We start from the raw sequence: 230686 nt of genomic DNA, 5'->3' as shown, positions 1-230686 counted from the left end.
TACCGGAAGGCCATCGAGGACGGCGCCGACGCCCTCGAATGCGACATCCGGCTGACCGCCGACGGCCATCTGGTCCTGGTCCACGACCGCCGGGTGAACCGTACGTCGAACGGTCGCGGCGCCGTCTCGGCCCTGGAGCTGGCCGACCTCACCGCCCTCGACTTCGGATCCTGGAAGGACCGCGAGGAGTCCCCCGACTGGGACTCCGATCCCGAGCGCACCTCCGTCCTGACCTTGGAGAGGCTGCTGGAGCTGGTGTCCGACGCCGGCCGGCCGGTCCAGCTGGCGATCGAGACGAAGCACCCCACCCGCTGGGCCGGACAGGTGGAGGAGCGCCTCCTCTTCCTGCTCAAGCGCTTCGGCCTGGACGCCCCGCCCGCCGACGGCCCCCACCCGGTCCGGGTCATGAGCTTCTCCGCCCGCTCCCTGCACCGGGTCCGGTCCGCCGCCCCGACGATCCCGACCGTGTACCTGATGCAGTTCATCTCGCCCCGGATGCGCGACGGCCGACTGCCCGCCGGGGTCCGGATCGCCGGACCCGGCATGCGGATCGTGCGCAGCCACCCCGGGTTCATCCGCAAGCTCCAGACCGCGGGGCACTCCGTACACGTATGGACCGTGAACGAACCCGAAGACGTTCAGCTGTGCGCTGACCTGGGCGTGGAAGCAATCATCACGAACAGACCCCGTCAGGTTCTGTCACAACTGGGACGCTGACGTCCCTATTTGCCCACCATCACAGGCGACCCGTCCGTGACGGGGTGTGCTCCGGCGCATCCGCTCCGCGATCGGTGGTCATGAATGCGTCGGAGGACCCGGTTGTGGCGGTTTCCGGTCCAGGCCATTGGGGCATCCAGATCATGGCGTGGGGCTAAGGAGGTACCGGGGGTGGCGTTGGTGATGGCACAAGAAGTGCCCACGTCTTCGTGCATGGACGTGTCCCATGGTCCGGCGGGCGTGGGCAAGGCGAGACACCGCATGCGCGAACAACTTCGCATCAGCGGCCTGTCCGAATCAGTCGTGGACGATGCCGTACTGATCCTTTCCGAACTGCTCAGCAATGCCTGCCGACACGGCCGGCCCCTGGGTTCGCGGGAGATCGGCGACGGGGAAATACGCGCCGCGTGGCGCGTCGACAAGGCGGGACGACTGACGGTCGAGGTCACGGACGGCGGCGGTCCCACCCGCCCGGTTCCGTCCACGCCCTCGGTCACCGCCCGCGGCGGTAGAGGGCTGAACATCATCAGCGCCCTGGCCCAGGACTGGGGCGTCCGGGACGGGGCCGCGGGCGAGGTCACCGTGTGGGTCATCGTTGCCCGTGGGGCGCGGCACGACGATTTCGCTACGCGCGTCACTGCCCCGGCGATCGGCTTCGCATCGGCCTTCGACGATCTGGATCCGTGACGGGGATCCCGCGAACGGGACCGTCCGCACCGACCATCCGCACCGTCCCGCGTCCCGCGTCCCGCGCACCATCCGCATCGATCCCCGCAGTACTCGGTCATCCGCGCGGGCGGCCGTCCGGGAGCGCACGCCGACCGTGCTCCCGGCCGCACCCCACCGGTTCCGGCGGTACGAACGGCTAGGCTCGCGACCAGAGAGACCGCCGTACCGCCGCAACCGGGAGACACCCACGATGGCCAAGAAGCGCCCCGCCGCGAAGACCGCGAAGCCGCAGCTCAACAACGGGGAGATCCCGGTTGTGGGCGCGCGCGAGCCCTGTCCCTGCGGATCCGGTCGCCGCTACAAGGCCTGCCACGGCGCGGCCGCCGCGCACGCCGTCACCGAGCACGTGCAGCGTCCCTTCGAGGGGCTGCCCGGCGAATGCGACTGGGTGGCGCTGCGCGAGCTCGTGCCCGCGGCCACGATCCCGCTGACCCTCAAGGACGGACTGCCCGAGGGCGTCCCGTCCGTCACGCTGGTGACCGTACTGCCCATGGCGTGGCCGGCCCTGCGCCGCGAGGACGGCTCCGTCCTGCTCGGCCTGCAGAACGACTCGACCACCGGTGACCTGGCCCGCGACATGGCCGACACCCTGGAGCGCGCGCTCGTGGCGGACCCGGGAACGCCGGTTCCGGCCCGTCGAGTTCCGGCCGAGGGCACCCGCCTGCAGGATCTGCTGGACCCGGACGGCGTTTTCGAGCCGGTTGTGCACAGCGGCTTCGAATTCTGGATTCCGGAGTCGGAAAGCGCCCAGACCTCCTCCCCGGAGATCGCCGCCTCGCTGGAACGCGCCAACGCGGCCGCCATCCCGACGGTCAAGCTGGAGGGCGTCGACGCGGCCTACTGGTGCGAGACCCCGGACAAGAACCACCTGCGCTGGGTCATGCCCCACCCCGAGGAGAAGCTGCTCGACGCGCTGGCGCGACTGCACGCCGCGGGCACCTCCTCGCTCGGCGAGGGCACCAAACTCGTGGGCTCCTTCCGGGCGCACGGCCTCGTCGTCCCCGTCTGGGACCTGCCCACCGGGGTCTCCGCCGACGACGTGGAGAAGCCGGCGGCCGAGTTCGCCGAGCGCCTCGCCACGGCCCTGTCCGCGGACGCCCCGCTCACCGCCGAGGAGCGCCGCGCACGCGGTGGCCTCACGAACCGCCAGGTGACGCTCAGCTGACGTCCCGGGCCGCGCGGGAGCCGTGATGGCGACCGCAACTCCCTCTAATCGCCTGCAAATCGGTGTCTGAATATCAGAGATCGAATTTGCGAACAGGCGATCTCTTGTTACCGTTCTTGTAGCCCGGTCGCTGGTGCATCCCCCGTCGCCAGCGACCGGGCCCTTCCATTTCAGGCTGCGGTCAACCGTCGCCCGGCTCCGGTGAGTTGCTCCCGGACCGCAGGAGCAGCTGCCCTTCCTCATCCGGAACTGCAAATTCCGCTACGGCCGAGTAGTCGATCGGCTTTCCGGCGGACTCCTCCTGCGGCGTCTCGCACAAACCCGGTTCGTCCCCCGCACCGACGACACAGCGGATCTGCACCGTGCGCCCCTCCGGCCCCATGACGGTCAGCACGGCGTCCAGGGTCCGCCCGCTGGTGTTGCGGTAGTAGCTGCGCCCCCAGGTCTGCCCCCCGCTCTCCAGGACACAGGTCTGCGCCTCCACCCCGTGCGGGGAGGAGAGTTCCGGACCGCACCGGGTGTCCGTACGGGGCCGCACGTCCGGCCCGGGACGCGACGGGAGGACCTCGCGCTCGACCGACCGCGCGGCATCCGCGGTACGGGCCGCCACCGGCGTGCGGGAAGGGGTGGAAAGCCCGAGCGAGGAGAGCAACCCCCCGCCTTTTCCGTCATCCTGACCGGCGAAATCCGGCCCGGCGATCGCACCGGCGAGGGGAAGCGACAAGATGACCAGCACACCGGCGCCGATACCGATCAGGCGGAGATTCATTCGCCGAAGATAGCGACGCCGGAAAGGGCCCCGGAGATCCCCGCGCCCAATTCCCTTGGAAACCGGCCCTGCTGGCACCCGTACGAGTGATGCGGAGGCCACCGGGATCTCCCGGCGCCCGCCCGCACGTTCCCTTCCCGGGTCACCGCGCTCAGTAGGCGAGCCGGCTGCCACCGCCCGGGGCGCCGCTGCTCGCCTCCACGAGCGCGTCCACGACCGCCTCGACGTCCGGCAGCCACGGTCCGCCCCGCCCCGTCGCGGGTTCGCGTTCCCAGCAGACCTGCCCACCGCCCGACGCGGTGGAGGGCGGCAGCAACAAGTAGCCGCCCTCGCCGTGGAAACGCAGCGAGGCGGGCACGTGGTCCTTGGCGTAGAGGAGTTCGCCGAGCCGCTCCAGCGAGTACGGCGCCACCAGCAGCGCCCACCGGGTCGGCGTGGCGACGATCGGACCCAGACGCATGCCCTGCGCGTCCAGCCGTACGACGGCGCGCGCGGCGGCGACGGCCGGCAGGCTCACCGCGCACGGCGCGGTGCCGCCGGTGGCCATCAACAGGGGCGCACTGGGCCGCTTGGCCCACCACCAGGCCACCATTCGGGGGTCGGTGGTGGCGGCGAGCAGTCCGGGGTCGAAGGGGTGCGCGCCCGGCACCACGCAGTCGGGGTCGGGGCAGGCGCAGCGCGCACTGTCCGCGCCGGCCCGGCCCACGCCCGGGAGCACGGGCCACCGCAGGAGCGTGGCGCAGGTGAGCGCCGCGTCGAGCGGGGTGGGACCCGCGGCCGCGGAGGCGGCGCGCGGGGTCCTCAACCGGTCGCGGAGCCGCTGGAGACGCCTTCCGAGGATCTCGCGCATGAGCGCTCGTTCCTTTCCGTTGAACGCCGAGGGGCCACATCACACCATGTGAGCGGTGTTTCACCACACGTACACGTTTCGCGTCACTGTCCGCCGGAAGCAGGTTCACACGGTTCGTGCAGTTTCTTACGGGTCCATCAAACGTCCGGCGGGGGCGGAGAGCGACCCGCACCGGTGTCGAGACCGGCTGCCGCCGCTAAGGACGACGGCACGTGCCGGGCGGTTCCCGGCGGTGCCGGGAGGCGTCAACTGACCCTGGGCACTACCGATTACGTACCCGAAGCCCCTGCGACGCCCGCCCAGTCGATCGCAAAAACCGTCCGCTTCCCGCTTTTTCCGGCCAAGTTTTAGCCCTGGCCGGACAGTGAGTTGTCGTCCCTCGGACACCAGGATTCCCGCTGGCGCCATGCTGGACATCGCTCCTCGTGTGCGTGTAGATGTAAATCCATCGATGGCGGCGCAGCACGATCTGGGGGTTTGCGATGCTATATGGCGAATCGCACCAGGTGGAAAGGCGGACGCCATGAGCGCCCCGCATCTGCCGAAAGTGGCTGGAATCGATCCAGCAGTTACAGCGTCAGCGCAGACTCCGGCGCCCACGCCCGCTTCCACGCCCGTACGCACCACCCCCGCCCAGGCCGCCCAGCCTGCCGCGAGCAGCGTCATCCAGGACCGGCTGGCGGGCATGGTCTCCGACCTCACCACCCTCCACGAACTCACCGAGCGCCTCGCCCGGGCCAGTGACCTCGACTCCTCCCTGCAGGAGTTCCTGCGGGCCGGAGCCGCCCTGGTCGGCGCGCGTCGCGGCCTGGTGGTCCTGGAACCCTCCGACGGGCTCGGCCCGACCACCACCATCGGCCTCGGCCTGGGACGCGCCGACCTCGGCCACATCGAGACGGTGCCGCGCAGCGCCACCTCCTACGGCCGCATCCTCGACGGACTCCCCGACGCCCACGGCGGGTCCGAGGTGCTCCCCGAGCCCGGCACCGCGCCGGCCGGCACCGGCACCGGTGGGCACGAGCCCTCCATCGACCCCCGCCACCGCGAGGTCGCGGCCCGGCTCGGCTACGCGGCCAGCTACGCGCTGCCGCTGACCGCCGACGCCACCGGCCGGCTCGGCGCGGCCGTCTGGCTCTACGACGAACAGGCCGAACCCAGCGAGCGTCAACGCGACCTCGCCGGGCTCTACGTCCGGCACGCCGCCGAGCACCTGGCGCGGATGGTCGAGGTGGACCGCTCCCGCACCCGGTTGGCCACGGTCGCCGAGGAACTGCTGCCCAGCAGGCTGCCCCGGATCGCCGGGGTGCAGCTCGCCGCCCGGCACCACACCGGACCGCGCGGCGGCGGCGACTGGTACGACGCCCTCCCGCTGCCCGAGGGCGCGATGGGACTGGCCGTCGGCTCCGTCACCGGTTCCGGGCCGAGCGCCGTCGCCGCGATGGGACGGCTGCGGGCCTCGCTGCGCGCGTACGCCGTCATGGAGGGCGAGGACCCCGTCGCCGTCCTGTCCGACCTCGAACTGCTGCTGCGCCTGACCGAGCCCGCCCGCTCGGCGACCGCGCTCTTCGCGTACTGCGAGCCCGCCTCCCGGAAGGTCATCCTGGCCGGCGCCGGGCACACCCCGCCCCTGCTGATCGGCGAGCGGCGCACCGAGTACGTGGAGACCTCGCTCTCCGCACCGCTGGGGATGCTCGCCTGCTGGGAGGCCCCGAGCGTGGAGATCGAGCCCGCTTCGGGAGAAACGGTGCTGCTCTACACCGACGGGCTGCTGCGCCGCACCGGTGACGCCATGGACCGTGCGTACGCCCGGCTGCACGCGGCGGCCGCGGGTGTTCCCCGTACCGTCCGGGACGACCCGGGGGCCATCTGCGACCACATCCTGAGGACCGTGCTGCCCGGGGAGGACCCGGCCGCGCCCTCGGCGGACCCGGACGAGGACGTGGTGCTGCTCGCCGTCCGGTTCGACTGAGCGGCTCCGGTCGACCTGGACGGGGGAGCACACGGCCACGGAAGACGATCGTCCGGTTTGACTGATATGTCACAGGTCCCGCCGGACGCCTTCTCTTCGCACATACGATGGATGAGGTCCATACCCGGTACCTGCATGTCGTAGCAGCTGAGGAGAAGACGTGGCTGACGAGCTCACCCCGGAGACCCCGGAAGAAGAGCAGCCCCAGAAGAAGCACAAGCAGCGCAAGAACGGGCTGTACCCGGGCGTCAGCGAAGAACTCGCGGAAAGCATGCGCACCGGCTGGGCCGACACCGAACTCCGCGGCCTGGAGCCCATCGCCCAGGCGACCCACACCGCCGAGCGCCGCGCCGCGCTGTCGGCGCGCTTCCCCGGAGACCGCCTCGTCATCGCGGCCGGCCGGCTGAAGACCCGCTCGAACGACACCGAGTACCCGTTCCGCGCCTCGACCGAGTACGCGTACCTCACCGGTGACCAGACCGAGAACGGCGTCCTGGTCCTGGAGCCCACGGGCGAGACCGGGCACACCGCCACGATCTACCTGCTGCCCCGCTCCAACCGCGAGAACGGCGAGTTCTGGCTCTCCGGCCAGGGCGAACTGTGGGTCGGCCGCCGCCACTCCCTCACCGAGGCCGAGCAGCTCCTGGGCATCCCGGCCAAGGACGTCCGCGAGCTCGCCGAGGCCCTCGCCGAGGCGGAGGGCCCGGTCCGCAACGTCCGGGGCCACGACTCCGTCGTCGAGACCGCCCTCACCGACAAGGTGACCAAGGAACTCGACGAGGAACTGCGCGTCTACCTCTCCGAGGCCCGCGCAGTGAAGGACGCCTTCGAGATCGGCGAGCTCCAGAAGGCCGTCGACTCCACCGTCCGCGGCTTCGAGGACGTCGTGAAGGTCCTCGACAAGGCCGAGGCCACGTCCGAGCGCTACATCGAGGGCACCTTCTTCCTGCGCGCCCGCGTCGAGGGCAACGACGTCGGCTACGGCTCCATCTGCGCCGCCGGCCCGCACGCCTGCACCCTGCACTGGGTCCGCAACGACGGCGACGTCCGCTCCGGCGACCTGCTGCTCCTCGACGCCGGTGTGGAGACCCACTCCCTCTACACCGCCGACGTCACGCGCACCCTGCCCATCAGCGGCAGCTACACCGACATCCAGCGCAAGATCTACGACGCGGTGTACGAGTCCCAGGAAGCCGGCATCGCCGCCGTCAAGCCGGGTGCCAAGTTCCGCGACTTCCACGACGCCTCGCAGCACGTCCTCGCGGAGAAGCTCGTCGAGTGGGGCCTGCTGGAGGGACCCGTCGAGCGCGTCCTGGAGCTCGGCCTGCAGCGCCGCTGGACCCTGCACGGCACCGGCCACATGCTCGGCATGGACGTCCACGACTGCGCCGCCGCGCGCACCGAGGCGTACGTCGACGGCACGCTGGAGCCGGGCATGTGCCTGACCGTCGAGCCGGGCCTGTACTTCCAGGCCGACGACCTGACCGTGCCCGAGGAGTACCGGGGCATCGGAGTCCGGATCGAGGACGACATCCTCGTCACCGAGGACGGCAACCGGAACCTGTCGGCCGGCCTGCCGCGCACCTCGGACGACGTCGAGGCGTGGATGGCCCGCCTCAAGGGCTGAGTCCCGAGCCGAGCCCCCGGGCCGGTACCGGTTCTGCGGCCCGTGGTCGCACGGCCCGTGTTCTGCGGTGGGCGGGATCCCCTACGGGGGGTCCCGCCCACCGGCGCGTTTCAGGCGGTCGCGGCGGTCGCGATGGTCGCCGTGGTCGCGGTGCCGGTGCCGGTGCCGGTGCCGCGGTCAGGACACCTTCAGCAGCGCGTCGTCGCGCCACTTCAGCATCTTGTCGAAGCTCACCACGGCGCCCCGGCCCGGCCGGTTGCGGAAGCGCACGTGGTCGGCGAGTTCCTCGATCAGGTGCAGGCCCCGGCCGTGCTCGGCCAGGGAGGGTCTGCGACGGGCCACCGTCGCGGCCGGGAACCCCGGGCCGGAATCGGATACTTCGATGCGGCAGCGGTCCCCGTCCAGGTAGGCCGTGACGTGATACGCCCCGGTCCCGTCCGAATCGTCGGAACCATCCCCGTCGCCGCCGACGGAACCGTCCGGGGCGTCGATGTCGGAGGAGCCGCAGCGGGGGCCCGCCCCGCGGCCGCCGTGCTCCACCGCGTTCGCGCACGCCTCGGTCAGTGCCACCGACAGGTCGAAAGAGATGTCCGGGTCCACCCCCGCGGTCTCCATCGTCCCCAGCAGCAGTCGCCTGGCGAGCGGCACGCTCGCAGCTTCGCGCCTCAAGTGGAGAGACCACCAGATGCTCATACGGTTACCTATTGCCGCCCCGGGTGGACCGTAAGCCCCTCACAGCCGGCGGAGCCCTCATTCGGCCGATGCGGCACTCCCGGGAAGCCGTGTACGCAGGAGCCTTCGCGTCGCGCGGGCGCACCCGTCGCCGCCGCCTCCGCCGCCCTCGTCGCCACCTCCGCCACGGCTTCCGTCGTGGCTTCCGTCGCCGCCTTCGCTGACCCCGACCTGACCGGAGGCCCCAACTCAAAGGTCCCTTGCGCACCTGCCGTATGCAGGGCCTAAGCGCAGTGCGATGATGGCCCGGCCATGACTGCCCCCCACACGACGCGCACCGGAGCCGGGCTCCGGACCACCCGGGCCGCGGTGTTCGCCGCGGTCTGCGTCGTGCTGTCCGTGGTGGGCCACGTCATGGCCTCGTGCGCATCCGTACCGTGGTGGGCGCTGGTCTCCGCCTTCGTCGCCGTGTTCGCGGTCGCGGCCCCGCTCTCCGGACGTCGGCGTTCGCCGGGCGGCATCGCCGCCGCGCTCGCCCTCGGCCAGGTCGGGTTGCACACCCTCTTCGGCCTCGGCCAGCACGGCGAAGCCGCCGCGCGGGCAACGGCCGCGGACTCCGACACCTCCCTCGCGGCGCTCGCCGCCCGGCTGGTCTGCGGGGGCAACTCCGTGCCGCTCAGCCCGGCCGACGCCCGGAGGATCCTGGAGGCCGCCAGCCTCGACCCGACCGCACTGGCCGGACGGGCCGCCGCCGCACAGGGTCACGCGGCCCACGAGCACCTGGCGGACGCCGCCGGGCAGCAGGCGACCGGGCTGTTCAGCCCGGCCATGCTCGCCGGGCACCTGCTGGCCGCGCTGGCGGCCGGCTGGCTGTTGGGCCGGGGGGACGCCGCACTGGTCCGTCTCCTCGAACTGTCCCGGCTGTCCGCCGAAGCCGACCCCGTGCGTCCGCTGCGCGCCGCGCTGGCGTTCGTACGCGCCCTCGCCACCGGGATCCCGGGCGCGCCCGTCCGTACCCGGCGCGCCGGGCGCGGTTCCGCCGCGCCCGCGGTGGCGACCGGCCGCGAAGCGCTCCAGCACACGGTGATCAGGCGCGGACCACCTCCGGCCCTCGCCCTCGCAGCCTGACGCGGCACCCACACCCCGGAGCACACAGCCACGGGAGCACCGGTGCCGCGACCTCCGCGCGCGCCCGTGTGCGGAGCCCGTCACCCCTGCCTCCGTGGAGTGTTCCCGCCATGAAGACCTCTCGCGTCTCCTTCGCCGCCGCCATCGCCGCCGGCACCGTCCTCGTCCTGTCCGCCCCCGCCTTCGCGCACGTCGGCGTGCAGCCCGGCGAAGCCACCAAGGGCGGCTACGCGACGATCAACTTCAAGGTCCCCAACGAGCGCGACAACGCGTCGACCACGCAGTTGGAGGTCAGCTTCCCGATCGACCAGCCGCTGACGTCCGTCATGCCGCAGGACATCCCCGGCTGGACCGTGAGCGTCGAGAAGAGCAAGCTCGACAAGCCGCTCACCGTGCACGGCAAGCAGATCAACGAGGCCGTCACGAAGGTGACCTGGTCCGGCGGCAAGATCGAGCCCGGCAAGTTCCAGCAGTTCCCGGTCTCCGTCGGCAAGCTTCCGGAGAACGCCGACCAGATGGTCTTCAAGGCGATCCAGACGTACGACAACAACGAGGTCGTCCGTTGGATCGAGGAGGCCAAGGAAGGCGCCCCGGAGCCGCAGACCCCCGCGCCCGTGCTGAAGCTGACCGCCGCCAAGGGCGACGACCACCACGACTCCGGCGACAAGAAGGCCGACGAGGCGAAGGCCTCCGGCAAGGACGACAAGGCGGCCGGCGACCACCACGACGAGGCCGCCAAGAGCTCCGACACGACCGCCCGGGCCCTCGGCATCGCGGGCATCGTCATCGGCCTCGGTGGCGTCGCCTTCGGGATCGCCTCGCGTCGGCGCGCTTCCTGACCCGTCGCGGACGCAGGCCGTGTCATTTCGAGAACATCCGCACCTTCCCCGATCACAGGGACATTCCTCCATGCGCACCACACGTGTGACGGTCGCCGCCCTCGCGGTGGCGACCGCCCTCGCCCTCACCGCCTGCGGCGGTGGAAAGACCGAGAACACCGGCTCGGTCACCCAGATCACCGGTGAGAAGAAGGCCGGGGCCGCGACGGTCCTCGACCGCCCCTTCGACAAGCCCGAGCTCGTCCTGACGGACACCACCGGCAAGCCGTGGAACCTGCGCGAGCAGACCAAGGGCAAGCCGACGCTCATCTACTTCGGCTACACCAAGTGCCCGGACGTCTGTCCTCTGACGATGAGCAACATCGCCGTCGCCAAGAAGGCACTGCCCAAGGCCGACCAGGACGACCTCCGGGTCGTGTTCGTCACCACCGACCCCGAGCGGGACACTCCCGAGTCGCTCGGCGCGTGGCTCAAGGCCCAGGATCCGTCCTTCGTCGGACTGACGGGGGACTTCGCCACCATCCAGGCCGCGGCGCGCTCGCTCGGCATCGGCATCGAGGCCGCCAAGAAGGAGGCCAACGGGGACGTCGTCTCCATGCACGGTGCCCAGGTCATCGCGTTCTCGCCCAAGACCGACGAGGGCTACGCCCTCTACGGCGAGGGCACCACCGTCGATGACTACACCAAGGACATGCCGAAGCTCGTCAAGGGACTGAACCCGTGAACCACCGCACCACCCGTACCCTCGCCGCCGCCCTCTCCCTGACGGCCGCGCTCGCCATATCCGGCTGCTCGTCCGACTCCTCAGACGGCGGCAAGCCCGGGTTGACGGTCAGCGGGGCCTTCATCCCCGAACCGGTCAACGCCGAGATGGCCGGCGCGTTCATGGTCATCAAGAACGACTCGAAGACCGCCGACAAGCTGACCGGCGTCACCAGCCCCCTCTCGGACGATGTTCAGATCCACGAGACCAAGGACCAGAAGATGCGGCAGGTCCAGTCGATGGACGTGCCCGCCAACGGTGAGCTGAAGCTGACGCGGGGTGGCAACCACGTCATGTTCATGGGTCTCAAGAGCAAGCCGGCCGTCGGGGACAAGGTCACCGTCGAGCTCCGGTTCGAGAAGGCCGACCCGGTCAAGGTCGAGGTCGACGTGAAAGAGCGGACCTACAACGCACAGAACTCCAACGCCCACTGACGGACCGAGGAACTGACACGCCATGACGGCCACCGCCCCCGCCCCTTCGCCCGCCCGGGTCCGCATCACGGCACTCCTGCCGCGGCTCGCGCTGGTCCTCGCAGCCCTGCTGGCAACCCTGTTCACCGCGGCCGCACCGGCCTCGGCACACGCCGCACTCACCGCGAGCGACCCGCAGGACGGGGCGGTGGTCGCCACGGCACCCGCCCAGGTCACCCTCTCCTTCTCGGAGCAGGTCGCCATGGGCGACGACTCCATCCGCGTCATGGACCCGCAGGGCAGGCGCGTGGACACCGGCGAGCTCCGTGACATGTGCAGCGGCTCGGTCATCCGGTACGGAACCGCCCTGCACGCCGGCCTGCCCAACGGCACCTACACCGTCGCCTGGCAGGCCGTCTCCGCCGACAGCCACCCGATCTCCGGTGCCTTCACCTTCTCCATCGGCGCCCCCTCGGCCACCGACGTCTCCCTGCCGACCCAGCAGGCGGGCGGCGGACCGGTCGGCATCGCGTACGGGATCGCCCGGTACGCCGCCTACGCCGGGTTCACCATCCTCGTCGGCGGCGCGGCCTTCATCCTGCTGTGCTGGCGCCGCGGCTCCGCCGAACGGTCGCTGCAGAAGCTCGTCCTGCGCGGCTGGGTCACCCTCACCGCGGCAACCCTGGCGATGCTGGCGCTCCGCAACCCGTACACGGGCTCGGGCAAGTTCGCCGACGTCTTCGACCTCGACGGGCTGCAAGCCGTTCTGGAGACCAAGACCGGCGCCGCGTTCGTCTCCCGGCTGCTGCTCCTCGGCGCCGCCGCGCTGTTCGTCGCCGTGCTCTTCGGGGCCTACGCGCGCCATCAGCAGGCGGCGGCCGTCGGGGAGGACGAGCGGGTCGGGGAGGACGCCAAGCAGACGAGCGACCTGGCCTTCGGGCTCGGCATCGGTGGAGCCGTCGTGGCTGCCGGCATCGCCGCCACCTGGGCCCTGTCCGAGCACGCCTCCACCGGCATCCAGCCCGGCATCGCGATGCCGGCCGACATCCTCCACCTGCTGGCCGTCGCCGCCTGGCTCGGCGGTCTCACCGCGCTGCTGGTCGCCCTGTACAAGGTGCCGGACATCGAGCGGGACGCCGTCAGGCGCTTCTCGAAGGTCGCCTTCGTCAGTGTCGTGGTCCTCGTCGTCACCGGCGTCTACCAGTCCTGGCGCCAGCTCGGCAGTTGGTCGGCCCTCACCGGCACCAGCTACGGACGCCTCCTGATCATCAAGGTGGGACTGGTCGCCGTGCTCCTCGGCATCGCCTACCTCTCACGGAAGTGGACCGCCCGACTGGCGGACGGACAGGCCACGGCCGAGCCGGCCGGGGTGCTCGCCGGGACGGACGTTTCACGTGAAACGGCGAGCGATGTTTCACGTGAAACGCCCGACGCCGTCGACCCGCGGCGTGCCGCCCAGCTCGCCCGTCAGCACGCCGCCCGCGAGAAGGCGCGCGAGCACCAGGTGCGCGACGCCGACCCCGTGCGGGGCGGCCTGCGCCGGTCCGTCCTCGCCGAGGCGGCGGTGGCCGTGGCCCTGCTCGCCGTCACCACCGTCCTGACGAGTACGGAGCCGGGACGCGCCGTGGAACAGGAGGCCGGCCGGGGCTCCGCCTCGACCGCCGTGCCCAACCGACCCATCAAGATCACCCTGCCCTTCGAGACCGGCGGCCAGAACGGCAAGGGCACCGTGCGGCTGGAGCTCGACCCGGGCCGGGTCGGCGCCAACACCCTCCACCTGTGGGCGGAGGACCCGGACGGCAAGCCCCTCGACCTGCCCGAGATCAAGGTCGCCTTCACCCTCCCGGCCAAGGAGATCGGCCCGCTGCCGGTCGTCCCGGACCGTTCCGGTCCCGGACACTGGACCGCGTCCGGGGTGCAGCTGCCGCTGACGGGTGAATGGCGCATCGACGTGACCGTCCGCACCTCCGACATCGACCAGACGACCGTCCAGAAGAACGTGAAGATCGGCTGAGCAGCGTGACCGACAGCATCCGGAGCAACCCGGACATCGAGATCTCCCGGCGCAGGCTGCTGGGTACCGTGGGCGCCGCCGGCGCCGTCGGACTCGCCCTCGGCGCCACGGGCGGGGCCCTCGCCCACGCCGCCGTCGCCGATTCCCCGGCCGGTGCCCCCGGCGCGGCCGGGACGCTCGGTTCCCTGGGCGCCACCGAGGTGGCGTTCGACGGGGACCACCAGGCCGGGATCACCACCCCGCTCCAGGCCAAGGGCCACGTCCTGGCCTTCGACCTGGCGCCCGGCGCAGGCCGTACCGAGGCCGCCGCGCTGCTGCGCCGGTGGTCGGACACGGCGCGGCGACTGATGGCGGGCGCGGCCGCGCCCGCCGCCGATACCGGTATCGCGCTCGACGCGGGCCCGTCCTCCCTCACCGTCACCTTCGGGTTCGGGCACTCCTTCTTCGAGCGCACCGGCCTGACCGCACGCCGTCCCGCGGCGCTCGATCCGCTGCCGGACTTCTCCTCGGACCGGCTCGACGCCCAGCGCAGCAACGGCGACCTGTGGGTCCAGATCGGCGCGGACGACGGACTCGTCGCTTTCCACGCCCTGCGGGCCGTACAGAAGGACGCCGGGGACGCGGCGCGCGTGCGCTGGCAGATGAACGGCTTCAACCGGTCCCCGGGCGCCACGGCGAAGCCGATGACCGCACGCAACCTGATGGGCCAGGTCGACGGCACCGGGAACCCGAAGCCCGCGGAGCCCGACTTCGACAAGCGGATCTTCGTGCCGGGCACCGGACCGGGGCCCGCCGAGCACGCCTGGATGGCCGGGGGATCGTACGCCGTCGTGCGCCGGATCCGGATGCTGCTCGACGACTGGGAGAAGCGGTCCTTGGCCGACCAGGAGCGGGTCATCGGCCGGAGGAAGGCCGATGGGGCCCCGCTGACCGGTGGCACCGAGACCACGGAGATGGCACTGGACAAGCTGGGCGCCGACGGCAAGCCCGTCATCGCCTCCAATGCCCACGCCCGGATCTCGGCGCCCGAACAGAACGGCGGGGCGGCCATGCTGCGGCGACCGTTCTCCTTCCACGACGGCATCGCCCCCGACGGCACTCCGGACGCCGGGCTGCTGTTCATCTGCTGGCAGGCCGATCCGCTGCGCGGCTTCGTCCCCGTGCAGCGCAAGCTCGACCGCGGCGACGCCCTGTCCGAGTTCATCCGGCACGAGTCGAGCGGGCTGTACGCCGTCCCGCCGGGCCCGCGTGCCGGGGAGTACGTCGGGCAACGGCTGCTCGAAGGGTGAACGGCCCCGCGGCGGCTGCCTCCCCGGCATTAGGCTGACAGCATGTCGGCCACCCGCTTCACCTATCTCGGTCCCGAGGGCACGTTCACCGAAGCCGCCCTCCGTACGCTGCCGGAAGCCGCCACCCGGGAGCTCGTCCCGATGGTGTCGGTCCCCGCGGCCCTCGACGCCGTGCGGAACGGCGAGGCGGCGGCGGCCCTGGTGCCGATCGAGAACTCGGTGGAGGGCGGGGTGACCGCGACCCTCGACGAGCTGGCCTCGGGCGAGCCGCTGATGATCTACCGCGAGGTGCTGCTGCCGATCGCGTTCGCGCTGCTCGTACGGCCGGGGACCAAGCTGTCGGACGTCAAGACCGTCACCGGGCACCCCGTAGCGCAGCCTCAGGTGCGGAACTGGCTGCGGACCCACCTGCCCGACGCGGTGTGGGAGTCGGCCGCGTCCAACGCCGACGGCGCCCGCCTGGTGCAGGAGGGCCGTTTCGATGCGGCCTTCGCGGGTGAGTTCGCCGCCGTCACGTACGGCTTGGAGGCGTTGGTCAAGGAGATCCACGACGCGGAGAACGCCGAGACCCGGTTCGTCCTCGTCGGGCGTCCCGCCCGGCCGGCCGCGCCGACCGGTGCCGACAAGACGTCCGTGGTGTTGTGGCTCGGCGACGACCACCCCGGTGCGCTGCTGGAGCTCCTCCAGGAGTTCGCGGTCCGGGGTGTGAACCTGATGCTGATCCAGTCCAGGCCGACCGGCCAGGGAATCGGCAACTACTGCTTCGCGGTCGACGCCGAGGGACACATCTCCGACCGCCGGGTGAGCGAGGCCCTGATGGGTCTGAAGCGGACCTGCCCCCAGGTCCGCTTCCTCGGTTCCTACCCTCGGGCCGGTGTCGCTCTCAGTGAGGTGCGCGCGGCTCGGCCGGGGACCTCGGACGGCGACTTCACCGCGGCGTCGGACTGGCTGGCGCGCTGCCTCGACGGTCGCGCGTAGGGCACCGTCCACTGTCCACAGAGTTATCCACAGGGTGGGATGGGGACCTGGGGACAAGTCGACACGGCGAGGCGACAAGGTCGACAAATCACTCGGGGACTCAGGTTTCGCGCTGGGGAGCGACAGGTGAACGCTGTCACCCCTGTATCGGCGATCAACTCTTTGGAGCGAGCCATTCCCACCCGAATGAGTGTGTGAGGGCGGTTTGAACCCTGATGGACCCCGCCCCGGCACCGATCCCTATTGATCTAATTCCGTGTCCACAGATGCGGCGCACAGCCTGTGGATAAGACGCCCTCGCGGAGAATTCCTGTGGACAAGGAACCCTCTCCGACGCTGCTCAGGGCCCGCCCCACGACCGGCACCGTGCCCCATTTCAGCGAATGGGACCGGTTTTATCTGCTCCCCGCCCGGGTCCGCTTCGGGTCGCCGGACAAGAGATTTCCATTCGTACCAATTGGGACATAGTGACACGCAGCGTGATATCGGTGTGATCCCAGGAAGCCCAGCCCGGTAGCCTGGAGGGGTGATTGACCTTCGGCTGCTCCGTGATGACCCTGACCGTGTCCGCGCCTCGCAGCGCGCCCGTGGAGAGGACGTCGGCCTCGTCGACGCGCTGCTCTCCGCCGACGAGCGCCGCAGGTCCTCCGGCATGCGCTTCGACGAACTGCGCAATGAGCAGAAGTCGCTCGGCAAGCTCATCCCCAAGGCCTCCCCGGAGGAGCGGGCCGAGCTGCTGACCAAGGCCGACCAGCTCAAGCAGGACGTCAAGGCCGCCGAGGCCGAGCAGAACGAGGCCGACGAAGCGGCCAAGCAGCTCCTGCTCAAGCTGGGCAACATCGTCCACGGTGACGTTCCGGTCGGCGGCGAGGAGGACTTCACCGTCCTGGAGACGCACGGCACGATCCGCGACTTCGGCGCCGAGGGCTTCGAGCCGAAGGACCACCTCGAACTCGGCGAATCGCTCGGCGCCATCGACGTCGAGCGCGGCGCCAAGGTGTCGGGTTCGCGCTTCTACTACCTGACCGGCGTCGGCGCGCTGCTGGAACTCGCCCTGGTCAACGCCGCCATCGCGCAGGCCACCGAGGCCGGCTTCATCCCGATGCTGACGCCGGCGCTGGTCCGCCCGCGCGCCATGGAGGGCACCGGCTTCCTCGGCCAGGCCGCGGAGAACGTCTACCACCTGGAGAAGGACGACTACTACCTGGTCGGCACCTCCGAGGTCCCGCTCGCCGCGTACCACATGGACGAGATCATCGACGCGGACAAGCTGCCGCTGCGGTACGCCGGCTTCTCGCCCTGCTTCCGACGCGAGGCCGGTACGTACGGCAAGGACACGCGGGGCATCTTCCGCGTCCACCAGTTCGACAAGGTCGAGATGTTCTCGTACGTCGCGCCGGAGGAGGCCGAGGCCGAGCACAAGCGGCTCCTCGACTGGGAGAAGCAGTGGCTGACCAGCCTGGAACTGCCTTTCCAGGTCATCGACGTCGCCACCGGCGACCTCGGCTCGTCCGCCTCCCGCAAGTTCGACTGCGAGGCCTGGATCCCCACCCAGGGCAAGTACCGCGAGCTGACCTCCGCGTCGAACTGCGACGGCTTCCAGGCCCGCCGCCTCTCGATCCGCTACCGCGAGGGCAAGAAGACCGCGCCCCTGTCGACGCTCAACGGAACGCTGTGCGCCGTACCGCGCACGATCGTCGCGATCCTGGAGAACCACCAGCAGGCCGACGGTTCGGTACGGGTGCCCCCGGTGCTCCGTCCCTACCTCGGCGGCCGCGAGTTTCTGGAGCCGATCGCCAAGTGAGCCCGGCCCCGTTCCCGTACAAGCTCGTCGCGACGGACCTCGACGGCACGCTGCTGCGTGACGACGACACCGTCTCGGAGCGCACCCGTGAGGCGCTCGCCGCGGCCACCGCGGCGGGCGCGGCTCACATCATCGTCACCGGCCGGGCCGTGCCCTGGACCCGCCACGTGCTCGACGACCTCGGCTACAAGGGGATCGCCGTGTGCGGGCAGGGCGCACAGGTCTACGACGCGGGCGCGCACCGGCTGTTGACCTCGGTGACGCTCGACCGGCAGCTGGCCGGCCTGGCGCTGTCGAAGATAGAGGCGGAGGTGGGTCCGCTGGCCCTGGCGGCCAGCCGGGACGGGGTGGACGGCGAGGTGCTGTTCGGTCCCGGGTACCAGGTGCAGGAGGGCCTGCCGGCGCTCTACCTGGAGGACACGGCTGCGGTCTGGACCGCCCCGCTGAACAAGCTGTACATCCAGCATCCGGGGATGGGCGAGGACGAACTCGTCAAGGTGGCCAGGGAGACGGTCGGCAGTCTCGTGGACATCGTGATGGCGGGTCCCGGCATCGTGGAGATCCTGCCGCTCGGCCTGAGCAAGGCGACCGGCCTGTCGCTGGCCGCACGGCGGCTGGGCGTGAAGGCCGCCGAGACGATCGCCTTCGGTGACATGCCCAACGACATCCCGATGTTCGGATGGTCTGCTCACGGCGTGGCCATGGCCAACGCCCACCCGGAACTCAAGGCCGTGGCCGACGAGGTGACGACCTCCAACCAGGAGGACGGCATCGCGGTCGTCCTGGAACGCCTGCTGGGCGCCGCGTAACACGGGGACGTACGAGAGGTCCGGAGCAGCCCGCGCCGCAAGGCGCGCTCGAAGCGGCTGCCCCGGACCTTTTGTTGCTCCCCGCACCACTCACTCTGCCCCGGGGAGAAGTCGCGTACCAGCGATTTTCCCCGCGTCCGTCATGAGCGCGGTGGCAGCGCGCGTCCGGGGGAGGGGACCGGCCCGCGGCATGTTTCACGTGAAACAGGGGCCGTGCCCGACCCGGAACGCGGGTCATGTTTCACGTGAAACGGGGTGTCGGGTGAGGGGCCAGGCGAGCAGGCCGACGGCGAGCGAGATGGCGTGGCCGAGGTCGGTGAAACTGCCGTCGCTCAGGAGCGGGACACCGAAGAAGGCGACCGCGCCGGCCAGGTAGAACCATCTCCAGGGGTGGGGCAACCGGTAGGTGAGCACGCCCACGGACGCCGCCAGGCCGTAGCTGACGCCGATGTCGACGACGTGGGTCATGCTGTGCGGCGCGCGGTGGTCCTGAATGGCCATCAGGAGGACCTTCTGACTGGCCAGGGTCGCCGTGATGTGGGCGGTCGCGACGATCAGGAGCCAGCGCAGGGTGCCGAGCCAACGCTCGACGGGGGCGTGGAAGCACTCGAAGAGCAGGGCGTAGAGCGCGAGCGAAGCCGGGTTCTCGATCCAGAACGCGCTGCTGAGCAACGCGCGGATGGGGTGCTGGACAAGTTCGTGGATGTTGCTGCTGTTGCGGTGGAGCAGCACGTGCTCGACCCGGTCCGGGGCGATCACGACGATGACACTGGTGATGGCGATGATCAGCAGCCAGACGTGCGTCCCGGGCGAGGAACGTATCCAGGACCGCAAGGGTCTGGACGGCTCCGGCTCGGTGTGCTCGATCATGCCCCGATGATCCCGCGCGAAGCTGTGCCCCGCCCGGCCGGTGGGCCGGGCGGGGCACGGGGCGGGCGGCCTGTGGAGGTGGGCCTACTCCTCGCCGGCCAGGGTGAGGCGGCGCAGCTTCTGGCCCGCGTAGGCGGTGGCGCCGACGGTGACCACGACGAGCAGGATCACAGCGGTGGGCAGGCCCACACTGGCGTCGACGTACCCCGGTCCGGCGACCTTCTCGGCCAGGGACAGGGACCACTGCTGGACGCTGAGGGTCTTCGCCCCGGAGACGAGGCTGCCGAAGAGGGACTCCCAGATCAGGGCGTAGACGAGGCCGAAGACGACCGCGTGCCGACTGACGGTGCCCAGCAGCAGGAACAGCGCGCTGTAGGCGATCGAGGCGACGAGGGCGGCGACGGTGTAGGCGACGGCGATCTGCTGGCCATTGCCGTTGAGGATGAAGCCGGCGATCAGGGTGGGGATCGCGGAGAAGGCCATCGTGACGGCGATCGCGACGATCAGCTTGGTCAGGATGATCGTGGGTCGCTTCACCGGCTTGGAGAGCAGGTAGACGATCGAGCCGTCGTCGATCTCGGGACCGATGGCTCCGGTGCCGGCGATGACGCCGATCAGCGGGACCATCGTCGCCAGGGCGAATCCGCCGAGCAGATCGGCGGCGACCTTGTCGTCCACCCCGGTGAAGGCGCGGACGGCGATGGAGATGACGATCAGCAGGGCGGGCAGCGCGAAGAGGATCAGCGCGCGGCGGCGGCCGAGCAGGGCCCGGTAGGTGAGCCGGGCAACGGTGGGGTTGTACATGCCAGCTCCTTCAGGCCGTGACGAGGTAGGAGAAGACCGACTCGAGGGACTCGTCGGAGGGCGAGACCGTGAGCAGCCGGATGCCGTGCGCCTTGGCCACCTGCGGCAGCAGCTCGGTGAAGCGCCCGAAGTCGACGGCCTGGATGCGCAGGGCGCCCTCCTTGAGGTCGACCTCGATGCCGGCCGTGGAGGGGTCGGCGATCAGGGCCGCGGCGAGGGCCCGGTCGTCGGAGGAACGGACCAGGTAGCGGTGCGGGCGGTCCGTCATCAGGCGGCGGATCCGACGGAAGTCACCGGAGGCGGCGTGCCGGCCGGCGACGACCACCTCGATGTGCGAGGCGAGCTGCTCGACCTCCTCCAGGATGTGGGAGGAGAACAGGACGGTGCGGCCCTCGTCGCCCATGCGTCGCAGCAGGTCCATGAGCTGCATGCGCTGTCGCGGGTCCATGCCGTTGAACGGCTCGTCGAGGAGTAGCGCCGACGGGTCGTGGACGAGGGCCGAGGCCATCTTCACGCGCTGGCGCATGCCCTTGGAGTACGTGGCGATCTTGCGGTCCTGGGCATACTCCATCTCGACGGTGGCGAGCGCGCGCTGGGCGGCCGCGTCGTCGAGCCCGTGGAGTTCGGCGTTGGCCACCACGAACTCGCGGCCGGTGAGGAAGTCGTACATGGCCTCGCGCTCGGGCACGACGCCGATCTGCTTGTAGACCTGCTCGTTGCGCCAGATCGGCGCGCCGTCGAGGGTGACGGTGCCCGTGGAGGGCGCCAGGAAGCCGCCCATCATGTTGATGAGGGTGGACTTGCCGGCGCCGTTGGGGCCGAGCAGGCCGGTCACACCGGGGCCGATGCGCATGGTGACGTCGTTGACGGCGACGACGTTGCCGAACCAGCGGGAGGTGTGGTCGATGTCGATGACGGTCACAGCCCGGCCTTCCGGTAGCGGGCCATCAGGGCGGCGTAGGAGCCGGCGATGAGGCCGAGGACGACGAGCAGGTAGACGACGCCGACGGCGGCCGAGGGGCCGTCACCGCCGGGGAAGGCGGAGGTGGCGTCGAGGAACGCGGTCTGCACGCCGTCGATCAGGGTGATCGGGGAGAACAGGCCCATCCACTCGATTGCGCCTGTGTTCCCCGTCGAGTAGGCCACGGCCTGGATGGTGGATACGGCGCCGTAGGGGATGAGCAGCAGGCCGATCACGGCGGCGACGCCGAACCCGCGGCGCGGGGTGAGCGCGGCCATGACCAGGCCGAGGCCCGCGAAGAGCAGCGACAACAGCAGTACCGACACCAGTCCCTGCCCGAATCCCTTGGTCTGGTCACCGAAGTCGAACTTCGCCAGCAGCGAGCCGATCCACATGATCAGCAGCGGGGTGGCGGTGAGGATGAAGAGGGCCGAGGCCATGGCCGCGTACTTGGCCACGACGTAGTCGACGCGCTCGATGGGCCGCGAGAAGTACAGCGGCACGGTCTTGAAGCGCAGGTCCCGGGAGACCGACTGGGGCGCCTGCGACGCGAGGTAGAGACCGATGATCACCTGGGTGGTCAGGGCGTACGTCGTGTACTTGATCGGCAGGTCGGTGGAGCCGGGGACGGCGATGGCCACCGCGACGATGATCAGCGCGGGTACGCACATCACCGCGAAGAGGATCATCGGCAGCACCTTGGACTTGGCGGAACGCCCGAGGCCGTAAGCGCCCCGCAGGGACTGCGAGAAGAGCGACTTGCGGGCGTAGGCGCGGCCGAGCCGGGGGCCGTCGTAGGACCGGTAGCCGATGTTGTGGATCTGGGTCGAGGTGTCAGGCGCCATCGGAACCGGCTCCCTTCTGCTGGACGAAGTTCTGGGCGGGCGGCTGGGCGGAGAACGGGTCCGACTCCTGAACGGGCGGCCGGGCCTGCTCCTGGGCGAGCCGGTCACTGTCGCGGAAGACCTCCGCGATGTGGTGGCGGCGCTGCTCCATGCGGACCAGGCCGATGCCGAGGTCGGCGACGGTGTCGCGGACCGTGTCGTACGTTTCCTCGCCCGTGGCCTCCACCAGGAGGATGTGGCCGGCGCCGGGCAGACCCTGCTCCTCGCCCACGTGCAGGGTGATGCCCGCCGCCACGAGGGCCTTGCGCAGGGCGGCGGTGCCGTCCGGGTGCGCGTCGGAGTCGGTGACCTCGACCGCGAGGGTCGTGGTGGTCTGCGTGAAGTCGCTGGTGGAGCTGGAGCGCAGCAGCTTGCCGCCGTCGACGACCACCACGTGGTCGCAGGTCCGCTCCAGTTCTCCGAGGAGGTGGGAGGTGACCAGCACCGAAATGCCGAAGTCGGTGTAGATGCGCCGGATCAGGCCGAGCATCTCGTCCCGACCCACCGGGTCGAGGCCGTTGGTCGGCTCGTCGAGGAGCACCAGCTGCGGGTCGTGGACGAGCGCCTGGGCCAGCTTGACCCGCTGCTTCATGCCGGTGGAGTAGCCGCCGATGGGGCGGTAGCGCTCCTCGTACAGCCCGACGTGGCGCAGGGTGTCGGCCGTCCGCTCGCGTGCCGCGGTCGGCGGGAGCCCGGACATGCGGGCCATGTGGACGACGAACTCGGTTGCCGAGACGTCGGGTGGCAGGCAGTCGTGTTCGGGCATGTAGCCGACGCGCTCACGGATGGCGCTGCCATGCGTGGCGACGTCGAGCCCGAGTACGGCGGCACGGCCCTCGGTGGCGGGGGACAGTCCGAGCAGGATCTTGATCAGCGTGGACTTGCCGGCTCCGTTGGCGCCCACGAGCCCGGTCACGCCGGGTCCGATGTCCAGGGAGAGCCGGTCGAGGGCGGTCACTCGGGGGTACCGCTTGCTCAGGCTTTCGGTCGCGATGACAGTCACGGCTTCGACGTTAGTGCCGATGTCCGCGCGGATCGTCAGACCTGGAGCGGGAACCCGTATCCGCCTTGAGGACTACGACGGAGCACGAACCCTGACCCGAGGCTGACGCGAACCGGACAAGTTTGTCCACAGGTCCGTGCACGACCCTTGACGTGACCTCCGGTCATTGTCACATTCATCAGTGTCAAGTTACGGGCGCGTACGGCTATGAGGACGGACGGCTGGTATGGCTGGGGACACGAAGCAACGCACCGCGCGGCCCGCCGGGCGGCTCTCCGCCGAGCTGCGCGGCTTCCAGGAGGTGCAGCGCCTCGCCTACGAGTGCGCCGAGACCGTCGCGGCCCAGTTGCGGCCGGGCGTGACCGAGCGCGAGGCGGCGCGGATGCAGCGCGACTGGCTGCGCGAACGCGGCGTACGGGACTGGTTCCACCTGCCGTTCGCCTGGTTCGGGGACCGCACCGCCTTCGCGGGCTTCCGGATCCCGCTCCAGTTCTTCCCGACGAACCGGCGGTTGGAGCCGGGCATGCCGTTCATCCTCGACATGGCGCCGGTCCACCGGGGCTACGCGGCCGATGTCGGCTACTCCGGGAGCCTCGGCCTCAATCCGGTGCAGGACCGGCTGATGGCCGATCTGCGTCCGCACCGCGACCTGATCCTGGAGCAGGTTCGCGAACGCCGCTCCCTGCGCGAGATCTACGAGAACGTCGAACGGCTGATGACGCGGCAGGGGTACGCCAACCGGCACCGCGCCTACCCCTTCGGGGTGATCGCGCACAAAATAGACCGGGTCGAGGAGCGGCGGTGGTCCCCGACCGCGTTCGGGTTCGGCACCCAGTCCCTCAAGGGACTGGCCGCCGACGTCCTGCACGGACACCGGGACGGCTGGTCCCCGCTGTGGAGCCCCTACCGGTTCTCCGACCACGCGCCGCAGCCCGGCCTGTGGGCGGTGGAGCCGCACCTGGGCTTCCGGGGCACGGGAGCGAAGTTCGAGGAGATCCTGGTGGTCACCGATTCCCGGGACCCCGAGGAGAGCGCGTACTGGCTCGACGACGACCTGCCGCACGTGCGGCGCTGGGCTGAGGAGAAGGCGGGATGAGCGGGATGAGCGGTACGGCACTGGCGGGCGGGCGGGAGCGCCGGGTCAGCACGGGCGGCATCGAGCTGTGCGTCGTCGAGCTCGGTGACACGGACCGGCCGACGGTGGTCCTGGTCCACGGCTACCCGGACAGCAAGGAGGTCTGGTCGGAGGTCGCCGAACGCCTCGCCGCCCGCTTCCACGTGGTGCTGTACGACGTGCGGGGACACGGGCGCTCCACGGCGCCGGTCCCGCTGCGCGGCGGCTTCACCCTGGAGAAGCTGACCGATGACTTCCTGGCCGTGGCGGACGCGGTCAGTCCCGACCGGCCCGTGCACCTGGTCGGCCACGACTGGGGTTCCGTACAGGGCTGGGAATTCGCCACGGTCGCCCGTACCGAGGGGCGGATCGCCTCCTTCACCTCCATGTCCGGGCCCTCGCTGGACCACCTCGGACACTGGATCAAGAAGCGGGTCGCGCGTCCCACCCCGCGCCGGGCCGCGCAGCTGCTGCACCAGGGCTCGAAGTCCTGGTACGTCTACATGCTGCACACGCCGGTCCTGCCCGAGCTCCTCTGGCGCGGTCCGCTCGGCAAGCAGTGGCCCAAGCTGCTCCAGCGCGCGGAGAACCTCCCCATCGGGGCCTACCCGACGGACTCCCTGCCCTCCGACGCCGCCCACGGTGCCTGGCTGTACCGCGACAACGTCCGTGGTCGCGTGCGCGCGCCCCGGGCCGACGCCTACGCGCACGTACCGGTGCAGCTGATCACCCCGACCCGGGACGACTTCCTCTCCGAGCGGCTCTACGACGACCTGGAGCTGTGGGCTCCGGACCTGTTGCGGCGCACCCTGCCGGCGAAGCACTGGATACCGCGGACCCGGCCCGACCAGGTCGCGGCGTGGATCTCGGAGTTCGTGACCGCCCGGGAGGAGCCGGCGACGCGGGCACCGGAGCAGAAGGCTCCCGGCAGGTACGCGGACCGGTTCGGCGGACAGCTGGTGCTCGTCACCGGCGCGGCCAGCGGCATCGGCCGGGCGACGGCCTTCGCGTTCGCCGAGGCCGGGGCCCGGGTGGTGGCCGTGGACCGCGACGGCGAGGGCGCGGCGCGCACGGCCGAGATGGCCCGCCTCGTCGGCGCCCCCGAGGCCTGGGGCGAATGCGTCGACGTGAGCGACGAACAGGCGATGGAGAAGCTCGCGGCGAAGGTCGCCGCCGAGTACGGAATCGTGGACGTGCTGGTCAACAACGCGGGGATCGGGCTGTCGGGGCCGTTCCTGGAGACCACGGCCGAGGACTGGAAGAAGGTCCTCGACGTCAACCTGTGGGGTGTCATCCACGGCTGCCGGATCTTCGGGAAGCAGATGGCCGAGCGCGGCCAGGGCGGTCACATCGTCAACACCGCGTCCGCCGCGGCGTACCTGCCCTCCCGCACCCTGCCCGCGTACAGCACCTCCAAGGCGGCGGTCCTGATGCTCAGCGAGTGCCTGCGCGCCGAACTGGCCTCGCGGTCGATCGGGGTCTCCGCGATCTGCCCGGGCATCGTGAACACCAACATCGCCGCCACCTCGCGGTTCGCCGGGGTGGACACGGCCGAGGAGAAGCGCCGCCAGGAACGCTCCTCGCGGATGTACGGGCTGCGCAACTTCCCGCCGGAGAAGGTCGCCGACGCGATCGTGCTGGCCGTGGTGAAGAACCAGGCGGTCGTGCCCGTCACGCCGGAGTCCAAGGGCGCCCTGTGGATGTCCCGCTTCGCGCCGCGCACGCTGCGGCGGATCGCGAGGCTGGAACCCCGGCTGTGAACCGGGCGGGCGGAGCCGGCCCCGGCACGGCCATATCCCCCTACTTCCGACGGTCGTACCATCCCTCGCAGGAGGGCTCGCTGCGCACGGCGGTCGAGTACCTGGCGGCGCCTCCTGCCGCCCGGACCGCGGCGGACGCGGTCGGCCGAGCCGTCATGTCGTAGGGAGCCGGGATTGTCCGATCAGGCGGTGGCCGAGTACCGGATCGAGGATCTGGCCCACCACAGCGGTGCGACGGTACGCACCATCCGGGCGTACCAGGACCGCGGTCTGCTCCCGAAACCGGAGCGCCGCGGCCGGTCCAACGTGTACCGGGACACGCACCTGGCACGGCTGCGCCAAATCGCGGACCTGCTGGACCGCGGCTACACCCTGGCCTCCATCAAGGAGCTGTTGGAGGCCTGGGACGCGGGGCGCGGCCTGGGCGGCGTACTGGGTCTGGTCGCCGAGGTGCACGGGCCGTGGACCGATGAGGAGGCGGACCGGATCAGCCGGGCCGACCTCGACGAACGGTTCGGTGGCCGGCCCGACGACGAGGCGGTGGACGAGGCCTGCGAGCTGGGAGTGCTGGAGCGGATGCCGGGCCGCCCGGACGAGTTCCTGGTGCCCTCGCCGCAGGAGCTGTCGGTGGCGGCCGAGTTGTACGCGGCCGGTGTGCCACTGGTGGCGATCACCGGGCACCTGCGCGAGTTGCGCGGGCAGGTCGAGCACATCGCGTCGCGCTTCCTGGAGTTCACCACCGAGCACGTCTTCGCCCGCTACCTCGGGGAGGTGCCGCCCACGGACGCCGACGCGGCCGAGGCGGCGACGATGGTGCGGAGGCTGCGGCCGCTGGCCCAACAGACGGTGGACGCCGAACTCGCCCGGGCCATGAGGGTGTTCGCCACCCGGCACCTGCAACGGCACCTCGGCGCCACCGGTACCGCCCAGCCGTCGGGACCGACGCCGGTGGCCCTGCCAGCGGACACGGTACGGGCGGTGCAGGAGCTGGTGGGCCCCGATCACGTGGCGGACTTCGTCCGGGCGGCGACGGAGCGCGAGCTCCAGGCCCGGACGATGAACGACCTGGCCAGCCGGGGCGGCCGATAATGCTCGATCAGTAGTCCACAGGGCGAATGGCGCAACTGGCCCCCAAAATCCCCCAAAAGCCTGTGGACAAGTCCGCTTTTCCTGTGGGCAATGTGGAAGGAGCCTCAGACGACGGCCTCGTACGCGGGTCCGGTGCGCGGTATATCGGCCACCGGTTCCTCCGTGTCGGCGGGCGGCCCGTCCTGAGCACCCTCCCGCGCGTTCTCCTGCGACCCGTCCTGCGGCCCTCCCTTCGACTCTCCCTGCGGCCCTCCCTGCACGGTCACCGGCGCGATCTCCTGCGAACCCGCGTGCAAGCTCACCGGTGCGATCTCCTGCACGCCCGCGCGGGCCTCCCGCCCGTAGAGCAAGGTCGCGAGGCCGAGTCCGAGCGCGCCGCCGAGCAGCTGGGCCGCGACGAAGCCCGGGAGCGACTGCGGGGCGATGCCCGTGAAGGAGTCGCTGAAGGCCCGCCCGACGGTGCCCGCCGGGTTGGCGAAGGAGCCCGAGGAGGTGAACCAGATCGCGGCACCGATGTACGCGGCCACCGCGGCCGGGATCAGTTTCGCGCGCCCGATCCGGCCGAGCCCCTGGATGACCAGCACCAGCCCGGCGGTGGCGACGACCTCGCCGACCAGGAGGTGGCCGCCGTCGCGCACCTGCGTGGCGAGGGTTCCCGGGGTCCGCCCGAACATCGCCTCGGCGATCACGGCGCCACCGATCGCCCCCGCGATCTGGGCCCCGGCGTAGGACAGGGCTTCCCTGCCGTCGAGCCCGTCGCGACCGGAACGGCGCGCCCACCAGGCGGTGAGAGTGACGACCGGGTTGAGGTGGGCACCGGAAAGCGGCCCGAAGAGCGTGATGATCAGCCCGAGCCCGACGGCCGAGACGAGCGAGTTGGCGACGAGGGCGACACCGGTGTCGCGGCTGAGGGCCTCCGCCTGGATCCCCGAGCCGATCACCACCATGAGCAGCGCCGCGGTGCCGATCAGTTCGGCTGCCGCACGCCGCAGCAGCGAAGCCTGGTGTGTCATGTTTTCTCCCTCTGGGCCACAGTCCAGCGGAAAATGTATTCCGTATCTTGGAAGAGCGGTAGAGGTGGTCCACCCGTCGGCACCGGCGAAAAATCCCTGCCGGAGCCCCGCCCGACCCGGCACGCTGGGCACATGGAAGAAAGACGCACCGTGAAGGTGTCCAAATACGTCTCGAAACACCTGCGGCACCAGCCGGAACGAATCGGACTGACGCTCGATCCGCAGGGCTGGGTGGAGATCGACGACCTGCTCGACGCGGCCGCGGCCCACGGGTTCCCCGTCAGCCGGGCGGAGCTCGACCACGTGGTCGCCTCCAACGACAAGCAGCGCTTCGCCGTCGACGGCACCCGCATCCGGGCCAGCCAGGGCCACACCGTCGCGATCGACCTGGACCTGCCCGAGGCCGAACCCCCCGCGTACCTGTACCACGGCACCGTGGCCGCCGCCCTGGACTCCATCCGCGCCGAAGGCCTGCGCCCGATGGCCCGCCACCACGTGCACCTGTCGCCCGACCGGGAGACGGCGACCCGGGTGGGCGCCCGCAGGGGGCGGCCGGTCGTCCTCGCCGTCGACGCCGGGGCGATGCACGCCGCCGGCCACGTGTTCCGGGTCAGTGCCAACGGCGTGTGGCTGGCGGACGCGGTACCGCCGCGGTTCCTGCGGTTCTCGTAGGAGCCACGGCGGACACATCGCAGGGCGGACACTTCACGGGCCGACAATTCACAGAGGAATTGTCGGATCATCCCCCTACTCTGTTCCTCACTCCGGGATCCGTGAGGGGGGGTACCTCGCGATCGCCGACCATCCCATGCGAGCAAGCGAGGTGACGCCTCATGACGTCCACACCCCGGCCCCCGTCCCCGTCTCCCTCCCCCTCCTCTTCCTCCTCGGCCTCCTCCTCGGCCGGGGCCTCCCCCGAAGAGGCCGCCGTCAACAGCTTCCAGGTCGACCTGCGCGGCCTGGTCGACCTGCTGTCGCACCACCTCTACTCCAGCCCGCGCGTCTACGTCCGCGAACTCCTCCAGAACGCCGTCGACGCCGTCACCGCCCGCCAGGCCCACGAGCCCGGCGCGCGGGTCCACATCCGGCTGTCGGCCACCGCCGGACGGGTCACCATCGAGGACTCCGGCATCGGCCTGACCGCCGCGGAGGCCCACTCCCTCCTCGCCACCATCGGCCGCAGCTCCAAGCGCGGCGGCGAACACGGCCTGGAAACCACCCGCCAGGAATTCCTCGGCCAGTTCGGCATCGGGCTGCTCGCCTGCTTCGTCGTCGCCCGGCAGATCCGCGTCGTCACCCGCTCCGCCCGCGACCCGGAGGCCGCGCCCGTCGAATGGTTGGCCACCGACGACGGCTCCTACACCGTCCGCGAACTCCCGCACGACGCCCGCCCGGAGCCCGGAACCACCGTCCACCTGGAGGGCCGTCCCGGCTCCGAGGAGTGGACCGAGCCCGCCAAGGTCGAACGGCTCGCCCGTGACTACGGCTCCCTGCTCCCCTACGACATCACCTTCGACGACGGCGAAGGCGGTGCGCCCCGCCCGGTCACCGACCGGCCCGCCGTATGGGACCGCCCGTTCCCGACCCCCGCCGCGCGCCGCGTCGCGCTCGCCGGCCATTGCACGCGGCTGTTCGGCTTCACCCCGCTCGACACCATCGACCTCGACCTGCCGGTGGCCGGAGTGCGCGGAGTCGCGTACGTCCTGCCCGAACCGACCAGCCCCGCCCACCGGGCCGGACACCGCGTCCACCTCAAGGGCATGCTGCTCACCGACCAGGCCTCCAACCTGCTGCCGGACTGGGCGTTCTTCGTCCGCGTCGTCCTGGACACGGACACGCTGCGCCCCACGGCCTCCCGCGAGAACCTCTACGACGACGAGACGCTGGCCGCCGTACGCGAGGCGCTCGGCGGCCGCATCCGGGCCTGGCTGACCGAGCTCGCCGCGAGCGAACCGGAGCGTCTGGCAGCCTTCATGGGCATCCACCACCTCGGGGTGAAGTCCCTCGCCCGACACGACGCCGAGCTGCTCGGACTGATGCTGCCGTGGCTGCCGTTCGAGACCAGCGACGGCTCCATGAGCCTGGAGGAGTTCGCGGCGGCCCACAGCGACATCCACTTCACGCACACCGTCGAGGAGTTCCGCCAGATCGCCCCGATCGCCGCGGCCCACGGCCTGGGCGTCATCAACGCCGGCTACACCTACGACGCCGACCTGCTCGCCCTGCTCCCCTCCGTACGGCCCGACCTCAAGGTCACCGAGCTCGACGCCGGCGCCGTCACCGAGCGCCTCGACCCCGTCCCCACCGATGTCGAGCTGTCCCTCGCCGCCTTCCTGTCGACCGCCCGCACCCGCCTGGAACCCCAGTCCTGCGACGTGGTGCTGCGCGCCTTCCAGCCCGTCTCCGTACCCGCCCTCTACCTCGACGACCGACAGGCTCGTCAGGAACGCGACCGCACGGCCGCGCTCGACAACGCCGACAGCCTGTGGAGCGGCATCCTCGGCTCGCTGCGCGGTTCGGGACCGCGCGCCCGCCTGGTCCTCAACCACAACAACCCGCTGATCCGACGGATCGCGGGACTGCCCGACGCGACCCTGACCGGCACCGCCGTCGAATCCCTCTACGGGCAGGCACTGCTGATGTCCCAGCGACCGCTGCGGCCCGCCGACTCCACCCTGCTCAACCGGGCCTTCCTCGGGCTCCTGGAATGGGCGACCCACTCCGTCGAGAACCCGAAGGACACCCAGTGAGCGGCATGACGGCCGAAGAGATACGGCAGGCACTGTACGAGAACCACCGACTGCCGCAGGGCGCCGCGCGCAACGCGCAGGCCGAGGCCCTGACCGCCGCCGCCGAGGCCTGCGGCGACCCGGACGTGTTCCGCCAGGCCCTGGTCACCCAGATCGACGCCTACGAGTACAGCTCCGAGCGCAGCCGCATGGTGGTCCCCTTCGCCCGCCTCCTCCAGGAGTACGACCGCGATCCGGGAGCCTTCGACGCCAACGACGCCCACTCCCTCTTCTGGCGGTTCAAGTGGGTGTCCGGACAGATCATCAGCACGCCCGACGTCCCCATCGCGGCCGTCACCGGCTACCTCGACGACATGGAGAAGCGCTACCGGATCGCCGGGTACGGAGAACGCGCCGTACGGCAGTCCGAGTACTTCCTCGCGGACGCCATCGGGGACGACGACCGTGCCGAACGGGCCATGGCCCGGTGGCGGGCGGCCGACCGCGACGCGATGAGCGACTGCCACGCCTGCGAGACGAACTCCCAGGGCTCCTACTGGGCGGGCAAGGGCGATGACGCCAAGGCGATCGAAGTCTGGGAACCCGTCCTGAACGGCGGGCAGACCTGCATGGAGGAGCCGCACCGGGTCCTCGCCCGGTCGCTGCTCCCGCTGCTGCGCCTCGGCCGCACCGACGACGCCCGCGCCCACCACCTGCGCGGCTACCGCATGGCACGCGGCAAGGAGGGGCTGCTGCGGGCGATCGGCCAGCACATCGAGTTCTGCGCGCTCACCGGCAACGAGGCGCGCGGTGTCGAGATCCTCGCCGAACACGGCACCCACCTGCGCCCCCTCGCGGACGTCAAGACGCAGATGGACTTCTACGGCGGCGTCCTCGTCCTGCTGCGGCGGCTGTCCGAACTCGGACACGGCGCCGACCCGACGGTGCCCTTCGGGGGCGCCGCCCGCACCGTCGACGAACTGCACGGGATCCTGCACGCCGAGGCCCTGCACATCGCGGAACGCTTCGACGTCCGCAACGGCAACACCCGCGTCTCCGAGCGGTTCCTGACCCGGATCGCGCGGCCGCCGCTGGCCGCCGTCCTGCCGCTCGGCGTACGCAGTGCCGCGCTGCCGGCCCCCGACCCGTCCGCCTCCCGGCCGGCGTCCCCGGCCACCACCACCGCAACCGGCTCCACCAGCGCGCCCGCCACCGAGGGCTTCGCCGAGCTGCTGGAACGGGCCCGGGACCTGCGGGAACTGGGGCACCCGGGCTCCGGCGCGCTGTGGGCCGCGGTGGCGACGCGGGCAGCCGCGCTCCCCGCGTCGCAGGTGGAACCCCTGCTGGCCGCGGACGTGGCCGACCACCACGCCCTCGTCGCGGCCCGGGCCGGCGCCGAGGACGCCGGCCGGCTCCTGACCGCGGCCCGGGACGCGTACCGGGCGTTGGGGCAGGACTCGCGCGCGGCCCTCGCGGAGCTGCGGCTGGCGAGCGTCGCCGCACAGGCCGGAGCGGAACCGGGGGAGGTACGGGCCCTGCTGACGGCGGCCGCCCGGTCCGCCGAAGCCCTCGACCCGGCCGACCCGCGGCGGACCCGCCGGATCGCCCTCGCGGAACTGGCCGCGATCCGCCTGGAGCCGTACCTGCGGTCCGTCGAAGCGGCACGGGAACACGCCGACGACGCGAACGGCGCAGGCCACGAAAACGATCACGGGCACGATCACGGCCATGGCCACGGGCACGGCCACGAGCACGACGCCGGCACCGCGCTGCTCGCGGCCGCGCTGGCCGACTTCGTCGCCGTGCACGCGACGGGGGACACCTCCGGGAAGGAGCTGTCGGACGTGATCTCGGAAGCCGAGGAGCTACTGGGCCGGGTGACCCTCTCGCAGGGCGACACCGAGCAGGCCCTGGCCCTGCTGGCCGGCTCCGCCGCCCGTTCCGTCCGGGCCGCCCGGCCTTGGCTGGCAGCGGATCCCCTGGTCCTGCGGGCCGGGGTGCTGAGGTCATTGGACCGGATCGAGGAGGCGGAGGAAGCGGCGCGGGAGGCACTGGAACACTCCGCCGAGGTGACGGACCCCGAAGAGCAGGGCATCGTACGGCTCACGCTGGCGGACATCCTGCTGCGCCGGCCGGGCGGGGCCGCGGAGGCCGCCGAGCACTCCCTGACGGCGGCGCACTGGTTCGACCAGGCCGGCCTGACCGCCGACGGCGGGGCACAGGCCCGGCTGCTGCTGGCCCGCGCCTACGCGCAGGACGACCGCAACGCCGACGCGGCGGAGGTGCTCCGGTCGACGCTGCCCGATCTGCTGGAGCACGGCGAGGGCCAGGCCGTGGCGGCCCGGGAGTTCCTGGGCGACCTGCTGCGGGAACTTCGCGAGTCGCGGCAGGCGGCGGAGCAGTACCTGCTGGCGGCCGAGCTGGTCCGGGGATGGGAGGACCCGCGGCCGCAGGCGGGCTTCGCCCAGTCCGCCGCCGACTGCCTCTCCGACGCCGGGCTGGTGGAGGAGGCCGTTGCCGCGTACCTGCGGTCCCTGGAACTGCACCGGCAGGCCGGCGGTGCCGTGATCGCCGAAGTCCGGATCCTGCGTTCGCTGGCCTGGCTGGGCCTTCGCGAGCGGGTCGACGAGGCCTCGGTCGCGGTGGCCCGGATCCGGATGGACGAGGCGGCCGGAGTGCTGGAGGAGGCTCTGGCCACCGATCCGCAGGCCCCCGAGCTGCGGTCCGAACTGGCGCAGACCTGGCACCAGATCGCGCAGGTCCTGGACCGGCAGGTCGGCGCGCAGGAGCAGGACGAGGAGGACGCGGCCGAGGCCGCCCCGGAAGAGCGGGACGAGGTGCCGGAGGGTGCGTCCGAGACCCCCGGCAGGCTGAGCGCGGACCGGATCGAGGCGCTGCGGCTGGAGGAGGTCGTCCTGTGGGAGCGGGCGGCCGCCCTCTACGCGGAGCTGGGCACCGACTACCTGCCGGGCCGTTTCCAATGCCTGAACAACGCCGCCTGGACCGAGCAGGAACTGGGACGCCCGGAAGCCGGAGCCGCCCGGATCTCGGCGCTGGTGGAGGAGATCAAGGCACTGCCCGCGGAGGTCGTCCCGGAGTGGCTGCTGCCGCAGGCGGAACGGACCGTGACGACCCTGACGTCCTGAGGACCGGTGCGGGACGCCCGACGTCCTGAGGGCCGCTGGGATTCCTGGCGTCCTGGCGCCGCACCGGCCCCGGTCCCGGACCGCTTCGCGCGGTACGGGACCGGGGCCGGTGTCGTGGCGCCGTGGCGTCCCGGTTCGGGGGTGTGGGGCCGTCGCGGCGTCGGTCAGGCGTCCAGCTGTGCGAGCGCCTCGGTGGCGATCTTCTCGAAGACGGCCTCGTCCGCGGCGAAGTCCGAGTCGGGAATCGGTGCGTGGATGACGAGTTCGGTGAACCCCAGCTCACGGTGGCGGCCCGCGAAGTCGACGAAGGCGTCCATGGACTCCAGCATCGTGCTGCGCTCCGGGGTGAAGCCGGTCAGCAGCACCTTCTCGATGGTGTCGGACTCCCGCCCGATCTCCGCCAGCGCCTTCTCCAGCTTGCCCACCTGGCCGCGCAGCGCCTCCAGCGACTGCTCGGGCGTGCCCTCGAAAACCTTCGGGTCACCGGCCGTCACCCAGGCCTGGCCCAGGCTCGCGGCGAGCTTCACCCCGCGCGGGCCGGTCGCGGCCACGGCGAAGGGCAGCCTGGGGCGCTGTACGCACCCGGGAATGTTGCGGGCCTCCTCGGCGGAGTAGAAGTTCCCGTGGTGGGTGACCGCGCCCTCGGTCAGCAGGCGGTCCAGCAGCGGTACGAACTCCGCGAAGCGGTCGGCCCGCTCCCGGGGAGACCACTGCTCCTGCCCCAGCGCGACCGCGTCGAAGCCGTTGCCACCGGCGCCGATGCCCAGGGTGATGCGCCCACCGGAGATGTCGTCCAGCGTCATGAGGTCCTTGGCGAGCGTCACCGGATGCCGGAAGTTCGGCGAGGTGACCAGCGTGCCCAGGCGGATCGACTCGGTGGCCACGGCCGCCGCGGTCAGGGTGGGCACCGCACCGAACCACGGGCCGTCACGGAAGGTCCGCCAGCTCAGGTGGTCATAGGTGTAGGCGGTGTGGAACCCGAGCCGCTCGGCCCGCTGCCACTGGTCGCGGCCCCCTTCGTGCCAGCCGCGGACCGGAAGGATCACAGTGCTCAGACGCAAACTCATGCGTTCGAGCCTACGGCGACGCGTGCACCAACCGCACATCACGCACCGCCCGCCCCACCTCGAACCCGGGCAGGGCCCGCGTTTCACGTGAAACATCGGCGGAAAGTTCGTCGGTTTCACGTGAAACATCTCCAGCCGAACGTGGTCGGGCGGTAGGTGCACATGGGCGAAGATGGGTCCGTGACCTCGGCTCCCCAGCGCCCGGACGGGCCAACCCCAGCGACCCGGCTCATCGCCACCGATCTCGACGGCACCCTGCTGCGCGACGACAAATCCGTCTCGCCCCGCACGATCGCCGCCCTCGCCGCCGCCGAGGAAGCCGGGATCGAGGTCTTCTTCGTCACGGGTCGCCCGGCCCGCTGGATGGGCGTGGTCAGCGATCACGTGCACGGCCACGGTCTGGCGATCTGCGCGAACGGCGCCGCCGTCGTCGACCTTCGCACCGGAGGAGAGTTCGTGGAGGTCCGGGCACTGCCCCGGGCCACCGCGCTGACGGTGGTGAACACACTGCGCGCCGCCGCGCCCGGTACGTCCTTCGCCGTCGAGCTGACCACCGGCATCAACTACGAGCCGGCGTACCCCCCGTTCTTCCAGGACCCGGGCGCCGCCGTGGCCACCGCCGAGAAGCTGCTGAGCGAGGAGCTCGACGGCAGCGCGGCGCCGGTGCTGAAGGTGCTCGCGCACCACGGCGAACTGGGCCCGGACGAGTTCCTGGCCCTGGCCCGCTCGACCGCCGGTGCCTACGCCTCGATCACGCGCTCCAGCCCGACCTCCCTACTGGAGATCAGCGGGCTCGGCATCTCCAAGGCCAGCACCTTGGCGCTGTGCTGCGCCGAGCGCGGCATCACTCCCGCCGAGGTCGTCGCCTTCGGGGACATGCCGAACGACGTGGAGATGCTCCGCTGGGCGGGCACCTCGTACGCGATGGGCAACGCCCACCCGGATGTGATCGCCGCCGCGTCCGGCCGGACCGTCGCCAACAACGAGGACGGGGTCGCCGTGGTCATCGAGCGCATCCTCGCCGAACGCACGACGCACCCGCGCTGACGGTCGCCTCAGAGCGGGGCCTCCCACACGAGGGTGGTCCCGCCCCCGTCCTCCCCGATGCCCGGACCGTACGAGCTCGCCCCGCCCAGCGACTCGGCCCGTCGGCGCAGGTTCCGCAGTCCGCTGCGGCGCCCGCCCTCCGGGATGCCCACTCCGTCGTCGGCGACCTCCAGGCGCACTCCGGGGCGCCCGTCGGCCAGGGTGACGGTCGAGTCGAGGACCACCTCGATCCGGGACGCCTCCGAGTGTCGGAACGCGTTGGAGAGCGCTTCGCGCAGGGCGGCGATCAGGTTCTTGCCGACCAGCTCGCCGACGACCGCGTCGATCGGGCCGAGGAAGCGGTGGGCCGGCTTGAAGCCCAGCGGCACGGCGGCCATGTTGATCTCCCGCAGCACCCGGGTGCGCAGCCCCGACGGGGCCTCCGCCGGTCCCTGCTGGAGCGCGAAGATCGCGGTGCGGATCTCCTGGATCGTCACGTCCAGCTCGTCCACGGCCTTGCCCACCCCGTCCCGGACCTCCGGGACGATGGACCTGCGTTGCGCGCCTTCCAGCATCATCCCCGTCGCGAAAAGCCGCTGGATCACGAGGTCGTGCAGGTCGCGGGCGATCCGGTCACGGTCCTCGAACACCGCGAGACGCTCCCGGTCGCGCTGTGCCTCGGCCATCATCAGCGCGAGGGCCGCCTGTGAGGCGAACTGCGTGGCCAGGGTCCGCTCCGCCTCGGTGAACGGTCGCTGTCCACGGGCCCGCGGGGTCACCAGCGCGCCCAGCACCCGCCCGCCGCTGTGCAACGGCAGCATCATGCACGGCCCGTACTGGCTGGTCAGCCTGCCGATCATGCGGGGGTCGCCGGCCGCGTCGTCGGCGAACACCGGCTCGCCCTCCAGCAGCCGCCCCACCACCGGGCTCTCGGCGGGGATCACCACTCCCAGCGAGGTGGCCGGGTTCTCGGCCGAAACGGCGACGATCTCCATCCCGCCCTCCTCGGCCGGCAGCATCACGATCCCGGCGGCGGAGTCGGCCAGCCTGCGGGCCTGTTCGGCCACGACCGAGAGGGCGTCGTCCGCGTCCCCGCCGGAGAGGAGGGCCGTGGTGACGGCCACCGAACCGTCGATCCACCGCTCTCGCTGGGTGGCGGCCTCGTACAGGCGGGCGTTGCCGATCGCGATGCCCGCCTCGGTGGCCAGCACCCGGACCATGTGGACGTCGTAGTCGTTGAAGGCGACGCCGCCGTTCTTCTCGGCGAGGTACAGATTGCCGAAGATCTCCCCCTGCACCCGGATCGGGACGCCGAGGAAGGTCTTCATGGGGGGATGGTGCGCCGGGAAACCCGCCGACCGCGGGTCCTTCGTCAGGTCTGCGAGCTGCACCGTGTCGGGGTGCGAGATGAGCGCGCCGAGCAGACCCCGCTTGCCGTCCGGGCGGTGCCCGATCCGGCGGGCCTGTTCCGGGTCGATGCCGAAGGTGACGAAGTCCGAGAGACCGCGCCCCTCCGTGTCGACGACGCCGATCGCGGCGTACCGGGCGTCCGCGAGCTCGGCGGCCGTCTCGCAGATCCGGTCGAGCGTGGAGTGCAGTTCGAGGCCGGTGCCGACCGATCGCATGGCCTCCAGCAGTTGCGGCACCCGAGCGGTCAGCTCGGTGGACAGCCCCTGCAGACTCCGGGTGGCCTGGGTGGCGGCCTCCAGCGGGTCCGGTGCTCCGCGGGTCGGTTCCGGTGATTCCTGAGACTCCTGGGCTGACATGACCTTGAGCCTAGTTAGTCCCCTTTGGTGGGGAAAGTCGCCGCATCCTGAACGCGCCAGAGGGGCGTGCTCCGGGCCGCCCCGGACCGCCCCCGGCGGCGGCCTCAGCCGTGGCGCGCCGGCAACCCGTCGGCTTCCCGCTCCCGGTCCAGGAGGCGGCGCAGCGGCCCTTCGACGGCGGCCAGCTCCGCGTAGGCGCCACGCTGCACGACGGCTCCCCGGTCCAGGACCAGCACCTCGTCGACGGCCTCCAGGCCGGCGAGCCGGTGCGTGATCAGCACGGTGGTCCGGCCCTCGGTCGCGGCCAGCAGGTCCGCTGTCAGGGCGTCCGCGGTGGCGAGGTCCAGGTGTTCTGCGGGCTCGTCCAGGACCAGCACGGGGAAGTCCGCGAGCAGCGCCCGGGCCAGGGCCAACCGCTGCCGCTGACCACCCGAGATCCGCTCACCGTGTTCGCCGACGAGGGTGTCCAGCCCGTCCGGGAGTCCCTCGACCCACTCCCACAGCCGGGCCGCCGCCAGTGCCTCGCGCAGCTCGGCCTCGCTCGCCCCCGTACGGGCGAGCCGGAGGTTCTCGCGGACGGAACTGTCGAACAGGTGGGCGTCCTGGGCGCACAGTCCCACCGCGCGGCGCACGTCGTCGCCGCCGAGGGCGCGTACGTCGATCCCGCCCAGGGTGTACGTGCCCTCGCTCGGGTCCAGGAACCGCAGCAGCACCTGCGCGAGCGTGGTCTTGCCGGAGCCGGAGGGCCCGACCACGGCGATGCGCCGGCCCGCTTCCAGCGTCAGGTCCGTCCCGTGCAGGGCGTCCCGTTCCTGCCCGGGGTGGCGCGCGGCGAGGCCGGTCAGCCGCAGCGGGAAGGGCGAGGCCGGCGCCTCCAGGGGTTCGGCGGGCTCGACCACGGGCACCGGGGCGTCGAGGACCTCGTAGACCCGCTCGGCGCTCCGGCGGACCCGTTGGCGGTACTGGACCGCGAGCGGAAGTCCGCTGACCGCTTCGAACGCGGCGAGGGGGGTCAGTACGACCACCGCCATGGCCACCCCGGAGAGCCGTCCTCCGGCGACGGCGGCCGCGCCGGCGAGCGCGGCGCACACCACGGTCAGCCCGCAGACCAGCGCGGACAGCCCGCCGCCGAGTCCGGTGGCGAAGGCCCCGCGCGAGGCGATCCGGGTCAGCACCCCGTCGCTCTCCCGCGCCAGGTCCTTGCGGCCGGCCAGGGCCCCGGCGACGGTCAGTTCGGCCGTACCCGTGAGCAGATCGGCGGCCCGGGTGGCGAGCTCGCCCCGGGCCGGCGCGAGGCGCCGCTCCGCGCGCCGCGCACAGGCGCCGCTGATCAACGGCACGCCGACGCCGGCCGCGAGCAGACCCACCGCCAGGACCGCACCGGCCTCGGGCAGCAGCCAGGCCGTGAACGCCACCGACCCGGTTCCGACGAGGACCGCGGTGCCGACCGGGAGCAGCCAGCGCAGCCAGTAGTCCTGGAGGGCGTCGGCGTCGGCCACGAGTCGGGACAACAGGTCCCCGCGCCGCTGCTCGCGCAGTCCGGCGGGGGCGATCCGCTCCAGCCGGCGGTACACCGAGACCCGCAGGTCGGCCAGCATCCGCAGGACGGCGTCGTGCGAGACGAGCCGCTCCGCGTAGCGGAACACGGCCCGGCCCATGCCGAAGGCCCGCGTCGCCGTGACGGCGACCATCAGGTAGAGCACCGGCGGCTGCTCGGAGGCGCGCGAGATGAGCCACCCCGACACCGCCAACAGCCCGACGCTGCACCCGACGGCGAGCGCCCCGAGCAGCAGACCGAGCCGGAACCTTCCCTGCCAGGCTGCGGCCGCGGCCCTCACCCGGCTCAGCGGATCGCCGCCGCCCGTCCCGATGGCGCCCCCCGCGGCGACCCGTTCGGAGGTGGGCCCGAGGATCCACTCCCCGGGGTCCGCCACCGGGACCTGGGCCCGCGGCGGCGCGGCCGCGGACCCCGCGTTCCCGGCGACCTCCACGGGCCCGGCCACCGGATCCGCGGAACCCGCAGGCACGGGAGCTCCCTCACCGACCGCCACCACCCGGTCGGCCACGGCCAGCAGCGCCGGGCGGTGCACCACCAGAAGGACGGTCCGGCCCACCGCGAGGCGTCGTACGGCGTCCACGACGGCAGCCTCCGTCTCCCCGTCGAGGGCCGCCGTCGGCTCGTCCAGCAGGAGCACCGGACGGTCGGCGAGGAACGCCCGGGCCAGTGCGAGGCGCTGCCGCTGTCCCGCCGACAGCCCGACCCCGCCCTCACCCAGCGCCGTGCGGACACCGCCCGGCAGCGCGGACACGAACTCCCAGGCACCGGCGTCACGGAGCGCCGATTCCACGTCCTCGTCACCGGCCCCGGGCCGAGCCAGCCGTACGTTCTCGGCGATGCTCCCTGCGAAGAGGTGCGGCCGTTGCGGCACCCACGCGATCCGCTCCCGCCACTGTTCGAGGGACAGTTCCGCCTGGTCGACGGCGCCGATCCGCACCCGTCCGGCCGTCGGCGTGACGAAGCCCAGCAGTACGTTCAGCAGCGTGGACTTGCCCGCGCCGCTCGGCCCGGTCAGGGCGACGCACTCGCCGGGCTCCACGACCAGGGACACGGGACCGGGCGAGCTCGCGCTCCGGCCCTCGTAACGCACCTCGACCCCGTCGAACTCGATCCGCAGCTCCGAGTCCGGCACCCGGGCGCCGCCGCCCGTCGTCGGCGGCTCCGTCTCCAGCACCTCGAAGATCTCTTCCGCCGCGGCCAGGCCCTCGGCGGCCGCGTGGTACTGGGCCCCCACCTGCCGCAGCGGCAGGTAGGCCTCCGGCGCCAGGATCAGGATGACCAGACCGGTGTAGAGGTCGAGTTCGCCGTGGACGAGCCGCATGCCGATGGTCACCGCGACCAGGGCGACCGACAGCGTGGCGAGCAGTTCCAGCGCGAACGAGGAGAGGAAGGCGATGCGCAGCGTGCGCATGGTGGCCTGGCGGTAGTCGTCGGTGATCTTGCGGATCGACTCGGCCTGGGCCTTGGCCCGTCCGAAGACCTTCAGCGTCGGAAGTCCGGCCACCACGTCCAGGAAGTGCCCCGACAGCCGCGACAGCAGCCGCCACTGGCGGTCCATCCGGGACTGGGTGGCCATGCCGATCAGGATCATGAAGAGCGGGATCAGCGGCAGGGTGACGACGATGATGGCCGCCGACACCCAGTCCTCCGTGACGATCCGGGCGAGGACCGCGACCGGTACGACGACGGCGAGCCCGAGCTGGGGCAGGTACCGGGAGAAGTAGTCGTCGAGGGCGTCCACCCCCCGGGTGGCCAGGGCCACCAGCGACCCGGTCCGCCGGCTGCCGGAGGGGCCGGGTCCCAGGTCGGCGGCGCGGTCCAGCAGCCGCACCCGCAGCTCGGACTTGACCGCCGCACCGGCGCGGTGCGCGGCCATTTCCGTGAGCCAGGCGACCAGACCGCGCCCGAGGGCCACCGCGGCGAGGAGCAGCAGCGGGGTGCGCAGTTCAGCGGCGCCGAGGTCCTGCTCGAAGGCGCCGACCACGATCTCGGCGATGAGCATCGCCTGACCGACGACCAGCCCCGCTCCGGCAAGCCCGAGGAGCACCACCGCCCCCAGGAAGAGGCGGGTGGAACGGGCGTACCGCAGCAGGCGCGGGTCGATCGGTTTCACGTGAAACATCTCCTCGGCAGGGTCGAGCAGGAGAGTCGGGCATCGGGGGGAGCAGGTGCCTCAGTGCGCGTCGACGATGTGCTGCGTCCCGATCCGCTTGCGGAACACCCAGTAGGTCCAGCCCTGGTAGAGCATGACGAGCGGAGTGGCCACCGCGGCGCACCAGGTCATGATCTTCAGGGTGTACGGGCTGGACGAGGCGTTGGTGACCGTGAGGTTCCAGGCGTCGTTCAGGGAGGACGGCATGACGTTCGGGAAGAGCGTCAGGAACAGCATCGCGACGGCGGCCGCGATGGTGATCCCCGAGAGCGCGAACGACCAGCCCTCACGACCCGCCAGGTTGAAGCCCAGGGCCCCGACCAGCGCGAGCACCGCGACGACCATCGCAATCATGCTCCAGCCGTCACCGCGCGACGCCTGCGTCCAGATCAGGAAGACGAGGGCCAGCACCGCCGTGACCACGCCGAGCCGGGTGGCCAGCGTGCGCGACCGCTCCCGGATGTCACCGACCGTCTTGAGCGAGGTGAACACCGCGCCGTGGAAGGTGAACAGGGTGAGGGTCACCAGACCGCCCAGGATCGAGTAAACGTTGAGCAGGTCGAGGAAGGTGCCGACGTACTCCATGTCCTGGTCGATCTTCACGCCGCGCACGATGTTGGCGAAGGCCACGCCCCACAGGAACGCGGGGATCAGCGAGGTCCAGAAGATCGCGTGTTCCCAGTTGGTCTGCCACTTGTCCTCCGGCCGCTTGTGCCGGTACTCGAAGGCGACGCCGCGGATGATGAGGCAGATCAGGATGATCAGCAGCGGCAGGTAGAAGCCCGAGAAGAGCGTGGCGTACCACTCGGGGAAGGCGGCGAAGGTCGCGCCGCCCGCGGTGAGCAGCCACACCTCGTTGCCGTCCCAGACGGGTCCGATCGTATTGATCAGGACCCGCTTCTCCGTGCGGTCACGGGCGAGGAGCTTGGTGAGTACGCCGACTCCGAAGTCGAAGCCCTCCAGGAAGAAGTAGCCGATCCACAGGACGGCGATGAGGACGAACCAGACGTCGTGGAGTTGCATGGGGTGGTCTCCGCAGTCTCAGTACGAGAAGGCCATCGGACGGTCGGGGTTCTTGTCGTCCCCGCCGATCCTCGTCGGCGGGTTCAGGTCGGCCTCGGTGAGTTCCGGGGGGCCGAGCTTGACGTACTTCACGAGGAGCTTGACTTCGATCACCGCGAGGACGGCGTACAGCAGGGTGAAGCCGATCATCGAGGTGAGGACCTCGGCCTGGGTGACGTTCGGCGAGACGGCGTCCCGGGTGCGCAGCACCCCGTAGACGACCCAGGGCTGACGGCCCATCTCGGTGAATATCCAGCCCCAGGAGTTGGCTATGAGCGGGAAGCACATGGTCCAGAGCGCGACGACCCAGTACAGGTTGGCGAGGCGCGGGCTGAGGGCCTTCTTGAAGAGGACCAGGTTCGGCACCTCGTCGGGTCCGGTGCGCAGCCCCACCGGCAGCAGGAACTTCTTGCGGGTCAGCCACAGCCCCACGACACCGATGGAGAGCGAGGCCATGCCGAAGCCGATCATCCAGCGGAAGCCCCAGTAGGCGACGGGGATGTTGGGCCGGTAGTCGCCCGGTCCGAACTTCTCCTGCTGGGCCTTGTTGACGTCGTTGATGCCCGGGACGAACGAGGTGAAGTCGTCGTTGGCCAGGAAGGACAGCAGGCCGGGGATCTCGATCGCGACCTTGTTGTGGCCCTTGTCGACGTCGCCGTAGGCGAAGACGGAGAAGGGCGCGGGCGCCTCGCCGTCCCACAGGGCCTCGGCGGCGGCCATCTTCATCGGCTGCTGCTTGTACATCACCTTGCCGAGGAGGTCGCCGCTGATCGCGGTGCCCATACCGGCAATGATCATGACTACGAGACCGAGGCGCAGCGAGCTCCTCATGACCGGGACGTGCTTCTTGCGCGCCAGGTGGTACGCGGCGATGCCGGCCATGAACGCGCCGCCGACCAGGAAGGCCGCCGTGATCGTGTGGAAGAACTGGGTCAGCGCGGTGTTCTGGGTGAGGACCAGCCAGAAGTCGGTGAGTTCGGCCCGACCCCGCTCCTCGTTGATCCGGTAGCCGACCGGGTGCTGCATCCAGGAGTTGGCCGCCAGGATGAAGTAGGCGGACAGGATGGTGCCGATCGACACCATCCATATGCAGGCGAGGTGGATCTTCTTGGGCAGCTTGTCCCAGCCGAAGATCCACAGGCCGATGAAGGTCGACTCGAAGAAGAAGGCGATCAGGGCCTCGAAGGCCAGCGGCGCCCCGAAGATGTCGCCGACGAAGCGCGAGTAGTCGGACCAGTTCATGCCGAACTGGAACTCCTGGACGATGCCGGTGACGACACCCATCGCGATGTTGATCAGGAAGAGCTTGCCCCAGAACTTGGTGGCCCTGAGGTACTTCTCGTTCTCGCTCCGGACCCATGCGGTCTGCAGGCCGGCGGTGAGCGCGGCGAGCGAGATCGTCAGGGGAACGAACAGGAAGTGGTAGACGGTGGTGATGCCGAACTGCCATCGCGCCAGCGTCTCCGGCGCCAAAGCTAGGTCCACGTCCTCGTCTCCTTCGGGTCACCGTGGTCACAGCGGCAGTCTGCCGTTTGTGTCCCACTCAATTCGGGAGGAAGCGGGACACGCTTGTGAACGCGTTCACATTCACAAGCATTATGGCGCACGAGTTCGGAAGCCTGTGCGGCGGGGTCCCCCTAGCCAAGACATTCAACAGATTGTTGAATGCGGCGCATGCAGATAAGAATCTCCTGGCCTGCCGGCCAGCTCACCGCGACCCTCGAAGAGACCCCGACCAGCAAGGCCCTGGTCGAGGCCCTCCCGATATCGGCCTCCGCCAACACGTGGGGCGAGGAGGTCTACTTCGACACCGGGCTGTCCGTCGCCCTGGAGCACGACGCCCAGCAGGTCGTCGCCCCGGGCACCGTCGCGTTCTGGACCGACGGCGACGCGCTCGCGCTGCCCTACGGTCCGACGCCCATCGCGCGCGGGGACGAATGCCGCCTGGCGAGCCCGTGCAACGTCCTCGGCTCGTTCGACGGCGACCCCCGCCTGCTGTCCACCGTCCGCGACGGCGACCCCATCCGCGTGGAGCGCGTGTAACCACGCCCCGGGGGCCGCCGTCCGGCACCACGTCCCCGGGCCACGCCCTCTCGGCCGCGCTCCCGGGCGTCGGCTACAGCTCCTTGAAGAACGCCTCCGCCGTGTGCAGGAAGAGGTCGTTCGCCTCGGTCTCACCGATCGTGACCCGCAGGCCCTCACCCGCGAAGGGCCGGACCACCACACCGGCCTTCTCGCAGGCCGCCGCGAAATCGGCGGTCCGCTCCCCCAGCCGCATCCACACGAAGTTGGCCTGGGTGTCCGGGACGACCGTCCAACCCTGGGCGAGCAGCGTGCTGTGCACGCGCGCACGCTCGCCCACCAGCGAACCGACCCGGCCCATCAGCTCGTCCTCCGCCCGCAGCGAGGCGACCGCGGCGTCCTGGGCGAGCTGGCTGACGCCGAAGGGAACGGCCGTCTTGCGCAGCGCGGCCGCCACCGGCTCGTGCGCGACCGCGAACCCGACCCGCAGACCGGCCAGCCCGTACGCCTTGGAGAACGTGCGCAGCACCGCGACGTTCGGGCGGTCGCGGTAGAGCTCGATGCCGTCGGGAACGTCGGCGTCGCGGACGAACTCGCGGTAGGCCTCGTCCAGCACCACCAGGATGTCCGAGGGCACCCGGTCCAGGAAGCGCTCCAGCTCGGCCCGGCGTACCGCGGTACCGGTGGGGTTGTTGGGGTTGCACACGAAGATCAGGCGCGTGCGGTCCGTGATGGCCGCGGCCATGGCGTCAAGGTCGTGCACGTCCCCGTCGGTGAGGGGCACCTGCACCGACGTCGCGCCCGAGATCTGCGTGATGATCGGGTATGCCTCGAAGGACCGCCAGGCGTAGATGACCTCGTCGCCGGGACCCGCCGTCGACTGGATCAGCGACTGGGCGACCCCGACGGAACCGGTGCCCGTGGCGATGTGCTCGACCGGCACCCCGAAACGGTCGGCCAGCTCGTTCACCAGGCCCGTGCAGGCCATGTCCGGGTAGCGGTTGAACCGGCCCGCGGCCGCGACCGCGCTCTCCAGGACGCCCGGCAGCGGCGGGTACGGGTTCTCGTTCGAGGACAGCTTGAACGCCACGGGCCCGCCGGTGGCAGCGGGCTTTCCGGGCTTGTAGGTGGGAATGCCGTCCAGCTCGGCGCGCAGCTTCGGGCTCTTCTCGCTCACCGCAGGTCCTCCTCGACCGTCCCGTCGACGGCACCGTCGACTCAATACTGCTCACCTTATGAGGATTCCGCCGATCCGAGAATGGCAGGCGCCCGGAACACGGGGGGAGCGCGCGCATATATGCGCGCGCCGGTGGCCTGCGCCGTGGCGCGCGTCCCTCGTGAAGGTGAGTTGCGGTCGGTCCGGCACGCCACCGTTTTGGCATGCTCGTACCCGTCGACAAGCGGCACCCTCACCCAGAGCGACCAAAGACCTTCGTTTCCAAGGTCATTGGGGGTGGCGAAACATGCAGAATCGTGCCTGTCAACGCGTGCATATGCATCCGGACCACCCACCCCACCGAGCCCTACTATCGGCTCGCCATGACAGCAGCAGGGAAGCATCAGGTGAGCCGGGCCGAGACCACCCGGCGAGTCGGCGGCCGACAGGGCCGGGCCGGCATCAGAGACGTGGCCGCCGCAGCGGGCGTCTCCATCACAACCGTCTCCGACGCGCTCAATGGCAAGGGGCGGCTGCCGGACGCCACCCGCCGCCACGTCCGCGAGGTCGCCGACCGGCTGGGCTATCGCCCTTCCGCGGCCGCCCGCACCCTCCGTACCGGCAAGTCGGGCCTCATCGGCCTGACCGTGACGACGTACGGGGATGAACCTTTCACCTTCACCGAATTCGCGTACTTCGCGGAGATGGCACGGGCCGCCACCTCCGCCGCGCTCGCCCGTGGGTACGCCCTCGTCATCCTGCCCGCCACCTCACGACACGACGTCTGGTCCAACGTGGCCCTGGACGGCACCGTCGTGATCGACCCGTCCGACCACGACCCCGTGGTCAGCGAGCTGGTCCGTCAGGGACTCCCCGTGGTCTCCGACGGCCGACCGGCCGGCACCCTCCCCGTCACCGCCTGGGTGGACAACGACCACGAAGCGGCCGTGCTCGGCCTCCTCGACCACCTCGCAGCCGCCGGCGCCCGCCGCATCGGGCTGCTGACCGGCACCACCACCGACACCTACACCCGGCTCTCCACCACCGCATACCTCAGCTGGTGCGAACGCGTCGGCCAGGACCCGGTCTACGAGTCCTACCCCGCCCACGACCCGTGCGCCGGGGCCGTGGCCGCCGACCGACTGCTCGCCCGGCCCGACCGGCCCGATGCCGTGTACGGGCTCTTCGACCCCAACGGCACCGACCTCCTCGCCGCGGCCCGGCGCTACGGCCTGCGCGTCCCTGAGGACCTGCTCCTCGTGTGTTGCAGCGAATCCACCGTCTACGCCACCACCGAACCGCCCATCACCACGCTGTCCCTCAAACCGCGCCGCATCGGCACCGCCGTAGTGCAGTTGCTCATCGACGCGATCGAGGGGGTCGACACCGGACGCCCCGTAGAGCAGGTCGTCCCGACCGAACTCATCATCCGTACCTCCTCGCAGCGCAGGACGCCCCGAACCACCGTCAGCCCACCCCGTTCACCGGCCCAGGATTGACCTCCGGACCACGGCACGGCGGGGTCCACGACCCCGCCCAGGATTTCCGCAACACCGATATCGGGATAAAACAGTAGGAACAACCGGCTCCGGCCAGGATTCACCACCCCTGGTGCGTCACAGAGCGCGAGCCGCATTCCTATGATGGGCGCACGACATCACGGACCCTCCGACCCGGAGGTCAGAGGGTCCGCAGGTGTACGGCAGCGCGACGGTGGTGGAGGGGTCGATGACTCAGGGGGCCGGTCAGGGACCCGCGATGCGGACGGACACGCTGCGGGACTTCCGGGTGCCGGTCGGCGAACCCGCGCCTCACAAGGCGTCCACCGGCCTGCCCGGGGACGCCCCCGGGTACGGCGGGCATCCCGCGTACTACGGAACGGCGGCGGCGCCCGTACCCCCGGTGCCCGGATACGTGCCGGGGCAGCCGGAGTACCTCGGCTCCACCCCCACGGCCCGTCCCGCACCGGACACCGTCCCGCACCAGCGCACGGCCGCGGCCCACGCCGACGACCACGCGCCGGAGCCGGGCGACGACGAGCCCGAGCCCGACGACGGATACACGCCGACGCAGCGGGACCTCCCCGTCATCGGGCGCGGCGCGCAGGGCGGGCCCGGCGACACCGTCCAGGTCCAGTACGTCCCCCAGGAGGCCCAGGCCACCGGTCCGGGCCCGCTGTACGTGGTCGGCGACGTCCACGGGTACCTCGACGAACTGGTCACCGAGCTCCAGGCGCAGGACCTCATCGACGCCGACCGGCGGTGGTCCGCGGGCAACGCGCGGCTCTGGTTCCTCGGCGACTTCACCGACCGCGGGCCCGACGGCATCGGCGTGATCGACCTCGTCATGCGGCTCTCCGCCGAGGCCGCCGCGGCCGGCGGCTACTGCAAGGCCCTCATGGGCAACCACGAACTCCTGCTGATCGGCGCCAAGCGGTTCGGCGACACCCCCGTCCACTCGGGGGCGGGCACCGCCACCTTCCAGGCCGCCTGGTTGCTCAACGGCGGCCAGCGCACCGACATGGAGCGCCTGGAGGACGTCCACCTGCAGTGGATGTCGCGGCTGGACGCGGCCGCGCTGGAGGACGGGCACCTGCTCCTGCACTCCGACACCACCGCGTACCTCGACTACGGCGACTCCATCGAGGACGTCAACGACAACATCCACGAACTCCTCAACCGCAACGACGCCGACATCACCTGGGACCTGTTCCGCAAGTTCACCAAGCGGTTCGCCTTCCGCGACGAGGAGACCGGACCCCACGCCGTACGGGAACTCCTCGGCACCTACGGCGGTGGACGCGTCGTCCACGGCCACAGCCCCATCCCCTACCTGCTCGGCGAGGTGGGCACCGAGGACGGCGACGGCACCCGCGGTCCGGAGGCCGTGGACGGCCCCCACGTGTACGCGGAGGGCCTGGCCATCGCCATGGACGGCGGCGTCACCATGGCCGGCAAGCTGCTCGTCGTTCAACTACCTCTGCGCGACTGAGCGTTCTCGGAGCGGGGTATTTCGGCAAAGCCCCTGTCACGGCGTGGCAGGGGCGCTCTACCATCGCTCTATCCGTAGCAGGCTCTCCTCCGTTTGTGCCGGTGCCCGGGGTCTACGCGGGCAAACCGGCTTGTACGGAGCATCGGGGGATGCACATGACCAGCGCTCCGCACCTGCTGACCGAAGACCGGCCCGAGTTCGACCGGCTCCTTGACGAAACGCTGCGCACGGCTGACGAACGGCCCGAGCTCGCCACCCTGGGCGAACGGCTCAACGCCGAACAACTGCGCACGATGGCACTGAACGCGATCGCGCTGCTGACCGCCGCGGCAGCCGCCGAGTACGACCACTACGTGAAGGTCCGCGCGGAACTCCGCGACGAAGCCCGGTCGGCCTCCACCGGCAGGGGGGAGTACGTGACGGGCGACCGGGACGACGGGGCCGGCCTGAGCGCCGTCGTGGCCGTCCTCGCGCCCGTCCTGGCCGGCACCTCCATGCTGATCTTCCTGCTGGTGGGCTACAGCCTGAAGATGATCGATCCCGAACCGGCCTTCGCGAAGACGATGCTGACGGCGGGCTGGCTTTTCGGGGCACTCACCGTGGCCGCCCTGCTGTTCGCGGTCATCGGCCTGCTGGTGACCGCGCTGCGCAACAGCTCGACGGAGGTCGCGGCGGCGGAGACCGTGGCGGTCCCCGACGAGCTCTCACGGGCCCGGGAGGCCTGGCGCAACGCGCTGCTGGAGCGGGGAATCATCCCGTTCCTGCGGGACGCCCTGGCCGACCCGAGCGCCGACGGCTATCCGACCCCGAGAACGCCGGGGGCCGGACGCATCCCGCAACTGGGATACAGCCGACCCGACTTCACCAGCCCCGGATCGACCTCACAGGGGCCCCGGCCCGGCTACGCGTCGCCGGACTTCACCAGCCCGGACTTCGGCGGCCCCGAACACGAACCGGACTGACAACCACGGCCGGTTCGCCGAGGCGCCCCGTCGTCAGCGGATCGGCCCATCCGGAGGGCCCACTTGGCCGTCCGCGAGGGCCACCCGGGTTCGCGCCCCGGCGTGCCTCGCCGCTCGGCACCGGCCCCGTCCCTAGGGTCAGCGGCCGTGAAGCCGACGATTTGCCTGTGCATGATCGTGAAGAACGAGTCCGCCGTCATCGAGCGCTGCCTCAAGTCGGTACGGGGGCTCATCGACACCTGGGCCATCTCCGACACGGGATCCACCGACGGAACCCCACAACTGATCCGAAGCGCCCTGGACGGGATCCCCGGGGAACTCCACGAGGAACCGTGGGTCGACTTCGGGCACAACCGCAGCCTCAACATCGGGCACGGTCTCGGCAAGGCCGACTACGTGCTGCTCCTCGACGCCGACCACGTCCTGCGCCCCGAAGGGCCCCTGCCCGCCCTCACGGCGGATTCCTACATGCTCCGCCACGAGGGCGCGACCGAGTACCGCATCAAACGCCTGGTCCGTGCCGATCTCCCCTGGCGGTACGAAGGCGTCACCCACGAGTACCTGACCTGCGACCGCCGCGACGAGAACGACCGGCGGCCCGGCCTCCAGGAGAACCTCGACGCGCTCGTCATCGAGGACTACGCCGACGGCGGCTCCCGACACGACAAGTACGAACGGGACGCGCGGCTGCTCGGCGCCGAACTGCAACGCGACCCGTCCAACACCCGGACCGTCTTCTACCTCGCGCAAACCCTGCGGGACATGGGCGACACCGCGGCCTCGATCAAGCTCTACGAACGCCGCGCCGGCATGGGCGGTTGGGGCGAGGAGGTCTACTACGCACTGCTCCAGGTCGGTGTCCTACAGGGCGAGGCCGGGGACTGGCCCGCCGCCATGGACGCCCTCTCACGGGCCTGGGACTCGCGTCCCGGCCGGCTGGAAGCCTGCTATGAACTCGCCGCACGACTCAGGATGCTCGGCCGGTACCACTCCGCCCACGCCGTGACCGCAGCCGTCCTGGATCGCCCGGTGCCGGACGATCTGCTCTTCGTCCAGCCCTGGGTGTACCGGTGGGGCCTGCTCTTCGAGCACTCGATCAACGCCTACTGGGTCGGCGACATGGACGCGTCGCTCAGCGCCTGCGACCGCTTGCTCGCCCTGCCGGACCTGCCGGAGGCGTACCGGCGCCAGACGGAGGACAACCGCGCCTTCGCGGTCGCTTCCCTCCGTGGCCCCTCCCTGTCTGTTTCACGTGAAACGGCCCCTCCTGTTTCACGTGAAACAACCGCCCACATGTGACCACCCGCGTGTTTCACGTGAAACGAACAGCATCCGTTTCACGTGAAACAACGCGACCCACGCCCCTCTACGACGCGGCTGCCCGCTCGCCGAGTGCCCGGCGGCGCAGACCGGCGTTCGACAGGGCCGGCGGGCGCCAGACTCCGTCCGGCCGGTAGAGGTTCACGCCGGGCGCCACGATCTCGTCGATCCGGTCGAGCACCGCGTCGTCCAGGATTAGCCCGGCCCCCTTCAGCAGCGACTCCATCTGCTCCATCGTCCGCGGCCCGATGATCACCGAGGTGACGGCGGGATGGGCGACGGGGAACGCCACGGCCAGCTCCGGCAGCGTGCATCCGATCGACTCGGCCAACTCGACCAGTTGTTCCACCGCTTCCAGCTTGGCGACGTTGCCGGGGATCGCCGGATCGAACCGTGCCGGAGTCAGCGCCGCCCGCCCCGAGGTCATGTCGACGGGCTCACCGAGCCGGTACTTCCCGCTCAGGAAGCCGGAAGCGAGCGGACTCCAGGTCAGCACTCCCATCCCGTACCGAAGGGCGACCGGAAGCACGTCCGCCTCGATGCCCCGCGCGAGGATCGAGTATGGCGGCTGCTCCGTACGGAACCGGGGCAGCGCCCGCCGCTCGGCCACGTGGTGCGCCTCCACGAGCTCCTCGGCCGGAAACGTCGAGCAGCCGAAGGCGCGGATCTTGCCGGCCCTGACCAGGTCACCGAGGACCGACAGGGTCTCTTCGACGTCGGTCGTGTGGTCCGGCCGGTGCACCTGGTAGAGGTCGATCCAATCGGTGTCCAACCTGCGCAGGCTGTCCTCCACCGCCCGCACGATCCACCGCCGCGAGTTGCCGCTCCGGTTACGGCCCTCGCCCATCCGGAAGTGGACCTTCGTGGCGAGCACGACGTCGTCGCGCCGCCCCTTGAGGGCCTTGCCGACGATCACCTCGGACTCACCGGCGGAGTACATGTCCGCCGTATCGACGAAGTTGATGCCCCGGTCGAGTGCGGCGTGGATGATCCGCACGCACTCCTCGTGATCCGGGTTCCCCACCGCGCCGAACATCATCGTGCCCAGGCAGTGGGCACTCACCTCGATGCCGGTACCACCAAGATTTCGGTATCCCATGCTCATGCGGCGGCACTCTAGGACCTGGAGCGCGCTCCAGGTCAAGGACCGGACCCCCGATCCCTCAGGTCCGAACTCCCTTGTCTCCAGGGCCCGGACACGGCGCTGCTCCCGGTCGGCGGCACTCCGCCGACCGGGAGCAGCACTCCCCCCGAACGTGCGTCAGTCCGCCAGAGGCAGGTAGACGCGGTTGCCCGCAGCGGCGAACTCGGCGGACTTCTCCGCCATGCCCGCCTCGATCTCGTCGGCCTTCAGGTCTCCACCGTGCTGGCGGCGGATGTCCTGCGAGATCTTCATGGAGCAGAACTTGGGACCGCACATGGAGCAGAAGTGCGCGGTCTTGGCCGGCTCGGCCGGCAGGGTCTCGTCGTGGAACTCGCGGGCCGTGTCCGGGTCGAGGGCCAGGTTGAACTGGTCCTCCCAGCGGAACTCGAACCGTGCGTCCGACAGGGCGTCGTCCCACTCCTGGGCGCCCGGGTGCCCCTTGGCCAGGTCCGCCGCGTGGGCGGCGATCTTGTAGGTGATGACGCCGGTCTTGACGTCATCACGGTTGGGCAGGCCCAGGTGCTCCTTGGGCGTGACGTAGCAGAGCATCGCGGTGCCCCACCAGGCGATCATCGCGGCGCCGATGCCCGAGGTGATGTGGTCGTACGCGGGCGCGACGTCCGTGGTGAGCGGGCCGAGCGTGTAGAACGGCGCCTCCTCACAGATCTCCTGCTGGAGGTCGATGTTCTCCTTGATCTTGTGCATCGGGACGTGGCCCGGGCCCTCGATCATCGTCTGGACGTTGTGGCGCTTGGCGATGGTGTTCAGCTCGCCCAACGTCTTCAGTTCGGCGAACTGCGCGGCGTCGTTGGCGTCGGCGATGGAGCCGGGGCGCAGGCCGTCGCCCAGGGAGTACGTGACGTCGTAGGTCGCGAGGATGTCGCAGAGCTCTTCGAAGTTCGTGTAGAGGAAGTTCTCCTTGTGGTGCGCCAGGCACCACGCGGCCATGATCGAACCACCGCGGGAGACGATGCCGGTCTTGCGCCGGGCGGTCAGCGGTACGTACGGGAGCAGCACGCCCGCGTGGACCGTCATGTAGTCGACGCCCTGCTCGGCCTGCTCGATGACCGTGTCCTTGTAGATCTCCCAGGTCAGGTCCTCGGCGCGGCCGTCGACCTTCTCCAGCGCCTGGTAGAGCGGCACGGTGCCGATCGGGACGGGGGAGTTGCGCAGCACCCACTCGCGGGTGGTGTGGATGTTGCGACCGGTCGAGAGGTCCATGACCGTGTCGGCGCCCCACTTGGTGGCCCAGGTCATCTTGTCGACCTCCTCCTCGATGGAGGAGGTGACCGCGGAGTTGCCGATGTTGGCGTTGACCTTCACCAGGAACCGCTTGCCGATGATCATCGGCTCGATCTCGGGGTGGTTCACGTTGGCCGGAAGGACCGCTCGACCTGCGGCGATCTCCTCACGGACGACCTCGGGGGAGACGTTCTCGCGGATCGCGACGTACTCCATCTCCGGGGTGATCTCGCCGCGGCGGGCGTACGCGAGCTGGGTTACGGCGGCGCCGCCACGGCCGCGGCGGGGCTGCCGGGGGCGTCCCGGGAAGACCGCGTCGAGGTTCTTGAGGCCGCCGCGGGGCGAGGTGTGCTTGATGCCGTCGTCCTCGGGGCGCGCGGGGCGGCCCGCGTACTCCTCGGTGTCGCCACGGCTGATGATCCAGTTCTCGCGCAGCGGCGCGAGGCCCCGACGGACATCGGTCTCGATCTGCGGGTCGGTGTACGGACCCGACGTGTCGTAGAGCGTCACGTCCTTGCCGTTGGTGAGGTGGACCTGGCGGACCGGCACCCGGATGTCGGGGCGGGAGCCCGCGACGTAGCCCTTGTGCCAGCCCGGCTGGCGCTCGTTCCCGCCGTCGGCGTCCTGGCTGACGGCAGGCGTGCGTGCGTCCTGAATGGTCATGAGACCTATCTCCCTACGCCGGCATTACCCGGTAACAGGTTCGGCGGTCGACGCAGCCTCTTCCCGTACGCATTCTCATGTGCGTACGGTGATCAGCGCCCTCTCAGCCCGGTGCTCCGAGCTCCCGCGTTGTGCAAAGGTGCCCCCACGCTAGCGTCATCTGTGGCGTGCTGAACAGTGGGCCCCCTCATCTCTTGCGATGATCTGCCGGTGATGTCCTCGCCGCAGCCCCCCACCGAGCCCACCGAACCCACGGGTCACCACGACCACGAGCACGCCTCCCATGGACATGCGGCCGGGCCCGCACAGGGCCATTCCCACAGCCACAGCCACGGGCCGGCGGCCCCCGTCTCCAAGCACCTGCGCAAGGTCATCGCCGCGGTACTGATCCCCTTCGCGGCGGCCGTCTTCATCGGCATGGCGGTCCTGTGGCCGGGCGGCGCCCCCGCCCACGAACGGACCGGCGTGGGATTCGACCGGCAGACCCAGCAGGGCCAAGTCGTCGCACTCGAAAGCGTCGACTGCAAATCGGTGAACGCCGCGCAGGTGCCGTCGACCGGCGATCTCTCGACCCCCCAGGGCCGCGAGGCGAAGGCCTCGCAGACCGGCGACTGCAAGAAGGCCACCGTCGTGGTCGGTAGCGGTCCCGACAAGGGGCGCGCCTTCTTCGAGATCGTCCAGCCGGGCGCCCCACGGCAGTTGAAGCAGGGTCAGGAGGTGGTCGTCGCCCACGCGCCGGACGCCCCCCGGGACCTCCAGTACTCGGTGATCGACGTGAACCGCAAGCTCCCGATGGCCCTGCTGGCCGGCATCTTCGCCGTGGCGGTCGTCGTGGTCGGCCGGTTGCGGGGCCTGTTCGCACTCATCGCCCTCGTGATCAGTTTCGCGATCCTGACCCTCTTCATCCTCCCGGCGATCCTGCAGGGCTCGAACCCCCTGGTCGTCGCGATCGTCGGGGCCAGCGCGATCATGCTGATCGCCCTCTACATGTGCCACGGGTTGACGGCCAGAACCTCGGTGGCCGTCCTCGGCACCCTGGTCTCACTGTTGCTGATCGGCCTGTTGGGCTCGGTGTTCATCGACTGGGCGTTCCTGAGCGGGAACACCGACGACAACACCGGCCTGATCCACGGCCTCTACCCCGACATCGACATGAGCGGTTTGCTGCTCGCAGGCGTGATCATCGGTTCGCTCGGTGTGCTCGACGACGTGACGGTCACCCAGACCTCAGCGGTGTGGGAACTCCACCAGGCCGACCCGAAGATGGGGCCGCGCGCCCTGTACCGGGCGGCGATCAGGATCGGCCGCGACCACATCGCGTCCGTGGTCAACACCCTCGTACTCGCCTATGCGGGTGCCGCTCTGCCCCTGCTGCTGCTGTTCTCGATCGCCAACAGCAGCATAGGGTCGGTGGCCAACAGCGAGCTGGTGGCGGAGGAGATCGTACGGACCCTCGTGGGCTCGATCGGGCTCGTCGCATCGGTTCCCGTGACCACGGCCCTGGCCGCTCTGGTCGTTTCCGCGGACCGGCCGGGTGCCCCCGCCGGCGCGGCGGCCACGGGACCGGTCCGCGGCGGCCGGGGCCGACGGCGCAAGCGCTGAGGAGGAGCCGGTCGGCTCAGCCCGCGTTCTGTTCGTTCTGCCGGGCTTCGGCGAGGATCTTGTCGAGCGCCTCGTCGAGGTCCCCCTCGAAGTCGCCGAGGTTGCGCTCCTGACCGAGCGGAACAAGCCGATCGGTCCGGTCGAGGAACGCGACGAGCGGTGCCGCGCCGGCACGGAACAGGGCCCGGTCCCCGCCGACCTGGAGGCGGATGTGGACGTCGGACAGCTCCTCGGGGTGGGTGGGGGCGATGTGCACGTCGCCGTCGCCGCAGGGCTTGTTGATGCCGTCGAGAAGCAGCTCCCGGCCGAACGCCCAGGTCACAGGCGCGTCTCCGGGAAGGTGGAAGGTGAGGCGTACTGCGTAGGGGTCCCGAGCCTCGTACCGGAGTTCCACCGGGATCCGGAACGAGAGCTCCTCGGAAACGAGGAAGCTCATCATGACCTCTGCCTGTACCGACTCGCGCATTGCCTACCCCGCTGTAGTGGAAGTGGCCAGGAATGGTCCCCCAAGCCCTCTTGACAAGAGTGGTGGAAGCGCTCGGAGATCACAAGGAGTGAGTTTTCAGATACTGATAGAGAACGAGAGGGTGCTCAACAGCGCGCCTACTTCACTCCGTAGCCGATCCACCGCATAGGGCAACCGACTTTCCTGGTGCGCAGGGAGCGAAATGGCCATGGTTGCGGCGGTATCGCCCGCCGTGATCGGGATGGCGGCGCACACGATGCCCAGCGCGTACTCCTGACGCTCCGTAACCGGCTGCATCCGTTCCAACGAAGCGATTCTTTGTTCCAGTGCGTGGAGGTCCCGCACGGTGTAGGGAGTGATCCCCTCGACCGGGTGACGGTCGTAGTGGTCCTTGCGCGCCTTCTCGTCGAGCTGGGCCAGCAGGCACTGTCCGATGGCGTGCGCGTGGCCGGTCGCGCGGAAGTCGGCCCATTCCTCGCAGGCAGGGTCGGCCGGGGTGTCCGAGACGCCGACGACCTCGATCTCACCCTCGCGGTAGACCGCGAAGTAGACGGGCGCCCCGACCGCGTCGCGGAAGTGCGCGAGGGAGTCGAGGATCATGCTGCGACGTTTCTGCTGAAGTCCGCCAACCGCCAACCGCCCGGCGGCCGCCCCGAGTACGAAGACCCCTCCCTCGCGGCGCAGATAGCCCTCGTGCGTCAGGGTGCGCAGCAGGTGGTACGCGGTGGGGAGCGGGAGCCCGGCTTCGCGCGCGAGTTGTTTCGCCGGGGCTCCGTCACCGTGGGAGCCCGCAGCTTCCAGCAGCCTCAGCGCTCTCTGCACCGAACCGATCAGAGTCGGCACACCGGCATTGTGAACCGAAGACAAAGCTCACCCCCAGGCGTGGCGGCGGGCCTGGGGGGCCCGCCCTGCGGGGGCCGCCCCCGCGTGTGCCGTGGCTCCTGGGGGTGTTGCTCGGGTGCTCCGGACCTGATCGCCCGTCCGGAGCGGAGTACCAGCTGACGGTGCCCAGGGGAGCGACACAGATTGCGACCCTATCCGCCGATTCCAGCGGTGTGGGCGTTTTGCCGTCTCACGTTCCCCCGCATGGGTCAATCCCGTACCGCCCGGGTCGCGGGTTTCCTACCACTCCCCGGAGGAGGAAGACGAGGACTTCGAACCGCTGCCGCTGAACTTCTTGACCACGAAGATCAGGCCGCCGACGAGGGCGACGAAGAGGAGCAGCTTGAAGACCAGGCCGATCAGCGTGCCGATGATGCTGGTGATCACCCCGCCGAACACGAAGATGGCCAGCACCGGAACGGCGATCCACTTGACCCACCAGGGCATGCCCGCGAATATCGCTCGGATCCCGTCCATGTCTTCTACCTCTTCCTCATCCGTGACTTCCTGGTCCCGATGCTAGGAGCCGCCGGCCACGGCCGGGGGCCCGGGAGCCCCCGGAACCCCCTGATCCGCCCCCTAGGGGGACCGGGCGCGGACCCCCGGGAGGACAGCCCCCGGAAGAGGGCCCCCGGGATGAAGGCCTCCGGTCCCGCGCCCTCAGCCCTCCGGCGGGGAGAACACCACCAGCACCTTCAAGGGTTCGGTGATGTGGTGGAACTTGTGCGGCACCCCCGCCGGTACGTAGACGACGCTGCCGTTGGCCACCACCGTCGTCTCCTCCCCGACCGTGATCGAGGCCCGACCGCTGACCACGAAGTACACCTCGTCCTGCCGGTGCGGCTGCTGCGGATCACTTTGGCCCGCCTCCAGGGCGTACAACCCCGCCGACATGTTCCGTTCCCGCAGGAATTGCAGGTAGGCGCCGTCGTTGGCCGCCCTCTCCGCCTCGAGCTCATCCAGCCGGAAGGCCTTCATCGTTGCTGTGCCCCTCGTTCGCCGCTGCCGTGGGATCCGCTGATCTGCTGATGTCCCACCAGGATCTTCTCTGCCACGATCAGACACATGACGAATTTCGTAGTCAAGACGCTCGCCAATGCGGCAGCCCTGGCCGTGGCCATCTGGCTGCTCGCCGGCATCACGCTCGACGACGGCAGCAGCACCGGCCGACGAGCCGCCACACTGATCCTGGTCGCCCTGGTCTTCGGCCTGGTCAACTTCATCGTGAAGCCCGTGGTGAAGCTGCTTTCCTTCCCCTTGTTCGTTCTCACCCTCGGCCTGTTCACCCTGGTCGTGAACGCCTTGATGCTGCTCCTGACCTCCTGGCTGGCGAAGCAGTTCGACCTCAGCTTCCACGTGGACGGCTTCTGGACCGCCGTCCTCGGCGGGCTGATCATCTCCGTCGTCTCCTGGGCCGTGAACCTGGCCCTGCCCGACAAGAACTGACCGGCCGACGATGTACCGCGTCTGTTTCGTCTGCACGGGCAACATCTGCCGCTCGCCCATGGCCGAGTCGGTCTTCCGCGCCCACGTCACCGGGGCCGGACTGGACGACCGGGTCGAGGTGGACAGCGCCGGCACCGGCGGTTGGCACGAGGGCGACGGCGCCGACCCGCGCACCGTGGCCGTGCTGGAGGCCGCCGGGTACGAGCAGGAACACCGGGCCCGACAGTTCCGGGCCTCCTGGTTCGACCGCCTCGACCTCGTCATCGCGCTCGACTCCGGCCACCTGAACGACCTGCGGGCCCTGGCACCGACCCCCGAGGCAGCGGCCAAGGTCCGGCTGCTGCGCTCGTACGACCCCGCGGCAGGGCCGGGCCGCATACCGGACGCGATGGACGTACCGGACCCGTACTACGGCTCCCTCGACGGGTTCGAGGAATGCCTGGAGCTGGTCGAGGCCGCGAGCCCCGGCCTGCTGGACGCGGTACGCACCGCGGTGAAGGAGCACACCCCGTGAACGAGCACCCATCCGGTGAAAGCACCACGACGGACCGGTACGGCGACGGAACCCGGGCCGTGCGCGCCGGATTCCCCGAAGCCGTGAAGAACGAACCGACCCTGCCCGGGCCCGTGTTCGCCGCCCACTTCCACCTCCCCGGTGACGTGTCGGGCCCGTACACCTACGGCCGCGACAGCAACCCGACGTGGACCCTGCTGGAACGCGCCATCGGCGAGCTGGAGGCACCCGGATCGGAGGACGCGGAGACCATCGTCTTCGCCTCCGGAATGGCGGCGATCTCCGCGGTCCTCCTCTCCCAGGCCCGCACCGGCGACACCGTCGTCCTACCCGACGACGGCTATCAGGCGCTGCCACTGCTCCGGGAGCAGTTGGAGGCGTACGGGATCGTGGTGCGCACGGCGCCGACCGGTGGCGACGCCCAGCTGACGGCCCTCGACGGGGCCCGGCTCCTGTGGATCGAAACCCCCTCCAACCCGGGTCTCGACGTGTGCGACGTACGCCGCCTCGTGGAGGCCGCGCACCGCGGCGGCACACTGGTCGCCGTCGACAACACCCTCGCCACCCCGCTCGGGCAGCGGCCGCTGGAACTCGGCGCGGACTTCTCCGTGGCCAGTGGCACCAAGGGCCTCACCGGCCACGGCGATCTCCTCCTCGGCTACGTCGTGTGCCGGGACCCGGCGCTCGCCGCGGGCGTCCGCCGCTGGCGCAAGATCGTCGGGGCCATCCCCGGGCCCATGGAGGCCTGGCTCGCCCACCGCTCGCTGGCCACCATCCAGCTGCGCGCCCAGCGCCAGTGGGCCAACGCCCTCGCGATCGCGGAAGCGCTCGCCGACCGCGCCGATGTGAGCGGACTGCGCTACCCGGGCCTGCCTTCGGACCCGTCCCACAAGACGGCCGCCCGACAGATGTCCGGATTCGGCTCGGTGGTCTCCTTCACGCTGCCGGACCGCGCGCACGCGGAACGCTTCATGGCCGCCCTGCACCTGGTCGAGGACGCCACGAGCTTCGGCGGAGTGCGCTCCACGGCGGAGCGGCGCGGCCGCTGGGGCGGCGACGCCGTGCCGGAGGGTTTCATCAGGTTCTCCGCCGGCGCCGAGGATCCCGAGGATCTGGTCGCCGATGTGCTGCGGGCCCTTGACCAAGCGGGTTCCGGGGCCTGAACGACACGGGGAACGGTCCGAGCCTCCCCCCTGGTGGCTCGGACCGTTCCTCGGGTTCCGCAAGTGAAGAACCACACCAGCAAGGCTAATTGACTCAGCGTCAGAGTCCAATCACGGTAACGACAGGGGCCTATCGGCATATTTATAGTTGAAGGCCCCCACCGGAAGGGGCCGCCATGGACCTGGCCCTGCTGCGCACCTTCGTCGCCGTCCACCGGGCGGGCTCGTTCACCCGGGCCGCCGGCCTCCTCGGACTGTCCCAACCCGCGGTCACCTCGCAGATCCGGACCCTGGAACGCCAGCTGGGCCGGCCCCTGTTCGACCGCCGCGCCCGTGGCGTCACACCCACCGCGATCGGCGACGAGCTGGCCCACAAGGCGGCCCCGCACCTGGACGCCCTGTTACGGATCACCGAGTCCGAGCGGGAGTCGGTGGGCGCGTCACGCACCCTGCACCTCGCCGGACCGGCCGAGTTCCTCTCCCTGCGGGTGCTCCCCGCCCTCGCCCCCCTGGTCGTCCAGGGTCAGACCCTGCGCACCGCGTTCACCTCCGGTACCGAGGCGACCCTCGACGGACTGGGCGCCGGACAACACGACCTCGTCGTCACCACGGCCCGACCGCGCGGCTCTCTGTTCACTTCCTCCGTCCTGTGCGACGAGGAGCTGGTGCTGATCGCGGCGCCCTACTGGGCGGCCCTCGTCGACCCCGCCCACCTGCGCGACAGGGGCCCCGGCGCCCTGGACGGGATCCCCGTCGTCGAGGTCCACGAGAGCCTGCCGCTCGTGACCCGCTACTGGGCCGCCCTCTTCGACTCCGCGCCCGAACCGGCCGCCACCGTCGTCGCACCCGATCTGCGCGCCGTGCTGGAGTGCGTCCGAGCCGGCGCCGGGCTCGCCGTGCTGCCCCGCTACCTGTGCCGGGACGCCCTGGACGACGGGCGGATCGTGGCCCTGCTCGACCCGCCCGTACCGCCACTGCGGACCTGGTTCCTGGCCGTACGGGCCGGTAGCCTCGCCCTCGCCCACCTGGACCGCGCCCACGACGTGCTGCTGCGCGCCGCCGCGCACTGGTGAGCCCCCTGTTTTCGGCCTGCGGTGCGTTTCAGACGGGTTGTACCGGGCCACTCTTCTCCCATGACCGAACGTCCCGTGGTCAAACGCACCGCCCGCGCGATCCTGCTCGACGGTGGCGACCTGATCCTCATCAAGCGCACCAAGCCCGGCGTCGACCCGTACTGGCTCACCCCGGGCGGCGGGGTGGAGCCCTCGGACGACACCGTGGTGGACGCCCTGCACCGCGAGGTCCACGAAGAACTGGGCGCCAAGATCACCGATGTGGTGCCCTGCTTCGTCGACACCGTCGAGCACATCGCCTCCGGGGGAGTGACCGGCGTGAAGGTGCAGCACTTCTTCGTCTGTCACCTCGAATCGATGGACCTCTCACAGCGCCACGGCCCCGAGATCGACGAGCCCGAGGGCGAGTACGAGATCGTCCGCGTGCCCTTCAGCCGGGTCGGGATCGCGGCGGTCCACCTCGTGCCGCTGTCCTTGCGGCACTACCTCGACGGGAACATCGAGGGGGTGCGCGCCATGCACGCCCCCGATCTGGGCTGAGCACGCCGGGAAGCCGGCGGGCCCGTACCGGGCTCAGCCGGCGACGCCCGCCAGCTCCTCGAACGCGTCGTAGCGGATCCGCTCCCCGGGGATGCCGATCCGCTTGAGGGCGTCCACCCCGTTGCGGATCATCGCCGGCGGCCCGGACACGAAGGCGTCGTACGACCTCCAGGGCCCGTGCTCACCGACGGCCTGCGGCAGTTGGCCGTCCAGGCCCCCGCCCACCACCGGGCGCACCGAGAGCCACGGGTGCGATCGCTGCAACCCCAGCAGGGTGTCCTTGTCGTAGAGGTCGTGGTCGCTGCGCGCCCCGAAGAAGACCTCCACGGGCCGCCTCTCGCCGTGCTCGGCGACGTCCTCGATCAACGCCTTGATGGGGGCGATGCCGGTACCGCCCCCCAGGCACAACATGCCGTTGTCCGTGGTGTGGTCCACCACCATCGACCCCGCCGGCGGCCCCAGCCGCAGGACGTCGCCCGGCTGTGCGTGCCGTACGAGGGCGTTGGAGACCCAACCCGCCGGAACGGCCTTGACGTGGAACGAGAGGAGGCCGTCGGCGCGCGGTGCCGAGGCGAAGGAGTAGTTACGCCAGACCCGTGGCCACCACGGGGTCTCCAGGCTCGTGTACTGGCCCGCCAGGAAGGGATAGGGCTGGTCGGGGCGGACCGTCAGCACCGCGATGTCCGATGTGCGCAGGTCGTGGGAGACGACCTCCGCCTGCCACCACGCGGGCGCCTGCGCCTCGTCCTCGGCCGCGGCGTCGATCATGATCTGGGAGATGGCCGTGTACGCGCGTACCCAGGCCGCCTGGGTCTCGGGCCCCCAGGTGAACTCCGCGTACCGGGCCAGGGCGCCGATCAGGGCCTCGCCCACGGCCGGATAGTGCCCGGCCATCGTTCCGTACTTGCGGTGCCCCGTGCCCAGTCGGCGGAGGTACGGGACGAGCACGTCGGGGGCGTCGATGTGCTCTGCGGCGGTCAGCAGCGCCTTCAACAGCCGGTCGCGCTGAACGTCCATGGAGGCGGGGAACATTCCCCGCACCTCGGGGTGCCCCGTGAAGACCAGGGCGTAGAAGTACGAGGTGACCTTGTCGGCGACGGGTGCGATCTCCGCGAGGGTCCGGTGAATGAGCACGGAATCCGGGGAGGGCTCCTTCGCACCGCCCCCGGAGGGTATCCGGCCCGTCGGTCTGGCCGATCTGATTGGCGGAGCGTCCATGCGGTGCCTCGCTTCGAGCATCTCGGTCGGTGTGCACGCGCCACGGCCTCGAATCCGTGGTTCCGGGTTTCACAGCGTGCCGGCCGACCAAGAGCACTGCGGGGGAATGGACAAATTCTGCGTTTCGAACCCTCTTTCCCCTTAAGATGCCTCGACTTCCGGGCGGGTCACACCCACGAGCTGGTATGCCTCTCGGAGGTCGCGGCCCTCGTAGACGTACGTCGCCCGTTCGGCCAGGTACGGGCGCGCGTTCACCGCCACCGACCTCGGGACGGCGTCGAAGAGGACCGCGTCGGTCAGGGAGTCCCCGTACGCCACGCAGTCCGCCCGGCTCACTCCGAACCGGGCGCACAGCTGGTCGGCGATGCCCACCTTGCCCTCGGGCGTCAGGATCCCCGCCAGGTCGACGGGACGGGTGAAGGGCACCGCGGGGAACACCGAGCCGTGGGCGGCATGGGCACCCCACTCCAACAACAGCTCGACGAAGAACGACGGGGACAGCGAGATGACCGCGCAGTAGTCGCCTCGCTCGCGGATCTCCTGCCAGACGTCCCGGATGCCGGCCAGCCACGGAGCACCGTCGAACGCCGCCCGAACGTGCGCCGGCGTCAGCTCCGACCACAGCTCCCGGACGGCCACCGAGAACTGGTGGGGGCTGATCTCGCGTGCGGCAAAGGACCGCTCCAGTTCGGCGATCTCGACGCCCACGCCGAGCTGCCGGGAAATCTCGACCGGCGCGGCCGAGCCGAACATCAAGGTCCCGTCGAGATCGAAGAGGTGCAGCATTGTCATAGCCGTCGAGGCTAGCCGCTCCGTTTCACGTGAAACAGCGTGTTTCACGTGAAACGGTTCCGAGACCGGCGTGGCCCGGTCGATGTTTCACGTGGAACCGACGGTGTTTCACGTGAAACGTGACCGATGCTCCGTGCCCGCCCGGGCCATGGGCCGTTTCACGTGAAACACCGGCGCGGCGCCATATCCCCTGGACTCCCACCCGGCCCATGATCCAGGCTGGGCGGGTGACATCACCACCGCTCACCGACCTGCCGATCAGCTTGCTCACCACGGATGATCTCCGTCGCTGCGCCGATCTGTCCGAGGACCGCGGCTGGCCCCGCGAGGACCACAAGTGGGGGCTCCTCCTCGCAGCGGGGGACGCCTACGGGATCGACGCCCCCGATGGCGAAGGACTTGCCGCCGTCTGCGTCGTCACCCGCTACGGGCCCAGCCGCGCCGAACCCGACCTCGCAGCCATCGGCATGGTCCTCGTCGCGGAGAGGTACGCCCGCCGGGGACTTGGCCGCCGACTGATGACACACGTGTGCGACGAGGTCCTGACGGGCATCCCCCTCACCCTGCACGCCACGCCGTACGGCCGCCCCCTGTACGAGGAGCTCGGCTTCGGAACGACGGGCCGTGCCGAGATGCTCGTGGGTGCCTTCCGGCCCGCCGGAGACGGTCCGACCCCGGACGACGGGGTTGTCCGCCCGGCCACCTCCAGGGACATCCCTGCCATCATCCGTCTGGACACCGAGGTGTTCGGCACCGACCGCACCCACCTGATCACCCGCCTGCCCGCCTTCGCCGACCGGCTGCTCGTCATCGAGGACGACCGGGGCGAGCTCGTCGGGTACGCCGCCATGTGGCCCAACATGCAGACCCATGTGGTGGGCCCGCTGATCGCCCGCGACACCGTCGGCGCCCAGGCCCTCGTGACGGCGCTGGCAGCCACCACCGACCGGCCCCTTCGCACCGACGTCGACGTACGCCACGAGGGGCTCCTGGGCTGGCTCAAGGAACGGGGCCTCTCATCCGTGGCGCTCAATGCCGTCATGACCCGGGACATCCCCCGCCTGCCCGGCGACTGGACCCGCCGCTGGGCCCCACTGACCGTCGCGGCGGGCTGAGAAAAGGAAAGACGCACCATGACCGAAACCCACGATCTGAGGATCCGCCCCGTCACCGAGGCCGATCTGCCGGCCATCGTCGAGATGCTCGCCGACGACCCGCTCGGCGCCACCCGGGAGTCCACGGACGACCTCGCACCGTACGTGGCGGCCCTCAAGCGCCTGACCGAGGACCCCAACCAGCACGTCGTCGTCGCCGTCCGCGGTGAGCGCGTGGTGGGCACCCTCCAGCTCACCTTCGTACCGGGACTCTCCCGCATGGGGGCCACCCGGTCGATCATCGAAGGTGTTCGCGTCCACGCCGACGAGCGGGGCAGCGGCCTCGGCACCCGTTTCATCGAATGGGCGATCGACCGGTCCCGGCAGGAGAACTGCCGGCTGGTCCAGCTCACCACGGACGTGACGCGCACCGACGCCCACCGCTTCTACGAGCGGCTCGGCTTCACCGCCTCCCACGTCGGCTTCAAGTTCCAGCTCTGAGCGATCCGGGCGGCCGGGCAGCATCGCGGCCCGGCCGCCCGCCACCGGTCCGGCCTCAGCCGATGCCCCGCCAGCCCTGGGGATCCACCCCACCGGGCACCGGGGCCTGGGCGTCGTAGGGCTCCCTCGTGAAGACGAACGACGCCAGGTCCAGGTGGCTCACCGAGCCGTCCTCCCGGCGCACTGCTCGCAGCGTCTCGCCCGCGTAGTAGCCGGAGAGGCCCGTCCACGTACCGTCGGGCTCCGCGCGGAAACCGGCCGCCCGGCCGGTGCCTCCCAACGGGCTGAGCTGCAGGCAGCCGTCGTACGTGAGCCGCAGCACGTACGGCGAAGTCCCCCAGTACCAGGGCCCGGTCAGCTCCAACGGCACCCGGTCGGCTTCCCCGAACGGCCGCCACGGCTCGGGAAAGCGCGGTTCCGCGTCGGCGACGATCCGCACCAGGTCGAGGGCGACGGCCATCGACGGAAGCCCCGAAGTGCAGTTCGCCAAGACGATGGCGGCCACGTCGTCGGCCTCGCTCAGCCACAGGCCGGCGACGAACCCCGGGAGGGAGCCGCTGTGCCCGACCAGCACGCGGTCCCCGTCCGTCGTCAGTTGGACGCCGAGCCCGTACCCGGAAGCCGCGATGCCGGGCTCCGGCGGCGCGGCCGGGGTACGCATCTCCCGTACCGTCGCGGCGCTCAGCACCCGGCCGTCACCGCGGAGCAGGAAGTCGGCGAAGCGCGCCAGGTCCGTGGTCGTGGACCACAGTTGCCCCGCCGCGGCCATCAGGCCGAGGTCTTCCAGCGGTTCCGGCATCATCACGTCGGCCCACGGGTGCACGGCCCAACCGCCCGCGTGCGGCGCCTGTGGCTGCCCGCTCGTACGGTTCAGGCCGAGCGGCTCCAGCACCTCGGCGCGCAGGACGTCCTCCCACGGCCTGCCCCGCAGCGCCTCGACCAGCGAACCCAGCAGCGTGTAACCGGGGTTGGAGTAGTGGAACCGGCGGCCGGAGGTGTGCTTGAACGGCTCGTCCCCCAGTACGTCGGGGAGTTCGGGCCGTAGCGAGGCCGGGCTCCGCTCCCACCACGCGCCGGGGGTCTCGGCGGCCAGCCCGCCCGTGTGGGCCAGCAACTGGGCGACGGTCACCTCGCCGACGCCCGTTCCGGGCAGGTGCTTCTCCAGCGGGTCCGACAGGTCGAGCAGCCCTTCGTCCCGCAACCGCAGCACCAGAACCGCGGTGAACGTCTTGGTGATCGAGCCGATCCTGTACTGGACGTTCCCGTCCGGTCCGTGCCCCGCCACCGAGGTGCGGGACCCCTCCCAGACCACCTCGCCCCCGCGGACGACCGCCGCCACCACGGAGGGGGCCCTCCCCTCGCTCTGTGCGACGGCGATCCGGTGGCGCAGCGCGCGCCGGGTCTCGGGAAGCAGTTCCAGGTCTTCAGGGAGCGCGTTCATGATCCGTAGGTACCACACCCGCGCGACCGACGGCCTCCCGATTTCCCCCGCCGGACGCCGGGTCGCCGCGCTCCTACGTGTTGGCCATGTCCACGAAGCGGGAGTAGTGGCCCTGGAACGCGACGGTGATGGTGGCCGTGGGGCCGTTTCGGTGCTTGGCCACGATCAGGTCCGCCTCGCCCGCGCGGGGGGATTCCTTCTCGTACGCGTCCTCGCGGTGCAGCAGGATCACCATGTCGGCGTCCTGCTCGATGGAGCCCGATTCACGGAGGTCGGAGACCATCGGCTTCTTGTCGGTGCGCTGTTCGGGACCACGGTTCAGCTGGGAGAGCGCGATCACCGGGACCTCCAGCTCCTTCGCCAACAGCTTGAGGTTTCGGGACATGTCCGAGACCTCCTGCTGGCGGCTCTCCGGCCGGCGCGAGCCGCCCGACTGCATCAGCTGGAGGTAGTCGATGACGACGAGCGAGAGGTCGCTGCGCTGCTTGAGGCGGCGGCACTTGGCCCGGATCTCCATCATCGACAGGTTCGGGGAGTCGTCGATGTACAGCGGCGCGGCCGAGACGTCGGGCATCCGGCGTGCGAGCCGGGTCCAGTCGTCGTCGGTCATCGTTCCCGAACGCATGTGGTGCAACGCCACGCGGGCCTCCGCCGAGAGCAGGCGCATCGCGATCTCGTTGCGGCCCATTTCGAGGGAGAAGATGACGCTGGGCAGGTTGGCCTTGATGGAGCAGGCCCGTGCGAAGTCCAGGGCGAGCGTGGACTTACCCATGGCGGGACGTGCGGCGATGACGATCATCTGGCCGGGGTGGAGGCCGTTGGTGAGGGAGTCGAGGTCGGTGAACCCGGTCGGCACGCCCGACATCTGGCCGCTGCGGGACCCGATCGCCTCGATCTCGTCGAGGGCGCCCTCCATGATGTCGCCCAGCGGCAGGTAGTCCTCGGAGGTCCGCTGCTCGGTGACGGCGTAGATCTCGGCCTGGGCGCTGTTGACGATCTCGTCGACGTCGCCGTCCGCCGCGTACCCCATCTGCGTGATCTTCGTACCGGCGGCGACGAGGCGCCGCAGGACGGCTCTCTCGTGGACGATCTCCGCGTAGTACTCGGCGTTCGCCGCGGTGGGTACGGACTGGACCAGCGTGTGCAGGTAGGAGGCGCCACCGACCTTGCTGATCTCGCCGCGTCGGGTCAGCTCCGCGCCGACGGTGATCGGGTCGGCCGGCTCGCCCTTGGCGTACAGGTCGAGGATGGCCTGGTAGATCGTCTCGTGCGAGGGACGGTAGAAGTCGTGGCCCTTGAGGACCTCGACCACGTCGGCGATGGCGTCCTTGGAGAGCAGCATGCCGCCCAGCACCGACTGCTCGGCGTCGAGGTCCTGCGGCGGAACGCGTTCGAAGCCGCCACCGCCACCGTCCCAGGAGCCGCCCTCGCGGTCGTCGTCGTCCTGCTTGCCCCCGCGGCCCCGGCCTTCGCCGCCACGGCGCGGACGGGCGGGCAGACGGTCACTGGGACCGCTGTCGGCCCAGGGGTCGTCCATGGGCTCGGGCATGTTCACCGGGCCGCCTCCTCCCGTCCGCTGCGCGGACCTCGCCGTGCCACTCTTTCTACGACACGGCTCTGACATTTGGGGCACCCGGATCGGCTCTCGGCGCGTCGGGCAACGCCCAACGGTAGGGCCGCGAGCGACGTCAGCCAATCTTGTTATCCACAGGCTGTGTGGATGAGATGTGGACGACGGCTCCAATGCTGTGGGTAACTGGTCGGAAGCTGTGTACGGACCGGGGGATGACGCTGTGGACAAAATCACCCGACCCACCCGAACACCCCACCTGACCTGCTGTTTTCACGCACCTGAAGGTTGGGGGAGAAAATTCTTGGCCACTGTCTCAAGATCGCCTCCAACGGGGTGCGAAGAACCCGCAAGTCAGCGCACCGGTAAGGATCCAAAGGCTCTTGCATCCATTACCTGTGGAAGATTAGATTGAGCACATGACACAGGCCCCCATAGCTACGAAGGCTGCCCCGAGACGGCACGACCGCGAGATCCTCGCACTCGCCGTCCCCGCCTTCGGCGCCCTCGTGGCCGAACCGCTGTTCGTGATGGCCGACAGCGCCATCGTGGGGCACCTCGGCACCCCCCAGTTGGCCGGCCTCGGCATCGCCGCCGCACTCCTGATGACCGGCGTGAGCGTCTTCGTCTTCCTCGCCTACGCCACCACCGCGGCGGTCGCCCGGCGCGTCGGAGCGGGGGACCTCCCGGCCGCCATCCGGCAGGGCATGGACGGAATCTGGCTCGCGCTCCTGCTCGGAACGGTCGTGGCCGCAGCGATCCTGCCCACCGCACCCGGGCTGGTGTCGCTCTTCGGCGCCTCCGACACCGTCGCCCCGTACGCGATCACCTACCTGCGCATCTCCGCGCTCGGAATCCCGGCCATGCTCATGGTCCTGGCCGCCACGGGCGTCATCCGCGGGCTTCAGGACACCCGTACACCGCTCTACGTCGCCATCGGGGGGTTCGCCCTCAACGGCGTCCTCAACGTGGCCCTGGTCTACGGCGCCGGCCTCGGCATCGCCGGATCCGCCTGGGGCACGGTCATCGCCCAGTTCGCGATGGCGGCCGCCTACCTCTTCGTGGTGGTCCGCGGAGCGCGGCGGCACGGCGCCTCCCTGCGCCCCGACAAGGCCGGCATCCGGGCCTGCGCCAGGGCGGGCGCGCCCCTGCTGGTCCGGACCCTGTCCCTGCGGGCCATCCTGATGATCGCGACCGCCGTCGCGGCCCGGCTCGGCGACGCCGACATCGCAGCCCACCAGATCCTGCTGTCACTGTGGAGCCTGCTCGCCTTCGCCCTGGACGCCATCGCGATCGCCGGCCAGGCGATCATCGGCCGCTACCTGGGCGCCGGGGACACCGAGGGCGCCAAGGCGGTCTGCCGTCGCATGGTCCAGTGGGGCGTCGTCTCGGGGATCGTCCTCGGCCTGCTGGTCATCGCCGCCCGCCCGGTGTTCATTCCGCTCTTCACCAGCGACCCCGTGGTCGAGGACGTCCTGCTGCCAGCCCTGATCGTCGTGGCCGTGTCCCAGCCGGTCTCCGGCATCGTCTTCGTCCTGGACGGGGTGCTGATGGGCGCGGGGGATGGTCCCTACCTCGCCCGGGCCATGCTGGTCACGCTCGCTGTATTCGCCCCGGCGGCGCTCCTGGTACCCGTCCTCGGCGGCGGCCTCACCACCCTCTGGTGGGCGATGACGCTGATGATGGTGGTCCGGATGATCACTCTCCAGCTGCGCGCCCGCTCCGGCCGGTGGCTGGTCGCCGGGGCCACCCGCTGACCGGTCCACGGCAGTCCGCCGGGTGGCTGTTTCACGTGAAACGGCCACCCGGCTCGTTTCACGTGAAACACCCCGGACCTCGTTTCACGTGAAACGGACTCCTCGTCGCGCCGACCGGCCGACCCGGACCACGCGCCCGCGCCCCACGCCTGTGCCGGTCCCGGTCCCGGTGGCCGGGCCGGAGAACGAAGAAGGGCCGCACCCCCGGAGGGGTGCGGCCCTTCATGCGCTGCCCTTAGGCGGCGACGACCTCGATGCCCACGTTCGCGGCGACCTCGGCGTGCAGACGCACGGAGACCTGGTACGAACCGAGGGTCTTGATCGGGGAGCCGAGCTCCACGCGACGCTTGTCGACCTTCGGGCCACCGGACGCCTCGATCGCCGTGGCGATGTCGGCGGGCGTGACGGAACCGAAGAGACGGCCGGCGTCACCCGCGCGGGTGGCCAGACGGACCTTCACACCCTCGAGCTTGGCCTTGAACTCGTTGGCCTGCTCGATGGTCGCGATCTCGTGGATCTTGCGGGCGCGGCGGATCTGCGCCACGTCCTTCTCGCCACCCTTGGTCCAGCGGATCGCGAAACCACGCGGGACCAGGTAGTTGCGAGCGTAGCCGTCCTTGACGTCGACGACATCGCCGGCGGTGCCGAGGCCAGAGACCTCGTGGGTCAGGATGATCTTCATTGTTCGGTCACCCTTTCCTTATCGCGCGGTGGACGTGTAGGGCAGCAGTGCCATCTCACGGCTGTTCTTGACTGCCGTGGCGACGTCACGCTGGTGCTGCGTGCAGTTGCCGGTGACGCGGCGGGCACGGATCTTGCCGCGGTCGGAAATGAACTTCCGCAGCATGTTCGTGTCCTTGTAGTCCACGTACGCGGTCTTGTCCTTGCAGAACGCGCAGACCTTCTTCTTAGGCTTGCGCACAGGCGGCTTCGCCATTGTGTCTCTCCTGTGTGATCAAGAAGTGGGGATGCGAGCTGCCCTAGAAGGGCGGCTCGTCCGAGTAGCCACCGCCGGAGCCGCCGGAGCCGCCGGAGCTTCCGCCCCAACCGCCTCCGCCGCCACCCTGCTGCTGGCCACCGGCAGCCGGCGCACTGGACGCCCACGGGTCGTCGGAGGGACCTCCGCCGCCCTGGGGCGCGCCGCCGCCACCGGGGGCTCCGCCCCAGTTGCCACCGCCGCCACCCTGCTGCTGACCGCCGCCGCCGTATCCACCCTGGCCACCGCGACCCGCGGTCTTGGTGACCTTGGCCGTGGCGGTCTTCAGGCTGGGGCCGACTTCCTCGACGTCCAGCTCGTAGACCGTGCGCTTGACACCCTCACGGTCCTCGTACGACCGCTGCTTCAGCCGGCCCTGCACGATGACGCGCATGCCCCGCTGAAGGGACTCGGCGACGTTCTCGGCCGCCTGACGCCAGACCGAGCAGGTGAGGAACAGGCCTTCGCCGTCCTTCCACTCATTGGTCTGCTTGTCGAAGATGCGGGGAGTGGACGCGACACGGAACTTCGCGACCGCCGCACCCGAGGGGGTGAAGCGCAGCTCGGGGTCGTCGACGAGATTGCCGACGACCGTGATGACGGTCTCGCCTGCCATGGATGAACCTCTCGGCGGGGATGTGCTGCTGGGCTGCTGTGTACTACTCGGTCCCGATTACCGCTGAACCGAAGTTCAGTGGGTCTCGGGGCGGAGGACCTTGGTCCGGAGAACCGACTCGTTCAGGTTCATCTGGCGGTCGAGCTCCTTGACGACCGCAGGCTCGGCCTGCAGGTCGATGACCGAGTAGATGCCCTCGGGCTTCTTCTTGATCTCGTAAGCGAGACGACGACGGCCCCAGGTGTCGACCTTCTCGACCTTTCCGTTGCCCTCACGGACGACGGAGAGGAAGTTCTCGATCAGCGGGGAGACAGCGCGCTCCTCGAGATCGGGGTCGAGGATGACCATCACTTCGTAGTGACGCATGTGGAACCCACCTCCTTTGGACTCAGCGGCCACGGTCGTTCCGTGGCAGGAGGGTCGTGATGCGTGCGCACGGCGTCTGAGAACAGACACCGCGCAGACCGTACAGACTACCCCGTCGACTCCTTCCGGTTGAAATCCGCCGGGAGAGGACCACAATCTGTATCCATCGGGTGTGCTCGGTGCTATGCCCCGGCCCTGTCGGCGGCGGCCCCGTCGCACCGCTCTGCTCCAGCCAGGAGGTGCCTTCCGATGGCACAGGCAATGCGACCGCAGTCCCCCATCTCTCTCCTCGCGACGGACGGCAAGCCCCACCCGCTCCAGGACACCCTGATGGCGGCCACCCTCATCCTTGGTGCCGTGGCGTTCATCACGGCGTTCTGGCACCACCTGCACCTGGTCAGCTCGTGGGCCGGGCTGATCGGGATCCTGACCGGCGGCTACGGACAGTTCATCTCCATCACGACCCGCGAACGCTTCGCGCTGATCATCGGCCTTGGCGCGTCCGCCTTCGGCTTCTTCCTCGGCATGGCGCACGGCGGCCTCTTCGGCGGTTGGCTGGGCTGACCGGGCGACCTCCGCGACGGGGCGCCGGCTTCCACCGGCCCGGGCTCGGCCCGTCCCCCAGATGGGTGGCGCCCACGTCGCAGTAGGCTTCGCGCCATAGCCAGCGAAGCCGCCGAGGAGACGCCCCGCATGAGCCTGTCCCTGAGGACCATCAGCCGAGAGCAGCATCTGGGATATCTCCAGAGCCTGCCCTCGGCGAGCCACTGCCAGGTCCCGGCGTGGGCCGACGTGAAGAACGAGTGGCGTTCCGAGAACCTGGGTTGGTTCGACGCGTCCGGCGAACTCGTCGGTGCCGCGCTCGTGTTGTACCGCCAATTGCCCAAGGTGAAGCGCTACCTCGCCTACCTCCCCGAGGGCCCGGTCATCAACTGGTACGCCCCGAATCTGGACGAATGGCTCCAGCCGATGCTGGCGCACCTGAAGCACCAGGGCGCCTTCACCGTGAAGATGGGCCCGCCCGTCGTCATCCGCCGCTGGAACTCCGCCGCCATCAAGGCCGGCATCCAGGACCCCGAGGTCAAGCGCCTGCGCGACGTGGAGGCCTCGGTCATCGAGCCCCGCGCCTTCGAGGTGTCCGACAAGCTGCGCCGCATGGGCTGGCAGCAGGCCGAGGACGGCGGCGCCGGCTTCGGCGACGTGCAGCCCCGCTACGTGTTCCAGGTGCCGCTGGCGAACCGCTCGTTGGACGACGTCCTCAAGGGCTTCAACCAGCTGTGGCGCCGCAACATCAAGAAGGCCGAGAAGGCCGGCGTCGAGGTCGTCCAGGGCGGCTACGAGGACCTGCCCACCTGGCAGCACCTCTACGAGATCACCGCGGAGCGCGACAAGTTCCGCCCGCGCCCGCTCAGTTACTTCCAGCGCCAGTGGACGGCCCTCAACTCCGAGGACCCGAACCGGATGCGGCTGTACATCGCCACGCACGAGGGGGAGCCGCTGGCCGCCGCCACGATGCTCACCGTCGGCCAGCACGTCTGGTACTCGTACGGCGCCTCCGCCAACCACAAGCGCGAGGTCCGCCCGTCGAACGCCATGCAGTGGCGCATGCTGCGCGACTCGTACGCGCTCGGCGCGAGCGTCTACGACCTCCGCGGCATCAGCGACACGCTGGACGAGAACGACCACCTGTTCGGCCTCATCCAGTTCAAGGTCGGCACCGGCGGCGAGGCCGTCGAGTACGTCGGCGAGTGGGACTTCCCGCTGAACAAGCTGCTGCACAAGGCGCTCGACATGTATATGTCCCGTCGCTGATCCCCCCTCCCTCCCCACACACCGCACCGCTGCACCAGGCAGCCACCAAGAGAGGTTCCGGACGGGCATGGCGCTCACGCTCTACGTCGACACCGCGCGCTGGCGTGCGCACCAGAAGCAGATCACGGACCAGTTCCCCGGACTGATCCCGGTCTGCAAGGGCAACGGCTACGGCTTCGGCCACGAGCGGCTCTGCGAGGAGGCGACCCGGATGGGCGCCGACATCCTGGCCGTCGGCACCACCTACGAGGCCGCCAAGATCAAGGACTGGTTCGGCGGCGACCTGCTCGTCCTCACCCCGTTCCGGCGCGGCGAGGAGCCGGTGCCGCTGCCGGACCGGGTGATCCGCTCGGTGTCCTCGGTGGACGGCGTGCGGGGCCTGGTCGGCGCGCGCGTCGTCATCGAGTGCATGAGCTCGATGCGCCGCCACGGCGTTTCCGAGCAGGACCTCGGCCTGCTCCAGTCGGCGATCGAGGACGTCCGTCTGGAGGGCTTCGCCCTGCACCTGCCGCTCGACCGCCCGGACGGCTCGGACGCCGTCGAGGAGGTCATCGGCTGGATGGACCGGCTGCGCGCGGCCCGGCTGCCGCTGCACACCATGTTCGTCAGCCACCTGCGGGCCGAGGAGCTGACCCGGCTCCAGCAGCAGTTCCCGCAGACCCGCTTCCGGGCCCGCATCGGTACCCGGCTGTGGCTGGGCGACCACGAGGCGACCCAGTACCGCGGTTCGGTGCTGGACGTCACCCGGGTCTCCAAGGGCGACCGGTTCGGCTACCGCCAGCAGAAGGCCGCCTCCGACGGCTGGCTGGTCGTCGTCGCGGGCGGTACCTCGCACGGGGTGGGGCTGGAGGCCCCCAAGGCCCTGCACGGGGTGATGCCGCGCGCCAAGGGCGTCGCCCGGGCCGGCCTGGCCACGGTCAACCGGAACCTCTCGCCGTTCGTGTGGGCGGGCAAGCAGCGCTGGTTCGCCGAGCCCCCGCACATGCAGGTGTCGATCCTGTTCGTGCCCTCGGACGCGACCGAGCCCAAGGTCGGCGACGAGCTGGTGGCGCACCTGCGGCACACCACCACGCAGTTCGACCGGGTGCTCGACGCCTGACCCCGATCAGTCGCCCGGGGTCGCACCCCAGTCGACACGCTGTCCTTGCGAAGGCGCCGCGTACTGCGGCGCCTTCGCCGCGTTCGTGAGGACGAACCGGTCCTCGGCCCCGTCCAGGACACCGCCGGACGGGTCGTCGGAACCGTCGCGCCGTACGACGTCCCGCTCGGGCAGCAGGATGTCCCGCACCACCACCGCGCAGAGGTAGAGCGTGGCCAGCAGGTGCGCGGCGATGGCCAGCTGATAGCCCTCCAGGGGCAGGCCCTGGTGCTTGTCCCCGCTGGACGTGTAGGCGAGGTAGAACCAGATGCCCAGGAAGTACGCGACCTCGCCGACCTGCCAGATCAGGAAGTCGCGCCAGCGGGGTCGGGCCAGCGCGGCGAGCGGGATGAGCCACAGCACGTACTGCGGCGAGTAGACCTTGTTGGCCAGGATGAACGCGGCGACGACCAGGAAGGCCAGCTGCGCGAACCGGGGCCGCCTGGGTGCCGTCAGGGTGAGCAGGCCGATGGCCAGGCACATCAGCAGTGTCAGGCCCGTCGCGTACGTGTTGGCGCCGTCCAGGGGGTTGCCGGTGCGCTGGGAGATCAGCAGCCACACGGAGCCGAAGTCGATCGGCCGTTCCTGGCTGAACACGTAGAACCGCTTCCAGCCGTCCCAGGCGAAGAACATGATCGGCGCGTTCACCACGAGCCAGGTGACCACGGCCCCGCCGGCCGCGGCGCCGAAGGCCCGCCACTTCCCCGCCCGCCAGCAGAGCACGAACAGGACGCCGAGCAGCAGGGCCGGATAGAGCTTGGCGGCGGTGGCCAGACCGATGAACACGCCGGCTGCCAGGGGCCTGCTGCGCGACCACATCAGCATCGCGACGGCGGCGAGGGCGACCGCCGGCAGGTCCCAGTTGATCGTCGCGTTGAGCGCGAAGGCCGGGGCCAACGCCAGGAACAGCGCGTCCCAGGGCCTGCGCCGGTGGGTCCGGGCGACACAGACGGCCAGGACGGCCGCACAGGCCATCAGCATGCCCGCGTTGACGATCCAGTACATCTGTTCGCGGTGCTGGAGCGAGCCCGAGCCGGGCGTCAGCCAGGCGGCGACCTGCATGAAGGCTCCGGTGAGCACCGGGTACTCCAGGTACTGCATGTCGCCGTACTTCGGATCCAGGTCCGGGAAGCGGTCGAAGTACGGCACGAGGCCGTCGGCGAAGCCGCGCGCGGAGTACAGGTGCGGGATGTCGGAGTAGCAGGCGTGCGTGTACTGCGAGGCGGCGCCCCGGAACCACGCCCAGTCGTAGCAGGGCAGCTTCTGCACCATGCCGAGGGCGAAGAGCCCGAGGACCACCAGCACCACGACACGCACCGGCCCCAGCCAGTGGCCGCCGAGGCGGGCGTGCCGGCCGATGGGGCCACCGATGAATTCGCTGCCTGCCGCGGCGACCTCGTCCTCCTCCGTGGGCAGGACGGGCCGCTCCTCGTGCACCTTGGTCATGCGCTCATCCTGCCGTACCGGGTCGGACACGCGGGAGGGCCGTCGCACGGGTGCGACGGCCCTCGCCGGTGTGGAAGGGGGACGGGTCAGCCGGAGGCGCCCATGTTCATGCCCCAGTTGGTGGACCCGCCCGGCCGGCCGGGCCGGCCCGAGTCGGACGGGGAGGGCATGCCGGTGGTTCCGCCGTCCGGGAAGCCGCCGGGGCCACCGTCGGCGCCGCCCGGGCCGCCGCCGTTGCCCCCGATCCCGCCGTTCGCTCCGTTGCCGCCGTTGGAGGCTCCGTCGGTGGTGCCGCCCGCGGTCTCCGGGTCGCAGTACAGCCCGGCCCACGGTTTGCAGGAGGGCCTGCCGCCGCGCGAGGGCGAGGGCGACACCGGGGGCTCCGAGCTCGACGGCGGTGCCGACGGGGTCGGGGAGGGCGAGTAGGAGGGCGCCGGGGGCGTCGGGGTGGGCGCCCCGGACGCGTCCGCGGTCACGCCGATCTCCTCGGGCTCCGGGAACTTCTTGATCGGAGTGCCCTTCAGCGCCTCGCGCATGTACTCCGTCCAGATCACGGCCGGGATGTCACCACCGTGGATGGAGTCGACCCCACCCACGTTGTTCATGGACATCAGCTCCTTGTCCTTGGAGTTCGGGTCGTTGCGGAACAGCGTGACCGAGGTGGAGAGCTCCGGGGTGTAGCCGACGAACCAGGCGGACTTGTTGAAGTCGGTGGTACCGGTCTTGCCCGCGGCGGGCCGGCCCAGCTTCTTCGCCTTGATGCCGGTGCCGTTCTCGACGACGTTCTGCAGCACCTTGGTGATGTTGTCCGCGATGGAGTCGTCCATGGCCCGGGCGGACTTGGGGGGCTCGAACCCGGGCAGGTCCTTGCCGTCCTCCGTGACCTTGGTCACGGAGAAGGGCTCGTGGTGCGTGCCGGAGGCGGCGAAGGTGGCGTACGAGTCGGCCATCCGGATGGCGCTGGGCGTCGAGGTGCCGAGCGCGAAGGAGGCGTTGTCGTCGGGGTCCATCGATTCGTCGAGGATGCCGGTGGACCGGGCCACACCGCGGACCTTGTCGTGGCCGACGTCGAAGATCAGCTGGGCGAACGGGACGTTGATCGACTGCCGCATCGCCTCGTCAAGGGTCACGTAGCCGAAGGCCTGCGGGCTCTCGTTCTTCTGCTTGAACGGCTCGCCGCCCTTGCCCCGCAGCGGCTTGCCCTGTCGGTTGGTGATCACGGTGAGGTCGTCGGCGAGGTACTTGCTGTCGACCGAGATGCCCGAGCCCTTGGAGTTCTGGGTGCCGTACTGCATGGCCGCGGCCAGCACGTACGGCTTCCAGGTGGAGCCGACCGGCACGCCGGAGGTGTTGGCGTTGTTGGCGAAGTGCTTGTGGTCCCAGCCGGGGCCGCCGTACAGCGCCACGATCGCCCCGGACTTCACGTCGACCGAGGCCGCGCCGAACTGCACGAAGGTGTCGTACTGGGGCCGCTTCTTCTCGTCGAGGAAGTCGTTGCGGGTGTCCTCGACCGCCTTGGACAGGGCCTCCACCTTGGACTTCTCGAACGTCGTGCGGATCGTGTAGCCGCCCAGCGCCATCTTCTCGGCCGTGATGCCCGTGGTCTTCAGGACGTACTGCTTGGCGACCTCGACGAGGTACCCGGTCTGACCGGACATGCCGCGGGCCTGCTCGGAGTCGACCCGGGCCGGGAACTCCGTGTACTTGTCCCGCTCGGACTGTTCCATGCGACCCACCGCGACCTCGCGGTCGAGGACCCAGGCCCAGCGCAGCCGGGCCCGCTTCTCGTTGGCCTCGGGGGTGGCGGCCGTACCGATGCCGCCGTCCGGGTTGTAGAGGTTGGGGCCCTTCAGGAGGGCCGCGAGGAAGGCGCTCTGGGACGGGTCGAGGTCCTTGGCGTCCTTGCCGAAGTAGGCGCGGGCCGCGGCCTGGATGCCGTAGGCGTCACGGCCGTAGTAGGCGGTGTTGAGGTAGCCGGCGAGGACGGTGTCCTTCGGCTCCGTCATGCCGAGCCTGATCGAGATGAAGAGCTCGGTGACCTTCCGCTTGAGCGTCTGCTCGGAGTCCAGGTACATGTTCTTCACGTACTGCTGGGTGATCGTCGAGCCGCCCTGCGTGGATCCGCCGGTGGCCATGTTGACCACCGCGCGGCCGATGCCCGTCGGGTCCACGCCCTTGTCGGTCTCGAAGGACTCGTTCTCCGCGGCGATCACGGCGTTGCGCATCGACAGGGGAATCTTGTCGATGGGCACGATCTGGCGGTTCGTGGAACCGCCGGTGGCGACCATCTGGCTGCCGTCCGCCCACTGGAACACGTTGTTCTGGGCCTCGGCGGCCTTGTTCGGGTCCGGCGTGCCGACGCTGGCGATGCCGATGCCGGCGCCGGCCACGATGACCGCGAAGAAGCCCAGGAACGTGCCCCCGACCAGCTTCCAGGAGGGGACGAAGCGCCTCCAGCCGTCCTTGGCGGCACGCGGGTAGTCGACGAGGCGGTTTCCCCCGCCCTTCCCGCCGCGGCCACGGCCCGCGGTTCCGCGTCGGCCGGCCCGGCGGGCGTCCGCGCGTCCGCCCTGGGCGGTCTGCTCTGCGTACGGTCCGCTGGGTGACGCCGTGGGGACGTCACGCCCGGACCCGGCGCCCCTGCCGGGGCGCTGTTGCGCAGCCCGGCGGGACGCGGCGCGTCCACCGCCCTGGGGCTGCGGCGGTTTGCGGCGGTGCTCGCTCATCGAACGACTACTCCTCGGGCAGGCGAGTGGCCTGGAAGCGGCTGGTGAATTCCGGTTCCCCCGTTGTGTTGCCGCACAGACTACGCACGGCCAAAACCCGACCAGTGCCGAAGTTCACCCCAAATCAGGCACCTTGCGTCGTACGAATTGGTGATGTGACGCCGGTCACCACGTCACCCCTTGTCGCGAACGGCCGCCCGTTCTATCGTCTGGATGTATCGAGTCGATACATCAGCTCGGCATAAACTCAGAGGCGGAGAGAGGCAGGCGGATGAGTAGGCGCTCAGGCATCCTCGAGTTCGCCGTCCTCGGCCTGCTTCGCGAATCCCCCATGCACGGTTACGAGCTCCGCAAGCGGCTCAACACCTCACTGGGGGTGTTCAGGGCGTTCAGCTACGGGACTCTCTATCCCTGCCTCAAGACGCTGGTCGCCAACGGCTGGTTGATCGAAGAGCCGGGCAACGCCCCGGAAGACGCTCTCGCCGCTTCACTCGCAGGGCGCCGCGCCAAGATCGTCTATCGGTTGACGGCCGCAGGTAAGGAGCACTTCGAAGAGCTCCTCTCCCACACCGGCCCGGACACCTGGGAGGACGAGTCCTTCGCCGCCCGCTTCGCCTTCTTCGGTCAGACCGAACGCGAGGTACGCATGCGGGTACTGGAGGGCCGCCGCAGCCGGCTGGAGGAGCGCCTGGAGAAGATGCGCGCCTCGCTCGCCCGCACACGGGAGCGTCTCGACGACTACACGCTCGAGCTGCAACGACACGGCATGGAGTCCGTGGAGCGTGAAGTGCGCTGGCTGAACGAGCTCATCGAGAGCGAGCGGGCGGGACGGGATCGGAGACGACCCGGACCGTCCGACGAAACTGCAAAGTGAGGCCTGCATCTCGCAGGCCTCGTTCCGAGAACAAACAGGGAGCAACCGGAATGGGTTCGGTTCGCGTAGCCATCGTCGGCGTGGGCAACTGCGCCGCCTCGCTGGTGCAGGGCGTCGAGTACTACAAGGACGCCGACCCGGCGGCCAAGGTCCCCGGTCTGATGCACGTCCAGTTCGGCGACTACCACGTGAGTGACATCGAGTTCGTCGCCGCGTTCGACGTCGACGCGAAGAAGGTCGGCCTCGACCTCTCGGACGCAATCGGCGCCAGCGAGAACAACACCATCAAGATCTGTGACGTCCCGAACGCCGGCGTCACGGTCCAGCGCGGCCACACCCTCGACGGCCTGGGCAAGTACTACCGCCAGACCATCGAGGAGTCCGCCGAGGCGCCGGTCGACATCGTCCAGGTCCTCAAGGACCGTCAGGTCGACGTCCTGATCTGCTACCTCCCCGTCGGTTCCGAGGCCGCTGCGAAGTTCTACGCGCAGTGCGCCATCGACGCCAAGGTCGCCTTCGTCAACGCCCTCCCGGTGTTCATCGCCGGCACCAAGGAGTGGGCGGACAAGTTCACCGAGGCCGGTGTCCCGATCGTCGGCGACGACATCAAGTCCCAGGTCGGCGCGACCATCACGCACCGCGTGATGGCGAAGCTGTTCGAAGACCGCGGCGTCCGTCTTGAGCGCACCATGCAGCTCAACGTCGGCGGCAACATGGACTTCAAGAACATGCTGGAGCGCGACCGCCTGGAGTCGAAGAAGATCTCCAAGACCCAGGCCGTCACCTCGCAGATCCCCGACCGCGAGCTCGGCGAGAAGAACGTCCACATCGGCCCGTCCGACTACGTGGCGTGGCTCGACGACCGCAAGTGGGCCTACGTCCGCCTCGAAGGCCGCGCCTTCGGTGACGTCCCGCTCAACCTCGAGTACAAGCTCGAGGTGTGGGACTCCCCGAACTCCGCCGGTGTCATCATCGACGCCCTGCGCGCCGCGAAGATCGCCAAGGACCGCGGTGTCGGCGGCCCGATCCTGTCGGCGTCGAGCTACTTCATGAAGTCCCCGCCGGTGCAGTACTTCGACGACGAGGCCTACGCGAACGTCGAGAAGTTCATCAAGGGCGAGGTCGAGCGCTAGTCGCACCCCACGTGTCCTCCGGACACCTGGTCTTCGACTGCTCTTACGCCGAGGGTCCCCGGGCAATGTGTCCGGGGACCCTCGGCGTATGTGACCCTTGCCCTCATGCCTGTCGTACGTGATCTGCGCGTACTCCTGCGCCTGAGCGACTTCCGCAACCTGCTCGCCGTACGGCTGCTCTCCCAGGCCGCCGACGGTGTCTACCAGGTCGCGCTCGCCACCTACGTGGTCTTCTCCCCGGAGAAGCAGACCTCGCCCGCGGCCATCGCCTCGGCCATGGCGGTGCTCCTGCTGCCGTACTCGGTGATCGGCCCCTTCGCCGGCGTGCTGCTGGACCGGTGGCGCCGCCGCCAGGTCTTCCTCTACGGCAACCTGCTGCGGGCCTTCCTCGCCTGTGTGACCGGCATGCTGATCGTCGCGCAGGTCCCCGACTGGCTCTTCTACGCCTCGGCCCTGTCCGTCACCGCGGTCAACCGCTTCGTCCTCGCCGGCCTCGCCGCCTCACTGCCCCGCGTCGTGGGCCCCGATGAGCTGGTCACGGCCAACGCCCTCTCCCCGACCGCCGGAACCCTCGCGGCCGTGGGCGGGGGCGGACTCGCCTTCCTGGTGCGGCTCCTGGCCTCCGACAGCAACGCCCTCGTCGTGCTGCTCGGCGCCGGGCTCTACCTGTGCGCGGCCCTGGTATCGCTGCGCCTCGCCGTGGGTCTGCTCGGGCCCGACCACCCACCCGGCCGGAGCCACCCGTCGCTCGTCGAGGGCGCCGCCCTCACCGTGCGGGGCATGGCCGAGGGCCTCAAACACCTCGCCGAGCGGCGCGAGGCAGCCCTGGCGCTCACGGCGATGACGCTGATGCGGTTCTGCTACGGGGCCCTGACCGTCACGCTGCTGATGCTCTGCCGCTACGCCTGGTCGGACAACGAATCGGACGGCCTGGCGCTGCTGGGCACCGCCGTCGGGGTCTCGGGGGCCGGGTTCTTCGTCGCCGCCGTCATCACCCCCTGGCTGGTGGCACGGCTGGGAACCCTGGGGTGCATCACCGTCTGCGCCGCCGGCGCGGCCGTCCTCGTCCCCGCGCTCGGGCTCTTCTTCACCCCCGGGCCGATGCTCGTCGCCGCGTTCGTCCTCGGCCTCGCCACGCAGGGCGCCAAGATCTCCACCGACACGGTCGTGCAGTCCCGGGTGGACGACGCGTTCCGCGGGCGGGTCTTCTCCGTCTACGACGTCCTGTTCAACGTGGCGTTCGTCGGGGCCGCCGCCGTGGCCTCGCTCATGCTCCCGACCGACGGCCGGTCCACCACCCTGATCGTGACGGTGGCCCTGCTCTACGCCGTCACGGCCGTGCTCGTGCAACGACGAAGGCGGTGTTTCACGTGAAACACCGCCCTCGTACCGGCGCCCGCGCCCGCTGTTTCACGTGAAACAGCGGGCGCGGAGCCCTCAGACCTGCGCGTCCTGGGCGGCCCACCACTCCTTGAGGGCCTCCACCGCCGCGTCGTGCCCCATCGGGCCGTTCTCCAGCCTCAGCTCCATCAGGAAGGCGTAGGCCTTGCCCACCACCGGTCCGGGACGGATCCCCAGCACCTGCTGGATCTCGTTGCCGTCCAGGTCGGGTCGGATCGCGTCCAGCTGCTCCTGCTCCTGGAGCTGCGCGATCCGCTCCTCCAGCCCGTCGTAGGTGCGCGACAGGGCGTTGGCCTTGCGCTTGTTGCGCGTGGTGCAGTCCGACCGGGTCAGCTTGTGCAGTCGACCGAGCAACGGGCCCGCGTCACGGACGTAGCGCCGCACGGCGGAGTCGGTCCACTCGCCGTCCCCGTAGCCGTGGAAGCGCAGGTGCAGCTCCACCAGCCGGGACACGTCCTTGATCATGTCGTTGGAGTACTTCAGCGCGGTCATGCGCTTCTTGGTCATCTTCGCGCCCACCACCTCGTGGTGGTGGAAGGAGACCCGGCCGTCGCTCTCGAACCGGCGGGTGCGGGGCTTGCCGATGTCGTGCAGCAGGGCCGCCAGGCGCAGCACCAGGTCCGGGCCGTCCTCCTCCAGCGCGATCGCCTGTTCCAGCACGATCAGGGAGTGGTCGTAGACGTCCTTGTGCCGGTGGTGCTCGTCGCTCTCCAGTCGCAGCGCGGGCAGCTCGGGCAGCACGCGATCGGCGAGACCGGTGTCCACGAGCAGTCCCAGACCCTTGCGGGGGTGCGCCGACAGCAGCAGCTTGTTCAGCTCGCCCTGTACCCGCTCCGCCGAGACGATCTCGATCCGGTCGGACATCGACTTCATCGCCGACACCACCTCGGGTGCGACCTCGAAGTCGAGCTGCGCGGCGAACCGGGCGGCGCGCAGCATCCGCAGCGGATCGTCGGAGAAGGAGTCCTCCGGAGCGCCGGGAGTGCGCAGCACGCCCGCGGCCAGGTCCTCCAGACCGCCGTGCGGGTCGACGAACTCCTGCTCCGGCAGGGCCAGCGCCATGGCGTTGACCGTGAAGTCGCGGCGGACCAGGTCCTCCTCGATCGAGTCGCCGTAGGAGACCTCGGGCTTGCGGGAGGTGCGGTCGTACGCCTCGGAGCGGTACGTCGTCACCTCGATCTGGAAGCCCTGTTTCTGCGCCCCCACGGTGCCGAAGGCGATACCGACGTCCCAGAGGGAGTCGGCCCACGGCCGGATGATCTTCAGGACGTCCTCGGGACGCGCGTCCGTGGTGAAGTCGAGGTCGTTGCCGAGACGCCCGAGCAGCGCATCGCGGACGGACCCGCCGACCAGGGCGAGGCGGAAGCCCGCCTGCTGGAACCGGCGGCCGAGCTCGTCGGCGACAGGAGCGACCCGCAGCAGTTCACTGACCGCGCGGAGCTGCACCTGATTCAGGGCGCTGGGGGTGTCTTCATTGGCGTTCGGCACAACAGAAAAGGGTACGTGGCCCGCCCGGCACGGGCTCACTCGTTTTGCGGCCACCCCGCGCCCGGGCCCTCGGGGGCCGCCCCCGATCATGTGGAGCAAGGCGCGGCACTCGCGCACAGCGCACCTCGTTACCATGCGTGGACGCAGAAACGACGACCACTGACACTTCGAGGACGGGCGAGCGCGTGGCCGAGGCGGCAGAAATCCAGGGGGGAACTCCCACCCCTGCCCGGCGCCGCTGGCTGCGGCGGGCGGTGGTCCTGCTCGCCGGGACGCCGGTGCTGGCCGCTCTGATCTACGCTCCCGCCCCGCCGGCCCAGGCCGCCGAGGGCTCGGTCGACGTCCAGCTGGACGAGGTGAGCCCGAGCTCGCCCGTCAAGAGCGACACGCTGACCATCTCCGGAACCGTGGTCAACAACAGCTCCGAGACGGTCAAGGGCGCCCACGTCGGACTGCGGGTCGGGCCGATGGTGGGCGACCGGTCCGCCATCGACGAGGTCGCGGAGCGCAAGGGATTCCGGCCGGGTGTGGATCCGGGGGAGATCGACAGCGCCTTCGCCGTGAAGATCGACTCGCTCCCCTCCAAGGTCGGCAAGCCGTTCTCGATCAAGGTGCCGGTCAACAAGCTGGAACTGGGCGCGGACGGCGTCTACCAGCTCGGGGTCTCCGTCTCGGGGACGACCGACAGCCGCCCCTCCGAGCGGGTCCTCGGTATCCAGCGGACGTTCCTGCCCTGGCAGCCGGACCCCGCCGCGAAGCGGTCCTCGCTCACCTACGTGTGGCCGCTGATCTCCACGACCCGCGTCACCGCGGAGAGCGGATCGGACGAGCTCCAGACCCCCGTGTTCCTCGACGACTCCCTCGCCGAGGAGCTGGCACCCGGCGGCCGCCTGGAGCGGATGGTCGCGCTCGGCAAGGACCTGCCCGTCACCTGGGTGATCGATCCCGACCTGCTGGCCACCGTGGACGCGATGACCAAGGGCTACCGGGTCCGCAGCCCCGAGCCCGGCGGCAAGCCCGTCCAGGGCAAGAACAAGGCCGTGGCCGAGCGCTGGCTGAGCGACCTGGAGAACGCCGTCCAGGGCAAGAAGGTCGTCGCGCTGCCCTTCGCCGACCCGGACATCGCCTCGCTGGCCCACCACGGCAAGGACGTCTCGGGCACCCTCGGTCAGCTGCGGCCCGCCACCGACAAGGCGCGCCAAGCCGTGGAGACGGTCCTCCACGTCACCCCGTCCACCGACTTCTCCTGGCCCGTGGAAGGCGCGATCGACCCCGCGATCGTGAACGTCGCCACCTCGGCCGGAGCCCACAACGTCCTCACGCGCAGCGACAGCCTCCAGGAGAGCGGCGCCCTCGGGTACACGCCCTCGGCCGCGCGGCCCATCGGAGCCGGCACCACGGCCGTGGTCGCCGACGCCGAGCTCTCCACCGCCTTCGACGGCGACATGTCCCGCGCCGCGAACTCCACGCTCGCCGTGCAGCGGTTCCTGGCCCACAGCCTCGCCCTCAACCTGCACAACGGCGACGAGCCGCGCAGCTACGTGGTCGCGCCCCAGCGCATGCCCACGGTCAGCCAGGCCGATTCGATGGCCCTCGCCCTGCGCGGTCTCCAGGGCGCCCGGTGGAGTCAGCCCTCCGACCTGGAGGCCGCGGCCGCGGCCAAGCCCGACCCCGGTGCCTCGACCCAGGTTCCGGGCGCGGGGCAGTACCCCGAGTCCCTGAGCAAGCAGGAACTTCCGGTGTCGGCCTTCGAGAAGATCCGCACCACCCAGAACACCCTCGACCACTTCAAGGTCATCCTCACGGCGCCGGACCGGGTCGAGATCCCCTTCGGCAACACGACCAACCGCGAGATGTCCACCTCCTGGCGCGGTCGCCCCGAGGAGGGGCGCCTCTACCGGGAGCAGGTCCAGCAGTACCTGATCGGGCTCACCGAGAAGGTCAAGGTCATCCCCAAGTCCGACGCGACCCTGTCCGGGCACAGCGCGACGATCCCCGTCAGCGTCCAGAACAGCCTCGTCCAGGACGTGCACAACCTCGTGCTCCGCGTGAAGTCCGCCAACCCCACCCGCCTGATGTTCGGCGACAGCGGGGAGTCGGAGCAGGAGGTCAACGTCCAGGGCGGGCACAGCCAGACGGTGAAGTTCACCGCCAACGCCACCGCGAGCGGGCCCGTCGAGGTCACCGCGCAGCTCTTCACCAAGGACGGCGTCCCGTACGGCAAGGAACGCACCTTCACCGTCGATGCGACGGAGATCACGCCCACGGTCATGCTGGTCATGGCGGGCGGCGTGCTGCTCCTGGTCCTCGCAGGCATCAAGATGTACGCGAGCCGCAAGCGTGTCGCGGCCCGCACTGCCGCGGAGGAGAGCACGCAGCCGAGTGACGAGTCCCCGGACACCGGACCGCAAAGCACGGAGGGGTCCGGCCCGAGTGAGACAGTGGACCGTTGAGCGATGCCGTGGCCGGTCGGCCTGGGGACGATGAGGTGGGGTTGCGATGAACGCGCCGTACGACGGTGACCGCGCGCAGGGCGCTGGTGGGCAGACGCCCCCCCAGGGCACTGCCCCGGGCACTCCCGTGCCCGGACAGGTTCCGGCGCCCGCGCCCGCGCCGGACCACGACCCTTATGTCCAGGACGCCTACGCCTACGACCCGTACCGGGCGCAGGACCTGTCGGCGCAGGATCCGGTCGCCGAGGTCCTCTACGACCGGGCGTCCCACCCGCCGCCGCCCCCGGGCACCTACCAGGAGGCGGCCCCGCTCTACGCGGCTCCCCAGAACCCCTCCCACGGCCCCGACCCGCGGGTCTGGGCCCAGACCCCGCCGCCGGAGCCGGACGGCCCCTCCCGTCACCTTCCGTACGGGGACCACGCCGCCACCACGCAGTTCGTCGGCGTGGACTCGCTGGTGACGCGGGCCGCCGAGGACCAGCCGGAGCCGGACGCCTTCGCCCACCTGTACCGCGACCAGCAGGCGGCCCCCCGCACCCCGGCCGAGGAGGCTCCGGTGGCCGCCCCGGCCCCCACCAAGCCCGCCGGACGCGCCTCCAGCCTGCTCAAGTCGAGCGCCCTGATGGCGGCCGGCACGATCGTCTCCCGCCTCACCGGCTTCGCCCGCACCCTGGTGATCGCCGGAGCCATCGGCGTCGCCGCCCTCAACGACAGCTACCAGGTCGCCAACACCCTGCCGACGATGATCTACGTGCTCGTCGGCGGCGGCGCCCTCAACGCGGTGTTCATCCCCCAGCTCGTCCGGGCCATGAAGAACGACGACGACGGCGGCGAGGCCTACGCCAACCGGCTGCTGACGCTCGTCGTGGTCCTGCTGGGCGCCGTCACCACCGTCTGCGTCCTGGCCGCCCCGCTGTTGATCGGGATGATGTCGCAGGACATCGCGGACAACCCCGAGCGGCTCGAAGTGGCCGTGGCCTTCGCCCGCTACTGCCTGCCCACGATGTTCTTCATGGGCGTGCACGTGGTGCTCGGTCAGATCCTCAACGCGCGCGGCCGGTTCGGCGCCATGATGTGGACCCCGGTCCTCAACAACATCGTCGTCATCGCCACGTTCGGTGCCTTCATCTGGGCCTTCGGCGGTTTCACCGCCACGGGCATGACCGAGGGGAGCATCACCCCCGAGGGCGTCCGGCTGCTCGGCATCGGCACCCTGCTGGGTCTGGTCGTCCAGTCCCTCGCGATGCTGCCCTACCTGCGCGACGCCGGGTTCAAGCCGCGCCTGCGCTTCGACTGGAAGGGCCACGGCCTCGGGAAGGCCGCCGGCCTCGCCAAGTGGACCTTCTTCTTCGTCCTCGTCAACCAGCTCGGCCTGATCGTCGTCACCCAGCTCGCCACCACGGCCGGAACGCTCGCCGGCACGCAGGGCCAGGGCGGCACCGGTATCACCGCCTACAACTACGCCCTGCTGCTGTGGCAGATGCCGCAGGCCATCATCACCGTCTCCGTCATGACGGCCGTCCTGCCCCGCATCTCCCGCTCCGCGCACGACGGGGACGCCGCCGCGGTCCGTGACGACATCTCGTACGGCCTGCGCACCTCGGCCGTCGCGATCGTGCCCTGCGCCTTCGCGTTCCTCGCGCTCGGCGTCCCGATGGCCACCCTGCTGTACGCCGGTTCCGGTGCGGACGACGCCCGCAACATCGGCTTCGTCCTCATGGCCTTCGGCCTGGGTCTGATCCCCTACTCCGTCCAGTACGTCGTCCTGCGCGGCTTCTACGCCTACGAGGACACCCGGACCCCCTTCTTCAACACGGTCATCGTCGCCGCCGTCAACGCCGGTGCCTCCACCATCGCCTTCTTCGTCCTCCCCGCCCGCTGGGCCGTCGTGGGCATGGCCGCCGCGTACGGACTCGGCTACGCGGTGGGCGTCGGCGTGGCCTGGCGCCGGCTCAAGAACCGTCTCGGCGGCGACCTCGACGGCGCCCACGTCATGCGCACCTACACCCGGCTGATCGGCGCCTGCGTGCCGGCCGCCGCCGTCGCGGGTGGTGTGGCCTACGGAGTCACCCAGTGGCTGGGCAGCGGGGTCGTCGGTTCCCTCGCCGCCCTCGTCGCCGGCGCCGTCGCGCTGGGCGCGGTGTTCCTCATCGCCGCCAAGCGGATGCGGATCGAAGAGCTCAACTCCATGGTCGGGATGGTCCGCGGACGTCTGGGGCGCTGATGGGGATGCCCACCGGAGGAGCCGACCTCCCTGGCGTGTCGTGCAGAGCGCCGGACTGTGGGCACAATTGGCATGGCTTCGCAGACTGGCCGACAGCGCGCAACGGATGGGGAGGCAGGGACGACGGTGGCGGAACGTAGCACGGCTGCCGTCGACGTGGCCGACAACAGCGGCGATGAGCCGCTGGCCGCAGGAGCGGCCAAGGCCACGGCCGACGGGGTGGACACCCAGAACGGACGAGCCGCGGACGGACCCATGCCCGAAACGGACGGCGAACGCACGAACGCGGCTCCTGCGGCCGCACCGGAACTCCACAGCGGCCACAAGCTCGCCAGACGCTACCGCCTGGAGGAGTGCGTCACCCGTCTGGACGGATTCAGCAGCTGGCGCGCGATGGACGAGAAGCTCCGTCGTGCGGTCGGCGTCCACCTGTTGCCCGCCGACCACCCCAGGGCCCGTACCGTCCTGGCCGCCGCCCGCTCCTCCGCCCTGCTCGGCGACCCCAGGTTCGTCCAGGTCCTCGACGCCGTGGAGGAGAACGACCTCGTCTACGTCGTCCACGAGTGGCTGCCCGACGCGACCGAACTCACCGCGATCCTCGCCGCCGGACCGCTGGAGCCCCACGAGGCCTACCAGCTCGTCAGCCAGGTCTCCCAGGCCATGACCGCAGCCCACCGCGAGGGGCTGGCCCACCTGCGGCTGACGCCCAGCGCGATACTGCGCACCTCCACGGGCCAGTACCGCATCCGCGGCCTCGCGGTGAACGCCGCGCTGCGCGGCATCACCAGCGAGACCCCGCAGCGCGCGGACACCGAAGCCATCGGCGCGCTGCTGTACGCCGCGCTCACCCAACGCTGGCCGTACGAGACGGACGCCTACGGCCTCGCCGGCCTGCCCAAGGGCGTCGGCCTGATCGCCCCCGACCAGGTCCGCGCCGGAGTGCACCGCGGGCTCGGCGAGCTCGCCATGCGCGCCCTCGCCAACGACGGGGCCACCGCGTCCCGTCAGGAGCCCGCCTGCACCACGCCGGAGGAACTGGCCAAGGCCGTTGCCGCGATGCCCCGCATCCGGCCACCGGAGCCCGCCTTCACGGCGCCCCCGGAGTACCAGCACACCACCTACCAGCAGGGCAGCTACGGCCGTCCCCTGCCGCCCGGCACCCCCACCACGCAGGTCGCGTCGATTCCGCCGCCGCCCTTGCAGAGCCGTACCGGCCGGGCCCTGAAGTGGGGCGTCGCCGCTCTGCTGATCGCCGCCCTCGGCCTCGGCAGTTGGCAGCTCGCCGACAAGCTCCTGGACCACCGCAACCGGGGCAACGGCAGCAACGGGACCGAGCAACAGCAGCAGCCGAACGGCGACAAGGGGCCGGAGAAGAAGGCCCCGGTGCCGCTCTCCATCAAGGGAGCCTCGGAGCACGTCCCGGAGGGCTCCGCGCAGAACGCCAACGACGTCTCCAAGACGTACGACGGGGACGCCTCCACGTACTGGCGGACCAAGAGCTTCTTCGAAGGCCCGAAGCTGACGATCAAGAGCGGCGTCGGCATCGTCTACGACCTCGGGGACGAGCACGAGGTGGCCGAGGCGTCGATAGCGCTCCGGTTCACCGGTGACCACACGACCCTGGAGCTGTACGCGGTCGATTCCAAGCCGCTCAAGCCCATCAGTTCCCTGAAGAAGATCGCGGCGACCACCACGAACGAGCAAAACGTGCGTCTGACCGTCGAGAAGCCGGTCAAGTCCCGCTACGTGCTGGTGTGGATCACCGCCATGCCGCACGCTCCCCTCGACGACTTCAGCAGCGCCGGCTACAAGCAGGGCATCACGGATGTGAAGTTCACGGGCTGACGGACAGCAGGGGAGGGCTCACCGTTGGACCACGCCACGACCGGCGACCACAGCGACCAGGAACTCCTGGCGCTGCACGTCGCCGGTGATCCCGACGCCTTCGGTGAGCTCGTGCGCCGACACCGTGACCGGCTGTGGGCCGTGGCCCTGCGCACCCTCGGTGACCGCGAGGAGGCCGCCGACGCCGTGCAGGACGCCCTGGTCTCCGCCTACCGGGCAGCCCACACCTTCCGCGGGGAGTCGGCCGTCACCACCTGGCTGCACCGCATCACCGTCAACGCCTGCCTCGACCGGGCCCGCAAGGCCGCCTCGCGCCGGACCTCCCCCCTCGACGACACGGACCGCCTGGAGCGGCTCCTGGAGCCCCACGAGTCCGCGGAGGCCCCCGCGGAGCGCCAGGACCTCCATCGGCAGCTGCTGTCCGCCCTCAGCACCCTCCCGGCCGATCAGCGGGCCGCCCTCGTGCTGGTCGACATGCAGGGGTACCCCGTCGCCGAAGCCGCGCGGATCCTCGACGTCCCCACCGGGACCGTGAAGAGCCGGTGCGCTCGCGGCCGGGCGAAACTCGTCCCGATGCTCACTCATCTGCGCACGAATGCCGTGGATAACAGCACCTCGGAGCGGGGAAGGAACCGGACGCCGGGGACACCCGTCCCACCAGCGGCAGAACCCCGGGACCCAGACCCAGACGCTGTGAAGGGCGGAGGTGGACGACCGTGAGCCCCACGACCGGAACGATCCGGCACCCGGAGGTCTCGGAGATCTCCGACCTGACCGAAGGACTGCTCTCCCCGTCGCGCGGCGCCGAGGTGCGCCGTCATCTCGGCGGATGCTCCCTGTGCGCGGACGTCCTGGTGTCGCTCCAGGAGATCCGCGGCCTGCTCGGCACCCTTCCGGGACCGCCGAGGATGCCCTCCGCCATCGCGGGTCGGATCGACGCGGCCCTGGCCGCCGAAGCGCTCCTCGACTCGACGGGTGCCCGGACGGCTCCCACCGCCTCCGCTCCGGCTCCCGGCCGGCCCGGGGACGATCCCGATGCGGATACGGGTACGGGTGTTTCACGTGAAACACCCGCCGGTGAAACGCAGGCCGGTGGGACACCGACCGCCGTTTCACGTGAAACACCGGCGGCTGGCTCCGGCCGCGCCGGGGGCCGACCCTCCGGTCACCCGTCCGGCTCCGCCGGACCCGGCCGCCGCCGTGCCCGTCGGCGGATCGCCGTCCTCACGGGGCTGGCCGGGGCGGCCGCCTGCGTCCTCGCCGTCTTCCTCGTCAACGGGCTCACCGGCAGCCCTTCCGACGAACCCGCCACCGCCGCCCGCAGTGACGCCTCGTCCACCGCGGGCCGTACGCCCGGCACGGGGTACACCGCGCAGGGGCTCCAGGACAGCGTCCGCCGGCTCCTCGCCACCGGAAGCACCGGGGAAACCGGAGAGACCGGGGGAACCGCGAAGACCGGGGACGCCGTGCCGTCCCCGCCGGACAAGACCAACAAGACGATGGGGCTGGAGAACACCCCCGGGCTGGCTCCCTCGGACCGCCAGGGCGCCGCGCAGGCGAACCCCGTACCGTCCTGCGTGCAGCAGTCCACCGGCCGCGCCGATGCCCCGCTCGCCGCCGACCGCGGAACCTATGAGGGCAAGGCCGTCTACCTCGTCGTGCTGGCGCACCCCGGCGACCCGGCTCTTGTGGACGCCTACGTGGTGCCGGCCGCCTGCGCGGACACGCCCTCGCAGGCTCCGGGAACGCCGCTCCTCACGCGTACCTATCCCCGCGGCTGATCCGTTCCGGTTCCGTCCTGGACGAGCGGGGAATGCGCGCGCCGTAGGATCCGTTGGGTGGGGTGAGAGTCCGCACCGGCCCCCGGTAGGCAACACGCAGTCCGCAGAGACGAGGAAAGAACCCGTGAGCGACGTACGAAACGTGATCATCATCGGCTCCGGGCCGGCCGGTTACACGGCCGCCCTGTACACCGCACGCGCTTCGCTCAACCCCCTGGTCTTCGAAGGTGCCGTCACCGCCGGTGGCGCGCTGATGAACACCACCGAGGTCGAGAACTTCCCCGGCTTCCGGGACGGCATCATGGGTCCGGACCTCATGGACAACATGCGTGACCAGGCCGAGCGCTTCGGTGCCGAGCTCATCCCCGACGACATCGTCTCGGTGGACCTCACCGGTGAGATCAAGACGGTCACCGACACCGCCGGCACGGTCCACCGCGCCAAGGCCGTCATCGTCACCACCGGTTCGCAGCACCGCAAGCTCGGCCTGCCCAACGAGGACACCCTCTCCGGCCGCGGTGTCTCCTGGTGCGCGACCTGCGACGGCTTCTTCTTCAAGGACCAGGACATCGCCGTGGTCGGCGGCGGCGACACCGCGATGGAGGAGGCGACCTTCCTCTCCCGCTTCGCCAAGTCGGTCACGATCATCCACCGTCGCGACAGCCTGCGTGCCTCCAAGACCATGCAGGACCGTGCCTTCGCCGACCCGAAGATCAAGTTCGCCTGGGACAGCGAGGTCGCGGAGATCCACGGCGAGCAGAAGCTCTCCGGGCTCACCCTGCGCAACACCAAGACCGGTGAGACCTCGGAGCTTCCCGTGACCGGCCTCTTCATCGCCGTCGGCCACGACCCGCGGACCGAGCTCTTCACCGGCCAGCTGGACCTGGACGACGAGGGTTACCTCAAGGTGGACGCGCCCTCCACGCGCACCAACCTCACCGGTGTCTTCGGTGCGGGCGACGTGGTGGACCACACCTACCGCCAGGCGATCACCGCGGCCGGCACCGGCTGCTCGGCCGCCCTCGACGCGGAGCGCTTCCTGGCCGCCCTCTCGGACGCCGAGCACGCGCACGCGGCAGTCTGACCCGCTGTTCCAACCCCACACCCCACACCCCGCAGGAAGAAGGAGCCCGCTGTGGCCGGCAACCTCAAGAACGTGACCGACGCCGACTTCGACACCGTCGTCCTCGCCAGCGACAAGCCCGTGCTGGTGGACTTCTGGGCCGAGTGGTGCGGTCCGTGCCGCCAGATCGCGCCCTCGCTGGAGGCCATTGCCGCCGAGTACGGCGATCAGATCGAGATCGTCAAGCTCAACATCGACCAGAACCCGGCCACGGCCGCCAAGTACGGGGTCATGTCCATCCCGACCCTGAACGTCTACCAGGGTGGCGAGGTCGCCAAGACCATCGTCGGCGCCAAGCCGAAGGCCGCCATCCTGCGTGACCTCTCGGACTTCGTCGAGGCCAAGACCGTCTGACGACCCGCTGTTTCACGTGAAACGGGGCCGCCCCTCAGGGGGCGGCCCCGTTTCGCACGTTCGGGTCGCGTCGCATGCTCACGTGGCTTCGCGCGGTCGGGTCGCGCTCACAACGGACGCAGTGCCGGCTCCTTGCGCGCTCCACCGAGCAGCCGGTCCAGGGCCAGCTCCACGTCTTCCTTCCACGACAAGGTCGTACGCAGCTCCAGGCGCAGCCTCGGGTGTGCCGGATGCGGACGGACCGTCTTGAAGCCCACCGAGAGCAGGTGGTCGGCCGGCAGCAGACACGCGGGCCGCTCCCACCGCGCGTCACCGAACGCCTCGATCGCCTTGAAGCCCCGGCGCAGAAGATCCTTGGCGACCGTCTGCACCATCACCCGTCCCAAGCCCTGCCCCTGATACCCCGGCATGATCCACGCCGTGATCAGCTGGACCGCGTCCGGGGACACCGGGCTGGTCGGGAACGAGGCCGCCCTGGGCACGTAGGCGGGCGGGGCGTAGAGGACGAAGCCCACGGGGACCTCGTCCACGTAGACCACCCGGCCACAGGAGCCCCAGTCCAGTAGGACGGCGGAGATCCAGGCCTCCTTCTGGACCTCCGAGGTACCCGCCTTGACGGCGGCATCACCGCTGACGGGGTCCAGCTCCCAGAACACGCAGTTCCGGCAACGCTTGGGCAGGTCCTGGAGGTTGTCCAGCGTGAGTGGTACCAGCCGACGCCCCATGACGGCATCGTATCCACAGCCCCCTCGCCCTTCGAGTGCGGACGGCTCCCGGTGTCCGTGGAAGGACGGCGCTGCCGGAAAGGGGGCTGAAAAAGGCGGGCCTCCCGGCTTCCGCCGGGACGACCCGCCCCTGAGGCCATCCGTGCTACTCCCCGGACTGGCCCTGGCCCTGCTCCAGCACCCGGCCCTCACCCGGCGCCAAGGTGCCCAGAATCCGCTCCAGGTCCTCCATCGACGCGAACTCGACGGTGATCTTGCCCTTCTTCTGACCCAGGTCCACCTTCACCCGCGTCTCGAACCGGTCCGAGAGCCGCGTCGCCAGTTCGCTCAGCGCCGGGGCCACCCGGGCTCCGGCCCTCGGGCCCTTCGGCTTCACCGGGCTCGCGGACTCCGAGCCCATCAGGAACACGATCTCCTCGACCGTGCGCACCGAGAGGCCCTCTTCCACGATCCTGGCCGCCAGCAGCTCCTGCTGCTCGGCGTCCTCCACCGGCAGCAGCGCTCGCGCGTGTCCCGCCGACAGCACGCCCGCCGCCACCTTGAGCCGCACCTTGGGCGGCAGCTTCAGCAGCCGCAGCGTGTTCGAGACCTGGGGACGGGAGCGCCCGATCCGGTCCGCCAGCTGGTCATGGGTGCACTTGAAGTCCTGGAGCAGCTGGTCGTACGCCTCCGCCTCCTCCAAGGGGTTCAGCTGCGCCCGGTGCAGGTTCTCCAGGAGGGCGTCCAGCAGGAGCTTGTCGTCCTCCGTCGCCCGGACGATCGCGGGAATCCGCTCCAGTCCGGCCTCCTTGCAGGCCCGCAGTCGCCTCTCACCCATGATCAGCTCGTAGGACCCGGGACCGGACTGCCGGACGACCACCGGCTGGAGGAGGCCCACCTCCTGGATCGAGGTCACCAGTTCCGCCAAGGCGTCCTCGTCGAACACCTCGCGCGGCTGGCGCGGGTTGGGCTTGATGGTGTCCAGGGGAAGCTCGGCGAACATCGCCACCGCCGCCCCACCGGTGTCCGGTTCAGTGGGCTCGGCGGCGCTCTCCGCCACCTGCTCGACCACCGGCTCCGGCTCCGGCGTTTCACGTGAAACGGTCGCCTGCGACAGCGAAGCCAGCTTCGCCGCGGCGATGCCCCGCTCCGACGTCAGCGCCGGCATCGCCGACGGCGAGGTGGATCCCGCGCCGACCGGTGTCTTCTCCTGCGGAGCAGCCGGGATCAGCGCCGCGAGCCCCCGCCCCAGCCCCCTACGTCGCTCACTCATTGGATCCCCTCCGCCACACTCTGCGTGCTGTTCGTACCCGCGCCCACATGGGCGTTCCGGGCGTCGTAATGGATTCCGGCACCGCGCATCGCGATCTCCCGCGCCGCCTCCAGGTAGGAGAGCGCACCGCTGGAACCCGGGTCGTACGTGAGTACCGTCTGGCCGTAGCTCGGGGCCTCCGAGATGCGCACCGAGCGCGGGATGCTGGTGCGCAGCACCTCCTTGCCGAAGTGCGTGCGCACCTCCTCCGCCACCTGCGAGGCCAGTCGCGTCCTGCCGTCGTACATCGTCAGCAGGATGGTCGACACGTGCAGCGTCGGGTTCAGGTGGGACCGCACCAGGTCGACGTTGCGCAGCAGCTGGCCGAGGCCTTCGAGCGCGTAGTACTCGCACTGGATCGGGATCAGCACCTCCGCGCCCGCGACCATGGCGTTCACGGTCAGCAGGCCCAGGGAGGGCGGGCAGTCGATGAGGATGTAGTCGAGCGGCTGCTCGTAGGCCTGGATCGCCCGCTGGAGTCGGCTCTCGCGAGCCACCAGCGACACCAGCTCGATCTCCGCGCCGGCCAGGTCGATCGTGGCGGGGGCGCAGAAGAGCCCCTCCACATCGACCACGGGCTGAACGACTTCCATCAGGGGACGGCTGTCCACCAGGACGTCGTAGATCGACGGGACCTCGGCGTGGTGGTCGATGCCCAGCGCCGTGGACGCGTTGCCCTGCGGGTCGAGGTCGATCACGAGGACCCGGGCGCCGTGCAGGGCCAGCGAGGCGGCCAGGTTGACGGTCGTCGTGGTCTTGCCGACGCCGCCCTTCTGGTTGGCCACCACCATGACGCGGGTGTCGGCGGGCCTCGGCAGAGCGGCACCGGACCGTCCCAGGGCCTCGATGGCCGCCTCGGCGGCACGGCCGACGGGACCCTCGCCGACGTCGTCGTTGTCGACGAGGGGTGGTGGCGACGTTTCACATGAAACATCGCCAGGCGATTCAGAGCGGGGACCTGGGACCGGATCGGTCATCGGCCCCGCGAGGTTGGCGTCGGACCGCACGGTGTCACTCTCCTCGGCAGCGGGCTCGCGATGAACAGAGCCTGCCATGTCACCGGGGTCGCGAACCAGCGGGGCCCGTACTCCTGTGGATGAATCCACCGATGTGGACAACCCCGTACCCCCCGCTTCCTTGCGGGAACGGGGGGCGGCAGCCGCACGGCCGCGGCTGATGATTCCGTGCAGCAGAGAGCGACGTTTCACGTGAAACACGATGCCCGGACCGGGTCGGCAGGCCGTTACGACACTCCGAAATCCGTACCTATAGGGCCCAACGTGCCCGGAATCCCGGGCCTCGTCCGCTCACCGGGCGCGATTCAGCGGCGCCGGCGCGTCCTGCTCGTCCGCGCGGCCTTAGCCCGCTTGGCCGCAAACCTCACCCCGCCGGGGCTTTCTCCGACCTCGACGCGGACGACCGTGGACATGGGATCCACGATGCCCTCGCCGACCTGGAGCACCGAGGTCTTCACCACGCCGAGCTTGGCCAACGCGACCTTGGCCGCCACCAGCTCCTCCTCCGCGGTGTCGCCCTTGAGCGCCAGCATCTCGCCGTACGGCCGCAGCAGCGGTACGCCCCAGCCCGCCAGGCGGTCCAGGGGCGCCACGGCGCGGGCCGTCACGACGTGCACCGGCTGGACCTTGCCGAGCATCTCCTCGGCCCGCCCGCGCACCACCGTGACGTGGTCGAGCCCCAGCAGCTCCACGGCTTCCTGAAGGAAGTTCGTGCGGCGGAGCAGGGGCTCCAGCAGGGTGATCTTGAGGTCCCGGCGGACCAGGGCGAGGGGGATGCCGGGCAGACCCGCGCCCGAGCCCACGTCGCAGACGGTGACGCCCTCGGGCACCACCTCCGACAGGACCGCGCAGTTCAGCAGGTGCCGCTCCCACAGGCGGGGCACCTCTCGCGGGCCGATCAGACCGCGCTGGACCCCCGCATCCGCCAGCAGCTCCGCATACCGCACAGCTTCCGGGAAAAATTCACCGAACACCGCGCGCGCCTCTTCGGGCGCCGGGGGAAGCTCAGCTGCCTCCGTCACGGGGACCGTCCTTCCGTACAGAACCGCTCACGCCAAAACCGTGCCGTTCAACTGTCAGGCTTACAAACATCGGCCCCGCCTGCGACACAGACGGGGCCGACCACATGATCTTCCGGTCAGGCCGGGAGCACAACGACGAAGCGCTGCGGCTCCTCGCCCTCGGACTCGCTCTTCAGACCGGCGGCCGCCACTGCGTCGTGGACGACCTTGCGCTCGAACGGGGTCATCGGAGCCAGCTTCAGCGGCTCGCCCGAACCCTTCACGTCCGCCGCGGCCTGGGCACCCAGGGCCGTGAGCTCCTCGCGCTTCTTCGCCCGGAAGCCGGCGATGTCCAGCATCAGCCGGCTGCGGTCCCCGGTCTCCCGGTGCACGGCCAGCCGCGTCAGCTCCTGCAGGGCCTCCAGGACCTCGCCGTCGCGACCCACGAGCTTCTGCAGCTCGCGGCTGGAGGAGTCACTGACGATGGACACGGCGGCCCGGTCGGCCTCGACGTCCATGTCGATGTCGCCGTCCAGGTCGGCGATGTCCAGCAGACCCTCAAGGTAATCGGCCGCGATCTCACCCTCCTGCTCGAGGCGGGTCAGGGTGTCGCCACTCTCAGCGGCGGCGGTGGTGGTGCCTTCCGTCACGGGAGGGACTCCTTCTTACTTCTTGGAGGGCTTGCTGGGGGGCGTCTGACGCTTCGCCTTCGTCTGCCGCTTCGGCTGCTGCCGCTTCGTCGCGACACCACCGCTCGCCGCATCCGCATCCGCGGTGGCCTCAGTACTCTTGATCACAGAGCCGTCCGCCTGCGCGGCCATGCCCTGCTTGGTGAGCGCGGTGATGAACTTCCGCTCGTTGTCGTTGCGCTCCGAGCCCTTGGCCACGATCGCAGCGACGATCTTCTTCTTGCTCCGGCCCTTGACGGTGCCGTGCGCGCCGACCCGCTTCAGCAGGCGGGTCAGGTACTCGTCCTGCGCCTTGCTGCCCGGCGTCGGGTTCTGGTTGATCACGTACATCTGCTGGCCCATGGTCCACACGTTCGTGGTCAGCCAGTAGACGAGGACACCGACGGGGAAGTTGATGCCCATCACCGCGAAGATCACGGGGAAGATGTACATCAGCATCTTCTGCTGCTGCATGAACGGCGTCTTGACCGAGAGGTCGACGTTCTTCTGCATCAGCTGACGCTGGGTGTAGAACTGCGACAGCGACATCAGGACGATCATGACGGCGGTGACGATCCGCACGTTGGTGATCGAGGCGTCCAGCTCGGCGACCTTCGAGGCGCTGTCCGTGAACTTCGCAGCCAGCGGGGCGCCGAAGATGTGCGCCTGACGGGCGCTCTCCAGCAGCGACTGGTTGATGACGCCGATGGTCTCGCCGTTGGCGATGCTCGCGAGCACGTGGTACAGCGCGAAGAAGAACGGGGACTGCGCCAGGATGGGAAGGCACGAGGAGAGCGGGTTGGTACCCGTCTCCTTGTACAGCTTCATCATCTCTTCGGACTGACGCTGCTTGTCGTTCTTGTAGCGCTCCTGGATCGCCTTCATCTTCGGCTGGAGCGCCTGCATGCCCCGCGTCGCCTTGATCTGCTTCACGAAGAGCGGGATCAGACAGATACGGATCAGGATCACCAGGGACACGATGGACAGGCCCCAGGCCCATCCACTGTCCGCACCGAAGATCGCCCCGTACAGGGAGTGGAACTGGACGATGATCCACGAAACGGGTGTGGTGATAAAGCTGAACAGACTGGCAATCGTGTCCACTAATCAGGCTCCTTGAGCATTGCGAGATCTACGCAACGCACTGCGCAGCTGCTCGTGCCAACGCGGGCGTTTCCGGGGTGGGACATGATCCACACCACCCGGGGACCACGGATTGCACCGCAGGATCCGCCAGGCGGTTAGAACCGTCCCCTTCACCGCACCATGCCGGTCGATGGCCGCGAACCCGTAGTGCGAGCACGAGGGGTAGTAGCGGCACACCGGCCCGAGCAGCGGACTGATCGTCCACTGGTACAGCTTGATCAAAGCGAGCAGCGGGTACTTCATCGAGCCACGCCTCCCAGCAGCCGCGCCAAGGCGGCGTCCAGGTCACGGGCCAGCTCGTCGTGGCCGGCATCGCCCGATCCGGGCAGGGCCCGCACTACCACCAGGCTACCGGCGGGCAGCTGTGCCAGCCGATCGCGGACAAGATGGCGCAGACGGCGCTTCACCCGGTTACGGACGACCGCGACGCCGACGGCCTTGCTGACGACGAAACCCGCACGCGGCGAGGGATCGATCTCCCCCGGCGCGTGCGGGTCCGTTGCACCGCTTGTTCTTAGGTGGACGACGAGGAGCGGGCGTCCTGCCCGCCGGCCCCGGCGCACCGCGCTCGCGAAGTCCTCACGCCGCCTCAGCCGATTTTCGGGAGACAGCACGACGTCACGACCTGCGCGTTGTTACGCGGAAAGGGCGGCGCGGCCCTTGCCACGACGGTTCGCGAGGATCGCGCGACCGGCACGGGTACGCATCCGGAGACGGAAGCCGTGGGTCTTGGCACGACGGCGGTTGTTCGGCTGGAAGGTGCGCTTGCTCACTCGGGGGCTCCAGAGAATGAATCGTTATGGCGGTACATCGCCTGGCTGTCACCGTGCGCCCACGAGGAACTCGCGTGTTCGCCCGAGTGGACACCGCTAAACGATCACGAATGTGACCTTCGCCCATCGGTAGGCAGGCGGCAGCAGCCATCGACAATTCGACCTCGTCACGGTACGCGCGGCTACGCCATCCGGTCAAACCGAGCTCGTCTGCCGCACACTGTGCACAGGCTGTGGACAACGACTTGAACCGTGGCCACCGGCCTGACTACCGTTGCCTGATCCCTGTTTTTTGTCCCGACCGTCCCAAAGAACCACACCTTCGTGGGACGGGACCCCCTGTGAGAGAGCGTGCTCTGTGGCTGACGTACCTGCCGATCTTGCCGCAGTGTGGCCACGCGTGCTCGAGAAGCTGCTCGGCGAGGGTCAGCAAGGCATCGAGCCCAAGGACAAGCAGTGGGTCGAACGATGCCAGCCGCTGGCCCTGGTCGCCGACACCGCGTTGCTCGCCGTCCCCAACGAGTGGGGCAAGCGCGTCCTCGAAGGCCGGCTCGCCCCACTGATCAGCGACGCGCTGAGCCGTGAGTGCGGCCGGCCCATCCGCATCGCCATCACCGTCGACGACTCCGCGGGCGAACCCGCGCCGTCCTCCCCGCCCTCCTCCCAGCGGGAGGGCTACGAACCGTACGGCGGCCAGCGGCCCGGCGGTCACACCGGGCACACCGGCCCGGGCGACGACCTGCCCACCGCCCGCCCCGCCTATCCGGACTACCAGCAGCAGCGCCCCGAGCCCGGCGCCTGGCCCCGGGGCGGACAGCAGGACGACTACGGCTGGCAGCAGCAGCGGCTCGGCGGCTTCCCCGAGCGGGACCCGTACGCCTCCCCTCAGCCGGGCTACCTCCAACAGCCCGACCCCGGCGGCTACGACCAGGGCTCCTACGAGCAGTCCAAGTACGGGGAGCAGTCGAAGTACGGGGAGCAGTCCTCCTACGAACAGCAGAAGTACGAGCAGCAGAAGTACGAGAACCAGCAGTACGAGCAGCCCTCGCCGCGCCCGGCTCCCGGCCGGCCCGCGCCGCCGCCCGCACCGTCGGGTGGTTCCACGTCGGGGCCGTTGGAGCCGACGGCCCGGCTGAACCCCAAGTACCTCTTCGACACCTTCGTCATCGGCGCCTCCAACCGCTTCGCGCACGCCGCCGCGGTGGCCGTCGCCGAGGCGCCGGCGAAGGCGTACAACCCCCTCTTCATCTACGGGGAGTCCGGCCTCGGCAAGACGCACCTGCTGCACGCCATCGGGCACTACGCGCGGAGCCTCTACCCCGGCACCCGGGTGCGGTACGTGAGCTCCGAGGAGTTCACGAACGAGTTCATCAACTCCATCCGCGACGGCAAGGGCGACGCCTTCCGCAAGCGCTACCGCGAGATGGACATCCTGCTGGTCGACGACATCCAGTTCCTCGCGAGCAAGGAGTCGACGCAGGAGGAGTTCTTCCACACCTTCAACACGCTGCACAACGCCAACAAGCAGATCGTGCTGTCCTCGGACCGGCCGCCCAAGCAGCTCGTCACCCTGGAGGACCGGCTCCGCAACCGCTTCGAGTGGGGCCTGATCACCGACGTCCAGCCGCCCGAGCTGGAGACGCGCATCGCGATCCTGCGCAAGAAGGCCGTCCAGGAGCAGCTCAACGCCCCGCCGGAGGTGCTGGAGTTCATCGCCTCCCGCATCTCGCGCAACATCCGCGAGCTGGAGGGTGCGCTGATCCGGGTCACGGCGTTCGCGAGCCTCAACCGGCAGCCGGTCGACCTCGGGCTCACCGAGGACGTGCTGAAGAACCTGATCCCGGGCGGCGAGGACAGCGCGCCCGAGATCACCGCCTCCGACATCATGGCGGCCACCGCGGACTACTTCGGGCTGACCGTGGACGACCTGTGCGGCTCCTCGCGGAGCCGGGTGCTGGTCACCGCGCGGCAGATCGCCATGTACCTGTGTCGGGAGCTCACGGACCTGTCGCTGCCCAAGATCGGGGCCCAGTTCGGCGGCCGCGACCACACCACCGTCATGCACGCGGACCGCAAGATCCGGGCCCTGATGGCGGAACGACGGTCCATCTACAACCAGGTCACGGAGCTCACCAACCGCATCAAGAACGCCTGACGCGGGCTCCGGGCAGCCGTGCCAGGGCTCTCCAAACGCGAGAACAGGGCGCTTCCGGGCCGTACCGGGGGCGCCCTTTCCCGTCCGCGCGCCCCTGCTCTGTTCGAATACGCCCCCTGGGGAGCAACTCATCCACAGATTGGCCGACTTTCTTTCGTCCACAGCCTGAGGACAGTTCGCGGCGCCCACAATCTGTCCACAGGACCGCAGGTTGAGGGGCCATCAGGCCAGGTCAGCCACCTGTGGAATTGTGCGCAAGCCCGATCCACAGCCTGTGGACAGAAATTTCATCCACAGGCTCATCCACGGCTTCGTCCACCGGCGGCCCACAGGTTCCCGCACCCTGTGCACAGGATCCCGAGGGTTCTCCACACCGTTGTCCACTGTTCGGCAACCCGGCACCTCCCGTCACCGCCCCGAGTGAAAGCCGTCACACGGATGTCGACGTTTGGTCTGTGGAGCACTGGGGAAAAGCTGGGGACACACCTGTGGAGTAGTGGGGGTCGTCTGGGGACGGCCTGTGCAGAAGTTTTCGTTCTCCACAGAGACACCGTGTTGTCCACCGGTGCCGCCCACAGGGTGTGGGGATAAAAAACTGGGGCTGACCTGCGAAAACGGGCTTATCCACCGTTTCCACAGGCCCTACTACTACCCCCATGGAGAGTTAGGCCGGATTCGGTTTTCAAGCGGGTCCTGTGCACAACTCGTCGATCGCCCTCGCCGACGCCTCGGTGCCGACTTGACCGCCGGCCGCAACGAGTGTCGGCGCCGTACGTCAGACTGGTCCCCGGCAACCGGTCGAGGCACCGACGAGCCGACGACGAAGGCCGGCAGACGAGCGAGCAACAGCAGGAGGCGGTTCCGGTGAAGATCCGGGTGGAGCGCGACGTACTCGCAGAGGCGGTGGCCTGGGCTGCCCGCAGCCTCCCGGCCCGGCCGCCGGTGCCGGTACTCGCGGGCCTGCTGCTGAAGGCCGAGGAGGGCACGCTGTCCCTCTCCGGCTTCGACTACGAGGTCTCGGCCCGGGTCTCCGTCGAGGCCGACGTCGAGGAGGACGGCACCGTGCTGGTGTCCGGCCGCCTGCTCGCCGACATCTGCCGCGCCCTGCCCAACCGTCCGGTGGAGATTTCCACAGACGGTGTACGGGCGACCGTGGTCTGCGGCTCCTCGCGATTCACACTCCACACCCTGCCTGTGGAGGAGTACCCGGCGCTGCCGCAGATGCCGACCGCGACCGGCACCGTGCCCGGTGAGGTCTTCGCCTCAGCCGCGGCCCAGGTCGCCATCGCCGCCGGCCGCGACGACACGCTGCCCGTGCTGACCGGTGTCCGCATCGAGATCGAGGGCGACCGCGTCACCCTGGCCTCCACCGACCGCTACCGCTTCGCGGTCCGCGAGTTCCTGTGGAAGCCGGAGAACCCGGACGCCTCCGCCGTGGCCCTGGTGCCCGCGAAGACCCTCCTGGACACCGCCAAGTCCCTCACGAGCGGTGACACCGTCACCCTGGCGCTCTCGGGCTCCGGCGCCGGCGAGGGCCTCATCGGCTTCGAGGGCGCGGGCCGCCGCACCACCACCCGGCTGCTCGAAGGCGACCTGCCGAAGTACCGCACGCTGTTCCCGACGGAGTTCAACTCCATCGCGGTGATCGAGACCGCCCCGTTCGTCGAGGCCGTCAAGCGCGTGGCCCTCGTGGCCGAGCGCAACACGCCGGTCCGGCTGAGCTTCGAGCAGGGCGTGCTGATCCTGGAGGCCGGTTCCAGCGACGACGCACAGGCTGTGGAGCGCGTCGACGCCAAGCTGGACGGCGACGACATCTCGATCGCCTTCAACCCGACGTTCCTGCTGGACGGCCTCAGCGCGATCGACTCGCCCGTCGCACAGCTGAGCTTCACCACGTCGACCAAGCCGGCGCTGCTCAGCGGCCGCCCCGCGGTCGACGCAGAGGCCGACGAGGCCTACAAGTACCTGATCATGCCGGTGCGTCTGTCCGGCTGATGTTCGACCCGTCGGGCCCGTTCTCGCACGCCGCGGGACCGGGCCCGACGGCGTCCACAGGACGGGGCTCGGGGAGTCCAGAACGCCTGGGGACTCCCTGGACGGACGCCACGGCCCGTGGGGCCGCCGTGCACGCCCCGGCGTAGGCTCGGATCCGGTGGGTGATCCGGTGCGCCGGGGAGCCTGCGGCAACGACGGCCACAACGCGTAAGGAACCAGTTGATGGAGCTTGGTCTCGTCGGTCTCGGCAAGATGGGCGGCAACATGCGCGAGCGCATCCGCCGCGCAGGCCACACCGTCATCGGATACGACCGCAACCCGGACCTCGCGGATGTCCACACCCTGCGGGAACTTGTGGACAGCCTGCAGGCCCCCCGCGTGGTGTGGGTGATGGTCCCCGCGGGCGCGGCGACCCAGTCCACCGTCGACGAGCTGGGCGAGCTGCTCTCGCCCGGCGACATCGTCGTGGACGGCGGCAACTCGCGCTGGACGGACGACGAGAAGCACGCCGAGGAGCTGAAGGCCAAGGGCATCGGCTTCGTCGACTGCGGCGTCTCCGGCGGCGTCTGGGGCCTGGAGAACGGCTACGCCCTCATGTACGGCGGCGACGAGAAGCACGTCGCGGCCGTCCAGCCGGTGTTCGACGCCCTCAAGCCCGAGGGTGACTTCGGCGCCGTGCACGCGGGCAAGGTCGGCGCGGGCCACTTCGCGAAGATGGTCCACAACGGCATCGAGTACGCCATGATGCAGGCCTACGCCGAGGGCTGGGAGCTCCTGGAGAAGGTCGACTCGGTCACCGACGTCCGCGAGGTGTTCCGGTCCTGGCAGGAGGGCACGGTCATCCGTTCCTGGCTGCTGGACCTCGCCGTCAACGCGCTGGACGAGGACGAGCACCTGGAGCAGCTGCGCGGTTTCGCACAGGACTCCGGCGAGGGCCGCTGGACCGTCGAGGCGGCCATCGACAACGCGGTGCCGCTGCCGGCGATCACGGCCTCGCTGTTCGCCCGGTTCGCGTCCCGTCAGGACGACTCCCCGCAGATGAAGATGATCGCCGCGCTGCGCAACCAGTTCGGCGGCCACGCGGTCGAGAAGAAGTAGCACCACCGCACCACCGCACCACCAGCAGTTCGGGCAACACCAGCAGCACTCAGCACCACGAGTACCAAGAGCACGACAGCAGGAAGCCGGGGGAGGTCGGCGCCGAATGCACGTATCGCATCTCTCCCTGGCCGACTTCCGCTCGTACGCCCGGGCCGAGGTACCCCTCGGTCCGGGCGTCACGGCTTTCGTGGGGCCCAACGGGCAGGGCAAGACCAACCTCGTCGAGGCCATCGGCTACCTGGCGACGCTCGGCAGCCACCGGGTCTCCTCGGACGCCCCCCTCGTACGCATGGGCGCGGAGCGGGCCGTCATCCGGGCCGCCGTCACCCAGGGCGAACGGCAGCAGCTGGTGGAGCTGGAGCTGAACCCGGGGCGCGCCAACCGGGCCCGCATCAACCGGTCCTCGCAGGTCAGGCCCCGGGACGTGCTGGGGATCGTACGGACCGTGCTGTTCGCCCCCGAGGACCTGGCCCTGGTCAAGGGCGACCCGGGCGAACGCCGCCGCTTCCTGGACGACCTGGTCACCGCCCGGTCGCCGCGGATGGCGGCCGTCCGCTCCGACTACGAGCGGGTGCTCAAACAGCGCAACACCCTCCTGAAATCCGCGGCGATGGCCCGCCGGCACGGCGGCCGGTCCATGGACCTCTCCACCCTCGACGTGTGGGACCAGCACCTGGCCCGGGTCGGCGCCGAGCTGCTCGCCCAGCGGCTCGACCTGATCGGGACGCTGCTGCCGCTCGCCGACAAGGCCTACGAACAGCTCGCGCCCGGGGGCGGTCCGCTCGGCCTCACCTACAGGTCCTCGGCCGGCGAACCGGTCGACAGCGGCGACGCACGCACCCGCGAGGCGCTCCACGAGGTCCTGCTGGCCGCGCTGACCGGCGTCCGCAAGCAGGAGATCGAGCGGGGCGTCACCCTCGTGGGCCCGCACCGCGACGACGTACTGCTGCGCCTCGGCGAGCTCCCGGCCAAGGGCTACGCCAGCCACGGCGAGTCCTGGTCGTACGCGCTCGCGCTGCGGCTGGCGTCCTACGAGCTGCTGCGCTCGGAGGGAGCCGAGCCGGTGCTGGTCCTCGACGACGTGTTCGCGGAGCTCGACGCCCGACGCCGCGAGCGGCTCGCGGAGCTGGTGGCTCCGGGCGAGCAGGTCCTGGTGACGGCGGCAGTGGACGACGACGTGCCGTCCGTACTGACGGGGACGCGCTTCGCGGTGTCCGGCGGTGAGGTGACCCGCCGGTGAACGGTGACGGGCAGGAGGAGCGCAGGACCCCGGAGCCCTCCGGGGTGGACCTGGCGCGCCAGGCCCTCGCCGCCGCCCGGGAGCAGGCCAGGGCCCGGGGCAACGCGGTCGGCGGGAAGAAGCGCCCGTACCAGCCCGGGCTCCGCTCGGGCGCCCGGGCGGACGGCCGGGACCCGATGCCGCTGATGGCCGCGCTGGACCGGCTGCGCACGGAACGCGGCTGGGAGATGCCGATGGCGGTGGCCGGCGTCATGGAGCGCTGGCCGGAGATCGTCGGCCCGGAGATCGCGGCGCACTGCGTGCCGGAGCGCTACGAGGACCGCGAGCTGGTCGTCCGCTGCGATTCCTCGGCGTGGGCGGCGCAGCTGAAGCTGCTGGCGCCGCAGCTGGTGGCGCGGCTCAACGGCGACCTGGGGCAGGGCACCGTCCGGCTGATCAAGGTGCACGGCCCGGGCGGCGGGCCGAAGCGGTACGGACCCTGGCGCAGCCCGGGCAGTACGGGCCCGGGCGACACCTACGGCTGAGCCGGCGCCGCGCGCCCGGTGCCCCACACCCTCCTCGAAGCCGTCGTTCCCTTGGGAGCGGCGGCTTCCGGCCTGTTGCGACCCCCCGCGCGACGGGTCGGCGGGACCCGCTCGCGGGTGGTGTCCCTCACGGTAGTCGCGGGTTGACAGCCCGAAGCTCTGGATGCCCGTGTGAGCCACTTTGAGCCCCTCCCCGGATATGGGGAGTCGGAGAGAGGAGGTTCAGGGCGGCACATGCGTACTCAGGTACCGGCAAACCCCCATTCATGTCAGTGGTACCGGTAGACTGGAGACAATCCCGCCCAGTTGCGGGATCACCAGTCGAGTACCGGTGACAAACGCTGACAACGCAGATCGACGCAGCCGCTCCTGCTTGCATGCCTGCTGGCCCGGAGTACGGCCTGTGCTGTGCCAGAAAGGGCGCTTCGTGGCCGATTCCGGCAACTCCAACGACAAGAACGAGTCCACCGCCGGCGGCGAGGTCGCCGAGGCCGGTGGATCTTCGTATACCGGAAGCAACATCCAGGTCCTGGAGGGCCTGGACGCGGTCCGCAAGCGGCCCGGCATGTACATCGGATCGACGGGTGAGCGCGGCCTGCACCACCTCGTCTACGAGGTCGTCGACAACTCGGTCGACGAGGCGCTGGCCGGGCACGCGGACACCATCGACGTGACGATCCTCGCCGACGGCGGGGTCAAGGTCGTCGACAACGGCCGAGGCATCCCGGTCGACATCGTCCCGTCCGAGGGCAAGCCGGCCCTTGAGGTCGTGCTGACCGTCCTGCACGCGGGCGGCAAGTTCGGCGGTGGCGGCTACGCCGTCTCCGGTGGTCTGCACGGCGTCGGCGTCTCCGTCGTGAACGCCCTGTCGACGAAGGTCGCGGTCGAGGTCAGGCGCGACGGCTTCCGCTGGACCCAGGACTACAAGCTCGGCGCCCCGACGGCGGCCCTCGCCAAGAACGAGGAGACCGACGAGCACGGCACCTCGGTCACCTTCTGGGCCGACCCGGACATCTTCGAGACGACCGAGTACTCCTTCGAGACGCTGTCGCGGCGCTTCCAGGAGATGGCCTTCCTCAACAAGGGCCTGACCCTGTCGCTGACCGACGAGCGCGAGTCGGCGAAGGCCACGGTCGGGGCGGACGACCCCGACGCGGACGTCACCGAACCCGCGGCGCGCACGGTGAAGTACTACTACGAGGGCGGCATCGTCGACTTCGTGAAGTACCTCAACTCGCGCAAGGGTGAGCTCATCCACCCGACCGTCATCGACGTCGAGGCCGAGGACAAGGAGCGCATGCTCTCGGTCGAGATCGCGATGCAGTGGAACTCGCAGTACACCGAGGGCGTCTACTCCTTCGCGAACACGATCCACACGCACGAGGGCGGCACCCACGAAGAGGGCTTCCGCGCGGCGCTGACCGGCCTGGTCAACCGCTACGCGCGGGAAAAGAAGCTGCTCCGCGAGAAGGACGACAACCTCGCCGGCGAGGACATCCGCGAGGGTCTGACGGCGATCATCTCGGTCAAGCTGGGCGAGCCCCAGTTCGAGGGCCAGACGAAGACCAAGCTGGGCAACACGGAGGCGAAGACCTTCGTGCAGAAGGTCGTGCACGAGCACCTGAACGACTGGTTCGACCGCAACCCGGTCGAGGCCGCGGACATCATCCGCAAGTCGATCCAGGCGGCCACGGCCCGCGTCGCGGCCCGCAAGGCCCGTGACCTGACGCGCCGCAAGGGCCTGCTGGAGAGCGCCTCGCTGCCGGGCAAGCTGTCCGACTGCCAGTCGAACGACCCGACGAAGTGCGAGATCTTCATCGTCGAGGGCGACTCCGCCGGTGGTAGCGCGAAGTCCGGTCGCAACCCGATGTACCAGGCCATCCTGCCGATCCGCGGCAAGATCCTGAACGTCGAGAAGGCCCGGATCGACAAGATCCTCCAGAACACCGAGGTCCAGGCGCTGATCAGTGCCTTCGGCACCGGCGTGCACGAGGACTTCGACATCGAGAAGCTCCGCTATCACAAGATCATCCTGATGGCGGACGCCGACGTCGACGGCCAGCACATCAACACCCTGCTGCTGACCTTCCTCTTCCGCTTCATGCGACCGCTGGTCGAGGCCGGGCACGTGTACCTGTCGCGCCCGCCGCTCTACAAGATCAAGTGGGGCCGCGACGACTTCGAGTACGCCTACTCGGACCGCGAGCGCGACGCCCTGGTCGAGCTCGGCAAGCAGAACGGCAAGCGGATCAAGGAAGACTCGATCCAGCGCTTCAAGGGTCTGGGTGAGATGAACGCCGAGGAACTGCGCGTCACCACCATGGACGTCGACCACCGCGTGCTCGGCCAGGTCACCCTGGACGACGCCGCGCAGGCCGACGACCTGTTCTCGGTGCTGATGGGAGAGGACGTCGAGGCCCGACGCTCCTTCATCCAGCGCAACGCCAAGGACGTTCGGTTCCTCGACATCTGAGTCGGCTCTCATGACCGCCTGAAAGGACTTCTGACCAGCAATGGCCGACGAAACCACCCAGCCCGCCCAGAACGCAGACAATCCCGCGGAGGAGCAGCCCGTGCTGCGGATCGAGCCCGTAGGGCTCGAGACGGAGATGCAGCGCTCCTACCTCGACTACGCGATGTCCGTCATCGTGTCCCGCGCCCTGCCCGACGTACGGGACGGCCTCAAGCCGGTCCACCGGCGCGTGCTGTACGCGATGTACGACGGCGGCTACCGGCCCGAGAAGGGCTTCTACAAGTGCGCCCGCGTCGTCGGTGACGTCATGGGTACGTACCACCCGCACGGCGACTCCTCGATCTACGACGCGCTGGTCCGCCTGGCCCAGCCGTGGTCGCTGCGCATGCCGCTCGTGGACAGCAACGGCAACTTCGGCTCCCCGGGCAACGACCCGGCGGCCGCGATGCGCTACACCGAGTGCAAGCTGATGCCGCTGGCCATGGAGATGCTCCGGGACATCGACGAGGAGACCGTCGACTTCACGGACAACTACGACGGCCGCAACCAGGAGCCGACGGTCCTGCCGGCGCGCTTCCCGAACCTGCTGGTCAACGGCTCCGCGGGCATCGCGGTCGGCATGGCGACCAACATCCCGCCGCACAACCTCCGCGAGGTCGCGGCCGGCGCCCAGTGGGCGCTGGAGCACCCGCAGGCCTCGCACGAGGAGCTCCAGGACGCGCTGATCGAGCGGATCAAGGGTCCGGACTTCCCGTCCGGCGCCCTGGTCGTGGGCCGCAAGGGCATCGAGGAGGCGTACCGCACCGGTCGCGGCTCCATCACGATGCGCGCGGTGGTGGAGGTCGAGGAGATCCAGAACCGCCAGTGCCTGGTGGTCACGGAGCTCCCGTACCAGACCAACCCCGACAACCTCGCGCAGAAGATCGCCGACCTGGTGAAGGACGGCCGCGTCGGCGGCATCGCCGACGTCCGTGACGAGACCTCGTCCCGGACCGGCCAGCGCCTCGTGATCGTCCTGAAGCGCGACGCGGTCGCCAAGGTCGTGCTGAACAACCTGTACAAGCACACCGACCTCCAGTCGAACTTCAGCGCCAACATGCTGGCCCTGGTGGACGGGGTGCCGCGCACCCTCTCGATCGACGCCTTCATCCGCCACTGGGTGCAGCACCAGATCGAGGTCATCGTCCGGCGCACGCGCTTCCGCCTGCGCAAGGCGGAGGAGCGCGCCCACATCCTGCGCGGTCTGCTCAAGGCCCTGGACGCCATCGACGAGGTCATCGCCCTCATCCGGCGCAGCAACACCGTGGAGATCGCGCGCGAGGGCCTGATGGGCCTCCTGGAGATCGACGAGATCCAGGCCAACGCGATCCTCGAAATGCAGCTGCGGCGCCTGGCGGCCCTGGAGCGGCAGAAGATCGTCGCCGAGCACGACGAACTCCAGTCGAAGATCAACGAGTACAACGCGATCCTGGCCTCCGAGGAGCGTCAGCGGCAGATCGTCAGCGAGGAACTCGCGGTCATCGTCGAGAAGTTCGGCGACGACCGGCGTTCCAAGCTGGTGCCCTTCGACGGCGACATGTCCATGGAGGACCTGATCGCCGAAGAGGACATCGTCGTCACGATCACGCACGGCGGCTACGTCAAGCGCACCAAGACCGAGGACTACCGCTCGCAGAAGCGCGGCGGCAAGGGCGTGCGCGGCACGAAGCTGAAGCAGGACGACCTGGTCGACCACTTCTTCGTCTCCACCACGCACCACTGGCTGCTGTTCTTCACGAACAAGGGCCGCGTCTACCGGTCGAAGGCGTACGAGCTGCCGGACGCCGGCCGCGACGCCCGCGGACAGCACGTGGCGAACCTGCTGGCCTTCCAGCCGGACGAGAAGATCGCCCAGATCCTCGCGATCCGCGACTACGAGGCGGCGCCCTACCTGATCCTGGCCACCAAGGGCGGCCTGGTGAAGAAGACGGCGCTCAAGGACTACGACTCGCCCCGATCGGGCGGTGTCATCGCGATCAACCTCCGGGAGACCGGCGCCGACGGCGCGGACAGCACCGCCGACGAACTGATCGGCGCGGAGCTGGTGTCCGCCGAGGACGACCTGCTGCTCATCAGCAAGAAGGCGCAGTCGATCCGCTTCACCGCGACCGACGACGCGCTGCGTCCGATGGGCCGCGCGACCTCGGGCGTGAAGGGCATGAGCTTCCGCGAGGGCGACGAGCTGCTGTCGATGAGCGTGGTCAGGCCGGGTACTTTCGTCTTCACCGCGACCGACGGCGGCTACGCCAAGCGGACGCCGGTCGACGAGTACCGCGTCCAGGGACGTGGTGGTCTGGGCATCAAGGCGGCGAAGATCGTCGAGGACCGCGGGTCGCTCGTCGGCGCGCTGGTGGTCGACGAAACGGACGAGATTCTCGCCATCACGCTCAGCGGTGGTGTGATTCGCACGCGAGTCAACGAAGTCAGGGAGACCGGCCGTGACACCATGGGCGTCCAGCTGATCAACCTGGGCAAGCGCGATGCCGTGGTCGGCATCGCTCGTAACGCCGAGGCGGGTCAGGAAGCTGACGAGGCCGACGAGATCGAGTCGGACATCGACTCGGACATCGAGATCGAGGCCGGGGCAGCCGACGGACAGGCCGCCGCGGCCGCCGAGGGCACGGAGCCCTCGGCTGGGGAGCACGAGGAGTAAGCGTGAGTGGAGCCACGGGCGCCGGACCGGCCAAGACAGGATCGAACGGTGCCCGTGGCCCCGCCGCGGACTCCCAGGGGGGAACCGTGACGGACACCCGAGAACCGAAGTCGAAGGCGCAGTCCAAGGCGCAGCCGAAGGCACCGGCGGACAAGGGCCAGGACCGGGACGGGCAGCCGTACCAGCCCCCGCAGGCCTACGCGGCGCCGGCGGGCCCGGGTGCGCAGCGCGGGGCCCGTCCGGGGGTCCGTACGGCACCGCGGACGCGCAAGGCGCGGCTGCGGGTCGCCAAGGCGGACCCGTGGTCGGTGATGAAGGTCAGCTTCCTGCTGTCGATCGCGCTGGGCGTGTGCACCGTCGTCGCGGCGGCGGTGCTGTGGATGGTCATGGACGCCATGGGCATCTTCTCGACGGTCGGCGGCACGATCAGCGAGGCGACCGGTTCGAACGAGAGCAACGGGTTCGACCTCCAGTCGTTTCTCTCGCTCCCGCGCGTTCTGATCTTCACCTCGGTCATCTCCGTGATCGACGTGGTGCTGATGACGGCACTGGCGACGCTGGGTTCGTTCATCTACAACCTGTCGGCGGGCTTCGTGGGCGGCGTGGAACTCACGCTGGCCGAGGACGAATGACCTGCTGATCGACCCACTGACTGACCTGCGGGGAAGCCCGCGGGGAGGCCCCCGGGAACGGATTTTGGCTCGACCCGCTCTGTGCGCTAATCTTCAGGAGTCAGCGCGCAGCGCGGATGGGGCTATAGCTCAGTTGGTTAGAGCGCATCCCTGATAAGGATGAGGCCACAGGTTCAAATCCTGTTAGCCCCACAGTGAAGAAGGACCCCCAGGCCAAGGCCTGGGGGTCCTTCTTCGTTGGGCCGGTCGAGGGGTTCCCAGGTAACCGATCGGTATCGGTCGGTGTGTATTGTTGGCCGCCAGAAGTCCCCAACGTCAACGAAAGACGAGGTCGCGCGGTGAAGAAGCTGCTCCTGGTCGCACTGGCCGCCATCGGCGGGCTCCTCGTGTACCGCCAGATCCAGGCGGATCGCGCCGAGCAGGACCTGTGGACGGAGGCAACTGACTCCGTGCCTTCTGGTTCCGGTGTGTGAGACCCACGGTTGATCTCATGAAGCCCCGGCTGCCGCTGCTGCCGGGGCTTCGTGCTGTCCTGTGAGCGATTGTTTCAACATGCAAAGATTTGACTTGCGTTAGCAAATTCGGGGTGGGTCTGATGGTGCGCGTGCGGAAGACGGTGCTGGCAGGGGCCACGGCCCTCGGGGTACTGGCCTGGTTGCCGGGAGCCGCGTCCGCGGCCGGACCCGGGTCCGAGCCGCTGCCCGAGTACCGGGTGGCGGACGACGCCGGCCCGATCGCGGGCAAGCCCTCCACGGCGGACGCCCCGCTGTTGGACGTCGGCTCCGTCTACGAGGACACCCTCGCCCCCGGCGAACGGCTCTACCGGCTCGGCCTCGACAGCACCTCCACCGTGTACGTCTCCGCGGTGCTGCGCCCGCCCGCCGGCGCCAAGGTGGGCTACGGGGACGACTTGGAGGTCGAGGTCATGACCGCCGGCGGCAGGGCCTGCCCCTCCAACCCGGGCAGGATCTCCTTCGCCTACGACGCGGTCCCCGTCGCGGCGGTCGGCACCCGGCGGCTGGAGGAGGACGCCGAGTGCCAGGCCGGGGGGACCTACTACGCCAAGCTCACCCGGTCGGCGGCGAAGGACTCGGACAAGGCCGCGTGGCCCGTGGAGATCCGGGTCCAGCGCGAACCCGCCCCCGCCGCCGGGACGGCGCCCGGCACGGCCGCCAGTGCCTGGCCCTCGGCGTCGCCGACGCTGCCCGGTACGGACCCGGTCGCGCGTACCGGCGGCACCGGCTTCAACGACGCCCGCGCGCTGGACTCCGGGGTGTGGCGCGACGACCTGAGGCCCGGGCAGACGCGCTTCTACCGGGTGCCGCTGGACTGGGGCCAACAGCTCGGGGTCGGCGCGGAGATCGCGGCGGCCAGGATGACGAAGCAGTACGGCTCGGCCTCCAACGGCCTCACCGTGTCGCTCTACACGCCCTACCGGGGCCTCGTGGACTCCAAGGACACCTCGTACGACGGCAAGCAGGCGGCCGTCACCCTGCCGAGGACCGCGCCGGTGGCGTACGAGAACCGTTTCGCGGACGGCACCGAGCAGCGACCGCTGCGGCTGGCCGGGTGGTACTACCTCGCCGTCACCATGGGCGCGAAGGTGGGGGAGTTCACCGAGGACGCCTCCCCGGTGCCGCTGACGCTGCGGCTGGAGGTGACGGGCACCCCGGGCCCGGGGCCCGGGTACGCGGAGAGCCTCACCGCGGCCGGGTTCGGGGTCGGCGGCGCCGAGCGGGCGGCCGCGAAGGAGGGGCTCACCGCGCCGGAGGCCGTCGCGGCGGAGGGCGACCGCTCCGTGATGCGGATCGTGGCCGGCGCGGGCTTCGGGACCGGGACGGTACTGCTGCTCGGGCTCGGGGCCTGGATCCTGCTGGCGCGGCGGGGCGGCGGCGGGGGCAGGACGGCTTAGGACGGGGTCGGGGCCGCCGGATTCCGGCCGGGTTCCGGGTCGGGGTCGGCCCGGCTCAGACCTGGGTCAGGGCCCAGATCCCGAGGGCGAAGCAGAGCAGCGCCGCCGTGAGGATCCCGGCGGTGACCTTCGTCGGCGGCGGGGGGACGCGGCCGGCGCGGGCGGTTGCGGGGAGCGGGTGCGGGGTGGTGACCGGGCCGGTCGCGGTGCCCCCCTGGACCGGGGGCGGCAGGTGGAAGCTGCCCGTCTCGGACGGCCCCTGGTCGGGCGGCGGTCCGAACCCGGCCGGGACGGTGGCCGGGGGCGTGCCGCGCGGGTCGTCGGCCCGGGTGGGACCGCCCGCCGCGACGCCCGACACGTGGCCCGTGACGGGGTACGGCGCGGCCGTGGGGGCCGTACCGGGCCCGGAGGGTGCGGAGGTCGCCGCGAACGGCTCCGGGGCGGCCTGGGGGCCCGTGGGGGCTCCGATGGGCGAGATGCCGGTGGGGCCGGTCGGGCTGCCGGTCGGGCTCGCGGGGGCCACCGGGCCCTGGGTGCCTCGGGGGCCCTGAGGGTCGAACCCGGCCGGGAGCGGGCCGAGTTGGTCGAACACCTCCACCGGATCCGATTCGGGGGATGGCGCCGGCAACAGCTCGACGGCCTCGGCGAGGGCCTTGCGGGCCCCCGTGGCCGTACGGAACCGCGCCTGGGGGTCGGGTTGCAGGAGGTTCGCGACGACGTCCCACAGCGGCGCGGGGACGCCCTCGGGGGCGTCCGGGGTGCCGTGGGCCAGGAAGTGTTCCACCAGGGCCTGGGAATCGGGCTTGGTGCCCTGAAGCAGGTAGAGGGCGACCAGGCCGACCGCGTAGAGGTCGGCGGGGAAGTCGGGCTCGGCGCCCATCAGTTGTTCCGGGGCGAAGTAACCGGGCGTGCCGACGACGTAGTTGGTCTCGGTCAGCCGGGGCTCGCCCTTGCGCATCGAGATGCCGAAGTCGGACAGCCGCAGGTGCGGCCGCCCGGTTCCGGTGGCCTCCATCAGGATGTTGGCCGGTTTGATGTCGCGGTGGACGACGCCCTCCGCGTGCACCGCCGCCAGCCCCGAGAGGAGCTGGTCGAGCAGCGCGCACACGAACCGGGGCGGCAACGGGCCGTAGTCCCCGATCACATGGGCGAGGGAGCCGCCGCCGACGAGGTCCATGGTGAACAGGACCTTGTCGTCGTCCGCCGCCCAGCTGGCGGGGGCCAGGACGTGCGGGTGGTCGATGCGCAGGGCCTGCTCGCGCACGAACCGCAGCAGGGTGTGGGCGTCGCTCTGCAGGAGGACCTTCGCGGCGACGTAGCGGCGCCGCCGGTGGTCCCACGCCCGCCACACGGCGCCCGCGCCACCGCGCCCGATCGGGTCGACCAGTTCGTACCGGCCGGCGAAGACCTCACCCATGGCTGTGCCCGTCCCCCGTCATCCCCGTGCGTCAGTTCTGGTGGGCCTCGTAGTGGGCCACCGCTTCCGCGGTGCGGCCCGCGCCGTACACCCTGAGGAACTCTGCCAGTTCCGGATGGCTGGGGGCGAGGGTGTCCGCCGCGTCGATGATGTCGCCGGCCGCGGAGACCGAGCGCAGCAGCGACTGGATCTCACGGACGACGCGCTTGACGGTGGGAGCCCCCGAACTCGTCGTGGTCTGACCGCTGTTGCTGAGGACGGAGCCCCCCTGGGTGTTCTTGATCTCGTCCATCCGGTCCGTGGCCTCCCCCGCGCTGACGCTTCCGTCCGCGACCTGGCCGGCGAGGTCCTGAAGGGCCTGGACCCGCTGGACGACGGCCGGGTTGCCGATCTTGGCGCGCTGGCCGCTCATCAGCTGGGACAGCATCGGCGCCGACAGGCCGAGGACGGCAGCGAGGCGGGCCTGGTTGAGACCGAGGTCATCTATGAGCCGTCGGAACAGCGCGCCCAGCGGCTCCCCGTACCAACTGCGCTGAAGCTCCCTGGCTCTGGCCGTGGCCTCTTGCTGTACTGCGTCCACTCTTACTACTCCCCTTCGCTGGTGCGAACCTCGCGAGCATCTTACGGAGCGTGGTCGCGGGGCGGGAGTCCCTATCATTTTGCGGGATGAGGGGGTACACCGGGTACTCTGTCCTGCGGAACGACCACTCCCTTCCGGGGGAGCGGTGCGTTGCGTCCCACGGGGCCTTAGCTCAGTTGGTAGAGCGCTGCCTTTGCAAGGCAGATGTCAGGAGTTCGAATCTCCTAGGCTCCACAGCTTGAAGGTCCCCTGACCTGCGAAAACGCGGGTCAGGGGACCTTTTTTCGTACGTGGCCGCGAGGTGGGTCCGGGGCGAACGGGCCCGGCCGGCGGCCCTGTTCGGGGGGCGTGGCGCGCGGGGGCCCGCGGTCCTCAGGGGCGCCGGCCCGTGCGCAGGAGGGTCGCCGCGAGGGCCGTGGCGACGAGCAGCAGGGCGGCGCCGACGGCGAAACCGAGGTGGTGGCCACCGGTCAGGGCTTCAGCGGAGCCGTGTCCGGCGGCCGTCAGGGCCTCGGTGCGGGAGGCGGCCAGGGTGGAGAGGACCGCGACGCCGAGGGCCATGCCGATCTGCTGGGTGGTGTTGAAGAGGCCCGACGCGAGCCCGGCGTCCTCCTCGCCGGCGCCGGACATCCCGAGGGCGGTGAGCGCGGGCAGGGCGAGCCCGAAGCCGGAGGCCAGCAGCATCACGGGCAGCAGGTCGGTGACGTAGTCGGCGTCGACGGGCAGCCGGGTCAGCAGGCCGAGCCCGACGACGAGCAGGCCGAGCCCCGCGAGCAGTACGGCCCGCTCGCCGAACCGGATGTTCAGCCGTGCCGAGACGCCGAGCGACACGGCGCCGATCGCGAGGGCGGCGGGCAGCATCGCGAGGCCGGTCTCGGCGGCGCCGTAGCCCTGGACCCGCTGGAGGTGGAGGGCGAGCAGCACCTGGAAGGAGAACAGGGCGGCGACCATGAGCATCTGCACGAGGTTCGCGCCGGTCACGGTGCGGGAGCGGAAGATCCGCAGCGGCACCAGCGGGTTCGCGGTCCTGGCCTGGCGGACGACGAAGCCGGCCAGCAGGGCGGCGGCGAGGGTCCCGAGCCCGATGGTGCGCGCGGAGGTCCATCCGTACGTCTCGACCCCGACGACGGCGTAGATCCCGGTCATCAGCCCCGAGGTGACCAGCGCGGCGCCCAGTACGTCGGCCCCGGCGCGGAGCCCGAGGCCCCGTACGGCGGGCAGCGCGGGCAGGGCCAAGGCGAGCGCGGCGGCCCCGACGGGCAGGTTGATGAAGAAGATCCAGTGCCAGTCGAGGGCGTCGGTGAGGACCCCGCCGAGGACCTGGCCCAGCGAGGCCCCGGCCGCTCCGGTGAAGGAGAAGACGGCTATGGCGCGAGAGCGTTCGCGGGGCTCCCCGAAGAGGGTGACCAGGATGCCGAGGCTCACGGCGGAGGCCATCGCGCTGCCGACGCCCTGGAGGAAGCGGGCCGCGATCAGCGTTCCGGGCGAGTCGGCGAAACCGGCGAGGAGGGACGCGGCGGTGAAGACGGTGGTGCCGGCGAGGAACATCCGCTTGCGGCCGATCAGGTCGCCGAGCCGGCCGGCCAGCAGCAGGAAGCTGCCGAAGGCGATCAGGTAGGCGTTCACGACCCAGCTGAGGCCGGCCGGTGTGAAGCCGAGGTCCTTCTGGATGGCGGGCATCGCCACGGTGACGATGCTGCCGTCGAGGACGGTCATCAGCATGCCGGTGGAGAGCACGGCGAGGGCGGTCCAGCGGGAGCGGAGGCGGCCGGCGGGAACGGGGGCGGCGGGCGCGGTGGGCGCGGCGGTGGTGGCGGCAGACAACGGTCTCTCCAGTCGTAGGAGGGGTGCGGGGCCGGGCTCGGCGAATGATGAGACCGTAGCAGATGGTTTTGTTGCAGACTATATTTTTCGGATCGAGTTGTACCCTGGATCCATGACTGCGATGGCGCCCGCCCGGACCGAGCCCGACCTCTCCTTCCTCCTGGACCACACCAGCCACGTCCTGCGCACCCGCATGGCCGCTGCCCTCGACGGGATCGGCCTCACCGCGCGGATGCACTGCGTACTGGTGCACGCCCTGGAGGAGGAGCGCACGCAGATCCAGCTCGCGGAGATCGGGGACATGGACAAGACGACGATGGTCGTCACCGTCGACGCCCTGGAGAAGGCGGGGCTGGCCGAGCGCAGGCCCTCCGCGACCGACCGTCGGGCCCGTGTCATCGCGGTCACCGAGCGGGGCGCGGCCGTCGCGGAGCAGAGCACCCGGATCGTCGACCAGGTGCACGCGGAGGCCCTCGGTTCCCTCTCCGCGACCGACCGGGAAGCCCTCCTGCGCGGGCTGAAGCTGCTCGTCGGGGGCGCCCTGGACACCCCGTCCGAGAGCCCCCGACCGGCCCGCCGGGCCCGTCAGTAAAGGGCCGCGGGTGTCCCCCGTACGGCCCAGTCACACGGCCACGGGGCCCGGCGTGTCCGAGAGTGGGTGGCAGGCACCGAGCCAGGGGGCCACACACGCCGGAGGCGCACGCACATGGGACTCTTCGATTTCATGAAGTCCGACAAGAAGAAGGAACAAGAGGCGGAGAAGACGCGGGAACAGGTGGAACAACGGTCCGCGGCGGCCTCCCCGCCCGCGGCGCCGAACGCGCCGGCCGACATCGGATCCAAGTACACCGACGCGGCGGCGGCCACCAAGGCGGCCGCCGACCGGATGGCCGCGGCCGCGCCGCCCAAGCCGGCCGCCACCCCCGCCGCGCCCAGCCCGACGTCCGCCGCGCACAAGGCCGTGCCCGTGTCGCCCAAGCCGGCGGCCATGCCCAAGCCCGCCGCGGTGCCGCCCAGGGCCGCCGCCCCCGCGGCGCCGAGCCCGACGTCCGCCGCGCACAAGGCCGTTCCGGTGTCGCCCAAGCCCGCGGCCAAGCCCGTCGCGAAGAAGCGCACCTACACGGTCCGGCCCGGGGACTCGCTGTCCGTCATCGCCCGCCGCGAGCTCGGCAACGAGGGCCGCTGGCGCGAGCTCTACGCGATGAACCGGGGCGTCGTCGGCCCCAACCCGGACCTCATCCACCCGGGCACGGTGCTCACGCTGCCGAGCTGACGCCCGGCCGCCACGGGAGACGGCGGTACGCACGGGAAGGGGCCCGGATCCACCAGGATCCGGGCCCCTTCCCGTGTACCGCCGTTCCTCGGAGCCGCTCCCGTCGGGGAGTCGCCGCCCGCGGAGCCGTCCGTCAGAGCTGCTTGTCGGGGGAGCCCTCCGGGCCCGCCCCCGCCTCGCGCTCCTTCTGCGCCAGTTCCTCGTCGAAAGCGGTCGGGCCCGCGTCGCGGTCCGACAGCTCGGTGGCCGCCGGGGGCTCCACCAGCCAGTCCGGGTTGGACTGCCGGTCCCACCACTTCCACGCCACGAAGGCGCCCAGGGCCACGACACCGACCAGGGCCACGCCGCGCGCGGCCCGGCCGCACTTCGCGCGCCGCTCGTGGCGGCGCACCAGCTTGTGGACCTCCTTCGCCGACACCTGCCCGCGCAGCGCCGCGAAGGCGGCGGTCGACCGGGAAGCGGCCTCCTCCGCCACGGGGCCGGCGGCCGCGATGGCGCTCTCGATCCGCGGCTGGGTGTAGTCGGCGGCCTGCCGGGCCGCGTGGCGCGTGGAGACCACCGCCTGCGTCGCCGCCCGGTCCACGCCGGGCGGAACGTGGGTCCGCGCCTGCTTCAGGCGTGGATGCACATGGCTGTCGTACGTCGTACGGGCCTGCCGCGCGGCCTCGTTGGCCGCGTTCGACACCATCGGCGCCAGTCGCTCATTCGCCTCGTGCGCGTAGTGCACAGCCGCGTCCTTGGCGGTTTCTGCGTACGGCGCCACCACTTCCGCTGCGTGCCGGACGGTATCCCTGGCGCTTTCGGCGGCCAGGCGCACGCTGTCCTTGCGGGTCACGGGATTCTCCTCCTCGGTGGCGGACACAGTTCACCTTTCCACCCTTTGTCGGATCATGCCTGCCCTGACACCACCGGGCATGCGTGACAGGGCATACGGGTGGAGGATTTCTGTGCGGCGCTGCCCTCCGTGGGAGGATCGGGACCGACAGTGATGACTATGGAAGGCAGGCTCGTGGCCGAGAAGCTCTACGCCACCCTGAAGACCAACCACGGCGACATCGAGATCGAGCTGCTGCCGAACTTCGCCCCGAAGACCGTCCGCAACTTCGTGGAGCTCGCGACGGGCGCCCGCGAGTGGACCCGGCCCACGGACGGTCAGAAGACCACGGCACCGCTCTACGACGGCACCGTCTTCCACCGCGTCATCAGCGGCTTCATGATCCAGGGCGGCGACCCGCTCGGCAACGGCACCGGCGGCCCCGGCTACCAGTTCGCCGACGAGTTCCACCCGGACCTGGCCTTCACCAAGCCCTACCTGCTCGCCATGGCCAACGCCGGGCCGGGCACCAACGGCTCGCAGTTCTTCATCACGGTCGCCCCGACCGCCTGGCTGACCCGCAAGCACACCATCTTCGGCGAGGTCACCGGCGCGGCCGGCCGCAAGGTCGTGGACGAGATCGCCTCCGGCGCGACCAACCCGCGCACCGAGCGGCCGCTCGACGACGTGATCATCCAGTCCGTCGTCATCGAGAAGCGCGGCACCACCCTCGACAAGGGCTGACCGCCTCCGCGACCCGGCCTCCCGGCCTCCCGGCCTCCCGGGAACCTTTCCGCCCCGCCCGTCCGTCCTGGTTGTGTACCGGACCGGCGGGGCGCCGCTGTCCCGCCGCCGACCGAGGGGACCGATGGACACCGACCGTCTGCCGGGCTGCTACCGACACCCGGACCGTGACACGGGCATCACCTGCACCCGCTGTGAACGCCCCATCTGCCCGGAGTGCATGATCAGCGCCTCGGTGGGCTTCCAGTGCCCCGAGTGCGTGCGCGACGGCTCGGGGACCGGGCACGCCGCCACGGCCAACGCCCCGCGCACCGTCGCCGGCGGCATCGTCGCCGCCGACACCGTACTCGTCACCAAGGTCCTGATCGGGATCAACGCGGCCGTGTTCCTCGCGGCGTTCCTGGTTCCGGGGCTGGCCATCCAGCTGGAGCTGCTGGGGCGCTACGTCGAGTACTACGGAGCGCCCGTCGAAGGGGTCGCCACGGGGCAGTACCACCGGCTGTTGACCTCGGTGTTCCTGCACGTCGAGTGGTGGCACATCATCGGCAACATGCTCGCCCTGTGGGTGATCGGCGGCCCGCTGGAGGCGGCCCTGGGCCGCGTCCGCTACCTGGCGCTCTACCTGCTGTCCGGGCTCGGCGGCAGCGCCCTCGTCTACCTGCTGACCGCGCCGAACACCCCGACCCTCGGCGCCTCCGGCGCCATCTGCGGGCTCCTCGGCGCCACCGTCGTCCTCGCCCGCCGGCTGCGCTACGAGATGCGGCCGGTGCTGATCACGCTCGGGCTGATGCTCGTGGTGACCTTCGTACCGTTCGGCGGCAGCTGGTCGGTGTCCTGGCAGGCCCACATCGGCGGACTGGTGACCGGTGCGCTGGTCGCGCTGGGCCTGCTCGGCCCGGCCACGGGCAGGAAGCGCACACTCATCCAGTGGGGTACGTGTGCGGCGGTGTTCCTGCTGGCAGCGGCGGTGGTCCTGGTCCGGACGGCCGAACTCACCTGATCACACCGGCGTCAACTCTCCACAGAGTTATCCACAGATCTTCTGTCTTTTCCTCAGGTGTGGATGACGCTGTGGATAACTCATGGGGAGAGCTTGCGTTCCGGCGCCGGATGAGCCTTGTACCGGCGCCGGACGCGTACTACTTCCACTGCGTGGAGACGCCGAACCCCGCTGCGATGAAGCCGAAACCGACCACGATGTTCCAGTTGCCCAGGGCCTCGACGGGCAGCTGGGTATCGGTCACGTAGAAGACGACGATCCACGCGAGACCGATGAGGAAGAACGCCAGCATGACCGGCGCGACCCAGCTGCGGTTCGTCAGCCTGATCGTCTGGGCCTGCTTCCCCGCCGGCGGCGGTGTGTAGTCGTCCTTCTTGCGGATACGTGACTTCGGCACGAGGGGCTCTCCTGTCGATGCGCTGGGGGACCTTGCCTGCCCCGGGCGTCCGTTAGCGTAGTGGACCTGTGGCGTTGAAGGAGAAGGGTACGTTGAGCAATTCCGACGACTCCTCCGCGGGTCCCCGTCTGCTGGCCAGACCGGTCCGGCTGCTGACGGCCGCCGTTTTCGCCCTGGCCGGCCTCATTTTCGTCACCAGCTTCAACACGTCCAAGGGTACGAACATCCGCACGGACGCGTCTCTGCTGAAGCTGTCCGACCTCATCCACGAGCGCAGCGCCGACAACGCCGAACTGGAGAAGAGCGCCGCGACCCTGCGCCGCCAGGTCGACGCCCTCGCCGACCGCGACGACGGCAGCACCAAGGCCGAGGACGCCAAGCTGGCCGCCCTGCGCACAGCCTCGGGCACCGAGGAGCTGTCCGGCAAGGGCCTGACGGTCACGCTCAACGACGCGCCCCCGAACGCCACGGCCCGCGTCCCCGGCGTGCCCGAACCGCAGCCGAACGACCTCGTGATCCACCAGCAGGACCTCCAGGCCGTGGTGAACGCCCTCTGGCTGGGTGGCGCCGAGGGCATCGAGGTCATGGGACAGCGGCTGATCTCCACCAGCGCGGTGCGCTGCGTCGGCAACACGCTCATCCTCCAGGGCCGCGTCTACTCGCCCCCCTACAAGGTGTCGGCGGTCGGCGACCCGGGCGCGTTGCGCAAGGCCCTCGCGGACTCCCCGGCGCTGCAGAACTACCAGCTGTACGTCAACGCCTACGGGCTGGGCTGGAAAGTGGACGAGGAGAAGAAGCTGACACTGCCGGGCTACTCCGGCACAGTGGACCTCCACTATGCGAAGCCGCTGGAATCCGCCTCGCCCTGACGTCGTACTGCGCCTGGTGGTACGGACGTTCAGCGAGGTGTGCCTGACGGTCGGCACGATCATCGTGCTCTTCGTCGCCTACGTGCTCATGTGGACCGGGGTGAAGGCCGACCGGGCCATGGACGGCGAACGGGACCGACTGCGCGCCGGCTGGGCCGCCGGGGCCCCGCCCGCGGCCTCCGCCGCCCCGGAGCGGACCGGCGAGCCCCCTGCTGCCCCTGCGGTGCCCGGGGCCCCCGGGGCCGCACAGGAGGACGACCGGCCCGCCCCCTACCCGCCGGGCCGGGCCTTCGCCGAGATGACCATCCCGCGGTTCGGCGCCGGCTGGACCAAGCCCGTCCTGGAGGGCACGGATCCCGAACTGCTGAAGAAGGGCCTCGGCCACTACGCCGGCTCGGCCCGGCCCGGCGGAACCGGGAACTTCGCGGTCGCCGGCCACCGGCGGACGTACGGCGACCCCTTCAAGGACATCCCGATGCTGCGGCCGGGAGACACCGTGGAGGTCCGGGACGCCACCCACCGGTACACGTACACGGTCCGTGCGCCGGCCCTGCGCGTCCTGCCCACCGAGACGGGCGTCGTCGACGCCGTGCCGGAGAAGTCCCCCTTCACCGCTCCGGGCAAGTACCTGACGCTGACCACCTGCGAGCCGGAATGGGGCCACAGCCACCGTCTCGTCATCTGGGCGGAACTCACGGGTACGCGGTCCGCGGAGCCCGCCCGGGCGGAGGGATCGCCCAGGTGACCCACCCCGCGGGGCCGCTGCCCTTTAGGCTGTTGCGGTACCGCCCCCGCGGTGCGTGGAGCGAAAGGGACGCGGACGGAATGTACGGCTGGATCTGGCGGCACCTGCCGGGCAACGCGTGGTTGCGCGCGCTGATCTCACTCGTACTGGTCCTGGCGGTGGTGTACGTGCTGTTCCAGTACGTCTTCCCGTGGGCCGAGCCGCTCCTTCCGTTCAACGATGTGACGGTGGACGAGGGATCGGGAGCCACTCCGTGAGCGCGCGCATTCTGGTTGTCGACAACTACGACAGCTTTGTCTTCAATCTGGTCCAGTACCTCTACCAGCTCGGCGCCGAGTGCGAGGTGCTGCGCAACGACGAGGTCGAACTCTCCCACGCCCAGGACGGCTTCGACGGCGTCCTCCTCTCCCCCGGACCGGGCACCCCCGAGGAGGCGGGCGTCTGCGTCGACATGGTCCGCCACTGCGCCGACACCGGCGTCCCGGTGTTCGGCGTCTGCCTCGGCATGCAGTCGATGGCGGTGGCCTACGGCGGAGTGGTGGGCCGGGCCCCCGAGCTGCTGCACGGCAAGACCTCGCCCGTGGTGCACGAGGGGCTGGGCGTCTTCGCCGGGCTGCCCTCGCCGTTCACCGCCACCCGCTACCACTCGCTCGCGGCCGAGCCCCTCACCCTGCCCGACGCGCTGGAGGTCACGGCGCGCACCGAGGACGGGATCATCATGGGCCTGCGGCACCGGGAGCACGACGTCGAGGGCGTGCAGTTCCACCCCGAGTCGGTACTCACCGAGTGGGGGCACCGGATGCTCGCCAACTGGCTGGTCCGTTGCGGGGACGCGGGAGCCGTGGAGCGCTCGGTGGGGCTGGCCCCGGTGGTGGGCAAGGCCGTCGCGTGACGACGGTCGCGCCGTCCGCGCCCACCGAGGGCCGGGCCGCGCGGCGCAGGGCCGCCCAGGAGGCCGCGAAGCGCTCGCACGCACGGGCTCGCCGGCGGGGCGGGCGGGGCCGCAGACGCGCCCGCCCGCGCTCCGGGGGCCCGGTCGTGGTGCTGAGCCGGGCGATCGGTGAGCTGTTCATCACCGTCGGCCTGGTGATGCTGCTGTTCGTCACCTACCAGCTCTGGTACACGAACCTGCTGGCGCAGCGGACCGCGGACGGGGCCGCCGGCTCCCTGCGGCAGACGTGGGAGCGCGCCCCGGACCCGGCGAAGGCCGGCCAGGGGGCGGCGCCCCCGGTGGGCGCCTTCGAGCCGGGGCAGGGGTTCGCGATCCTCCACATCCCGAAGCTCGACCTGAAGGTGCCGGTCGCGGAGGGCATCAGCAAGCCGAAGGTGCTGGACCGGGGCATGGTCGGGCACTACGGCGAGGGTGCGCTGAAGACGGCGATGCCGTCCGACCCGCAGGGGAACTTCGCGGTGGCCGGACACCGGAACACGCACGGCGAACCCTTCCGCTTCATCAACAGGCTGGCGCCCGGGGATCCGATCGTCGTGGAGACGCGGGACGCGTTCTACACGTACGAGATGACCTCGATCCTGCCGCAGACCCCGCCGACGAACGTCTCCGTGATCAAGCCCGTGCCCGACGGCTCCGGTTTCACCGGCCCGGGGCGGTACATCACCCTCACGACCTGCACTCCCGAGTTCACGAGCACCTACCGGATGATCGTATGGGGCAGGATGACCGAAGAACGCCCCCGCAGCCAGGGCGCACCGCCCGCGCTGAACAGCCCGTAAGGACGAATCCGCAGTGTCTCGTGCCCGCCGCCGCTCCGCACCGCCGCCCCGAAACCGCGGCGTGATCGCCGGGTTCCTGAGCCTGCTGGGGGAGCTCCTGATCACGACGGGCCTGGTCCTGGCCCTGTTCGTGGCGTACTCGCTGTGGTGGACGAACGTCCTCGCGGACCGCGAGGCCTCGGCGCGCGGCGACGAGATCCGCCAGCTGTGGCAGGAGAGCCCGGCGCCCCCGGCCGGCAAGCCCGGCGCGCCCGCCGAACCCGGCGCACTCGACACCGGGGACGGCATCGGATTCCTGCACGTACCGGCGATGAAGAACGGTGAGGTGCTGGTCAAGCCGGGTACCGCGCCGGACATCCTGGACGACGGGGTCGCCGGCTACTACACCGAGCCCGTGAAGTCCGCCCTGCCCTGGGACGAGAAGGGCAACTTCTCGCTGGCGGCCCACCGCGACGGGCACGGGGCGAAGTTCCACAACATCGACAAGGTGAGGAACGGCGACGCGATCGTCTTCGAGACCCGTGACACCTGGTACGTGTACAAGGTGTTCGCCGAGCTGCGGCAGACCTCGAAGTACAACGTGGACGTCATCAGCCCGGTCCCCAAGGAGTCGGGCAGGACGGCCCCGGGGCGCTTCATCACGCTGACCACGTGCACGCCCGTCTACACCTCGAAGTACCGCTACATCGTGTGGGGCGAGCTCGTGCGCACCGAGAAGGTGGACGACAAGCGGACGCTGCCGGCGGAGCTGCGCTGAGCCCCGCACCAGGACGGTGTTTCACGTGAAACAGGCCCGGCCCCTCTCCGCGGAGAGGGGCCGGGCCTTCGTTCGTGCGGGGTGACGCGGGCGGTCAGCGGCCGCCCAGGCCTCCGATGAAGCCACCGCCACCGTTGCCGTTGCCGCCGCCCTGCTGGCCGCCCTGGCCGCTGCCGGGCGAGGTGTGGACGTTGACGACGGTGCCCGCCGGCTGCGGGGTGCCCGCCGTGGGGTCGGACTGAAGGACGGTGGCGTTGTCGTCCGCCGGGCCGGACAGGACCGAGCCGAAGACCAGGCCGGCCCGCTTGAGGTCGTCCTTGGCCTGGGCCACGGTCCGGCCGAAGAGCAGCGGCACCGGGGTCGGCGCCGCGGCCGCCTTGGCGATGCTGACGTTGACCGGGGTGTCCTTGGCGAGCTGCTCGCCCGGCGGGTACTGCTGCTGGACGATCGTCTTGGGCGCCGCCCCGGGCTGCTCGACCTCGGTGGTGCTGCCGAGCTTGAGCTTGGCGGCCGTGAGCGCCTTGATCGCTTCTTCCTTGGTCTTCCCCGTCAGGTCGGGGACGGTGCCCTTGGAGATCTCCTTGGAGACGATCAGCTTGATGACCGAGCCCTTCTCGGCCTCGGTCCCGCTCTTGGGGTTCTGGTCCAGGACGATGCCCGGGCTGGAGTCGGACTCCCGGAGTTCCTTCTCGACCTGGAAGTTCTTGGCCTTCAGCGTGGACTCGGCGAGCTCGTACTTCATGCGCAGCACGTCGATCACCGGGACCTTGGGGGCGCCCGAGGAGACCTTCACCTTGACCTCGGTGCCCTTGTCGACCTTCAGGTCGGGCGCCGGCACCTGGGAGCAGATGTTGCCCTTCGGCTGGTTGTCGCAGGGCTCCTCGCCCGCCTTGACCACCGTGAGCCCCGCGTTCGGGGCCCGGCTCTGCGCCGCTTCGAAGGTCTCGCCGATGAACTTGGGCACGGTGGACCGGTTGTCGGCCGTCTTGTTGAAGAGGGCCTGGCCGATCAGGATCGCGCCGACCAGGACCAGGACCCCGGCGAGGACGAGCAGGATCGTGGAGGCCCGGCTCTTCTTCTGGCGGCGGCCGTGGCCGCCCTGGTCGTACCCGCCGCCGTGTCCCTGGTCCCCGTAACCGTTGTCGCCCGGGGGCATCGGCGGGAGCATCGAGGTCTGGCCGGAGTCGGGCGAGCGCAGTGCGGTGGTGGGCTGGTCGTAGCCCTGGTGTCCGTAGCCGCCCTGGTCGGGGTAGCCGTAACCGGCCGCGCCCATGGAGGCGGTGGCGGCGACGGGCTGGCCTTCGAGGCAGGCCTCGATGTCGGCCCGCATCTCGTCGGCGGACTGGTAGCGGTAGTCGGGGTCCTTGACCAGAGCCTTGAGGACGATGGCGTCCATCGTGGGCGTGATCTCGGGGTCGAAGTTCGACGGGGGCTGGGGCTCCTCGCGGACGTGCTGGTAGGCCACGGCCACCGGGGAGTCCCCGACGAACGGCGGCCGCACGCACAGCAGCTCGTACAGCAGGCAGCCCGCGGAGTAGAGGTCGGAGCGCGCGTCGACCTGCTCGCCCTTGGCCTGCTCCGGGGAGAGGTACTGGGCGGTGCCGATCACGGCGGCCGTCTGCGTCATCGTCATGCCGGAGTCGCCCATGGCGCGGGCGATGCCGAAGTCCATGACCTTGACCTGTCCGGTCCGGGTCAGCATCACGTTGGCGGGCTTGATGTCGCGGTGCACGATGCCGGCGCGGTGCGAGTACTCCAGGGCCTGGAGGATGCCGATGCACATCTCCAGGGTGCGCTCCGGCAGCAGCTTGCGGCCGGAGTGCAGCAGCTCGCGCAGGGTCGAGCCGTCGACGTACTCCATCACGATGTACGGGATGGAGATGTTGTCGACGTAGTCCTCGCCGGTGTCGTAGACGGCGACGATCGCCGGGTGGTTGAGCGACGCGGCCGACTGGGCCTCGCGGCGGAACCGGGCCTGGAAGGACGGGTCGCGGGCGAGGTCGGCGCGCAGGGTCTTGACGGCGACGGTACGGCCGAGCCGGGTGTCGTGACCGAGGTAGACCTCGGCCATGCCACCACGGCCGAGCACGTGGCTCAGCTCGTACCGGCCGCCGAGGCGACGCGGCTCTTCCATAACGTTTGCAGCCCTCTCCGTCAGTCCCGACCGCACCCGTGTGTGGTCCGGCGGTGTGCTGTTCGCGGCAAGGCTACCGGCCGATCGTCGGTGATCCGTTCGTGACCACAGGCTGATATCGGACCGGTACCGAGCGCTCGGACCATGCCACCGGTTGTCATCGCTTGTTCTTCAGTACGGCTTCCATGACGGCCTTGGCGACGGGTGCCGCCTGACCGCCGCCGCTGATGTCCTCGCGGTCGGCGCCGCTGTCCTCGATGACCACGGCGACCGCGACCGGCGAGGTGCCGTCGGGGTTCTCCGCGTAGGAGATGAACCAGGCGTAGGGACGCTTGGCGTTCTTCTCGCCGTGCTGGGCGGTACCGGTCTTGCCGCCGACGACGACGTCCTTGATCTTGGCGTTGGAGCCGGTGCCCTTGTCGACGACGTTGACCATCATCTGCTGGAGCTTCTGCGCGTTGGCGGCGGAGAGGGGCCGGCTCATCTCCTGCGGCGAGTGCTTCTCGATCACGTCGAGGTTGGGCGCGGTCAGCTGGTCGACCATGTACGGCTTCATCAGCTTGCCGTCGTTGGCGATGGCGGCGGAGACCATGGCCATCTGCAGGGGCGTGGCGGCGGTGTTGAACTGGCCGATGGAGCTCTGGGCGTTGCCGTCCCGGCCCATGGTCTTGTCGTAGACGCTGGCGAAGGCGCGGACCGGGGTGTCGATGGTGTCGTTGAAGCCGAACTTCTCGGCGGTCTGCACCATCTTGTCGCGGGTGACCTTGTCGCCCAGGTTCGCGAAGACCGAGTTGCAGGACACCTCCAACGCGAAGTTGAGGCTGGCCTTCTCGCACCCCTTGGCGTGGTTGACCATCGGCGTGCGGGTGCCGGGCAGGATGTACGGCTCGGGGGTGTCCGTCGGCGCGTTGACGTCGGTGACGACGTTGTTCTCCAGCGCGGCGGCGGCGGTGACCACCTTGAAGGTGGAACCCGGCGGGTAGGTCTCGCGCAGGGCGCGGTTGACCAGGTTCTTGTCCGGGCTGGCGTTCAGATCGTTCCAGGCCTTGCCGTCCGCCTCGGAGAACCCGGCGAAGCTGGACGGGTCGTAGGACGGGGTGCTCGCCAGGGCCAGGATGGCGCCGGTGCGCGGGTCGATGGCGGCGACGGCGCCCTTGCGGTTGCCGAGCCCGTTGAAGGCGGCCTTCTGCGCGGCGGTGTTCAGTGTGGTGACGACGTTGCCGCCCTGCTTCTTCTCACCGGTGAACATGCCGATGGTGCGGTCGAAGAACAGCCGGTCGTCGTTGCCGGTGAGGATGCCGTCCTCGATGTTCTCCAGCTGGGTGGAGCCGAACACCTGCGAGGCGTAGCCGGTGACGGGCGCCCACAGGGGGCCGTCGGTGTAGGTCCGCTTGAACTTGAAGTCACTGCCGTCGGTCTCGGCGGAGCCGGTGATGGGCTCCCCGCCCTGGACGACGATGTTGCCGCGCTCGGTCGCGTACTGGGCGATCAGGACCCGACGGTTCTCCTTGCGGGTACTGAGGTCCTCGGCCTGGACGTACTGCAGCCAGTTGGTCCGGATCAGCAGCGCGAGGACGAGCAGCCCGCAGAACAGCGAGATGCGGCGCAGGGGCTTGTTCATGACGGGCGGACCACCTGGGTCATCTCGGAGTCGGGGGACGGGGCGGGGGCCGGGGCGGGGCGGCGTGCGGTGTCGCTGATCCGGATGAGGATGGCGATGAGTACCCAGTTCGCGAGGACGGAGGAACCGCCGGAAGCGAGGAAGGGCATGGTCATGCCGGTGAGGGGGATGAGGCCCATGACTCCGCCGGCGACGACGAAGATCTGCAGGGCGAAGGCGCCGGACAGCCCGATGGCGAAGAGCTTGCCGAAGGGGTCGCGGGCGGCGAGGGCGGTGCGGACGCCGCGCTCGATGATCAGGCCGTAGAGCAGGAGGAAGGCCATGACGCCGGTGAGGCCGAGTTCCTCGCCGACGGTGGAGAAGATGAAGTCGGAGTTCGCGGCGAAGCCGATGAGGTCGGAGTTGCCCTGTCCCCAGCCGGTGCCGAGGACGCCGCCGGAACCGAAGCTCATGATCGACTGTCCGACCTGCTCACAGGCCCCGGACTTGGCGTAGCACTCGAAGGGGTCGAGCCACGCGTTCACGCGGGCCTGGACGTGGCTGGCGAAGGAGGCGACGACCACGGCGCCGCCGACCGACATGAGCAGGCCGATGACGATCCAGCTGGTCCGCTCGGTGGCCACGTACAGCATGATCACGAACATGCCGAAGAACAGCAGCGAGGTGCCGAGGTCGTTCTCGAAGACGAGGACGAGCAGGCTCATCGCCCAGATCATCAGGATCGGGCCGAGGTCGCGCCCGCGCGGCAGGTAGAGGCCCATGAAGCGACGGCTGGCCAGGGCCAGGGCGTCGCGTTTGACCATGAGGTAGCCCGCGAAGAACACCGCGATGACGATCTTCGCGAACTCGCCGGGCTGGATGGAGAAGCCGCCGACGCTGATCCAGATCTTGGCGCCGAAGACGTCCGCGCCCAGACCGGGGATGACCGGCAGGATCAGCAGGACCAGGGCGCTCGCCATGGAGATGTACGTGAACCGCTGGAGCACCCGGTGGTCCTTGAGGACCAGCAGCACCACGGCGAACAGGGCGATGGCCAACGCCGTGTACATCATCTGCCGCGGCGCGGACTCCGAGAAGGCACCGAAGTTGCGCTTGGCGAGCTTCTGCAGCCGTTCGGACTGGTCGAGCCGCCAGATGAGGACGAGGCCCAGACCGTTGAGCAGGGTGGCGATCGGCAGCAGCAGCGGATCGGCGTACTTCGCGTAGCGGCGCACGATGAAGTGGGCGATGCCGGCGAGCACACCGAGGCCGAGCCCGTACAGCAGCATGCCCGGAGGGAGCTTGCCGTGGACCGCCAGGCCGACGTTGGCGTACGCGAAGATCGGGATGACCACGGCGAAGACGAGCAGCAGGAGCTCGGTGTTCCGCCGGCTCGGCGCCTCGATGGCGCCGATGGTGGTCGTGTTGGTGACAACGCTCATGGTGTGGCAGGCCCCCTGTGCCCGCGTATCTCTACTGCTTTTCGCACAGACCGGCCATCGTCTGCTCCGCGGGAGTCAGAACGGGGCCGGGCGTCTGGTTGTTCTGCGCCTCGGCGGCGCGGCGGGCCTCGTCCTTCTTGCAGGCGGCGACCTGGGTGCCGAGCTCGTCGACCTTCTTGCGGGCGCCGTCGAGACTGCCTTCGGTGATGGTGGCCTCGACCTGCTTGCGCTTGAAGGACGGCAGGTACTTCAGTTCGATGTCGGGGTGATCCGTCTCCACCTTCGAGAGGTGGATCCAGGCCAGGTTCTGGCTGATGCCGCGGTACAGCGCGACGTGCTCACCCTTGACGCCGATGTAGTACTGGGTCTGTGTCCAGCGGTGCGCCGCGTACAGCCCGCCACCGACGACACCGGCCACGATCAGCAGGATCAGGGTCCGGGTGGTCCACTTGCGCCCTTTGCTGCGGCGCCTGCGGGGGCGGTCGTAGGTGTCCTCGTACTGTGCGTCGGCTTCGTAGGCGTCGGGTTCGCCGAAGCTTCCGTAGCCGCCGCCGCCCGGGTTCTGGTCGGGGTATCCGTAGCCCGGGGCCTCACCGCTGCCGGGAGGGCCGAAGGAACCGGCGGGCGGACCGGCCTGACGGCCGAGGCCCGAGGCGCGGCCGGCCGGCGTCTGCATGGCGTTGCCGCCGTCGAAGAGCTGGTGCTGGTTCTCGGCGACCGCGCCGACGACGATCGGGGTGTCGTTCAGCTGGGCGGCGAGGGTGTCGCCGCTGTCGGTGTCGAGGACGTCGGCGACGATGCAGGTGATGTTGTCCGGACCGCCGCCGCGCAGGGCGAGCTGGATCAGGGACTGCACCGTCTCGTTGGGGCCGTGGTAGTCGGCGAGGGTCTCCTCCATGGTCTGGTGGGAGACGACGCCGGACAGTCCGTCGGAGCAGATGAGGTAGCGGTCACCGGCCCGGACCTCGCGGATCGAGAGGTCGGGCTCCACGATGTCGCCGCTGCCGAGCGCCCGCATGAGGAGCGAACGCTGCGGGTGGGTGGTGGCTTCCTCCTCGGTGATGCGCCCCTCGTCGACGAGGCGCTGCACCCAGGTGTGGTCCTGGGTGATCTGGGTGAGGACGCCGTCGCGGAGCAGGTAGGCGCGCGAGTCGCCGACGTGGACGAGCCCGAGGCGCTGACCGGTCCACAGGAGGGCGGTGAGCGTGGTGCCCATGCCCTCCAGCTGCGGGTCCTCCTCGACCATCACGCGCAGCTGGTCGTTGGCCCGCTGCACGGCCACGCTGAGCGCGGTGAGGATGTCGGAGCCCGGGACGTCGTCGTCGAGCTGGACGAGGGTCGAGATCACCTCGGAGCTGGCGACCTCGCCGGCGGCCTGGCCGCCCATGCCGTCGGCGATCGCGAGGAGCCGGGGACCGGCGTAGCCGGAGTCCTCGTTGCCCTCTCGGATCATGCCCTTGTGCGATCCGGCGGCGAAACGCAGGGACAGACTCATACGCACCTGCCCTGTCGACGCTGCCTCCGGGTACAACCGGTCTCGAGCCACACTGCCCACCCTCCGGTCGGGAGCGCGCTCGGGTCCGTGTCCCCGGTGGGACGGACCGCCGCGGCTCGCTCGCTCCGCTCGCTCATTCTCGTACTACTTCCGCAGCTCGATGACGGTCTTGCCGATGCGGATCGGGGCGCCCGGCGGAATGGGCGTCGGGGTGGTCAATCGGGTCCGGTCGAGATACGTGCCGTTGGTGGACCCGAGATCCTCGACGATCCACTGGCCGTCACGGTCGGGGTAGATCCTGGCATGCCTGCTGGAGGCGTAGTCGTCGTCCAGCACGATCGTGGAGTCGTGGGCCCGGCCCAGCGTGATCGTCTGGCCGGCGAGGGCCACCGTGGTGCCCGTGAGGGTGCCTTCGGAGACGACGAGTTTGGTCGGCGCACCCCGGCGCTGGCGCTGCTGGGGTGGCGCGGACTGCCGCCCGGTCTGCTGCGGCGCACTGGTGGCGCCGCCGCGGCGCGAGCCGCGTTGCGTCACTCTCGTGCCGAACAGGTCGCTGCGGATGACCTGAACGGCCACGATGACGAACAGCCACAGAACGGCCAGGAAACCCAACCGCATGACCGTCAGGGTCAGCTCTGACATTGCCCCCGCTTCACCCTTCGGCTTGCCGGTAAATGATGGTGGTGCTGCCCACGACGATCCGCGAGCCGTCGCGGAGCGTAGCGCGGGTGGTGTGTTGTCCGTCCACCACGATGCCGTTGGTGGACCCGAGATCCTGGATCGTCGGGGGTGTTCCGGTCCGGATCTCACAGTGCCGGCGCGATACGCCGGGGTCGTCGATCCGCACATCGGCCTCGGTGCTTCGGCCGAGTACGAGCGTGGAGCGCGAGATCTGGTGGCGTGTGCCATTGATCTCGATCCAGCGGCGCGTGGTGCCGGGGGCGCCGGTGGGAGCCGGTCCTCCCGGTCCCGGCCGGTTGCCGGGTCCGCCCGGAGGCGGTCCGGCGGGCATGGGCGGGGCGGCGACCGGAGGGTAGCCGTAGCCGCCCTGCCGGTCCTGCTGTCCGGCCTGAGGCCCGTCCTGGGAGGTACTGGAAGCCAGCGTACGACTGCGAACCCGGTACAGACCGGTGTCGAGGTCGTCGGCCTTCTCCAGGTGGACCTTGATGGGGCCCATGAAGCTGTACCGCTGCTGCTTGGCGTAGTCGCGGACGAGGCCCGCGAGCTCGTCGCCGAGCTGCCCGGAGTAGGGGCTCAGGCGCTCGTAGTCGCCGGCGCTGAGCTCCACGATGAAGTCGTTCGGGACGACGGTCCGCTCGCGGTTCCAGATGGTCGCGTTGTTGTCGCACTCCCGCTGGAGGGCTCCGGCGATCTCGACCGGCTGGACCTCGGACTTGAACACCTTGGCGAAGGTGCCGTTCACCAGACCTTCGAGTCGCTGCTCGAACCGCTTCAGAACTCCCATGGGGCACCTCCTCCGTCGTTGTCGCCCTGTACTGCTTACTGATCGTATCCACGCGTGGCGGATTCGGCTGGTTCCCCTTCGGTCCCGTGCGCAGGAGTGTTGGTCCTCACAAGCGATCGTAGGGGTGCTCAGGTGACAGTGTCCCGCACCCGGAGTGGACTGCGGGAGGGGCCGTCCGGTCCGCCCTCGGGGGTGCCGGGAAAGCGATGTGAATCCACCCCGTTCGACGTGCTAATCTTTCGACGTCGCCAGGGGAACGGCCCGAAAGGGAAGAACCGCTGGGGTGCTGCTCGGGCGAGTGGCGGAACGGCAGACGCGCTGGCTTCAGGTGCCAGTGTCCTTCGGGACGTGGGGGTTCAAATCCCCCCTCGCCCACATTGAGGAAGCCTCGATCCGGAATCCGGATCGGGGCTTCCTGCATTATCGGCCACAGGTCCCTCCCCTTGGTGGAGGGCGCGGCGCAGCCGTGCCGGCGGGTTCGCGCGGCGGACCCGATCCCCCCGAACTCCTTTTGCGGGCCGCCGGTCCCACCACCTTCCGACTTTCGTCGCGCGGGACGCGACGAAAGGAGGCAGCAGCGGGGGTCGCGGGGTGTCTAGGGTCGCTGGCGTGGATACGAGGGCGAGAGCGCGGGCGGGCTGGGACTGGCTGCAGGGGCCGGAGCCCTGGTCCCGGAGCACGTTGGCGGGAGACCTGACGCTCGCCGCCGCGATAGCGCTGCTCGGCGTGGGGGTCGACGAACTCAGCCGGAGCTCCGTGCTGAAGACGGTCGCGGCCGCCGTGCTCGTGGTCGCCCTGACCCTGCTGCGACGGCGCCTGCCCGCGACGACCCTGATCGTGGGCGCCGCGGCCAGTGGGCTGCTGCCCGGTGTGTTCCTCGTGACGATCGTGTTGGGCTGGTCCGCGGGCCGGCGGATCGTCGGCGTCGGCCGGGCGTTGGGCGTCTTCGTCGTCGCCTTCGTCGCGGAAGTGGGCATCAGCCTCATCGACCAGTGGTCGCAGCTGCGTCCCCTGCTGGTGATCGTGTTCTCCACGCTGATGTTCCTGGCCTCGACGGTCATGCCGGGTCTGGCCAGCCGCTACTGGCACCAGCGCCGGACCCTGCTGAGCGCCCTCCAGGAACGCAACGCCCAGCTCGTGCGCGAGCGGACGATGGTGGCCGGGCAGGCCCGGCTGCGGGAGCGGCAGCGGATCGCCCAGGACATGCACGACAGCCTGGGCCACCAGCTCGCCCTGATCTCGGTGCACACCGGTGCCCTGGAGGTCGACCCCGAGATCACCGACCGGCAGCGCGAGGCCGTGGGGGTGCTGCGGCAGGCCTCGGTGGCGGCGATGCACGAACTGCGCGAGGTCGTCGGCATCCTGCGGGACGGGGTGGAGGCGCCGCTGCCGGCGGAGGAGGCGCAGCCCGCCGCACGCGGGGTCGCCGGGATCGGCGGGATCGTGGAGGCGGCGCGGGCCGCCGGGACCGATGTGCGCCTTTCGATGACGGGGCACCCCCGCCCGCTTGCGGCTGCCTGCGATCACGCCGCGTACCGGATCGTGCAGGAGGGGCTGACCAACGCCTACAAGCACGCTCCGGGCGCCGCGATCACCGTGGAACTGCGGTACGAGGACGACTCCCTGGTGGTGGAGATCGCCAACGGGCCGGCTGCCGGCCCCGGTGTCGGCGAGGTGGTGTCCGGCGGTCAGGGGCTCACGGGGCTTCGGGAGCGGGCCCGGCTGGTCGGCGGCATGGTGCACGCGGCCGCCGCCGAGGGCGGGGGTTTCCGGGTGGCCGGGGTGCTCCCGTACGGCGCGGAGCCGGCCGGGGTCGTCGATGACGTCGCCGACGACTTCGGGCAGCGGTCCCAGGCCCTGGCGACGGCGGCCAAGGGCGCACCGCCCCTCGACTGGGCGGCGGTGGACCGGGAACTGGCGACGCCGCTGCGCAGCCGGCCCGCGGGCTGGGCCCTGGGCTGCGGGATCGCCGTCGCGGCGCTCGTGTTGCTGGTGATCGTCATGGGGGCCGGGGTGGCGTTGTTGGTGAGCTCCGCGAACAAGGCGATGATCAGCGGCGAAGAGTACGACGCGGTGCGCATCGGCGAGACGGAGAAGGCCGTCCGTGACCGGCTGCCCTCCGGGGACAGCATCATGACGTCGGGCCTCGACCGGAAGGGGCCGCCCAGGCCCGAGGGGTCGGACTGCCTGGCGCTCCTGTCGGAGGACGACTCGGACGACCTGTCCACCGACGACGTGTTCCGGTTCTGCTTCAAGGACGGCAAGCTCGTCGAGAAGCAGGCGTACGAGGTCAAGCAGTAGGAGCGCGGGTGACAGCCAAGGTGATCAGAGTGGTGATCGCTGACGACGAACCACTGATCCGGGCGGGCATCAGGATGATCCTGACCTCGGCGCCGGACATCGAGGTCGTCGCGGAGGGTGCCAACGGGCGGGAGGCGGTGGAGCTCGCCCGTTCCCACGCGCCCGACGTGGTGCTCCTCGACATCCAGATGCCGGTCATGGACGGACTGACCGCGCTGGGCGAGTTGGGGCGGGCCGCACCGGACGTGCGGGCCCTGATCCTGACCACGTTCGGGGAGAAGGAGAACGTGCTGCGGGCCCTCGGCGAGGGCGGCGCGGGGTTCCTGCTGAAGGACTCGGCTCCGGGCGAGCTCATCGGCGCGGTCCGGGCCGCCGCGGCCGGGGACGCCTACCTGTCCCCCTCGGCGACCCGACACGTGGTCGACCAGCTGGCGACCGGCCGGACCGCCGGCCGGGGCGAGGCGGCCCGCCGGCGCGTGGCGGAGCTGAGCGAACGCGAACGCGGGGTGCTGGCCCTGCTCGGGGAGGGCCTGTCCAACGCGGACGCGGGCCGGCGGCTGCACATGAGCGAGGCCACCGTGAAGACCTACGTCAGCCGGATCCTCGCGAAGTTGGGCTGTGACAACCGGGTGCAGGCGGCCCTGCTGGCCAGGGACGCCGGCCTCTAGATACGGTCGGGCCGAAAACGGCCGGGCCGACGTGGAGTCGGCCGGATCGGCCGACACGGAGCGACAGGTGCGGGGGCGGCGCGAATGGTGACGGTACCGGAGCAGAACGCGGTGGGCGCGAGAGTCGACGCGGGCGCGGTCGCGACCGCGATCACGGCGGCGGGCCCCGGGGGCGGTCGGATACCGCAGGTCGAGGGCTTCGCGCCCCGGTCGGTGGCCGGTTCGCCCAAGGAGGCGGGCAAGGCCCTGCGCGGCCGCGTGCCGCGTTCGGCGCACGCCCGGTTCGAGGCTCCCGCCGGACGGCCCGACGCCGTGCGGGCCGTCGAGGAGTCCAACGAGGGCAGGGTCGCCGAGCTGACCCCGATACGGGTGGGGCGGATGGCCGCCAACCCCTTCGCGTTCCTGCGCGGAGCGGCCGGGCTGATGGCGCACGACCTGTCCGGCGGTCCGGTGACCGGTGTCGCGGCGCAGATCTGCGGTGACGCCCACGCCGCCAACTTCGGTCTGTACGGGGACGCGGGCGGCCGGCTCGTCATCGACCTCAACGACTTCGACGAGACCGTCGTCGGACCGTGGGAGTGGGACGTGAAGCGGCTGGCCACCTCCCTGGTGCTGGCCGGGCGGGTCGCGGGCGCGGACGAGGACACCTGCCGGGCGGCCGCGTTGGACGCGGTGGGCGCGTACCGCAGGACCATGCGGCTGCTGGCGAAGCTTCCGGCGATCGACGCCTGGAACGCCATCGCGGACGAGGAACTCGTCTCGCACACCGATGCCCGCGACCTGCTGGGCACCCTGGAGCGGGTCTCCGCGAAGGCCCGCAACAACACCTCGGCCCGGTTCGCGGCCAGGTCCACCGAGATCGGTGCCGACGGCGGCCGGTGCTTCGTCGACGCGCTGCCGGTGCTGCGCCGCGTCGGTGACGGCGAGGCGGCCGCCGTGGCGGCCTCGCTGGGCCCCTACCTGCAGACCCTGTCGGGCGACCGGCTGCCGCTGTTGGCCCGCTACGCGATCCAGGACGTGGCGTTCCGGGTGGTGGGCACGGGCAGCGTCGGCACGCGTTCGTACGTGGTGCTGCTGCTCGACCACCGGGGGGACCCGCTGGTGCTCCAGGTGAAGGAGGCGCGGCCCTCCGTGCTGCTGCCGTACCTGCCCGGGCTGGGTTTTCACGCGGCGGCGGAGGAGCACGAGGGCCGGCGGGTGGTGGCCGGGCAGAAGCGGATGCAGGTGGTGTCCGACATCATGCTGGGCTGGACCACGGTGGAGGGGCGTCCCTTCCAGGTCCGCCAGTTCCGCAACCGCAAGGGCAGCGTGGATCCGGCGGCGCTGTCCGTCGCGGAGTTCGACGACTACGGGCGGATGACCGGTGCCCTGCTGGCGCGGGCACACGCGCACAGCGCCGATCCGCGGCTGCTGGCCGGATACTGCGGCAAGAACGAGGAGCTGGACGAGGCCATGGCCGCCTTTGCGGTGGCGTACGCCGACCGGACCGAGGCCGACCACGCGGACCTGGTGGCGGCCGTCCGGAGCGGGCGGATCGCGGCGGAGGCCGGGGTCTGACCTCGGGCGTCGCACGGGAGCGGGAGGGTTGTTTCACGTGAAACGCGGGGGATGTTTCACGTGAAACCGGACGGTGTTTCACGTGAAACACCGTCCGGGCGGACGGGCCGTAGGCTGGCCGCGTGAGCGAGCAGACCGAGCACCCCGAGCACCCCGGCCCCGGCGCGTCCGAGGCCTCCGAAACCCCTGCGGCTCCCCCGGGCTCCGCCGACGAGCGTCCCGAGGCGCGGCTGGACCGGGCCGTGCGGGCCGCCGAGCAGGCCCTCATCGAGTTCGAGATCGCGGTCGAGACCTTCCGGGTGGAGGTCGAGAACTTCTCCCGCCTCCACCACCAGAAGCTCGGGCCGATGTACTCGCGGCTCGACGAGCTGGACGCGCTGATCGCGGAAGCGAAGGCCGCGCGCAGCGGGGACCCCGAGGACCTGCGGCGGGCCCGTGAGGCGCGCTCGCTGGTGATGCCCATGCCCGGCGTCGACGAACTGTTCCACGACTGGCTGGACTCCGACGGGATCTCGGACGACGCGTCCGCGATGCTCACGGGTCGGGCCGTGAGGCCCCCGGAGCGGGTGCGCCCCTCCGAGGAGGTCCGTCGGCTCTACCGGGAGCTGGTCCGCAAGGCGCACCCGGACCTCGCTCAGGACGAGGCCGAGCGGGAGCGCCGCGACACGTTCATCGCGCGCGTCAACGCCGCCTACGGGCGCGGTGAGGAGCAGTTGCTGCGCGAGTTGGCCGAGGAATGGGCGGCAGGTCCCGCGCCGGAGGCCGTGCGGCCGAGCGAGAGCGAGGAGCTCTACGCCCGGCTGGAGTGGCTGGCCCGGCGCAAGGAACTGCTGGCGGTGCTGGCCCGGGAGCTGGAGGACAGCGCGATCGGTTCGATGCTGCGGATGGCCCCGGACGACCCGGACCGGCTGTTGGAGGAGATCGCGGAGCAGCTGCTCGCCCAGGTCTCCGAGCGTGAGGCGGAGCTGAAGGCCCTCGCCGGGTAGGTTGGCAGGCCAGATCCGCGAAGAGAGAAGGCGACAGCTATGAACTTCGGACCGCTTCCCTCGGTGGACGCCGCCGCGGTGCCCTCCGAAGGCTTTGTCCTGGACGTCCGCGAGGACGACGAATGGGCGGCCGGGCACGTCGAGGGCGCGCTGCACATTCCGATGAGCGACTTCGTGGCGCGCTTCGGTGAGCTGACCGAGGCCATCGCGGAGGACGGCCGGGTGCACGTGATGTGCCGGGTCGGCGGCCGTTCGGCCCAGGTCACCCAGTACCTGGTGCGTCAGGGGATCGACGCCGTGAACGTGGACGGCGGGATGCAGGCCTGGGAAGGTGCCGGGCGCCCGATGGTGACGGACAACGGGAACCCGGCCTTCGTGCTCTGAGGGGGTCCTTCGGCTCCGGTGCCGGCTCGCGCGGGCGGGCCGGCTCAGGCGAGGGGGTGGGCGGCCAACAGGTCGCCCAGGGCCTCCTCGTGCGCCGCGGCCGGGCCGAGCTGGAGCTCCAACTGCTTGGCCCAGGCGTGGAAGCGGTGCAGCGGGTAGTCGGTGTCGGCGCCGAAGCCGCCGTGCAGGTGCTGTGCGGTCTGTACGACCCGGCGTACGCCCTCGGAGGCCCAGATCTTGGCGACGGCGACGTCTCCGGAGCTGGGCAGCGGGCCGCCCGCCCCGTCGGTCGCGGCGTCGAGCCGCCAGGCGGCCTGCCAGAGGGTGACCTCCATGGCGCGCAGGTCGATGTAGCGGTCGGCGGCCTGCACGGCGACGGCCTGGAAGGTCGCCACGGGGAAGCCGAACTGCTCCCGCTTGCTGGTGTACTGGCTGGTCATGGTGAGGACGCTCTCGCCGAGGCCGAGCGCGAGGGCGCAGGTTCCGGTGGCGAGGAGCTGACGGAGCCGCTCCCAGGCGCCGGGGGCCTCGATGAGGTGGGTCGCGGGCACGCGGACACCGTCGAGGGTGAGCTCCGCGAGCCGCTCCCCGCTGGTGGAGTACTGGTCGGCGAGGGTGAGCCCGCCGGCGGTGCGCGGGAGGAGCGCGAGGACGGCCTCGCCGTCGCCCCGGTGGGCGGGTACGGCGATCCAGTCGGCGCTGTGCGCCCAGGGCACGGAGGTCTGCACCCCGTCCAGGGTCCAGTCGGCGCCGTCGCGCCGGGCGGTGACGGAGAGTTCGGCGGGATCGTGGCCGGTGCGGCCGTGCGCGGCGACGGTCAGGACCACGGCGCCGCGTCCGGCGTCGGGCAGCAGGGCGGAGGCCAGTTCGGCGCTGCCGTGGGCCTGGACCGCCATGGCGGTCGCGCAGTGTTCCAGGAGCGGTACCCGGGCCAGCACCTTCGCGGCCTCGCGCAGCACCAGGCACAGGGCGATGGTGTCGAGGCCGGCGCCGCCGTGTTCCTCGGCGAGGACGAGGCTCAGCAGGTCGGAGCCCGCCAGGCTGCCCCACAGCGGCCGGTCGAACTCGTCGGCGACGGCACCCGGGGTGAGCGCGGGGCTGGGCACGCCGTCGGGGGCGACATCCGCGAACACGGCCTTGGCCGCCTCGACGGCCGCCTGCTGTTCCTCGGTGAAGGTGAAGTCCACTGCCTGTCCTCCCGCGTGCACCGGTTCGGTCCCGTTCGCATATCTGACGGTCCGTCAAGATAAGGCAGGCGGGAGGAAATGCACAGGGGGTGGGACCGGGCCGTCCGGCTCGTCCGGCCGGCCCGGGTTCCGCGGCGCCGCCGTTCGACGGCTCCGCGGGTCAGCGGTCGAAGTCGATCTCCACTTCCTCGCTCACCGCGTGGGACTGGCAGGCCAGCACGAACCCGGCGTCCGTCTCGTCGGCCTCCAGCGCGAAGTTGCGGTCCATCCGCACCTCGCCCGCGACCAGGAACACCCGGCAGGTGCCGCACACGCCGCCCTTGCAGGCGTACGGGGCGTCGGCGCGACCGCGCAGCACGGCGTCCAGCAGGGATTCGCCGTCCTGGACGGGCCAGGTGCCCGACCGGCCGTCGAGCCGGGCGGTGACCCGGCCGTGGGCGGGCGCGGAGATCCGGGCGGGAGCCTGCGGCGCGGTGTCCTCGACGTGGAAGATCTCCTCGTGCACCCGGGTGCGGGCGACGCCGAGCCCGCCCAGGGCCCGCTCGGCGCCCTGCACCAACCCGTACGGTCCGCACAGGAACCAGCCCGTCACCTCGGCGACCGGGAGCAGCGCCGGGAGCAGCGCCGTCAGCCGTTCCTGGTCGAGCCGGCCGGACGGCAGACCGGCCTCCTGCTCCTCGCGGGACAGCACGGTCACCAGCTGGAAGCGGTCGGGGTAGCGGTCCTTGAGGTCGGCGACGTCGTCCAGGAACATCGTCGAGGCGGCCGAACGGTCGCTGCGGACCAGACAGAAGCGGGCGTCGGGGCGGGCCGCCAGCAGGCTCGCGGCGATCGACAGGACCGGGGTGATCCCGCTGCCGCCGACGATGGCCGCGTAGTGCGCGGCGGCCGGGGCGGCGGTGGGCTCCAGTACGAAGCGGCCGGCCGGGACCATCACGTCGAGCACGTCCCCGGCGGTGATCTCCTTGTGCGCGAACGTGGAGAACTCACCGCCCTCCACGAGCCGTACCCCGACCCGCAGCGACGCGGGACCCGGGCCGTCGGCGGTGGGGGCGGGGGAGCAGATCGAGTAGGTGCGGCGGGCGCCGCCCTCGGACCCGGTGCGGCGCAGGGTGAGGTGCTGTCCGGGCGCGTGCCGGTACTCCTCGCGCAGTTCCGGGGGCACGGCGAGGGTGAGCGCCACCGAGTCGTCGGTGAGCCGTTCGACCGCCGCCACCGTCAGCGCGTGGAAGGCGCCGTGGCGCGCGGGGCGCGCGGGGCCCGGGTCCGCCGAGGGCACAGACACGGCCATCTACAGCTCCTTGAAGTGGTCGAACGGTTCGCGGCAGGAGACGCAGCGGCGCAGCGCCTTGCACGCGGTGGAGGAGAACCGGCTGAGCAGTTCGGTGTCGGTGGAACCGCAGTGGGGGCAGCGCACCGACAGGGTCAGCGGAACCGGTCCCCCGGCGGCGTGCGGGCGGGGCGGCGCGATGCCGAACTCGGCCAGCTTGCGGCGGCCCTCGGCACTGATGTCGTCGGTCGACCAGGCCGGGGCGAGGACGGTGACGACCCGCACCTCGGGGATTCCGTGGCCGGTCAGGACCCGCTCGATGTCGGCCGACATGGCCTCGATCGCCGGGCAGCCGGTGTACGTCGGGGTGAGGGTGACCTCGGCGTGGCCGTCCTCGTGCATCCGGACACCGCGCATCACGCCCAGCTCGGCGAGCGTGAGCACCGGCAGTTCGGGGTCGGGGACGGAACCGGCGAGCTCGGCCAGCTCCGCCTCCAGGCGGGTCATGCCCAGCGCCCCGGCGGTCCCGGTCACCAGGACGCTCCCGGGTGGCTGCGGTGCAGGTGCTGCATCTCGGCGAGCAGCCGCCCGAACGACTCGGTGTGCAGTCCCTCGCGGCCCGCGCCGGCGGCCCAGGCACCCGTGCGCGGCCCCTCGGGGAGCGCGAGACCGGCCTGCTCCAGTACGCCGCCCACGGCGGCCAGCCAGCGGTCCTCCAGGACGGCCTGGTCCAGGCCGAGTCCCTCGACGGGCCGGAACATCTCGCCGGTGTACTTCCAGAGCGAGTCGAGCCCGGCCCGCATCCGACGGCGGCTCTCCGGCGTGCCGTCGCCGAGGCGCAGCGTCCACTGCTCGGCGTGGTCGCGGTGGTAGGCGGTCTCCTTGACGGCCTTCGCCGCGAGCGGGGCGAACGGGCCGTCCCCGGAAGCCAGCGCGCCGTACAGCTCGTGCTGGTGGAAGGAGAAGTACAGCTGCCGGGCGATGGTGTGGGCGAAGTCGCCGTTGGGCTGCTCGACCAGCTGGAGGTTGCGGAAGGACCGCTCCTCGCGCAGGAAGGCCAGCTCGTCCTCGTCGCCCGCCATGGACAGCAGGACGCGCGCCTGACCGAGCAGGTCGAGGGCGATGTTGGCCAGGGCCACCTCCTCCTCCAGGACGGGGGCGTGACCGGCCCACTCGCCCAGGCGGTGGGAGAGGATCAGCGCGTCGTCGCCGAGGGCGAGCGCGGCCGCGGCGGTGGAGCCGGTGAGGGTGGTGCCGGTGCTGCTCACAGGTGACGCACCCCCTCGGGGATGTCGTAGAAGGTCGGGTGGCGGTAGGGCTTGTCGGCGGACGGGGCGAAGAACGGGTCCCGCTCGTCCGGCGAGGAGGCGATGATCTCCGTGGAGGGCACGACCCAGATCGAAATGCCCTCGCCGCGCCGCGTGTAGAGGTCGCGGGCGTTGCGCAGGGCCATCTCCGCGTCCGGGGCGTGCAGGCTTCCCGCGTGCGTGTGCGAGAGGCCGCGGCGCGAGCGCACGAACACCTCCCACAGGGGCCAGTTCTGCGTCATGCCTGTACCTCTCGTCCGGTGCTGGTGTGCTTCTCGGCGTAGGCCGCGGCTGCTTCGCGGACCCATGCGCCTTCCTCGTGCGCCGTGCGGCGTTGGCTGATCCGCTGCTCGTTGCACGGGCCGTTGCCCTTGAGCACGTTCCAGAACTCCGACCAGTCGATGGCGCCGAAGTCGTGGTGCCCGCGCTCCTCGTTCCACTTGATGTCGGGGTCGGGCAGGGTCAGGCCAAGGGACTCGGCCTGCGGGACCGCGATGTCCACGAAGCGCTGGCGCAGCTCGTCGTTGGAGTGGCGCTTGATCCGCCAGGCCATCGCCTGGGCGGAGTGGACCGATTCGTCGTCGGGCGGGCCGAACATCATCAGGGAGGGCCACCACCAGCGGTCGACGGCGTCCTGCGCCATCGCGTGCTGTGCCTCGGTGCCCTGCGAGAGGGCGAGGAGCAGCTCGTACCCCTGGCGCTGGTGGAAGGACTCCTCCTTGCAGATGCGGACCATGGCGCGGGCGTACGGGCCGTAGGAGCAGCGGCAGATCGGCACCTGGTTGGTGATCGCCGCGCCGTCCACGAGCCAGCCGATCGCGCCGACGTCCGCCCAGGTCAGGGTGGGGTAGTTGAAGATCGAGGAGTACTTCTGCTTGCCCGAGTGCAGCTTGTCGAGCAGCTCGTCGCGGCTGGTGCCGAGCGTTTCGGCGGCGCTGTAGAGGTAGAGGCCGTGCCCGGCCTCGTCCTGCACCTTGGCCATCAGGATCGCCTTGCGGCGCAGCGAGGGCGCCCGGGTGATCCAGTTGGCCTCGGGCTGCATGCCGATGATCTCGGAGTGGGCGTGCTGGGCCATCTGCCGGACCAGCGAGGCGCGGTACTCGTCGGGCATCCAGTCGCGCGGCTCGACGCGCTCGTCCGCCGCCACCGCGGCGTCGAAGGCCGCGGCGAGCTGTGCGGTGAGGTCCTCCTCGACGACGCCCGTCGCGCCCGCCGCCGCTGCCGTGCCCGGGCCCGATTCCGGGGTCACTGCGACCATCTCGGCTCCCTGTCAGATTCTGCCGTCCGCCCGACCGACCGATCGTTCGGTTCATCCTCTTCAATGGTGAGACGGCGGCCCGTAGGGTGTCAACCTCTGTGGGCAACCCTGTGGACGCCGGATGATCGGGGCGGGATGTTTTCGAACGAGCACGAGCCTGCGGAAGGAGCACTTCCGACGGCCGTTCCGCCACCCCCCGACCCGGCGGACGACGGGCCCGACGGGCCGGCCGCCCCGCCCCGGATCCCAGGGATCGCGGGCCTGCCGGCGGTGTACCGGGTCGTGGCGGCCGTGGGTCTGGCGGCCGTCGGCGTCGCCGCCTGCCTGCACCTGGCGCTCGTGTTCCTGCACGTGGCGCCCTCGAACACGATGAGCAAGCAGCACGCGGACCTGGTCGACGGGTGGGTCTACCCCGAGTTCGAACAGAACTGGAAGCTCTTCGCCCCCAATCCCCTCCAGCAGAACATCTCCGTGCAGGTGCGGGCCGAGGTCCGGACCTCCTCGGGGGAGGTCGTCGCGGGCGACTGGCGCGACCTGTCCGCCGAGGACGGCGCGGCCATCCGGCACAGCCTGCTGCCGAGCCACACCGAGCAGAACGAGCTGCGCCGGGCCTGGGACTTCTTCACCGGCTCCCACGACGAGAACAACCGCCCGAACGGTGACCGCGGCGCACTCTCCGAGGAGTACCTGCGTCGGATCGCCCTGCACCGGCTCACCGGGGGCGGCGGCGACGCGGTTCCGGCCGGCGGGCGGGACGGCGACCGGATCGTGCGCGTCCAGCTGCGCTCGGCGACCACCGCTGTCGCGGCGCCGAGCTGGAGCACCGAGAAGACCGACACCCAGACCTACTACCGGGAGCTGCCGTGGTGGACGGTGTGAAGCGGGCGGGGCCCCGGGCCCGCGCGGCCGCCGCCCTGGCGAAGGTGACCGGGCGGGCGCTGGGCCCGTACCAGAGCGCCGTCGTCCGCATCGGTTTCGCCGGGACCTGGCTGTTCTTCCTGCTGCGGGAGCTCCCGAACCGGCACGAGCTGTACGGGCCCGACAGCCCCTGGAGCTGGCAGCTGGCCGAGCGGCTGATCGCCTCGAACCGGGCGTTCACGGTCCTGATGTGGTCGGACTCCACGCTCTGGTTCGAGCTCGTCTACGCCGTCTCCGTGCTGGCGAGCCTGCTGCTGGTGCTCGGCTGGCGCACGCGGGCGACGTCCGTGGTCTTCATGGTCGGCGTGCTGTCCCTGCAGAACCGCAGCGTCTTCATGGGCGACGGCGGGGACAACGTCATCCACCTGATGGCGATGTACCTGGTCCTCACCCGCTGCGCGCAGGTGTGGTCGCTGGACGCGCGCCGGGTCCGCCTGCGGGGTTCGGCCTCGGCGGGCGCGGCGGGGCCGGTGTTGTGGGGCGTGCTGGGCGCCCTGCTCGCGTACGGCGCGCTGACCGGGCGGTTCAGCACCGGCTGGCTGGTGGCCTTCGCCGCGTTGTGGGTGGGGCTCGGGCTGTGGTGGCTGGTCGACCGGTACGAGCCGCGGGGCGACGCCCGGGCGGTGCTGGACGTGCTGGCGAACGTCCTGCACAACGCCGGGATGCTGGTGATCATGGCGGAGGTGTGCCTGATCTACGCGACGGCCGGCTGGTACAAGATCCAGGGTTCCCGCTGGCAGGACGGGACCGCGCTGTACTACCCGCTCGGGCTGGACTACTTCACCCCGTGGCCGGGGCTGTCCGGGCTGCTGGCGGGCAGCGGAACGCTGGTGATGCTGCTGTCGTACGGGACCGTGGCGGTGCAGGTCGCCTTCCCGTTCACGCTGTTCGACCGGCGCGTGAAGAACGTGCTGCTGGCCGTCATGATGCTGGAGCACGCGGGCATCGCGGTGCTGCTGGGCCTGCCGTTCTTCTCGCTGGCGATGATCGCCGCCGACGCGGTGTTCCTGCCGACGGCCTTCCTGGTGTGGCTCGGCGCGCGGGCCGCGGCGCTGAGTCCCGTGCGGGGGCGGGTACGGGTACCGGTACCGGGGGCGCGGGAGCCTTCGGACGGGGTGGACGGGGTGGACGGGGTGGACGGGGCGGCCGGGGTGGACGGGGAGGGTCCGCGGGACCGCCGGGGCACGGAGGACGCCCGGGGCCCGGAGGATCCGCAGGCGCCGGCGGTCGGGGCGGACCCCGGCGCGGTGCCGCGCTGAGCCGACGGCGGTGCCGGGGGGCCTCCCGTGCCGGGGCCGGTGCCGGGGGCGGCGCCGCGGCCGGGGCGTCGTAGGGTCGGCGCATGAGCGAGCAGCGGAGTCCCGACGAGAGCGTGCGGCAGTGGCGGGAGACCGTGGGGCAGGACGACGCCGTCCTGCTCGACGGGTTCCACGCGCTGAAGCACGCCCTGCGCTTCGGCGCCGAGATCCGGGCGGTCGTCGCCGACGACCCGGACGCCGTACGGGCCCTGGCCGCCGAGCTGGCCCCGGACGTCGCCCCGGAGGTGGGGCGGCTGGTGCGGCGCGCCCCGCTGCGCGAGTTGCTGCCCCGCGTCCACCCCACCGGCGTCGCCGCGCTCGCCGTCCGGCCCGACCGGGCCGCCGGGCGGGCGGCACTGGCCCGGCTGCCCCGGCCCGCGCCGGTCGTGGTCCTCGACAACCCGCGCAACCTGGGGAACGTGGGCGCAGTCGTCCGCCTCGCCGCCGGGTTCGGCGCCACGGGCGTGGTCACCCGTGGCGACCTCGACCCCTGGCACCCCAACGTGGTGCGGGCCGGTGCCGGGCTGCACTACGCCACCACCGTCGAACGGCTCGCCCTGGAGGAACTGCCGGCCGGGCCGCTGTACGCGCTCGACCCGGAGGGCGCGGACATCCGCGGCCTCACCCTCCCGGACGACGCCCTGCTCGCCTTCGGCTCCGAACGCCACGGCATCTCACCCGAGCTCCGCGCCCGTGCGGACCACCTCGTCTCCCTCCCGATGCGCCCGCAGGTCTCCAGCTACAACCTGGCCACCAGCGTGGCCATGACCCTCTTCCACTGGGGCGGTCCCGCGACCGGGGCGACGCAGGGCGGCGAGCACTCCTAGGGGCTGTCGCCCAACTTCCGCCTGCCGCGCGGGCGACGACGGGACTTCGACTACAGGCCTTGGGCCCGGCCGCCGACCTGCTCGTGTCCGGGTACGCCGCTGAGCGGGGCGGGGAGCCCGAGGCCACGGGCGGGGCGCCGGCCGCGGGCGGATCCCGTGGGGGTGGTGGCGTGCGGGGAGGTGGCGGAGCCGGGCCGGTAGGTCCCGGTGGACGGCCCGCGGGTGCGGGCGTCGGGCGCGGATACGGGCGCACCCCGAGGGGGTCGTGGCGTGCGGGGAGGTGGCGGAGCCGGGCCGGTAGGTCTCGGAGGACAACCTGCGGGCGCGGGCGTCGGGCGCGGACACGGGCGCACCCCGAGGGGGTCGCGGTGTGCCGGGAGGTGGCGGAGCCGGGCGCGGGTGCCGGCCTTGGCGGTGGCGGCGCCCGCCCGGAGCGGGCGCGGGGGCTTCGCGGAGGGGCTCGACGCGTGGGGCGCGGGGCGCCGGCCGGTGTGCGAGGACCTCGTCGAGGGGGTCGTGGTCGCCGTCGTCAGGGGCGACGCGATGTGCGCGGACCCGCGCAGGCCGGCCGGGCGGGGGGCTCCTCACACGCCTTCGGAACGTGAGGAGCCGTCGGGCCCGGTGGCCTGCGGTGCCGCCCCGACCGACGGGACGGCACCGGACGGGTCACGCCTGGCGGCGGACCTCCACCACGCGGAAGCGGTTCGCGACGAACGCGCCGTCGCACAGGGCGGCGTTCGCCGCCGGGTTGCCGCCGGAGCCGTGGAAGTCGGAGAAGGCAGAGGTCTGGTTGACGTAGACCCCGCCGGTCAGGTTCAGCGAGAGCTGCGCCGACTCCTCCAGGCAGACTTCCTCGATGGCGCGCTCGGTGTCCGGGGACGTCGTGTACGCGCCCACCGTCATCGCGCCCTTCTCCCGCACCGTGCGGCGCAGCAGCTCCAGGGCGTCGGCGGTGGAGTCCACGGCGACCGCGAAGGAGATCGGGCCGAAGCACTCCGAGAGGTAGGCGGCCTCCGGGTCCGGCTTGGCGGCGTCCAGCTTGACCATGACCGGGGTGCGCACCACGGCGTCCGGGAACTCCGGGTTGACCACCTCGCGGGAGGCCAGGGCCACCTCGCCGAGGGAGGCGGCGGCCTCCAGGCGGCTCTTGACGCCCGGGTTGACCAGCGCGCCGAGCAGGGCGTTGGCCCGGGCGTCGTCGCCCAGCAGGCCGCCGACCGAGGCGGCGAGGTCGGCGACGACCTCGTCGTACGACTTGTGGCCGGCGTCCGTACCGATGCCGTCGCGCGGGATCAGCAGGTTCTGCGGGGTGGTGCACATCTGGCCGCTGTACAGGGACAGCGAGAACGCCAGGTTGGAGAGCATCCCCTTGTAGTCGGAGGTGGAGTCGAGGACGACGGTGTTGACGCCCGCCTTCTCCGTGTAGACCTGGGCCTGGCGGGCGTTGGTCTCCAGCCAGTCCCCGAACTCCGTCGAGCCGGTGTAGTCGATGATCTTGATCTCGGGGCGCAGCGCGAGGGTCTTGGCGATGCCTTCGCCCGGGCGCTCGACCGCGAGGGCCACCAGGTTCGGGTCGAAGCCGGCCTCGGCGAGGACCTCCCGGGCCACCTTGACGGTGAGCGCCAGCGGCAGGACGGCCCGCGGGTGCGGCTTGACCAGCACGGGGTTGCCGGTGGCGAGGGAGGCGAACAGGCCCGGGTAGCCGTTCCAGGTGGGGAAGGTGTTGCAGCCGATCATCAGGGAGATGCCCCGGGGGACGGCCGTGAAGGTCTTGTCGAGCTCCAGCGGGTCCCGCTTGCCCTGCGGCTTCGACCAGTCGGCCCGGCCGGGCACGCGGGTCTGCTCCTCGTACGCGTAGGCCACGGCCTCCAGGCCGCGGTCCTGGGCGTGGGGGCCGCCCGCCTGGAAGGCCATCATGAAGGCCTGGCCGCTGGTGTGCATGACGGCGTGCGCGAACTCGTGCGTCCGCGCGCCGATCCGGGCCAGGATCTCGACGCAGACCAGGGCGCGGGTCTCGGGCCCGGCGTCCCGCCAGGCGCCCGTGCCGGCCCGCATCGCGGGCAGCAGCACGTCCGGGTCGGCGTGCGGGTACTCGACGCCCAGCTCCGGGCCGTACGGGGAGACCTCGCCGCCCGTCCAGCCGTCGGTGCCGGGCTGGTCGAGCTCGAAGCGGGTGCCGCGGACGGCCTCGAAGGCGGCGAGGCCGTCGGCCGGGGCGGTTTCCCCGTAGGCCTTGGGGTGTTCGGGGTGCGGGGACCAGTAGGCGCGACTGCGGATGGCAGCCAGCGCCCGGTCCAGGGTGGGCCGGTGCTTCTCGGACAGCTGGGGGAGGGTGAGCTCGGCGGCCATCAGGGACCAACTCCTCGTTGAGCCGGGCAAGATCAGGCTGGTTTCGCAGGCTGAGATCAGGCAGGGGCGGGTGAAGAAGAGCAGACTGGAGTTAGAGTAACCGAACGATCGGTCGGGACAAGAGGGCCCGGCAGGCCTGTGGATAAGTCGGTGCGGGAGGATCAGGACATGACAGCAATCGAGCGGTCCCGCACTGTGGCGGTCATCGGCGCCGGCACCATGGGGCAGGGCATCGCCCAGGTCGCCCTCCTCGCGGGTCACCGCGTGCTGCTCCACGACATCGACCCCGCCTTCGCCGAGGCCGGCGCGGGGCTCGTGCGCGACCGCGTCGAGCGGATGGCCGCCAAGGGCCGCCTGGACCGCGCCGAGGCCGAGGAGGCCATCGGCCGGATCGGCGCGGCGGGCACGCTCGCCGACCTCGCCGGATCTGCCCTCGTCATCGAGGCCGTGGTCGAGGACGTCACCGTCAAGCGGACGCTCTTCGCGGCCCTCGAAGAGGTGATCGCGCCGGACGCGGTGCTGGCGACCAACACCTCCTCCCTCTCCGTCACCGAACTCGCGGCCGGCCTCCGCCACCCCGGCCGCTTCCTCGGCCTGCACTTTTTCAACCCCGCGCCGCTGCTGCCCCTCGTCGAGGTCGTCAGCGGTCACGCGACCGACCCCGAGGTGGCCGACAGCGCCCACGGCACGGTCCTCGGCTGGGGCAAGACCCCGGTCCGCTGCTCCGACACCCCCGGGTTCATCGTCAACCGGATCGCCCGACCGTTCTACGCGGAGGCCTTCGCGGTGTACGAGGAACGGGGAGCCGACCCGGCCACCATCGACGCCGTGCTCCGCGAGAGCGGCGGCTTCCGCATGGGGCCCTTCCAGCTCACCGACCTGATCGGCCAGGACGTCAACGAGGCCGTCACCCGTTCCGTCTGGGACTCGTTCTTCCGCAGCCCCAAGTTCACCCCCTCCCTCGCCCAGCGCCGACTGGTCCAGTCGGGCCGGCTCGGCCGGAAGTCCGGGCAGGGCTGGTTCGCGTACGGGGAGGACGTCCGGCTCCCCGAGCCGCACACGGCGGGTCCCGAGGAGGCGCCGGACAAGGTCACCGTCGTCGGCGACCTCGGCCCGGCGGCGGCGCTGGCCGAGCTCATCGAGGAGGCCGGGATCGCGGTGACGGCCACCGGGCACGGGGGTCCGTACATCCAGCTGCCCGGCGAGGGCCAGCTGGTGCTCGCGGACGGCAAGACCTCCGTCGAGTTCACCGACGTCGTCTACTTCGACCTCGCCCTCGACTACCGCGGCGCCACCCGGATCGCGCTCTCGGCGAGCGAGGACGTCAGCGCGCGGACCCTGGCCGAGGCCGTCGGCCTCTTCCAGAAGCTGGGCAAGAAGGTGTCCGTCATCGGCGACGTCCCCGGCATGATCGTCGCCCGGACCGTCGCCATGCTGATCGACCTGACCGCCGACGCCGTGGCGCGGGGCGTCGCGGACGCCGAGGACATCGACACCGCGATGACGCTCGGCGTCAACTACCCGCTGGGCCCGTCCGCCTGGCACGAGCGGCTCGGCCCGGACTGGGCCTACGACCTGCTGCACAACCTGGACGAACGCTGTCCCGGCGGCCGCTACGCGCCCTCGCTGGCGCTGTTCAGGCTGGGCTACGCGGCGGGCGCGGACGACGAGGGGGAGGACACGGCATGACCACTGTCAGGCGGGACACCTACACCCCGGAGACGCTGCTCTCCGTGGCCGTGCAGGTCTTCATCGAGCGCGGCTACGACGGCACCTCCATGGAGCACCTCTCCAAGGCGGCCGGAATCTCCAAGTCCTCCATCTACCACCACGTCGCGGGCAAGGAGGAGCTGCTGCTGCGGGCCGTCAGCCGCGCCCTGGACGGCCTCTTCGCCGTCCTCGACGAACCCGGCGCGGTACGCGGCCGGGCGGTCGAACGCGTCGAGTACGTGACCCGGCGGACGGTCGAGGTGCTGCTCGGCGAACTGCCGTACGTGACGCTGCTGCTGCGGGTCCGGGGCAACACGCGCACCGAACGCTGGGCGCTGGAGCGCCGCCGCGAGTTCGACCACCGGGTCGCCGACCTGCTGAAGGCCGCCGCGGCCGACGGGGACCTGCGCGCGGACGTGGACATCCGGCTCGCCACGCGCCTGCTGTTCGGCATGGTGAACTCGCTCGTGGAGTGGTACCGCCCGCACCCCGGAGCGGACCACGGGCAGCTCGCCGACGCGGTGGTCCACATGGCCTTCGACGGGCTCCGCGCGACCCCGTAGGGAAGCGGCGACGAGCCGTCCCCCGACACGAACGCGCCCCCCGGGAATCCCGGGGGGCGCGTTCGTGTCTTCGGCCGCCCCCTCGCACCACCCGGTCGGACCAGTCGTACCGGTGGGGCGGGCGGGGCGGGCGGTTCACTCCTCCGTGAGGGCCGGGCCGGCGTCGGTCCCCGGGTCGAGGAGGTCCGTCTCCTCGAAGACCAGCAGCGTGCGCGTGGAGAGGACCTCCGGGATGGACTGGAGGCGCGTCAGGACCAGCTCGCGCAAGGTCCGGTTGTCCGGGGTGTGGACGAGCAGCAGTACATCGAAGTCTCCGCTGACCAGCGCGATGTGCGCCGCGCCCGGCAGCTCGCGCAGCTGCTCGCGCACCGTCCGCCACGAGTTCTGGACGATCTTCAGGGTGATGTAGGCGGAGGCGCCCTGGCCCGCCCTCTCGTGGTTCACCCGGGCGGTGAACCCGCGGATCACCCCGTCGTCGATGAGCCGGTTGATGCGGGCGTAGGCGTTGGCCCGCGACACGTGGACCTGCTCGGCCACCGAGCGTATGGACGCCCGGCCGTCCGCCTGGAGCAGCCGCATGATCGACCGGTCGATCGGATCCAGGGGGCGGGGAGGCACCGGAGGGGCGCCGGGGGCCGCCCCCGGCGGGATCGGCGTCGAACCCGCTCCGGCCATTTGTTCATCCGGCATTGCCCGATGCCTCCCTCTCCTGGACGTCCTGCACCCATCCCACGGCCCCGGCGCCAGTTTGTCCACAGCCTGGAGCCGCCTGTAGCCAAATTGCCCGGACAACCGAACAATCGGTTGGTGAGGGGCCTCACATCCGGGGCACTCCCTGCCCGCTTCCCACGAGGAGGTGTACGCCGCCATGACGGTCCAAGAGCTGCCCGGTGCCGGTGCGTCCCACCGTGCAACCCCGCCGCCCGCCTGGAGGCCCCGTACGGACGCAGCCGCGCTGCTTCCGGACGCCGAGCCGTACCGGGTGCTGGGCACCGAGGCGGCCGACCGCCTCGACCCGGTGCTGATGCGCCGGTACTACGCCGAACTCGTGCGCGGCCGCCGCTACAACGCGCAGGCCACCGCGCTGACCCGGCAGGGCCGTCTCGCCGTGTACCCGTCCACCGTCGGCCAGGAGGCCTGCGAGATCGCGGCCGCCCTGGTCCTGGAGGAGCAGGACTGGCTCTTCCCGAGCTACCGGGACACCCTGGCGGCCGTGGCGCGCGGGCTGGACCCGGTACAGGCCCTCACGCTGCTGCGGGGCGACTGGCACACCGGCTACGACCCGCGCGAGTACCGGATAGCCCCGCTGTGCACCCCCCTCGCCACCCAGCTGCCGCACGCGGTGGGCGTCGCCCACGCCGCCCGGCTGCGCGGGGACGAGGTCGTCGCCCTGGCCATGGTCGGCGACGGCGGCACCAGCGAGGGCGACTTCCACGAGGCGCTGAACTTCGCGGCCGTCTGGCAGGCCCCGGTGGTCTTCCTGGTCCAGAACAACGGCTTCGCCATCTCCGTCCCGCTCGCCAAGCAGACCGCGGCGCCGACGCTGGCCCACAAGGCCGTCGGCTACGGAATGCCCGGCCGGCTGGTCGACGGGAACGACGTCGCGGCCATGCACGAGGTCCTCACCGAGGCCGTCCAGCGCGCCCGCGGCGGCGGCGGACCGACCCTCATCGAGGCCATCACGTACCGGATGGAGGCCCACACGAACGCCGACGACGCGACCCGCTACCGCACCGACGCCGAGGTGGAGGCCTGGAAGGCGCACGACCCGGTGGAACTGCTGGAGCGCGAGCTCACCGCCCGCGGGATCCTCGACGAGGACGGCATCCGGGAAGCGCGCGACGCGGCCGAGGCGATGGCCGCGAACCTGCGCGAGCGGATGAACGCCGAACCGGTCGTGGACCCGATGGACCTCTTCGCGCACGTCTACGCGGAGCAGACCGGACGACTGCGCGAGCAGGCCGACCTGCTGCGCGCCGAACTGGAAGCCGAGGAAGAGGCGTGAGCACGGTGGCACAGCGGGCGGTGAAGCCCGCGACGATGGCGCAGGCCCTCACCCGGGCCATGCGCGACGCGATGGCCGAGGACCCGACGGTCCACGTCATGGGCGAGGACGTCGGGGCGCTCGGCGGGGTCTTCCGGATCACCGACGGCCTCGTGAAGGAGTTCGGCGAGGACCGCGTGACGGACACCCCGCTCGCGGAGGCCGGGATCCTCGGCACCGCGGTCGGCATGGCCATGTACGGGCTGCGGCCGGTCGTGGAGATGCAGTTCGACGCGTTCGCCTACCCGGCCTTCGAGCAGCTCATCTCGCACGTGGCGAAGATGCGCAATCGCACCCGGGGCGCGATGCCGCTGCCGATCACCATCCGCGTCCCGTACGGCGGCGGCATCGGCGGCGTCGAGCACCACTGCGACTCCTCCGAGGCGTACTACGTCGCCACGCCCGGCCTGACGGTCGTCACCCCGGCGACGGTGGAGGACGCGTACGGGCTGCTGCGCGCGTCGATCGCGAGCGACGACCCGGTGGTCTTCCTGGAGCCCAAGCGGCTGTACTGGTCGAAGTCGCCGTGGTCGCCGGACGCCCCGGACGAGGTCCCCGGGATCGGGAAGGCGCTGGTCCGCCGGGCGGGCACGAGCGCCACGCTGATCACCTACGGGCCGTCGCTGCCGGTCTGTCTGGAGGCGGCCGAGGCGGCCCGCGAGGAGGGCTGGGACCTGGAGGTCGTGGACCTGCGCTCGCTCGTCCCGTTCGACGAGGAGACGGTCGTGGCCTCCGTACGCCGCACCGGGCGCGCGGTCGTGGTCCACGAGGCCGGCGGCTTCGGCGGACCGGGCGCGGAGATCGCCGCCCGCGTGACGGAGCGCTGCTTCCACCACCTGGAGGCCCCCGTGCTGCGCGTGACGGGCTTCGACATCCCGTACCCGCCGCCGATGTTGGAGAAGCACCACCTGCCCGGTGTGGACCGGATCCTGGACACCGTGGCCCGCCTGCAGTGGGAGAACTGATGCCGCAGGTACTGGAGTTCAAGCTGCCCGACCTCGGGGAGGGGCTGACCGAGGCGGAGATCGTCCGCTGGCTGGTGGCCGTGGGCGACGTGGTCGAGATCGACCAGCCGGTCGTCGAGGTCGAGACGGCCAAGGCGATGGTCGAGGTCCCCTGCCCGTACGGGGGCGTGGTCACCGCGCGCTTCGGCGAGGAGGGCACGGAGCTCCCGGTCGGTGCCCCGCTGATCACGGTGGCGGTGGGCTCGGGCACCATGCCGGAGCCCGAGCCGGCGGAGACGTCGTCCGGGTCGGGCAACGTCCTGGTCGGCTACGGCACGGACCACTCCCGGCCGGCGCGGCGCCGCCGGGTCCGGCCGGCGGGCACGGCGCAGGCCGCGGCCCCGTCCGCCCCTGCTGCCGTGGCCGCTCCGGCGGCCGTGACGCCCGCGGCACCCGTGGCCGTCGGGCCCGTTGCGGTGATCTCGCCGCTGGTGCGCAAGCTGGCCCGGGACAACGGGCTCGACCTGCGGGCACTGCACGGCTCCGGCCCGGAGGGCCTGATCCTGCGGGCCGACGTCGAGGCGGCCCTCGCGAGCGCCTCCACGGCGGTCGCCGCGGCGCCCGCGGCCGTGGCGGTCGCCGAGGCGCCCCGCCCCGCCGCCCAGGGAGAGCGGATCCCGCTCAAGGGGCTGCGCGGGGTCGTCGCCGAGAAGCTCTCGCGCAGCCGCCGCGAGATCCCCGAGGCCACTTGCTGGGTCGACGCGGACGCCACCGAACTGATGGCGGCCCGGGCCGCGATGAACGCCGTGGACGGCCCGAAGATCTCGGTCCTCGCGCTGCTCGCCCGGATCTGCACGGCCGCGCTGGCCAAGTACCCGGAACTCAACTCCACCGTCGACCTCGCGGCGAACGAGATCGTCCGGCTCCCGGCCGTGCACCTCGGCTTCGCCGCGCAGACCGGGCGCGGGCTCATGGTCCCGGTGGTCCGGGACGCGCAGGACCGCAGCCCGGAGTCCCTGTCGGCGGAGTTCGCCCGGCTGACCGAGCTCGCCCGGGCCGGGAAGCTGGCCCCGTCCGACCTCACGGGCGGGACGTTCACCCTCAACAACTACGGGGTGTTCGGGGTCGACGGCTCCACGCCGATCATCAACCACCCCGAGGCCGCGATGCTCGGAGTGGGTCGGATCATCCCCAAGCCGTGGGTGCACCAGGGGGAGCTGGCCGTGCGCAAGGTCGTCCAGCTGTCGCTGACCTTCGACCACCGGGTCTGCGACGGCGGCACGGCGGGCGGCTTCCTGCGGTACGTCGCCGACTGCGTGGAGAACCCGGCGGTGCTGCTCCGCAGCCTCTGAACCGCCCGTCCGGATCCCGGCGGCCGGGGCCGCGGTGTCGTATCCCCGCGGTCCCGGCGGGATCCGGCGGGTACGGCCCGGCGCGGCCGGGTCGAAGGACTCCCGGGGCGGCGGCCCCGGGAACCACGGCCGGGCGGGACCCCCACCCCGCCCGGCCGTGAACACCACCCCGCACGTCCGTGGGGACCTACACGGTCAGCAGCAGCTTGCCGACGTGGGCGCTGGACTCCAGCACCCGGTGGGCTTCCGCCGCCTCGGCCATCGGGTACGTCGCGTGCACCACGGGCCGCACCCGCCCCGCGGCCACCAGCGGCCAGACGTGTTCCCGTACGGCCGCGATGATGGCGGCCTTCTCCTCCAGGGGCCGGGTCCGCAGCGAGGTGGCGGTGATCGCGGCCCGCTTGGCGAGCAGGATGCCCAGGTTCAGCTCGGCCTTCACCCCGCCCTGCATGCCGATCACGGCGAGCCGCCCGTTGACGGCCAGCGCGTCCAGGTTCCGCGCCAGGTACTTCGCGCCCATGATGTCGAGGATCACGTCCGCCCCGGCGCCGCCCGTCGCGGACCGCAGCTCCTCCACGAAGTCCTGCTCGCGGTAGTCGATCAGGACGTCGGCGCCGAGCTCCGCGCAGCGCGCCAGCTTCTCCTTGCCGCCCGCGGTCACCGCGACCCGTGCGCCGACCGCCTTGCCGAGCTGGATCGCCATCGTGCCGATCCCGCTGGAGCCGCCGTGGACGAGCAGGGTCTCGCCGGGACGCAGCCCGGCGACCATGAAGACGTTGGACCACACCGTCGCGACGACCTCCGGCAGCGCGGCGGCGCTCACCAGGTCGACGCCCTGCGGCACCGGCAGGAGTTGCCCCGCCGGGACGGCCACCCGCTGCGCGTACCCGCCGCCGGACAGCAGCGCGCACACCTCGTCGCCCACCGACCAGCCGGACACTCCCGGCCCGACGGCGGTGATGCGGCCGGAACACTCCAGGCCGGGGTGGGGCGAGGCGCCGGGCGGCGGATCGTAGAAACCTTGTCGCTGGAGGACGTCGGCGCGGTTCACGGCGCTCGCCGCGACCTCGACGAGCACCTCCCCCTCGCCGGCCACCGGATCGGGTACGTCGGCCCAGACGAGGGCCTCGGGGCCACCGGGCTGCTCGATCGTGATCGCATGCATGGCCCGGAGGCTACGCGAACCCGCCCGCGCGGCCCAGCACGTGGACCGGCACGCGAACGGGCCGCCGGCCCGGCGCGGGCCGCGTACGGCGAGGACGCCGTGGGCCGACCCGCCGGGGCGACCCCGCGCCGCGGTCCTACTCCACCGGGCCGAGCGTGGCCTGCGGCGAGAGCGGGCGCGTGGCGCGCACGATGGTGATGACCCGGTCCGTCAACTGCAGCGGGCTCGCGTGCGGGTCGTCGTAGGCGAGCAGGCGGTGGCCGCGCAGCACGCTCACCACCAGGTCGTCGGTCTCCCGCACGCTCCGGCCCACCTCGGACTTGTTGACGGGCCGTTCGATCAGGTCGAGGCCGCTGCCCTGCTGGATGAGGTCCTCCATCACGGTGCCGGCGCTCGGGCTGAGCACCGACAGCCCGAGGAGCCGTCCGGCCGCGCTCGCGCTGGTGATGACCGCGTCCGCGCCGGACTGCTTCAGCAGCGGCGCGTTCTCCTCCTCGCGGACCGCCGCGACGATCTTCGCGCCCCGGTTGAGCTGGCGCGCCGTCAGCGTCACCAGGACCGCCGTGTCGTCCCGCTGGGTGGCGATGACGATCTGACGGGCCTTCTGGATCTCCGCCCGCAGCAGGACGTCGGAGCGGGTGGCGTCGCCGACCACACCCGTGAACCCCTCCGCGTTGGCGATGTCGATGACCTTGGCGCTGGGGTCGACGATGACGACCTGTTCCCTGCTGAGGCCGGTGGCCAGCAGCGTCTGCAACGCCGAGCGGCCCTTCGTACCGAAGCCGACGACGACCGTGTGCTCGCGCAAGTTCTTCCTCCAGCGACTCAGCCGCCATTCTTCCCTGGTGCGTTCCGTGAGCACTTCCAGGGTGGTGCCGACCAGGATGATCAGGAACAGCACCCGCAGCGGGGTGATCAGCAGGACGTTGACCAGCCTCGCGGTGTCGCTGTACGGGACGATGTCGCCGTATCCCGTCGTGGACAGGGTGACGGTCGCGTAGTAGACGCAGTCGAGGAGATCGACCGACCCGTTCGCGTTGTCGTGGTACCCGTCGCGGTCGAGCCAGACGATCAGGACCGTCAGGCACAGCACGAACAGGGCCATCAGCAGCCGCCGGCTCACCTGCCGCAGCGGCTTCTCGACGACGCGTTTGGGCAGCTTGATGCGGCGCGAGACGAGTTTCTCGTCCGCGCCGCGCGCCATGGCGTCCTGGCCGTGAAGTTTCACGTGAAACATCCCCCCGAAGCCCAGGGCAGGTCGAGGATTTCGAGGTCCTGCCCGGATCGTGCGCCGTGCGGCGGTACGACGGCCAGCGCGTCGGCGGCGGCCACGCCGCGCAGCATCGCAGGGCCGTTGTACCGCAGCGGCACGGCATGTTCGTCGGTCAGCAGCACCGGGACGAGCCGGGTGTCGTGCGGGTGGCCGGGCACGTCTCCCTGCACCGGCACCGTGTAGCGCGGCCGCTGCCGGCGGCCCGCGAGGGCGCGCAGCAGGGGCTCGGCGAGGGTCAGCAACCCGGACACGGCGGCCAGCGGGTTCCCGGGCAGGCCGACGACGTGGCGCCCCCGCGCCCGGTCGCCGATGCGGGCCAGCAGCATCGGGTGCCCGGGGCGCACGGCGACCCCGTCGACGAGCAGTTCGGCGCCGGCGCGGGCCAGCACGGGGTGCACGTGGTCGACGGGGCCGGAGGCGGTGCCGCCGGTGGTGATCAGCAGGTCCGCGGTGGAGCCGGTGACGGCCTCGTACAGGGCCTCCGCGCCGGCCGGGTCGTCGCCGAGCCGGCGCGTCCCGGTGACCTGCGCGCCGAGGCGGGTCAGCCAGGGGTCGAGCATGGGTCCGAGGGCGTCGCGGATCAGGCCGTCGTGGGGGCGGCCCTCGGTCAGCAGCTCGTCGCCGAGGACGAGGACCTCCACGCGGGGCCGGGGCCGGGTGACCAGCTCGTCGTACCCGGCGGCCGCGGCCAGGCCGAGGACGGCCGGGGTGACGAGGGAACCGACGGGCAGCAGCAGGTCCCCGGAGCGGCACTCCTGGCCGCGCGGGCGGATGTCCTGACCGGTGCCGACGGCCCGTTCGGCGTACAGCTGGGCACCGGCCTCGCGGACGTGCTCGCTGCGGATCACGGCGCTGGTGTCCGCGGGGATCCGGGCGCCCGTGGCGATCCGGACGGCCTCGCCGTCCGCGAGCGGCGCCGGCGGCTCCGTCCCGGCCAGGACCCCGCCGGCGCGCATCCGCCAGGGGCCGGGGCCCGCGACGGCCCACCCGTCCATGGCGGAGGTGTCGAAGGAGGGCAGGTCGCTGAGGGCCTCCAGGGGGGCCTCCAGCACCTCGCCCAGCGCGTCCGGGAGCGCGACCCGGTGGCTGCGACCGCGTACGCCGGAGCCGGCCCGGATCGCCACCGTCCGGGCCTGCGGCCAGGCCGTGGCACGGTGGCCTTCCGCGGCGTGGGTCCGGGCATCGCGGCTGACCAGGGCAAGGGCTTCGTCCAGGGCGCCGTCGGCGTCGGTACGGGTCATCCTGAGCCGCTCTCCTGGGGATCGGCGGGCTGCGCCTCGTCGGCCCAGCGCAGGGCCAGTTCGGCGGTCTTGCGGCAGGCGTCGAGGACGGCTTGCGCCGGGTCGGCGCCCTGCGCCTCGGCGCGGGCGGCCGCGTAGCCGACGAGGAACGTCGTCAGCGGAGCCGCGGGTCGGGCGACGCCGTGGGCGGCGTCACGGGCGAGGTCGAGCAGGGCCGTGACGTCGACGTCGACGTCGATGCCGAGCTCGTTCTTGGCGGCGTTGATCCATTGCTCCAGCACGGTCCCATGCTCCCTGATCCGGGCGCGGGCCGCCGCCAGGTCCTCCCAGGTGTCGCAGTCGAAGGAGGCGAGTGGCGCAGCGGCGGCCACGGGGGTCAGATCGAGCTCGCCGGTCAGCGCGCGCAGCGGCAGCCCGGACAGGCCGCCGTGCTCGGTGGCCAGCAGGGCGATCTCGCGGCGCAGCGGCTCGGCCCGGTAGGCCGCGACCAACGGCTGGTCCCGTCCGTCGGGGTCCCGGAGCAGGGCCCCGTCGACCCCGTCGGCGGCGAGCAGCGCACGGACGGTGTCCCGGTCGAGGAAGGGCAGGTCGGCGGAGAGCACGAGGACCCGCTCGGCCGTCGTGGCCCGCAACCCGGCGTCCAGCGCGGCCACCGGGCCGCCGCCGGGCGGGTGCTCGCGGGCCCAGCGCACCGGGCGGGCCGTCGCCCGTCGGCCGCCGACCACGACGGTGGTCCCGGCGTCGGCGCACGCGTCGAGGACCCGGTCCAGCAGGGCCCGGCCGCCGACGCGCAGGCCGGGCTTGTCGGCCCCGCCGAGGCGGCGCGCCGCGCCGCCGGCCAGGACGATCGCGTCGTAGCTCATGCCCCGAGTATGCGGGCCCCGCGCCACCCCCGTCCGCCCCCGCTTACGGCGCCCTTACCGGGCCCGCCGGGGGCCGCGTCGCGGCCCGGGGCGACGGGGCCGTGCCCGAACCGGCGGCGGGGCCGGGGCGCGGTCGCCCCGGCCCCGCCGGTGTGGTGCTCGGTGTTCGTCGGAGGTCAGAGGTAGGGGCCGGAGCGGACCGCGCCGTGCGGGCCGTCCTCGTCGTCCTCGTGCGAACCGCCGGGCGGCAGAGCGCGGCGCATCTGCTCCAACTGGGCCCGCGCCGCCATCTGCTGCGCGAACAGGGCCGTCTGGATCCCGTGGAAGAGACCCTCCAGCCAGCCCACCAACTGCGCCTGCGCGATCCGCAGTTCCGCCTCGGAGGGGATGGCCTCCTCGGTGAACGGCAGGGACAGGCGCTCCAGTTCCTCGACCAACTCGGGGGCGAGGCCGTCTTCGAGCTCCTTGACCGAGGCGGCGTGGATGTCCTTGAGCCGGACCCGGCTCGCCTCGTCGAGAGGTGCGGCACGTACCTCTTCCAGGAGTTGCTTGATCATGCTGCCGATCCGCATGACCTTGGCGGGCTGTTCGACCATCTCCGTCACCGGGACCTCGCGCGACTCGTCATCGGCGCCGCCGACCGCCATCCCGTCCTGTCCCACGATCAGGACGTTCGGGGGGCTGTCCTGCGACCGTTCACTCCTCGGCATCTCCATGCCGACATTCTCTCGCACACCTGCGTACTCACACGGTGTGCCCCCGCGAGAGCGTGATCCACCCTGTACGGGGGCCGGAACATCCGCCCGGCCCCCGCCACCGGCGTCAGCCGGCTTCCCGGCGGGCCAGCGCGCCGCTCGACCGGGTGACCAGCGCCGCGAGCAGGGCCGCTCCCAGCGGGACCAGGATCAGCAGTCCGGCGAGCGTGGCCCAGGGCACGGCGATCGGCACGTACAGCTCGGTGTCCTTCAGCGTGGCGTAGCCCATTTCGACTCCGTGCCGCATCAGGCGTTCCTGTTCGCGTTCCTGGGTGAGCCGCAGTCCGACCGCCGGCAGGATCCCGGCGGCCGAGCCGAGGACCACGCCCATCAGGGCGACCACCCCGCACTGGAAGCCGCTCAGGGTGCGCCGCACGCGCGGGGCCGCGCCGACCGCCGCGAGCGTCTTGAGGTCGGCCTCGGCGTCGGCCTGGGCGAGGCCGGTCGCGATGCCGGCCGCGCCGATGGTGACCAGGCCCGCGAAGACGGTGAGGACGAGCACGCCGAGGGTGCTCTCCGTCTTGTAGCCCTCCTCGATGCTGAGGTGGGCGTCGGCGCCCATCCGGTCGATCTCCCCGTCGAGCTTCTGCCGTTGCTCGCCGGTGGCCGGGCCGTCGAGGCTGAAGTAGGCGCCGACGGGGGCCGTGGCGAGCCCCGCCGCCTTGGCGGCGGCCGGCGGTACGACGAGGCGGATGCCCCAGCCCTCGTCCGGGCGGGGGGCCGTGTGCACGGCGAGCGCCTTGTCCTGGCCGGGTATCTCGGCGTTGTTGGCGGACGCCTCGTCGACGGCCGCCTGGTCGGTGACGACCCGCAGGGTGACCTTGCCGTCCTTCACGGCGCGCGGGTCGAAGGAGACGGCCCGGCCGTTCTTGAGGGCGGCGGTGGAAGCGGGGTCGGTGACCGCGAGGACGGTCATCAGCTTCTCGTCGGCGATGACGACGTCGGTGGACGAGAAGAACGTGCGCGGTGCGCAGCGCGGATCCTTGCGCAGCTCGCGGGCCTGCTCCGCGGTGAAGGAGTCGCTCCCGCCCGGGGCGTCGAAGAGCGGGCAGCGCTGTTCCTTCGGGGTGATGAGTTCGACGCGTCCGCAGCCCGGGTCGGAGGCGCGCGTCTCGCAGTTCGGGTTGCCGACCACGAACCGCTCCACGTCGGCCCGTACGGCGACCGGCAGCGTCCTGGTGAGGGTCTCGCGCAGGGCCGGGACGTCCTTGTGGCCGCTGTTGTCGGCGGCGGTCAGCGTGCCGGCGTCGGCGGGGAGTTGGGCGACGTACTCGTGCCGGGCCTGGATGTCACGGCTGTGCTCGTACGTGGAGACCGCCACGGTGCCGGCGACGGCGGCCAGCACGGCGGCCACGGCCGGCGCCGTGCGCCCCCGGTTGCGGACGGCGTCGCGCAGCGCGAGGCGCGGCGAGAGCGGCAGCCATCGCCCGAGCCGCCCGAACAGGCCGACGAGGACCGGCGTGAGGGCGACGACGCCCAGCTCGGCGATGGCGCTGCCACCGGCGACGACGGTCGCACTGACCCGGTAGTTCGCTCCGTACAGGACGAGCGCGGCGCCCCCGGCCACGGCCACGAGGCCGATGACGGGCAGCACCCGGTTGGCGCGGCGGACGCCGCGGCGCCCGGTCAGGGAGGCCAGGACGGTCTGTCGGGACGCGGTGACGGCGGGTACGACCGCCGCGAGGAGGCCGGTCAGCACGGCGAGCAGGGCGATGCCGAGGAGCTCCAGCGGGCGGACGTCGAAGCCGCCGAAACGGGCGCCGAGCTGCTCCTCCAGTACGGGCCTCAGCCCGACGGTGAGGGCCACGCCGATCGCGGTGCCGATGACGGCCGCGGCGGCGCCGATGACGAGGCCCCCGGAGAGCACGACGGCCCGGATGTGCCGCCGGTCGCCGCCGTTCGCGCCGAGCAGCCCCAGCTGGCGGCGCGAGCGCCGGGCGCCGACCGCGAAGGCGGGACCGGCGAGCAGGCACACCTCCAACATGGTCAGGCCGACGACGGTGGCCACGATGGCCCGCTCGGTGACGCTGCCACCCGAGCCGGGCTGCTCGAACCGTTCCTTCGGTTCCTGCCGGAACAGCGGGACGTCGGCGTCGGCGGGCGGGTCCAGGGTCACGGCGCGGGAGAGCACGAGCGCGCCCTTGGTGTTGGCCTCCTTGACCATGTTCCACGTGAAACCGTCGCCGCCGACCGAGACCAGGTACGAGGTCCGGGGGGACACCCCGGGCGCCCCGGTGGCCTGGAGGGCCTTGTCCAGCGGGGTGATCAGGGTGCCGGGGAGGGCGAGCAGCTCCACGGCCTTCAGCGAGGAGGGCAGCTCGTACGCCCCCACGACCTTGTACGAGACCGGTGAGCCGCGCGGGGTGACCGAGGAGCCGACGTACAGCCCGGACGCCTTCAGGAAGGCGTTGGTGGCGACGATCTCCCCGGGTCCGTCGGGCAGCCGGCCGCGGTCGAGGGCGACGATGCCCCGGGTCAGCGGGTCGTGCACGTCCAGCTCGCGCAGGTCGGTGGCGAGGATGCCGTGCGCGGTGTGCACCTTGGAGTGGCCGGAGGTGTCCTGGACGGCCTTGGCGCCCGTCGGGATCGTGGACTTCAGCGGGGGCAGTTCGGGCTGCTTGCCGGGCCGGTGGGCGTCGTAGCCGCCGACCGGCGCGTAGCGCTCGCCGTCCGGGTGCTGGAACAGGGGGGCGTCGAGGTGGGCCTCGCCGATCCGGGCGTCGGCGGCGCCGAGCTGACGGGTCAGGGTCTGTTCGGGCGAGAGCTCGCCGCTGCGCAGGGTGAGGTCGGCGGCGCTCACGCCGATGATCGGCAGGGCGATCATCGACAGCACGAGGGCGCTGCGGCCCTTGGCGCGCCAGGCGTCGCGGCGGGCGATGCGCAGGGCCGCGGCCCAGGGGTGGTACCAGGAGCTGAGCGGGGAGGTCACAGGCCGGCCGCCCGCTCCGTGAGCAGCGAGTCGGCGCCGCTGCGCAGGGTCTCGTCGACGACGGTGCCGTCGCGCAGGAAGACGACGCGGTCCGCCCAGGCGGCGAAGCGGGGTTCGTGCGTGACCAGGATCCCGGCCGCGCCCGCGTCGCAGCGGTTGCGCAGCAGCGCGAGCACGGATTCGCCGGTCTCGGAGTCGAGGGCGCCGGTGGGTTCGTCGGCGAGCACCAGTCGGCGGTCGCCGACCAGGGCGCGGGCGATGGCGACGCGCTGTTGCTGGCCGCCGGACATCTCGTCGGGGAAGCGGTGGGCGAGCTGGGCGAGGCCCATCTCCTCCAGCGCGGCGACCGAGGCGACGCGGGCCCTGCGGGCGGACACCCCGTCGAGTTCGAGGGGCAGCGCCACGTTCTCTGCCGCGGTGAGGGCCGGTATCAGGTTGTAGTCCTGGAAGACGTAGCCGATGCTGCGCCGGCGCAGTGCGGCGAGCTGCTTGCGGCTCGCGGTGGTGATGTCGACGCCCTCGACGACGACCCGGCCGCTGGTGGGTGTGTCGAGGCCGCCCGCGAGGGTGAGCAACGTGGATTTTCCGGATCCTGACGGGCCCATCACGGCGACGAGTTCGCCGGGGCGGACGCTGAGGTCGATCCCGCGCAGGGCGTGCACCTCGGTGGCGCCGCTGCCGTGGGTGCGGACGAGCCGGTCGAGCTGGAGCACGGGTCGTTCGTGGTGCTGGTCGGGCATGAGGGTTCCCCCTTGGAACGGTGGTCAGCCCCGCCGCGGGCGGGCGGTGCGGGGCCGGCCGGCGGTGGCGCCGGCCGCGGGCTCGGTGGCGTCGGCCTGCGCCGGGGCGGGCTCGGCGGGTGTCCGGCGGGTCTGCGCGGCGAGCCGTACGAGCCGTGCTTCGGAGTGGTCGAGCCAGCGCGCCTCGGCCTCGGTCTGGAAGATCAGCTGCTCCAGCACCAGCAGCCAGGCGAGGTCGTCGCGTTCGTCGGCCTCCCCGCTCTCGATGGCGCCCAGGGCCCGGGCCTTGAGCCGGGTGTAGTCCTGCATGGCCTGGACGGTGGCGTGCCGCTGGGACTGGATCACGGCGCGGATGTCCACTCCGGGGGCGCCGACGGCCATGGCGAGCTTGATGGACAGCTCGTCGCGGGGCGGGTTGGTGCGGTCGACGGGGCGCTCGTACCACTGGCGCAGTTCGGCGCTCCCGGTGTCGGTGATGACGTAGAGGGTGTGTCCGGCCGCGTCCTCGCCGCCGGGGGCGACGAGTCCGTCGCGCTCCAGGCGGGCGAGCGTGGTGTACACCTGCCCGACGTTGAGCGGCCAGGTGGAGCCGGTGCGGGATTCGAACTCGGAGCGCAGTTGGGAGCCGTAACGGGGCCCCCGTTCCAGCAGGGCGAGAAGCCCGTGGCGAATCGACATACTCAGTATGTATACCGAGTATGCCCTCGATCGCAACAATCCCCGGAGCGGGCCCGGGGGCGGCCGGGTGCGGTCGGGAGGTGGTCCGGGCGCCGTCGGGCGACGGTCAGCGGCCGCGCCGCAGCCGCATCCCCATGAAGCCGAGACCCAGTCCCATCAGGGCCAACCCGGTGCCGAGCGGCAGCATGTGGGCGGCCAGATCCGCGGCCCGCTCGTTCGGGCCGGTGCCGATCGCGGTGACGGAGGAGGGTGTGCTCGGCACGGCGTGCGGCTGCGGCTCGGGGGCCACCTCGGGAGGGACGGCCGGCTCCGCGGGCGGCTGCGCGGGGCGTACGGGGTGCTCGGGGCGGGCCGGCCGGACGGGGTGGGCGGGCCGCACCGGACGCGGGACCCGGGCCGGCTCGACGGAGGCCGGCTCGGCGGCGGGCCGGCCGGGGCGTTGTCGGCCCTCGCCCGCGGCGCTGCCGGCGAGTTCCCCGGAAGGCCCTCCCGGCACGTCCGTCGTCCGGGCGGTGACCGTGGCCGCGACGGCGCCGGGGGCGGCGCTCGCGGGCGCCGTGACCAGCAGCGCGGCGGCGACCGCCGCTCCGGCCGCCCAGTGCGGGACGCGCAGGCGTTGAGTCACGGGTGGCCCCTCCCGTTCCGGGTGACCGTGGAAGCGGAAACCGAGATCCGGTGATGCGGAAGACCGAGGACAGAGCGGTGGAGCGAGCAGGCGGACGCGCGGACGGGCGAACGGGCGGCGGAGCGGGCGGACCGCACGGCGGCAGGTCCGAGCTCAGATTTACATAGTGGGGCAAAAGCGGCATCCCGGGCCGCCCATCGGGGTGGCCCGGGATGCCGGGTGTGTCGCGCGGGGCCGTCCGGGAGGCCCGGGCGGCCTCCTCCTACTGCGGGTTGCCGCTGGAGACGACCAGCTTGAACTCCGTGTCGTCCTTCGCCACGTCGTCACCGGCCGCGGGCAGCTGCTCCAGGACGGTGTCCTGGCCGTAGACGGCCTCGTCCCGCATCTCGATCTCGTAGCGCCAGCCGGCGGCCTGGAGGCACTCCTTGACCGAGCGGAGGTTCTTGTACCGCAGGTCCGGCGCGATGACCTTGTTCGCGTCCTTGTAGGCCTTCGTCGGCTTCTTGCACTTCTCGACGTCGATGGTGCGCGAGGTGTCCGGCCCCTTGAAGCCCGCCTTGGCACTGCCCGACGCGGACGCGGAGGTGGACGCGGACGGCTCGGGGCCGGCCTGCGGGTCCTCGTCCTTGCCGTTCATCGAGATCGCCGTGATCAGACCGCCGACGGCCAGCAGGGCCACGACGACCGCGCCGATCACGACGGAGGTGTTCCGCTTCCCGCCGCTGGAACCGGCCGGGCCCGGGCCGCCCGTGTGCGACGGGGAGATCGTGAACGGCGCCGGGGTCTGCGGGGCGTACTGCTGCTGGGCCGGCGGCGGCGTGTGCGGGTACGCGTACCCGCCCTGGTGGTGCTGCGGCGCCGGCGTCGGCGCGTACGGGGACGGCGTCGGGGTCTGCGGGGCCTGGTAGGGCTGCTGGAGCGACTGCGGCGGCGGGGCCTGGAACCCGGAGTCGACGGGCGGGAACACGGCGGAGCCCACGCCCGCGCCGCTGCCCCCGGTGACGGCGCCGGGCACGATCGCGGGCGCCCCCGTCCCACCTGCCGACAGCACCCGCAGCAGGTCGTCGCGCATGGCGGCGGCCGTGGGGTAGCGCTCGTTCGGGTTCTTCTTCAGCGCCCGGGCGACCAGCGCGTCCATCGCGGGGGTGACCGACCGGTTGATGGTCGACGGAGCCACCGGCTCCTCCTGCACGTGCGCGTACGCGATGGCCAGCGGCGAGTCCGCGTCGAAGGGGATCCGTCCGGTCAGCAGTTGGAAGAGCATGATGCCGACCGAATACAGGTCGGAACGCGCGTCCACGCCACGGCCCAGCGCCTGCTCCGGGGAGAGGTACTGCGGGGTGCCGACGACCATGCCGGTCTGCGTCATCGAGGTGACGCCCGACTGCATGGCGCGGGCGATGCCGAAGTCCATCACCTTGACGACGCCGCGCTTGGTCATCATCACGTTGCCGGGCTTGATGTCGCGGTGGACCAGGCCCATCTCGTGGCTGGTCTCCAGCGCGGCCAGGACGTCGGCCGTCACCTTCAGCGCCCGCTCCGCGGGCATGGCGCCGTACTGGCGGATGTCCGCCTCCAGGGCGGAGCCCAGAGGCTGACCTTCCACGTATTCCATGACGATGTAGGGCATCACGGTGCTGTCGCCGCCGGAGGACCCGCCGAAGACGACCTCGCCCTCGCCCGTGTCGAAGACCGAGACGATATTGGTGTGCGACAGTTTCGCAACAGCCTGCGCCTCACGGCGGAACCGCTCGCGGAAGGACGCCTCACGCCCCAGTTCGCTGTGCAGGGTCTTGATCGCAACCTGCCGGTCGAGGGCGGAGTCGTACGCGAGGTAGACCGACGCCATGCCGCCCTCACCCAGCAAATCCCTTAGCTGGTAACGGCCACCGGCCAGAGAGCCGCCTGCGTACCGGCCCTGTGTGCCGTCCTGGCTCATGACTGTTGCTTCCCCTCGGGCTGCTTCCCCACGCGTCCGGCTGAGCGCGCGTGGCGCCCAGTCTGCCGGAGGGCAAGCACACGTCAAGCCGGGTACCCGTTCCGTGACCGTGGGGGGACGGGGTGCCTTTGTCCGAACGGCGACCGGTTGCGAGGCTGTAGCGTTCGTCGGAGCACCCGATGAGGACCCGATAGAGGACCCACCGCTAGAGCGGACGAGAGAGACGACGGCGAGGACTGATGGCACCCGAACCCGAGGGAAACGGCGCCGGGATGGCTGACGGTCCTGAGCATTGGGGCGCGGGCGGCATCGTCGGGGACGGCCGCTACCGGCTGACCCACCGCCTGGGCCGCGGCGGCATGGCCGAGGTGTTCGCCGCCGAGGACGTGCGCCTGGGCCGCACCGTCGCCGTGAAGCTGCTGCGCGCCGACCTCGCCGAGGACCCGGTGTCCAAGGCCCGGTTCACGCGCGAGGCGCAGTCGGTCGCCGGTCTCAACCACCACGCGGTCGTCGCCGTGTACGACTCGGGCGAGGACCGGGTCGGACCGAACGTCGTCCCCTACATCGTGATGGAGCTCGTCGAGGGCCGCACGATCCGCGACCTGCTGATCAGCGCCGAGGCCCCCGGGCCCGAGCAGGCCCTGATCATCGTCTCGGGCGTGCTGGAAGCCCTCGCGTACTCCCACCAGCACGGCATCGTGCACCGTGACATCAAGCCCGCGAACGTCATCATCACCAACACCGGCGCGGTGAAGGTGATGGACTTCGGCATCGCCCGCGCCCTGCACGGCGCGCAGTCGACGATGACCCAGACCGGCATGGTCATGGGCACCCCGCAGTACCTGTCGCCCGAACAGGCCCTCGGCAAGGCCGTGGACCACCGCAGCGACCTGTACGCGACCGGCTGCCTGCTCTACGAACTCCTCGCGCTGCGGCCCCCCTTCACCGGGGAGACCCCGCTCTCGGTGGTCTACCAGCACGTGCAGGACGCCCCGGTGCCGCCTTCGCAGCTGCCCGAGGGCGGTTCGATCCCGAAGGAACTCGACGGCCTGGTCATGCGGTCGCTCGCGAAGGACCCGGACGACCGGTTCCAGAGCGCCGAGGAGATGCGCGGGCTCGTCCAGTACGCGCTCCAGATGCTCCAGGAGCAGGGCGCGAACACCGGTACCTGGAACACGGGTCCGGTCACCATGTCCCTCCCGCACGGCCAGCCGGGCTCGCCCACCACGGCGATGCAGCCGAACGGCAACGGGGGCCAGTACCCCTCGCACTCCACGACCTCGCAGTTCCAGCAGCCGATGGTGCCGCCGCTGAACCCGGACGACGGGTCCGCGTTCCCCGGCGGTCCCGGCGGTCCGGGCGGCGGGCAGGGCGGCTACGGCGGCTACGACGAACGCCCGCGCGGCGGCGGGCGCTGGAAGATGATCCTCTTCGCCCTGCTCGCGGTGCTGGCCATCGCGGGCGGCGTGGCGTACGCGGTCAAGAACTTCGGCGACGGCAGCAACAACAAGGAAAAGCCCCCGGGCGTGAACCAGAGCTCGCCGGGTGCCTCGGAGAGCAAGTCCGGGGAGACCAGCCCGGAACCCTCGTCGAGCCCGTCGGCGCCGTCGACGTCGAAGACGTACGAGGAGACGTACGCGCCGAACCCGACGAAGAGCAACAAGTTCACGCAGAGCACGGGTCCGACGGCGAGCGCGAGCACGAGCCCGAGCGCGTCGGAGAGCAAGAGCCCGCCGGTGGATCCGACGCCTCCGACGAAGGAGCCCCCGACGAAGGAGCCTCCGACGAAGGAGCCTCCGACGAAGGAGCCGTCCGTCCCCGTCACGGGGGACCCGGTCAACCCGGCGGGCTAGGCACCTTCCGGAACACCGTTAAGGGCCCTGCGGAATCAATTCCGCCGGGCCCTTTCGCGTACTCCGCGCGAGGCGGACGTTCCGTCCGATGATCACAGTGCGTGTTGGTACTGCCGTTCCTGTCGGCTCATGTTCCCGGCCAGGGTGTGCACGGTGACGAGTTGCGGCTCGATGCGCATGTAGACCGGGTCGAAGACCGCCCCGTCCACGAAATGCGGGCCCGGACCGAATAGTTCCAGTTCCGCGTTGGTCGGTTCGACGATCTGTGCGGTTCCGGTGAACTGCACCGACCACAGGCGGTCGTCGGGGGAATTGAAGTTGTCCGCCCCGTACGAAACGACACTGCCGTTGCAGGCCTGGTGATAGCCGAAACCGGCGTGCATTCTCAGTACGACCTTGCCGTTCACCACGATGTGGCGGGCGAGCGCGAGGAAGGGCAGCGCGCGCATGCTGGTGGCGACCCGGCCGTAGGGCACGCGGCGCAACAGTTCGATGGCGTGGAGTTCCTCTGGGGACATGCGACCACTCTCCGACACCGACAGGGCGTCGGGAAAGAGGATCCAGCCCCGATGATCGGGGACGTTGGTCCCGAATGGGTCCGGTGCTCCCCGGGCAGCGCCGGCCGTACCGGGCGCCCCCCGAGCGCCCCGATCCCCCCTGGCATCCCACCGGCGGGATCGTCACCCTGCGTCATGCCCGCAGCGCCGGACGTGCGGACGTACGGACGGACGCACGGAAGGCGCCCGCACGCGCGACGGCGGGCTAGGCGCGCTTCTCCGCCTGCAGGCGGGCCACGTACGCGGCGGCCTGGGAGCGGCGTTCCATGCCGAGCTTCGAGAGCAGGCTGGAGACGTAGTTCTTGATCGTCTTCTCGGCCAGGTGGAGCCGCTCGCCGATCACCCGGTTGGTCAGGCCCTCGCCGATCAGGTCGAGGATCTTGCGCTCCTGCTCGGTGAGGTTGGAGAGCCGGTCGTCGCCCTTGCCGTTCTTGCCGTCGCGCAGCCGCTCCAGCACCCGCGCGGTCGCGACGGGGTCCAGCAGCGACTTGCCGGCCGCCACGTCCCGTACGGCGCTCAGGAGCTCGTTGCCGCGGATCGCCTTGAGGACGTAACCGGAGGCGCCGGCCATGATCGCGTCGAAGAGGGCCTCGTCATCGGCGAACGAGGTCAGCATCAGGCACTTGATGTCCTCGTTCTGCGAGCGCACCTCCCGGCACACCTCGACGCCGCTGCCGTCCGGGAGCCGCACGTCGAGGACGGCGACGTCGGGGCGGGTCGCCGGGATGCGCACCAGCGCGTCCGCGGCGGTACCGGCCTCGCCGACGATCTCGATGTCGTCTTCGACCGACAACAGCTCATGAACACCCCGACGTACCACTTCGTGGTCGTCCAGGAGGAATACCTTGATTTTTCCGTCTTCGCGCACGAAGTCAGTTTCACACACTCACCCCTTCCCTGCCGGAGTTACCCGGGATAACGTGCCGTTGTTCCGGCCCCCTGCAAGGCTGTGACCAGTGGTTGTTCGCGCTCCCGCCGATTTACTTGGATATCCAAGCAAAATCGCAGGTCAAACGGGGTTTCGCGGTTATACGGCGCACTGGGTAACGTGCATTGCGCAGGGCACTCGCCGGGGCACCTGTCACGCCTGAATCCCGTACTCGACGCGCACCCACCCCGTGCGCGGGTACAGATGCAGGTGAGCCGCACTGGACCCCGGAGAACCCGGGTGCCGGACCGACGGAGGAGCACACGTGACCGTGGAGAGCACTGCCGCGCGCAAGCCGCGACGCAGCAGCGGCACCAAGCGGGCAGCCGGCGCGGCGAGCGCCCGCAAGACCGCCGCCGCCACCGCACAGCCGCACGACGCCGAGCCTCAGCTCGTACAACTGCTGACGCCCGAAGGAGAACGGGTCGAGGTCGCGGACAATCCGGACCTCGCGGAGTTCGCGCCCTTCGTCGCGGACATCACCACCGACGACCTGCGCGGGCTGTACCGCGACATGGTCCTGACCCGCCGCTTCGACGGCGAGGCGACCGCCCTCCAGCGCCAGGGCGAGCTGGGCCTGTGGGCCTCGCTGCTCGGCCAGGAAGCGGCGCAGATCGGCTCCGGCCGGGCCCTGCGGGACGACGACTACGTCTTCCCGACCTACCGCGAGCACGGCGTGGCCTGGTGCCGCGGGGTCGACCCGACCAACCTGCTCGGCATGTTCCGCGGTGTGAACCACGGCGGCTGGGACCCGACGGTCAACAACTTCCACCTGTACACGATCGTCATCGGCTCGCAGACGCTCCACGCGACCGGCTACGCCATGGGCGTGGCCAAGGACGGCGCCGACTCGGCGGTCATCGCCTACTTCGGCGACGGCGCGTCCAGCCAGGGCGACGTCGCGGAGGCCTTCACGTTCTCGGCCGTCTACAACTCGCCGGTCGTGTTCTTCTGTCAGAACAACCAGTGGGCGATCTCCGAGCCCACCGAGCGCCAGATGCGCGTGCCGCTCTACCAGCGCGCGCAGGGCTTCGGCTTCCCCGGCGTCCGCGTCGACGGCAACGACGTCCTGGCCTGCCTCGCGGTCACCCGCTGGGCGCTGGACCGGGCGCGCCGCGGCGAGGGCCCGACCCTGGTCGAGGCGTTCACGTACCGCATGGGCGCGCACACCACCTCGGACGACCCGACGAAGTACCGGCGCGACGAGGAGACCGCGGCCTGGGAGGCGAAGGACCCGATTCTGCGCCTGAAGGCCCACCTGCTGGCCTCCGGGGGCGCCGACGAGGCGTTCTTCGCGGAGCTGGAGGCGGAGAGCGAGGTTCTCGGCAAGCGCGTGCGCGAGGTCGTACGGGCCATGCCCGACCCCGACACGATGGCGATCTTCGAGAACGTCTACGCGGACGGGCACGCGCTCGTCGACGAGGAGCGGGCGCAGTTCGCCTCGTACCTCGCGTCCTTCGAGGGTGGGGAGTGACCACCATGGCCATCGAAAAGATGTCGATCGCGAAGGCGCTCAACGAGTCGCTGCGCAAGGCCCTGGAGACGGACCCCAAGGTCCTGATCATGGGTGAGGACGTCGGCAAGCTCGGCGGCGTCTTCCGCATCACCGACGGACTGCAGAAGGACTTCGGCGAGGAGCGGGTCATCGACACCCCGCTCGCCGAGTCGGGCATCGTCGGCACCGCCATCGGTCTGGCCCTGCGCGGCTACCGGCCGGTCGTGGAGATCCAGTTCGACGGGTTCGTCTTCCCCGCGTACGACCAGATCGTCACGCAGCTCGCGAAGATGCACGCCCGCGCCCTCGGCAAGATCAAGATGCCGGTCGTCATCCGCATCCCGTACGCGGGCGGCATCGGCGCCGTCGAGCACCACAGCGAGTCCCCCGAAGCGCTGTTCGCGCACGTCCCGGGCCTCAAGGTGGTCTCGCCGTCGAACGCGAGCGACGCCTACTGGATGCTCCAGCAGGCGATCCTCAGCGACGACCCGGTGATCTTCTTCGAGCCGAAGCGACGCTACTGGGACAAGGGCGAGGTCGATGTCGAGGCCATCCCCGGCGAGCTCCACAAGGCGCGCGTCGCCCGCTCCGGCACCGACATCACCCTGGCCGCCTACGGTCCCATGGTGAAGGTCTGTCTGGAGGCCGCCGCGGCGGCCGCCGAGGAGGGCAAGTCGGTCGAGGTCGTGGACCTGCGCTCGATGTCCCCGGTCGACTTCGACGGGCTCCAGGCCTCCGTGGAGCGCACCCGCCGGCTCGTGGTCGTCCACGAGGCGCCGGTGTTCCTGGGCATGGGTTCCGAGATCGCCGCCCGCATCACGGAGCGCTGCTTCTACCACCTCGAAGCGCCGGTCCTGCGCGTCGGAGGCTTCCACGCCCCGTACCCGCCGGCCCGCCTGGAGGACGAGTACCTGCCCGGCCTGGACAGGGTGCTCGACGCCGTCGACCGCTCCCTGGCGTACTGAGGAGAGCCCCGATGACGATCCGCGAATTCAAGATGCCCGACGTGGGCGAGGGCCTCACCGAAGCCGAGATCCTCAAGTGGTACGTCCAGCCCGGTGACACCGTCACCGACGGGCAGGTCGTCTGCGAGGTCGAGACGGCGAAGGCGGCCGTGGAGCTGCCGATCCCCTTCGACGGGGTCGTGCACGCCCTCCTCTTCGAGGAGGGGACCACGGTCGACGTCGGCCAGGTCATCATCTCGGTGCGGACCGGTGCCGACGCCGGTGCGGACGAGGCGGCCCCGGTCGCCGAGGCCCCCGTGGCCGCCGCCGTCGCGACGGGCTCGGAGGCCGCCGCGGCCGCCGAGCCGGAGCCCGCGGCGCGCCAGCCCGTCCTCGTCGGGTACGGCGTGTCCACGGCCTCCACCAAGCGGCGCCCCCGCAAGGCCGCCGAGGGCGCGCCCTCGCGCAACGGCACCGCTCCGGCCCCGGCGGCTCCCGCCGCGGTGGCCGTCGCCGTCGCCGTACCGGCGCAGCCGACGGGCGAGCGCCCGCTGGCCAAGCCGCCCGTGCGCAAGCTCGCCAAGGACCTCGGCATCGACCTCGCCGCGGTGGTCGCCACCGGTGAGGGCGGCGTCGTGACCCGTGAGGACGTGCACGCCGCGGCCGCCGCGGCGATCACCCCGCAGGTCGTGGCCCCGGCACCCGTGGCGGCCCCGGCCGCACAGGCCGCGCCGGCCCCCGCCGTCGCGGTCGCCGTGGACGCCTCGGCCCGCGAGACCCGCGTCCCGGTCAAGGGCGTCCGCAAGGTCACCGCCCAGGCCATGGTCGGCTCCGCGTTCACCGCCCCGCACGTCACCGAGTTCATCACCCTCGACGTGACCCGGACGATGAAGCTGGTCACCGAGCTCAAGGCCGATCCCGACCTGGCCGGGCTGCGGATCAACCCGCTGCTCCTCATCGCCAAGGCCGTCCTCGTGGCGATCCGCCGCAACCCGGACGTCAACGCGTCCTGGGACGAGGCGGCCCAGGAGATCGTGCTCAAGCACTACGTCAACCTCGGGATCGCCGCGGCGACCCCGCGCGGCCTGATCGTCCCGAACATCAAGGACGCGCACGCCAAGACGCTGCCGGAGCTCTCCGAGGCCCTTTCGTCGCTGGTCGCCACGGCCCGCGACGGCAAGACCTCCCCGGCCGACATGCAGCACGGCACCATCACCATCACCAACGTCGGCGTCTTCGGCGTCGACACCGGTACGCCCATCATCAACCCCGGCGAGTCCGCGATCCTCGCGGTCGGTGCGATCAAGCTCCAGCCGTGGGTCCACAAGGGCAAGGTGAAGGCCCGTCAGGTCACCACCCTGGCGCTGTCGTTCGACCACCGACTGATCGACGGCGAGCTCGGCTCCCGCTTCCTGGCCGACATCGCGGCGGTCCTGGAACACCCGCGCCGGCTCATCACCTGGTCGTAGACCGGGCGCGCACCGATCCGCCGAGGGCCGGTCCTCCCCAGGGGAGGCCGGCCCCCGGCGCGTCAGCGAGCCGCGGGCCCCGGCCCGCAGGCGTACGGAAAACCCCTGGTGGGAGGGCGTCCACCATGTGATCATCACCCCGATGACATTCCGCGCTGCCACAGCAGACCCCGCAGACCTCGACCGCGCCCTCGCCTTCACGGCCCACGGCCCCGTCGAGGCGCTCACCCCCGACCGCATCCGCGAGGAACTCGCGGCAGGACAGTTCCGCCCCGAGTGGATCTGGTTCGCCGAGGACGACAACGGCGAGGTCCTCGCCCGCGCCCTCTGGTGGGGGCGGGCCGACAGCGAGCGGCCCGTCGCCCTCGACTGCCTCCAGGTCCGCGCGGACGTCGCCGACCCGGCCGCGGTCACCGCCGGCCTGCTGGCCGCCGGGCACGCCGCCTTCGGCAAGGCCCCCCTGCACAACATCTCCCTGCCCCGCGACTGGCGCGCCGACCCGGCGCTCGTCGAAGCCGTGGCCTGGCGCCGGGAGGCCACCCGACGGGCCGGCCTGACGCAGGAGGTCGAGCGGCTGCGCTACGAGTGGACGCCCGCCGCCGGAACCCCCGAGCCCACCGGCCGGCTCGTCTTCCGCGAGGGCACCGACGAGGAGTTCCTCGACGTCTTCGCCCGGCTCTCCCGCGGCAGCCTCGACCTGAACACCCAGCAGGAACTCGCCACCATGACGGAGGAGGAGTTCGCCCGCGCCGACTTCGCCTACTACCTCGACTGCCCCGGCGAACGCTCCTGGTGGCGCCTGGCCCACCTTCCCGACGGCACCCTCGCCGGGATGGCGATCCCCTCCGCGACCCCGTACCACCGCAACGTCGGCTACCTCGGCGTCGTCCCCGAGCAGCGCGGCAAGGGCCTGATCGACGAGGTCCTCGGCGAGATCACCCGCTTCCACGCCGCGGCGGGCGCCGAGCGCGTCACCGCGACCACCGACGTGGTGAACGTCCCGATGGCCGCCGCCTTCGACCGGGGCGGCTACGAGGTCACCGAGATCCGCCTCGTCCTGGAGGAGCCCGCCGGGGCGTGAGCCCCGCCGACCGCGTGAACGCGCGGCCCGGGCGCGGTAGCCTCCGCCCGGGAAAGGGGGTCCGCGTGCCCATCACCGAGTTGCAGGTGTACTCCGTCGAGCGGGCCGACGTCACGGGCGGCGTGTGCCTCGTACGGTGCCTCGGCGGCGCCGCCCGCCCCGGGCAGGTGTACGCCGCCGGGGAAGCGCGCCTCGGGCTGCGCCGGATAGAGGCCGCCGGACTGACCGTCCCCTTCGTCGGTGGCGGCCGCGTCGCGCGGGTCCACCTCACGGGCCCGATGGTCGCGCTGCTCACCCGCGGCCAGGTGCTCACCTCGGTGCCGCCCGACGGGCACGCCCTGGCGGAACTGGAGGCCTGGCTGGCCACCGGGCCGCCGCTGCTGGAGGAGCCGCACCCCCGAACCCTGCGGGCCCTGGCCGGCGCGCGGATGCAGGACGAGGACCTGCCGGACGGGGTCCGTCTGCGCTGGGGCCGGATCGCGCTGACCGCCGGCTACCGCTGCGCCGAGGCGGAGGGCGTGCCCGACCTCGCGCGGGGCTCGGAGCTGGCCGCCGTCCGCAGCTACCTGATCCGCCGGTTCGGGCCCGGGCCCGGCGGTGACCCGGCGGCCCTGTGCCGGGAACTGCTGGAGCTGATCGACCTCGCCCCGGGGGAGGCCGCCGCACTGGCCGTCGGCTGGCGCGACCTGCCGCCCGAGCGGATCCTGCACCTGCGCCGCATCAAGAGCCTGATCGCGTGGATGGTCCTCGTACGCCCCTTCCTGCCGGCCGACGACCCCTTGGCGGAGGCCGTCGACGCCTGGTCGCGGGTGCGCGCGGCCCTGCCGTAGCCGCGGGCGGGGCGCCCGGCGGGCTTCACCCGGCGGGGGCGGTCACCGCCAGGGGATGTTGAGCCAGGGGCTCGCCGGATCGGTGGTCAGCGTCAGGTGCGTGGCGAGCGAGGACGCGTACCACTCGCCGAACTCCTCCTCGTCGAAGTGCAGGCAGCGCCCGAGCAGGTACCCGGCGGAGAGTTCCGCCCAGGACCGGTAGCTGCCGCGGGCCGCCTCGCCCGCCCTGAGGACGGACCGCTCGGTGTCCTCGACGGTGCAGTAGCGGGCGCCCAGGCCCCAGCGGGCCATCTGCGAGGCGCGGCCGTGGTCCCAGCCCGCGACGGAACGCACCCATCCGCCCTCGGGGAGCAGCCCGTCGGCGCGGAAGCGCTGCTCGTAGCGGGCGATCCGGCCGATCAGCCGCTGCACGCCGGCTATCTCCCCTTCGAGCTCGGCGACGGGACGCGGCTCGGCGACGGTCACGCCCTCCGGGGTCAGCTTCGGCTCGACGGCCTGCTCGGCGCTGCGGCGCAGCCCGTACTCGACGGCGTGCCGCCAGTGCTCGACGTCGACGGGACCCGCGAAGTCGGAGGCGAGCATCCGGCGCACGCGCAGCGCGAACTCCCACACGGGGCTGACGACCTCGGCGTTCTGCATGCGCCGCAGCACGTCGAACCAGCCCGAGGCGTCCGTGATCCCCCAGGAGCCGCGCAGGCGCTCGCGCTCGCGGGTGTAGCCCTTGCCGTGGTAGCCGAGGGCGTTCCAGAACTCCCCGTTGAGGACGGAGAGGTGGGCCCCCACGGCCAGACCGTGCGCGACGGGTCCGTGCAGCGGCCCGCCGGTGTGCAGGGCGTGCACGGCGCCGGGCTGCGGACCCCAGGTGGTGGCGGCGTCCCAATGGGCCCGCCAGCGGGCGCGGTCGGCGGGCGTGGTGGTGAGGTACGCCTCGGCGGGCGTTCCCGGGTTCACGGCGAGGTGGGCCGGGTCCCGCTCGTCCCAGGCGTTCGCGAACCAGGCGAGGCTCTGGCGCAGGAAGACGGTGTCGGCGTCGGGTGCGGGCAGCATGCCCCGCGTGTAGACGGCGAGGCTGCCGTCGTGGGGGGACGGGTGGAAGCGGGCCTGGCGCGGATCGGCGTCGACCCGGGCGCGGGACTGCGGGAGGAACAGCTCCGCCCGGGCGAGGGCGTCGAGGTAGCCGGGCCAGTCGCCGCGCTCCTTGGCCCCGTACAGTTCCCTCTCGATCGCGCTCGGCGCGGTCCAGCCAGTCATACCGGGACCCTATACGGACGTCCCGGGACGTTGCGGGGCGGATCCGGAACGGTTCGCGGGCCGGTGCGGAAGCTCAGATCCCGCTCTGAATCCGGCTCCCGCGGGGTTGGCGCGACCGCCGCGGGGACATCTCCCGGACACGGCGCGCGCACGCCGGGGGAACGGGATCGGGAACGGGGGACGGGGATGGGGATGGGGACGAGGTCGGGAACGGGGTCGGGGTCGGGATCGGGCGGGTGCGGAGCGGACGGGTACGAGGCGGACGTGTACGGACTGGCCCGGCTGGCGGGCGGGCCGCACCGGGTGGCCGAGGTCGCCCTGCTGCGGCTGCGGGAGCGGGGCCTCGTGCGGGTCATGGGTTCCCGGGTCCGGGCGGAGGCCCCGGCCGGCGTCGGGAGCGCTCCCGTGGAGCGGGCCCTGACGGAGCTCTGCCCGCGCGGGGCGAGCCTGGCGATGGTGCTGGCGGAGCTGGCCCGGGGCCCCGAGGTGGCCCGGATCGGGCAGGACCTGCGCGCGGCCGGGCTGCTGGGCCGCGTCCGGCCGAACCGGCCGACCGCCGCCGGGCGGCGGATGGTGGAGCGGGCCCGGCGGAGCCGCGCCTGGCCCCCGTACGTCTTCGGCGGGTCGCCCGTGCTGCCGGACCGGCTGCTGCGCCGGGCCCTCGCGCAGGCGCAGCCCCCGCCGGCCGGCTTGGGCAAGGCCCTCGTCCGGATGGGCAGGGCCCTGGACCGGGCGGAGGACCGTCACGACGGGTCGGGCGACGGCGGGGACGGCGGCCACTCCTGCGGCGGGGACGGCGGTGGCGGTGGCGGGGGTGGCGACTGAGGGTTCCGGGCGGGCGCCGGCTGGGCTGCACGTCTGACGGTGCATCACCTGAGGGTGACGGCATCGCCGCCGGTCAGGGCGGTGCGTACGCCGGTTGCGCGGCGTGTCCCCGGGAGTGGTGGACGCGCTGCGGTTGCGGGGTCCGGCGGGGTGCCGCTACGTGGACCGGGACACGTCCCATGTCGCCGTAGGTCCCCGCCGGACAGGAGAGATCCGTTGCGCCGCTCCACGCGCTTCACCCGCCACGCCGTCCCCGCCGTCCTCTGCACCGCCCTGCTGGTCGCCTCCCCCGGCCTCGCGACCGCCGCCGACGTCCCCGCGCGCCCGCCGGTCGCGGCGCCGGCCGAGCCCGGGTCGAAGTCGATCCCCGGCACCGAGGCGCTGCTCGCGCAGATCCAGCAACTCGGCACCGTCGCGGGGGTGTTGCAGCCCGTGACCGATCTCCTCGCCGCCGTCTTCAAGTCCGCCGACGGCAAACTCCCCGAGGCGGACGTGGCCGCCTTCAGGGCGAAGATCGACACGGCCCTCGCCGACCTGAGGAAGAACCTCCCGCCCGCCCCCGCCGTTCCGGCCCCGCCGGTGGACGCCCCGAAGCTCCCGACCGATCCGCCGAAGCTGCCGGTCGCGGCTCCGGAGGTCCCGGTGGACGGTCCGAAGCTGCCCGTCGATGCGCCGAAGGCCCCGGCGGACGGTCCGAAGCTGCCGGTCGCGGCTCCGGAGGTCCCGGTGGACGGTCCGAAGCTGCCCGTCGATGCGCCGAAGGCCCCGGCGGACGCCCCGAAGCCGCCCGTTGCCGCACCGCAGGTCCCGGTCGTCGCACCGCAGGTTCCCGTCGCCGGGACCAAGGTGCCGCCCGTGCCGGCGCGGGCCTTCGCCGGGCCGCTCGACGTGATGACGGCGTCCGTCGACAAGCTCAAGGAGTCCGTCGACGGACTCCTCAGGACGGCCGGTGCCTGCGGCTGTTCGACCGATGCCAAGGCCAAGGCCACCGACGTCCTGACCAGCCTGGTCGCCGCGCTCGTCGCGCTCCTCACCGGCCTCGGCCTGCCCGGCCTCCCCCCGCTCCCCGTACCGGTTCCGGTCCCCTAGGGCCTGTCGTCACATTCCCGTCCGCCTCGCGGCGTCCGGGCGACGACGCTGCCCCGCGCGCGCCCGCACAGGGTCTCCCCGCCGCGGGGTCCGGCACGCGCGCCGGGCCTTCGCCGCACGGCCCTGCCGGCACGCGTCAGAGCGCTCCCCGGGCGGCCTGAGCCGCCTCCAGCAGTGCCACGTCCGCGGCGTCCTTCGGGCGCCGGGGGCGGCCCGGTATCCACACCGGGGTCATGCGTTTGATCTCGATCTGCGCCGCCGGGGAGACCACCGGGCACTCCAGCGCGCCCAGCCGCCCCGGCTCCGCCATGTCCAGCATTCCGGCGGGCCACGGCGTTCCCGCCCAGGGGCCGCCCGCCACCACGACCCGGCCGTCCGCGTCCCGGTCGATCAGCGCGAAGCTGAGTTCCTCGCCGTCCCGTACGAGGTCCAACTGCTGGGCGTCGGACCGCAGGACCTCGTACCCGCGGGCGACGAGCGGTCCGGTCAGCCGGCCGGCGTCCCGTGACCGGGCGAACCAGTCGACGTCCTCGTGCTCGCGGGTGATCCGGCCGAGCCAGAAGTCCATGGCCCAGCCGCCCCGGAGCCAGACCTCCACGCCGAGTCCGAGCACCTCGGCGATCATCGTCAACTGGCGTCGCGCACGCGGGTCGTTCATGTGATCACCGTACGACCCCCGTGCCACCGAGCGACCGTGCGGACCCCCTTGACGGGGTTCCGCGGCGGGGAGACGTTCAGGGGTCTCGCATCCGAACGCGCGCAGCCGGGGGGCCGCCATGCCGCAGGAGTCCGTCCAGACCGTGGGGGAGCTACGGGCGCAGCTCGCGGCGTGCGGGGCGAGGTGGTCCGTCGGCGAGCACCTGGCGGACACGGATCCCGTGCCGCGGCCCGCGCTCGGTCTGGAGCCGGGGGTGCACCTGACCCGGGCGGCGGAGGCCGCCCCCGTCGACCTGCGGGCGCTCGTCGGGCACGCGAGCGGCAATCCGGACGTGACCCGGCGCAGGGCCGCGCACGGGTTGCTGCCCGGCGCGGCGGGGAGCGCCGGGCCGGGCGGCGGGCGACCCGTCTCCGTGGACTGGCGCAGTCGCTGGGGGAGGCCGTGGCTGACCCGGGTGAAGGACCAGAACCCGTGCGGATCCTGCTGGGTGTTCGGGGCGGCCGCGCTGGTGGAGTCGATGGCGCGGATCGAGCACGGGGTGTGGGCCGAGCGTTCCGAGGGGGACGTGCACGACGGGATGAAGTCGGCCTGCGGACAGGGCGGCGACCCGGAGACCGCACTGCACTGGATCCGGACGAACGGGGGCCTCGCGGACCCGGACTGCTGGCCGTACGGCACACCGCCCCCGGGCCTGCCCGCCGAGCGGCGGGAGGCATGGAGGGCCGAGTACACGCCGAGCTGGGACCGGTCGGGGCGGACCGTGCGGATCACCGAGCACGTACGGCTCGGCGACGTCGAGCAGCAGAAGGTGTGGCTGGACACGGTCGGACCGCTGACGGCCTGCTTCGACGTGTACGACGACTTCTTCGGGCTCGGCGCCGGCGTCTACCACCGCACCAGCGACCGCCTCGCGGGCGGCCACTGCGTGCTGATCGTCGGCTACGACGACGCGGCGGGCTGCTGGCTGTTCCGGAACTCCTGGGGGCCCGGCCACCACGTCGGCGGCTACGGCCGGATCGCGTACGGCGATTCCGGCATCGACGACTGGGCCAAGTGCGGCCTGCACGGCACGAACATCGACCCCTGGAGCAAGCGCCGGCTGCACACGGGCAACATCTACGAGAGCGGCAACGGCCGGGCCCACCGCAACTTCGAGATGGCCGCGACCGCGGGCGGGGGCCGGCTGCGGCACTGGTGGCGCGACGGCGACGCCCCCCACTCCTGGTCCCGGGCGGAGACGTTCGCGCACGACGCGTCCGGCCAACCGGCCTTCACCGGCACCACCTACAACCGGAACATGGAGTCCCTGCACGTCACGACGGGCGGCAGGCTGCGCCACTGGTACTTCGAGCAGGCCGTCCGGGTCTGGCGCGACGGCGGTGCCTTCGGTCCGGGCGACGCGGCCGTCGGTTCGACCCCGGCGTTCATCCAGAGCGACTACGGCAAGCCGGGGAACTTCGAGGTGGTCGTCCGCACCGCCGACGGCCGGCTGAACCACTGGTGGCGGATCAACGGCGCCCCCTGGACCTGGAACGACGGCGGCCGGTTCGCGCCCGGCACCGCCCACTTCGGTCCCGCCCTGATCCAGACCCGGGGCCGCCGGCTGGACCTCGTCGCGGCCCGCGCCGACGGCCGGATGCAGCTGTGGTGGCGGGACGACGGAAACGGCTTCGTGTGGCGGCCGGGCGAGGTGTTCGGCGGCGGCATCACCTCCGCGCCCTGCCTGATCGAGGGCCAGCACGGGGCCGCGGACGAGGACACCGCGGGGAACTACGAGCTGTGCGCGGCCCGCGGCGACGGTCGGGTGGAGCACTGGTGGCGGGGGAACGCGGCCGGCGCGGGCTGGATCCGGGGCGCGGTCTTCGGGCATGACGTGCTGGCCGTCACCGGGATGCTCCAGGGCAGCTTCGGGTTCAACCTGGAGGCCGTCGTGCTGCGCACCGACCGGTTGCTCCAGCACTACTGGCGCGACGGTTCGGGCTGGCACGAGGGCCAGGTCATCGGCCCGGCGTGAGGACCCGGTGCTGGAGGGCCTCCAGCGGTCCCCGGTCGAAGCGGCGCAGCCACAACCACGAGCCGGCTACCAGGGTCAGGGAGACGGCCGCCCACAGGCCCATCACCCACCAGGGGCCGGTGTCGGCGAAGCGGGTGGCGAGGCCGAGCCCGATGCCGTAGCAGAGCAGGACGCAGAGCAGGTTCTGGGCGACGTAGCAGGACAGGGCGGTACGGCCGACCGAGCCGAGGGCGGTCACCAGCGGCTTCGGCAGCCACAGCCGGTCGAGGGCGATGCCGATGAGCCCGATGTAGCCGACGGCGACGAGCGGGGCGACGCCGTAGCGGCCGACGGCGAAGAAGTCGCCGCCGCCGAGGGTGGTCGCGACGGTCAGGGGAAGGCCGAGGCCCAGGCCCCAGCCGGCCATCCGGGTCCGGACGCGGCGGCCCGCGTCGCTCGCGGTGAAGGCGCCGGCGCGGTGCAGGCGGACCCCGAGCAGGAAGAGGAACACCAGCAGCCCGAAGGAGAAGACGGGTTCGATGCGCAGGGCGGCGAAGTTCTCCAGCCGGAAGGCGACCTGGTCGAACCAGCTCCCCTCGGCGTAGAGGGCGACGACATCGGGGTCGAGGCCACCGGAGCCGGAGCCGGACGTCCGGGAGCCGTCCTGCGATCCGCCCGTCAGGGCGAGGGTCAGCAGCGACACCATCACCAGGTGCAGCGCCCCGGCCGTCCACATGGCCCGGCGCCGGACCTTCTCGGAGCGGGCCAGCAGCCAGGCGACGAGGAGGGCGGTGAGCGCGTAGCCCATCAGCACGTCCCAGGCGAAGACGAGCAGGAAGTGGACGGTGCCCTCCGCGAAGAGGAAGGCGGCCCGCCGCCAGTACCGGCCGGGCCACGGGTTGCCGCGACGGGCCGCGGAGTCGTACTGGATGGCCAGGCCGACGCCGAACAGGATCGTGAGCAGGGCCAGGAACTTGCCGTCGGCGAGGGCGCGGAACACCGTCTCGGCGATGTCGGCGGCGGACGGGTCGGACAGCGGGTCGGCCGAGGTGAGGCCGCCCGTGAGGACGCCCCACTCGGAGCCGGGGGAGGTGAAGATCCAGACGTTGGTCATGAGGGTGCCGAGGATGGCGGCGCCGCGCAGGACGTCGAGGAGGGGCAGCCGCGCGGTCGCGCGCCGCGCCGGGGCGATCAGGGTGTCGGCCATGACTTCAGCGTCCCGGCGCGGAGGGCGTCGCACGTCGTGCCCGTGGACGACCGGCCGGTACATCCTTCGATGCAGCCGTGGCCGGGCCGCGTCCACATCCCGGACGGCCCCCCGGCTTGCACCTGTGTTGTATCTAAGCTGTGCCCATGCCATCCGACTCCCCCGCCGCGCCCACCGTCACCGCGGCCGACCGCGTCTACCGCCACGTCAAGCAGGGCGTGCTGGAGCGCCGCTACGAGGGCGGGGTGCTGCTCACCGAGGGCGAGGTCGCCGAGGCCGTCGGGGTGTCCCGCACCCCGGTCCGCGAGGCGCTGCTGCGGCTGGAGACCGAGGGCCTGCTGAAGCTGTACCCGAAGAAGGGCGCGCTGGTGCTGCCGGTCTCCGCGCAGGAGATCGCCGACGTCATCGAAACCCGGCTGCTGGTCGAGGAGTTCACCGTACGCAGGGCCGTGCCCGCCCCGCCCGCCCTGCTGGAGCGGCTCGCCGCCCTGCTCGCCGAGCAGCGGCGGCATGCCGCCGGGGGCGACACCGCCGCCGCGATGACCGCCGACCGGTGCTTCCACGCCGAGATCGTGCGCCACGCCGGCAACGCCATCCTCTCCCGCCTCTACGACCAGCTCCGCGACCGGCAACTGCGGATGGGCGTCGCCCTGCTGCACGCCCACCCCGACCGGATGGACCGCACACTGGCCGAGCACGCCGAGATCCTGGACGCGCTGCGCGCCGGGGACGCGGAGGCGGCGGCCGCGGCGGTGCGCGGACACATCGGACGGGTCGAGGCGCTCGTGCGGGGGGCGGGTCGATGAGCGCCGCCACCGAGGGAAGGCACGCCGGCCCCGTCCCGAAGGATCCGCCCGGCGGGCGGGAGGCCGTCGCCGTCTGGTCGATCGGCGTCGCCGTCTACTTCGTCGCCGTCATCTTCCGGACCAGCCTCGGCGTCGCCGGACTCGACGCCGCCGACCGCTTCCAGGTCAACGCCTCCGCCCTGGCCACCTTCTCCCTGCTCCAGTTGCTGGTCTACGCGGGGATGCAGATACCCGTCGGCCTGATGGTGGACCGCCTCGGCACCAAGAAGGTGCTCACGCTGGGCGCCGTCCTCTTCACCGCCGGGCAGATCGGCTTCGCCCTGTCGCCGTCCTACGGCATGGCGTTGGCCGCCCGCGCCCTGCTGGGCTGCGGCGACGCGATGACCTTCATCTCCGTCCTGCGGCTCGGCACCCGGTGGTTCCCGGCCCGACGGGCGCCGCTGATGGCCCAGCTGGCCGGGCTGGTGGGCATGGCCGGAAACCTCGTCTCCACCCTCGTCCTGGCGCCCGTCCTGCACGGCATCGGCTGGGTCCCGGCCTTCGCGGGCAGCGCCGTCGCCGGGCTGGTGGTGCTGGTCCCGCTCGTGCTGTTCCTGCGGGACCACCCCGACGGGTACGGGAGCCCGCCCGTCGCGCGTGCGGCGGGGCGGGGGGCCGCCGGTCGGTTCGTGCGCCGGCAGATCGCCGACTCCTGGCGGGAGCCCGGCACACGGCTCGGCCTGTGGGTGCACTTCACGACCCAGTTCCCGGCGATGGTGTTCCTGCTGCTGTGGGGGATGCCCTTCCTCGTCGAGGCCCAGGGGCTGTCGAGGACCGCCGCGGGCGGGCTGCTGACCCTGATCGTGGCCTCGAACATGGCCTTCGGGCTGGTCTACGGGCAGGTCGTCGGCCGTCGGCAGGGAGCACGGATCCCGCTGGCCCTCACCACCGTCGGCGTGACCGCCGCCCTGTGGGCCGCCGTCCTCGTCCACCCCGGGGACCGGGCCCCGATGTGGCTCCTGGTCACGCTGTGCGTGGTGCTCGGCACCTGCGGTCCGGCCTCGATGATCGGCTTCGACTTCGCCCGGCCCGCCAACCCGGCCGAGCGGCAGGGCACCGCGTCCGGCATCACCAACATGGGCGGCTTCCTCGCGTCGATGACCACCCTGCTCGCGGTGGGCGTCCTGCTCGACGCCACCGGGGACGACTACCGGATCGCCTTCTCCTCGGTCTTCGTCCTCCAGGTGCTGGGGACCAGCCAGATCCTGCGGCTGCGGGGCCGCGCGCTCGCCCGGGAACGCTCCCGGGCCGCCGCCGCCGTCCCCTGCGCGCAGGCCGCCGCTCCCGCCGCGGACCCGGCCTCACCACCGGCCGCGGCCGGGGTCTGAGGTACGGGTTCCGGGGCGCTACGGAGTGACGGCGAACGCGGCCAGGATGGCCTCGGCCAGCTCCTGATCGCCCTCCGCCTTGACCCGGTCGGCGACCGTGCGGGGCCGCACCCGGCCCGCGGCGAGGCGGACGTACGTCTCCCAGTCCAGGGTCAGCGTCACGGCCGGGCCCAGCGACGGCGACTTGTCCAGGGTGCCGCGACCCGCCGCGTCCACCCGTACGGTCCGCATGAACTCCAGCTGCCCGTGCACGTCGATGACGACCGCCGAGTTCGCCGGGGCGCCCGCGCCCTTCGCGACCGCCTTCGGCAGGCCGGCCAGCAGCATGTCCTGCGCCACGTACGCGCCGGGGGAGTCCCAGTTCCCCGGCACGCCCAGCGCCGCCCTCAGGTCCTGCTCGTGGATCCACACGTCGAAGGCGCGCAGCCGCAGCGCCTGCTCCAGCGTCACCTGCTCGCCGAGCGGCCCGCGCACCATCGTGGCCGGATCCCGCTTCTCGTTGCGCAGCTGGCGCGAGCGGCGGATGACCGTGTACTCCAGCTCCGAGGTCATCTCCGGAGCGGTGTGGTGGCGGCGGACGTCCACCTGGACTTCCATGTAGCGGGTGAACTCGTCCACCACGTGCCGCAGATCGCGCGGGAGGGTGTGGATCGGACGGGGGTCTCCGAGCTGCTCGCACTCGATGCCGATGATGTGTGACACAACGTCACGGACGGACCAGCCGGGGCAGGGCGTCGCCCGGTTCCAGTCGCGCTCGGGCAACGGGAGGACCAGCTCGGATATCGCCTCGATGGAATGCGTCCACGCGTCGGCATAGGGCTGAAGGCTGGGATGGACGGTCAACGGGACCCCTCGCGTGCTGTTCAGTGGCGCGTTGTGGACTATGCCCAAAAGTACGCTGCCGGTGAGCACCCCGGCAGTGCTTTCGTGTGACGATCGTAGGCCCGAGTCGACGGCTGACAAGCCAGGACGGTGGTACTGTGCGCGCTTCGCTGATCCAAATCGCGGTGAATGAAGGGGAGTCGGTCGCTTCCCGCCGGTCCCGCGTGGCCGAACTCGTACGGGATCAGAGCGATTCCGATCTCGTCGTGCTGCCCGAACTGTGGACCGTGGGCGCCTTCGCCTACGAGCAGTTCGAGACCGAGGCCGAACCGTTGGACGGCCCCACCTACGAGGCCATGTCCGACGCGGCCAGGGACGCCGGCGTCTGGCTGCACGCCGGCTCGATCGTGGAGCGCGCGGGCGACGGCTCCCTCTACAACACGGCCCTCACCCTCTCCCCGACGGGCGAGCTCGCCGCGACCTACCGCAAGATCCACCGCTTCGGCTTCGACCAGGGCGAGGCCGTCCTGCTGTCGGCGGGCGACTCCCTGACCACGGTGACCCTGCCGGAGCAGACCCTCGGCATCGCCACCTGCTACGACCTGCGCTTCCCGGAACTGTTCCGCGGCCTGGTCGACGCCGGCGCGACGACGATGGTCGTGGCCGCCGGCTGGCCGGCCCGCCGCAGGTCCCACTGGACGCTGCTGAACAGGGCGCGGGCGGTCGAGGACCAGTCGTACGTCCTCGCCTGCGCGCTGGCCGGCACGCACGCCGGCGTCGAGCAGTCCGGGCACAGCCTGGTGGTCGACCCGTGGGGCGAGGTCCTGGCCGAGGCCGGGCCGGGCGAGGACGTCGTCACGGTGGACCTGGACCCGAAGAAGGTCGCCGAGACCCGCGACCAGTTCCCGGCGCTGAAGGACCGGGCGCTGGGTCTGCGGGCCCCGGGCGGTGCGCGGTGAGCGCGCCCGAGGGGCGGGAGGCGGAGGTCGAGGCCGCGCAGGAACCCCACGTGCCCGCCCCCGGCGAGCGCGCGGTGCGCGACCGGGTGTGCGACGAGGCCACCGGCATGGACCACCACGAGGCCCACGAGGCCCTGGAGGCGGCCAGGGACGCGGACGCCGATCCGGCCGTCGTGGCGGAGTGGCAGCGCATCACCGAGCACCTGGAGGCCCACGGCGGGCCGTACTCCCCGGATTCCGACCCCTTCGCCCAGGGCCGCCTCGCGGCCCGCGCCCACCACGCGGAGGGGGCACGGGCGCAGACCGCGTAGGGCGGTGCCGCCCGGTCGGGGCGGTCGGGCGACCGGGCCTACCGGGCCGACCGCTCCGACCGGGCCCGCTACTCCGACCGCCCCCCGACCGGGGTCAGCCGACTGCGGCACGGGCGGCGTCGCCGAGGGTGCCCCGGGCGTCCTCCCCGGCCCCCTCCCGGGCGTCCTCGCCCTCCCGCTCGGTCATCCGGATCACGCACACGGCGACCGCGATCAGCAGGGCCGCGTCCGCGTCCTCCCGGATCACGTCGACGGCGTAGGTCTCGCGGATCCGGTACCACTGGCGCGAGACCAGCGCGAGCAGCTCGCCCGCGTACTCGATCTTGAACTCGCGCTCCGCGATCCGGCCGCTGACGTCGAGTTCCGTCCCCTCGACCAGCGTCACGCGGTGATGGTGGCGCAGCAGCGAGAGCCGCTTGCGGCGGATGACCGCGAGCCGCCGGTCGTCGCGCTCCAGCGTCATCGCGTCGCGCAGCGAGAACAGCTTCTCCCGCAGGGTGAGCAGGATCCGCCCGTCGGGGTCCTTCAGCTCCAGGGTGTCGCGCAGCCGCAGCGCCTTCCCGTCGACGAGGAAGGCGTGCCGGCCGTCCTCGTCCTCGATCCAGTAGTCGTCGCCGATAGCGAGCACTTTGTCCCGTACGAGGTATTTCATGCGGTCATCGGTGCCCGCGATAGGTTGCAGCCATGCCTCTCCTCTACGTGACCGACCTGGCGTACCCGGCCCGCGGCCGCCGCTACGGCGACGAGGACGTGTTCCTCACCTCCCGGCTGCGCGAGCACTTCCCCCTCGCCGTCTGCCACCCGCTGGACGCCGCGGCCCTGATGGGCGGCTTCGACGCCGTCGTCGTCCGCAACAGCGGCCCCGTCCTGCACTACCAGCAGGCCTACGACGCCTTCCGGACGGCCGCCCTCGCCACCGGGACCCGCGTCTACAACCCGCTCGGCGGACGCGGCGACATGGCCGGGAAGCAGTACCTCCTGGACCTGACCGCCGCCGGGTTCCCGGTCATCCCCACCATCGACGACCCCGCCGACCTGCACCTGCTGCCCGAGGTGCCCGAGTACGCGGTCAAGCCCAAGCAGGGCGCCGACTCCATAGGCCTCACCTTCACCGCGCACCCGGCCGGCCCGGCGGGCGAGGTGCTGATCCAGCCGCGGATCGACTTCGCCTACGAGGTGTCCTTCTACTTCGTCGACGACGCCTTCCAGTACGCCCTCCACGCCCCCGACCCGGCGCGCCGCTGGGACCTCGTCCCCTACGAGCCCACCGACGAGGACCTGGCCTTCGCGAGCCGCTTCATCGCCTGGAACACCCTCGCGCACGGCATCCAGCGCGTGGACGCCTGCCGGGCACCCTCCGGGGAACTGCTCCTCGTCGAACTGGAGGACCTGAACCCGTACCTGTCCCTGGACCTGCTGTCGGAGCCCGCCCGGGACGCGTTCGTGGCGGCCCTGGTCGGCTCCCTGAAGTCCTTCCTGGCATCGGCCCCACCGACGCCCGCGCCGTAGGGCGGCCCCCGCCCACCCGCCTCACGGCGCTCTTCGCACGGCCGTGACGGGCGCTTCACGACCGGATGGCAAGCTTGAAGGATGAACGATGCTGCCCCGGCGCCCACCCCCGCGCCCGCGCCCCGCCGACGTGCCCGTGTCCGTGCCCCCGAGCTGATCGGCAAGGGCGGCTGGCTGAACACCGGCGGCAAGGATCTGACCCTGGCCGACTTCCGAGGTCGCGTATTGATCCTCGATTTTTGGACGTTCTGCTGCATCAACTGCCTGCACGTCCTCGACGAGCTCCGTGAGCTGGAGGAGAAGCACCGGGACACCATGGTGATCGTCGGCGTGCACTCGCCGAAGTTCGTCCACGAGGCCGACCACGCGGCCGTGGTCGACGCCGTCGAGCGGTACGAGGTCCACCACCCGGTCCTGGACGACCCCGAGCTCGCCACCTGGAAGCAGTACGCCGTGCGGGCCTGGCCCACGCTCGTCGTCATCGACCCCGAGGGGTACGTCGTCGCCCAGCACGCCGGTGAGGGCCACGCCCACGCCATCGAGCGGCTGGTCGAGGAGCTGGAGGCCGAGCACGAGGCCAAGGGGACCCTGCGGCGCGGCGACGGGCCCTACGTGGCGCCCGAGCCGGTCGCGACCGACCTGCGCTTCCCCGGCAAGGCCCTGCTGCTGCCCTCGGGGAACTTCCTGGTGTCGGACTCCACCCGGCACCAGCTCGTCGAGCTCGCCCCGGACGGGGAGGGCGTCGTGCGCCGCATCGGCAGCGGCTCGCGCGGCTTCACCGCCGAGAGCTTCAGCGAACCCCAGGGCCTGACGCTGCTGCCCGACGGCCGCGTCGTCGTCGCCGACTCCGTCAACCACGCGCTGCGCACCTTCGACCCGGTCACAGGGGCCGTCGAGACCGTCGCCGGTACGGGACGCCAGTGGTGGCAGGGCTCGCCGACCTCGGGCCCGGCCCTTGAGGTCGACCTGTCCTCGCCCTGGGACGTCGCCTGGTGGCAGGGCAAGGTGTGGATCGCCATGGCCGGCGTGCACCAGCTGTGGACCTGGGACCCCGAGACCGGCACGGTCGCGGTGGCGGCCGGGACCACCAACGAGGGCCTCGTCGACGGGCCGGCCGCCGAGGCCTGGTTCGCCCAGCCGTCGGGGCTCGCCGCCGCCGGGGACCGGCTGTGGATCGCCGACTCCGAGACCAGCGCCCTGCGGTACGTCGAGGCAGGGGCGGGCTCCGGGGCCGACGGCTACGCGATCGTCACCGCCGTCGGCAGCGGCCTGTTCGACTTCGGCCACCGCGACGGCGACGCCGCGCAGGCCCTCCTCCAGCACCCGCTCGGGGTCACCGCCCTGCCGGACGGCTCGGTAGCGGTTTGCGACACGTACAACCACGCGCTGCGCCGCTACGATCCCGCCACCGGGCAGGTCTCGACGCTCGCCACCGACCTGCGCGAGCCGAGCGACGCGGTCCTCGTCGACGACGACATCGTGGTCGTGGAGTCCGCCCGGCACCGGCTGACCCGGCTGCGCCTGCCCGAGGAGGCCGTACGGGTCGACGCGGTCGCCCACCGCACCCGGCGGGCCGCCACCGAGGTCGCCCCCGGCACGCTGCGCCTCGACGTGGTCTTCCAGGCCCCGGCCGGCCAGAAGCTCGACACCCGCTACGGTCCCTCGACCCGGCTGCTGGTCTCCTCGACCCCGCCGGAACTCCTGGTGTCCGGCGAGGGCCGGGGCACGGACCTGTTCCGCGACCTGGAACTGAACCCGGAGGTTCCCGAGGGCGTGCTGCACGTCTCGGCGATGGCCGCGTCCTGCGACGACGACCCGGCGAACGAGTACCCGGCCTGCCACGTCCACCAGCAGGACTGGGGCGTGCCCGTCCGTCTCGTCCCGGACGCCGCGACCCGCCTCCCGCTGGTCCTGGCGGGCCTGGACGCGGAGTAGTACCGGAGCGGAAGCACGGGAACCCCCGGCCCGCGACGTGCGGTCCGGGGGTTTCTGTCGACCGGCCGGTCGGTCAGCCCTGCAGGAAGGAGAGCAGGGCGTTCGCGAGGAGGTACGGGTCGTCGGCGCCGCAGAGTTCGCGGGCGCTGTGCATCGACAGGATGGCCACGCCGATGTCGACGGTCTGGATGCCGTGACGGGCGGCGGTGATCGGGCCGATCGTGGTGCCGCACGGCATCGAGTTGTTGGAGACGAACGTCTGCCACGGGACGCCGGCGCGCTCGCAGGCGCCCGCGAACACCGCGCGGCCGCTGCCGTCCGTCGCGTACCGCTGGTTGACGTTGACCTTGAGGATCGGGCCGCCGTTGGCGCGCGGGTGGTGCGAGGGGTCGTGCCGTTCCGCGTAGTTGGGGTGCACCGCGTGTCCGGTGTCGGAGGACAGGCAGATGGTGCCCGCGAAGGCGCGGGCCCGGTCCTCGTAGGTGCCGCCGCGAGAGAAGACTGAACGTTCCAGCACGTTGCCCAGGAGCGGGCCGTCGGCGCCGGTGTCCGACTGGGAGCCGTTCTCCTCGTGGTCGAAGGCGGCCAGCACCGGGATGTGGTCGAGCTTGTCGGCCGTGGAGACGGCGGCGAGCGCCGCGACGCCCGCGTGCACCGACAGCAGGTTGTCCATCCGCGGTCCGGCGAGGAGTTCGCGGTCGCGGCCCAGGTAGGCGGGCGGTTCGATGGAGTGGACCATCAGGTCCCAGCCGGCCACCGAGCCCTGTTCCAGGCCCTCTTCCTCTTCGAGGAAGGCGATCAGGTCGCCCTCGCGGGCGTCGCCCAGGCCCCAGATCGGCTGCATGTGCCGCTGCTTGTCCAGCTTCAGGCCGTCGGTGTTCACCGACCGGTCCAGGTGGACGGCGAGTTGGGGAACCCGCAGCAGCGCGCGGTCGATGTTGACGAGGCGTTCGGTGCCGTCGCGCAGCGTCAACCGGCCCGCCAGGCCGAGGTCCCGGTCCAGCCAGGTGTTGAGCAGGGTGCCGCCGTAGATCTCGACGGCGACCTGCCGCCAGCCCTGGGAGCCGGTGTCCGGGACGGGCTTGACCCGCAGGTTGGGGGAGTCGGTGTGCGCGCCGACGATCCGGAAGGGAGTGTGCGCCGCCGCGCCCTCGGGGACGTACCAGGCGATGAGGGCGCCCCCGCGGAGTACGAACCTGCCACCCGTGCCCGAGTCCCAGGCATCCGATTCCGACAACTGCCTGAAGCCCGCCTTCTCCAGCCGTGCGGCCGAGTTGGCCACGGCGTGGTACGGCGACGGACTGGCCGTCAGGAAGGTCATCAGATCGTCGGTGTGTCCGCGGTCGAAGCGGGCGGGAGAGGTCATGTGGTTCACCTTAACGACGGTCGTGTTCGCCATTGGCCGGACTGCGGCGGATAGCGGAAAGGTCGAGGACCGCGGGGTGTGTGGCCCGAAGTCCCTTCGCGATCAGCCCGGCGGACGCTCGAATCTGCGCTGCAACTGCCTGCGCTCGCCCCGACGGATGCGCGGGAGCATCTCGGGGGTCTGCGCGGGGCGCTGCGCGCGTCTTTTGCGTCCGGCGCAGAAGATACAGGCCTCGCCGGGAGGGGCATCGGGGTCGATCGGCGCGCCGGGGTGTTCGGAGCATCCCGAGGCGTTGCGGGGCCGGGACAGTTCGCGGGCCACGATGAAGGCGCGGTGCAGGTCGTCCGCGATGCGCACGAAGTCCTCGTCGGCGGAGCCGAGGGTCAGGTGGAACCGCTGCTCGTCGACGACGCGCAGGTAGTGGCGCAGGACGTCGAGGCCGTACGGGGGCTCGGGCACCGGGTAGCCGAGCCGCCGCTGTTCCCCGGCGGCGGGTCCGGCGGCGCGGGTGCCCTGGAGGCGGCGGCCGAGGCGGCGCCGGTCGTTGCAGATGAGGCAGCGGCCCCAGCCGTCCGGTGCCTCGGGGTCGAGCGCGCCGTTGGGGTGCTCGGGGCACCCGGTGTAGCTCTTGGCGGGGGCGAGGCCCGCGGCGGTGCGGAAGGCCAGGTAGAGGGCGTCGGCCACGGGCTCGTACTCGGCGGGGTGGGCGCCGTCGTACAGCTCCTTGACGCGGTCGCCGAGGGCGCCCACATTCGCCTGCAGCTCCTTGAGGGCGTACGGGCGCCCGGTGGGGACGGAATACCCCCTGCTGCTGTGCTGCTCCTGTGGGCTCATGTCTACGAGCGTGCCACGAACCGCCGACAAGAGTGGCCGGACCCCCGGCAGGGAGGTCCGGCCACTGTGCGTACGCGCGGGGCGTACGAGCCGATCGGCGGGGCGCGGTGCCTTAGAAGGCGGCCTCGTCGAGGTCCATCAGGGAGTTGTCGACGATCTCGGCCAGGCGGCGCTGGACGGAGACGTTCGGCAGGATCTCCGCGGCGAAGAACTTCGCGGCGGCGATCTTGCCCTGGTAGAAGGGCACGTCCTTCGCGGAGGCGCCGGCGAGCTTCTCGGCGGCCACGGCCGCGCCCTTGAGCAGCAGGTATCCGACGACGACGTCACCGGAGGCCATCAGCAGGCGGGTGGTGTTCTGGCCGACCTTGTAGATGTTCTTGACGTCCTCGCCGGTGGCGGTGAGGTCGACGATCATCTGGCCGACGATGCCTTCGAGGTCCACGGCGGCCTTGGCGAGGGCGTCGCGGGCGGGGGCCAGGTCGTCGCCGCCGACGGCCTCGGCGAGGAACTTCTTGATCGTCTCGGAGAGGACGTTCAGCGAGGCGCCCTGGTCGCGGACGATCTTGCGGAAGAAGAAGTCCTGGCCCTGGATCGCCGTGGTGCCCTCGTAGAGGGTGTCGATCTTGGCGTCCCGGATGTACTGCTCGATCGGGTATTCCTGGAGGTAACCGGAACCGCCGAAGGTCTGCAGCGACTGGGCGAGCTGCTCGTAGGACTTCTCCGAGCCGTAGCCCTTGACGATCGGCAGGAGCAGGTCGTTCAGGCCGATGTCGGCGGAGGCGTCCTCGCCGGCGGCCTGCTTGAACTGGATCTCGTCCTGCACGGAGGCCGTGTAGAGCACGAGGGCGCGCATGCCCTCGGCGTAGGCCTTCTGCGTCATGAGCGAGCGGCGTACGTCGGGGTGGTGCGTGATGGTGACCTTGGGCGCGGTCTTGTCCATGAAGTTGGCCAGGTCCGGGCCCTGCACGCGCTCCTTGGCGTACTCCAGCGCGTTGAGGTAGCCGGTGGAGAGCGTCGCGATGGCCTTCGTGCCGACCATCATGCGGGCGAACTCGATGATCATGAACATCTGGCGGATGCCGTCGTGCTTGTCACCGATCAGCCAGCCCTTGGCGGGGTGCTGGTCGCCGAAGGTCATCTCGCACGTGTTGGAGGCCTTGAGGCCCATCTTGTGCTCGACGTTGGTGGCGTAGACGCCGTTGCGCTCGCCCAGCTCGCCGGTCTCCCAGTCGAAGTGGAACTTCGGGACGAGGAAGAGCGAGAGGCCCTTGGTGCCGGGGCCGTGGCCCTCGGGGCGGGCGAGGACGTAGTGGAGGATGTTCTCCTCCATGTCGTGCTCACCGGAGGTGATGAAGCGCTTCACGCCCTCGATGTGCCAGGAGCCGTCGGCCTGCTCGACGGCCTTGGTGCGGCCGGCGCCGACGTCCGAGCCGGCGTCCGGCTCGGTGAGGACCATCGTGGAGCCCCAGCGCTTCTCGACGGCGATCCCGGCGACCTTCTTCTGCGCCTCGTTGCCCTCCTCGAAGAGGATGCCGGCGAACGCCGGGCCGGAGGAGTACATCCACACGGCCGGGTTCGCGCCGAGGATCGTCTCCGCGAACGCCCAGATCAGGGAGCGGGGCGAGGTGGTGCCGCCGATCTCCTCGGGCAGGCCCAGACGCCAGTACTCGGAGTCCATGAAGGCCTTGTAGCTCTTCTTGAAGGACGCCGGGACGGGCGCGGTGTTCGTGGTCGGGTCGAAGACCGGCGGGTTGCGGTCGGCGTCCTCGAAGGAGGCGGCCAGCTCGTTCTCGGAGAGCTTGGTCATCTCGCTGAGGATGGTCCGCGCGGTGTCGGTGTCCATCTCGCCGAACGGGCCGGTGCCGTACAGCTTGTCGCGTCCGAGCACCTCGAAGAGGTTGAACTCGATGTCGCGGAGATTCGACTTGTAGTGCCCCATGGCGACGGCTCCGTTAAGGCTCGGTGAGACGGGTTCCTCGTGCATACCACTCGGTAACAACATGATGCTACCCGTCGGTAATAAGGGCAACCCTTCTCCCTCGACTGTGACCAGGGTCAAGCCGGGTCGAGCCGGGTCAAGCCGGGTCGAGCCGATTCAAGCCGGGGGCGGTGGAGTGCCGCCGGAGGGTCCCGGGCCGCCCCCGGCCCGCCCGCAGGCCTCAGGCGACGCCTTCCCGGGCCCGCGGCGGCTCCGGGAACGCCAGGCGCGGCGAGCCGCCCGCCCACCACACGCCGATCACGAACGCCGCCGTGGCCTCCACGTACGCGGCCCGGTCCAGCCCGCCCGCCGGCATCGGGCTCCACCCCATCCCGGTGATCAACTCGCCGACGTGCCCGGCGGCCTCCGCGTCGTCCGCGCAGAACGGCACCGCGGGCGGGACCTCGCCGAAGCCGTCCGCCGGCCGGTCCCACATGCTCGCGTGGGCCAGGTTGAAGGCCTTCACCACCCGCGCGCCGGGCGCCGCGGCCGCGATCAGGCCCGCCACGCTCTCCCCGGGCCCGGTGGTCAGCATCACCCCGCCAGGGCCCGGATCCAGCGCGTTCGCGCAGTCCACGACCGTCCGCCCGGCCAACGCCCCGGCGTGCTCACGGGCCAGTTCCGGGGCCACCCCCGCCGGCACCGCGAGCAGCGCCACCTCCCCGTACCCGGCCGCCGCCGCGGGCGTCCCGTGGCCGGCCGCCCCGATCCGCCCGGCGAGCGCCCGGGCGGCCGCGCCGTCCCGACCGCCGACGAACACCTCGTGGCCGGCCCGCACCCAGGCCCCGCCCAGGGCCTCCGCCATCGCTCCCGTACCCATCACGCCGATCCGCATCGCCGCGTACCCCTTCCGTTCCCGATCCTGCTTCCGGTGGCCGAGGCTACGGAGGCCGATGCGCACCGTCCGGTGTCCATCGGCGCGGGCAGGATGGCGGCATGGAGAAGCTCCCCGATCCGGCCGCGGGACTGCCGGACCTCGCGTACACGGCGGACTGCCGGGCACGCGTCGCCTTCGAGGTACTGGCCAACCGGTGGGACAGCGTCGTGGTGTTCACGCTCGGCGCGACCGGCCCGATGCGGCCGCGCGCGCTGCTCGCGCGGATCGGCGGGATCGGCCCGAAGGTTCTCAACGAGGCCCTGCGGCGGCTGGAGCGCAACGGCCTGGTGGAACGCCGACCGTACGCCGAGGCCCCGCCGCGCGTGGACTACGCCCTGACCGAGGCCGGCACGGCGCTGCTCACGCCGATGCGGGCGATGGGCGCCTGGGCCGCCCGGTACACGGACGACGTCCTCGACGCCCAGGACCGGTACGCGGGGCGCGCCGACGGGACCTGAGCGGGGCCCGGACGGGCTCCTAGGGCTGCGCCAGCTCCGCCCAGACGGTCTTACCGCCGGTCGGCCCGGGGTGGACGCCCCAACGGACGGCGAGGGCGTCGAGCACCGCGAGGCCCCGGCCGGACTCGTCCGTGTCGGCGGCCTCGCGCAGGACCGGCCACACGCGCGGATCGGGATCGCCGACCTCGACCCGGGTGCGGCCGTCGGGGGTGCGGGTGACGGCGAGGGACACGGGGGTGCCCTCGCCGACGTGCACGATCACGTTGCCGACCAGCTCGCTCAGGCACAGCTGGAGGTCGTGGCAGGGCGCGTCCAGGTGCGCCCGCACGGCCCGCCGCAGCGCCGACACCTCCTCGGGCAGCGCGAGCAGCCCGGTGCGGAACGGCCTCACCGGCCCACGGCCCGGTTCAGGGCGGCGGTGAGCCGTTCGGCGGTGCCCGGGTTGCAGTTGCCGAGGCTGATCAGGGGCGGGGTCCGGTGGCTGCCGGCGTACGAGGGGAGGTGCAGGTCGAGGGAGGGCAGGGTGATCCCGTGCGCGGTGAGGGCGGCGCGCAGCGCGCTGAGGGCCTCGGCCGCGATGCGGTCGTTGGCGTGGTCGCTCATGGGGGACTTCCGTTCCGGTGCGGAGTGTGACGAAGCCCTCACAGCGTGGAGCGGGTCGGCGTAGCGTGGGAAGGGTTTCAGGTTGCGCTGGGCAAGTGGCAAACGGTGGTGGTGGGTTGTGCCCGCTCGCAAGGACACGGACGCGTCGGCGAATGTGCCGTCCTTCTACGGGGCGGAGCTGCGGTACAAACGGGAATCCGCCGGGTTCACGCTGGAGCAGCTGGCCGAAGGCAGCTTCCGGGGCGTGCCGTTCCTGAGCCAGATCGAGCGCGGCGAACGCCGGATGCCGATGGATCTGGCTCAGCACGTGGACGCGAAGTTGGGGACGGACGGTTTTTTCCAGCGGCGCTGTGAAGATGCGCGCAAGGCGAAGCAGTCGGGGCACGCGGAGTACTTCGCGGACGTCGCGGAGATGGAGCAGTTCGCGGAGACCATCGAGGAATGGGCGCCCATGCTTGTCCCGGGATTGCTCCAGACGCCCGCCTACGCTCGGGCGATCAGTCGGGCCGCCATGCCCCGCGCGACCGACGCGGCGATCGAGAAGCTGGTCGTCGCCCGGATGGGGCGGGCCGAACTCTTCGGCCAGGAGTGCCCGCCCGAATTCTGGGCGGTCTTGGACGAGTCGGTGATCCGCCGCCCTGTCCTGCCCGCGTGCCAGATGGCTGAACTCGTGGAGCACATTGCCGCCGTGGTCCGCAGGACGCGGGCCATTCTGCAAGTCGTCCCGCAAACGACCCCCGCTCACGCGCTCATGATGGGGATGGCCAAGGTGATGACTTTCCCGGATGCGCCTCCGGTGGTCTACGTGGAGAGCTTGCACAGCGGGCAGCTCATCGACTTTCCGGCCCTCGTGAAGGAGTACCGCAGGTCTTACGATCTGTTGAGGGCCGCCGCTTTGCCGCCGGAGGCGTCCCTGGCCCTTCTCGACGCTGCGGCAGAGGACTACCGAAATGGCAAGCAGCGGATTTGACTTGAGCATCGCCACCTGGCGCAGGAGCAGCTACAGCAACGGCACGGGTGGTGACTGCGTAGAGGTCGCCGAGGCCTTCCCCGGCGCCGCCACCTGGCGCAAGAGCAGCTTCAGTAATGGCAGCGGCGGAGAGTGCGTAGAGGTCGCCGACGGGCTCACCGGACTCGTTCCCGTCCGGGACTCCAAGCGTCCCGGCGGCCCTGCCGTGATCGTCACCGCCGCCGCCTGGGTGCCGTTCGTGCGGGCCCTCGTGGGCGGGGAACTCGTCGGCTGAGGCACGGCCCCCACCCCCACCCCCGGAAGGACTGGCCGGTACCCGCCGGTACGGGGTCGGCCGCTCGGTAGGGTGGGCCGCATGTACGGCTACGACCAGAATCCGGGCGCCCAGCAGCAGGGCTACGCGCAGCAGCCCCCGCCCCAGCAGGGCTACGCGCAGGCGCCGCTGTACCCGGAGCCGTCCCCGCCCTCCCTCGCGGACGCGGTCAGGGCCTTCACGACGGGGTCGCTGTCCGCCGAGGACTTCCAGCAGATCTTCGCCACCTCGAAGGTCTACTGCCCGCGCGGCGAGACCCCCGGGTTCCTGGCCCTGCACAACACGCAGCAGCCGGTGATCCCGATGTTCACCACGCTCAAGGAACTGCGCCGGTACGCCGGCAAGGAGTCCAAGTACTTCGTGATCACCGGCGCCGAGGTGATCGACCTGCTGCCCACCGGCTACGGCTTCGTCCTCGACATGGAGGGCGACCACCGGATGGTGTTCGACGCGAAGGCGGTCGAGCAGATGGTCGACTTCGCCATGCGCCGCATGTACGGCTAGTCCCCCCGACGGCGGCCGACGGGGGCGGGACGGGGGCGGGCGGATGCTGAGGGTGCACTTCACGGCCGAGGACCTGTTCAACGTCACCTTCGCGGCCGAGCCGCTGCCGCTCGTCGAGCTCGCGTTGGCGCTCGTCGCCTGGCAGCGCACCGACGAACCCGCCGTCTTCGGCCGCTGGCGCGGCGGCGTCACCCGCGAGCTGCCCGGCCGGGCGCGGCCCCTGCTGGACCTGTTGCGCCCCGACGGGGACAACCCGCAGTTCGTCGAGCCGTACGCCGCCACCCTGGAGGAGGGCCTCGCGGCCGTACGGGACGCCGGGCCGCGGCTGACGCCCGGCGAGCTGCGGCGGGTGGCCGCGCGGGCCCCCGGGCCGGCCTCCTGGCTGCGGGCGCTGTGGGGCCAGGACCGGGAGGCCTGGGACGTGCTGGACGGGGCCCTGCGGGCCGCCCACGAGACGGTCCTCGCCCCGCACTGGCCCCGGATCCGACAGTCGTTCCGGGCGGACGTCGCCTGGCGCACCCGGCTGTTGGCCACCCACGGCATCAAGGCCTGCCTCGCCAGCACCCATCCCCGGTCGGGCTGGTCCGGTACGGCCTTCGAGGTGGGGTTGCCGCCCGACTACGAGGTCCGCCTCGGCGGACGCGGGCTGGTGCTGATGCCCTCGGTGTTCTGGACGGGCCGGCCGCTGCTCGCCGGGCGCCCCGACGGCTCGCACGTCCTGATGTACCCGGCGCTGACCCCGCTGCCGCTGGCCGCGCCCGGCCCGGCCGGGGGCGCGCTGGACGCCCTGCTCGGGCGGACCAGGGCGGCCGTCCTGCAACTGCTGGTGGAGCGGCGTACGACGAGCGAGGTGGCCCGGGACCTCGCGATCAGCCTCCCCTCGGTCTCCGAGCACACCCGGACGCTGCGCGCCGCCGGGCTGATCACCACGGAACGCGACGGCAAGGCCGTCCTCCACTCGGCGACGGGCCTCGGCGTCGACCTGCTGCGCAGCGGGGCCTGAAGCCTTCGGGCACCGCCGAAAGGATCGCGGCACCGGGTCCCGACGCCGGAGCATCGGTGTCGGCGGGGGCCACCGGGTCTCCGCGACCGAGGCACGGGAGGTACGGATGCCACGCGTTTCGTTACGTCACAGGCTCGCGGCGACGACGGCGGCGGCCGTCATGACGCTGGGCGCGGCCGTCGTGTCGGCCGCCCCGGCGCAGGCGGGGACGCCCGGCACCACGGGCGCCACCACGTCCTGCCCGAGTGGCTACGCCTGCATCTACCGGGGCACCACGGAGGCCAGCGGGATCCGGGACAAGTGGAACAGGCGCGGGGTCTACAAGATCTCCAACTACACGCAGCGCCACCTGGTCGTGAACAACCAGACCGGCGGCTGGAAGATCTGGTTCTCGCGGAACTCGAACGGTTCCTGGCCCGACTTCGCGGTCTACGCGGGGCACCCTGCGGTGGTCGACATGCTGCCGTTCAACTCGGTCTCGATCGAGCCGTAGGCGTGGGGCCCGGTCCGGGCCCCGCGGCAGGGCCGCCCTTCGCCGGGCACGGGGGTCCCGGCGGTCGGCGGCCGGGACCCCGGCCGGGTGCGGCGCCGCCGTCAGGCGGTGCGGTGCCCGGCGCGGCGGTGGGTCAGTGCCGCGACGACGCACCAGGCGAGGGCGACGGCCACCAGGGCCGCCGCTCCCGCGGCCAGGACCGGCGGCTCCGGGCGGAAGCCGAGCGCCAGCCGGGTCCCGAGGAACAGGGCGACGAAGCCGACGCGGCCGGGCGCGTACACGGGGATGCGCGCGGCCGTGGCGCGCAGCAGCGCGGTGGCGACGAGTCCGGCGGCGGCGCACCATGCGAGGAGGACCCACGGGGAGCCGGGCGCGGCGCTGGGGATGCCGTACTCCTCCGGGCCCAGGCGGAAGGCTGCCGCGACCCAGCCGGCGGCCACCGCGCCGACGGTGATGCCCAGCACCCACAGGGCGTGCCGCCACAGGGGTCCGGGCCTGCGGGTTTCGTCCTGGTCGGCGTCGCCGGTGACGTCGTCGAAGGTGAAGAGGTTGCTCACGTCCGGTAGGACGCGGAGTCGGGCGCAAGGGTTGGCGCGGGGCGGGAATTACCCCGGCGGGCTTTCCGTTGTGGGCGGGTGTGGCAGAAAGTTCGAGTTTCAACTAAACTCGACGCAGAAGGAGGTCCTGACCATGCCCGCAGTGACTGTTGAGAACCCGTTGACCCTTCCGCGCGTGGCCGAGCCGCAGACGGCCGCCGCCCGCAAGGTGCTGGCCGTGACCACGGCCCCGACGGGATTCGAGGGCGAGGGGTTCCCGGTGCGCCGCGCGTTCGCCGGGATCAACTACGAGCACCTCGACCCGTTCATCATGATGGACCAGATGGGCGAGGTGGAGTACGCGCCGGGCGAGCCGAAGGGCACCCCCTGGCACCCGCACCGCGGCTTCGAAACCGTCACCTACCTGATCGACGGAACCTTCGTCCACCAGGACAGCAACGGCGGCGGCGGAGTCATCAACGGCGGTGACACGCAGTGGATGACCGCCGGTGCGGGCCTCCTGCACATCGAGGCCCCGCCGGAGGCCCTCGTGGTGTCGGGCGGCCTGTTCCACGGCCTCCAGCTGTGGGTCAACCTCCCGGCCTCCGACAAGATGATGCCCCCGCGCTACCAGGACATCGGCGGCGGCCAGGTCCAACTGCTGACCACCCCCGACGGCGGCTCCCTGCTCCGCGTCATCGCCGGTGAGCTGGACGGCCACCAGGGCCCGGGCATCACCCACACGCCGATCACGATGATCCACGCGACCGTCGCCCCGGGCGCGCAGATCACCCTGCCGTGGCGTGAGGACTTCAACGCCCTCGCGTACGTCCTGGCCGGGCGCGGTTCGGTCGGCCAGGAGCGGCGTCCGATCCGGAAGGGCCAGACGGCCGTCTTCGGCGAGGGAGGCTCCCTCACCATCCGGGCCGACGAGTCCCAGGACTCCAACGAGCCCGCGCTGGAGATCGTGCTGCTCGGCGGGCGCCCGATCCGGGAACCGATGGCGCACTACGGGCCGTTCGTCATGAACAGCCGGCAGGAACTCCAGCAGGCCTTCGACGACTTCCAGGCGGGCCGGCTCGGCCGGATCCCGACGACGCAGCGCACGGGCCTCGGCCACCGCGGCGCCGGCGAGGCCGACCAGGACTGACCGGTCGCCCGGTCAGTCACCCACCGCGGGCGCCGGCTCCTGCCGGTCGGCGCCGAGCGTCTGGGTCGCGGCCAGCCGGGCGTACAGGCCGTCCTGGAGCAGGAGTTCGGCGTGCGTGCCCGAGGCGCGCACCCGGCCGTCCTCCAGGACGAGGATGCGGCGCGCGCCCGTCACCGTGGACAGGCGGTGGGCTATCACCAGGACGGTGGTGGTGCGCGCGATGTCCGCGATGACCTCGCGCAACTCGCTCTCGTTGAGCGCGTCGAGTTGCGACGTGGCCTCGTCGAGCAGCAGCAGCCGGGGCCGTCGCAGCAGCGCGCGGGCGATGGCGACGCGCTGGCGCTGGCCGCCGGACAGGGCCGTGCCGCGATGGCCGACCTCCGTGTCCAGGCCCTGCGGCAGGCCGTCGACCAGCGCCGTCAGCCGCACCTGGGCCATGACGCGGCGCACGTCGTCCGGGCTCGCGTCCGGGGCGGCGAACGTCAGGTTGTCGCGCAGGGTGCCCGCCAGGACCGGGGCGTCCTGCTCGACGTAGCCGATGGTGCGGCGCAGTTCGGCCGGGTTCCAGTCGCGCAGCTCGCGGCCGTCGACGGTGATGCTGCCGCCGTCGATGTCGTAGAACCGCTCCAGCAAGGCGAACAGCGTGCTCTTGCCGGTGCCGGAGGGGCCGACGACGGCGGTCAGCCCGCCGGGCCGGATCTCGAAGTCGGCGCCGTCCAGGACCGGTCGGCCGTCCTCCCGGTAGCCGAAGACGACGTCCCGGAAGACGATCCCGGCGCCGCCCTCGGCAGCCACCCCTTTGCCCACGGCCGGCGCGCGGTCCCCTTCCTCGTCCTCCGGGGCGAGTTCCAGCACCTCGTGGATGCGGCGGACGGCCGCCGTGCCGACCTGGAGGCCGCCGATCCCGCTCGCCAACTGGGCGACCGGCCCCACCAGGTAGAACAGGTACAGCAGGAAGCCGATCAGCGAGGCGACGCTCATCGACCCGTTCGCGACGCGCGCCCCGCCCAGACCCAACACCGTCAGGAACGCCAACTGCACCACCAGGCCGCTGGAGGTGCCGGCCACCGCACCCCAGCGGGCGGCCCGCAGGCCCGCGAGCCAGGCGCCCCGCGCCGCACCCTCCAGGACGGCGCTCTCGCGCCGTTCGGCGCCGCTCGCCTTCACCGTACGGATCGCTCCGAGCAGCCGCTCCAGCCCCGAACCCAACTCGCCGAGGGCTTCCTGGGCCTCCTTGCTCGCCCGAGCGATGCGCGGCATCACCAGCGCGGTGCACCCGCCGATGGCGACGACGACACCGAGCACGGCGAGGAACAGGACGACGTCGAGCCAGGCCATCAGGACCAGCATGCCGATCAGGGTGACGGAGCCGATGAGGGTGTCGACCAGGTTGTTGGTCGCCGCCTCCCGCAGCAGGGTGGTGTCGGCGGTGACCCGGGATATGAGGTCGCCGGGAGGCCGCCGGTCCAGGTCCGCGACGCGCAGCCGCGGCAGCCGGTGGATCAGCCGCCGGCGGGCGCCCAACACCACGCTCTCGGCGGCCCGCTCCACCGTGTACACGCCGAACGCACTGGTCAGGGCCCCACCCACGATCAGCAGGGCGAGGAGCAGCACCTGCCGGGTGACGGACCCGTCGACTGCGAGCGCCTCGACGAACGACTTGGCCACCAGGGGCTGGGCGAGCCCGCTGATCCCGCCGAGCGCGCTCAGGGCGGCGCCGGCGATCAGTGCCCTGCGGTGCGGGCGGGCGTGTTCCAGCAGGGTGCGGGTCGCGCCGGGCGCGGCGGCGGTGGCGGCGGTGGCCGCCGCCGCGTCGCCCGTGGCCGTGGCCGTGGCCGTGGCCGCGCCCGCCGCGTCGCCCGTCGCCGCGTCCGCGTCCGTCGCGTCGCCCTTCGTCGTGCCGGCCTTCATCGTGGTGGCTTCCTTCGTTCCGTCATCGGTCGGTGGGTCAGGACATCCGCAGGATGGTGAGGATCTCGGGCGCCTTCTCGAACAGCCGCCGGCCCATCGTCCGCAGCGTGACCAGGACGGCCAGCAGCCCGTACGCCGTCCCCAGCGGCAGCAGCACCCAGGAGGACGCGGAGCCGTCCAGGGCGACGGCGCCCACGATCACCGGGACGACGGCCACCACCCCGACGAGGGAGCCGAGGAAGTTCGCCAGGTGGTAGCCGCCGCTCTGACCCGGCGCGCTCACGCTCCACGGGTCCTCGGGGTACGGGTAGGGGCGGAACACGCTGATGACCATGCCCAGCGCGAAGGTCACCCCGAGCAGCGCGAAGCTGACCCCGAGCGCCGCGGCGAGCTGGTCGGTGCGCCCGGTCGCGAGGGCGACGCCGCACCCCACGGCGGTCAGCCAGGGCAGGATGAACACCAGCTGCGGGAGCAGCCGGCCCACGAGCTCGGCGCGGGCCTGCGCCACGGTGCGCAGTGTGGCGACGTTGCTCCAGATCGCGGAGCCGTCGAGGGCGAACAGCACTCCGGGCACGGTCAGTCCGAACACCCAGGCACCGCCGACGGCGACGTACGGGGTCCGGCCCCCGACCGGCACCATCACGACGGGGAACAGCACCGCGTACGCCAACGCCGCGATCATCGTCATCCGGTGCCTCGGCGACCGGGCGAAGGCAGTGAACTGGTGGTGGGCCACCAGCAGGGTCCGGCTGGAGGCGAGCAGGCGGGCCCGCCGGCCGGTCGCCCGCGCGGCCCGGACCTCGCCGGCCCGGGCCGTGGAGGAGTCCGTGGTGGTCATCAGTCGGGCCAGGGAGCCGTGCCACCACACCATCAGGAGGCCGATCAGGGCCGCCGTCGCGGCCAGTTCGAGCACGGCGGTACCGGTCCTGCCGTCGGCGGCGGCCCGGACGGCGTCGGCCGGCCAGCCCGGCGGGGTCCAGCGCAGGACCCGTACGACGACGGGCGGCAGCGAGAGCCCCGACCCGACGGTGGTCAGCAACAGGTAGGCGGCGTACCCGCCGACCGCGGTCAGCAGGCCGCCGAGGGCGGCGGCGTCCTTGCCGCGCCGACCGGTCAACGCCCGTGCGAAGGCGGCCAGTACGGCCCGGGAGGCGACCACGCACAGCAGCAGCGCGAGCGGCACGGCGAGGACGGCGACGACCGCGCCGGCCACGCTGTCGAACGCGCCCTCGGCGGCGCCGACGACCGCTCCGGTGATCAGGACGAGGGTGCACAGCGGCCCCGGGCCGACGAGCGCGGAGGCCGTCGCCCCGGCGATCAACCGGCGCGGCCGGACGGGCAGCACGGCGAGGCGGGTCGGATCGGAGCTCTCGTCGCCGCCCGCGCCGAAGGACAGCGGCAGCGCCAGCCAGGCGACGGCCAGCCCGGCGAGGGCGAGCACGGCGAAGTCGGCCGCTTCCGGTTCGCCCCGGGACCCGGCCAGGCCCACGGCCACCCAACAGGCGCCGACCAGGCTGATGAGCGAGCCGGCGACGAAGCCCACGGCACGGGCGGTACTGCGGCGCAGACTGCTGCGCAGGAGGGCGAGTTTCAGCCCGACGAAGACCCCAACCATGCGAGGCTCCCTCCCTTCGCCTTCCCGGCCGGGGCGCCGACCAGTTCCATGAACCGCTCGTTCAGGCTCCGACCGGCCCGCACCTCGTCGAGCGTGCCGTCGGCGACCACGCTGCCCTTCGCCATGATGGCCACGTGCGTGCACAGGGCGGCCACGAGCTCCATGACGTGACTGGAGAAGATCACCGTCGAACCGGTCGCGGTGTACTGGCGCAGCACCTCGCGGATCGTCTCGGCCGACACCGGGTCGACGCTCTCGAAGGGCTCGTCGAGGAAGAGGACCGGCGGGTTGTGCAGCAGCGCGGCAGCCAGACCGATCTTCTTGCGCATGCCCGTCGAGTAGTCGACGACCAGCTTGTCGCCGGCCTCGGTGAGCCCGAGCACGTCCAGCAGCTCCTCGGCGCGCGCCTCGGTGTCGGCGGCCGGCAACTCCCGCAACCGGCCCGTGTAGCGCAGCAGTTCCCGACCCGACAGCCGCTCGAACAGGCGCAGCCCGTCGGGCAGGATGCCGATGCGGTGCTTGGCCTCGTACGGGTCCTGCCAGACGTCGTACCCGGCGACGCGGACGGTGCCCGCGTCGGGCCGCAGCAGTCCGGTGATCATCGACAGGCTGGTGGTCTTGCCGGCGCCGTTGGGGCCGACCAGGCCGTAGAAGCTGCCCCGGGGGACGGTGAGGTCCACGCCGCCGACGGCGGTCCTGCCGTCGAACTCCTTGCGCAGTCCTCGTACTTCCACGGCCGCCGGGACCGTCTCGCCTTCGGGGGGGTGGTGCATCGTGCTGCCTTCCGGCTGGGTGGGGGTGGGGGGACGGGAGGCCTGTCGGCCCCGCTCAGCGGGCGGGGAGGTCCGGCGAGGCCAGGTTCCGGTAGGGGGCGCCGGGGTCGATGCCGGCACCGCTGAACGCGGCGTGCGCGGGGGCGGGCCCGGCGTCGGTGCCGTTCCCCGGTCCCGCTCCGGCGACGGACGCGGCCCGGACGGCCGCCTCCGCCAGCGCCGCGGCGCGGTGCTGGCCGAAGCTCAGCCCGCCCGCGCCCGGCCTCGGGTCGGCCGGCTCCCAGGCCACGGCCGCCGCGGGGCCGATCCGGTGGGCGAAGACCGAGGTGTCCGGGGCGGTGCCCGGCAGGTCCCGGACCGCGTCGGCGACGATGTGGCAGGCGCCCCGGGACGCGCCCCCCAGATAGACGACGAGGGCGTCGCGGCGCGGGTAGTCGGCCGGACCGGACAGCACCTTGGCGTGGTAGCCGGCGCCGGCCGCCTCCAGGCGCTCCAGCACGGCGCCCCAGATCCGCGGGGCCCGTCCGGGATCGGTGAGGTGGACGTAGACCCGCAGCAGTTCGTCGCCGAAGTCCGGCTCGCGGGAGCCCATGACGTAGAAGAATCCGGGCGACAGCGCGGGCCGCAGCGGGGAGGCCGGGCTGCGCACCTCGGCGCCCGGTACGAGCGGGCCGTCGGCGGTCAGCCGGTCCACGGGCACCCGGACGCGTACGCCGTCCCAGGACACGAGCGCCTCCCCGCCGACCGGTTCCCGCGGGGCCCGGAGCAGGACACCGGCGCGGCTCACCGCGCGGTGGGGCACCGCCGCCGCCAGCTCGCGCTCGAAGCCGTGGTCGCGCGGGGCCATCCGGCGGGGCCGGGTGTCGGCCTCGGCGCGACCCGTGTGGAACACCTCGTACAGGGCCGCCCCCAGCCGCTGCTGGAGTTCGCGGGTGGACCCGCCCTCGATGGTGCGCGGTCCGACGGTGGCGGTGAGGCCGTCGGCGGAGAGGTGGATCCGGGCCAGGGCGTCGGCGAGGGCGGGGGCCAGGGCGTCGGCCGGTGCGGGGGCCGGGGTGGCGGGGGCTGCGGCTGCGGCGGTGGTCACGAGGCGTCTCCGAGTCCGACGACGTGGGTGAAGCGGGCGGGGTCGAGCAGGGCCGTGCGGCCGATGCCCGCGGCGGCCCGCTCGATGCCGAGCAGCCGGTTGGAACGGGCGGCGCCGGCGAGGAGCCGGTCCAGCAGGTGCCAGCCGGCGAAGGCGGTGGCCCGCTCGGCCAGGCCCGGATCGGCGTCCGGCCGCGCGACGCGGTAGCCGCGCCAGAACTCCTGGACGACCGGCCGCAGTCGGGTGAGCTTCTCCGCGCCGCGGGCGAGGACGGTCTCGCGGGTCATCGACAGCCCGGCGAAGGCGGCGGTGTCGGCGTCACCGCGGGTGGTGACGATGTCGTGCACCGCGCGGTGCAGCCATTCACCGGCGAAGCCGCCCACGTCGCGGGCCGGGTCGGCGAGGCGGAACTCCTCCCAGTCGGCCACGTGCAGCACGGCGTCCGGACCGGGCGGCCCGGTGATCAGGAACTGGTCCATCCGCAGGTCGCAGTGGGCGGGCACGCGCGGCGCCGTCCGTTCGTCGGCGAGCAGCCGGTGCACGGCCCCGATCAGCGGGGCGTCGTTCTGCAGCAGTCGCCAGGTCTCCAACTCGGCGCCGCTGAGTTCCTCGAACACGGCCGCCGGCAGCGCCTCCAGGAGTTCCGGCGAGGGCAGGGCGGGGATGCTCGGCGCCAGTGCGTCGAGCGGTCCGGCGGGGCGCGCGTGCAGCCGGCCCAGAGCGAGGCCCGCGCGGTGCGCGAGCTCCGGGGTGAACTCCTGGTCGGCCATCAGCTCGGCGCCGCTGCGGGCGTCCTGGAGGTAGTCGAAGGCGAGCAGGCCGGCGTCCGGGTCGCTGCCCAGCAGCGCGGGTCCGCGCAGGACGTCGGCGGGCGCGTCCGCGACCATCCGCTCGTAGGCGAGCGCGCGGTCCATCCGCTCCCGTACGTCCTGCGGCGCCCCGGTCAGCCGCTTGACGAACACGCGGGCGCCGCCGGTCGTGCGACCGGCCCAGGTGTCGTTGCGGCCGGGCAGCGCGGTGAGGTCGGTGCGGTCGAAGGGGCCCGTGCCGATGCGCCGCAGCAGGGCGTCGACCTCGGGCACGCCGTCGAGGTCGACGGGTCGGAACCGCAGTTCGGTGCGGGGCGGGGTGGCGGTGCGGGTCACGGCGTCTCCTCGGCCGGGGCGGCGGGTGCGGCCGGGTCGGCGGGCTGGGTCGGGTCGGCGGGTGCGCCGGGGTCGGCGGCTGCGCCGGGGTCGGCCGCCGGTACGGCGAGCACTCCGGCGTAGGCGGGCCGGGCGAACAGGCGGGCGCAGTCACGGGCCACCTCGGCGGCCGGCGCCCCGTACAGGGCGTCGGGGAAGTCGAGGAGCTCGGCCGTCCGGCGCCCCGTCGCGAGCCAGGCCGCCAACTGGTCGGCGAACGCGGACTGGGACTGCGGCATCAGGGCGAACTGGCCCGCGCAGTACCGGCGGGCGGCGTCCACCTCGGCCGCCGTGGGCGGCTCGGTCGCGGTGCGGCGCAACTCCTCACGGATCACGGCGGCGGCCTCCACCGCCCCGACGGGCGGCAGTTGGGCGTGGATCCGCACGAGCGGTCCCGTGCCCGCGTGGTCGCCGAAGCGGCCCGCGTACGAGGTGAAGCCGTACGGGGCCTGCGGCGTGCGCAGCCCCGCGAGCCGGGCACCGGGCTGGCCGCCGCCGAGCACCGACACCGCGAGCCAGCGGGCGGCGAACGACCCGGCCGGCGGCGGTTCGGGGGTGGCCCACACCAGGTGCGCGGCGCCGGTGGGCAGGGCCGGGGGCAGGCCCAGCAGCGCGAGGCCCTCGGCGGCGACGGGGAACGACGGCCGCGGGCCGGGCGGCGTGCCGGGGGAGGCGGCCGGTAGGCGCAGGGCGGCGCTGGCCGCCGCGACCCAGGCGTCGGGGTCCAGGTCGCCGACGGCGGTGAGCTCGACGCCACCCGCGTACGGAGGCGCGCCGGTCACCCCGACGGTGCCCGGTCCGGGCCCACCGGCCAGGAGCCGCTGCCGCAGGGCCTGTTCGACGAGCCAGGTCGGGTCACCGACCCGGCCGCCCATGCGGGCGCGGGCCCGCCGCTCCACGGCGGCGAGTTCGGTCGCCGTGGGCGGGGCGGCGAGCAGGGCGGCGAACACCTCCGGGTCGGGGGCGGGCGCGGGCAGCCAGGCGTCGAGGAGGACGGCGCCGCCCTCCACGGTCGTGGACACGGAGCCCTGCGCGGGGAAGCGGGCGGCCCACCGGTCGGCGAGGACCAGGGCGAGCCGCTCCCGGTCGGCGGGCGCGGCGGAAGGGAGCGCGGGCAGCCGCAGCCGCAGCTCGACGAGGGGCGCGCGGGCGTCCCGCACGGCGGCCACCACGGGCCCACTGCCGAGACGCCCGCCGACGGCCCCGGACCCGCTCTCGGCGAACCCGAACCCCCGCAACCCGCGCGGCCCCACCGAAACGGCGGGCAGCGGGGCGAGGGAGGGCACGGGTGCGGGTGCGGGTGCGGCTCCGCCGGGTGTCGGCGCAGGGGGCGTGCCGGTGGCGGGCTGTGGCGCACGGGTGCCGGTGGTGCCGGGCGCGGGCGCGGGCACGGGTGCGGCTCCGGCAGGCGTCGGCGGAGGGGGCGTGTCGGTGCCGGCCACCCCGGGCTCGGGTGCGGGCGTGGTGGAGGTGTCGGGCCGCGGCGCGGGTGCGGCCGAGCTGTCGTCCGGCGTCTGCGCTGGGGGCGTGCCGGTGCCGGGCCGCGGCGCGGGGGCGGGGGGTGTGGTCAGGGTGCGGAACGGGGGGCGGGGGCCGCCCGGGAGGAGGGCCAGTACCGCTCGGTGGTCGGTGGACAGGGCGCTCGCGGCCGCGCGGACCCGGGCGGCGTCGAGGGTCCGGAGGCGGTCGGGCAGTGCGTCGAGGAGGTCGGGATCGCCGAAGAGGATCTCCAGCCGGCCCAGCGCGCGGGCCCGGGGGCCCGCCGCGTGGTGGCTGCGCAGGTGGTCGTCGGCGAGCCGGCCGGCCGCCCGCCGGACCTCGGCGTCGGCCACCTCGGCGAGGGCCCGCAGCGCGTCGTCGACCTGACGCAGGGCCGCCCGTACGCCGTCCTCGTCGGTGGCGGGCAGCGTGATGACGAGGGTGTCGGGGTCGAGCGCGTCCAGCGGCGCGAAGAAGCCGCAGACCGCGTCGACGGGGGGTACGGCCAGGAGCCGGGCGACGACGAGCCGGGCGAGGTAGCCGTCGAGGTCGGCCGTCGGGTCGGGCAGCCGGTAGCCGAGGCTGACGGCGCCACCACCGGGCACGGTCCGCACGCCCACCCGGTCCTCGGCGAGCGGGGGTTCTGCCAGGACCGGGCGGGGTGCGGTGCAGGGGGCCGGCCGGGCCGGCACGGCGGCGAAGTGCCGGGTGACGAGGTCGGCGACCCGGTCGGGATCGTCCGCGCCGCTGACCGTGAGCACGGCGTTGCCCGGGGCGTAGTGCGCGCGGAAGAAGTCGGCGCAGTCCTCGGGCGTCAGGCGGGCGAGCTCGGGGAGGTCGCCGTAGCCGTCGTGGGCGTTGGCCCAGCGGTCGTACAGGAGGGCGGGCAGCAGCGGCCAGGGCAGCCCGCCGAGCGGTGCCTCGTACACGGCGGCCCTGATCTCGGCCTCGACTCCGGCGAGTTGCTCGGCGAGGGAGCGCGCGGTGAACAGGGGTGCGCGCATCCGGTCGGCCTCGGCGGCCAGCGCGTGTTCCAGATCGGCGGTGGGAACGACGTGGACGTAGTCCGTGTAGTCCTGGTGGGTCGTGCCCTCGGCGGAGCCGCCGGCAGCCACGAGAGCGGTGAAGTAGGCGCGGTCGGGCAGGCGTTCGCTGCCCTCGAACATCATGTGTTCCAGCAGGTGGGCGACACCGGCGCGGCCTTCGGGTTCCGAGCGGAACCCGACGCCGTAGTGCACGGCGACGGCCGTGAGGCCGGCCGGCGCCGTCGTGTCGATCAGCACGCGCAGCCCGTTGCCGAGGGTCAATCTGCGCAGGGTCGCGGCGCCGGCCGTGCCGTCGGTCCCGATGCCGGTCATGCGGCCGCCCCCTCGGTGAGCGTGGTGGCGAGGCCGCCGTACAGGCGGGCCGTGCCGGCGCCGTCCGGGAGGTACGCGGCGGTGTCGTGCGCGTGGAGCGCGACGCGCAGGGCGGCGCCGCGCACGCAGCCGTCGCGTGCGGTCGCGGGGTCGCCGTCGTAGCCGTCGAGCAGGGCGTCCAGGGGCCGCTGCCAGACCCGGGGGTCGGCGCCGGCACCCGACAGCCAGCGGAACTCGGCGAGTTCACCGGCGATCCAGCCCAGGTCGACGTGCGGCGGCGCGACGCACAGGTCCTCGCCGGTCAGCAGCACGGCAGCGGCGTCGGCGTTGGCGTCGGCGGCCGTGGGGACGAGCGAACCGAGGCTCGGCGCGCCGTGCGACAGGACGCTGTCGGTCCCGGGACGGGACGCTTCCGCGGCCCAGGCGCGCAGGGGGCCGACGGCGGTCCCGCCGAGCAGGTCCGCGGCGGTGGCGCCGCCGGCGGTCGTGGCTCCCGACAGCCAGGCGTGGAGTCGGACGGCGGCGCGCGCGGGCCGACGGGCCTCCTCGGGGACGGGCGCGGCGTGCAGCGCGGCGAGCAGCGCTCCGACCTCCCGGAGCGTGTCCTCCAGGGCGCGCGGGCCACCGGGGACGGCGTGCGGGCCACCCCCGGTGATGAGCAGGTGGGCCACGGAGTACGGGCCGGGGGCGGCGTACGTCCGGGCGCCGTCCGGAGCCGCCGTACCCGTCACCAGGCGGGTGCCGGGGGCGGTCGAAGCCCGCTCCACGAGGCCGTGCAGGCGGTCGGTGAGCGGGGTGAAGGGTTCCGGGGCCCGTGCGCCGGGACGGCGCAGCCAGAGGTGGCCGCCGTCGGGCAGGGCGGTGACGGTGGTGGAGAGCAGGCCGGTGGCGTAGGCGTCGACGACGACCGGGTCCGGGGTCCCGACCTCCGGACCGGCGTTCGGGGCGGCGCTCACGGCGTCGGCTCCGCGGTGAGGCGGTGGTGCAGCGCGGCCAGGGCGTCGAGCACGTCGGGCAGCGGGGCCGCGGCCCAGCTGTCGGTGCGGCCGGTGGTGAGGCTGAGCGCGGGCACCGGCGGTACGACGACGCAGTTGGGGCGCTCGGCGAGGGCCTCGACGTGGCGGCGGTAGGCGTGGCTGCGGACTCCGCCGGGCGGCAGCGCGGGCGCGACGGCGACGGGCGCCGCCGTGCACTGCGCGGTGAGCAGCGACGGGCTGTCGGCGAGGCCGAGCGCGAGGCGGGCGGTGTACGAGAACGTCGAGGGATGGACGAGGACGGCCTCGGCCCATGCGGTCAGGTCGACGTGCGGGGCGCGCAGGACGGGTTCCTCCGGCCAGGCGTCGACCATGGTGCGGCGGCCCGTGAGCAGGTTGAGGGACTCGCGGGTGACGAAGCGCTGGGCGCTGCGGGTGAGGACGGTCTGGATTTCCAGCGCGGGGTGCGTGGCGCGCAACCAGGCGATCCAGGAGGGCAGTTCGGCGGCAGAGACGGAACCGGTGGCGACGAGGAGCAGCCGGGTGAACCCGAGCCCCTCGGGCGCGGTGGCCTGGTCGGCCCCGGTCGGCGCGGTGTGCGCGGCGTCGTCGTCACGTGCGGTGGCTGCGGTGCCCGCGGCGGTACCCGTACGCGCGGTGGCCCCGTCGGCCCCGGCCCGCGCGCCGTGCGCCGTGGTCCCGGTGTCCGTGGTGTGCTCGGTCACGACGGTCACCAGCCGTTTCCGGTGAACAGGGCTTCCAGGTCGCGCAGGACGGCCCGCGGTCCCTCCAGCCTGCCGACGCCGACGTTGTTGAGGACCACCTCGTCGACGCCCGCCGCGTGGTGCGCGGCGATGCCCGCCGCGATGTCCGCGGCGTCGCCGGTGAGGGCTCCGCCCGCGGCGAGGAGGCTCGCGGCGGTGGCGGCCGGGTTCTCGGCGTCGACCCGGACGCCGGCGCGGGTCAGCACGTCCCGGTAGTGGGGTGCGGCGAAGTGGTCGGAGCTGCCGGTGGCGAGGACGGTCAGGGGGTCCCTGCCGTCGGCCGCGGCGGCCATGGGGACCACGGACACGACGCGCGGCACGGGCCGGCCGGCGGCCTCGGCGCCCTCGCGCAGCGCGGGGACGATGACGTCGCGCACGTACGCCGGCGGGGTGAGCCAGGTGATCGCCACGTCGGCGGTCCCGCCGGCGATCCGGGCCATGCCGGGCCGCAGCACGCCGAGCCCCACCTCGACGGGGGGCGCGGGCACGGGCGGGAGGGCGCCGGAGTAGGAGAAGTAGGTGCCGCGCCGGTCGACCTCGTCGCCGTCGAGCAGTCCGCGGACGATGTCCAGGTATTCGCGGCAGGCGGTCAGCGGGCTCTCGTAGGGCGCGCCGAGCACCATGTCCTGGAGGGCGCGCGCTCCGGGGCCGAAGCCGGCGGTGATCGGGTGGCCGGACGCGGCGGCGAGGGTGCGGGCCTCGATGGCGGCCTGTACGGGATGGCGCAGCGGCATCAGCGAGACGCCGATCCCGAAGGGGACGCCCAGGCCCATCCCGCTCAACTGCGCGAAGATCTGGTGCTGTTCGTTGAGGAGCGCCTGTCCGTTCCACAGTGCCCTGGCTCCGCGCCACTGGACGAACGCGGCGAACGGCGCCGCGTGCTCCGCGCGGGTCGGGACCATGGGCAGGAGAACAGAGACGCTGCGGCTCATCGCCGCACCTCCGGGTGTCGCGGAAGGGGAAGGGAATGAAAGGATCGGGCGGTGCCCGGCCCGGGTCGTTCCCGGGACATGGGGCTGCGGCGGTCCTGGGCGCCTTGCTCTCGCCCAGGACCGCTCGGATCAGCCGTTACCGGCCGCCCCTACTGCTGGATCAGCAGCCCCACTTGAAGGACGCGGCGGTCGCGGCGACGCTCACCTTGGTGTAGGCGATGGTGGTGATGGTCGGCGTGATCGCCGGGGCGTCGGCCGACGCCTCGAAGTTCAGCTCGGCGGCGTCGGCGTAGGCCTCGAAGCCACCGACGAGCTCCATGACGCTGACGTTCTCGATCTTCTGCATTGTGCTCTCCGGATCATTGGGAACGTCCGCCTGTCGTTCCGGCGGACGTCCCTCAGTCAACAACCGTGGGCAGTCGTACGGATATTGGCCCTTGGTGCGTTGTCCCTCGGGGAGTTGTCCCTTGGTGAGGTGTCCTTCGGGACAACGTGTCCGGTGCAGATGAGCGGGTGGTGCAGGTGGGCCATCAGCGCGGCTTCGAGCCGGGAACTGACGCCGAGCTTGTCGACGATGCTGGCCACGTGGGCCTTCGCGGTCCTTTCGACGACGCCCAGTTGACGGGCGATGAGCCGGTTGGCCATGCCGTGGCCGAGCAGTGCGAGCACTTGGCGCTCGCGCCCGGTGAGGGTCCCGATCCCCCGTGGATCGTGGACGGCGCCGCGCAGTTGCGCGCAGTCGCAGGTTCCCGTGCCGTGTGCGTCCGTTTTCGCCAACTCCGTGTGCTGGTCAGGCACTTGGTCGGCCATGGATGTGCGCTCGGATTCCATGGTGTGCAAAGCAGTCACTCTCCCCCGATGGACTGTTCGAAATGCGATCGTAAGCATCGGGTAACGGGAGGGCAAAATCCCGGTGGGTGAGACACCTCACATGTTGGAGCGGGAACCGAAGGGTCCTTGGATCGGCCATGTGACCTGCGGTTATGCGCCCGCCGGGCCGGGTGCCGCCGCCCCGTAGCGGGCCCGCAGCTCCGAGACCACCCCGAAGGCCGCCGCCGTCAGCGGCACCGCGAGGAGCATGCCGAGGATGCCGGCGACGCTCGCCCCGGCCGTGATGGCCAGCATGACCACCGCCGGGTGCATCTGCACCGTGCGGCTCTGCACCATCGGCTGGAGGACGTACCCCTCGATCATCTGGACCGTCAGCACCACGCCCAGCGCCCACAGGGCGATGATCCAGCCCCGGTCGGCGAGGGCGACGAGCACCGCCACCGCGCCCGACAGGAAGGCGCCGAGGTAGGGGATGTAGGCCGTCACGAACACCAGGGCGGCCAGGCCCGGGGCGCCCGGCACCCGCAGGATCAGCAGGCCGGTGCCGATCAGCACGGCGTCGACGAGCGCGACGAAGGTGGTGCCGCGCATGAACCCCTCGACGGCCACGAACGCGCGCCGACCCATCGCCTCCATCAGGTCGCCCGAGCGGACCGGGACCATCGAACGCAGGGTGCCCACCGCCCGGTCGGAGTCGCGCAGGAAGAAGAAGATCAGCACCAGCGCCAGCAGGGCCGTGGCCAGCATGGTCGCCACCACGCTGAGCCCGGAGACCACCCCGGAGGCCGCCGTCCCGCCGAACTTGGAGAGCAGGTCCTGGGAGTTCTTCGCCACGTCCTCCAACGAGGTGCCCACCGCCCCGAAGTGCTCCGCCAGCCTCCGGCCGGCCTGCTGGAGCGATGCCACGATCTGGTCGCCCGTCCGGATGAGCGCGAGGACGACGACGTACGAGGCGCCGCCGACCACCCCGACCACGGCCAGGCAGGTCAGCGCCGCCGCGAGCGAACGGTTGACCCTCATGCCGATCAGCCACCGGTGCGTCGGCCCGAGCAGGGCCGTGCCGAGGACGGCGAGCAGCACGGGCGTGACGACGGTCCGAAAGACGGAGCACAGCCACACGACGACGGCGAGCACGGCGGTGGCCAGCAGGACGACGGCGCACCAGGCGGCGAGCCGCCGGACGGCCTCGGGCAGCAGCGGAGTCGGGGTCGGCACCGCTGCATCGAACCACGGTGACCCGCGCCGATCCGGCTCAGTCGAGCGCGTCGGCGTCCGGCTTGGACCGTTCGTGCAACTCGAACCAGATCGACTTGCCCTCGCCCCTCGGGTCGACGCCCCAGGCATCGGCCAGCATCTCCATGAGCAGCACCCCGCGCCCGCTCGACGCCATCTCCCCGGGCTGCCGCTTGTGGGGCAGCTCGTCGCTCCCGTCGGCCACCTCGACGCGCAGCCGCCGGGCGCCCAGGTCGCCCGCCGCCTCGGCGACCAGCAGCGCGTCGCCGTCGGTGTGCACCAGTACGTTCGTCACCATCTCGGAGACCATCAGCACCGCCGAGTCCACCTGGTCCGGGTCCGCCCAGTCGTGCAGGAACTCCTGGATCTGCCGGCGGGCCCCCGCGATCCGCCCGGGTTCCGCCTGGGCCACGGTCAGCATCGTGCGCCGGGCGGGCCGTACCGGCTGCGCCGGCGGGGTGCCGCAGCCGCAGCCCGGGCCCTCGCGGCACAGCAGCACCACCGCTATGTCGTCCTCGCGGCGGTCGGCGAGCGGCCCGGTGGTGTGGTGGGAGGACGGCCCGTGCACGGCCTGGACCAGCAGGTCCGCCATCCGTTCGAGGTGCGCCGAGCCCGGGGCGGTGGCGTCGCCGCCCGCCGGCTGCGGGGGATCGGACTCCAGGATCGTCCGCAGCCGGGCCCAGCCCGTGTCGTGGTCGTGTCCGCCGGTCTCGATGAGGCCGTCGGTGCACAGCATCATCGTCTCGCCGGGCTCCAGGACGAACCGCGTCGTCGGGTAGTCGGTGTCCGGGATGATCCCGAGCGGCAGTCCACCCGCCGTCGGCCGCAGCAGCACCGTGCCGTCGGCCATCCGGACGGCCGGATCGGGGTGGCCGGCGCGGGCCACCTCCAGCATTCCGGTCTCCGGGTCGCACTCCACGTACAGGCAGGTCGCGAAGCGCGGGCCGAGGTCCTGGCCGGCTTCCTCCTCGCGCTCCTGCGAGGAGCACAGCCCGGCCAGGAAGCGGGAGGCCCGCGACAGGACGGCGTCCGGCCGGTGACCCTCCGAGGCGTACGCCCGTACGGCGATCCGGAGCTGGCCCATCAGCCCGGCGGCCCGTACGTCGTGCCCCTGGACGTCGCCGATCACCAGCGCGAAGCGGCCCGAGGGCAACGGGATCATGTCGTACCAGTCGCCGCCGACCTGGAGCCCGCCGCCGGTCGGGACGTAGCGGGCCGCGATCGTCATCCCGGGGACCTCCGGACCGAGCTGCGGCATCATCGACCGCTGGAGCCCCGTCGTGAGTTCCCGTTCGGACTCGGCCACACCTGCCCGCTGGAGGGCCTGCGCGAGCATCCGGGCCACCGTCGTCAACACGGACCGCTCGTCGGGTGAGAAGGACACCGGGTGCTTGAAGGCGGCCATCCAGGCCCCCATGGTGCGCCCGGCGACGATCAGCGGGAGGAAGGCCCAGGACACCCTGCCGAAGCGCTGGGCGAGCGGCCAGGCGGCCGGAAAGCGCCGCCTGTAGTCCTCCGGGGTCGGCAGGTAGATCGCCCGCCCGGTCCGGACGACCTCGGCGGCCGGGTAGGCCGTCTCCATGCCCATGTCGGTGAAGGGACCCTCGTCCCCGGGACCGTGCCCGTGGTGCCCGATGACCGACAGCCGGTCGCCCTCGACCCCGAAGACCGCCAGCCCGTCCGGGCTGAACCCCGGCATGGACAGCGAGGCCGCCACCCGCAGCACCTCCGCCGTGGAGCGCGCCTCGGCCAGCGCCCGGCCGGCGTCCAACAGGAACGCCTCGCGGGAGCGGCGCCAGTCGCCCGTGATCGGGGTGTGCACGGCGGTCGTGCCCGGCTGCGGCTCGGCGATCTCCTGGAGGGTGCCGATCAGCTCGAAGTCGACCGGACCGTCCGGCGTGCGGCGCTCCAGCGGCTTGGAGCGGCTGCGCACGGTCCGCAGGACCCGGCCGTCCTCGTCCATGATCCGCAGCCGGGCCTCGGCGAGGGTGTCCTCGGCGACGGCCAGGTTGATGATGCCGTTGATCTCGTTCCAGTCCACCGGATGGAACCGCGACCGCACGGCGACCTCGGGCAGCACGACGGGCTCGGCGGGCAGCCCGAGCAGCCGGGCGGCCTCGCCGTCGAGCGTGACCTTCCCGGAGGCGTTGTCCCATCGCCACAGGCCGGTGGCGATGGCGGCCAGGACGTCCTCGGTGCGCACCCGGCCATCTTTACAGGTCATCCCATGGACCTGCCTGTTCGCCGCCCTCTCCGGGCGCGCCCACGCCGTCACCGCCCGGGCGGTAACCTGGGGACGGTTGAATCCTCCCTGGTATCGCGTAGAACTGGATGACTGATGCATCGGTACAGGTCCCACACGTGCGGCGAGCTCCGTGCTTCCGACGTCGGCTCCGACGTCCGGCTGAGCGGCTGGCTCCACAATCGTCGAGACCTGGGCGGCATCCTCTTCATCGATCTGCGTGACCACTACGGCATCACGCAGCTCGTCGCCCGTCCCGGCACCGCCGCGAACGAGGCGCTGAGCAGCGTCACCAAGGAGACCGTCGTCCGCATCGACGGCAAGGTCGTCTCCCGAGGCGCCGACAACGTGAACCCCGAGCTCTCGACCGGTGACGTCGAGGTCGAGGTCACCGCCGTCGAGGTGCTCGGCGCGTCCGCCCCGCTGCCCTTCACGATCAACACGGACGACGGGGTGAACGAGGAGCGTCGCCTGGAGTACCGCTTCCTCGACCTGCGCCGCGAGCGCATGCACCGCAACATCATGCTGCGCTCGGCCGTCATCGCGTCGATCCGCTCGAAGATGGTGGCCCTCGGCTTCAACGAGATGGCGACCCCGATCCTCACCGCGACCTCCCCCGAGGGCGCCCGTGACTTCGTCGTCCCGTCCCGCCTGAACCCGGGCAAGTTCTACGCCCTGCCGCAGGCGCCGCAGCAGTTCAAGCAGCTGCTGATGATCTCCGGCTTCGACCGGTACTTCCAGATCGCGCCCTGCTTCCGCGACGAGGACGCCCGCGCCGACCGCTCGCCCGGCGAGTTCTACCAGCTCGACGTGGAGATGTCCTTCGTCGAGCAGGAGGACGTCTTCCAGCCGATCGAGCGCCTGATGACCGAGATCTTCACGGAGTTCGGCAAGGGCCGCGAGGTCACCTCGCCCTTCCCGCGGATCCCGTTCCGCGAGTCGATGCTCAAGTACGGCAACGACAAGCCCGACCTGCGCTCCAAGCTGGAGCTCGTCGACATCACCGACGTGTTCGAGGGCTCGGAGTTCAAGGCCTTCGCCGGCAAGCACGTGCGCGCCCTGGCCGTCCCCGACGTGGCCGCCCAGCCCCGCAAGTTCTTCGACGGGCTCGGCGAGTACGCGATCTCGCTCGGCGCGAAGGGCCTGGCCTGGGTCCGCGTCGGCGAGGAGGGCGCCCTGACCGGCCCGATCGCCAAGTTCCTCACCGAGGAGAACGTCAAGGTCCTCACCGAGCGCCTCGGCCTCGCGGCCGGCCACGCGGTGTTCTTCGGCGCCGGCGAGTTCGACGAGGTCTCCAAGATCATGGCGGGCGTCCGCGTCGAGGCGGCCAAGCGCGCGGGCCAGTTCGAGGAGAACGTCTTCCGCTTCTGCTGGATCGTCGACTTCCCGATGTACGAGAAGGACGAGGAGACCGGCAAGATCGACTTCTCCCACAACCCGTTCTCCATGCCGCAGGGCGGCATGAAGGACCTGGAGGAGAAGGACCCGCTCGACATCCTGGCCTGGCAGTACGACATCGTCTGCAACGGCATCGAGCTGTCCTCCGGCGCCATCCGCAACCACGAGCCCGAGGTCATGCTGAAGGCCTTCGAGATCGCCGGTTACGAGGCCGAGACCGTCGAGCGCGAGTTCGCGGGCATGCTGCGGGCGTTCCGTCTCGGCGCCCCGCCGCACGGTGGCATCGCCCCGGGCGTCGACCGCATCGTGATGCTGCTCGCCGACGAGCCGAACATCCGCGAGACCATCGCCTTCCCGCTCAACGGCAACGCCCAGGACCTGATGATGGGCGCCCCGACGGTGCTGGAGGAGACCCGCCTGCGCGAGCTCAACATCGCGCTGCGCAAGCCGGTCGAGACCAAGACCTCGGAGCGTCCGATCTCCGACGCGGTCACCCCGGACGCGGGCTCCCCGCGCGGCTGAACCCCGTAACACGCGAAGGCGGCGCCCCCTCCGACCGGAGGGGGCGCCGCCTTTCGTCGTACCCGGGATGCCGGGCGTCCCGCTAGAAGCGGTCGAGCAGGCCCTTGAGGAGCGCGGCCGAGGTCAGCCCGGTGGGCGCGGGACCGGCGTGGAAGAAGCCGGTGTTCGCGGTGTCCAGCTTGCGCACGAAGTCGAAGGCCTTGGAGTCGTGGTCGCCGAACCCGACGAACTGCCAGTGGACCTCCGGAGCGGCGGCCACGGCGTCGACGATCGACTGCCGGGCGGGCTGACGGTTGTCGGGCGCGCCGTCCGTCTGGAAGACGACGAGGGCCGGACCCGAGCCGCCGTCCTTCCGGTACCGCTCCAGGACCGCCTCCACGGCCACGTGGTAGCTGGTGCGGCCCATCCGACCGAGCTCGGAGTGCCGGGCCTCGACCCAGGCCGCGTCGTGCGCGTCCAGGGTCAGTTCGGCCGTTCCGTCCACCTCGGTGGAGAAGAACACCGTGTGGACGGTGGCCTCCTCGTCGAGGTGCGCGGCCAGCGCGAGCGCGTGGTCGGCGAGGTGCTGGGCACTGCCGTCCTTGTAGAACCCGCGCATCGAACCCGACCGGTCCAGCACCAGGAACACCTTGGCCCGCGCCCCGGCCCGGCCCTTGCCGCGCAGCACCTGGCCGGCGGCCCTGTACGCCCCGCTCACCCCGGGCGCCAGCCGCTTCACGGCCGCCGCCGTGACGGCGGGGCCGAGTGCGTCGACGGCTGCCGCGTCGGGTGCGGCGTCCGTGGCGGGCACGGCTACGGCCGCCGCGGCCACGGGCACGGACTCCGGTTCGGGTGCCGTCGCGGGCTCGGCGTCGACGACGTCGGCAGCCGGAGCCGCGGACACGGGCTCGGCGACCGGCTCCGCCGCGGCGGGTGCCGCGGCCGCGGGGGCAGTCTCCTCGACCGGCGCCGGTACGGGCGGCTCGACCTCGGGAGCGGCGTCAGCCTCGACGACGGCCGCGGTCGCCGCCTCCGCGGGCGCGACGTCCTCCGGGGCGACGACCTCGGGGACGACGACCGCGGCCTCGGCCGGCGCGGCCTCGGCAACGGGCTCGACGACGGCCGGAGCCTCGGGCAGGGCCACGGTCTCCGCCACGTCCTGCGGCTCGACAACGGTCGCGGGCACGACCTCGGCTACGGATACGGCAACGGGCTCGGCCTCAACCTCGGCTGCGGCGACGGGCTCGGCCTCGACGGCGGGCTCGGCGACGGAAACGACCTCGGCCTCGGCCGCGGCGACGGACCCAGCTTCGGTGGCGGGCTCGACGACCGGCTCGGCCTCGACAACGGTCGCGGGCACAACCTCGGCTGCGGCCACGGGCTCGGCCTCAGTGACGGGCTCGGCTTCGACAACGGGCTCGGCTGCGGCGGCGGCACCAGGCTTCGCCTCGGGCTCGGCAACGGCCTCGGCACCAGGCTTCGCCTCCGCCTCTGCTTCCGTCTCCGCCTCGGCGTCGGCAGCTGCCTCCGTACGCGCCTCCGTACCCGCCTCCGCCCCGTTCTCCGTGGCGGTGGACGGGGGCTCCTTCGCCTCCGTACCCGCTGCGGCCGCGGGCGGCGTCGGGGTCTCGCCGCCGCCCTGCGGGGACTGCGGGGTCACCGGCCGACGGGCCTCCGGGACCGTCGGGTCCGCGGTGGGCGCGGGGGCGGTCATGACCGTTCCCGGCTCGAGGTCCCGCGATGCGGGCTGCGGCGGAACCGTCGGATTGTCGAAGGACGCCGCCACCAAATCGGCGGCCACGTCCAGAGGAGTGCGTTCCGTCTGGCTTGGAAGGGCCGCCGAAGGGGCGTCCGACGTCTCCGGAACCGGTTCCGCAGACCGTCCGAACACCTTGCGCAACAAGCTCCGAATACCCATGGGCCAGGCCTTTCGCATGAGTGCGTGCGTCATTTGTCCGTGCTGCGCGGATGATCCCTGCCCAGAGTGGACACGTAAGGTTATCGGCCGCCCGGCTGGATCTTCGGCAGGGTCGCCTTTCGTGGCGCCCGGCTGTCCAGGCAAACGTGCGTCCGGCCGAACTGCCCCTCCGCCGTGCCGGGTTCATCCAGCGTTCATCCCCGCGCCGCCGCATCGGCGCAACCCGCGCCTAGCGTCACGGCTGGATTCGTTCCGACACGTTGTCGGCACCGTGCACCTTCCGGAGGACACCTCGTGCGCAAGCTCCTGCCGCTCATCGGCAACCCGCATGGGAGCGGCCGTTCCGCTCTCACCTGCCGCTACCGCTGCGGCGACGCATGCTTCCACGAGGTGCCCAACACCAGTGACAACGAGTATGCGGGAGACGTCATAGCCCGCGCGTACTCCCGGCGCTCGATGCTGCGCTCCGCCGCCGTCGTCACGGTGGCGACGGCGGCCGGTACCGCCGTCACCCTCGGTGGCACCGGCGGTCAGACCGCCAACGCCACTCCCGTCGCCGACACCGGGCGCGGGGGCGAGGCCGCTCGCGGGCTGCGCTTCGCGTCGGTCGCGCCGAACACGGACGACAAGGTCACGGTCCCCGGCGGCTACGAGCAGAACGTCGTCATCCGCTGGGGCGAGCCGATCGTCAAGGGCGCTCCGGCCTTCAACGCCGACAAGCAGACCGCCGCCGCCCAGGCCGGGCAGTTCGGCTACAACAACGACTTCCTGAGCCTGCTCCCGCTCGGTGGTGACTACGAGCGACAGCAGCTCCTGGTGGCCAACCACGAGTACACCGACGAGATCCTGATGTTCAGGGGCTACGACCCGGCGAACCCGACGCGCGAGCAGGTCGAGATCGCCTGGGCCGCGCACGGCCTGTCCGTGGTCGTCGTCCAGGAGGACCACCGCAGCGGCAAGCTGACCGCGGTCGGCCGCCACCAGCTCAACCGGCGCCTGCACACCAGGAGCGAGTTCCGGATGACCGGCCCGGCCGCGGGCAGCGCGCTCCTGAAGACCTCCGTGGACCCGACCGGTACGAAGGTGCTCGGCACGCTCAACAACTGCGCCGGCGGCACCACTCCGTGGGGCACGACCCTCCACGGCGAGGAGAACTTCAACCAGTACTTCGCCAACGCCGGCCAGGTCACCGACCCCACCGCCGCCGCCCGCCTGAAGCGCTACGGAGTGACCTCGGGCGCCACCGAGCGCAAGTGGGAGCGGTTCGACAAGCGCTTCGACGTGGCGCAGGAGCCCAACGAGTCCCACCGCTTCGGCTGGGTCGTCGAGCTGGACCCGTACGACCCGAACTCCGTGCCGCGCAAGCGCACCGCGCTCGGCCGCTTCAAGCACGAGGCCGCCCAGCCGCGCCTGACCGAGGACGGTCGCCCGGTCGTCTACATGGGCGACGACGAGCGCTTCGACTACTTCTACAAGTTCGTCTCGTCGAAGCAGATGAAGAAGGGCAATTCGCGCGCGGCCAAGGAGCACAACCTGACGCTGCTCGACGAGGGCACCCTCTACGTCGCCAAGCTCACCGGCGACTCGCCGTCCGAGCAGTTCGACGGCTCGGGCAAGCTGCCCGCCGACGGCGAGTTCGACGGTTCCGGTGTCTGGATCAAGCTCGCCACCGGCAACGTCTCGCACGTCGAGGGCATGACGGCGGAAGAGGTCTACGTCTTCACCCGCCAGGCCGCCGACAAGGTCGGCGCGACCAAGATGGACCGTCCCGAGGACGTCGAGCCGTCCCCGCGCACGGGTCGCGTCTACGTCGCGCTCACCAACAACACGGACCGCGGCAAGCCGGGCAAGGAAGGCGCGACCGAGTCCAACCCGCGCAATCTGAACAAGCACGGACAGATCCTGGAGCTCGCCGAGAACTTCGACGACCCGGCCGGCGACGGATTCGCGTGGCGGTTGTTCCTGGTCGCGGGCGACCCGAACGACCCGTCCACCTACTTCGCCGGTTTCCCGAAGGACAAGGTCAGCCCGATCTCCTGCCCGGACAACGTGGCCTTCGACCCGCACGGCAACCTGTGGATCTCCACGGACGGCAACCAGCTCGGCTCCCACGACGGCCTGTTCGGCGTCGCGACCGCCGGTGACCGCCGCGGTGAGCTGAAGCAGTTCCTCACCGTTCCGCGCGGCGCGGAGACCTGCGGCCCGATCATCCAGGACAAGCGGGTCCTCGTCGCGGTCCAGCACCCGGGCGAGATCGACGGCGCGTCCGTCGAGAAGCCGCAGTCGGTGTGGCCCGACGGTCCGGGGAAGATCGTCCGTCCGTCGGTGGTCTCCGTGTGGCGCAAGGACGGCCGCAACATCGGCGTCTGACGACCCGAGTTGATCCGATGTCCGGGGCCCTGTTTCACGTGAAACAGGGCCCCGGTCCGTTCAACTGTCCTCCACCAGAAGCCCCACCGGGAGCCGGAGCGTGCTCACGGCGCCCCCGTCGGGGGCGTTGGAGAAGGTCAGCGACACGTCCAGGACCGCCGCCTGACCGGCGGCGATCGTCAATCCGAGTCCGTGGCCGCGCCCGCGCCCGGGGTCCCCGGTGCGGAAGCGCTGCGGGCCCTGCTCGATCAGCTCGGCCGGGTAGCCGGCCCCGTGGTCCCGGATCACCACGACGGGTCCCTCGACGGTGACCTCGATCGGTGGCTGCCCGTGCTTGTGGGCGTTGACCAGCAGATTGGTCACGATCCGGTCCAGCCGCCGCCGGTCGGTGAGCACCACCGTGTCCCGTACGACCTCGACCGAGGCGGCCAGCCGGGTCCCGGCCACGGCCCGCCGGACGGCCCGTCCGAGGTCGACCCGGGCCAGTTCCGCCCGCTCCACCCCGGAGTCGAGCCGGGAGATCTCCAACAGGTCCTCCGTGAGCAGGTGCAGGGCCTTGAGCCGGTCGTTGATCATCTCCTTGGGGCGTCCGTCGGGCAGCAGGGCGGCGGCCGCCAGCGAACCGGTCAGCGGGGTGCGCAGCTCGTGCGCCACGTCGGCCGTGAACCTCTTCTCGGCCTCCAGCCGTTCCTGGAGCGACGCCGCCATCAGGTCCAGGGCCTGTGCCACGTCGCGGACCTCGTCCCGGTCGCCCGCCCGGCGGGGGTCGTAGCCGCGCAGCGGGAACCCGACCCGGGCGTCCAGGTCCCCGCCGCTGATCCGGCGGGCGACGGCCGCCGTCCGCGCGAGCCGACGGCTGATCCGGTCGGCGAGGAACAGGCCGGCCAGCGCGACCACGCCGGCGGCGAGGGCCGACGAGGCGAGGATCGCGGCGTCGATGTCCCGGAGCCGGTCGCGCGTGCCCTCGAACGGGATCCAGACCGCGAGGGCCTTCCGGTCGGCGGGCCCGGCACCCCACATGACGGGCTCGCCCCGGTACTCGCCGACCATGCTGCCGGTCTGCCCGCGCGCGACCAGCCGGCGCAGTGGCACGGGCAGGGCGGGCGGGTCCAGGGCGACCGCGATGTCGCCGTGCGCGGTGCCGTACTCGTAGTGGCCGAGGGCGTGGTCGAGGTCCCGGTAGACGTCCTTGCGGACCTCCCCGGAGATCTGCTCGGCGACCACGTTGTGCACCAGCACGCCGAGCACGGCGGCGACCGCGCAGCACACCAGGGTGGTGGTCAGCGCGATCTTCCAGCGGAGGCTGCTCAGCGCGCGCATCGCGCCCCGTCCTCGGCCAGGGGGGCGTCCGCGAGTCCGGGGCACTCGTCGAGGGTGAGCTGCGACAGGTTCATGATCCCGGCGTCCGGATCCCACACGTAGTCGGAGACGGAGATGTAGGCCGGGTTCGAGGTCGGCTCGCGGACCGCCAGGTGCTCGGCGGCCACCTCCACGCCCTCCAGCACCGCACGGCGCGACAGGATCCGGGCGATGCCGCCGTCGTCCCGAACGGTGTAGACGCGCAGCTCGCTGAGCCGGCCGTCGATGTCGAGGGCGGTGATCAGCTCCTCCTTGCCGTTGCCCGTCACGTCGTGCAGGACGGGGGGCCGCACGGGGCAGTCCGGCCCGCCGTCCACAGCCTCTGTGCAGAGGGTCATCCGCTGCGCCGCCCGCGGGTCGACCAGCCGGCCCGTCCCGCCGTCCTGGGCGGTGGCGGCGGTGACGTCGGCCCGTACGACGTCCACCGCGTTCACGCCGCGCATGCTGCCGGTGGTCACCTTGGGCAGGCCCGGCACGATCGCGGCAGCGCCCGGTTCCTGCCCGGGGGCGGCGGGCTCGGGACGGATCTCCCGCCACAGGCTCTGCGGGGCGTGCACGGTGCCGAGGTCGCCGGCGCTCTGCAGCCCCTCCACGTCGGCGCACCCGACGGTCACCGTGAGCAGGGCGGCGACGGCCGCCACCCGGTGGCCGCGCCGCGAGGAGTACCTCATCCCCCGATGCTCCCCCGCCCCCGCCCACCGGGCCCGAGCATTGACCCATTGGAGCGACCCCCCGCCCCCGTGGCTCCGCCCCGAACCCCGCGCCTCAATCGCCGGCGAGGCTGGAGGGTGCGGCGGGGTCGGATTGTGGAGCGGGGCCACGGTGCAGGCTCCCGGGGCTCCGCCCCGAACCCCGCGCCTCAATCGCCGGCGGGGCTGGAGGGCGCGGCGGGGTCGGATTGTGGAGCGGGGCCACGGTGCAGGTTCCCGGGGCTCCGCCCCGGACCCCGCGCCTCAAACGCCGGCGAGGCTGGAGGGTGCGGCGAGGCTGGAGGGTACGGCGGGGCTGGAGGGTGCGGCGATGCCGGATCGGCTGGCGGGACTGGATCGGGTGGCAGGGCCGGATCGGGTGGGGCCGGATTGGTGGTGGGGCCGGACCGGGACGGTGATGCCGCGGGGCGGGGTCGGGGACGGGGTGGGGTGTCGGCCGGGACTAAAACGTGATTTG

204 protein-coding genes, 3 tRNA genes, 2 pseudogenes and 1 riboswitch (1 of these 210 running past the window's edge) are annotated in these 230686 nt (G+C 71.7%); of the genes and pseudogenes, 109 read left to right on the top strand and 100 right to left on the bottom strand.

Annotated elements, in window-relative coordinates; translation table 11 throughout:
* The 3 genes from ACFVS6_RS01910 to ACFVS6_RS01900 form a co-directional block, all read left to right on the top strand.
* Positions 1-717: the 3' portion of a glycerophosphodiester phosphodiesterase gene (locus ACFVS6_RS01910; RefSeq protein ID WP_388891519.1), read on the top strand. Its footprint begins 84 nt before the window's first position; the window shows 717 of its 801 coding nt (coding positions 85-801); its start codon lies beyond the left edge, outside the window; the stop codon is at positions 715-717.
* A gap of 84 nt (positions 718-801) precedes the next feature.
* On the top strand, positions 802-1404 hold the full coding sequence (locus tag ACFVS6_RS01905; RefSeq protein ID WP_389699972.1) for an ATP-binding protein: 603 nt from the start codon (positions 802-804) through the stop codon (positions 1402-1404).
* A 232-nt stretch (positions 1405-1636) separates the two neighbouring features.
* Positions 1637-2611: a DUF5926 family protein gene (locus ACFVS6_RS01900; RefSeq protein WP_389699971.1), complete on the top strand. Its 975-nt coding sequence runs from the start codon at positions 1637-1639 to the stop codon at positions 2609-2611.
* Between the two features lie 181 nt (positions 2612-2792).
* On the opposite strand, the gene ACFVS6_RS01895 is transcribed toward ACFVS6_RS01900, so the two are convergent.
* On the bottom strand, positions 2793-3380 hold the full coding sequence (locus ACFVS6_RS01895) for a hypothetical protein (protein ID WP_389699970.1): 588 nt from the start codon (positions 3378-3380) through the stop codon (positions 2793-2795).
* Positions 3381-3531: 151 nt separating this feature from the next.
* Positions 3532-4230 (bottom strand): bifunctional DNA primase/polymerase, encoded by a 699-nt coding sequence (locus ACFVS6_RS01890; protein WP_389699969.1) that lies wholly within the window; start codon positions 4228-4230, stop codon positions 3532-3534.
* A gap of 406 nt (positions 4231-4636) precedes the next feature.
* On the opposite strand from ACFVS6_RS01890, the gene ACFVS6_RS01885 reads away from it, so the two are divergent.
* Positions 4637-6199, top strand: coding sequence for a PP2C family protein-serine/threonine phosphatase (locus tag ACFVS6_RS01885; protein WP_389699968.1), 1563 nt, complete (start codon positions 4637-4639; stop codon positions 6197-6199).
* Between the two features lie 160 nt (positions 6200-6359).
* A complete protein-coding gene (locus ACFVS6_RS01880; RefSeq protein WP_389699967.1) occupies positions 6360-7826 on the top strand; it encodes an aminopeptidase P family protein in 1467 nt (488 codons plus the stop codon).
* A gap of 177 nt (positions 7827-8003) precedes the next feature.
* On the opposite strand, the gene ACFVS6_RS01875 is transcribed toward ACFVS6_RS01880, so the two are convergent.
* Positions 8004-8519, bottom strand: coding sequence for an ATP-binding protein (locus ACFVS6_RS01875; protein WP_389699966.1), 516 nt, complete (start codon positions 8517-8519; stop codon positions 8004-8006).
* Between the two features lie 291 nt (positions 8520-8810).
* Between ACFVS6_RS01875 and ACFVS6_RS01870 the strand changes: the two genes are divergently transcribed.
* The 9 genes from ACFVS6_RS01870 to ACFVS6_RS01830 all read left to right on the top strand — a co-directional run bounded on the left by ACFVS6_RS01870 (position 8811) and on the right by ACFVS6_RS01830 (position 18535).
* Positions 8811-9626, top strand: a complete 816-nt coding sequence (locus ACFVS6_RS01870; RefSeq protein WP_389699965.1) for a hypothetical protein — start codon at positions 8811-8813, stop codon at positions 9624-9626.
* Between the two features lie 110 nt (positions 9627-9736).
* Positions 9737-10465, top strand: coding sequence for a YcnI family protein (locus ACFVS6_RS01865; protein ID WP_389699964.1), 729 nt, complete (start codon positions 9737-9739; stop codon positions 10463-10465).
* Between the two features lie 70 nt (positions 10466-10535).
* A complete protein-coding gene (locus tag ACFVS6_RS01860; protein WP_389699963.1) occupies positions 10536-11189 on the top strand; it encodes an SCO family protein in 654 nt (217 codons plus the stop codon).
* Positions 11186-11662: a copper chaperone PCu(A)C gene (locus tag ACFVS6_RS01855; protein WP_389699962.1), complete on the top strand. Its 477-nt coding sequence runs from the start codon at positions 11186-11188 to the stop codon at positions 11660-11662. Before ACFVS6_RS01860 ends, ACFVS6_RS01855 begins: the two co-directional genes overlap by 4 nt.
* Before the next feature lie 22 nt (positions 11663-11684).
* Positions 11685-13655: a copper resistance protein CopC gene (locus ACFVS6_RS01850; RefSeq protein WP_389699961.1), complete on the top strand. Its 1971-nt coding sequence runs from the start codon at positions 11685-11687 to the stop codon at positions 13653-13655.
* Between the two features lie 5 nt (positions 13656-13660).
* On the top strand, positions 13661-14944 hold the full coding sequence (efeB, locus tag ACFVS6_RS01845) for an iron uptake transporter deferrochelatase/peroxidase subunit (protein ID WP_389699960.1): 1284 nt from the start codon (positions 13661-13663) through the stop codon (positions 14942-14944).
* A gap of 42 nt (positions 14945-14986) precedes the next feature.
* Positions 14987-15922, top strand: a complete 936-nt coding sequence (gene pheA / locus ACFVS6_RS01840; RefSeq protein WP_281204904.1) for a prephenate dehydratase — start codon at positions 14987-14989, stop codon at positions 15920-15922.
* Between the two features lie 526 nt (positions 15923-16448).
* Positions 16449-17726 carry a serine--tRNA ligase gene (serS, locus tag ACFVS6_RS01835; RefSeq protein ID WP_389699959.1) on the top strand — a complete coding sequence of 426 codons (1278 nt, stop codon included), beginning with the start codon at positions 16449-16451 and terminating at the stop codon, positions 17724-17726.
* Positions 17723-18535 carry an HAD family hydrolase gene (locus ACFVS6_RS01830; protein WP_389699958.1) on the top strand — a complete coding sequence of 271 codons (813 nt, stop codon included), beginning with the start codon at positions 17723-17725 and terminating at the stop codon, positions 18533-18535. Before serS ends, ACFVS6_RS01830 begins: the two co-directional genes overlap by 4 nt.
* A 234-nt stretch (positions 18536-18769) precedes the next feature.
* Here ACFVS6_RS01830 and ACFVS6_RS01825 read toward each other — a convergent pair whose 3' ends face one another.
* The 5 genes from ACFVS6_RS01825 to ACFVS6_RS01805 all read right to left on the bottom strand — a co-directional run bounded on the left by ACFVS6_RS01825 (position 18770) and on the right by ACFVS6_RS01805 (position 23057).
* Entirely contained in the window at positions 18770-19405 is a 636-nt protein-coding gene (locus ACFVS6_RS01825) for a rhomboid-like protein (RefSeq protein ID WP_389699957.1), read from the bottom strand.
* Positions 19406-19489: 84 nt separating this feature from the next.
* Positions 19490-20209 carry an ABC transporter permease gene (locus ACFVS6_RS01820; RefSeq protein WP_389699956.1) on the bottom strand — a complete coding sequence of 240 codons (720 nt, stop codon included), beginning with the start codon at positions 20207-20209 and terminating at the stop codon, positions 19490-19492.
* A 10-nt stretch (positions 20210-20219) separates the two neighbouring features.
* Positions 20220-21131: an ABC transporter ATP-binding protein gene (locus tag ACFVS6_RS01815; RefSeq protein ID WP_389699955.1), complete on the bottom strand. Its 912-nt coding sequence runs from the start codon at positions 21129-21131 to the stop codon at positions 20220-20222.
* Complete coding sequence (locus ACFVS6_RS01810) at positions 21128-22015, bottom strand: ABC transporter permease subunit (RefSeq protein WP_281204910.1); 888 nt, start codon at positions 22013-22015, stop codon at positions 21128-21130. Before ACFVS6_RS01810 ends, ACFVS6_RS01815 begins: the two co-directional genes overlap by 4 nt.
* Positions 22005-23057 (bottom strand): ABC transporter ATP-binding protein, encoded by a 1053-nt coding sequence (locus ACFVS6_RS01805; protein WP_389699954.1) that lies wholly within the window; start codon positions 23055-23057, stop codon positions 22005-22007. The genes ACFVS6_RS01810 and ACFVS6_RS01805 overlap by 11 nt, the downstream gene beginning before the upstream one ends.
* Positions 23058-23283: 226 nt before the next feature.
* Here ACFVS6_RS01805 and ACFVS6_RS01800 point away from each other — a divergent pair, with 226 nt between their 5' ends.
* The 4 genes and pseudogenes from ACFVS6_RS01800 (at position 23284) to ACFVS6_RS01785 (ending at position 27020) form a co-directional block, all read left to right on the top strand.
* Entirely contained in the window at positions 23284-24153 is an 870-nt protein-coding gene (locus ACFVS6_RS01800) for a M24 family metallopeptidase (protein WP_389699953.1), read from the top strand.
* Positions 24154-24158: 5 nt separating this feature from the next.
* Positions 24159-25931, top strand: a complete 1773-nt coding sequence (locus ACFVS6_RS01795) for an SDR family oxidoreductase (protein WP_389700038.1) — start codon at positions 24159-24161, stop codon at positions 25929-25931.
* A gap of 23 nt (positions 25932-25954) precedes the next feature.
* A pseudogene (locus ACFVS6_RS01790) lies at positions 25955-26095 on the top strand (metal-dependent hydrolase); the annotation flags it as partial.
* A 10-nt stretch (positions 26096-26105) separates the two neighbouring features.
* Entirely contained in the window at positions 26106-27020 is a 915-nt protein-coding gene (locus tag ACFVS6_RS01785) for a MerR family transcriptional regulator (protein ID WP_389699952.1), read from the top strand.
* Positions 27021-27124: 104 nt separating this feature from the next.
* Here ACFVS6_RS01785 and ACFVS6_RS01780 read toward each other — a convergent pair whose 3' ends face one another.
* Positions 27125-28033, bottom strand: a complete 909-nt coding sequence (locus ACFVS6_RS01780) for an aquaporin (protein ID WP_389699951.1) — start codon at positions 28031-28033, stop codon at positions 27125-27127.
* A gap of 132 nt (positions 28034-28165) precedes the next feature.
* Between ACFVS6_RS01780 and ACFVS6_RS01775 the strand changes: the two genes are divergently transcribed.
* The 3 genes from ACFVS6_RS01775 (at position 28166) to ACFVS6_RS01765 (ending at position 33908) form a co-directional block, all read left to right on the top strand.
* Complete coding sequence (locus ACFVS6_RS01775; RefSeq protein WP_389699950.1) at positions 28166-28705, top strand: RNA 2'-phosphotransferase; 540 nt, start codon at positions 28166-28168, stop codon at positions 28703-28705.
* 161 nt (positions 28706-28866) lie between these two features.
* Positions 28867-30783 (top strand): HSP90 family protein, encoded by a 1917-nt coding sequence (locus ACFVS6_RS01770; protein ID WP_389699949.1) that lies wholly within the window; start codon positions 28867-28869, stop codon positions 30781-30783.
* The gene (locus ACFVS6_RS01765; protein ID WP_389699948.1) at positions 30780-33908 is read left to right on the top strand and encodes a tetratricopeptide repeat protein; all 3129 of its coding nucleotides are present in this window, start codon (positions 30780-30782) and stop codon (positions 33906-33908) included. Before ACFVS6_RS01770 ends, ACFVS6_RS01765 begins: the two co-directional genes overlap by 4 nt.
* 164 nt (positions 33909-34072) lie before the next feature.
* Here the strand turns inward: ACFVS6_RS01765 and ACFVS6_RS01760 are convergent, their stop codons facing one another.
* Positions 34073-34975, bottom strand: a complete 903-nt coding sequence (locus ACFVS6_RS01760; RefSeq protein WP_389699947.1) for an LLM class flavin-dependent oxidoreductase — start codon at positions 34973-34975, stop codon at positions 34073-34075.
* Positions 34976-35137: 162 nt separating this feature from the next.
* On the opposite strand from ACFVS6_RS01760, the gene ACFVS6_RS01755 reads away from it, so the two are divergent.
* Complete coding sequence (locus ACFVS6_RS01755) at positions 35138-36022, top strand: Cof-type HAD-IIB family hydrolase (protein WP_389699946.1); 885 nt, start codon at positions 35138-35140, stop codon at positions 36020-36022.
* An 8-nt stretch (positions 36023-36030) separates the two neighbouring features.
* Here the strand turns inward: ACFVS6_RS01755 and ACFVS6_RS01750 are convergent, their stop codons facing one another.
* From ACFVS6_RS01750 to ACFVS6_RS01735, 4 genes are all read right to left on the bottom strand, one after another.
* Positions 36031-37767 (bottom strand): GAF domain-containing sensor histidine kinase, encoded by a 1737-nt coding sequence (locus ACFVS6_RS01750; protein ID WP_389699945.1) that lies wholly within the window; start codon positions 37765-37767, stop codon positions 36031-36033.
* 104 nt (positions 37768-37871) lie between these two features.
* Positions 37872-41438 (bottom strand): thiol reductant ABC exporter subunit CydD, encoded by a 3567-nt coding sequence (gene cydD, locus ACFVS6_RS01745; RefSeq protein ID WP_389699944.1) that lies wholly within the window; start codon positions 41436-41438, stop codon positions 37872-37874.
* A 60-nt stretch (positions 41439-41498) separates the two neighbouring features.
* Complete coding sequence (gene cydB / locus ACFVS6_RS01740; protein WP_389699943.1) at positions 41499-42500, bottom strand: cytochrome d ubiquinol oxidase subunit II; 1002 nt, start codon at positions 42498-42500, stop codon at positions 41499-41501.
* Positions 42501-42518: 18 nt separating this feature from the next.
* Complete coding sequence (locus ACFVS6_RS01735) at positions 42519-44024, bottom strand: cytochrome ubiquinol oxidase subunit I (protein ID WP_389699942.1); 1506 nt, start codon at positions 44022-44024, stop codon at positions 42519-42521.
* Between the two features lie 189 nt (positions 44025-44213).
* Between ACFVS6_RS01735 and ACFVS6_RS01730 the strand changes: the two genes are divergently transcribed.
* On the top strand, positions 44214-44582 hold the full coding sequence (locus tag ACFVS6_RS01730; protein WP_389699941.1) for a cyclophilin-like fold protein: 369 nt from the start codon (positions 44214-44216) through the stop codon (positions 44580-44582).
* Positions 44583-44655: 73 nt separating this feature from the next.
* Here the strand turns inward: ACFVS6_RS01730 and hisC are convergent, their stop codons facing one another.
* Entirely contained in the window at positions 44656-45738 is a 1083-nt protein-coding gene (hisC, locus tag ACFVS6_RS01725) for a histidinol-phosphate transaminase (RefSeq protein WP_389699940.1), read from the bottom strand.
* A 362-nt stretch (positions 45739-46100) separates the two neighbouring features.
* On the opposite strand from hisC, the gene ACFVS6_RS01720 reads away from it, so the two are divergent.
* The 4 genes from ACFVS6_RS01720 to ACFVS6_RS01705 all read left to right on the top strand — a co-directional run bounded on the left by ACFVS6_RS01720 (position 46101) and on the right by ACFVS6_RS01705 (position 50969).
* On the top strand, positions 46101-47216 hold the full coding sequence (locus tag ACFVS6_RS01720) for a LacI family DNA-binding transcriptional regulator (RefSeq protein ID WP_362875095.1): 1116 nt from the start codon (positions 46101-46103) through the stop codon (positions 47214-47216).
* Between the two features lie 229 nt (positions 47217-47445).
* Entirely contained in the window at positions 47446-48708 is a 1263-nt protein-coding gene (locus ACFVS6_RS01715) for a metallophosphoesterase (RefSeq protein WP_389699939.1), read from the top strand.
* 149 nt (positions 48709-48857) lie between these two features.
* The gene (locus ACFVS6_RS01710; RefSeq protein WP_389699938.1) at positions 48858-49670 is read left to right on the top strand and encodes a hypothetical protein; all 813 of its coding nucleotides are present in this window, start codon (positions 48858-48860) and stop codon (positions 49668-49670) included.
* Positions 49671-49817: 147 nt separating this feature from the next.
* Positions 49818-50969, top strand: coding sequence for a glycosyltransferase (locus ACFVS6_RS01705; RefSeq protein WP_389699937.1), 1152 nt, complete (start codon positions 49818-49820; stop codon positions 50967-50969).
* 67 nt (positions 50970-51036) lie between these two features.
* On the opposite strand, the gene ACFVS6_RS01700 is transcribed toward ACFVS6_RS01705, so the two are convergent.
* Positions 51037-52089 carry an aldo/keto reductase gene (locus tag ACFVS6_RS01700; RefSeq protein ID WP_389700037.1) on the bottom strand — a complete coding sequence of 351 codons (1053 nt, stop codon included), beginning with the start codon at positions 52087-52089 and terminating at the stop codon, positions 51037-51039.
* A gap of 162 nt (positions 52090-52251) precedes the next feature.
* The gene (gene thiC, locus ACFVS6_RS01695) at positions 52252-54039 is read right to left on the bottom strand and encodes a phosphomethylpyrimidine synthase ThiC (RefSeq protein WP_388891403.1); all 1788 of its coding nucleotides are present in this window, start codon (positions 54037-54039) and stop codon (positions 52252-52254) included.
* Positions 54033-54177, bottom strand: a riboswitch (TPP riboswitch). (Overlaps the previous gene by 7 nt.)
* 75 nt (positions 54178-54252) lie before the next feature.
* Between thiC and ACFVS6_RS01690 the strand changes: the two genes are divergently transcribed.
* On the top strand, positions 54253-55641 hold the full coding sequence (locus tag ACFVS6_RS01690; protein ID WP_389699936.1) for a YibE/F family protein: 1389 nt from the start codon (positions 54253-54255) through the stop codon (positions 55639-55641).
* A 16-nt stretch (positions 55642-55657) separates the two neighbouring features.
* On the opposite strand, the gene ACFVS6_RS01685 is transcribed toward ACFVS6_RS01690, so the two are convergent.
* From ACFVS6_RS01685 to ACFVS6_RS01670, 4 genes are all read right to left on the bottom strand, one after another.
* Positions 55658-56107 carry an SsgA family sporulation/cell division regulator gene (locus ACFVS6_RS01685; protein WP_389699935.1) on the bottom strand — a complete coding sequence of 150 codons (450 nt, stop codon included), beginning with the start codon at positions 56105-56107 and terminating at the stop codon, positions 55658-55660.
* Positions 56108-56203: 96 nt separating this feature from the next.
* On the bottom strand, positions 56204-56950 hold the full coding sequence (locus ACFVS6_RS01680; RefSeq protein WP_389699934.1) for an IclR family transcriptional regulator: 747 nt from the start codon (positions 56948-56950) through the stop codon (positions 56204-56206).
* A gap of 279 nt (positions 56951-57229) precedes the next feature.
* On the bottom strand, positions 57230-57457 hold the full coding sequence (locus ACFVS6_RS01675; protein ID WP_389700036.1) for a DUF5326 family protein: 228 nt from the start codon (positions 57455-57457) through the stop codon (positions 57230-57232).
* A gap of 192 nt (positions 57458-57649) precedes the next feature.
* On the bottom strand, positions 57650-57967 hold the full coding sequence (locus ACFVS6_RS01670; RefSeq protein ID WP_281204936.1) for a cupin domain-containing protein: 318 nt from the start codon (positions 57965-57967) through the stop codon (positions 57650-57652).
* 87 nt (positions 57968-58054) lie between these two features.
* Here ACFVS6_RS01670 and ACFVS6_RS01665 point away from each other — a divergent pair, with 87 nt between their 5' ends.
* The 5 genes from ACFVS6_RS01665 (at position 58055) to ACFVS6_RS01645 (ending at position 61725) form a co-directional block, all read left to right on the top strand.
* A complete protein-coding gene (locus ACFVS6_RS01665) occupies positions 58055-58435 on the top strand; it encodes a phage holin family protein (RefSeq protein WP_389699933.1) in 381 nt (126 codons plus the stop codon).
* Positions 58436-58445: 10 nt separating this feature from the next.
* A complete protein-coding gene (locus ACFVS6_RS01660) occupies positions 58446-58949 on the top strand; it encodes a low molecular weight protein-tyrosine-phosphatase (protein WP_389699932.1) in 504 nt (167 codons plus the stop codon).
* A complete protein-coding gene (locus tag ACFVS6_RS01655) occupies positions 58946-60112 on the top strand; it encodes a cystathionine gamma-lyase (protein ID WP_389699931.1) in 1167 nt (388 codons plus the stop codon). Before ACFVS6_RS01660 ends, ACFVS6_RS01655 begins: the two co-directional genes overlap by 4 nt.
* A 176-nt stretch (positions 60113-60288) precedes the next feature.
* Positions 60289-61185: a LysR family transcriptional regulator gene (locus tag ACFVS6_RS01650; RefSeq protein WP_389699930.1), complete on the top strand. Its 897-nt coding sequence runs from the start codon at positions 60289-60291 to the stop codon at positions 61183-61185.
* Between the two features lie 60 nt (positions 61186-61245).
* The gene (locus tag ACFVS6_RS01645) at positions 61246-61725 is read left to right on the top strand and encodes an NUDIX domain-containing protein (RefSeq protein WP_388891374.1); all 480 of its coding nucleotides are present in this window, start codon (positions 61246-61248) and stop codon (positions 61723-61725) included.
* Positions 61726-61758: 33 nt separating this feature from the next.
* Here the strand turns inward: ACFVS6_RS01645 and ACFVS6_RS01640 are convergent, their stop codons facing one another.
* On the bottom strand, positions 61759-62859 hold the full coding sequence (locus ACFVS6_RS01640) for a globin domain-containing protein (protein ID WP_389699929.1): 1101 nt from the start codon (positions 62857-62859) through the stop codon (positions 61759-61761).
* A 225-nt stretch (positions 62860-63084) separates the two neighbouring features.
* A complete protein-coding gene (locus ACFVS6_RS01635) occupies positions 63085-63735 on the bottom strand; it encodes an HAD family hydrolase (RefSeq protein WP_389699928.1) in 651 nt (216 codons plus the stop codon).
* Between the two features lie 227 nt (positions 63736-63962).
* On the opposite strand from ACFVS6_RS01635, the gene ACFVS6_RS01630 reads away from it, so the two are divergent.
* Both ACFVS6_RS01630 and ACFVS6_RS01625 read left to right on the top strand, forming a co-directional pair.
* Complete coding sequence (locus tag ACFVS6_RS01630) at positions 63963-64850, top strand: GNAT family N-acetyltransferase (RefSeq protein ID WP_389699927.1); 888 nt, start codon at positions 63963-63965, stop codon at positions 64848-64850.
* A gap of 18 nt (positions 64851-64868) precedes the next feature.
* Positions 64869-65330, top strand: coding sequence for a GNAT family N-acetyltransferase (locus ACFVS6_RS01625; RefSeq protein ID WP_389699926.1), 462 nt, complete (start codon positions 64869-64871; stop codon positions 65328-65330).
* A 55-nt stretch (positions 65331-65385) separates the two neighbouring features.
* On the opposite strand, the gene ACFVS6_RS01620 is transcribed toward ACFVS6_RS01625, so the two are convergent.
* Positions 65386-66771: a serine hydrolase domain-containing protein gene (locus ACFVS6_RS01620; protein WP_389699925.1), complete on the bottom strand. Its 1386-nt coding sequence runs from the start codon at positions 66769-66771 to the stop codon at positions 65386-65388.
* A 73-nt stretch (positions 66772-66844) separates the two neighbouring features.
* On the bottom strand, positions 66845-68308 hold the full coding sequence (gene dnaB / locus ACFVS6_RS01615) for a replicative DNA helicase (protein ID WP_389700035.1): 1464 nt from the start codon (positions 68306-68308) through the stop codon (positions 66845-66847).
* 452 nt (positions 68309-68760) lie between these two features.
* On the opposite strand from dnaB, the gene ACFVS6_RS01610 reads away from it, so the two are divergent.
* Entirely contained in the window at positions 68761-70098 is a 1338-nt protein-coding gene (locus ACFVS6_RS01610) for an MATE family efflux transporter (RefSeq protein WP_389699924.1), read from the top strand.
* Between the two features lie 235 nt (positions 70099-70333).
* Here the strand turns inward: ACFVS6_RS01610 and rplI are convergent, their stop codons facing one another.
* From rplI to rpsF, 4 genes are all read right to left on the bottom strand, one after another.
* Entirely contained in the window at positions 70334-70780 is a 447-nt protein-coding gene (gene rplI / locus ACFVS6_RS01605; RefSeq protein WP_281204948.1) for a 50S ribosomal protein L9, read from the bottom strand.
* Positions 70781-70798: 18 nt separating this feature from the next.
* A complete protein-coding gene (rpsR, locus tag ACFVS6_RS01600) occupies positions 70799-71035 on the bottom strand; it encodes a 30S ribosomal protein S18 (RefSeq protein ID WP_005315025.1) in 237 nt (78 codons plus the stop codon).
* Between the two features lie 43 nt (positions 71036-71078).
* A complete protein-coding gene (locus ACFVS6_RS01595) occupies positions 71079-71690 on the bottom strand; it encodes a single-stranded DNA-binding protein (protein ID WP_389699923.1) in 612 nt (203 codons plus the stop codon).
* 75 nt (positions 71691-71765) lie between these two features.
* A complete protein-coding gene (gene rpsF, locus ACFVS6_RS01590; RefSeq protein ID WP_004950685.1) occupies positions 71766-72056 on the bottom strand; it encodes a 30S ribosomal protein S6 in 291 nt (96 codons plus the stop codon).
* A gap of 249 nt (positions 72057-72305) precedes the next feature.
* On the opposite strand from rpsF, the gene ACFVS6_RS01585 reads away from it, so the two are divergent.
* From ACFVS6_RS01585 to ACFVS6_RS01575, 3 genes are all read left to right on the top strand, one after another.
* Positions 72306-72620 (top strand): hypothetical protein, encoded by a 315-nt coding sequence (locus tag ACFVS6_RS01585; RefSeq protein WP_281204950.1) that lies wholly within the window; start codon positions 72306-72308, stop codon positions 72618-72620.
* 129 nt (positions 72621-72749) lie between these two features.
* Positions 72750-73868 (top strand): peptidoglycan bridge formation glycyltransferase FemA/FemB family protein, encoded by a 1119-nt coding sequence (locus ACFVS6_RS01580; RefSeq protein ID WP_281204951.1) that lies wholly within the window; start codon positions 72750-72752, stop codon positions 73866-73868.
* Between the two features lie 67 nt (positions 73869-73935).
* Positions 73936-74967 carry an alanine racemase gene (locus ACFVS6_RS01575; protein ID WP_281204952.1) on the top strand — a complete coding sequence of 344 codons (1032 nt, stop codon included), beginning with the start codon at positions 73936-73938 and terminating at the stop codon, positions 74965-74967.
* A 6-nt stretch (positions 74968-74973) separates the two neighbouring features.
* On the opposite strand, the gene ACFVS6_RS01570 is transcribed toward ACFVS6_RS01575, so the two are convergent.
* Together ACFVS6_RS01570 and ACFVS6_RS01565 are read right to left on the bottom strand one after the other, a co-directional pair.
* Positions 74974-76452 carry a glycosyltransferase family 87 protein gene (locus ACFVS6_RS01570; RefSeq protein ID WP_389699922.1) on the bottom strand — a complete coding sequence of 493 codons (1479 nt, stop codon included), beginning with the start codon at positions 76450-76452 and terminating at the stop codon, positions 74974-74976.
* 86 nt (positions 76453-76538) lie between these two features.
* On the bottom strand, positions 76539-79178 hold the full coding sequence (locus tag ACFVS6_RS01565; protein WP_389699921.1) for a transglycosylase domain-containing protein: 2640 nt from the start codon (positions 79176-79178) through the stop codon (positions 76539-76541).
* Positions 79179-79449: 271 nt separating this feature from the next.
* Between ACFVS6_RS01565 and ACFVS6_RS01560 the strand changes: the two genes are divergently transcribed.
* From ACFVS6_RS01560 to ACFVS6_RS01550, 3 genes are all read left to right on the top strand, one after another.
* Positions 79450-80052, top strand: a complete 603-nt coding sequence (locus tag ACFVS6_RS01560) for a PadR family transcriptional regulator (protein ID WP_281204955.1) — start codon at positions 79450-79452, stop codon at positions 80050-80052.
* 50 nt (positions 80053-80102) lie between these two features.
* Positions 80103-81185 carry an inositol-3-phosphate synthase gene (locus tag ACFVS6_RS01555; RefSeq protein WP_281204956.1) on the top strand — a complete coding sequence of 361 codons (1083 nt, stop codon included), beginning with the start codon at positions 80103-80105 and terminating at the stop codon, positions 81183-81185.
* A 105-nt stretch (positions 81186-81290) separates the two neighbouring features.
* Positions 81291-82559, top strand: coding sequence for an MFS transporter (locus ACFVS6_RS01550; RefSeq protein WP_389699920.1), 1269 nt, complete (start codon positions 81291-81293; stop codon positions 82557-82559).
* A 63-nt stretch (positions 82560-82622) separates the two neighbouring features.
* Here the strand turns inward: ACFVS6_RS01550 and ACFVS6_RS01545 are convergent, their stop codons facing one another.
* Positions 82623-84074, bottom strand: a complete 1452-nt coding sequence (locus ACFVS6_RS01545; protein WP_389699919.1) for a CCA tRNA nucleotidyltransferase — start codon at positions 84072-84074, stop codon at positions 82623-82625.
* Positions 84075-84259: 185 nt separating this feature from the next.
* On the opposite strand from ACFVS6_RS01545, the gene ACFVS6_RS01540 reads away from it, so the two are divergent.
* From ACFVS6_RS01540 to trxA, 7 genes are all read left to right on the top strand, one after another.
* Positions 84260-86527, top strand: a complete 2268-nt coding sequence (locus ACFVS6_RS01540) for a DUF6049 family protein (protein WP_389699918.1) — start codon at positions 84260-84262, stop codon at positions 86525-86527.
* A gap of 46 nt (positions 86528-86573) precedes the next feature.
* The gene (gene murJ, locus ACFVS6_RS01535; RefSeq protein ID WP_389699917.1) at positions 86574-88751 is read left to right on the top strand and encodes a murein biosynthesis integral membrane protein MurJ; all 2178 of its coding nucleotides are present in this window, start codon (positions 86574-86576) and stop codon (positions 88749-88751) included.
* Positions 88752-88877: 126 nt separating this feature from the next.
* A complete protein-coding gene (locus ACFVS6_RS01530) occupies positions 88878-90596 on the top strand; it encodes a protein kinase family protein (protein ID WP_389699916.1) in 1719 nt (572 codons plus the stop codon).
* Between the two features lie 24 nt (positions 90597-90620).
* Positions 90621-91316, top strand: a complete 696-nt coding sequence (gene sigM, locus ACFVS6_RS01525) for an RNA polymerase sigma factor SigM (RefSeq protein ID WP_389699915.1) — start codon at positions 90621-90623, stop codon at positions 91314-91316.
* Positions 91313-92377, top strand: coding sequence for a hypothetical protein (locus ACFVS6_RS01520; protein ID WP_389699914.1), 1065 nt, complete (start codon positions 91313-91315; stop codon positions 92375-92377). The genes sigM and ACFVS6_RS01520 overlap by 4 nt, the downstream gene beginning before the upstream one ends.
* A 124-nt stretch (positions 92378-92501) precedes the next feature.
* Entirely contained in the window at positions 92502-93461 is a 960-nt protein-coding gene (trxB, locus tag ACFVS6_RS01515; protein WP_389699913.1) for a thioredoxin-disulfide reductase, read from the top strand.
* A 51-nt stretch (positions 93462-93512) separates the two neighbouring features.
* The gene (trxA, locus tag ACFVS6_RS01510; protein ID WP_389699912.1) at positions 93513-93854 is read left to right on the top strand and encodes a thioredoxin; all 342 of its coding nucleotides are present in this window, start codon (positions 93513-93515) and stop codon (positions 93852-93854) included.
* Between the two features lie 107 nt (positions 93855-93961).
* Here trxA and ACFVS6_RS01505 read toward each other — a convergent pair whose 3' ends face one another.
* The 9 genes from ACFVS6_RS01505 to rpmH form a co-directional block, all read right to left on the bottom strand.
* Positions 93962-94579 carry a GNAT family N-acetyltransferase gene (locus ACFVS6_RS01505; RefSeq protein WP_389699911.1) on the bottom strand — a complete coding sequence of 206 codons (618 nt, stop codon included), beginning with the start codon at positions 94577-94579 and terminating at the stop codon, positions 93962-93964.
* A 145-nt stretch (positions 94580-94724) separates the two neighbouring features.
* Positions 94725-95831, bottom strand: a complete 1107-nt coding sequence (locus tag ACFVS6_RS01500) for a ParB/RepB/Spo0J family partition protein (RefSeq protein ID WP_389699910.1) — start codon at positions 95829-95831, stop codon at positions 94725-94727.
* Positions 95828-96925 (bottom strand): ParA family protein, encoded by a 1098-nt coding sequence (locus ACFVS6_RS01495; protein ID WP_389699909.1) that lies wholly within the window; start codon positions 96923-96925, stop codon positions 95828-95830. Before ACFVS6_RS01495 ends, ACFVS6_RS01500 begins: the two co-directional genes overlap by 4 nt.
* Positions 96926-97191: 266 nt before the next feature.
* Complete coding sequence (gene rsmG, locus ACFVS6_RS01490) at positions 97192-97908, bottom strand: 16S rRNA (guanine(527)-N(7))-methyltransferase RsmG (protein WP_389699908.1); 717 nt, start codon at positions 97906-97908, stop codon at positions 97192-97194.
* Positions 97909-98024: 116 nt separating this feature from the next.
* The gene (locus ACFVS6_RS01485) at positions 98025-98537 is read right to left on the bottom strand and encodes a protein jag (protein WP_389699907.1); all 513 of its coding nucleotides are present in this window, start codon (positions 98535-98537) and stop codon (positions 98025-98027) included.
* A gap of 15 nt (positions 98538-98552) precedes the next feature.
* Positions 98553-99659, bottom strand: a complete 1107-nt coding sequence (gene yidC, locus ACFVS6_RS01480; protein WP_389699906.1) for a membrane protein insertase YidC — start codon at positions 99657-99659, stop codon at positions 98553-98555.
* A gap of 3 nt (positions 99660-99662) precedes the next feature.
* Positions 99663-99944: a membrane protein insertion efficiency factor YidD gene (gene yidD / locus ACFVS6_RS01475; protein ID WP_383987261.1), complete on the bottom strand. Its 282-nt coding sequence runs from the start codon at positions 99942-99944 to the stop codon at positions 99663-99665.
* Positions 99941-100315: a ribonuclease P protein component gene (gene rnpA, locus ACFVS6_RS01470; protein WP_281204972.1), complete on the bottom strand. Its 375-nt coding sequence runs from the start codon at positions 100313-100315 to the stop codon at positions 99941-99943. The genes yidD and rnpA overlap by 4 nt, the downstream gene beginning before the upstream one ends.
* A 21-nt stretch (positions 100316-100336) precedes the next feature.
* Complete coding sequence (rpmH, locus tag ACFVS6_RS01465) at positions 100337-100474, bottom strand: 50S ribosomal protein L34 (protein WP_008741645.1); 138 nt, start codon at positions 100472-100474, stop codon at positions 100337-100339.
* 358 nt (positions 100475-100832) lie between these two features.
* Here rpmH and dnaA point away from each other — a divergent pair, with 358 nt between their 5' ends.
* The 11 genes from dnaA (at position 100833) to ACFVS6_RS01410 (ending at position 115198) form a co-directional block, all read left to right on the top strand.
* The gene (dnaA, locus tag ACFVS6_RS01460) at positions 100833-102629 is read left to right on the top strand and encodes a chromosomal replication initiator protein DnaA (protein ID WP_389699905.1); all 1797 of its coding nucleotides are present in this window, start codon (positions 100833-100835) and stop codon (positions 102627-102629) included.
* Positions 102630-103493: 864 nt separating this feature from the next.
* Positions 103494-104624, top strand: a complete 1131-nt coding sequence (gene dnaN, locus ACFVS6_RS01455) for a DNA polymerase III subunit beta (RefSeq protein ID WP_389699904.1) — start codon at positions 103494-103496, stop codon at positions 104622-104624.
* A 222-nt stretch (positions 104625-104846) separates the two neighbouring features.
* Positions 104847-105722: a phosphogluconate dehydrogenase (NAD(+)-dependent, decarboxylating) gene (gene gnd / locus ACFVS6_RS01450; protein ID WP_383987256.1), complete on the top strand. Its 876-nt coding sequence runs from the start codon at positions 104847-104849 to the stop codon at positions 105720-105722.
* Between the two features lie 106 nt (positions 105723-105828).
* A complete protein-coding gene (gene recF / locus ACFVS6_RS01445) occupies positions 105829-106965 on the top strand; it encodes a DNA replication/repair protein RecF (protein WP_389699903.1) in 1137 nt (378 codons plus the stop codon).
* A complete protein-coding gene (locus ACFVS6_RS01440; RefSeq protein WP_389699902.1) occupies positions 106962-107489 on the top strand; it encodes a DUF721 domain-containing protein in 528 nt (175 codons plus the stop codon). Before recF ends, ACFVS6_RS01440 begins: the two co-directional genes overlap by 4 nt.
* A 403-nt stretch (positions 107490-107892) precedes the next feature.
* Positions 107893-109962 (top strand): DNA topoisomerase (ATP-hydrolyzing) subunit B, encoded by a 2070-nt coding sequence (gene gyrB / locus ACFVS6_RS01435; protein WP_389699901.1) that lies wholly within the window; start codon positions 107893-107895, stop codon positions 109960-109962.
* A gap of 40 nt (positions 109963-110002) precedes the next feature.
* Positions 110003-112654, top strand: a complete 2652-nt coding sequence (gyrA, locus tag ACFVS6_RS01430; protein ID WP_389699900.1) for a DNA gyrase subunit A — start codon at positions 110003-110005, stop codon at positions 112652-112654.
* A 2-nt stretch (positions 112655-112656) separates the two neighbouring features.
* Complete coding sequence (locus ACFVS6_RS01425) at positions 112657-113286, top strand: DUF3566 domain-containing protein (protein WP_389699899.1); 630 nt, start codon at positions 112657-112659, stop codon at positions 113284-113286.
* A 118-nt stretch (positions 113287-113404) separates the two neighbouring features.
* A tRNA-Ile gene (locus tag ACFVS6_RS01420) sits at positions 113405-113478 on the top strand.
* 146 nt (positions 113479-113624) lie between these two features.
* On the top strand, positions 113625-113759 hold the full coding sequence (locus tag ACFVS6_RS01415) for a DLW-39 family protein (protein ID WP_208809277.1): 135 nt from the start codon (positions 113625-113627) through the stop codon (positions 113757-113759).
* 122 nt (positions 113760-113881) lie between these two features.
* Positions 113882-115198, top strand: coding sequence for a hypothetical protein (locus tag ACFVS6_RS01410; protein ID WP_389699898.1), 1317 nt, complete (start codon positions 113882-113884; stop codon positions 115196-115198).
* A 55-nt stretch (positions 115199-115253) separates the two neighbouring features.
* Here ACFVS6_RS01410 and ACFVS6_RS01405 read toward each other — a convergent pair whose 3' ends face one another.
* Together ACFVS6_RS01405 and ACFVS6_RS01400 are read right to left on the bottom strand one after the other, a co-directional pair.
* Complete coding sequence (locus ACFVS6_RS01405) at positions 115254-116615, bottom strand: serine/threonine protein kinase (protein ID WP_389699897.1); 1362 nt, start codon at positions 116613-116615, stop codon at positions 115254-115256.
* Between the two features lie 31 nt (positions 116616-116646).
* Positions 116647-117195, bottom strand: a complete 549-nt coding sequence (locus ACFVS6_RS01400) for a DNA-binding protein (RefSeq protein WP_281209458.1) — start codon at positions 117193-117195, stop codon at positions 116647-116649.
* Between the two features lie 161 nt (positions 117196-117356).
* Here ACFVS6_RS01400 and ACFVS6_RS01395 point away from each other — a divergent pair.
* A tRNA-Ala gene (locus ACFVS6_RS01395) sits at positions 117357-117429 on the top strand.
* 138 nt (positions 117430-117567) lie between these two features.
* On the opposite strand, the gene ACFVS6_RS01390 is transcribed toward ACFVS6_RS01395, so the two are convergent.
* On the bottom strand, positions 117568-119019 hold the full coding sequence (locus ACFVS6_RS01390) for an MFS transporter (protein ID WP_389699896.1): 1452 nt from the start codon (positions 119017-119019) through the stop codon (positions 117568-117570).
* A 112-nt stretch (positions 119020-119131) separates the two neighbouring features.
* On the opposite strand from ACFVS6_RS01390, the gene ACFVS6_RS01385 reads away from it, so the two are divergent.
* Positions 119132-119611 (top strand): MarR family winged helix-turn-helix transcriptional regulator, encoded by a 480-nt coding sequence (locus tag ACFVS6_RS01385; protein WP_389699895.1) that lies wholly within the window; start codon positions 119132-119134, stop codon positions 119609-119611.
* Positions 119612-119725: 114 nt separating this feature from the next.
* Complete coding sequence (locus ACFVS6_RS01380) at positions 119726-120292, top strand: LysM peptidoglycan-binding domain-containing protein (RefSeq protein WP_389699894.1); 567 nt, start codon at positions 119726-119728, stop codon at positions 120290-120292.
* A gap of 133 nt (positions 120293-120425) precedes the next feature.
* On the opposite strand, the gene ACFVS6_RS01375 is transcribed toward ACFVS6_RS01380, so the two are convergent.
* On the bottom strand, positions 120426-121127 hold the full coding sequence (locus ACFVS6_RS01375) for a DUF5324 family protein (RefSeq protein WP_389699893.1): 702 nt from the start codon (positions 121125-121127) through the stop codon (positions 120426-120428).
* A gap of 174 nt (positions 121128-121301) precedes the next feature.
* On the opposite strand from ACFVS6_RS01375, the gene ACFVS6_RS01370 reads away from it, so the two are divergent.
* Together ACFVS6_RS01370 and ACFVS6_RS01365 are read left to right on the top strand one after the other, a co-directional pair.
* A complete protein-coding gene (locus ACFVS6_RS01370) occupies positions 121302-121850 on the top strand; it encodes a peptidylprolyl isomerase (RefSeq protein WP_389700034.1) in 549 nt (182 codons plus the stop codon).
* A gap of 124 nt (positions 121851-121974) precedes the next feature.
* Positions 121975-122850: a rhomboid family intramembrane serine protease gene (locus tag ACFVS6_RS01365; RefSeq protein WP_389699892.1), complete on the top strand. Its 876-nt coding sequence runs from the start codon at positions 121975-121977 to the stop codon at positions 122848-122850.
* Between the two features lie 139 nt (positions 122851-122989).
* Here ACFVS6_RS01365 and crgA read toward each other — a convergent pair whose 3' ends face one another.
* Positions 122990-123247 carry a cell division protein CrgA gene (gene crgA / locus ACFVS6_RS01360; RefSeq protein ID WP_281209452.1) on the bottom strand — a complete coding sequence of 86 codons (258 nt, stop codon included), beginning with the start codon at positions 123245-123247 and terminating at the stop codon, positions 122990-122992.
* A gap of 92 nt (positions 123248-123339) precedes the next feature.
* Between crgA and ACFVS6_RS01355 the strand changes: the two genes are divergently transcribed.
* The 6 genes and pseudogenes from ACFVS6_RS01355 to ACFVS6_RS01330 all read left to right on the top strand — a co-directional run bounded on the left by ACFVS6_RS01355 (position 123340) and on the right by ACFVS6_RS01330 (position 127349).
* Entirely contained in the window at positions 123340-124116 is a 777-nt protein-coding gene (locus tag ACFVS6_RS01355; RefSeq protein ID WP_389699891.1) for a DUF881 domain-containing protein, read from the top strand.
* Positions 124085-124861, top strand: coding sequence for a class E sortase (locus ACFVS6_RS01350; RefSeq protein WP_389699890.1), 777 nt, complete (start codon positions 124085-124087; stop codon positions 124859-124861). The genes ACFVS6_RS01355 and ACFVS6_RS01350 overlap by 32 nt, the downstream gene beginning before the upstream one ends.
* An 80-nt stretch (positions 124862-124941) precedes the next feature.
* Positions 124942-125118: a hypothetical protein gene (locus ACFVS6_RS01345; protein WP_362875158.1), complete on the top strand. Its 177-nt coding sequence runs from the start codon at positions 124942-124944 to the stop codon at positions 125116-125118.
* Positions 125115-125753: an aminodeoxychorismate/anthranilate synthase component II gene (locus ACFVS6_RS01340; protein WP_389699889.1), complete on the top strand. Its 639-nt coding sequence runs from the start codon at positions 125115-125117 to the stop codon at positions 125751-125753. The genes ACFVS6_RS01345 and ACFVS6_RS01340 overlap by 4 nt, the downstream gene beginning before the upstream one ends.
* Before the next feature lie 170 nt (positions 125754-125923).
* Positions 125924-126592: pseudogene (locus ACFVS6_RS01335) on the top strand (class E sortase); the annotation flags it as partial.
* 13 nt (positions 126593-126605) lie between these two features.
* Entirely contained in the window at positions 126606-127349 is a 744-nt protein-coding gene (locus tag ACFVS6_RS01330; protein ID WP_389699888.1) for a class E sortase, read from the top strand.
* A 94-nt stretch (positions 127350-127443) separates the two neighbouring features.
* Here the strand turns inward: ACFVS6_RS01330 and pknB are convergent, their stop codons facing one another.
* From pknB to ACFVS6_RS01300, 6 genes are all read right to left on the bottom strand, one after another.
* Positions 127444-129483, bottom strand: coding sequence for a Stk1 family PASTA domain-containing Ser/Thr kinase (pknB, locus tag ACFVS6_RS01325; RefSeq protein WP_389699887.1), 2040 nt, complete (start codon positions 129481-129483; stop codon positions 127444-127446).
* 157 nt (positions 129484-129640) lie between these two features.
* Entirely contained in the window at positions 129641-131104 is a 1464-nt protein-coding gene (locus tag ACFVS6_RS01320) for a peptidoglycan D,D-transpeptidase FtsI family protein (RefSeq protein ID WP_389699886.1), read from the bottom strand.
* The gene (locus ACFVS6_RS01315) at positions 131101-132525 is read right to left on the bottom strand and encodes an FtsW/RodA/SpoVE family cell cycle protein (protein ID WP_389699885.1); all 1425 of its coding nucleotides are present in this window, start codon (positions 132523-132525) and stop codon (positions 131101-131103) included. Before ACFVS6_RS01315 ends, ACFVS6_RS01320 begins: the two co-directional genes overlap by 4 nt.
* Before the next feature lie 31 nt (positions 132526-132556).
* A complete protein-coding gene (locus ACFVS6_RS01310) occupies positions 132557-134020 on the bottom strand; it encodes a PP2C family protein-serine/threonine phosphatase (RefSeq protein ID WP_389699884.1) in 1464 nt (487 codons plus the stop codon).
* Between the two features lie 144 nt (positions 134021-134164).
* Positions 134165-134662 (bottom strand): FHA domain-containing protein, encoded by a 498-nt coding sequence (locus ACFVS6_RS01305; protein ID WP_266575716.1) that lies wholly within the window; start codon positions 134660-134662, stop codon positions 134165-134167.
* 10 nt (positions 134663-134672) lie between these two features.
* A complete protein-coding gene (locus tag ACFVS6_RS01300) occupies positions 134673-135485 on the bottom strand; it encodes an FhaA domain-containing protein (RefSeq protein WP_389699883.1) in 813 nt (270 codons plus the stop codon).
* A 292-nt stretch (positions 135486-135777) separates the two neighbouring features.
* Here ACFVS6_RS01300 and ACFVS6_RS01295 point away from each other — a divergent pair.
* The 6 genes from ACFVS6_RS01295 (at position 135778) to ACFVS6_RS01270 (ending at position 141381) form a co-directional block, all read left to right on the top strand.
* Positions 135778-135860 (top strand) — tRNA-Leu (locus tag ACFVS6_RS01295).
* Positions 135861-136094: 234 nt separating this feature from the next.
* Positions 136095-137786 (top strand): sensor histidine kinase, encoded by a 1692-nt coding sequence (locus ACFVS6_RS01290; protein ID WP_389699882.1) that lies wholly within the window; start codon positions 136095-136097, stop codon positions 137784-137786.
* Between the two features lie 8 nt (positions 137787-137794).
* Positions 137795-138454: a response regulator gene (locus tag ACFVS6_RS01285; RefSeq protein ID WP_389699881.1), complete on the top strand. Its 660-nt coding sequence runs from the start codon at positions 137795-137797 to the stop codon at positions 138452-138454.
* An 84-nt stretch (positions 138455-138538) separates the two neighbouring features.
* Positions 138539-140011 (top strand): DUF2252 domain-containing protein, encoded by a 1473-nt coding sequence (locus ACFVS6_RS01280; RefSeq protein ID WP_389699880.1) that lies wholly within the window; start codon positions 138539-138541, stop codon positions 140009-140011.
* Positions 140012-140133: 122 nt separating this feature from the next.
* Complete coding sequence (locus ACFVS6_RS01275; protein ID WP_389699879.1) at positions 140134-140997, top strand: hypothetical protein; 864 nt, start codon at positions 140134-140136, stop codon at positions 140995-140997.
* Between the two features lie 39 nt (positions 140998-141036).
* Positions 141037-141381: a rhodanese-like domain-containing protein gene (locus tag ACFVS6_RS01270; RefSeq protein ID WP_362875172.1), complete on the top strand. Its 345-nt coding sequence runs from the start codon at positions 141037-141039 to the stop codon at positions 141379-141381.
* A gap of 44 nt (positions 141382-141425) precedes the next feature.
* Here ACFVS6_RS01270 and ACFVS6_RS01265 read toward each other — a convergent pair whose 3' ends face one another.
* From ACFVS6_RS01265 to paaA, 6 genes are all read right to left on the bottom strand, one after another.
* Positions 141426-142568 carry an acyl-CoA dehydrogenase family protein gene (locus ACFVS6_RS01265; RefSeq protein WP_389699878.1) on the bottom strand — a complete coding sequence of 381 codons (1143 nt, stop codon included), beginning with the start codon at positions 142566-142568 and terminating at the stop codon, positions 141426-141428.
* A gap of 160 nt (positions 142569-142728) precedes the next feature.
* The gene (locus tag ACFVS6_RS01260; RefSeq protein ID WP_389699877.1) at positions 142729-143859 is read right to left on the bottom strand and encodes a 2Fe-2S iron-sulfur cluster-binding protein; all 1131 of its coding nucleotides are present in this window, start codon (positions 143857-143859) and stop codon (positions 142729-142731) included.
* On the bottom strand, positions 143860-144345 hold the full coding sequence (gene paaD / locus ACFVS6_RS01255; RefSeq protein ID WP_389700033.1) for a 1,2-phenylacetyl-CoA epoxidase subunit PaaD: 486 nt from the start codon (positions 144343-144345) through the stop codon (positions 143860-143862).
* A 23-nt stretch (positions 144346-144368) separates the two neighbouring features.
* Positions 144369-145106, bottom strand: a complete 738-nt coding sequence (gene paaC, locus ACFVS6_RS01250) for a 1,2-phenylacetyl-CoA epoxidase subunit PaaC (RefSeq protein WP_389699876.1) — start codon at positions 145104-145106, stop codon at positions 144369-144371.
* The gene (gene paaB, locus ACFVS6_RS01245) at positions 145103-145387 is read right to left on the bottom strand and encodes a 1,2-phenylacetyl-CoA epoxidase subunit PaaB (protein WP_281209342.1); all 285 of its coding nucleotides are present in this window, start codon (positions 145385-145387) and stop codon (positions 145103-145105) included. The genes paaC and paaB overlap by 4 nt, the downstream gene beginning before the upstream one ends.
* Positions 145384-146403, bottom strand: coding sequence for a 1,2-phenylacetyl-CoA epoxidase subunit PaaA (gene paaA / locus ACFVS6_RS01240; protein WP_389699875.1), 1020 nt, complete (start codon positions 146401-146403; stop codon positions 145384-145386). Before paaA ends, paaB begins: the two co-directional genes overlap by 4 nt.
* Positions 146404-146538: 135 nt before the next feature.
* Here paaA and ACFVS6_RS01235 point away from each other — a divergent pair, with 135 nt between their 5' ends.
* From ACFVS6_RS01235 to ACFVS6_RS01225, 3 genes are all read left to right on the top strand, one after another.
* Positions 146539-147282 carry a DUF5819 family protein gene (locus ACFVS6_RS01235; protein ID WP_389699874.1) on the top strand — a complete coding sequence of 248 codons (744 nt, stop codon included), beginning with the start codon at positions 146539-146541 and terminating at the stop codon, positions 147280-147282.
* Positions 147267-148580, top strand: a complete 1314-nt coding sequence (locus ACFVS6_RS01230) for an HTTM domain-containing protein (RefSeq protein WP_389699873.1) — start codon at positions 147267-147269, stop codon at positions 148578-148580. The genes ACFVS6_RS01235 and ACFVS6_RS01230 overlap by 16 nt, the downstream gene beginning before the upstream one ends.
* An 83-nt stretch (positions 148581-148663) precedes the next feature.
* Positions 148664-149446 carry a TrmH family RNA methyltransferase gene (locus tag ACFVS6_RS01225; RefSeq protein WP_389699872.1) on the top strand — a complete coding sequence of 261 codons (783 nt, stop codon included), beginning with the start codon at positions 148664-148666 and terminating at the stop codon, positions 149444-149446.
* A 666-nt stretch (positions 149447-150112) separates the two neighbouring features.
* Here ACFVS6_RS01225 and paaN read toward each other — a convergent pair.
* Complete coding sequence (gene paaN / locus ACFVS6_RS01220; protein WP_389699871.1) at positions 150113-151795, bottom strand: phenylacetic acid degradation protein PaaN; 1683 nt, start codon at positions 151793-151795, stop codon at positions 150113-150115.
* Positions 151796-151963: 168 nt separating this feature from the next.
* Here paaN and ACFVS6_RS01215 point away from each other — a divergent pair, with 168 nt between their 5' ends.
* The gene (locus ACFVS6_RS01215; RefSeq protein ID WP_389699870.1) at positions 151964-153484 is read left to right on the top strand and encodes a 3-hydroxyacyl-CoA dehydrogenase; all 1521 of its coding nucleotides are present in this window, start codon (positions 151964-151966) and stop codon (positions 153482-153484) included.
* Positions 153481-154068, top strand: coding sequence for a TetR/AcrR family transcriptional regulator (locus ACFVS6_RS01210; RefSeq protein WP_281209349.1), 588 nt, complete (start codon positions 153481-153483; stop codon positions 154066-154068). The genes ACFVS6_RS01215 and ACFVS6_RS01210 overlap by 4 nt, the downstream gene beginning before the upstream one ends.
* Positions 154069-154203: 135 nt before the next feature.
* On the opposite strand, the gene ACFVS6_RS01205 is transcribed toward ACFVS6_RS01210, so the two are convergent.
* Positions 154204-154758 (bottom strand): Lrp/AsnC family transcriptional regulator, encoded by a 555-nt coding sequence (locus ACFVS6_RS01205; RefSeq protein ID WP_389699869.1) that lies wholly within the window; start codon positions 154756-154758, stop codon positions 154204-154206.
* A 178-nt stretch (positions 154759-154936) separates the two neighbouring features.
* Here ACFVS6_RS01205 and pdhA (ACFVS6_RS01200) point away from each other — a divergent pair, with 178 nt between their 5' ends.
* From pdhA (ACFVS6_RS01200) to ACFVS6_RS01190, 3 genes are read left to right on the top strand one after another with little or no spacing between them, the layout of a single operon-like run.
* The gene (pdhA, locus tag ACFVS6_RS01200) at positions 154937-156073 is read left to right on the top strand and encodes a pyruvate dehydrogenase (acetyl-transferring) E1 component subunit alpha (RefSeq protein WP_389699868.1); all 1137 of its coding nucleotides are present in this window, start codon (positions 154937-154939) and stop codon (positions 156071-156073) included.
* Between the two features lie 35 nt (positions 156074-156108).
* Positions 156109-157077 carry an alpha-ketoacid dehydrogenase subunit beta gene (locus ACFVS6_RS01195; protein WP_385690900.1) on the top strand — a complete coding sequence of 323 codons (969 nt, stop codon included), beginning with the start codon at positions 156109-156111 and terminating at the stop codon, positions 157075-157077.
* Complete coding sequence (locus ACFVS6_RS01190; protein ID WP_389699867.1) at positions 157077-158408, top strand: dihydrolipoamide acetyltransferase family protein; 1332 nt, start codon at positions 157077-157079, stop codon at positions 158406-158408. Before ACFVS6_RS01195 ends, ACFVS6_RS01190 begins: the two co-directional genes overlap by 1 nt.
* A 187-nt stretch (positions 158409-158595) precedes the next feature.
* Here the strand turns inward: ACFVS6_RS01190 and ACFVS6_RS01185 are convergent, their stop codons facing one another.
* The 10 genes from ACFVS6_RS01185 to ACFVS6_RS01140 form a co-directional block, all read right to left on the bottom strand.
* Complete coding sequence (locus ACFVS6_RS01185) at positions 158596-159573, bottom strand: NAD(P)H-quinone oxidoreductase (protein WP_389699866.1); 978 nt, start codon at positions 159571-159573, stop codon at positions 158596-158598.
* A 136-nt stretch (positions 159574-159709) separates the two neighbouring features.
* Positions 159710-160810: a potassium channel family protein gene (locus ACFVS6_RS01180; RefSeq protein WP_389699865.1), complete on the bottom strand. Its 1101-nt coding sequence runs from the start codon at positions 160808-160810 to the stop codon at positions 159710-159712.
* Positions 160798-162087 carry a molybdopterin molybdotransferase MoeA gene (locus ACFVS6_RS01175; RefSeq protein ID WP_389699864.1) on the bottom strand — a complete coding sequence of 430 codons (1290 nt, stop codon included), beginning with the start codon at positions 162085-162087 and terminating at the stop codon, positions 160798-160800. The genes ACFVS6_RS01180 and ACFVS6_RS01175 overlap by 13 nt, the downstream gene beginning before the upstream one ends.
* Positions 162084-162950, bottom strand: a complete 867-nt coding sequence (locus ACFVS6_RS01170; RefSeq protein ID WP_389699863.1) for an NTP transferase domain-containing protein — start codon at positions 162948-162950, stop codon at positions 162084-162086. Before ACFVS6_RS01170 ends, ACFVS6_RS01175 begins: the two co-directional genes overlap by 4 nt.
* Positions 162951-163126: 176 nt before the next feature.
* Positions 163127-163666 carry a bacterial proteasome activator family protein gene (locus tag ACFVS6_RS01165; protein ID WP_281211160.1) on the bottom strand — a complete coding sequence of 180 codons (540 nt, stop codon included), beginning with the start codon at positions 163664-163666 and terminating at the stop codon, positions 163127-163129.
* A gap of 106 nt (positions 163667-163772) precedes the next feature.
* Positions 163773-166529 (bottom strand): FtsX-like permease family protein, encoded by a 2757-nt coding sequence (locus ACFVS6_RS01160; RefSeq protein ID WP_389700032.1) that lies wholly within the window; start codon positions 166527-166529, stop codon positions 163773-163775.
* A gap of 101 nt (positions 166530-166630) precedes the next feature.
* Positions 166631-167374, bottom strand: coding sequence for an ABC transporter ATP-binding protein (locus ACFVS6_RS01155; RefSeq protein ID WP_389699862.1), 744 nt, complete (start codon positions 167372-167374; stop codon positions 166631-166633).
* A 24-nt stretch (positions 167375-167398) separates the two neighbouring features.
* On the bottom strand, positions 167399-168052 hold the full coding sequence (locus tag ACFVS6_RS01150) for a PadR family transcriptional regulator (protein ID WP_389699861.1): 654 nt from the start codon (positions 168050-168052) through the stop codon (positions 167399-167401).
* 106 nt (positions 168053-168158) lie between these two features.
* Positions 168159-168677, bottom strand: coding sequence for a hypothetical protein (locus ACFVS6_RS01145; protein WP_389699860.1), 519 nt, complete (start codon positions 168675-168677; stop codon positions 168159-168161).
* Positions 168678-168939: 262 nt separating this feature from the next.
* On the bottom strand, positions 168940-170616 hold the full coding sequence (locus tag ACFVS6_RS01140) for a protein kinase (protein ID WP_389699859.1): 1677 nt from the start codon (positions 170614-170616) through the stop codon (positions 168940-168942).
* Between the two features lie 272 nt (positions 170617-170888).
* Between ACFVS6_RS01140 and ACFVS6_RS01135 the strand changes: the two genes are divergently transcribed.
* Positions 170889-172469 (top strand): protein kinase, encoded by a 1581-nt coding sequence (locus ACFVS6_RS01135; protein ID WP_389699858.1) that lies wholly within the window; start codon positions 170889-170891, stop codon positions 172467-172469.
* 92 nt (positions 172470-172561) lie between these two features.
* On the opposite strand, the gene ACFVS6_RS01130 is transcribed toward ACFVS6_RS01135, so the two are convergent.
* Together ACFVS6_RS01130 and ACFVS6_RS01125 are read right to left on the bottom strand one after the other, a co-directional pair.
* Entirely contained in the window at positions 172562-172987 is a 426-nt protein-coding gene (locus ACFVS6_RS01130; RefSeq protein ID WP_389699857.1) for a pyridoxamine 5'-phosphate oxidase family protein, read from the bottom strand.
* A gap of 244 nt (positions 172988-173231) precedes the next feature.
* On the bottom strand, positions 173232-173894 hold the full coding sequence (locus tag ACFVS6_RS01125; protein ID WP_030857586.1) for a response regulator transcription factor: 663 nt from the start codon (positions 173892-173894) through the stop codon (positions 173232-173234).
* Positions 173895-174219: 325 nt separating this feature from the next.
* On the opposite strand from ACFVS6_RS01125, the gene pdhA (ACFVS6_RS01120) reads away from it, so the two are divergent.
* The 5 genes from pdhA (ACFVS6_RS01120) (at position 174220) to ACFVS6_RS01100 (ending at position 179773) form a co-directional block, all read left to right on the top strand.
* Positions 174220-175428 carry a pyruvate dehydrogenase (acetyl-transferring) E1 component subunit alpha gene (gene pdhA / locus ACFVS6_RS01120; protein ID WP_389699856.1) on the top strand — a complete coding sequence of 403 codons (1209 nt, stop codon included), beginning with the start codon at positions 174220-174222 and terminating at the stop codon, positions 175426-175428.
* Between the two features lie 5 nt (positions 175429-175433).
* Positions 175434-176414: an alpha-ketoacid dehydrogenase subunit beta gene (locus ACFVS6_RS01115; RefSeq protein WP_281210538.1), complete on the top strand. Its 981-nt coding sequence runs from the start codon at positions 175434-175436 to the stop codon at positions 176412-176414.
* Positions 176415-176425: 11 nt separating this feature from the next.
* On the top strand, positions 176426-177862 hold the full coding sequence (locus ACFVS6_RS01110; RefSeq protein ID WP_389699855.1) for a dihydrolipoamide acetyltransferase family protein: 1437 nt from the start codon (positions 176426-176428) through the stop codon (positions 177860-177862).
* Between the two features lie 142 nt (positions 177863-178004).
* The gene (locus tag ACFVS6_RS01105; protein WP_389699854.1) at positions 178005-178943 is read left to right on the top strand and encodes a GNAT family N-acetyltransferase; all 939 of its coding nucleotides are present in this window, start codon (positions 178005-178007) and stop codon (positions 178941-178943) included.
* A gap of 65 nt (positions 178944-179008) precedes the next feature.
* Positions 179009-179773 (top strand): hypothetical protein, encoded by a 765-nt coding sequence (locus tag ACFVS6_RS01100; protein ID WP_389699853.1) that lies wholly within the window; start codon positions 179009-179011, stop codon positions 179771-179773.
* A 42-nt stretch (positions 179774-179815) separates the two neighbouring features.
* Here ACFVS6_RS01100 and ACFVS6_RS01095 read toward each other — a convergent pair whose 3' ends face one another.
* Positions 179816-181024, bottom strand: coding sequence for a DUF1266 domain-containing protein (locus ACFVS6_RS01095; protein ID WP_389699852.1), 1209 nt, complete (start codon positions 181022-181024; stop codon positions 179816-179818).
* Positions 181025-181210: 186 nt separating this feature from the next.
* Between ACFVS6_RS01095 and ACFVS6_RS01090 the strand changes: the two genes are divergently transcribed.
* Together ACFVS6_RS01090 and ACFVS6_RS01085 are read left to right on the top strand one after the other, a co-directional pair.
* Positions 181211-181849 carry a TIGR04222 domain-containing membrane protein gene (locus tag ACFVS6_RS01090; RefSeq protein WP_389699851.1) on the top strand — a complete coding sequence of 213 codons (639 nt, stop codon included), beginning with the start codon at positions 181211-181213 and terminating at the stop codon, positions 181847-181849.
* Positions 181850-182065: 216 nt separating this feature from the next.
* A complete protein-coding gene (locus ACFVS6_RS01085) occupies positions 182066-182938 on the top strand; it encodes a hypothetical protein (RefSeq protein ID WP_389699850.1) in 873 nt (290 codons plus the stop codon).
* A gap of 136 nt (positions 182939-183074) precedes the next feature.
* On the opposite strand, the gene ACFVS6_RS01080 is transcribed toward ACFVS6_RS01085, so the two are convergent.
* Complete coding sequence (locus ACFVS6_RS01080) at positions 183075-183596, bottom strand: nucleotidyltransferase domain-containing protein (RefSeq protein WP_389699849.1); 522 nt, start codon at positions 183594-183596, stop codon at positions 183075-183077.
* Positions 183597-183714: 118 nt separating this feature from the next.
* Here ACFVS6_RS01080 and ACFVS6_RS01075 point away from each other — a divergent pair, with 118 nt between their 5' ends.
* Positions 183715-185610 (top strand): C1 family peptidase, encoded by a 1896-nt coding sequence (locus ACFVS6_RS01075; RefSeq protein ID WP_389699848.1) that lies wholly within the window; start codon positions 183715-183717, stop codon positions 185608-185610.
* Here the strand turns inward: ACFVS6_RS01075 and ACFVS6_RS01070 are convergent.
* Complete coding sequence (locus tag ACFVS6_RS01070; RefSeq protein WP_389699847.1) at positions 185594-186796, bottom strand: DUF418 domain-containing protein; 1203 nt, start codon at positions 186794-186796, stop codon at positions 185594-185596. The two genes, ACFVS6_RS01075 and ACFVS6_RS01070, sit on opposite strands and share 17 nt — an antisense overlap.
* Before the next feature lie 146 nt (positions 186797-186942).
* Here ACFVS6_RS01070 and ACFVS6_RS01065 point away from each other — a divergent pair, with 146 nt between their 5' ends.
* Complete coding sequence (locus ACFVS6_RS01065; RefSeq protein ID WP_389699846.1) at positions 186943-187602, top strand: GntR family transcriptional regulator; 660 nt, start codon at positions 186943-186945, stop codon at positions 187600-187602.
* Complete coding sequence (locus ACFVS6_RS01060) at positions 187599-188969, top strand: nitrate/nitrite transporter (RefSeq protein WP_389699845.1); 1371 nt, start codon at positions 187599-187601, stop codon at positions 188967-188969. Before ACFVS6_RS01065 ends, ACFVS6_RS01060 begins: the two co-directional genes overlap by 4 nt.
* A gap of 18 nt (positions 188970-188987) precedes the next feature.
* Here ACFVS6_RS01060 and ACFVS6_RS01055 read toward each other — a convergent pair whose 3' ends face one another.
* A complete protein-coding gene (locus ACFVS6_RS01055) occupies positions 188988-189812 on the bottom strand; it encodes a maleylpyruvate isomerase family mycothiol-dependent enzyme (RefSeq protein WP_389699844.1) in 825 nt (274 codons plus the stop codon).
* 137 nt (positions 189813-189949) lie between these two features.
* Between ACFVS6_RS01055 and ACFVS6_RS01050 the strand changes: the two genes are divergently transcribed.
* Positions 189950-190750, top strand: a complete 801-nt coding sequence (locus tag ACFVS6_RS01050) for a carbon-nitrogen family hydrolase (RefSeq protein ID WP_389699843.1) — start codon at positions 189950-189952, stop codon at positions 190748-190750.
* Positions 190747-191061, top strand: a complete 315-nt coding sequence (locus tag ACFVS6_RS01045; RefSeq protein WP_389699842.1) for a hypothetical protein — start codon at positions 190747-190749, stop codon at positions 191059-191061. Before ACFVS6_RS01050 ends, ACFVS6_RS01045 begins: the two co-directional genes overlap by 4 nt.
* Positions 191062-191155: 94 nt before the next feature.
* On the opposite strand, the gene ACFVS6_RS01040 is transcribed toward ACFVS6_RS01045, so the two are convergent.
* Positions 191156-191713, bottom strand: coding sequence for an LURP-one-related/scramblase family protein (locus ACFVS6_RS01040; RefSeq protein ID WP_389699841.1), 558 nt, complete (start codon positions 191711-191713; stop codon positions 191156-191158).
* Between the two features lie 32 nt (positions 191714-191745).
* Here ACFVS6_RS01040 and ACFVS6_RS01035 point away from each other — a divergent pair, with 32 nt between their 5' ends.
* A complete protein-coding gene (locus tag ACFVS6_RS01035) occupies positions 191746-192570 on the top strand; it encodes a hypothetical protein (protein WP_389699840.1) in 825 nt (274 codons plus the stop codon).
* Positions 192571-192651: 81 nt separating this feature from the next.
* The gene (locus tag ACFVS6_RS01030) at positions 192652-194505 is read left to right on the top strand and encodes an NHL domain-containing thioredoxin family protein (RefSeq protein ID WP_389699839.1); all 1854 of its coding nucleotides are present in this window, start codon (positions 192652-192654) and stop codon (positions 194503-194505) included.
* A gap of 73 nt (positions 194506-194578) precedes the next feature.
* On the opposite strand, the gene ACFVS6_RS01025 is transcribed toward ACFVS6_RS01030, so the two are convergent.
* The 4 genes from ACFVS6_RS01025 to ACFVS6_RS01010 form a co-directional block, all read right to left on the bottom strand.
* Complete coding sequence (locus tag ACFVS6_RS01025; protein WP_389699838.1) at positions 194579-195871, bottom strand: M18 family aminopeptidase; 1293 nt, start codon at positions 195869-195871, stop codon at positions 194579-194581.
* Between the two features lie 102 nt (positions 195872-195973).
* Positions 195974-196705 carry a hypothetical protein gene (locus ACFVS6_RS01020; protein WP_389699837.1) on the bottom strand — a complete coding sequence of 244 codons (732 nt, stop codon included), beginning with the start codon at positions 196703-196705 and terminating at the stop codon, positions 195974-195976.
* A 112-nt stretch (positions 196706-196817) separates the two neighbouring features.
* Entirely contained in the window at positions 196818-198644 is a 1827-nt protein-coding gene (locus ACFVS6_RS01015) for an acyl-CoA dehydrogenase (RefSeq protein ID WP_389699836.1), read from the bottom strand.
* Between the two features lie 220 nt (positions 198645-198864).
* Positions 198865-199518 (bottom strand): NADPH-dependent F420 reductase, encoded by a 654-nt coding sequence (locus tag ACFVS6_RS01010; protein ID WP_389699835.1) that lies wholly within the window; start codon positions 199516-199518, stop codon positions 198865-198867.
* Positions 199519-199619: 101 nt separating this feature from the next.
* Between ACFVS6_RS01010 and ACFVS6_RS01005 the strand changes: the two genes are divergently transcribed.
* Positions 199620-200018, top strand: a complete 399-nt coding sequence (locus ACFVS6_RS01005) for a winged helix-turn-helix transcriptional regulator (protein ID WP_389699834.1) — start codon at positions 199620-199622, stop codon at positions 200016-200018.
* A 19-nt stretch (positions 200019-200037) separates the two neighbouring features.
* Here ACFVS6_RS01005 and ACFVS6_RS01000 read toward each other — a convergent pair whose 3' ends face one another.
* The gene (locus tag ACFVS6_RS01000; protein WP_389699833.1) at positions 200038-200409 is read right to left on the bottom strand and encodes an ATP-binding protein; all 372 of its coding nucleotides are present in this window, start codon (positions 200407-200409) and stop codon (positions 200038-200040) included.
* Entirely contained in the window at positions 200406-200621 is a 216-nt protein-coding gene (locus ACFVS6_RS00995; RefSeq protein WP_389699832.1) for a hypothetical protein, read from the bottom strand. Before ACFVS6_RS00995 ends, ACFVS6_RS01000 begins: the two co-directional genes overlap by 4 nt.
* A 118-nt stretch (positions 200622-200739) precedes the next feature.
* Between ACFVS6_RS00995 and ACFVS6_RS00990 the strand changes: the two genes are divergently transcribed.
* The 5 genes from ACFVS6_RS00990 to ACFVS6_RS00970 all read left to right on the top strand — a co-directional run bounded on the left by ACFVS6_RS00990 (position 200740) and on the right by ACFVS6_RS00970 (position 203904).
* Positions 200740-201591: a helix-turn-helix domain-containing protein gene (locus tag ACFVS6_RS00990; protein WP_389699831.1), complete on the top strand. Its 852-nt coding sequence runs from the start codon at positions 200740-200742 to the stop codon at positions 201589-201591.
* Positions 201572-201865: a DUF397 domain-containing protein gene (locus ACFVS6_RS00985; protein WP_389699830.1), complete on the top strand. Its 294-nt coding sequence runs from the start codon at positions 201572-201574 to the stop codon at positions 201863-201865. The genes ACFVS6_RS00990 and ACFVS6_RS00985 overlap by 20 nt, the downstream gene beginning before the upstream one ends.
* 81 nt (positions 201866-201946) lie before the next feature.
* Positions 201947-202408, top strand: a complete 462-nt coding sequence (locus ACFVS6_RS00980; protein ID WP_281208892.1) for an SseB family protein — start codon at positions 201947-201949, stop codon at positions 202406-202408.
* Between the two features lie 43 nt (positions 202409-202451).
* Positions 202452-203411 carry an ArsR family transcriptional regulator gene (locus ACFVS6_RS00975; protein WP_389699829.1) on the top strand — a complete coding sequence of 320 codons (960 nt, stop codon included), beginning with the start codon at positions 202452-202454 and terminating at the stop codon, positions 203409-203411.
* 106 nt (positions 203412-203517) lie between these two features.
* On the top strand, positions 203518-203904 hold the full coding sequence (locus ACFVS6_RS00970; RefSeq protein WP_389699828.1) for a hypothetical protein: 387 nt from the start codon (positions 203518-203520) through the stop codon (positions 203902-203904).
* Positions 203905-204005: 101 nt separating this feature from the next.
* Here the strand turns inward: ACFVS6_RS00970 and ACFVS6_RS00965 are convergent, their stop codons facing one another.
* On the bottom strand, positions 204006-204461 hold the full coding sequence (locus ACFVS6_RS00965; RefSeq protein WP_389699827.1) for a hypothetical protein: 456 nt from the start codon (positions 204459-204461) through the stop codon (positions 204006-204008).
* 133 nt (positions 204462-204594) lie between these two features.
* On the opposite strand from ACFVS6_RS00965, the gene ACFVS6_RS00960 reads away from it, so the two are divergent.
* Positions 204595-205590, top strand: a complete 996-nt coding sequence (locus ACFVS6_RS00960; protein ID WP_389699826.1) for a pirin family protein — start codon at positions 204595-204597, stop codon at positions 205588-205590.
* A 12-nt stretch (positions 205591-205602) separates the two neighbouring features.
* Here the strand turns inward: ACFVS6_RS00960 and ACFVS6_RS00955 are convergent, their stop codons facing one another.
* The 13 genes from ACFVS6_RS00955 to ACFVS6_RS00895 form a co-directional block, all read right to left on the bottom strand.
* Entirely contained in the window at positions 205603-207501 is a 1899-nt protein-coding gene (locus ACFVS6_RS00955; protein ID WP_389699825.1) for an ABC transporter ATP-binding protein, read from the bottom strand.
* A 37-nt stretch (positions 207502-207538) separates the two neighbouring features.
* On the bottom strand, positions 207539-209116 hold the full coding sequence (locus ACFVS6_RS00950) for a transporter (protein WP_389699824.1): 1578 nt from the start codon (positions 209114-209116) through the stop codon (positions 207539-207541).
* Positions 209092-209889, bottom strand: a complete 798-nt coding sequence (locus ACFVS6_RS00945; RefSeq protein ID WP_389699823.1) for an ABC transporter ATP-binding protein — start codon at positions 209887-209889, stop codon at positions 209092-209094. The genes ACFVS6_RS00950 and ACFVS6_RS00945 overlap by 25 nt, the downstream gene beginning before the upstream one ends.
* Before the next feature lie 55 nt (positions 209890-209944).
* Entirely contained in the window at positions 209945-210976 is a 1032-nt protein-coding gene (locus ACFVS6_RS00940) for a T3SS effector HopA1 family protein (RefSeq protein WP_389699822.1), read from the bottom strand.
* Positions 210973-212121 (bottom strand): class V lanthionine synthetase subunit LxmK, encoded by a 1149-nt coding sequence (gene lxmK, locus ACFVS6_RS00935; protein WP_389699821.1) that lies wholly within the window; start codon positions 212119-212121, stop codon positions 210973-210975. Before lxmK ends, ACFVS6_RS00940 begins: the two co-directional genes overlap by 4 nt.
* Positions 212118-214997 (bottom strand): insulinase family protein, encoded by a 2880-nt coding sequence (locus ACFVS6_RS00930; RefSeq protein WP_389699820.1) that lies wholly within the window; start codon positions 214995-214997, stop codon positions 212118-212120. Before ACFVS6_RS00930 ends, lxmK begins: the two co-directional genes overlap by 4 nt.
* A complete protein-coding gene (locus tag ACFVS6_RS00925) occupies positions 214994-215953 on the bottom strand; it encodes a hypothetical protein (protein ID WP_389699819.1) in 960 nt (319 codons plus the stop codon). The genes ACFVS6_RS00930 and ACFVS6_RS00925 overlap by 4 nt, the downstream gene beginning before the upstream one ends.
* Entirely contained in the window at positions 215950-216696 is a 747-nt protein-coding gene (locus ACFVS6_RS00920) for a flavoprotein (RefSeq protein ID WP_389699818.1), read from the bottom strand. The genes ACFVS6_RS00925 and ACFVS6_RS00920 overlap by 4 nt, the downstream gene beginning before the upstream one ends.
* Before the next feature lie 5 nt (positions 216697-216701).
* A complete protein-coding gene (locus tag ACFVS6_RS00915; protein ID WP_389699817.1) occupies positions 216702-217667 on the bottom strand; it encodes an LLM class flavin-dependent oxidoreductase in 966 nt (321 codons plus the stop codon).
* A gap of 160 nt (positions 217668-217827) precedes the next feature.
* Complete coding sequence (locus ACFVS6_RS00910; protein WP_388891063.1) at positions 217828-218013, bottom strand: LxmA leader domain family RiPP; 186 nt, start codon at positions 218011-218013, stop codon at positions 217828-217830.
* A gap of 56 nt (positions 218014-218069) precedes the next feature.
* Complete coding sequence (locus ACFVS6_RS00905) at positions 218070-218465, bottom strand: helix-turn-helix transcriptional regulator (RefSeq protein WP_389699816.1); 396 nt, start codon at positions 218463-218465, stop codon at positions 218070-218072.
* A gap of 183 nt (positions 218466-218648) precedes the next feature.
* Positions 218649-219713 carry an AI-2E family transporter gene (locus tag ACFVS6_RS00900; protein ID WP_389699815.1) on the bottom strand — a complete coding sequence of 355 codons (1065 nt, stop codon included), beginning with the start codon at positions 219711-219713 and terminating at the stop codon, positions 218649-218651.
* A 37-nt stretch (positions 219714-219750) separates the two neighbouring features.
* On the bottom strand, positions 219751-221934 hold the full coding sequence (locus ACFVS6_RS00895; RefSeq protein WP_389700031.1) for a SpoIIE family protein phosphatase: 2184 nt from the start codon (positions 221932-221934) through the stop codon (positions 219751-219753).
* 135 nt (positions 221935-222069) lie between these two features.
* Between ACFVS6_RS00895 and aspS the strand changes: the two genes are divergently transcribed.
* Complete coding sequence (gene aspS / locus ACFVS6_RS00890) at positions 222070-223893, top strand: aspartate--tRNA ligase (protein ID WP_389699814.1); 1824 nt, start codon at positions 222070-222072, stop codon at positions 223891-223893.
* 82 nt (positions 223894-223975) lie between these two features.
* Here aspS and ACFVS6_RS00885 read toward each other — a convergent pair whose 3' ends face one another.
* A complete protein-coding gene (locus tag ACFVS6_RS00885) occupies positions 223976-225586 on the bottom strand; it encodes a VWA domain-containing protein (protein ID WP_389699813.1) in 1611 nt (536 codons plus the stop codon).
* A 498-nt stretch (positions 225587-226084) separates the two neighbouring features.
* On the opposite strand from ACFVS6_RS00885, the gene ACFVS6_RS00880 reads away from it, so the two are divergent.
* Positions 226085-228160 (top strand): PhoX family protein, encoded by a 2076-nt coding sequence (locus ACFVS6_RS00880; protein ID WP_389699812.1) that lies wholly within the window; start codon positions 226085-226087, stop codon positions 228158-228160.
* Between the two features lie 60 nt (positions 228161-228220).
* Here ACFVS6_RS00880 and ACFVS6_RS00875 read toward each other — a convergent pair whose 3' ends face one another.
* Together ACFVS6_RS00875 and ACFVS6_RS00870 are read right to left on the bottom strand one after the other, a co-directional pair.
* The gene (locus ACFVS6_RS00875; RefSeq protein ID WP_389699811.1) at positions 228221-229480 is read right to left on the bottom strand and encodes a sensor histidine kinase; all 1260 of its coding nucleotides are present in this window, start codon (positions 229478-229480) and stop codon (positions 228221-228223) included.
* Positions 229468-230190: a hypothetical protein gene (locus ACFVS6_RS00870; RefSeq protein WP_389699810.1), complete on the bottom strand. Its 723-nt coding sequence runs from the start codon at positions 230188-230190 to the stop codon at positions 229468-229470. The genes ACFVS6_RS00875 and ACFVS6_RS00870 overlap by 13 nt, the downstream gene beginning before the upstream one ends.
* Positions 230191-230686 lie beyond the last annotated feature (496 nt).

It is taken from the genome of Streptomyces sp. NPDC057939, from assembly GCF_042887545.1.
In the GTDB taxonomy this organism is placed as follows: Bacteria; Actinomycetota; Actinomycetes; order Streptomycetales; family Streptomycetaceae; genus Streptomyces.
This window is presented reverse-complemented; position numbering and strand designations above follow the sequence as displayed.

Bases quoted from the DNA above. Each gene is read 5' to 3' on its own strand.
- ACFVS6_RS01685 (WP_389699935.1), bottom strand. From the start codon at position 56,107: ATGCGCGAGTCGGTACAGGCAGAGGTCATGATGAGCTTCCTCGTTTCC.
- yidD (WP_383987261.1), bottom strand. From the start codon at position 99,944: ATGAAGTACCCGCTGCTCGCTTTGATCAAGCTGTACCAGTGGACGATC.
- ACFVS6_RS01760 (WP_389699947.1), bottom strand. From the start codon at position 34,975: ATGAGTTTGCGTCTGAGCACTGTGATCCTTCCGGTCCGCGGCTGGCAC.
- ACFVS6_RS01780 (WP_389699951.1), bottom strand. From the start codon at position 28,033: ATGACACACCAGGCTTCGCTGCTGCGGCGTGCGGCAGCCGAACTGATC.
- ACFVS6_RS01105 (WP_389699854.1), top strand. From the start codon at position 178,005: ATGACATTCCGCGCTGCCACAGCAGACCCCGCAGACCTCGACCGCGCC.
- ACFVS6_RS01035 (WP_389699840.1), top strand. From the start codon at position 191,746: ATGCCTCTCCTCTACGTGACCGACCTGGCGTACCCGGCCCGCGGCCGC.
- ACFVS6_RS01405 (WP_389699897.1), bottom strand. From the start codon at position 116,615: ATGGGTGAGGTCTTCGCCGGCCGGTACGAACTGGTCGACCCGATCGGG.
- rpsF (WP_004950685.1), bottom strand. From the start codon at position 72,056: ATGCGTCACTACGAAGTGATGGTCATCCTCGACCCCGATCTCGAGGAG.
- ACFVS6_RS01555 (WP_281204956.1), top strand. From the start codon at position 80,103: ATGGGTTCGGTTCGCGTAGCCATCGTCGGCGTGGGCAACTGCGCCGCC.
- ACFVS6_RS01575 (WP_281204952.1), top strand. From the start codon at position 73,936: ATGGCGCTCACGCTCTACGTCGACACCGCGCGCTGGCGTGCGCACCAG.
- ACFVS6_RS01650 (WP_389699930.1), top strand. From the start codon at position 60,289: ATGGACCTGGCCCTGCTGCGCACCTTCGTCGCCGTCCACCGGGCGGGC.
- ACFVS6_RS01070 (WP_389699847.1), bottom strand. From the start codon at position 186,796: ATGGCCGACACCCTGATCGCCCCGGCGCGGCGCGCGACCGCGCGGCTG.
- ACFVS6_RS01700 (WP_389700037.1), bottom strand. From the start codon at position 52,089: ATGGGATACCGAAATCTTGGTGGTACCGGCATCGAGGTGAGTGCCCAC.
- ACFVS6_RS01165 (WP_281211160.1), bottom strand. From the start codon at position 163,666: ATGGAGATGCCGAGGAGTGAACGGTCGCAGGACAGCCCCCCGAACGTC.
- ACFVS6_RS01875 (WP_389699966.1), bottom strand. From the start codon at position 8,519: ATGAGCATCTGGTGGTCTCTCCACTTGAGGCGCGAAGCTGCGAGCGTG.
- ACFVS6_RS01150 (WP_389699861.1), bottom strand. From the start codon at position 168,052: ATGTCGATTCGCCACGGGCTTCTCGCCCTGCTGGAACGGGGGCCCCGT.
- ACFVS6_RS01410 (WP_389699898.1), top strand. From the start codon at position 113,882: ATGGTGCGCGTGCGGAAGACGGTGCTGGCAGGGGCCACGGCCCTCGGG.
- ACFVS6_RS01755 (WP_389699946.1), top strand. From the start codon at position 35,138: ATGGGCGAAGATGGGTCCGTGACCTCGGCTCCCCAGCGCCCGGACGGG.
- ACFVS6_RS00985 (WP_389699830.1), top strand. From the start codon at position 201,572: ATGGCAAGCAGCGGATTTGACTTGAGCATCGCCACCTGGCGCAGGAGC.
- ACFVS6_RS01820 (WP_389699956.1), bottom strand. From the start codon at position 20,209: ATGTACAACCCCACCGTTGCCCGGCTCACCTACCGGGCCCTGCTCGGC.
- ACFVS6_RS01270 (WP_362875172.1), top strand. From the start codon at position 141,037: ATGAACTTCGGACCGCTTCCCTCGGTGGACGCCGCCGCGGTGCCCTCC.
- ACFVS6_RS01110 (WP_389699855.1), top strand. From the start codon at position 176,426: ATGACGATCCGCGAATTCAAGATGCCCGACGTGGGCGAGGGCCTCACC.
- recF (WP_389699903.1), top strand. From the start codon at position 105,829: ATGCACGTATCGCATCTCTCCCTGGCCGACTTCCGCTCGTACGCCCGG.
- ACFVS6_RS01715 (WP_389699939.1), top strand. From the start codon at position 47,446: ATGACTCAGGGGGCCGGTCAGGGACCCGCGATGCGGACGGACACGCTG.
- ACFVS6_RS01130 (WP_389699857.1), bottom strand. From the start codon at position 172,987: ATGTCCCCAGAGGAACTCCACGCCATCGAACTGTTGCGCCGCGTGCCC.
- ACFVS6_RS00915 (WP_389699817.1), bottom strand. From the start codon at position 217,667: ATGAGCCGCAGCGTCTCTGTTCTCCTGCCCATGGTCCCGACCCGCGCG.
- ACFVS6_RS01210 (WP_281209349.1), top strand. From the start codon at position 153,481: ATGACCACTGTCAGGCGGGACACCTACACCCCGGAGACGCTGCTCTCC.
- ACFVS6_RS01865 (WP_389699964.1), top strand. From the start codon at position 9,737: ATGAAGACCTCTCGCGTCTCCTTCGCCGCCGCCATCGCCGCCGGCACC.
- ACFVS6_RS00885 (WP_389699813.1), bottom strand. From the start codon at position 225,586: ATGACCGCCCCCGCGCCCACCGCGGACCCGACGGTCCCGGAGGCCCGT.
- ACFVS6_RS01710 (WP_389699938.1), top strand. From the start codon at position 48,858: ATGCACATGACCAGCGCTCCGCACCTGCTGACCGAAGACCGGCCCGAG.
- ACFVS6_RS01900 (WP_389699971.1), top strand. From the start codon at position 1,637: ATGGCCAAGAAGCGCCCCGCCGCGAAGACCGCGAAGCCGCAGCTCAAC.
- ACFVS6_RS00950 (WP_389699824.1), bottom strand. From the start codon at position 209,116: ATGGTTGGGGTCTTCGTCGGGCTGAAACTCGCCCTCCTGCGCAGCAGT.
- ACFVS6_RS01155 (WP_389699862.1), bottom strand. From the start codon at position 167,374: ATGCCCGACCAGCACCACGAACGACCCGTGCTCCAGCTCGACCGGCTC.
- rplI (WP_281204948.1), bottom strand. From the start codon at position 70,780: ATGAAGATCATCCTGACCCACGAGGTCTCTGGCCTCGGCACCGCCGGC.
- ACFVS6_RS01645 (WP_388891374.1), top strand. From the start codon at position 61,246: ATGACCGAACGTCCCGTGGTCAAACGCACCGCCCGCGCGATCCTGCTC.
- ACFVS6_RS01025 (WP_389699838.1), bottom strand. From the start codon at position 195,871: ATGACCTCTCCCGCCCGCTTCGACCGCGGACACACCGACGATCTGATG.
- ACFVS6_RS00870 (WP_389699810.1), bottom strand. From the start codon at position 230,190: ATGAGGTACTCCTCGCGGCGCGGCCACCGGGTGGCGGCCGTCGCCGCC.
- thiC (WP_388891403.1), bottom strand. From the start codon at position 54,039: ATGACCATTCAGGACGCACGCACGCCTGCCGTCAGCCAGGACGCCGAC.
- ACFVS6_RS01810 (WP_281204910.1), bottom strand. From the start codon at position 22,015: ATGGCGCCTGACACCTCGACCCAGATCCACAACATCGGCTACCGGTCC.
- murJ (WP_389699917.1), top strand. From the start codon at position 86,574: ATGAACGCGCCGTACGACGGTGACCGCGCGCAGGGCGCTGGTGGGCAG.
- ACFVS6_RS01770 (WP_389699949.1), top strand. From the start codon at position 28,867: ATGACGTCCACACCCCGGCCCCCGTCCCCGTCTCCCTCCCCCTCCTCT.
- ACFVS6_RS01565 (WP_389699921.1), bottom strand. From the start codon at position 79,178: ATGAGCGAGCACCGCCGCAAACCGCCGCAGCCCCAGGGCGGTGGACGC.
- ACFVS6_RS00980 (WP_281208892.1), top strand. From the start codon at position 201,947: ATGTACGGCTACGACCAGAATCCGGGCGCCCAGCAGCAGGGCTACGCG.
- ACFVS6_RS01885 (WP_389699968.1), top strand. From the start codon at position 4,637: ATGCTGGACATCGCTCCTCGTGTGCGTGTAGATGTAAATCCATCGATG.
- paaA (WP_389699875.1), bottom strand. From the start codon at position 146,403: ATGGTCGCAGTGACCCCGGAATCGGGCCCGGGCACGGCAGCGGCGGCG.
- ACFVS6_RS01750 (WP_389699945.1), bottom strand. From the start codon at position 37,767: ATGTCAGCCCAGGAGTCTCAGGAATCACCGGAACCGACCCGCGGAGCA.
- ACFVS6_RS01660 (WP_389699932.1), top strand. From the start codon at position 58,446: ATGTACCGCGTCTGTTTCGTCTGCACGGGCAACATCTGCCGCTCGCCC.
- ACFVS6_RS00910 (WP_388891063.1), bottom strand. From the start codon at position 218,013: ATGCAGAAGATCGAGAACGTCAGCGTCATGGAGCTCGTCGGTGGCTTC.
- ACFVS6_RS01205 (WP_389699869.1), bottom strand. From the start codon at position 154,758: ATGCCGGATGAACAAATGGCCGGAGCGGGTTCGACGCCGATCCCGCCG.
- ACFVS6_RS01905 (WP_389699972.1), top strand. From the start codon at position 802: ATGCGTCGGAGGACCCGGTTGTGGCGGTTTCCGGTCCAGGCCATTGGG.
- ACFVS6_RS01610 (WP_389699924.1), top strand. From the start codon at position 68,761: ATGACACAGGCCCCCATAGCTACGAAGGCTGCCCCGAGACGGCACGAC.
- ACFVS6_RS01730 (WP_389699941.1), top strand. From the start codon at position 44,214: ATGCAGATAAGAATCTCCTGGCCTGCCGGCCAGCTCACCGCGACCCTC.
- ACFVS6_RS01315 (WP_389699885.1), bottom strand. From the start codon at position 132,525: ATGAGCGTTGTCACCAACACGACCACCATCGGCGCCATCGAGGCGCCG.
- ACFVS6_RS01585 (WP_281204950.1), top strand. From the start codon at position 72,306: ATGGCACAGGCAATGCGACCGCAGTCCCCCATCTCTCTCCTCGCGACG.
- ACFVS6_RS01795 (WP_389700038.1), top strand. From the start codon at position 24,159: ATGAGCGGTACGGCACTGGCGGGCGGGCGGGAGCGCCGGGTCAGCACG.
- ACFVS6_RS01305 (WP_266575716.1), bottom strand. From the start codon at position 134,662: ATGTCAGAGCTGACCCTGACGGTCATGCGGTTGGGTTTCCTGGCCGTT.
- ACFVS6_RS01850 (WP_389699961.1), top strand. From the start codon at position 11,685: ATGACGGCCACCGCCCCCGCCCCTTCGCCCGCCCGGGTCCGCATCACG.
- pknB (WP_389699887.1), bottom strand. From the start codon at position 129,483: ATGGAAGAGCCGCGTCGCCTCGGCGGCCGGTACGAGCTGAGCCACGTG.
- ACFVS6_RS01670 (WP_281204936.1), bottom strand. From the start codon at position 57,967: ATGAAGGCCTTCCGGCTGGATGAGCTCGAGGCGGAGAGGGCGGCCAAC.
- ACFVS6_RS00955 (WP_389699825.1), bottom strand. From the start codon at position 207,501: ATGAAGGCCGGCACGACGAAGGGCGACGCGACGGACGCGGACGCGGCG.
- paaB (WP_281209342.1), bottom strand. From the start codon at position 145,387: ATGACGCAGAACTGGCCCCTGTGGGAGGTGTTCGTGCGCTCGCGCCGC.
- ACFVS6_RS01015 (WP_389699836.1), bottom strand. From the start codon at position 198,644: ATGGGGCACTACAAGTCGAATCTCCGCGACATCGAGTTCAACCTCTTC.
- ACFVS6_RS01380 (WP_389699894.1), top strand. From the start codon at position 119,726: ATGGGACTCTTCGATTTCATGAAGTCCGACAAGAAGAAGGAACAAGAG.
- ACFVS6_RS01895 (WP_389699970.1), bottom strand. From the start codon at position 3,380: ATGAATCTCCGCCTGATCGGTATCGGCGCCGGTGTGCTGGTCATCTTG.
- ACFVS6_RS01060 (WP_389699845.1), top strand. From the start codon at position 187,599: ATGAGCGCCGCCACCGAGGGAAGGCACGCCGGCCCCGTCCCGAAGGAT.
- ACFVS6_RS01030 (WP_389699839.1), top strand. From the start codon at position 192,652: ATGAACGATGCTGCCCCGGCGCCCACCCCCGCGCCCGCGCCCCGCCGA.
- ACFVS6_RS01310 (WP_389699884.1), bottom strand. From the start codon at position 134,020: ATGAGTCTGTCCCTGCGTTTCGCCGCCGGATCGCACAAGGGCATGATC.
- ACFVS6_RS01075 (WP_389699848.1), top strand. From the start codon at position 183,715: ATGCCGCAGGAGTCCGTCCAGACCGTGGGGGAGCTACGGGCGCAGCTC.
- ACFVS6_RS01870 (WP_389699965.1), top strand. From the start codon at position 8,811: ATGACTGCCCCCCACACGACGCGCACCGGAGCCGGGCTCCGGACCACC.
- ACFVS6_RS01135 (WP_389699858.1), top strand. From the start codon at position 170,889: ATGGCTGACGGTCCTGAGCATTGGGGCGCGGGCGGCATCGTCGGGGAC.
- ACFVS6_RS01550 (WP_389699920.1), top strand. From the start codon at position 81,291: ATGCCTGTCGTACGTGATCTGCGCGTACTCCTGCGCCTGAGCGACTTC.
- ACFVS6_RS01385 (WP_389699895.1), top strand. From the start codon at position 119,132: ATGACTGCGATGGCGCCCGCCCGGACCGAGCCCGACCTCTCCTTCCTC.
- ACFVS6_RS00970 (WP_389699828.1), top strand. From the start codon at position 203,518: ATGCCACGCGTTTCGTTACGTCACAGGCTCGCGGCGACGACGGCGGCG.
- dnaB (WP_389700035.1), bottom strand. From the start codon at position 68,308: ATGGACGACCCCTGGGCCGACAGCGGTCCCAGTGACCGTCTGCCCGCC.
- ACFVS6_RS01595 (WP_389699923.1), bottom strand. From the start codon at position 71,690: ATGGCAGGCGAGACCGTCATCACGGTCGTCGGCAATCTCGTCGACGAC.
- ACFVS6_RS01020 (WP_389699837.1), bottom strand. From the start codon at position 196,705: ATGAGCCCACAGGAGCAGCACAGCAGCAGGGGGTATTCCGTCCCCACC.
- ACFVS6_RS01345 (WP_362875158.1), top strand. From the start codon at position 124,942: ATGTACGGCTGGATCTGGCGGCACCTGCCGGGCAACGCGTGGTTGCGC.
- ACFVS6_RS01560 (WP_281204955.1), top strand. From the start codon at position 79,450: ATGAGTAGGCGCTCAGGCATCCTCGAGTTCGCCGTCCTCGGCCTGCTT.
- pdhA (WP_389699868.1), top strand. From the start codon at position 154,937: ATGACGGTCCAAGAGCTGCCCGGTGCCGGTGCGTCCCACCGTGCAACC.
- ACFVS6_RS01690 (WP_389699936.1), top strand. From the start codon at position 54,253: ATGTCCTCGCCGCAGCCCCCCACCGAGCCCACCGAACCCACGGGTCAC.
- ACFVS6_RS01215 (WP_389699870.1), top strand. From the start codon at position 151,964: ATGACAGCAATCGAGCGGTCCCGCACTGTGGCGGTCATCGGCGCCGGC.
- ACFVS6_RS00975 (WP_389699829.1), top strand. From the start codon at position 202,452: ATGCTGAGGGTGCACTTCACGGCCGAGGACCTGTTCAACGTCACCTTC.
- ACFVS6_RS01570 (WP_389699922.1), bottom strand. From the start codon at position 76,452: ATGACCAAGGTGCACGAGGAGCGGCCCGTCCTGCCCACGGAGGAGGAC.
- ACFVS6_RS01580 (WP_281204951.1), top strand. From the start codon at position 72,750: ATGAGCCTGTCCCTGAGGACCATCAGCCGAGAGCAGCATCTGGGATAT.
- ACFVS6_RS01115 (WP_281210538.1), top strand. From the start codon at position 175,434: ATGGCCATCGAAAAGATGTCGATCGCGAAGGCGCTCAACGAGTCGCTG.
- rpsR (WP_005315025.1), bottom strand. From the start codon at position 71,035: ATGGCGAAGCCGCCTGTGCGCAAGCCTAAGAAGAAGGTCTGCGCGTTC.
- ACFVS6_RS01080 (WP_389699849.1), bottom strand. From the start codon at position 183,596: ATGAACGACCCGCGTGCGCGACGCCAGTTGACGATGATCGCCGAGGTG.
- ACFVS6_RS01720 (WP_362875095.1), top strand. From the start codon at position 46,101: ATGACAGCAGCAGGGAAGCATCAGGTGAGCCGGGCCGAGACCACCCGG.
- ACFVS6_RS01320 (WP_389699886.1), bottom strand. From the start codon at position 131,104: ATGAACAAGCCCCTGCGCCGCATCTCGCTGTTCTGCGGGCTGCTCGTC.
- ACFVS6_RS01185 (WP_389699866.1), bottom strand. From the start codon at position 159,573: ATGCATGCGATCACGATCGAGCAGCCCGGTGGCCCCGAGGCCCTCGTC.
- ACFVS6_RS01635 (WP_389699928.1), bottom strand. From the start codon at position 63,735: ATGACAATGCTGCACCTCTTCGATCTCGACGGGACCTTGATGTTCGGC.
- gyrA (WP_389699900.1), top strand. From the start codon at position 110,003: ATGGCCGACGAAACCACCCAGCCCGCCCAGAACGCAGACAATCCCGCG.
- ACFVS6_RS01495 (WP_389699909.1), bottom strand. From the start codon at position 96,925: ATGGCAGGCTCTGTTCATCGCGAGCCCGCTGCCGAGGAGAGTGACACC.
- ACFVS6_RS01090 (WP_389699851.1), top strand. From the start codon at position 181,211: ATGGGGATGGGGACGAGGTCGGGAACGGGGTCGGGGTCGGGATCGGGC.
- ACFVS6_RS01890 (WP_389699969.1), bottom strand. From the start codon at position 4,230: ATGCGCGAGATCCTCGGAAGGCGTCTCCAGCGGCTCCGCGACCGGTTG.
- ACFVS6_RS01620 (WP_389699925.1), bottom strand. From the start codon at position 66,771: ATGAACGCGCTCCCTGAAGACCTGGAACTGCTTCCCGAGACCCGGCGC.
- ACFVS6_RS01260 (WP_389699877.1), bottom strand. From the start codon at position 143,859: ATGGCCGTGTCTGTGCCCTCGGCGGACCCGGGCCCCGCGCGCCCCGCG.
- ACFVS6_RS00995 (WP_389699832.1), bottom strand. From the start codon at position 200,621: ATGAGCGACCACGCCAACGACCGCATCGCGGCCGAGGCCCTCAGCGCG.
- cydB (WP_389699943.1), bottom strand. From the start codon at position 42,500: ATGCAACTCCACGACGTCTGGTTCGTCCTCATCGCCGTCCTGTGGATC.
- ACFVS6_RS01065 (WP_389699846.1), top strand. From the start codon at position 186,943: ATGCCATCCGACTCCCCCGCCGCGCCCACCGTCACCGCGGCCGACCGC.
- ACFVS6_RS01010 (WP_389699835.1), bottom strand. From the start codon at position 199,518: ATGCGGATCGGCGTGATGGGTACGGGAGCGATGGCGGAGGCCCTGGGC.
- ACFVS6_RS01625 (WP_389699926.1), top strand. From the start codon at position 64,869: ATGACCGAAACCCACGATCTGAGGATCCGCCCCGTCACCGAGGCCGAT.
- ACFVS6_RS01825 (WP_389699957.1), bottom strand. From the start codon at position 19,405: ATGATCGAGCACACCGAGCCGGAGCCGTCCAGACCCTTGCGGTCCTGG.
- ACFVS6_RS01800 (WP_389699953.1), top strand. From the start codon at position 23,284: ATGGCTGGGGACACGAAGCAACGCACCGCGCGGCCCGCCGGGCGGCTC.
- ACFVS6_RS01160 (WP_389700032.1), bottom strand. From the start codon at position 166,529: ATGATCGCCCTGCCGATCATCGGCGTGAGCGCCGCCGACCTCACCCTG.
- ACFVS6_RS00960 (WP_389699826.1), top strand. From the start codon at position 204,595: ATGCCCGCAGTGACTGTTGAGAACCCGTTGACCCTTCCGCGCGTGGCC.
- ACFVS6_RS01195 (WP_385690900.1), top strand. From the start codon at position 156,109: ATGGCGCAGGCCCTCACCCGGGCCATGCGCGACGCGATGGCCGAGGAC.
- ACFVS6_RS01505 (WP_389699911.1), bottom strand. From the start codon at position 94,579: ATGGGGCGTCGGCTGGTACCACTCACGCTGGACAACCTCCAGGACCTG.
- ACFVS6_RS01140 (WP_389699859.1), bottom strand. From the start codon at position 170,616: ATGAGCCAGGACGGCACACAGGGCCGGTACGCAGGCGGCTCTCTGGCC.
- ACFVS6_RS00875 (WP_389699811.1), bottom strand. From the start codon at position 229,480: ATGCGCGCGCTGAGCAGCCTCCGCTGGAAGATCGCGCTGACCACCACC.
- ACFVS6_RS00930 (WP_389699820.1), bottom strand. From the start codon at position 214,997: ATGACCGGCATCGGGACCGACGGCACGGCCGGCGCCGCGACCCTGCGC.
- pheA (WP_281204904.1), top strand. From the start codon at position 14,987: ATGTCGGCCACCCGCTTCACCTATCTCGGTCCCGAGGGCACGTTCACC.
- ACFVS6_RS01225 (WP_389699872.1), top strand. From the start codon at position 148,664: ATGAGCGAGCAGCGGAGTCCCGACGAGAGCGTGCGGCAGTGGCGGGAG.
- ACFVS6_RS01280 (WP_389699880.1), top strand. From the start codon at position 138,539: ATGGTGACGGTACCGGAGCAGAACGCGGTGGGCGCGAGAGTCGACGCG.
- ACFVS6_RS01040 (WP_389699841.1), bottom strand. From the start codon at position 191,713: ATGAAATACCTCGTACGGGACAAAGTGCTCGCTATCGGCGACGACTAC.
- gnd (WP_383987256.1), top strand. From the start codon at position 104,847: ATGGAGCTTGGTCTCGTCGGTCTCGGCAAGATGGGCGGCAACATGCGC.
- ACFVS6_RS01775 (WP_389699950.1), top strand. From the start codon at position 28,166: ATGGAAGAAAGACGCACCGTGAAGGTGTCCAAATACGTCTCGAAACAC.
- ACFVS6_RS01300 (WP_389699883.1), bottom strand. From the start codon at position 135,485: ATGGGAGTTCTGAAGCGGTTCGAGCAGCGACTCGAAGGTCTGGTGAAC.
- ACFVS6_RS01170 (WP_389699863.1), bottom strand. From the start codon at position 162,950: ATGAGCTACGACGCGATCGTCCTGGCCGGCGGCGCGGCGCGCCGCCTC.
- ACFVS6_RS01350 (WP_389699890.1), top strand. From the start codon at position 124,085: ATGCGAAGCCGCTGGAATCCGCCTCGCCCTGACGTCGTACTGCGCCTG.
- ACFVS6_RS01175 (WP_389699864.1), bottom strand. From the start codon at position 162,087: ATGACCCGTACCGACGCCGACGGCGCCCTGGACGAAGCCCTTGCCCTG.
- ACFVS6_RS01500 (WP_389699910.1), bottom strand. From the start codon at position 95,831: ATGAGTGAGCGACGTAGGGGGCTGGGGCGGGGGCTCGCGGCGCTGATC.
- ACFVS6_RS01665 (WP_389699933.1), top strand. From the start codon at position 58,055: ATGACGAATTTCGTAGTCAAGACGCTCGCCAATGCGGCAGCCCTGGCC.
- ACFVS6_RS00945 (WP_389699823.1), bottom strand. From the start codon at position 209,889: ATGCACCACCCCCCCGAAGGCGAGACGGTCCCGGCGGCCGTGGAAGTA.
- paaN (WP_389699871.1), bottom strand. From the start codon at position 151,795: ATGGCCGCCGAGCTCACCCTCCCCCAGCTGTCCGAGAAGCACCGGCCC.
- ACFVS6_RS01095 (WP_389699852.1), bottom strand. From the start codon at position 181,024: ATGACTGGCTGGACCGCGCCGAGCGCGATCGAGAGGGAACTGTACGGG.
- ACFVS6_RS01180 (WP_389699865.1), bottom strand. From the start codon at position 160,810: ATGTTTCACGTGAAACTTCACGGCCAGGACGCCATGGCGCGCGGCGCG.
- ACFVS6_RS01860 (WP_389699963.1), top strand. From the start codon at position 10,536: ATGCGCACCACACGTGTGACGGTCGCCGCCCTCGCGGTGGCGACCGCC.
- ACFVS6_RS01190 (WP_389699867.1), top strand. From the start codon at position 157,077: ATGCCGCAGGTACTGGAGTTCAAGCTGCCCGACCTCGGGGAGGGGCTG.
- ACFVS6_RS01365 (WP_389699892.1), top strand. From the start codon at position 121,975: ATGGACACCGACCGTCTGCCGGGCTGCTACCGACACCCGGACCGTGAC.
- paaD (WP_389700033.1), bottom strand. From the start codon at position 144,345: ATGACCCGCCTGGAGGCGGAGCTGGCCGAGCTCGCCGGTTCCGTCCCC.
- ACFVS6_RS01005 (WP_389699834.1), top strand. From the start codon at position 199,620: ATGGAGAAGCTCCCCGATCCGGCCGCGGGACTGCCGGACCTCGCGTAC.
- ACFVS6_RS01235 (WP_389699874.1), top strand. From the start codon at position 146,539: ATGTTTTCGAACGAGCACGAGCCTGCGGAAGGAGCACTTCCGACGGCC.
- aspS (WP_389699814.1), top strand. From the start codon at position 222,070: ATGCATCGGTACAGGTCCCACACGTGCGGCGAGCTCCGTGCTTCCGAC.